This window comes from Streptomyces sp. NPDC091376 (assembly GCF_044757085.1).
GTDB lineage: Bacteria > Actinomycetota > Actinomycetes > Streptomycetales > Streptomycetaceae > Streptomyces > Streptomyces pratisoli.
In genome coordinates, this window is sequence record NZ_JBIVUF010000008.1 from 221535 (window position 1) to 422871 (window position 201337).

Below are 201337 nucleotides of genomic sequence, written 5' to 3' on the forward strand. Positions count from 1 at the left end.
AGTAGGCCGCGCAGGGTGGCGATCTCCTCCGGGGAGAGGTCTCCGAACAGTTCCCGCTCCACGTCGGCCACGGCTTCGTGGGCCTTCGTGAGGGTGCGACGTCCCTCCTCGGTGAGGGTCACGATGTGCCGGCGGCGGTCGGACGGGTCTCGCCGGCGTTCCAGGAGTCGGGCGGATTCCAGTTCGTTCAGGATCCCGACCATCACGCTGGGGTCGACTTCGAGTGCCGCCGCGAGGGCCTGCTGGCTCATGAAACCGGACTTGCCCAGCAGGATCAGGGTGCCGCCCTCCCGGGGGGCCAGTCCGCAGGTCTCGAACGCGTGGCGGACTCGGCTGTCCGTGATGGCGCCATGCCGGGCCAGGAGGAACCCCAGCCGGTCCAAGGGGTCGCGCTCCCCGTCGTTCGCCGCGTTCGCTTCTGCATTCACGCCCAGATGTTATCAAGACGATAATCATCACGCTATGAAAATAGTTGAGTTGGACTGATTGTCTCGCGTCGGCATGGGGTGGCGGGATCGCCGGACTCGCAAGGGGGCCGAGAGGGGCGAGAGTTGGACTGCCGCCTGTGAACTCCGGGACCACGGATCATCGGGTGCGGGACCCGAGGACGGCACGGGATCCTGACGACGTGTTCCACCACAACTTCGCCCTTCGGCCCTTGTCCTGACCGCAGGCTGCAGCAGTGGTGCGGCAGAGCCGCTCCGATGTCGACGACGGCCGGCGTGGAGGACACTGGGATGCGTGCGATGCCCCTGGGCGAGTGAGGGTTGATCACCATGCGCGCATGCCATGTCACCGGCCGGAGCGGTCCGCCCGGCGAGCCCGGGGCGGGGCACCCGGCCCATGTCGTGGTCGACCGGCAGGGCATGTTGATCGGCTGGAGCCCCGAGGCCGAGGCCCTCCTCGGTCACCAGGGCCAAGCGGTGCTGGGGCGTTCGGCAGCCGACCTGCTGGCCGTGACGGCCCCCGCCAAGGACTCGCCGGCCGCCGCGGGCAACGAGGCCGAGGTCGTGCTGCGGCGCCGCGACGGCACCCTGCTGAGGTGCCGGCTGACCGTCCGCCCCGAGCGGCCAGGTGAGGCGGACACGGGCTGGGACGTGGTGATCACGGCCGCCGAGTCCCCGCGACCGCACGGGCCGGACGAGCTCGAGCGTGCCGTTCTCGAGACGCTGTTCACGCTCTCTCCCACGGGCCTGTACGTCCTCGACCCGCAGCTGCGGCTCATCCGCTTCAACGCAGCGGCCGAAGGCATGCAGGGCACCTCGGTCGAGGAGGCCGCGGGCAGACGACCCACCGAGGTGTGGCCGGGCTTCGCCGCGGAGACGGTGGAGCGGGTGATGGAGGAGGTGCTCGCCACGGGGCAGCCGGCCATCGGTGTGGAGAAGCACATGCGACCGCCCGGCGATCCCCGGCACGAGCACGTCTACTCGACCGCCATCTTCCGTCTGGAGGACGGCGAGGGCCGGATCCTGGGCATAGCGGACGCCACCGTCGACGTCACCGCCCGCTATCTGGCCCAGGAGCGGCTGACCGTACTGGCCGAGGCCAGCGACCGGATCGGGTCGACGCTCGACGCGCTGGACACCGCCCGGGGGCTGGCGGAGGTCTCGGTGCCGGTACTGGCCGACAGCATCGCGGTCGACGTCCTGCAGGCGGTGCTCGCGGGCGAGGAAGTCGACCGCGGCTCCGTACGGCCCGGCGCCCAGCTGCGCCGGGCCGCCACCCGGATCCGGAGCGACGAGGCCCCGGGCACCGGCAGCGACGCCGCCGGCGGCGTCCCACCGGCGTCCACCGTCGAGGCGCTCGCCGACCTCGCACCGCGCCTGGTCGACCCGCTGGGCCCCGAAGGGCAGCGGGCGTTGCTGGGCCTGTGGACCCCCGAGGGAGAAGAGGTCCATTCGCTGATCGTCGCGCCACTGGTCGCCCAGGACCGTTGCCTCGGACTCGCCACGTTCTGCCGCTGGGGGGAGCGCAGGCGGTTCGGGCCCGACGATCTGACCCTGGCCACGGGGCTCGCCCGACGCACGGCCGCCTGCCTGGACAACGCCCGTCGCCATCTGCGCGAGCACAACTCCCTGGTGACGCTGCAGCATGTCCTGCGTCCGGGCGGACTTCCCTCGCACCGGGCGATGGACGTCGCGCACACGTACGTGCACGCGGGGTCCGGCGGCGACTGGGTCGACGCCCTGCCGCTGTCCGGCGCTCGCGTGGCCCTCGCGGCCGGCCGCGTGCCGGGCCGAGGCATCCAGCCGGCGGCCGCGGCGGGACGCCTCCGCGCCGCTGTGCACACGCTGTCGGACCTGGACCTGGAACCGGATGAACTGCTCGCCCGGCTCGACGACGTGGTGCGCAGGCCGGTCACGCCGAACAACCGAGGGAGCAACGGCGGGCCACGGACGGCACCGGACGGCGCAACGTCCGCCCAGGGCCCGGAGTGCGGTGCCACCTGTCTCTATCTGATCTACGACCCCGTGTCCCGGCGCTGCTCGGTCTCCAGCGCCGGTCATCCCTGGCCCGTGGTCGTGCACCCGGACGGCACGGTGAGGACCATGGACCGGCCGGTCGGCGGGGGACTGTGCTGCCCTGGCGCGCCGTTCGGCAGGGTGGACTTCGAACTGCCCGAGAACTCGACGCTCATGCTCTACACGCCAGGGCTCCTCCAACAGGACGAGCACCAGGACCAGGACCAGGACGAGCACCAGGACCAGGACGGGAAGCGGGGCCTGGATCAAGGGCCGGGCGGTCCGGTCCGGCAGCGACTGGCCGCCCTGCTTTCCCAGCCTTCCGGCTCCGTTCAGGAGATGTGCAGAGTGGTGACCGAGACACTCGTCCCCGCCCGGCCTCATGACGACGCCGCCGTGCTGGTCGCCCGCACCCACGCGCTCGGCCCGAACCACGTGGCGTCCTGGGACCTGCCGAGCGATCCGGCCGTCGTCTCCGAGGCCCGGTCGCTCGTCACCGGGCAGCTCGCTTCGTGGGACATGAGCGACACGGCGTTCGCCACGGAACTCATCGTCAGTGAACTCATCACCAATGCCATCCGGCACGGTAAGCCGCCCGTGACGCTCCGGCTCGTCCGCAACGACGTCCTGACCTGCGAGGTGTCCGACGGCAGCAGTACGTCCCCGCGGCTGCGGCACGCCCGTACCACCGACGAGGGTGGTCGCGGGCTGCTCCTCGTCGCGCGGTGCTCCGAACGGTGGGGGACCCGCTACACGGACGACGGCAAGATCGTCTGGGTGGAGCCGATCGCGTTGTGACAGCGACGAACTCACCGGCCGCGGCCGGTGAGTTCGGATTCCGTGCTCGGTCGGTCGGCTTGCCGCGCACTGTGTGCCGCGATGGCCCGCGCGGCGCGCCGGGCGTCGTCGACGGCCCGGCGCTCCGTCCGTTGTCCGCCGGTCAGCTGCCTGCGGCGCTCTCGTGCAGGTCGGACATCAGCATGCGCCGGTGCCTGCCGTGGCCGTGGCCGTGGAGGTGGAGGGAGGCCAGGAAGGGTTCGTCGGCACGCCGACCGCGGTGGCGGCCGGTTCCGGCGGACTTCGCCGGGGACTGCAGGTGGTTGATGGCCATGAAGAGCGTGGTGGTGAACATCGTGTACTCCGGGATGTGCATCGGGCGTGCGTCGGTGGCGCGTGGAGGCAGGGCCTCGACGCGACATCCGCGCGGTGGTCGGCCGTGTCGGACGAGCTCTGGTTCAGCCCTTGGGCGTGTGGTGCTTCTCGCTGTCGAGGACCTGGTCGACGTGCCAGTCGACGTCACCGTGACGGTGGCCGGTCGGCACGAAGTCGATCCACGTGCCGTCGATCCAGCGGAAGTAGCGGTGCCCGTCGTACCGGTAATGGTGGCGGTCGTTGCCGTGCTGGTACCAGAAGCCGGCAGGGTCGCGGTCCCAGCGCTCAGGGCCCCAGCGCCAACGACCGTCCTGGTCGTGACGCTCGCCGTGCCGGTCGGCGACAACGGTGCTGACGTCCCGCTGCTCCTGTGCGGTGGCGCGGGGGGCCGCGGACGCGGAGCCGGTGGTGCCCACGACGGTGGTGCCGGCCAGGGCCGCCGAGATCGTGGTCACGGCTATGCGTCGCATCAGCTTGTTCATGTCTCTGTCTCCTTCTGACGCCCGCCTTTGGGCTTTCCGGGCTTCGCAGTAAGGCAAAGCTAGCAGATGATTGAAGTACGTCAATGATTTGGTTCATGTGATGGTCGCCTCACCATTGGAATTGGCTCCCGTGAACAATGAGGAGTGGTGAGCTGTTGATGTCGATCTTCTTTCAAAGATTCAATGACTTCTCGTGCGTGAGGGTGGCCGCCGGTCCCGCGTCGCTGGAGGCTGCGGTGGGCCGGGCCCGTGCGTGACTGGCGAAAGGGCCGCGTGCGCGGTGAATCATCTGTCAGGCAGAGCGTATGGAAACTCGACGGTGAACTACCGTGTCCATCGTGACGACACAGCGTGCGAACGGTGCACCGGAGCCGGGCAGCGCCCGGCTGGAGGACGACTTCGGAATCGCCATCGGAATGGTCTTCCGTGCCTACGCTAAGGCGGTCGAAGCGGCCGTCGGAGACATCCCCGGCGGACCCCGCGGCTACTTCGTCCTCTCGGCCGCCGTGCAGGGCGGGGCCGGCAGTCAGCGGGCCCTCGCCGAACGCCTCGGCGTCGACCGGACGGTCATGACCTACCTGCTGGACGACCTGGAGAGGGAGGGCCTGGTGGAGCGCAGGCCCGATCCCGCGGATCGCAGGAACCGGCACGTCGTCGCCACCGAGCACGGAGTGGAGCGCCGGCGTCGGCTGCACGAGCGGGTGAGCCTTGCCGAGCGGCAACTGCTCGAAGTCCTGTCCGAGGACGCGCGCGAGACGTTCCGCGCGACGTTGTGCAAGCTCGCCGGCCACGTGAACGCCCTCGATCAGGCCGGCGGCGCCGGCGGCGCGGGGGCCGGCCCGGGCGTTCGCGGCGAATCCGGGCGGGTGCGGCGTCGCGGGCGAGGGCGCCCGGCGACCTGAATGCGCGTCCCACGGCGAGCTACGCCGGCTCGCCGGCTTCGGTGTCCCGGCTCGGTTCCACCACATCGCGGCGAGAGGTGGTCCCCGTCGCGGACGCGCAGCGCGGGCCGCCGGTCTGCCTGAACCTGGTCTTCATGATCCGGCAAGTCGGCGTTCTCGCCCGCACCACATCCAACTCCCAGCCTGGTATGCGGTTAACCTTCCCTCTTATCAGCACGCCGGAGGCCACCCGCCATCCCGGTCGACCCGAACTCACACACTGAGGGCGCGTTGCGTGAGAACGAGATGTCCATATTCGGCGTCTCCGCGGCGGAGGAAGAGCTCTACCGGCACTTCCTGCGCAATCCCGACACCGCGATCGATGAGCTCCGCAAGCGCGGCGACGACGCGGGGCGCGATGCCGAGCACTGCCTGGAGAGGCTGCGCCACCTCGGGCTGATCCACCCCACCGGAGCCGGGGGCCGTATCACCCCCGCCGACCCCGAGGTCGCCGTCGCCAGGCTCACCGACGCCCGGCTCCACGCGCTCCTGCAGGAGGTGCAGCGGGTCACCCAGTCCCGGCACATCGTCCAGAGCCTTCGCTCCGAGCAGGGGGCCTGGATGGCGCCGCAGGGCATCGAACAGCTCCACGGTCTGGAGGAGATACGCAACCGGATCGAGGACCTCGCCTTCTTCGCCCGCGACGAGATCCTCTCCGTCGAGCCCTACACCAGGCTGTCGGCCGAGAACATAGAACGATCACGGCCTCTGGACCTGAGATGCCTGCGACGGGGCATACGGATACGCAACGTGGTTCTCCGCGCGGCGCTCGACCACGCGCCCACGGCGGACTATCTGCGCGAACTCGCCGCCGAGGGAGCGGTCATCAAGGTGGCCGAGAACATCTCGGAGCGCATCCTCGTCTACGACGGCCGCACCGCTCTCGTGCCGCTCGACCCGCAGAACACGTCCCGCGGCGCGCTCCTCGCCCGCAGCACCGGCCTCGTCTCGAACATCATCGCCCTGTTCGAGAAGATCTGGAGCCAGGCCGACGAACTCCCCACCGTGACGGGCGCCGAGACCCGCCCCGACGCCGGGGAGCAGGGACTGACCGGCACCGAACGGCGGGTACTGCTGTCGATGTGCTCGGTCGGCAAGGACGAGACCGGCGCGCGGGACCTCGGAGTCTCCGTACGCACCTACCGGCGCCACGTCGCCGACATCATGCAGAAACTCGACGCGGCCAACAGGGCCCACGCGGCGCTGCTCGCCCGCGAACGAGGCTGGGTCTGAACCCCTGAACCCCTGAACTCCTTGAGCGGCCGGGCCCGTCGAGCCCCGGTGCTCGTCGAGACCCGTGGCCGGTCGAGCCGTTGAGCCTGTCGCGCCGGTCCGGTCAGGCCCGGTCAGGCCTGGTCGCGGGACCAGCCGCGCAGCGCCGAGTCGGCCAGGACCCGGCTGACGGCGCTGCTCACCGCCGTACGGTTGGTCGCCGAGTCCAACCCGATCCGCAGACGGATGCGGTCGGGAGCGACGTCGGGAATGCAGGACCAGTGGCCCGGAAGCAGTCCCAGCAGCCGGATCACCGTCGTCTCTCCCGCCGGGGCGGACCGGTCGTCGCGGACCGCGACGACGTCCACGTACTCCGCCGGGCCGGTCGTCATCATGTCGTTGGTTCCCTTCGCGTCACTCGGGGCGTGCGTGCAGTACGCGCAGTGCGGCAGCGGCCATGGCGGTGATGCCGGCCGGGAGGGCGTTTCTGACGTCGGGCGCGAACTCGGGCGAGTGGTTGGCCGGCAGGGGCGCGGTACCCTCTCTCGCCGCGCGCCACTGCCGGGCGCCGGCGGCCCCCAGCATCCAGTACGCGATCGGCACGCCGTCCACGGCGAAGTGCCCGAAGTCCTCCGTGGCGGTCGACCCTGGCCAGCCCGTCACACGGTGCGCGCCGAAGGCGTCCTCGTGGGCCCGGCGGACGAGCCGTGCGGTCGCCGCGTGCTGCACCAGCGGTGCCGACCGCGAAGTGACGGTGAACTCCGGCGCCCTGGGGCAGTCGGACGCGGCGCACTCGGCCCGTACGACACGTTCCGCCGCCGCCACGACCCGGCCGAGCGCGGCGTCCGTGAACGCCCGGACGGACAGCGACATGCGCGCCTCGTCGGGGATGACGTTGGCCCGGTCGCCCGCATGGAGGGAGCCGACGGTCAGGACGACCTGCTCGGCCGGCGCGGTCTCCCTCGACACCACGGTCTGCAGCCGCAGCACCGCGGCCGCGGCGGTCACCACCGGGTCGACGGCCGACTGCGGGGCACCGGCGTGGCCTCCGGTGCCGTGGATCACCACGTCCAGCGTGACGCTGCCGGCCATCAGCGGCCCGTGCCCGTGGGCCACCGTGCCCGCCGGGAGCGGAGCGCAGTGCTGGGCGAGCACCGCGTCCGGTGTGCCGAAGCGCTCGTACAGGCCGTCCGCGAGCATCGCGGCGGCGCCGGTGAGGTCCTCCTCCGCGGGCTGGCCGACCACCAGGACGGTGCCGCTCCAGCTGTCACGGACCCCGGCGAGCAGCGCGAGGGCGCCGGCGGCCGACGCCGTGTGGAGGTCGTGTCCGCAGGCGTGCATGGTCCCGGGCGTTCGGCTCGCGTAGGCGAGACCGGTGCGCTCGTGCACGGGAAGCGCGTCGAGTTCGGTGCGCACCATGACCGTCGGGCCGAATCCGTTGGACAGGACGCCCACCACACCGTGGCCGCCGACGTCCCCGGTCACGGTGCAGCCGTCACGCCGCAGCCGCTCGGCGAGCGCGGCCGCGGTGCGCACCTCGGCGCCGGACAGCTCGGGATGGGCGTGCAGGTCGAGATAGAGCTCCAGCGCGGAACGCAGCACGCCGGGTGGTACGTCGGTCGCCGTCATCGGAGTTCGAGCCTCTTCCTGTGACTGCGGTGGGGCACGGACGGTGTCTCCTGCCAGCGTGCGGGGCCGGTGCGGCAGACCTTCGGCGCTTCACTGACAGCGGGTGTCAGCGAGGTGACAGCGGAAGCCGCGGTGATGTGAGAGGGCGTACGGCTCCAATGGGGCCGAGGGAGCTTCGCCGGAAACGGCCGGCGGGTCCCGGAACCCGAAGGAGAAGCCCATGGCCCCGAAGCCCGAACTCGCCACCCTGGCCGACGAGATCCTGGAGCTGGAGTCGGAGACCTTCGAGATCTCGGACTACTCCGACGCCGCCGAGGTCGTCCTGGCCGGTTCGACGTCGTGCTCCTCGACGTCCACCTGCTCCAGCACCACCAGCACCACCTCCTGCAGCGCCTGATCCGTACCTGATCCGGGCTGGTCCCAGCCTGATCCGGGCCTGATGCCGGCCCGCCGCAGGTCCGATCCGGGCCTGCCGCAGGTCTGATCCGCCAGGAAGTCCGGGCCCGCCCGGACCGCATCCCCTTGTGCGTCCCCGTCGCACAGGGGGATGTTCCGCATGCGGCGCCGGCCGTGCCGGCGCCGCGCCGGTTCACGGGAACGGATGCGGTACCGCCTTGACCGCCGACCCCGGCAGGACATCGGCGCGCCGGCCGGCGTCGCGCAGCGCGGTGCGCAGCCGCGGCATGCGCAGGGCCCGCTGCCGCGCCCAGCCGAAGTCCAGCGGCAGGATGCCGGGCACGGTCATGCTGACCGTGTGCAGCCCCATGCCCCGCTGCTCCGGCGTCGTCTGGTCGACGGCGATGACGTCGTACCCGGCGGCCACCAGCCGGTCGCGCAGGAAACCCAGGTCGTCCAGCAGGTCGTCGGTCCTCGGCCGCAGCTGCGCCCAGTCGCCGAACACCTCGTCGAGCGGCAGGACATCGGTCGGATCGAGGAACTCGCTCGCGTGCTCGGCCATTTCGGGGAGTCCGAAGAGCTGGGCATGGTCCTTGAGATGCCGCACCTTCGTGTAGTCGCGCGCCATCGCCCGCAGCTCGGCATGACGCTCCGCGACCTGGTAGGGAAGATGCGGGAGGTACGTGAGGACCTCCGACAGCGCCGACTCGACGGTCTCGCGCGGACCGAAGCCGGCCGCGGCGCTGAAGGACAGCGTGCCCGGGCCGCCGTCACGGCGGGCCGCGAGCGCGGTGACCACCGGTACGGCCAGGTCCATGCGGGTGTCGTAGGCATGGACGTCGTAGCCGTGCAGCGCGGCCCGGTCGACCATGGCGCGCACCGCCGTGCCGCAGCTGTCCAGATCGATCTCGGTCAGCCGCGCCCGGCCGTACCAGGCCAGCAGGAACGCGTCCCGCTCGACCAGTTCGAGCAGGGCGAAGAGCACCGCCTCCGACGGACTGCCCCCGGTCGCACATCCGTTGGAGCACTCGAAGACGAAGTTGTCCGCCCGCACCCCGGCGCTGTAGTGCGCGATCCGCGCCGGGACCAGCAGCGGCCGGTCGTCGCGCAGCGAGTGGCCCCACACCCACGGGATCTCCCGGGCCGGGTCGAAGGGGCTGACCAGCGGGTCGCTCGCATAGGTCTCGGGGGAGTAGAAACCGCACCCGGCCGGGTCGAGCACGGGCACGCCGTCCGCCACGAGGGCGTCGTAGGAGGCGGTGACCGGACTCGTGCCGCGGCGGCGGTGCGTGCCGGCGTAGCGCTCCAGGCCCTCCAGATGGGCCAGGGTACGGCTGGTGGCGTAGCTGTTGGCCTGGCCGCTGAACGTGACGTCGTTGAGGCCGGCGTAACCGCGCACGAAGGCGGTGCCGGCGACCGGCGCGGTGGTGGTGGACGCCGGGTTGGTCCAGGTGCCGGAGCCCAGTGCCCCGCACACCGGGTTGGCCAGCGCCGCCTGCGGCAGGTCGTACGAGCCGATGGGCCGCAACCGGTAGCTGTCGGGGGCCGGCTTGGGCGAGGGGACGAGCCGCAGGCGCGCCGCGTCGGCGCTCTCATGGACCGGTCGTACGCACGAGGGGCACAGCGGCTCCGGCAGCAGCGGGAAGGTCGCGGTGGCCAGGGTGACGAGGTCGACGCGGGTGACCTGCGGCATCGCCCGGTCGGCCGCGGCGTCGGCCGGCGGGGTGGGCCGGCCGGTGAACACGGCCCGGTAGAGGGCCCAGACGGCGTCGACGGCGTACGGCGTGAGCAGCGGCCACCGGTCGGCGCCGTGCGGTTCTCCGCCGAGCTCCAGCGCCTCGCGCTCCGAGCGGCTGCGCAGCCGCTGCCATCGCATGGCCAGGCACTGGCCGCACGCCGCGCCGCCGTCCCGGGCCCCGTCGTCGCCTGCGGGACGGTCGCCGCCCCACGGGCCGATGAGCACCGCGCGGGAGGTCAGATGGACATCGGCCGCGGACCGCACGGCGGAGTACGGGTCCGGGTGACCGAAGCCGAGGACGTCGGCAGCGCCCAGCGGGACGACCCGCGGCACGGGCACGGGCACGGCTTCGTCGGCGAACGCCTCATGCCGTGCGGCGAGTTCGGCCTGGAGCCGGGTGCGGGCGCGTTCGAAGGGAGCGTCGGCGCGGCCGGCCGGCGGGGCCACGGCGGTCGTCATGACTTGTCGCTCCAGCGGAACGTCTTCATCGCGATCGCCCCGAGGACGAGGGCGAAGCCGGCGAGTACGGCGCAGGCGACGGCGATGTCGCGCGTCGGGCCGCCGGTGAGGGCGGCCGAGATGCCGTCGTTCAGGTAGCGCAGCGGCAGGGCCCGGGACAGGGCCTGCATCCAGCCCGGCATCATGTCCAGCGGAAAGAACGAGCCCGACAGGAACGCCATCGGGATCATCAGGCAGTTCGCTACGGCCGCTACGGCTTCCGGCGTCTTCGTGAAGGAGCCGACGATCACGCCCATCATGAGGAAGGCCGTGATGCCGAGCACGAGGACCGGCAGCGCCCACGGCCAGCTGCCGGCGACGCTGAGCCCGAAGAAGGGCAGCATCGCGACGGCGACGAACAGCGCGCTCTGCACGGCGCCGATGACGAGGGCGAGGACGTAGCGGGAGGCGACGACCGCCGACACGGGCGTCGGTGTCATCCGGATCAGGCGCAGGATGTCGTCGCGCCGCCACTGCATGAGGACGAAGGCGACGCCGAAGACCGCGGCGTTGCCGACGCCCCAGGACAGCACTCCGGGAGCGATGTAGGAGATGTAGGGCCTGCCGCTCTCCTCGACGTTCTGGCCGTGGAAGATCAGGCCGAAGACGACGAGGAAGAGCAGGGGGAAGGCGAAGGTGAAGAAGAGGGTGGTCCTGTCGCGCGTGTAGGCCCGGTATCCGGCCTGGGTCAGCGCGGCGTAGGCGCTCATGGTCGCAAGTCTCCGTGTGTCGAGGACGATGGCGGGGCGGGGACGGGGGCGAGGGCGAGTGTGAAGGCCGGGGCTCAGGGGCTACGGCTGTGCCTGCGGTCGGGCGGCACCCGTGAGGGCGAGGTAGACGTCCTCGAGGTTCGCGGTGCGGGTCTGCACGCCCTGCAGCCCCGCGACGGGTTCCAGGGCGGCGAGTACGTGGCCGGCGTCGAGGGTCTCCAGGACGATCGTGTCGCCGTCCCGCGTGGCCCGGTCGACGCCCTGGAGGGCGCGGGCCGCTTCCAGGGTCAGCCGCTCGGCCGGCACGACCAGGCGGGTGGTGGGACTGCCCTGGGCGATCAGCCGGCTGGGGCTGTCCAGGGCGGCGATCCGCCCGTCGACGAGGATGGCGACCCGGTCGCACAGCGCCTCGGCCTCGTCGAGGTGGTGCGTGGTGTAGATGATGGTGCGGCCTTTGCCCTTGAGGTCGCGCAGGACCTGCCACAAGGCCCTGCGCGCCTGCGGGTCCAGCGCGGCGGTCGGCTCGTCCAGGAAGATCAGCTCCGGTTCGTGGACGAGGGCGGACGCGATGGCGAGGCGCTGGCGCTGGCCTCCGGAGAGGTCGTCCACCCGGACCTCGCCCTGCTCGGTCAGGCCCACCATGGCCAGGGCGCGTTCGGCGGCGGCGCGGTCCGTGCGGTAGAGGGCGGCCATGGTGTGCAGGTGCTCTGCGGCGGTGAGCCGTACGAAGAAGGCGGACGACTGGGTCTGGACGCCTATCAGCGGCAGGAGCCCGGGGTTGCGGGGCCAGGGGTGGTGGCCGAGGACGGTGACCGTGCCGGCGTCGGGCCGCCGCTGGCCCTCCATGATCTCCACGAGGGTGGTCTTGCCCGCGCCGTTGGGGCCGAGGAGGCCGAAGAACTCCCCGCGCTCCACGGTCAGGGACACACCGTCGACGGCCCGGGTGCTGCCGTAGTGCTTGTGTACGTCGTCGAGGGCGACGGCCGGGCCGTCCGTGGGGCCGGAGGCGGGGGACATGGAACTCTCCTTCGGTGCGGGGCGTTTCAGGGTGCGGTGGTCAGCAGGCGGTGGACGAGGAGCGCGAGCGCCGCGGCAAGGGCGCCCAGCGTGACGACGGCGAGCAGTGCGTAGGTGGCGTAGGCCCGGCGGGCGTGCGACGGATAGCCGGCCGCTGCCGGATCGCGCCGCACGACGAGCCGGAGAAAGGTAGCGGTGGAGGCTGCCAGTCCGGTGGCGCCGAGCAGTTGTGAGGCCATCTTGTAGCCGTCGAGCGGTGGCAGCGGGAGCAGCATGGTGAACGCCTGGACGCTGCCGAGGAGCAGCAGCGCGGCGAGCGCCCCGTCCGTGGCGGCATCCAGCGGGGCGAGCGACCACACCGTGAAGAACGGCAGCAGGAACAGCAGGTTCATGACGGCCCCGGCAGCGGCGGTGGCGATCCGGGCCCGGCGGCCCGGTAGATGGAGGAAGTCGTCCACCGTGCAGTACATCATCACGACAGGCAGCCGCCACCGCAGCCCGATTTCAGCCACCTGTCCGCCGTGGTGGCGCGCGACCACACCGTGGGCCAGCTCGTGCAGCGCGGTACTCAGCCACAGCAGCGTGGCCACGGCCGTCAGCAGTGCGGGTTCGGTGAACAACTCGCTTGTCGCGGCCATCAGTTCGGGCAGGCGGAGCAGGAGGAGGACTTCCATGACGGCGGTCAGCGCGAGCAGCGGCGCGAGCGCCCACGGCGACAGCAGTGGGCGCACCACCCGGTGCAGCGCGGCCGTCGTCGCGTCCGCGTCGGCGACCAGACGGATGGTGCCGCGCAGCAGGCCCCGCGCCGGTGGGGGCGGTGGCTGTGACGGGACGGATGGCGCCGGCGCGCCCTTGAGCAGTCCGCGGGCGCCGAGCGAGGCCAGGATCGGCCGCCAGTTGGCATCGGCGAGCCGCCGTCCGAAGTGGGCCGCGTACTCGGCCCCGATCTCCTGGATGCTGCGGGTGCCGTCCATGCGGGAGATCAGGAAGTGTTCCTTCGTCCCGACCTTGTACGCCTGCCCGCTGTCGGTGTTCTTGATCAGGTGGACGACGTCGGGGCCGTGCAGCAGCGGCTCGCTGATCCGGACGCCGGCGCCGAGCTCGGGGCGATGGTGCGCCGGAACGGTCACGGCGCTCACGGCCGTGCTCCGGAACGCGGTTCGAGTGTCCCCGTCGGCGCGACCGGCTCACGCAGCGCGCGGCCCAGCACATGGGCCAGGTACGCCTCGTCCCTGATGGTCACATGCAGCCGGTTGTTGGTCATGTGCATGTACGGGGAGAGCAGCCGGGGCAGCGCCAGACCGGGGTCGGTGACGTGCTCGTCCCGGTCGCCGGTCCAGGAGCGGAAGACGAGGTCGCCGTCGGCGGCCAACTTCGCGGCACGGTCGCGCAGTTCGGCGCAGTGCTCGGCCCAGCCGGCCAGGAAGGCGGGCAGTCTGCCCGGCTCGCCGTCGCCGACGGCGGCGCGGATCCGGGCGAAGTGCGCGGCCAGGCGGGGGGCCATGGCGGCGTAGTCGCGGTCGTACTCCTCGCTGCCGATGAACCCGGTGCCGGGGAAGGCCCGGTGCCAGAACGTGTAGTACGAGTCCAGGTAGTCGGCGAGCTCCTCGACGGCGGGGAGGAAGGCACCGGACATCACCATCATCAGCTGTGCGGAGGTGCCGAGCAGAACCGTGCGCAGGTGGAGGTTCTTGGTGCGGAAGGCGTCGATCACGAGATCGCTGGAGTGGCGGAAGTGCCACTCGGCGAGTTCGATTCCGGCCGGGCCGCCGTACTTGCCGTACTCCGGTTCGTACGGTTCGGCGCTGCGGGAGTTGTTGGGACGCAGCCGCATCCGGCCCTGCTCGTCCGTGTAGTTGCCGCGCTCGGCGCCGGGGAACTCGATCTCGAAGAGGGTGTTGTAGAACTCGTTGAGGAATCCGGAGTCGACCTCGTAGAGAGCGGGGCGCCGGGCGAGGAAGGCGTCGACCGCCTCCTCCGTGCGACGTCGCACCTCGGCCTCGGCTGCGGGCGAGGACGGCTTCAGCCTCAGCCGGACGTGGGGGCCCTCCAGCCAGTAGTTGATGAAGAAGTAGCCCGCGATCAGTCCCTCGGAGTCGAGCTGCTCGACGAGCGGGCGCACGCACTGCAGCAGCATCGGGCGCGGGTTGGCGGCGTAGAAGACGTGGGTGGCCTGCCAGGCCCCGGCGCCGGTCGTGGTGGTGGCGGTGGTCGTCATCGGCTCTCCCGTCGGGTCGGGACGGCGGTCTCCACGGCCAGTTCGGCGACATGGCGGCCGCGTGCGGAAGTCACGTGCAGGGCGCCCTCGTCGGGCAGCATCTCGCGGAGGACCACACGGGCCTCGTCGGTTCTCAGGAGCCCCTCGAACGCCGTCAGCGACAGCGGGCTGTCGAAGTCCAGGTACTGCGGTTTCGCGCCGGTGGCGCCGCGGGCCCCGCTGTCGGAGACCGTCGCGAAGACGCGGTCCGGCAGCCGGTGCGCACGCCGGAACGCGTGCCAGCCGACGAACCAGTCCTCCTGCGACACACCGGGCCTGTGCAGCGGCAGTGCGCTCGCGGGCGCGCTCCAGCTGCGCCGGCTCAGCACGACACCGGCGTGGCGCACCCGCGGCCTGCGCGTGACACCGTGCGTGGGCTCGCCTTCCGGGACGCCGCCCCACACGTTCACCGGCGCCATCGACGTCGGCGACATCAGCAGGAGGGTGCGGGGGAGTTCGGGCAGCGCGAGCGGCACCAGATAGCCCAGATAGACCGGGATCACCTGGCGGCCCAGGCGCTCGGACCGCAGCACGATCCGGTCCGCCTCTTCGTCGTGGACGATGTACAGATCGTCCAACTGCAGACTGAACTCCGCATCCAGGGTGGCCGTTTCGCCCGGGCAGACGATCTCGTACTCGGTGAGCCGCCCGTGCAGGTTGAGATTGCTGGTGACCGGCCCGCCGGTGACCTCCGCGAGCACGGCACCGTCCGGGGTGAGGTCGGCGGCCCGGCGCAGCAGCCGCTCCTCCAGCCCGTCGAAGCAGTGCGCGAACCGGCTGAACGGGAACGACACCCCGCCGTACGAGCGGTTGAGCACGACCAGCGGGTCGCCGCCCGGTCCGGCGGCGAGCTGTACGTGGTGGCTCATCGGCGCGAACGGCTCCGACACCGCGGCCAGTTCGTGCGCCACCTCGGTGAGGAAGTCGTCGTCGAGGACGAGTTCCTCACCGTCGTGCCCCGCCATCCACCGCTCGCGCATCCCGGACACGAAGGTCTGGCGGGCGGCGTCGAGCGACTTGAGCTGGGGCAGGCCCAGCCAGTTCTCCTCCGGTACGTACTCCCCGGCGGTGTCGAACGTCGTGCGCCGGGCCGTGAAGGAGATGTACTGGTCGAAGAAGTCCTCGTGGAAGTCGTGCACCAGCCTCAGCAGGTCGTCACAGCGCCCGCCGGCGCCGTAGCGCGCGACGAAGAAGCCCTTGAACGTGATCCGCTGAGGCAGGGTCAGGTCGAACGCGGGCAGGATGCGCTCCACGGCGGCGAGCGGGCGGGCCGCCGATCGGGTCCACACGTCCAGGTCCAGCGTGCAGCCCCGGCCGGCGGCGGCGTCCTCGTACAGCACGGTCCGCGGGACCCTGCCGCGCTCGGCGCCCAGGTCCTCCTGTACGGCGTGCAGCTCGTCCCGCAGCCGGGTGAGCAGCACGCGCCTGTCGGCCGGGTCCGCGTCGGGGAAGCCGTCCACGCAGGCCAGCGGTCCGTCGAGCCGCTCGGCCAGCTCACCGCCCCACGCGCTGCCCGTCGTGCGCAGCGCGCTCTGGAAGGCGCGCAGCGGATCGACGTCATGGACACCGGTGCGCAGCGCGGGCACCTGGACCATGCCGAGGTCCAGCAGCGCCCGCAGGTACTGCTCGGCCTCACCGTCGGAGGCGCCGCGGTCGGCCGCCAGCCAGTCGCACAGCTCTCCGTAGCGCAGGGTGCCGCGCTCTTCGAAGAGCGCGATCAACCGCTCCAGGGTGCCACTGCGGCGCAGGAAGAACAGCCGGTCCTTGACCGCGTCGAAGGTGACGGCCGTGTCGTCGTCGCCCGCCGTGACCCAGCGGCGTACGTAGCGCACCCGGTCGTCGTCGCGGCCCCATCCGGGAGCGAGCGCCACCGGCAGGTCGGCCCGCCGGCCCGGATCGGCGACCACGGCCTCGGCGAGACGGTCGAGCGCGGTGACGTTCAGCCTGGTGTGGCTCGTCCACGACTCGTCGATCCGCACCTCCAGACCGCCGGCGTCCCTTCCGGTACCGCCGTCGGGCCGCGCGAACCCGCCGGGCACCACACCGGTGAACGTGCTGAACGGGCTCGTCTTGCAGGCCGTCCGGTACACGTACGAGAGCAGGGAACGCTCGATCTTCCGCTGCTTCTTGGAAGGCGCGTGCTCCGGCCGCCCGGTCACGTCCCGTACGTAGGCGTCGAGTTGTGCCTCCAGCGTCGGGGACGCCAGCAGCAGGCCCTTGCGCAGCCGCTCCTCCCCGGCCAGCCGGCCAAGGGCGGCCCGGCTGCGGGCGGTCTCGGCCGCGAGCAGCGCGGCGCCCCGTTCGCGGAGCACGACCAGTGCGCGCCGGTCGGTGAGCCACTGCTCCACTGCCTCGGCGGCGGCCGTGTCCAGCGCGGCGACCCGCGTGAGCGCGGTGTCCGCATCGCCGGGCAGCCGGTTGTTGAACACTTCGCGACGCAGCGACAGCAGCGTACGCCGGGACGCCTCGTCGTCGTTGCGTCCGATCAGGGCGTGCAGCAGATCGCCGATGTGCTCGCCGGCGGCGCGCAGCCGCTCGTCCTCGTCGAGCACCTCCTGCGCCCAGCGGCGGCTGTCCGGGCAGCGCAGTGCGCGCACGGCCTCGACGGGCAGCGCGGCGACGCGGAGCATGAACGGCATCGTGGTCCTCCCCCTTCGCGTGCTCATCGATCAGGCGATCTCGTAGCGGAAGTCGGCAGGGGCGGGCCGCTCGTTGCCCAGCATCATGATCAGCAGCGGGGACTGGCCGGTCTCCGACAGGCCGAGCTCCTCTATGTAGGAGATGTTGTCGAAGCCGAGGGCCACACCGCAGCCCAGGTCCAGCGCGGAGGCGGCGGTGTAAAGGCTCTGCGCGACGGCTCCGACGACGGCGTTGACCAGCCGATAGCCGCGGTCGCCGACGGCGTCGAGCACGGCGGTCGTGCGGACGGCGGGTACCAGGACGGCTGCCGCCTGCTCCAGGTTGTAGTTCGACAGGAAGTAGTTCTTCTGCAGGAACTCACCGGGCGGGCCGGGCTTGACCAGCCGGAGGGCGTGCCCCGCGGGATCATAGGCGTAGGCACCGGCAGGCACGCCCTCGACATGGCTGACGAAGGCGTAGAGCGTCGCGAGCGACGTGGCACCGGCATCCGTGCCCGTGCCAGCGCCTGTGCCGGTCCCTGTGCCGGTCCCCGTGCCGGTGTCGCCGCCGAGCGCGGCACCCGCCGCGGCCGCCGCGAGGCACGTGGCCAACTGCTCGGCATTCATGGGGCGTTGGGCGTCGAAGCGGCCGAAGCTGCTGCGGCGGCGACGCAGCGCGGTCCGTACGTCGGTGGCCGGCGGCCGAGCGGCGGGGAGCGCCACCGCGGCCCGGTCGGGATCGGGGGCCGGGGCGGCCGCGGAGTGGAGCGCGCCGGCCGCCGGTCGCTCGGCGGCCCGCTCGGCCGTCGCCGTTTGCATGTTCCGCACGGCCTCGAAGGCGAGGACCCTGCGGGAACGTTCCACGTCGTGGCGACGGACGGCCGCCGTGCCGGGCGCGGGCGCGGGTCGTGCCGCCGCGCCCTGCCAGCGCAGCGGCACGACGGCGAAGACGCCCTCCTCCTCGGTGCGCACACCCAGCAGCCGGGCCAGCCGCTCCTCGTCGAACCACATCAGCGGCTCCAGGGCGAGGCCCAGGGGCCGCGCCCACATCCGCCAGGTCTGCAGGACGGTCCCCACGTCCATGGTCACGGCGTGGAACGAGAAGGAGTTGTACTTGAACGCGTTCTGCCAGTACTTGACGCTCAGCACCAGGAACTGGTCGGTCTCCGCCCTTGGGGCACTGTCGCCGAGCGCCTCGCGCACCTCGCCGGAGACGTCCCCGGTGAGCAGCCGCTGCATTGCGTGGTGACGCGTGGCGTAGTGGTGCACGCCGGGCGGGACGGGCCCGCTCGGGCCGCCGACCCAGTAGACGCTCACCGGGTAGAGGCCGCCGCCGGACGCGGTACCGCGCGACCAGTTGGCCAGCGGATACCACGGAAGCGCGTCCAGATCGGTGTTGGCCTGCACCCCGAGCCGACGGCCCGTCAGACCGTACGAGTCCCTCAGCATGCCGGACAGCGTCACCAGGTCGAACGCGCGCCCCGCCGTCTCCTCCGTTGCCGTTGCCGTGGCCGTGGCCAGCGCGTGTGCCAGAGTCGCGTCGGCCGGGTAGGCGCAGGCGGGCAGCGGCAGCATGTCCGTGCCCGGGTAGAACTTGGTCTTGCGGGGGCCGTCGGACCAGTCGGGGACGAAGTCCGCCGGAGGCATCGGGACCCGGCCCCGCTGCATGATCGCGGCGGCGTATTCATGGGCGTAACCCATGGTGTGCTCCTTGTCCGTGCGGTGCCGGGCGGGCCCGGTCAGGGGAAGGGATGGGGCGCGGGGTTGAGGTCGGCGGCCATGAGGTCCCTCTCGCGCAGGCCGGCCTCCCGCAGCGCGGTGCGCATCCGGGGCATGTGCCGGGCGCGCTGGCGCGTCCACCCGAAGTCGATCGGCAGCAGCCCCGGCACCAGCACGCTGACGGTCCGCAGCCCCAACGCCCGCTGCACCGGCATGGTCTGGTCGACGACGATCACGTCGAAGCCGGCTCCGGTGACCGCCTGGAGGCACTGGTCGAGGTCCTCCCGCAGGTCGTCCGACGCGGGCGGCACCGAGCCGTCGCCGTAGAGGTCGGCCATCGACCGGAGGGGTGGGCGCGGCTCGCCCGGCTCGCCGAGCAGGAACCCGGCATGGCGGCCCATCTCGGGGATCCCGTAGGCGAGCGGATGGTCGTGGAGCGCCGCGACCCGGGAGAAGTCCCGCTCCATCGCGCGCAGCCGCTGTTCGTCGCGTTCCGTGCGGCCCTGGAGGTTGACCGCGTCGGTGGCGATCTCGCACAGCGCCCCGGCCAGCGCCGCCTCGGGATCGAGCCCGGCCCCGGCGCCGAAGCACATCCGGCCCAGGCCGCCGTCGTGGCGGACGGCGACGCCGGTGACGACGGGGACGGGGAAGGTGATGCGGGTGTCGAAGAAGCGGGCCTCGTAGCCGTACATCGCCAGCCGGTCGACCATCTGGCGGGTCGCGGGCCGGTTGCTGGTGTGCGGATCGATCTCGGGCAACCGGGCCTGCCCGTACCAGGTCAGCAGGAAGGCGTCGCGTTCGACGACCTCCATGAGGCCGAAGTAGACGGCTTCCTCCAGACAGCCGCCGGACGCACAGCCGTTGGAGCTCTCCTGGACGAACCGGTTCTCCAGACCGGGTGCGTGGTAGTACGTCAGCACCTCGGGTACGAGGACGGGCCCGGCGTCGCGCAGCGACCAGCCCCACACCCAGGGGACGGCGCGGTCGGGTGCGAACGGCTTCACGTGCGGATTGGCCTCGTGGAAGGCGTCGGAGTACAGCCCGCAGTCGCGGGGGTCCAGCGCGTGCTCGCCGCGTGTGCGCAGGCCGTCCAGCGAGTCGTGCACCTTGGTGAGCTTGGCGCGCGCACGCATCCCGGCGTACCGCTCCAGTCCTTCCAGCACACCGATGCGCAGGCTGTCACCGAACGTGTCGGCGTGACCGCCCCAGAACGTCTCACGCAGATAGCTGCCGGAGCGCATCGAGAAGCAGCCGATCGTGGCGGAGGTGGACGTCGAGGAGACGTCCAGGACCACGGACGGGCCGAGCGAACCGCACACCGGATTGGCGAAGGCCGGGAGCGGCAGGTCGTAGTCGTCGATGGACCGGACGCGGAAGCTGCCCGCTCCGGTCTTCGGCGCGGGGCGCAGCGTGAGCGCGGCTGCCTCGGCCGTGTCGTGCTCCGGCACGGCGCAGCGCGGGCACTCGGGATCGGGCACCAGCGGGTACCGGCGGACCGTCAGGGAACGCAGGTCCATCAGATGGACGGGCGGGAAGGTGCCGACGCCCTTGCCGGCGGTTACGGCGAAGGCGGCCGCATCGCCGGTGCTCGCGGTTTCTTCGGAGGCTGCGGCGTCCTCGGGGCTCGCGGTTTCTTCGGAGGCTGCGGCGTCCTCGGGGCTCGCGGTTTCTTCGGAGGCTGCGGCGTCCTCGGGGCTCGCGCCTTCCTCGGCGCCGGCGCCTTCCTCTGCGCGTGCGGTAAGGGTGGCGATCAGCGCGGCCAGCGCGTCCGCTGTGAACGGCGTGAGGTACGGGGACGGGCCGGACGACTCGGTGCCGGAACCCAGTTCGAGCGCCTCGCGCAGCGCGACGGACCGCACGGCCTGCCAGCGTCGCTCCAGGCAGTGCACGCACGGCCGGCGGGCACTTCCGGTGCGGGAGAGCGGGCCGACGACGGCGTGGTGCCCGTAGATCCGTACGGGCACGGCCGCGTCGGCGGCCGCGTCCTCGGTGGACACGTTCGCAGTCCGAGTGGCGTGCGGTGGTTCCTCGCCCCGCCGGGCATCGGCACACCCCGGACCGGCCTGCGGCGCGTCGGCCCGCTTCGCCCCGCCCTCTGGCGTCTCGGTGGCGAACGCGTTGTGGAGGCCCAGGGCCTTCACGTCGAGCGGCGCGTCGCACCCGTGGCCGGCCAGCGCGCGCCGCAGCATTGCCGCCTGCTCCGTGAGGCCGGGTTCCACGGGCTGAGGCTCAGTCGGCATCGGTGCCGTTCCCCGGGCCGCTGGTGAGCAGGATCCTCGCGGTCCGGATGCCGCCCGCGGGCAGATCGGCCGGGGTGGTGTCCACGTACAGCACGTCCCGCCCCGAGGCGGCAAGCCGCTGCAGCACCCGGTCGAAGGTCGTGGCGGGCGCACCGGCCTCGACCGGTGTACCGGTCACGGCGATCGTGCCCGGTGCCAGGTCCGTCACCAGAGGGTCGCCCATGTCGACGCCCCTGCTGGTCCCGGCGATCGCGGCACCGGCGCTCCCGGCGCTCTCGCCGTTCGTCGCGCCCTCGCCGTTCGTCGCGCCCTCGGCGGCGAGTTGCACCTGGCCCAGCAGGTCACGCAGGGCCTCGCACGCGGCCCGGCGGCGTGAGAGGCCCGCCGCGACCGCCCACCGGACGCCGCCCCCTTCACCGCTCTGCCGGGCCAGCACCACCTCGGTCGACGAGCGCCCTGCCTCACCGAGGTCCAGCAGCTCCACCTCGACGCCGAGATTGGCCGCGGACCGGAGCAGGAAGACCAGCTCGGGGTCCTCGTCCGGGACCACCGGTGACACGGAGGCGGTGCCGCGCACGGCCCGCAGCAGCGCGTCGTGCGCCAGCGCCGACAACAGCCCCCGGCCCGCCGCCTCCTGGGCGTCGCTGCCCGCGCCCGCACCGGCGGAGGTCGCCAGGACCATCCGCTCCCTGTTGTACTGGCCGAACGGGCGCACCGCCGCGACCGGCACCCTGAAGTTCTCCTTGGACAGCAGCGACGTGGCGCTGGTCCAGGCGGTCACGTCGGCCGCGGTGCCGAGCCCGCCGCCGGTCGTGAGCGTCTGCGGCGCCACCTCGGGCAGATCGTCCACGTCCGCGGGACCTCGCCGCACCGGCACGACGTGCTCGACGTAGGCCTCGGCCGCCGCGTACAGGGCCCGCGTCCGTGCCCCGGCGAGATGGTGCACGTCGAAGGCGGCGATCGTGCGGCGCACGCCGTGACCGAGCGCGACCTCGACGCGGCTGATCTTCAGCGGGGTCTGGGTGAGCGCCTCGTCGTCGAAGCGGCCGAAGACGCCGGCGAACGGGCGGACCAGCGCGTCGCTGACGCGGTTCAGCTGGTCGACGACCGCCTCAGCGTCCCGAGCGGTCTCCACGGTGGCCGTCCCCGGGACCGTGAGGGCGCCGGGCGTTTCTGCCGGAGGCTCGTCCGCCGACCGTGCGGCGCAGTGGACGCAGCGCGGGTGCGGGTGCACCGGCTCGGCCACGACGTCGAGCGACTGCGTGTTCTGCACCAGGATCTGACGGTCCGTCTCGGCCGGCAGGGCGCCGGTGGCGATGCGGAAGATCTCGTACCCGAGCAGATTGCCCACCATCGCGGCGACCGGGCCGGTCAGCGGGCCGTCGTCGGCGGCGGACAGCGAGGTGTCGCCGAGCGGGCCGGCGCCGGCCGTGGCGCCCGCCACCTCGCTCCACACCGCCGCCGCCGCGCCGGCGTCGTGATTGCCACCGAGCCGCAGCACGGCGCACGACCAGCAGCCGGCCGAACGGGCCGTGCTCCGCGGCCCGACCACAGCCAGTTCGCCGAACGTCCACACCGGTATGAGGGTCTTGCCCTCCGGCACGCCCGTGGAGAGCAGCCGGTGCACCCGTGCGGCGGCGCCGGCGCCGGTCACCACCACCGCGTCGTAGGCGCTCAGCGCGGTCCAGTCGGCATCGGCCGCCAGGGACTCGATGCGCACGGGGCAGCCGTCGGCGGCGGCTTCGGCCGCCTCGGCGGCGACCTCCGCGGTGTCACCGGCGAGCGCGATCCGGGCGCAGCCGTTACGCACGAGGCTCAGTGCGCACCAGCGGGCCACCGCGTCCTCGCCGAGGACCGCCACGGCCGTCTCGCGAAAGCGCACGAAGCGGTGCGGCGCCTGGTCGGTGTAGTGGTCGACATAGGCGATCTGGGCGGCGAACCTGCGCGCCACCGCCTCGTGCGGCCCGCCGTCCTGGCCGTCGTCGCTCTCGGGTACGTCCCGGGCGAAGCCCCGGTCGTAGAGCGTCCTGACCAGTTCGGCGGCCATCACCCGCTGCGGCTCGCCGAATCCGGCGCACAGCTCGGCGAGCCGGTGCCGGCCCGTCAGATGGGGCACGATCAGCGACGCGAAGCGGTAGGCCGTACGACCGGCCAGATGGAACCCTCCGTCGGCGTTGTGGAACAGCACACCACCCGGTGTCCTGGTGAAGAGCACATCGCGGCGGATGCGGGGCCGCGTCGCGGCGAGGGTGTCGAACACCCCTCTCGCGTCGCCTGCTTCGATGACTTCGGCAGCCATGACGTCACACCTTCTGTGTGGGAGAGTTTCGTCGCGGGTCGCTTGTGCGCGCGTAGACGCGCAGCAGTTCATGCATGCGGTACGGGCCGGGTGGGCCCTCTTCCAGCAGGCCGGCGTCCGCCAGCCGTTCCAGTGCGTCCTCGGCCTCGCCGGCGGACAGTCCGAGCGCCGCCGCGCAGTCGGCGGCGTGGAACTTCTCCCGGCCGAGCCGGCCGAGGCGCACGAACACCTCGGCCGGCCGCGGACCGATCCGGCCGAGCGCCGACGTCAGCACGTGCCCGAGGGACAGCTGGGGCGATCCTGGCAGGGACAGTGCGGCGAGCGGGTCGTCGGCGAGCCAGTCCGCGCAGTGGGTGAGCGACAGCTCCGGCCGGGTCAGCAGCCGTGCCGTCACGATGCGCAGCGCGAGCGGGAAGTGGCCGCAGGCATCGGCCAGTTGGCGAGCCGCCCGCGGTTCGGCGGCCACCCGTTCGGCACCGAGCGTGGCCTGAAGGAGCCGGTGGGACTCCTCCTCGTCCAGCGGCCCGAGCCGCTGTACCCGCCCGCCGTGGGTGGCGATCAGGCCGGCGAGGCCCATCCGGCTGGTGACGAGTGCGGAGAGGTCGGGCCGCAGGTGCAGCAGCGGCCGCGCCTGGTCCGCGTCGACGACGTCGTCGAGCACGAGCAGCACCGGGCCGTCCGCCTCGGATCCGCGCAGTACGGCCGCTATGCCTGCGGCCACTTCGGCCGCCGTGCGCGGCGTCCCGTCCCGACGGACCATCCGCACGAGCAGTCGCCCGCCGGGGAAGCGGTCGCGCAGGAGATGGGCGATGTGCTGGGCGAGTGCGGACTTCCCGATGCCCGGTGCTCCCGACACCAGCACCAGCGCCGGTTCGGCGCCGCTCCGTTCCACGAGTCGCGCGGCCGCCACCGCGGTCTCGGTGGCGCGGCCGGTGAACGACGGCGTCACCGGCACGGCGGTGACGAACGGTTCCTCGGGCGCGGCGAGTACGGGGACCGCACGCTCCGCCCGTACGTCACGCTCCGCCCGTACGTCACGGGCCGGTTCGCCGGCGCCGCTCGGGCCACCGGGCGGCACGGCCGTCCGGCGGCCGTCCGTCGTGGGACCGGCCGTCAGCTCTCCACGGTCCGTCGGTTCCCCACGGCTCGTCGGCGCTCCGCGGCCGAGGACCGCACCCGCGAGGACCGGCCTGAGAACCACGGCCCCCTGCTGCCGGCCGACGTCCCCGCGGCCGCCCATGTCGTGCCCGCGGCCCAGGTCGTCCCCGCGCAGGATCGCCAACTCCAGCTCCCGCAGCGCGGGGGACGGGTCGACGCCCAGCTCGGAGCGGAGGTACTCCTTCACCTTCCGGTACTCGGCCAGCGCCTCGCTCTGCCGCCCGCTCCGGTACAGCGCCTCGATCAGCTGCTCGCGGAAGCGCTCGTGGCCGGGATGGGCACGGGTGGCGCTCCACAGCTCCACCAGCGCCTCGCCGCACCGCCCCAGCGCGAGCTGGAGGCCGCAGACGCGCTCCACGGTCCGCAGCCGTTCCTCGGCGAGCCTCGGCACCTCGTCGCGCTGCAGCACGTCGGAGCGTACGTTGGCGAGCAGCGCTCCCTGCCACAGCGCGAGCGCGTCCCTGAGCATGCACAACTCCTTGTCCGGGTCGTGGGCCGCGCCGGCGGCCAGCCGCACCCGCTCCCGGAAGTCGACCAGATCGAGGGCGCCCGGCCCGGCGCCGATGCGGTAGCCGCCGGGCACGGCCTCGATCGGTGTGGCGGTGACGCCGTGCTTGACGAACAGCCTGCGCAGCCGCAGCACACAGGTCTGCAGCGCCGCCCTGGCGGTGGCGGGCTGCTCCTCTCCCCACATGGCCCGCTGGAGGTACTCGACGGACACCACGGCGGGGGAGTGGAGCAGGAGCGAGGCCAGCAGGATGGTCGGTTTCGAAGGAGGCAGGACGACAGTGTGCGGACCGTCGGAGATGCTCAGCGGCCCGAGAAGCTGAAACCGCATGGCCCTGGGCCTAGTCCCAGCCGTTTACCTGCTTGCACAGCGCGAGCACCGACTCTGGCACGTGCCCCTGCCGGGCCGCCTCCGCCAGGCCTCTGCAGAACGCCTCGGCCGCTTCCTGCGCGGGATCGTGGTCGCCGTGGCCGTGCCGGCCGTCGGAGTGGTGCAGGTGCTGGAACGTGGCCTGTGGAACCGGGGAGTGCGCGGGGCTCGCGGTGGCGGAACCGGCGGTCACGACGAGAGTGGTGGCCGCGAAACCCAGTGCGACAAGGACACGCACACGGCGGGCAGGCTTGTTCACAACTGACATCAGATACACGTCTGCTCCCTGTGGCTCACGTAGGGGGTGTTTTCGCCACGTGTGACCTTGCCAGTCGCCAAGGGGCGGCAGCAGACCTGAAGTTGTCAGCATGATGCACCGGTCGCTGCAGCTTCGTGTCACCACGGCCCTGAGTCGGCGCAGCAGGACGCGCGTAGCTGGTGAGGCCCTGGGCGAGGGCCGGACGGATCCCGCTCCGCGCCCTCGGTGAGCGCGCTCTCGGACCTCGATGCCGTGGGGCGCCGGCCTCGTCGTGCGAACGAGACACGCCACGACCTGAGTGATCCGTCGCCGAGCCGCTTCGGGCCGCGCAGCGGTCCGGGTCCGGGCCCGCGTCCCCGTGTTCCGCCGCGATCCCGAAGGCGGCGTTTCCGGGTGCCGCTGCTGGGCGTACGTGATGTGAACCAGTTGACACACAGATAATCTAGCGGCGGAAATCTTTTATGTGTATCAATTATCTTGTGCAACGATCGGTTGTGCGGGACCGGCCGTCGTCGTCACCGGCGTCCGCGTACGGGAACACGCTTCACCACGCATGAGGGATGGGATGGGCATGGAGCTGGGAATCGCGCTCGATCCGTCGGAGCCCGGGGCTCCGACGGAGAGGTGGGACGAGCTGGCGAGGCTGGCCGAGGAACGAGGGCTCGCCCTCGTCGTCGTGGAGGCGTCCGACGGACCGCAGGGCTCTGGGGAGAGCAGGAGGGGCGAAGCGCCGGAAGCCCCTGGGGAGGGCCGCCCGGGGAACGGGTCCGGCGCGCACATCGCGACGACGGCGGGACTGGACCCGTGGACCGCGGCTTCCTGGTTGTCGGGCAGGACCACCAGCATCAGCATCGGGGTGTCCGTTCCGGACACCCCGGCAGGGTCACCGAAAGACGCCGCGGCGGCCTTTCCGGCGGTCGTGGCGAAGGCCGGGCAGAGCCTCGATGCCCTGGCGCCGGGCAGGCTCCTCACCGACGCCTCCGCATGGATGAGTGCTCCGCGCGAGGCCTCGGCCGAGGAACTGTCCGTGTTGGCCGCCCACGGCCGGCCGGTCGTCGTCCCCGTCGACTCGGCGCGGGAGGTGGAGCGGCTCGCGGCCCTCGTGCCCGTCACGGCCGCCGACCTCCGCCCACGGCGGTCACCGGCCGTGCGTGCCCGTCGCCGCGCCGGTATCGACTACGAGTCGATACCGGCGTCCCTGGCCGGCCACGCGATCGAGCCGGGCGACACCGGCTACCGGGGCGTGGCCTCCACCTACCTGCGGGGAGGAGCCCCCGGCCTGGTGCTGCGTCCCGGTACGGCGTCCGAGGTCGCGGACGCACTCGGCTACGCGCGGCGCCATACGCACCTGCCGCTCGGCGTCCGCAGCGCAGGCCACGGCGTCAGCGGCCGCTCGACCAACACCGGCGGTCTCGTCGTCGACGTGGGGCGGATGAACGGCATCGAGGTGCTCGACCGCCGGCAGCGCCTGGTGCGGGTGGGCCCGGGAGCGACGTGGAAGCAGGTGTCGGCCGCCCTCCACCCGTACGGCTGGGCACTCGGCTCCGGGGACTACGGCGGCGTGGGCGTGGGAGGGCTCGCGACCGCGGGCGGGATCGGGCTGCTCGGCCGCGCGCACGGGCTCACCATCGACCACCTGCGCGCCGTGGAGCTCGTGCTCGCGGACGGCAGCCAGGTGCGGGCGAGCGTCGACGAGCACCCCGACCTGTTCTGGGCGGTACGCGGCGCGGGCGCGAACTTCGGCGTGGGCACGGCCTTCGAGTTCCAGGTGGATCCGGTCGGCCTCGTCGGCCACGCCCAGTTGACACTCGTCACCACGGACATCGCGCAGGCACTGGCCGACTACGGCAGGCTCGCCTCCGAGGCTCCTCGTGACACCACTGTCTTCTTCGTCACCGGGAAACGGCGGGAGGGCCGGTGGGGCGTCCAGCTGTTCGGCGTCGTGGACAGTCCGGATCCGGACGTCGTCGTGGAACGGCTGACCCCCTTCGCACAGCTCGGCCTGCTCGCACAGCAGCAGGTCGTCCTGAGCCCGTACAAGGACGTCATGGGTTCCGCCGCCGACGTCGGACCCGAGGGCCATCGGGGCTTCGGGGAACCGGTCTCCCGCTCGGCGTTCCTTCCCGAGCTCACCCCCGAGTTCGCCCGGGACGCCGCGAACCTCCTGCGCAGCGGGAAGGTGTACTTCTTCGAACTCCGCGCGATGGGCGGTGCCATCGCCGACGTCCCCGCAGGGGAGACGGCCTTCTCCCACCGGGCGTCCGCGTTCCAGGTGACCGCCATGGGCCCCGGCCACCACGCCCTCGACACGGTCTGGGACCCGCTGCGGCACCACTTCGACGGTCTCTACCTCAGCTTCGAGACCGACCCCAGGCCCGAGCGGCTCCACGACGCCTTCCCGCCCGCCGTCCTCGAACGCCTGCGGGAGGTCAAGCGCCGCTACGACCCGGGCAACCTCTTCCGGGACAACTTCAACATCGACCCCCACCCGGGTGCGCGGACCGCCTCGGCCGACGCACTCGAGCACTCCGACGCACTCGAGCACCAAGGACCCAGACCATGACCGACTACGGACACGACCTGCTCTTCGGCTCCTTCATCACGCCTGCCGCGGCCGGGGCACGGCAGGCTGTCGAACTGGCCGTCACCACCGACCGTTCGGGCCTCGACCTCGTCACGTTCCAGGACCACCCCTACCAGGCAACGCTCCTGGACACCTCCACGCTGCTCGCCTATGTGGCGGCGCGTACCGAGCACGTCCACATCAGCGCCAACGTCACCAGCTTCCCGCTCCGCCCGCCGGCCGTCCTGGCCCGCGCGGCCGCCTCCCTGGACATCCTCTCGGGCGGACGATTCGAACTGGGCATCGGCTCCGGCGCCTTCTGGGACGGCATCGCCGCCATGGGAAGTCGGCGCCTCACCGCGGGAGAGGCCGTCGAAGCCCTGCGCGAGGGGATCACCGTCATCCGCGAGCTGTGGGACACCGACACCCGCGGCGGAGTCCGTCACCACGGCCGGTTCTACGAGCTCGACGGGGCGAAGCGCGGCCCACGGCCCGCGCACGACATCGCGGTCTGGGTCGGCGCGTACAAGCCCAGGATGCTGGCCCTCACCGGTGCCCTGGGCGACGGCTGGCTCCCCTCGATCGAGTATCTGCCGCGGGGAGCGGACTCGCTGCCGGAGATGAACGCCCGTATCGACGAGGCCGCCGCGTCGGCCGGCCGCTCCCCGTCGGCCGTCCGCCGCCTGATGAACTTCCTGGGGGCCGAGATCGCGCCCACGTCACGCGGTCTGCTCAACGGCCCCCTCACAGCATGGCCGGAACAGATCGCCGGTCTCGCCCTCGACCACGGCATCAGCGCCTTCATCATCGGTGGCGACGACGCCACCACGATCGAACGCTTCGGCGCCGAGGTGGCCCCCGCCGCCCGTGAGCTCGTGGCGCGCGAGCGCGGACGCTGACACGCGGGGGCGCGAGACCACGACCCGGCGTTCGTCGCGGTCATCGCCGTCATGGCCGTCGTGGCCGTCATTGGAACTCCCGCCAGCGATGAGGGTCGCATTCGAGCATGTCGCGGTCCCACCGTCCGCGTTCGGCCGCCGCCTCGTAGGTCGTCTGCAGGAACGCCATGAGCACGGCATCCGGGTCACTCGCGGTGCGGACCTTCTCGTAGGGCAGGAGGAACTGGCCGTTCTCCCTGCTGTAGAAGGCATCGGCCGGAGTGACGGGATAGTCGGCGAAGCCGTCCGGCTCCGGGTAGGCATAGGCGTAGAAGGCGCCTTCCTCGCCGCCACCGGGCCAGAAGCCGCAGCTGCTCAGCTCGCGGGAGTAGCCCTCCACCATCACCCAGTCACCGCAGTTGGGCGCGCCGCCCGGGTGTCGTGGGGCGGGGCGGCCGGAGAACCTCGTGCATGCCAGGTCCATGGCTCCCCAGAAGAAGTGCACCGGGCTGGCCTTGCCGGTGAAGCGCGAACGGAAGTCGCTCATGACCCGGTGGGCCTGCAGCAGTTGCTGCCAGAAGAGGCGGGCGGCGCCGGGGTCGTAGGAGGCGTGATCGTGATCCTCGGCGAACGGGATCGCCGTTTCCACTTCGTTCGGGCGGGCCTGGATCCGCGCCTCGATCCCCAGCTCGTCGAGGGCCCGCATCGTCTCGGCGTAGAACCGGGCCACCGGTTTGGACTCCAGGGGCACGCCGCTGACGGCACCATCACCGGTGCGGATGCGGAGTTCGTGATCGACGAAGTCGAACTCGATATCGAAGACTCCTGAGCCGTAGGGGATGGTGGACGTGGTCAGCCCACGGGGGCTGACGTACAGCGTGACCTGCCACCAGTGGTTCACCAACGGCGCGTGCGCGAGGCGCACTTTGCCGACGATCTGGGTCCACATGTGAAGGGTGTCTCTTGTGTCGACCCAGTCGGCAACCTTGAGCCGGGGCCATTGTTCGCGCGCGTGCGTTGTCTGGTGAGTCACCGTTGTGCCTTCCGGATCGGCGTCATCGGTGGGCGGGACGAGGGCGGGCTCGGCCGCTTCGGCCGATGGGGGCCCGACCGGCGGCACAGGCTCCAGGGGGCCGCGGCTCGTGCGGTGCCGCCGGGGCCACAGGTTCCTTTCCAGCAGGCTCTCCGCCGCGGGGCACACGGGCAACTCGGACGGTAGCGGGACCGCCGGCGCTTCCTGACGCCGGTGGGACATCTCCGCACGTGGGCGAATGGCGACCGTGCGCGCGATGGCGGAGACTTGTTCTCGGACGACGCGGGAACCCGGGCCGAGCCGGTCCGGGCACGAGAAGGGCCCGGTGTGCGGCCTGGCTCTGCTCCCGTACGAGAGGGTCACAGACATGACTGCTCACGGCGACCTGCCCGCACCTGAGCAAGGGATCGTCATCACGCACTTCCTGACCGTGCGCGACGTCGCGAGATCGAGTCGCTTCTACGCCGACATCTTCGGCGGCGAGATCGTACTGAGCGAGAATCCGGCCATCGTGAAGGTGGCCAACACCTGGATCATCATGAACCCCGGCGGCGGACCCACCCCGGACAAGCCCGGGGTGACCCTCGTGGCCCCGGAGACAGGCGACACCGTTTCCAGCTTCATGAACGTCCGTGTCGCCGACATCCGCGCCTTCTACGCCGACGCCGTCGCGAAGGGCGCGGAGTTCCTCACGGAGCCTCTCGACCGGAAGGCCGAGCTGCGCTGCTACCTGCGCGACCCCGACGGCTATCTCATCGAGGTCGGCCAGGCCACCGGCATGCTGCACGGAGTGTTCGCCGACCGACCGGCCGCAACGGATCAGTAGTACTCCGCCCCGCCCCGTCTCCGTCTCGTGCTCCGCTCTCCGTCTCCCCCATCGCGTGCGCGAGGCGTCGTGCGGGGGATTCTTCGTCCTGATCCTGCCGAAGCGGGGTGTGGTGCGAGGGCTGCGGGCTGCCGGGGGGTGAGGCTGGGCGCATGAGTTCTGTATCCGTGCATTCCGGCGGCCGTCGCCGCCGTGGCCGTGTCATCGGTGCGCTGTGTGCTGTAGCCGCCTCGGCGGTGGTGGTGAGTGGATGCGGGGACGGCGGGCAGGGCAAGACGTCCGCCGCGGCCCCGACCGCTCCGGCACAGGCTGTGGGGCAGTCGTCTCCTGGTGGGCTCACCAGGGACCAGACGGAGCGGCAGGCGCTGGTCACCTCCGCGAAGATCGGATGGGACGAGGCGGCGGACACCGCGCTGGCGAAGGTGCCCGGCAGCAAGCTGATCGAGATCAAGCTGAAGCGCGCCCAGGCCGGAACCCCGGAGTGGGAGAGCGAGATCGCCGCCGCGGACGGTACGGCCCACGACGTGCACGTCGACGCCGTGTCCGGACAGGTGACGCAGTCCCGCGTCGAGTCCGACCAGGACAACGAGGACAGGCAGCAGCTCGCCGACCGGCTGAGCAAGGCCAAGATCACCCCACAGCAGGCTGTTACGACCGCCACCGACCGCAAGCAGGGCACGGTCAGCGCGGTCGGCCTCGAGGGCACGGACAGCCGTGGCCCGATCTGGTCCGTCGACGTCGTGACGAAGAACGACGGGTACAAGACCGCGTTCGACATCGACGCCGTCAGCGGCGAGGTCCTGCGCGAAGAGGTCGACCGCGACTGAGCACGGGCTTCGTACCGGGCAGGCCGCTGCGCGGGCCGGCACACGCCGGCCTGACGCGCGCCGGGTTCGACCGCGCGGTCGGACACCGATACTCCGTTACGTGCCGGGCGGGCGGCGTCCTACTGTGGCGCGGTGACGACTCGGATGATCATTCTCAACGGTGGTTCCAGCTCGGGGAAGTCCGGCATCGTGCGGTGCCTGCAGGCCGTCCTGCCGGAACCGTGGCTGGCCTTCGGGTGCGACTCGTTCGTCGACGCTCTGCCCGCGAAGATGCGGGCGTCGGACGAGGGGATCGTGTTCGCGGCCGATGGCGAGGTGAGCGTCGGGGCGGACTTCCGGGCGCTGGAGGCTGCCTGGACGGCGGGCGTCGTGGCGATGGCCCGTGCGGGCGCCAGGGTCGTCATCGACGATGTCTTCCTCGGTGGAGCCACGTCCCAGCAGCGGTGGCAGAAGGCTCTGGACGGTCTGCCGGTGTTGTGGGTCGGTGTCCGGTGCGAGAGCGCGGTCGCCGCGGGCCGTGAGGTCGCACGAGGAGATCGCATCCAGGGGATGGCCGCGGCGCAGGCGGATGTGGTGCACGAAGGGGTGCTCTACGACGTGGAGGTGGACACGACGCGGACCGAGTCCCTGGTGTGTGCCCGAACCATCGCCGCTCACCTCGGCTGACCGCCGGGCCGGCTTCGTGGTCGCCCCGGCGGCCGGGCCGCCCCGGCCGTAACCGCGATGGCGGGGGGCTCGGTGCGGGCCCGTAGCCGACTGTGGCCGGCGAGCGCCGCGCGCCCGTCAGGTGCCGAAGCTGCGGCGGGAGGCCTCGATGTGGCCGAGGTATCGGTGCGTCCAGTCGCACATGCCGTCGACCGTCGCCTGCAGGGCCCGGCCCGCCTCGGTCAGGGTGTACTCGACCCGTGGGGGCACGGTGGGGTGCACGGTGCGCCCGGCGAGGCCGTTGCGTTCCAGCATGCGCAGGTTCTGGGTGAGCATCTTGTGGCTGATGCCCTCGATCTCGTTCCGCAACTCACTGAAGCGCAGGGTGCGTTCGCCGAGGGTTTCGATGATCAGCAACGCCCACTTGTTGGCGACGTCCGAGAAGATCTCCCGTGCCAGAGAGTCCGCGCGCCTCAGGTCCGCGTCGTGGGGCGAGCCGCTGTACTGCTTGGTCACCATGAGGTTCCCCAGTCACCGAAAAGTGCGTTCTTCCAGGTCGGCGTTCACTCTCCTACGGTTCTTGAGTAACCGCAAGAGAGCACGTGCGTTGGCTCGACGGAAACGAGCCGTGTATCCACGGGCTCATGACAAGGAGGCGTGCAGTATGGCCATCACCCTGGTGAATCCCGGCGGACTGCCGGAAGTCGGTGCCTACCGGCAGGTGTCGGTCGCGACCGGGTCGAAGCTGGTGTTCATCGCGGGGCAGGTCGCCTGGGGTCCCGGTGGGGACACGGTCGGTGAAGGTGACCTCGCCGCTCAGGTCGAGCGGTGCTACCTCAACATCGGAATCGCGCTGGCCGAGGTGGGCGCTTCCTTCGACGACGTGGCGAAGCTGACCGTCTACGTCGTCGACTGGACCCCCGACAAGATGCCCTTGCTCATGGAGGGAATCACCCGGGCCGCCGCGAAGCTGGGAGTCACCCCGGTCCCGCCGGCCACGCTGCTGGGCGTCGCGGCGCTGGACGTACCCGACCACCTGGTGGAGATCGAAGCCACCGCGGTCATCGACTGAGCCAGGTGCAATGCGCGGCGCGTCGAGGCGAGCCTCCGGTCGCCGGACCCGCCGCGCCCTGCCGGACTGCCGGACTGCCGGACTGCCGGACCCTGCCCGGTCCGGCAGCCCGGCCGGGCGTGGGTATCGGACCGTCGGACAGATCCCCGACACCCCGCACCCTCCCGTGTTCTTCGACCGCCGCGCCGGGGTGGGGTCGACCTGATGGAGAGGCCATCATGTATGCGCATACTCGCTCGCGTCGGGTCGCCGTCCGCGCGCACTGCCGGGGTCGACCCCCTGAAGCGGCGGTCGGACGGCCGGCCGGAGAGCGCTCGGACGACGGTTCAGGACGACGGTCCAGGGCGGCGGTTCAGACGACGGTCAGTGTGCGGCAGGCGCGCGCTGTGGAACTCGTACCGGCGTAGATGTCGACACGGCCGGGCTCGACGGTGAAGGTCCCCGCCGGATCGTTCGTCCAGAAGCCGAGGTCCTCGGCACCCAGCCGGAACCGCACGGTGGTGCTCTCTCCCGGCGCGAGCGTGACCCGCTCGAAGCCGCGCAGCCGGCGCACCGGCTGGGCGATGCTCGCCGCCACGTCGTGGACGTAGAGCTGGACGACCTCGTCCCCGGCCAGCTCTCCCGTGTTCGTGACCGCCACCGAGACCTCGACCGTCTCGCCGCGCTCCAGCGCGTCCGCCGCGACGCTGCGGCGGCTCAGCTCCGGCTCGCCGGTGGTGAAGGTCGTGTAGCTCAGCCCGTACCCGAAGGGGAACTGCGGCCCGTCGGGCAGGTCCAGGTACTTCGAGACGTACTTCTCGTGGGGCTGCTCCGGGCGGTAGGGACGGCCGGTGTTCTCGTGGTTGTAGTAGACCGGGATCTGGCCCACGGTCCGTGGGAAGGTCACCGGCAGCTTGCCGCCGGGGTTGACCGCGCCGAAGAGCACATCGGCCACGGCGTGACCGGCCTCGATGCCGGGGTGCCAGGCCTCCAGCACGGCGGGTGCGGAGTCCAGCCAACTGCCCAGCGTCAGCGGCCTGCCGTTCAGCAGGACCACGGCGAAGGGCCTGCCCGTCGCGGCGACGGCGGCGATGAGTTCCTCCTGCCCGGCGGGCAGAGCGATGTCGCTGCGCACGGCCGCCTCGCCGCTGAGTGCGGGGGGCTCGCCGACGACGAGGACGGTGACCTCCGCGGCCTCGGCGGCGGCGACCGCCTCCGCGATGTCCTGGTCTGCGTGGATGACGTCCGCGCCGGGCGCCGCCGCGCGCACGGCGTCCAGCACGCTGACCGAGGGGAAGCGGTACACGCCGGGACCCGCCCAGGTGCCGTGCAGATCGGTGGAGTCGGCGAGGGGTCCGACGACGGCGATCGAGCGGGCGTCCGGGCTCAGCGGGAGGACGGAGCCCTCGTTCCTCAGGAGCACCATCGACCGGGCGCCGGTCTCACGGGCCGCCGCGCGCGCCGCGGGAGTCGGGCCGTCGACGGCCGCCGACTCGTCCGTGTAGGGGGCGTCGAACAATCCGAGCGCGAACTTCAGCCGCAGGATGCGCGCCACCGCGTCGTCCAGCCGTTCCGTCGAGATCCGGCCGGCGGCCAGCAGCTCCTTGCCGTGATCGACCAGGTTCGTGGAGACCATCTCCATGTCGACCCCGGCGTCGAGCGCCAGCCGCGCCGCGTCCGCGCCGTCCTCGGCGAAGCCGTGCGCGATGAGCTCCTCGACGCCCGTGTAGTCGCTGACCACGAAGCCCTCGAAGCCCCATTCCCCCTTGAGGATGGTGTTCATCGTGTGCGCGTTGCCGTGGGCCGGGACGCCGCCGACCGTGTTGAACGCGGCCATGACCGTGGCCGCTCCGGCGTCGAGGGCCGCCTTGAAGGGCGGCAGATAGATATTGCGCAGCCGCTGCTCGGAGACGTCGACGGTGTTGTAGTCGCGGCCGCCCTCGGCACCGCCGTAGGCGACGAAGTGCTTGGCGCAGGCCGCGACGCGGTCCTCGGAGGCCAGCTCGGCACCGTCGGCCGAGCCCTGGTAGCCGAGGACCTTGGCCACCGCGAAGGCGGCGTTCAGATACGGGTCCTCGCCGCAGCTTTCCGCGATCCGTCCCCAGCGCGGCTCGTGGGTGACGTCCATCATGGGGGAGAAGGTCCAGCGCACACCGTTGGACCGGGTCTCCTTCGCCGACACCTCGGCGTCGAGCCGGGCCACCGCCGGGTCGAAGCTCGCCGCCTGGGCGAGCGGGATCGGGAAGGTGGTCCAGAATCCGTGGATGACGTCGAGGCCGAAGAGCAGCGGGATGCCGAGGCGGGACTCCTCGACGGCGATGCGCTGCAGGGCGTTGGTGTGCCCGGCGCCGTGGATGTTGAGGACGGAGCCGAGCAGCCCGGCGCGGGCCGCCGCCTCCGTGTGCTCGGTCTGGCCCCCGCCGGGTCCGGTGTCGCCCGTCCAGGTCAGCTGCTGGAGCTGTCCCAGCTTCTCCTCGGTCGTCATCCGGTCCAGGAGTTCCTTGACCTTGCCCTCGTACGGTCCAAGCATTCGAGCCCTCACTGCCTCTTGCCGCATCGCTACCAGCGAAGTTAACGTTCTGACCGAATCAATGTATGCGCATTCAGCAAGCGCGTACAAGGAGCGGGGAGAGGTATCCGACGGCAACCGCCGCAGGGGACCCGTTCCGGGAGGTGAGCGGATGACGGACCAGGCGCACGGGCTGCGGGTCATGACCTTCAACCTGCAGCTCGACTGGGACAACCCGCCCCATACCTGGTCCGGGCGACGGGACGTCGCCGCGGAACTGCTGCGCCGCGAACGGCCGCATCTGATCGGCACCCAGGAGGGTCTGCACGGCCAGCTGCGCGATCTCGAATCAGCGCTGGGCGCGGACTACGCCTGGATCGGCCAGGGACGGGAGGGCGGCGGGCGCGGCGAGTTCATGGCCGTCCTCTACGACCGCCGGCGGCTCGAACCCCTCGCGCACGGCCACTACTGGCTGTCCGGCACGCCGGAGGTCATCGCCTCCAACACCTGGGGCGGCGGCTGCCCCCGCATGGTCACCTGGGTCCACTTCCGCGACCTGGCCACCGGTGGCGAACTGCACGCGGCCAACACGCACTTCGACCATCTGAGCGCGTACGCCCGTGCGCGCTCCGGCCGGCTGCTCGCCGAACGGCTGAACGCACTCGCCCCGGACCTCCCACGCATCGTCACCGGCGACTTCAACGCCGCCGCGCGGCACGACGCCGTGCACACCGCGCTGCTCGCCGAGGCGGATCTCGTGGACACCTGGGACGCCGCCGAGGAGCGGAGCCCGGCGTACGGCACCTTCCACGGCCACCGGCCGCCGGTCGCGGGCGGCGAACGGATCGACTGGATCCTCGCCTCACGGGGGACCCGAGTCCGCTCGGCGGCCGTCAACACCTTCGCCGCGGGCAGCCGTTTCCCCAGCGACCATCTGCCCGTACAGGCGCTCGTGCACGTACCCGCCCCACGCCGGCACGCACCCCGATGACAGGCCCCACGCCGGCGCACCCCCGATGAACCGCCCAGCGCCGACGCAGCCACGAAGACGTTCCCCTCGCCGACGCAGCCACGAAGGCGTGTTCGCACCGACCCGGAGGATCCCACCCCATGACGTCTCCCCGCACGACGCCCCCGGGCCCCGCCCTCGAATGGCTCGCCGACGCCGTCCTCTACCAGATCTATCCGCAGAGCTTCGCCGACTCGAACGGTGACGGCATCGGCGACTTCGCCGGCATCGAGGCGAAGCTGGACCATCTCGCCTGGCTCGGCGTGAACACCGTCTGGTTCAACCCCTGCTTCGCCTCGCCGTTCGACGACGCGGGCTACGACGTCAGCGACCATCTCTCCGTCGCCCCGCGCTACGGCACCAACGACGACCTCGCCCGGCTCGTCGACGCCGCCGGACGCCGTGGCATCCGCGTACTGCTCGACCTGGTGGCCGGACACACCTCCGACCGGCACCCCTGGTTCACCGCATCGGCGAACGACCCCTCCGACCACCGCTACATCTGGGCCGATACGGCCGAAGCCCCCCAGGGATTCGTCGCGTCTCCCGGCACCCGCCCCGGCTTCTACCAGCCGAACTTCTTCGAGTCCCAGCCCGCGCTGAACTTCGGCCACGCCCGGATGGACCCGGCCGAGCCCTGGCGGCTGCCCGTCGACGCCGAGGGCCCACGCGCCAACCGGCAGGCACTGCGCGAGATCATGGACCACTGGCTGGGCCTCGGCCTGTCCGGATTCCGGGTCGACATGGCCGCCTCACTCGTGAAGGACGACCCGGGCCACGCCGAAACCGTCGAACTCTGGCGTGAACTGCGCGGCTGGCTCGACGCCGAGCACCCGCAGGCGGCGCTCCTCTCCGAGTGGGGGGACCCGGCGACGTCCGTCCCGGCGGGCTTCCACGCCGACTTCTTCCTGCAGTTCGGCTCGGACAACGACGGGCTGATCCTGCGCTCCCTGTGGAACAACTTCACGGGCACGGTCAGCGAGCAGTGGGAGCCGCGGGCGCCCTACTTCGACGCCGAGGGCAAGGGTTGTCCACGAACCTTCCTCGACGGCTGGCGCGCGGCCTCCGACGCCATCGGCGACGCCGGATTCCTCTCCCTCCCCACCGCCAACCACGACTTCTCGCGGCTCGCGTGCGGCCCGCGCACCGCCGAACAGCTGCCCGCCGCCTTCGCCTTCCAGCTCACCTGGCCCACGCTGCCCGCGATCTACTACGGGGACGAGATCGGGATGCGGTACGTCCCCGGCCTGCCCGACCACGAGGGCAGCCGGCTTGGCCCCCGCTACAACCGCGCGGGCTCCCGTACGCCCATGCAGTGGGACGACTCGGCCAACGCCGGCTTCTCCACCGCCCCGGCCGACCGGCTCTACCTGCCCGTGGACCCGGCCCCCGACCGCCCGACGGTCGCCGCCCAGCGCGCCGACTCCGGTTCCCTGCTGCACCTGGTCCGCCGCCTCGTCGCGCTGCGCAAGGCCACGCCGGAGCTGGGCCCCACGGGCAGTACGGAGGTCCTGCACGCCGGCTACCCGCTGGTCCATGTCCGCGGCGGACGCTACCTGGTGGTGGTCAATCCCCGTCACGAGCCGGCGGAGACCGCCGCTCCGGCGGACACCGCGACACCGCTGGAGGCGTCCGGAGTAACGGTGCGGGACGGACGTATCGACGCGGCGGGCTTCGGGTACGGCATCTTCGCCCTCTGAGCCGCCGCGCTGACCTCACAGGGTCCGCGCAACAGCGAGGAAGGGTGGGCCACGCGCCACGGTGCGGGTGGCCCACCCTTCCTCGCGTCCGGTCAGCCCTTGCGGACCGTGAACTCCCCACGGCGCACCCGCAGCACCGTACGCCCGCCCTCGTACGAGGACCTGGCGCCCTCGCAGCGCGCCCGGCCCTCGACGGCCACGACGGCCTCGTCACCGAGGGCACGGAACATGACCCTGTCCTCCGCGATGCCGGTGATCTCGGCGGTCGCGTACGCGATCCGCAGCCCGCCCGCCGTGAGGCCCAGGGGCAGCATGGCCGCGCTCCGGCCCGCGAGCCGTACGCGCTCGCCACCGAACAGCGGCCTGCCCCGCTCGGCCACCGTGAAGGACTGGTCGTAGCCGGAGGAGACGTTGAAGGCGTGCAGCAGACGGCCGCCGCCGCCGTCCTTCGTCGTGAGGAGGAAGACACCCGGGTCCGTGGGGCTGTGGCTGATCGCCGGAGCCGCGCCGAGGGTCCGGAAGGCACCGAGCCAGAAGCCGAGGTCGCAGCGGTACGCCGCGGTGAGTACGACCGCCCGGCCCCTGCCGACCGGGATGTCGAACCCGCAGCCCTTGCCGGTGGACACCTCGCGCAGCACGGTCGTACCGCGGCTCGGGGTGCACAACTGGGCCTTCGGCACCCGGATCTCGGCGCGCGGCGCGGCCCAGCCGTGCGCGGTCACCGAGAGCCAGAAGCGATCGGCGTCAGTGAGCGAGTCGCCGGGCTTCAGTCCCAGGGCGTCACGCAGCACCGTGCACGGCCGGCCCGCCATGTCCTTGCCCGGTACCCGGCCGGACAGCAGCAGCCTGCCGCCCGCCTCCAGATAGCGCACCAGGCGCTTCTGCAGCTCGGCGCCCAGGTGCTCCCCGGTGGCCAGCGCGAGCACCGGGACCTTCGCCGGGTCGACGTCCGCCGCCTGGAGGTCGAGGCCGCGGTAGCGGAAGCCGCCGAGCAGCATCGCGCGGGCCAGGGCGTTGCGTGGACCGAAGCCGCGGGTGCCCTGCACATCGTCGAGCACGGCCTTGACGGCGTCGCTCTTCGGCGGGTGGTACTCGGTGAGGTAGTGGTCCGGCACGAACGCGAGCGCCACGTCGTCGTACTCGGCCCTCATCGGGGCCAGGGCCGCGGCGAGGCCGTTCACGGCGTGGGCGGTGCGCTTCGTCGGCTCGTAGCTGACGCCCGGCCTGCCCTCGGGGTCCACCGGGGCGGCGAAACCGTGGCGTTCCCCCGTGATGCCGATGCGGTCGTTCCCGTCGCCCTGCGGCTCGTCGAGTTTCGGGTTGAAGCCGCCCGCGAACAGGTAGTAGTTGATCAGCTTGGCGCCCTGGGCGAGACACAGCCGGGTCTTCAGACCGACGGCCTCGCCGTCTGTCTGGTTGCTGAGGTCGTCGCCGTAGTCGGCGTGCCCGGCGTCGAACTCCAGTGATGTCAGCGGCTGGTCGTCGTCGTGCACGGCGTCCATGAAGGCGTTGACCAGATAGAGATCGGTGACATTGCGCAGTGTGAGATCGCCGAGATAGAAGTCGGAGCCCGAGAGCATGCCGGACCGCCCGGAGTAGGTCTCCATCAACTGGCTGATGCCGATGGGGAAGTTCTCGGCGCTGCCGCCCCCGGTTCCGTGGATGTTGACGAGGAAGGGAACGCCGCGGACTCCGCCCGCCTCGGCGTACGTCCTGAGTTCGGTGACGTACCGGGCGAACCGGCCGCGCATGAACGTGCCCAGGTCGTGCATGAGCGCGGGCGCGTAACCGTCCTTGGGGGAGCGTATGGCTGCGTTCCGCTCGGCGGCGGGCCGGCCGGCGAAGGGGTAGCGGGCGGCGAGGCCGTCCCCGTACGTCCTGTGCAGCCAGCCGTTGAAGTCCTCGAGCAGATGCCCGGTGAGATCCGGGGAGTTGCTGACCCAGGCCAGCATCCCGATCTCGTTGTCCAGCTGGCAGGCGATCACACCGGGCCTGCCCTTCCGGTGCAGGCGCCGGGCGATGACCGGCATCACCGCCGCGTACCAGCGCCGGACCTCGTCGAGGAAGGCGGGCGCCAGATAGTCGACGGTCGGTGTCGAGGCCTTGGCGCCCTCCCAGCCGGTCGGCACGATCTCCGGATGGTCGGCGCGTACCCGCTCCGGCACACCTTCGCCCTTGAGCTCGGCCATCGTGAACGGGCCCGGCCTGGCGATGACATGGAAGCCGTTCTCCAGGCAGAGATCCAGGAAGGCGCCCAGGTCGCGCTCGGGCCGCGTGGTGCCGGTGACATCGATGGCGCCGTCCGGCGTCTCGTGCCACATCCACGGGATGTACGTGGCGATGGTGTTGAGACCGGCGTCCTTGGCCCTGTCCAGCCGGGACTGCCAGTCGGCGCGCTTCAGCCGGAAGTAGTGGATCTCGCCGGCCAGGACGACGGCCGGCTCGCCGTCGATCAGCAGTTGCTTGTCCCGGTACGTGACCGACGCCGCGTCGCTCGGGCGGGGCGCGGCCCGGCCGGGGCCCGGGGAGGCCGCCGCGGCCGGGCCGGCGGCACCGAGCCCGCCCGCCGCGACGGTGGCGCCGGCCGCTCCCAGTCCTCCGAGGACGGTCCTGCGGCGTGGTGCGGTGTTCCCTGTCTGCCTGGTCTGCCTGGTCTGCCGGGTCATGGCGCTCCAAGGGGTGAGGTGGTCCAGGGCCGGACGGACCCTGGGTGTGGCAGGGGCTCAACGCGCGCAGCGGAAGCCCGTGTTGCCGCTCGAACTGTCCGGCGTGTTGCCCATGCGTGCGGACGTCCGGTAGCGGAAGCAGTACGAGTCGTGGCACATGTGGGAGCCGCCGCGCAGCACCCGGGACCCTCCGGTGCGGAACCGGTCCGCGCACCACTCCCAGACGTTGCCGGTCATGTTGAACAGCCCGTGCCCGTTGGGCGGGAAGGCGTCTGCCGGGCAGGTGCCCGCGTAGCCGTCGGCGGCGGAATTCCGGTGGGGGAAGTCGCCGCGCCAGATGTTCATCCGGTACGCGCCGCCCGGATCCCGCTCGTCGCCCCACGGGTACGGCTTGCCCGTCAGCCCGCCCCGGGCGGCGTACTCCCACTCCGCCTCGGTGGGCAGCCGCGCACCTGCCCATGCGCAGTAGGCGAGCGCGTCGGCGTGCGAGACGTGCACCACCGGGTGGTCCCAGCGCCCGGCCGGTCCTGTCAGCGGGCCCTCCGGATGCCGCCAGTCCGCCCCGAACACCTGCCGCCACCAGGGGGTGGCCGCCGCGGCGCGCGTCGGCGGGAAGTCGTCCGGAAGGAAGCCCGCGAAGACGAACGACCAGCCGAAGCGCTCGGCGTCGGTGACGTGGCCGGTCGCGTCGGTGAACGCGGCGAACTCCGCGTTGGTGACCGCCGTGGCGGCCATCGCGAAGGGTGCGAGTGCGACCTCGCGCACCGGTCCCTCCCCGTCCTGCGGGTACGGGCCGCTGTCGCATCCCATGAGAAACGTGCCGCCCGCCAGCGCGCACCACCCGCCGGCCGGTGGGGGAGCGACGGACGAGCGGCCGGTGGTACGCGTCGCGGGTGACGCCGGTGCCCCGGGCTGCGGGCCGCGCGACGGAGCGCAGCACGCCCTTCCCTCGATGCTCATCGGACGTGCTCGGGCGTGTCCCGGTACCGGAGCTGAAGCGCCGTCAGCCGCTCGGTGAGGTCCGTGACGACCGGCCCGTACTCCGGGTCGTCGTAGCGGTTGTGCAGCTCGTCCGGGTCGCGCTCCAGGTCGAACAGCTCCCACTCCGGCTCACGGGTCTCCGCCGACGCGCCCACCTGCCCCGAACCGTGCCCGGGGTAGTGGATCAGCTTGTGGGTGCGGGTGCGGATCCCGTAGCTGGCCTGGACGTGGTGACACACGTCCAGGTGCTCGAAGTAGCGGTAGTAGACCGAGTCCCGCCAGTCTCGGGGCCGCTCGCCGCGCAGCAGCGGCAGCAGGCTGCTGCCCTGCATCCGCTCGTGCGCGGCCACTGAGGCCATGTCGAGGAGCGTCTGCGCGAAGTCGACGTTGACCACCAGTTCGTCGCACGAGGTCCCGGCAGGGACGACCCCGGGCCAGCGCACGACCAACGGGATGCGCAGCGAGGGCTCGTACATGAAGCGCTTGTCGAACCAGCCGTGTTCCCCCAGGTAGAAGCCGTGATCGGAGGTGTAGGCCACGGCCGTGCGATCGGTCAGTCCGCTGATGTCGAGATAGTGCAGGACCCGGCCGACGTTCTCGTCGAGCCCGGCGATGACCCGCAGGTACTCCTTGATGTACCGCTGGTAGCGCCACTCCCGTTCGGCACGCTCGGAAAGTCCCTCCGGCACGGGTGCCTTGAGGTCGTACGGCTGGAGGTCGGACATCCGCATCCGGGCCTCGACGGCCGCGAGGGCCCGATTGCCGTAGTCGTCGTGCAGGGTGGCCGGCGCCGGAATGTCGTCGTGCTCGTACAGATGCCGGTGGCGCTCGGCCGGCTCGAAGGCGCGGTGCGGGGCCTTGTGCTGGATCAGCAGCGCGAACGGCCGGTCCGGATCCCGCCTGTCCAGCCAGCGCAGCGCCAGATCGGTGATGATGTCGGTGACATGACCCGTGTACCGCCGCTCACCGTCGGCGGTCAGGAACACCGGATCGTGGTACACCCCGTGCTCCGGCAGGACCTCCCAGTGGTCGAAGCCGTGTGGGTCGCTGGAGGCGCCGTGGCCCAGATGCCACTTGCCGATGATCGCGGTCTGATAGCCGGCGGCCCGGAGCATCTCGGGAAAGGAAGGCTGAGCCGCGTCGAACTTCTGCCCGGGCTGCTCAAGGGTCGTCATCCCGTGCACATGGCTGTACGTACCGGTGAGCAGCGTCGCACGGGCCGGCGAGCAGATCGAGTTGGTGCAGAACGCGTTGTCGAACCGCATGCCCTCGTCGGCGAGACGGTCCACCGCCGGGGTCCGGTTGATGGCGCTGCCGTACGCGCCGATGGCCGGGACCGCGTGGTCGTCGGTCATCATCAGCACGATGTTCGGGCGGGTCATATGGCGAAGTTCTCCTTCGCCAGCAGCGGCCGGACGCGGCGCGCGAAACCTCCCGTGTGGAAGGGACGTTGCAGCAGCCCCGGCCTGAGCACCTGGGCCAGCGCCGCCGCGACCATGCCCTGGTCGAGCGCGAGCATGAAGTCGCTGACCTCGCCGGTGCGGACGTCGACCGAGTCGCGGAAACCGAGCCCGTCCTCGTACGCGCCGAAGTCCCGGGCGATCTTCAGCAGATTGGCGACGGCCTCGTCCCGTGCGAAGGGCATCGCGAGGAAGGAGGCGTGCGGGGTGACGACGCCCTTCGAGGTGTAGCCGTCGACCGCCATGCCGATCGCGTCCACGCCGTACTCGCTGTAGCCGCCCTGGGGAATGTTGGCCGGGGAGAAGCCCCAGTAGCCGTAGTCCTCCTCCACCAGCCCGTGCTCGATCTGGCTGCGGACGTGCCGCCGGTGGTTCAGGCCCCATGCGCCCGGCGACCACGACGGCTCGGGAACGAAGAGCGGCACCATCAGCGCCTCGAACATCGAACCGCCCCAGGAGGGGACCAGTTTGCGGCCCCGGTAGGTGTAGTGGCCCCGCCACAGCCGCACGCCGTCGACCGTGACCCACTCGCCCTCCGGCGCCTGCTCCTGCTCCCACTCGGGGAGCATGGTGCGGAAGGTGTGCCAGTAGTGCTCCGCCGGGAGGGAGCCGTCGGCGATCCCGAGGTAGCTCGCCATGCGCGGCTCGGTGTTGAGCGCGCCGTACCAGTGCGAGGTGAAGGTGTTGTCGTCCGTCCAGTGGCCGCCGCGCAGCTGACCCGGGTTGGCCGCCGGGTCGTCGGCGTCGTACGGCGTGTAAAAGAAGCCCCAGTCGGCGTCGGCGAGCAGCCGCGCGACGCGCGGGCGCAGTGCCGGGTCGGCGTCCGCGGCGATCAGCAGGCCGGTGACCAGCCAGGCGTTGTCCACGGAGGAGAGGAACGGCCGCACCGGGTCTCCGGTGCCCGGCCACGCCGTGAGGACCTCGCCGGTGTGGGCGTCGTACCAGTTGAACCAGAAGCCGTGCGCGCGCTCCAGCCTCTCGACGGCCGAGACGGTGCGCGCGAGCCTGCGGTGCATGGTCCCGGTGTCGATGACCCCGAGCCCGGCCGCCGCGACGGTCGTCCACAGCCCGCAGGCGATATTGGTCGGCGACGTGTTGACTGACGGCACCGGGTCGGCGGCGGTGACATCGATCTTGTCGGCGGCGAGGCCGAGGTCGGTGGTCATGGCCTCGATCGAGCGGTGGGTGTCCCGGAACCAGCGGCGCAGCAGCGCGTCGCCGTCCCGGCCCGCCGCCGTGGCGGGTCCGGCGAGGGCGAGCGTGGCGGTGGCGCCCGCTCCGGCGGCCAGGAAGGTACGGCGCTTCATACGGTCCAACTCCTTCGAAGGGCGGTCTTGCGGGGGAGGCTTGCCGTTTCGTTCGAGAGCGCGGCGTGGTGGCGTGCCGTGCGTGCCGGCGGTGCCGGCGTCAGGTCCGCGTCAGCCGCAGGGCCCGGATGCCCGGCATCGGGAGGTCGACCGTGAGGATCACCGCCCCGTCCGCGTCGGCGGTCATCCGGGGCAGGGCATGCTCCGACAGCCGGTCCGCCGCGCGGAGCTCCGCCCACTGCCGCTCGTCGGGCCAGTCGCCGCCGCCCAGGTCGTTCCAGACGGACCGGATGCTGGAGTGGGCCTCGTCGACCAGACTCAGCGAGACGTCGTACGACGCGCCCGCCGCCAGGCCGGTCACCCGCACCGTCGCCGTGCGGTCGAGCGCTGCCGAGCCGTCGGTCTTCGTCTGATCGAGGGTGCCGTTCCACACCAGTACGTCGAGGACCGAGGCGTCTTCCGCACGCGTCGCGAGCGCCTCGACCAGTGCCTCGGCACCGTCGCCCGTGACATGGGCGGGGACACGGCCGCCCGCGAGCCGGGAGAGCAGGTACAGCGCCCAGAAGCGGGGCTTGCGCAGATTGCCCACCGTCAGCAGGCCGAAGCCGCCGTGGAACAGCTTCGGTGGCCGGCCCTGCTCCTCGAAGTGGTCGCTCGCGACCCAGTGCGCGAGGGCGTCGGTGGACGCGAGCGCCGACTTCATGCCGCGCAGCACGAAGGGTGCCGCGAAGACGGAGTCGTTGACCCGGTGGAAGTGGGTCGGTGTGACGCCCCACTCCGTCCACAGGATCTCCGGCTCCGGCCGGCCCGTGACCCGCGCGAAGGAGCGGGTCCGCGGGCGGAGGTCCAGGGGCGCGTTGCCGTAGGTGTGGGTGGAGACGAAGTCGACCGGGACCTCGTGCTCCCGGCAGAACTCCAGCAGCGCTCCGACCCACTGGGCCGCGGCCGATCCGGGGCCGCCGACGCGGATCCGCGCGTCGACGCCCTTGACGGCGCGGACGGCGACCTCGTACAGCCGGTGGTAGTCGGCCTGCGTCCCGGTCCGGAAGACGTCGAGATCGGCCTCGTTCCAGACCTCGAACTCCCAGCCCGCGACCTCGTCCGCGCCGTAGCGCTCCCGCAGGTGCACGGTCAGCTCGCGGCACAGGTCGCCCCAGCGGCCCCAGTCGGCGGGCACGGAGATGACGCCCCGGTAGTGGAACACGGTGGCCTGTGGGTCGGCGGCCGGCTCCCCGGGCATGAAGGAGAGTTCGACGACCGGCTTGAGGCCGGTGGCGAGGAGGCGGTCGTAGACCTCGTCGAGACCCGCGAAGTCGAACGAGCCGTCGCCGCGGACGGAGACGTTCTCGGGCAGGAAGGTGCCGTGGGCACGGACGGTGCGGACGCCGATCTCGTCGCGCACGATGCCGAGCGCCTCGGCGTACTCCCCGGCGATGTCCGCGCCGCCCGGTCCTTCCTCGTCACCGACCAGGAGCGAGAAGTGCTCGGCGCCGATCATGCGGTTCCAGACACCGGGGAGTTCTGAGGGCGCGGCGGCGGCGTCGACGGAGACGGTCACCTCCCCGGGGCCGATGCCCCTCGCCCTCGCGCAGCCCCGGACGGCGGCGGATGCGAGCGGGCCGGGGCCGGCGTCGCTCCAGGAGGCGACCGTGTACCAGTAGCCGTGGCCGGCCTCCACCTGGGTGTCGGCGTACGGCGGGTGGGGGACGGCCAGAACGTCGCCGCCGCGGTGGTCCAGCGGTACGAAGGGACCGTCGGCGGAGTGCGAGCGGTGGACGAGATAGCCCAGCGCGCCCTCCACCGGCTCCCAGTCGAGCAGCACATGGCCGGTGCCGTCCTCGGAACGCAGCCCGCGGGGGGCGGGCAGCGCGGTGGTGCCGGGCGGCGGTCCGTCGCCGGCAGAGCCGAGGCGCAGGTCCCCGCCGGGACGGTCACCGTGCGTGTGGGTCATGGTCCGCCTTTCGCATGGATGCGCATACATGACAGGCGTGCGGACTCCCCGCCGTGCGCCCGGAGACCGGCCCGTGGGCGCGGTCCCCGAGCGGGGGGGAGCTGTGGGCTACTTCAGCCCGGCGGTGGCGATGCCCTGCGTGAAGTGCCGCTGCAGGACGACGAAGACCAGCAGCACCGGCAGCACCACGAGGAAGGCGCCCGCCATCAGCACACCGTTGGAGCCGTCGGCCTTCGTCGGGTCGGTGGCGAAGGTGGCCAGGGCGACCGGAAGGGTGTAGTGGTCCGGATCGTTGGTGGCGACGAGCGGCCACAGGAAGTTGTTCCAGGAGCCGAGGAACACGAAGATCGCGAGGGTCGCCAGCGCGGGCTTGACCAGCGGCAGCACGATCCGCCAGAAGATGAACCACTCGCGGGCGCCGTCGATGCGGGCCGCCTCCAGGAGCTCGTCCGGGATGGCCATCATGAACTGCCGCATCAGGAAGACCCCGAACGCCCCGGCCGCGAACGGCAGGATCAGCGCCGCATAGGTGTCGAGCAGCCCCAGCTTGCTCATCATCACGAACTGGGGGAGCAGCAGGAGGTTGCCCGGCACCATCAGCGCGCCCAGCACCACGGCGAACACGGGCCTGCGGCCGATGAAGTTCAGCTTGGCCAGGGCGTAGCCCAGCATCGAGCAGAACAGCAGATTGCACACCGTGACGAAGACGGCGACCAGCGAGGAGTTGAAGAACGACTGCGGCACGTCCATCAGCCCGAGCAGTTCACGGAAGTTCCGCAGTGTCCATTCGGTCGGTATCCACACCGGCGGGCTGGCGCCCAGTTCCCGCTGCGTCTTGAAGGCCGACAGCCCCATCCACAGGAACGGCGCGACCATGGCCGCCATGCCGGCGCTCAGCAGGACGTAGGTCAGGGCCCTGCGGCCACGGGCGCCGCGGGCGGGCGGCGCCGGACGGGCGACGGGTGCGGTCTTCGCTCGGGTCTCGGTGGCGCTCATCGGGTCTTGTCCTTCAGCAGGCGGAGCTGGAGCAGCGTGACGGCCAGGACGATCACGAACAGGACGTACGCCATGGCGCTGGCGTAACCCATGTGGAAGAAGTCGAAGCCCTCCCGGTACATGTGCAGGGAGACCGTGAGCGTGCTGTCCGACGGGCCGCCGTCGGTCATCACGAACGGCTCCTCGAAGACGTTGAGGAAGCCGATGGTGGTCATCACCGCGACATAGAGCATGGTGGGCCGCAGCAGCGGCACCGTGATCGTGCGGAACTCCTGGAAGATCCCGGCACCGTCGATCCTCGCCGCCTCCCGCACCTCGGAGGGAATGGCCTGCAGCCCGGCGAGGAAGAGCACCATCGCGGTGCCCATGTTGCGCCAGACCGCCATCGCGATGAGCGAGGGCATGGCAAGGGTCTCGGAGGCCAGGAAGTCCGGGCTGCTCAGTCCGATCTGGCCGGCGAGCCCCGCGATCAGGCCTTCCGACGGGTCGAGCACGAAGCGCCAGATGACGGCGACCGCGACGATGGCGGTGACCACGGGCGCGTAGAAGCCCACCCGGAAGAACGTACGCATCCGGTCGATCCCGGAGTTGAGCAGCACCGCCGCCACCAGCCCGCTGCCGATGGTCAGCGGCACGCCGAGCACCACGAAGTAGCCGGTGTTGAGCAGCGACCGGACGAACTTCTCGTCCTCGACGAGCTTCGCGTAGTTCTCCAGGCCGACGAACTCGGCCGAGAACGGGTCCGTGACGTTGCGCAGGCCGAAGTCGGTGAAGCTCATCACCAGCGTGGCGACGATGGGCAGCGCCATGAAGGTGAGGAAGAGCGACAGGAACGGCGCGGAGTAGAACCAGCCGGCGACATTCTGGGTCGAGAGCCGGTCCCGGCGGCGCCGTGGCGCCTCCGGGACCTCCCTGCCCGCCGTGGGCTGTGCTGCTGCCCCGGGCCGGTTCCCGCCCCGGTCCTCGGCGGCGGCCTTGGCGGCGGTGGTGCTCATGTGCTCAGCCCACCAGGCCCTCGGTGGACTGCTGGAGCTTCTTCGCCGTGGCGGCCGGGTCGGCGCCCCGCGCGACCTTCTCCAGGGCGTCCTCGATCTGCACGGAGAACTCGTTCCACGTCGCCATCGGCGGGATCTCCTTGGCCGTGTCCAGCGACTTCTTGAAGACGGCCAGGGACTCGCCGCCGGCCTTCAGCGCGGGCTCGTCCCACGCGGCCTTGTTGGCGGGGAGCGTCTTGGATATCTCGTACCACTTGGCCTGTGTCTTCGGCGTGGTGAGGAAGGTGGTGAACTCCTGCGCCGCGGCCTTGTGCTCGCTGTCCTTGAAGGTCACCAGCGAGGAGCCGCCGACCCAGGAGGTGGAGGACTTGTCCGCCGGCAGCGGCGCGACCTTCCACTTGCCCTCCAGCTGCGGCTGCTGGTCCGCGATGTTCTGGACCATCCACGGGCCGGACTGGAACATGGGCACACGGTCCGAGGCGAAGTCCTTCAGGACGTCGTGACCGGGAACGAAGTTCTTCTTGGCGAGACCCGCGTCGAAGTAGTGGCCGAACTCGGCCAGGGCCCTCACCGACTCCGGGGAGTCCAGGGCGGGCTTGCCGTCCTTGCCCAGCAGTTCGCCGCCCGTGGCGTAGAGGAACGGCACCCAGCCCTGCCAGGCGCCGGTGCTGCCGGGCTGGAGGTCCAGGCCCCACTCGGCGCCGCCCTTGTTCTTGTACGCGGCGGCGAGGTCGCGCAGGTCCTTCCAGGTGGCCGGGGCCTTGTCGAAGCCCGCCTTCTCGGCGAGGTCGGTGCGGTAGTAGAGCGCCCGCGCGTCCGCGTACCACGGCACGCCGTAGGCCTTGCCGTCCACGACGTTCCCGTCCCAGGTGGCGGGGAAGAAGTCGTCCTTCTTGAAGGCCTTTTCGTCCACCGGCTCGAGGGTGTCGAGCTCGATGAACTCGCCCATCATGGTGGAGCCCATCTGGGCCATGTCGGGGAGCGTCCCGGCAGCGGCGCCCGACACCAGCTTCTGGTGGACGACGTCCCAGCCGACCGGGGTCACCTTGACGGTGATGTTGGGGTGTTCCGCGGTGAACTCCTTGGCGAGGGTCTGGAGTCGGGTGGCCTCCTCGCCCATCGCCCACACGGTGAGCGTCTGCTTGGCGTCAGCCGCTGCCTGGTCGCCGCCGCTGCCCCCGCAGGAGGTCAGGCTGAGAGCCGTCACCACCGTGGCGGCGATGCTGACGGACTTGGCAGTGCGTGTCATGCGGCTCCTCCAAGAGTTCATGTATGCGCTGTCCGTAAGCGCATACATGACCTTGCAGCACGGGGCGGAGCGACTCAAGAGGCGCGGAGGTAACGCTTCCGTAAACCCGCCGGAACATGAGAACCGCCTTCGCTACAGGGACCGTTCCCCGGCGCAGCCGCAGCTCGCCCGCCGGGTCACCTTCACCGGGAGCACGCGCGCCACGGTCGCCTGCCCACGGTCCTGGAGCCGGGAGACGAGCAGTTCGACGGCCTCCTCGCCGAGGCGGCCCATCGGCTGCCGTACGGTCGTCAGCGTCGGACGCACCAGACGACTCAGCGCGATCCCGTCGAAGCCGGTCACGGCGATCTCCTCCGGGACGCCGACCCCGCGCGACTCCAGCGCGTGCAACGCGCCCACCGCCATCTGGTCGTTGGCGAGCACCAGACCCTGGGGCGGCGCCCCGTCCCGGTCGAGCAGCTCCTCGACCGCCTTCCGGCCGGCGGCCTGCGTCAGGTCTCCCCGCACGTCGGGTGCCTCCGGCAACGGCAGCCCGGCTTCCAGATGGGCCGCCTGGAAGCCGCGGAAGCGCGCCTCGCCGTCCGGGGAGTCCGGGGGGCCGCCGACGAAGGCGAGGCGGCGCAGGCCGTGGTCGACGATCAGATGACGGGTGAGCTCCAGCTGGCCGTCGAAGTTGGCCACTTCGATGTGGTCGTAGTCCTCGTCGCGCTGGCCCGCGATCAGTACGACGGGCAGCCGCCGCCCGACGACCTCGAGGTCCTCGGCGGGCACGGTCTGCGCCAGCACGGCCAGGCCGTCCACCCGCCCGGCGACCTCCGCCAGTTGCCCGCCCGCGCGGTCCGCGTGCGAGGCGGCGATCAGCAGCGCGTAGCCGTGACGCCGGGCGGCGCGCTCCATGCCCCGGATGACCTCGTCGGAGTAGAGGATCAGCTCCGCGTCCTCGGTGTCCGGAGCGTCCTCGGCCTCGGTGTCGTGGATGTCGGGGAAGCACAGGCCGAGCACGCCGGTGGTGCGGCTGGCGAGCCCGCGCGCGCTGCCGCTCGGCAGGTAGCCGAGCTCGCGCGCGACGGACAGGACCCGGTCGCGGGTCGCCGCCCGCACCGAATCGGGGCTGCGGTAGACGCGCGACACCGTCGCGATGGAGACCCCCGCCCGCTCCGCCACGTCGTACACCGTGGGAGTGCTCATCCTGCCGCCTCGCCTCTCGTTCTGCCGCGCCCCGCGCGCGTCCGGCCGGCCCGTGAACCCGCCGACCTGCTGAAAGCGCATTCAGCCTAGGGTCGGCCGGTGCAGGGGGCAAGAGTGGCCCGGAGGAGGTGCTCGCCGTGGGCCACGGGCGGGGCTTCGGGGTGCGCGGCGGCGCCGGGGAACGCCCGAGAGCGACGGGCGACGGGCGACGGTCGGCGCGGCCCGGCCGGGCGTGGCCCTGGACAGCCCTGGACGGCCCGGGGCGGCCGAGCGGCATCGGGATGAGCCACTCGACCGCCCCGGCCGGACCGGCGAACTGCGCGGCCGGCCCCTCGGCGTCGGGCTAACGAAGCGACCGGAGGCCCGTGCGGACCTCCCCGACGAGGAGCTCCGGCTGCTCCCACGCCGCGAAGTGCCCGCCCCTCGGGAGCCTGTTGTAGTGGACGAGGTTCGGGTACGCCCGCTCCGCCCAGCTCCTGGGGGCCTGGTACATCTCGTCGGGGAAGACGCTCACGGCGACCGGGAGCCGCACGCCCCTGGAGCCGAAGAACGGGGCCGTGTTCTCCCCGTAGAGACGAGCAGCGGAAACCGCCGTGTTCGTCAGCCAGAAGAACGTGATGTTGTCGAGGACGTCGTCACGGGTCAGTCCTTCCCGCTGTCCGGCGAAGGAGCGGGAGATCATGGCCAGGCTGTCCCTGTCGTGGTCGAGCAGGAAGGCCGCCAGACCGACGGGAGAGTCCGCGAGCGCCGTCAGCGACTGCGGACGCGACCCCATGATGTAGGCGTAGTAGACGTGCCGGTACACGAAGTCCAGCTGCTCGACCGCCGCCTTCTCCTCGTCGTTGGCCAGGACGACGTCGGACGGCAGCGGGTTGCCGGCCACGATCGCCTCCTCGATGGCGGGCGGAACCACCTTGGGCATGTTGGTGTGGATGCCGACCAGGCCCTCGGGCTCCTGAACGGCCATGATGTCGGAGACGACCGCACCCCAGTCACCGCCCTGTGCGGCGTACTTCGTGTAGCCCAGGCGCTTCATCAGCTCACCCCAGGCGCGCGCGATGCGCTCGGGACCCCAGCCCTTCTCGGTCGGCTTGCCCGAGAAGCCGTAACCGGGCATCGACGGGATCACCAGGTGAAAGGCGTCGGAGGCGTCCCCGCCGTGCTCCGTGGGGTCGGTGAGCGGTTCGACGATCTTCAGCTGCTCGACGACCGAGCCGGGCCAGCCGTGGGTGACGATCAGCGGCAGAGCGTTCTCGTGCTTCGAGCGGACGTGGATGAAGTGAATGTCCAGCCCGTCGATCTCGGTGATGAAATGCGGCAGCGCCTTCAGCTTCGCCTCGACCTTGCGCCAGTCGTACTCGGTGGCCCAGTAGCGCGCGAGCTCCTGGATCGTCGCGAGCTGCGTGCCCTGGGACTGGTCGGTGACGGTCTCCTTCTCGGGCCAGCGCGTCGCCTCGATGCGCGCACGCAGGTCCGCGAGCTCCTCCTCCGGGAACTCGAACGTGAACGGCCGGATCGCCGTCGCCTGGGAAATGACAGACATGTGGGGGTCTCCTTGCTGGGTGCCGACGACGTGTTCGTGCCGCCGGTCCGTCCACGGTGGACCGGGTCGGCGCCGGTGGCCCCAGGGGAAACCCCGGGGGTTCGTCCCGTGGTCGGACCCGGGCCCGGCGGCAGCCCGCGCAACTGCCAAAGGGGGCGAAAGGGAATAAGATCACGATGACGCACCAGCGGGGGACCAGGAAGTCGACCCATGAGCGTGCCCGCCATCGAGAATCCGATCGGACTGCGGGGCCGGAGCCAGGAGCTGGCCGCGCTGGAGCGGGTGCTGGCCACTGTGCGGGAGGGCGGCAGCGCGGTCCTCGTCCTGCGCGGTGAGGCGGGGATCGGCAAGACCGCGTTGCTGGAGTACGCGGCCGGCCGCGCCGCCGGGTTCCGCACCGTCGGCGTCGCGGGCGTCGAGTCGGAGATGGAGCTTCCGTACGCGGGCCTTCAGCAGCTCTGCGCGCCCCTGCTGGGTCGGCTCGACGCGCTGCCCGTTCCGCAGCGCGACGCGTTGTCCGTCGCGTTCGGCCTCCGGGAGGGCCGGGAGGGCGAGGCGCCCAATCGGTTCCTCGTCGGGCTGGCCGTGATCGGTCTGCTGGCCGGCGCCGCGGAGGACCGGCCGCTGGTCTGCCTCGTCGACGACGCGCAGTGGCTCGACGACGGGTCCGTGCAGGTGCTGGCGTTCGTCGCCAGACGGCTGGTGGCCGAGTCGGTGGCCTTGGTCTTCGCCCTGCGGGACCTCGACGACGGCCATGAGCTGGCCGGCCTGCCGGAACTGGTCGTCGGGGGCCTCGGCGAGCCCGACGCGCGTGCCCTGCTCGCTTCCGCCGTCCGCGGGCCGCTCGACCCGCTCGTACGGGACCGGATCGTCGCCGAGGCCCACGGCAACCCGCTGGCACTGCTGCAGGTGCGACGCGCCCTCGCCCCCGCCGAGCTGGCGGGCGGATTCGGGCTTCCCGGGGGGCGTTCCCTGGCGAGCTGCCTCGAGAACGCCCTTCACCAGCGGTTCCGGTCACTGCCACAGGACAGCCGACGGCTGCTGCTGATCGCCGCGGCCGAGCCGACCGGAGACGTGTGTCTGCTGTGGCGCGCCGCCGCTCTGCTGGGGATACCGGCGGGTGCCGCCGCACCGGCCGAGGCCGCGGGCCTGGTCGAGTTCGGTGGCGCGGTGCGCTTCCACCACTCCCTGGTGCGCTCGTCCGTCTACGCGACGGCGGCCGCGCCGGATCGCCGGGCGGCGCACCGGGCGCTGGCGGAAGCCACCGATCCGCACCTCGATCCCGATCGCAGGGCGTGGCACCGCGCCCACGCCGCCGCCACGCCCGACGAGAGCGTCGCCGCCGACCTGGAGCGCTCGGCAGGCCGTGCCCACGGCAGGGGAGGTGCCGCTGCGGCGGCCGCTTTCCTGCGGCGGGCGGCGGAACTGACACCCGACCCCGCCCGGCGCGTCACTCGTGCGCTGGCGGCCGCGCAGGCCGAGATCGACGCAGGCGGGGCCGACCAGGCCCACAACATGCTGGCGGCCGCGGAGACCGGCCCGCTCGACGACCTGCAGCGCGCCCGGCTGGAGCGGCTGCGAGCCCGGCTGGTGTTCTCGCGGCTGCGCGGCGGCGACGCGCCCCGTCTGCTCCTCGACGCCGCACAGCGGCTGGCGCCTCTCGACGCCTCCCTGGCCAGGGACACCCTGCTGGAAGCGGTCGGTGCCGCGATGTTCGCGGGCCGGCTGAGCGCGGGTCCCGGGTTGCGGGAGGTGGCCGAGGCGGCCCGGGCCGGGCCGCCGCCGCCGGATCCGCCGCGGATGGTCGACGTACTCCTGGACAGCATGGTGGCCCTGATCATCGACGGCCACTCCGCCGGCGTCGCAGCTCTCGGGCATGCCCTGGACGTCGTCCGGCAGGCGCAGGAGTCCGGCGCCGGGGACGCGGACAGGCGCTGGCTGTGGCTGGCTTTCCGGGTGACACCCGAACCTCTCGCGCCGGAGCTGTGGGACGACGACGCGTGGTACGAACTGGCGGCCGGAGCCGTCGGCACCGCCCGCGAGGCGGGGGCGCTCGCCGTCCTCCCGATGGTGCTGACCTACCAGGCGTGCTTCCACGTGCACACCGGTGAGTTCGACACCGCGGCGGCTCTGATCGACGAGGCGACGGCGATCTCCGAGGCGACGGGTGGGGCACCCATGATGTACACGTCACTCGTGCTCGGCGCCTGGCGGGCCGAGGAGTCCGAGGCGCTGGCCCTCATCGGGAGCACCGTCGAAGAGGTCCTCGCCCGGGGCGAGGGACGCTCGCTCAGCCTCGCCGAGTACGCCACGGCCGTGCTGTACAACGGCCTCGGCCGCTACGACGACGCGCTGACGGCCGCCACGCGCGCCTGCCGGTACGAGGATCCCGGATTCCACGGGTGGGCACTGGCCGAACTGATCGAGGCGGCCGTCCGCAGCGGGCGGCGGGAGGCCGCGGCGACGGCACTCGAGGAACTCACCGAACGCACGGGCGCCGGGGGAACGGACTGGGCCCGCGGCACGGAGGCCTGCTCGCGCGCGCTGCTCAGTGACGACGACGCCGCCGACGCGCTCTACCGGGAGGCGATCGAGCGTCTCGGACGGTGCCGGATCGCCGTCCACCTCGCCCGCGCGCGTCTGCTGTACGGCGAGTGGCTGCGTCGCCGGAACCGCCGCCAGGAAAGCCGTACTCAACTGCGCTCCGCCTACGAGGCGTTCAGCCGGTTCGGAGCCGGCGGCTTCGCCGAGCGCGCCCGCAGGGAGCTTGCGGCGACCGGTGAGGCCGTCCGCAGCCGGACGGCCGGAGCCGACGCCGAACTCACCGGCCAGGAGGCCCAGATCGCCCGGCTGGCCAGGGACGGGCTCACCAACTCCGAGATCGCCGCCCAGCTGTTCATCAGCCCACGCACCGTGGAGTGGCACCTCGGCAATGTGTTCTCCAAGCTCGGAGTCAGCTCCCGCAGACACCTTCGCTCGGTGCGGTCCCCTTCGGGACCGGTGACGCCGATGGGGTGACACCACGGGCCGGTGACCCGACCCACGGCGGACGGCCGACGCATTCGACCGCGCACACATGAGGAGGCAGACCATGGCAGTGGCACGAGTCGGACTCGTCGTCCACCAAGGGCGTCCCGAAGCCGTCGAAGCGGCCCGGGTGGTGCGTGCATGGAGCGAGGACCAGGGCGTCCGCTGCACGGACATCGACGTGTGGCAGGAAGGCGAGCAGCGCCGCAGCGCCCAGGAGGAACTCGACACCGCGGGCGATCCCGACCTCATCGTCACCCTGGGTGGGGACGGCACGTTCCTGCGCGGTGCGCGCCTGGCCGCCGGGAACGACGCCCTCGTTCTCGGCGTCGACCTCGGACGCGTGGGATTCCTGACCGAGGTGCCCGTGCAGGACGTACGACTGGCCCTGGACGCGGTGCACGAGGACCGCGTCGACATCGAGAGGCGCATGCTGCTCACCATGCGCGCCTCGTGCCCACTGGAGCTGCCCGAGGACATGGAAGCCCTGATGCGCTTCGGCCGCGGCCCCCTCCTGCCACCGCCCTGTGTGCGTGCGGAGTGCCGGCAGGGCGGCGGATGGGGCATCGCCCTGGACGCGACGGCGCTCAACGACGTCGTCCTGGAGAGGCTGGCGCGGGACCATCAGGTGTCGGTGGGCGTCTATGTCGCCGGGCGCCTGCTGGCCTCGTACTCCGCCGACGCGCTCATGGTCGCCACGCCGACCGGTTCGACCGCCTACAGCTTCGCGGCCGGCGGACCGGTCATCTCCCCGCGTGCCGAGGCCCTCGTCTTCACCCCCGTCGCGCCCCATATGGCGTTCAACCGCTCCGTCGTCGCCGCCCCCGACGAGCCCATCGCACTGCGCCTGCTCGAACGCTCGGGTCTCGCGGCGGTCAGCCTCGACGGTCAGCTGCGCGGCGTGCTCCGGCCCGGGGAGTGGATCGGTGTCTACGCCGCACCCCGCCCCCTGAGGGCCGTGCGGCTCGGGCCCACCGACTTCTACGGACGACTTCGCGAGCGCATGAGGCTGACCGATGCTCCGGCCGCGGCCGCCGACGGGGACGCCGCGCCGCTGTGGCCGCTGACGACCCCCGCTCCGCCCGACCTGGCCCACCTGAGCCTGCCGCCGGTCCGGGCCGGTGCCTATCCGCTCCGGTGAGCGCCGCCGTCGCCGAGGCCGTCCGCGGTCGTCGAGTGTCCTCGGCGGAGCCGGGCGCCGTTGGGCCCGCCCCACCGGCCGTTGGGCCCGTCCCACCGAGTGGAGCGTGGACAGCCCGCGTCGGCCAGGATAGGTTAGGCAAGCCTAACCTAAGGAGTTTCGATGGCCCTCGCAGACGTCCGCGCGACCGGACCCACCGACGCGGAGCGGATTCGTTCGGTCATGTCAGCCGCCACCTCGTTGAGCCTGACGACCGGCGGCAACTGCTACGACCTGATCGCCATGCACACCGTCGACGAGCAGGGCCGGTTGCGGCTGCACGCCCCGGCCGACAGTCCCCTCGCGGCCGAGGCCGTGTGTGCGCCGCGTGGGCTCCTGGCGGGGCTGCTGCAGTTCACCGACATCGCCCCCGTCGCGGTGCGGGACCGAATCCGGGCGCGCGTCACGCTCTCCGGCCGGCTCACCCCGGCCGACATCCAGTCGGCCCCGGACGTGCTCGTGCTCCGTCTCGAGGCCGTGCGGGCCACCATCGAGAGGGACGGGATCGCCGAGGACGTACGCCTCGACGAGGTGGGCCTCGCGCGGACCGATCCGCTGGCGGCCGAGGAAGCGGGGATGCTGAGCCACCTCGACCGCGACCACCACGACGTCGTCGCCGGGTTGAGCCGCCTCGCGGACGCGCGGGTGCTGCGGGACGCCCTCCACGTCCGGCCGCTCGCGCTGGACCGTTACGGAATCACCCTTCGCTGCGAGTACGCCCGAGGGCACCACGACATCCGCATCCCGTTCCCGGTCCCGGTGCGGGACGCGGCAGGGATCGGCGCACAGATCGACCGGCTGCTGAGCCAGGCCCACGGCTGCCCGCACCGGCGGCCCTGACCTCTCAGGACGGCACCTCTAGGCCGTGTCTGACAAATCCCGCCTGGCGCGCGACGCCCGGCACGCCCACTCGCTGCGTTGTCGGAGTCATCCAAGTACGTCCAGTACGAGGATGCCCCTCCGCCTTGCGATTGCACGCACCGGACGCCGCGCACCCCGCCCTGCGGGCGGACGGCGCCATTTGTCAGACACGGCCTAGCGCGCCACGCGGTAGCGGAGGTAGACGAACTTCGAGCTGAAGGTGCGGGTCTCGACGAGTTCGAGATCCACCCGGCGCTCGTGCTGAGGAAAGAACGGGATGCCACCGCCGACCAGCACCGGGTAGACCACGGCCCGGTACTCGTCGATCAGACCCGACGCGGCCGCCTCGGCGGCGAGAGTCGCGCCGCCGATGGCGATCTCGCCCTCCCCCGGCTCGGCTCGCAACCGTTCGATCTCCTCCGCCACGCCGCCGGAGGCCAGGCGGGCATGGCCCTGCACGGCCGACAGCGTGGTGGAGAACACCACCTTGGGCAGCGGCTTCCAGAGCGCGGTCCACTCGAGCGTGGCGTCGTCGAGCGAGGGATCCTGGTCGGCGGTCTCCCAGTACAGCATCGTCTCGTACAGCCGTCGTCCCAAGAGGTGGACGCCGACCTCCCGGATCTCGTCGATCCAGAAGCGAAAGACGTCCTCGTCGGGTGCCGTCCAGTCGAAGTTGCCGTCCGGCCCGACGATGTAGCCGTCAAGTGAGACGTTCATCGAATAGGTCACGCTGCGCATCAGAAGCCCTCCTCGGTGACGGGTTCGACAGTACGACCGCCGGACGCCGCAGGACTCATCGCCGCTCGCGGGATCCTTCTCCGATCCCGGCCCACTCGGAGATCGTCACGAAGGGCGGCGCTCTTTCGGCCCGTCGGCGCGCCGGGGGAGGCCGCGTCGGGCGCGGTCGCCGCACGCAGCCTGGCGGGCGGCACGGCCGACCGGGTCCCGAGTCGCTGCGGAGGAGTGGGTGGCGGCGCGGGGGCGCATCACGGCCGGCGGGATGCCGAGCAGGAAGCCGGGCACCAACGCGCCCATGGGGCAACCATGCTGAGGAATCGGCCCCTGCCCGGTCCGGCAACTCCGGTCCGGCATCCGGGCAGTGGTTGACGAGCGGCGCGATGTACTGCTCAATTGCTCCCATGAATGCCGAGCAGCGCCTGGTCACCCGTGACCACATCGACTTCGGTCGGGTGTGGTCCGCGGCGTGTTGCGCCTGATTCGGCAGCGGGCTGTCCGTACGGCCCTTTCCCTCCCTCGGTGACCCCGTCGCGGGCCGAGTCCTCCCTTCGCCGCACCATCGTCCGTAAGCAGACCTGATCAGGGTCGTACGGACGACCCGTACCGCGAGCCCGGACACGCGCTGCCGCCGCACACCTCGCCCGAGGCGCCCCGGCCCCGGCGTCATCACACCGCTTCATCCTCCCGTTTCCACCACTCCGAAGTGCCGTCGCACGGCCCGCATCGAGGGCGGCTCCGTCCTGCCCGCATGCGGCCCACGGCACCGGAGACCCGGTCCGTCAAAGACCGGAGAACAGCCCGTCGCGGGGTGTGTCGCCGCCGTACGCGGTCGCGCACCCCTCCCGTTCCCGGGAGCCCGCTCCCCGTCACCCGCAGCAGTGCCCACAGCCCGACCACGTTCCCGAAGGGTCCGCCATGGCCACCGTCCTGTCCGTCTCCGGAAGCCCCTCCGCCACCTCCCGTACCGCCCGGCTGCTGCGGCATCTGGACGCCCGGCTCACCGCCCAGGGCCACGAGGTGATCCCGCTGGACGTCCGCACCGTCCCCGCCGAGGCACTGCTCGGCGCCGACTTCCGCCACCCGGCGATCGTCGAGGCCACGGCGCTGTTCGACCGTGCCGACGGTGTCGTGATCGGCACACCCGTCTACAAGGCCGCCTACTCCGGCCTGTTGAAGGCCCTGCTGGACCTGCTGCCGCAGTACGGCCTGGCCGGCAAGACCGTCCTTCCGCTGGCGACCGGCGGAACCACGGCCCACGTCCTGGCGATCGACTACGCGCTGCGCCCGGTGCTCAGTTCCATGGGCGCCGCGCACATCGTCCAGGGCTGGTTCACCCTCGACCGGGACATCGCGGTGGCCGACGACGGCACACTGACCCTCGCGCCCGGCTCGGCCGAGGCCCTCGTACAGGTCGTCGACCAGTTCTCCGCCGCGCTCGGCAGCCGCACGGCCCTGCTGGCGGCGGCCGGATGAGAACCCCGTGGCGTCACCGCCAGGCGCCCCGCAGCAGGGCACCGTGCTCCGGCCGGCCGCTGCCGGCGGGGGAGGATCGTGCAAGGGCCCGCGAGCATCGTTCTACTGTTTTCGCAGGTCACGGTGGTGGGATGGAGGCATCGGATTCCTACGGAGCAGACAACGGCTCCACGTGATGAACAGGTGGTACAACCATGCGGGTCTCCATCGTGACGGGCGCCGGCTCCGGCATCGGGCAGAGCGCGGCCATCCAGATCGCCAAGCGCGGCGAGGGCGTGATCCTCACCTACAACACCAACCGGGACGGAGCGCTGGACACGGTCGCGGCGATCGAGAAGGACGGCGGTACCGCTGTCGCACTGCCGCTGGACGTCGGCCGTTCGGAGACGTTCCCGGCCTTCCGTGAGGCCGTCGTCGCGGCGCTGCGGGAGAACTGGCAGCGGGACTCGTTCGACCACCTGGTCAACAACGCGGGGTTCGGTGGGGCGGCGATGTTCCAGGACACGACCGAGGAACTGTTCGACAGGTTCATGCGGGTGCTGTTCAAGGGCCCGTACTTCCTGACTCAGACCCTGCTGCCGCTGCTGGCCGACGGAGGCGCGGTCGTCAACGTCACCAGCAACTCCGCCCTGACCTCGGGTCTCGAACCCGGCTACTCCGCCTACGCCTCGATGAAGGGCGGCCTCACCGTGCTCACCCGCTACCTGGCCAAGGAGCTCAGCACCCGGGGCATCCGCGTCAACTCCGTCGCCCCCGGCGCCACCCGTACCCGCATCTCCGACAACGCCTTCGAGCGCTTCCCCGAGGTGATACCGGCCGTCGCCGCGAAGACCGCGCTCGGCCGGGTGGGCGAACCCGACGACATCGGCATGTTCATCGCGACGCTGCTCTCCGATGAGGGCCGCTGGATCACCGCCCAGAACATCGAGGTCTCCGGTGGCTACAACCTCTAGTTCCGCTCCTGCGGGCCCTCGTCCGAGATGGTCAGAGCATGTCCTCGATCGTGATCGGGAGCTTGCGGACCCTGCGGCCGGTGGCGTTGTGGACCGCGTTGGCGATGGCGGCCGCGACGCCCACCTGGCCGATCTCGCCGACGCCCTTCACCCCGAGCGGGTTGACCACCGGGTCGTCGACCTCGATGAGTTCGACGTCCACGTCCGGGGCGTCGGCGTTGACCGCGACCAGGTACTCACCCAGGTTCGCGTTGGCCCAGCGTCCCGTGCCCGGATCCATGTAGTTGGCCTCCAGCAGCGCCTGCCCCAGCCCCCAGAGCATGCCGCCCATGAGCTGGCTGCCCGCCGTCCTGGGGTTGAGCACCCGGCCGGGGGCGAAGGCGCCCGTCATCCTCCGTACCCGGATCAGCCCGAGCTCACGGTCCACGGCCACCTCGGCGAACTGGGCGCCGAACGTGAGCATGCCGTACTCCGCGTCCGCCCGGGGCGGGCTCCAGGAACCGGTGGCCTCCGCGTCCGGCTGGAAGCTGCGCCGCAGCAGCGCGGCGTACGACTCGCTCGACGTGCCGGCGGTCATGACGCCGTCCTGCACCACGACATCGGCCGGAGCCGCGCCGTGCAGGGGTGATCCCTTGTCGGCGACGGCTCGGGTGATCATCTGGTTGCGCAGGGCGGTGGCCGCGCTGTGCACGGCGGCGCTGATCATCCCGCTGCCGGCGGAGCCGACGGCGGCGGCGACGCTGGGCAGGTCGGTGTCGCCGTTCTCGAATCGGCATTGGTCGAAGGTCATGCCGAGGCCGTCCGCCGCCACCTGGGCCATGACCGTGGCCACGCCGGTGCCGAAGTCCGGGGTCGCCGCCTGGACGACGGCCGTGCCGTCGGCGTAGAGGCGGGCACGGGCGCGCTGCGGGTTGGCGGGCGGGGTGACCGGGTATCCGGCCGTCGCCATGCCGGTGCCGATCAGCCAGTTGCCCTCGCGCCGGGATCCGGGTTCCGCGGTGCGCCGGTCCCAGCCGAAGCGTGCGGCACCGCGCTCGAAGCACTCCCTGAGGCCCGTGCTGGACCAGGGGTTGCCGGTGTTGGGGTCATGGTCGCTGATGTTGCGCAGGCGCAACTCGATCGGGTCCAGGCCGAGTTCCCACGCGAGTTCGTCCATGGTGCACTCGAGGGCGAACATCCCGGACGCTTCACCGGGCGCGCGCATGAAGGTGGGCGTCATGGTGTTGCCGCGGATCAGCCGGTAGACGCCCTCGTAGGCGGGAGCGGCGTAGATCTGCGAGGAGAGACCCATCGACGGCTCCGCCCAGTCGTCGAAGTGCGAGCCGACCGAGATCTTGTGGTGGCGGATCGCGGTCAGCCGGCCGTCACGCGTGGCGCCGACCGTGAGGTGCTGTTCCTGCTCCTCGCGGTGGCCGACGGAGGTGAACATCTGCTCACGGGTGAGGACGAGTTTGACGGGACGGCCGATCTCCCGGGCGGCCATCGCCGCCAGCGCCGGATGGTTGTGGATCATGGCCTTGCAGCCGAAGCTGCCACCGACGAAGTGGCTGATGACGCGGATCCTCGCCAGCGGGATGCCGAGCAGCTGCGCGACGGTGATCTGGGTGGCGTTGACGCCCTGGGTGGCGTCGTAGAGGAGCAACTCGTCACCCTGCCACTCGGCGGTGGTGGCCGACGGCTCGATCGGGTTGTGGTTGTTCGCGGCGTACGTGTACGTGGCGTCCACCCGTACGTCGGCTCCGGCGAGCCCCGCTTCGGCGTCCCCGCGCTCGACACGGCCCGGCAGGAACCCGCCGAAGATCCTCTCGGGTTCGTACGCCTGGTCGCGCCCCTGGTCGATCGTGGTGACCGACGGGGTTTCCTCGTAGCTGATCCGTACCAGGCTCGCCGCGTGCTGGGCGCGCTCGTAGGTGTCGGCGATCACGAGGGCGACGTGCTGGCCCGCGTAGTGGACGATGTCGTCCTGCATCGGGAAGAACGTCTGGCCCGGTGCGGCGGTCCCGGCCAGCGAGGGGACGAGCGGCGGCTGGGCGGCGATCCTCGGCAGGTTCTGGTGGGTCAGTACGGCGAGCACACCGTCCTCGGCCAGAGCGGCGCCCGTGTCGATGGCGGTGATGCGGCCGCTGGGTACGCGCGCTCCGACGATGTACGCGTAAGCCATGCCCGGGATCGGGATCTCGGCGGAGTAGCGGGCCGCGCCCGTCACCTTGGAACGGCCGTCGACCCGGTCGAGGGCCTGTCCGACGGCCGGGGTTGCCGTGGTCATGGTGGGCTCCCGTTCCCCGCGAGGGTTTCGAGGGCGCGTACGATCGCGCGCCTGGCGAGTTCGACCTTGAAGGCGTTCATCGCGGTGGGCCGTGCCTCGATGAGCTCGACCCGTGACGCCTGCTCGAAGTTCGCCCGCTCCGCGACGGCACCGATGAGGAAGTCCTCGGCGCGGCGGGCGCGCCAGGGCTTGGTGGCCACGCCGCCGAGGGCCACGCGTACGTCCGCCACGGTGTCGTCCACGAGGGACAGCGCCACGGCCACGGAGGCCAGGGCGAACTCGTAGGACTCCCGGTCGCGGACCTTCAGGTACAGGGACTTCCGGGCGACCGGCGCGGCCGGCACCTCGATGGCGGTGATCAGCTCACCGTGCGCCATGGGGTGCTCCCTGTGCGGGGTGTTGCCCGGCAGCAGGAAGAAGTCGTCGATGGCGTACGCACGCTCGCCCTCGCCTCCCTGGGTGTGCACCGTCGCGTCGAGCGCCGTGAGGGCCACGGCCACGTCGGAAGGATGGGTGGCGATGCAGTGCTCGCTGGTGCCCAGCACCGCGTGCCCTCGGCTGAAGCCCTCGATCGCCGAGCAGCCGGTGCCCGGTTCCCGCTTGTTGCAGGGCGACTCGGCGTCGCGGAAGTACGAGCAGCGCACGCGCTGGAGCAGATTGCCGCCCATGGAGGCCATGTTGCGCAGCTGCGCGGACGCGCCGAGTTCCAGCGCCTGGGCGATGACGGGGAAGCGTTCGCGTACGACGGGCGCCGCGGCCACCTCGCTCATCCGGGCCAGTGAACCGATGCGCAGGCCTCCTGCGGGGGTGGCCTCGATCCCGGTGAGGGGGAGATCGTTGATGTCGACCAGACGGCGCGGGGTGAGGACGTTCTGGCGGAGGAGGTCGACCTCTGTGGTGCCGCCGGCCAGGAAGTCGCTGGTGGGGTCGGAGCTGACGGCCGCGATCGCGGTGGCCGTGTCAGGGGCGCGGGAGTAGGTGATGGGCCGCACGGCGGGCTCCCTGGGGGTCGGGTCATCTGAGGGGCGGAGGACTACTCGGCTCGGTCCGCCTGTTCCGAGTCGGGGCGGACGGTGTGGTGGTCCGCCTGCTGGTCCGCGTTCTGGTCCGCGTCGTGGTCTGCATGGTGGTCGCGGACGGCGCGGATGGCGGCCCGGATGTGCGGGTACGCGGCGCAGCGACAGATGTTGCCGCTCATCCACTCCTTGATCTCGTCGTCGTCGCCCGCGTGTCCCTCCTTCAGCAGCGCCACGGCCGACATGATCTGACCCGGGGTGCAGTAGCCGCATTGGAACGCGTCCTCCGCGATGAACGCCTGCTGCATGTCGTGCAGTTCGCCCTTGTCCGCGAGCCCCTCGATCGTCGTGATCTCACGGCCTTCGCAGGTCATCGCCAGTGTGAGACAGGCCAGTACACGCTGCCCGTCCACCCACACCGTGCAGGCGCCGCACGTGCCCTGGTCGCAGCCCTTCTTCGCCCCCGTCATGTACAGACGCTCCCGCAGGGCGTCGAGCAGGCTGACACGGGGCTCGATCTCCATCGTCTGCTCGGAGCCGTTGACCTTCAGGGTGACTTCGACCGGGCCTGGGCCACGTTCCTCGACCGTCCGGCCACGTTCGGTGATTGCCGAGCCACGTGCAGGCATGAGTTCCTCCCGGGCATTCTCCCTGTCCATGCTCATACAGTGCCAATTGCGTCGCAACCGGATGTCCGGTACGGGGTGCGGCTGCCAGGGAGTGCAGGGGAGTGCGGAACGCGAGCGCGGAACGCGCAGGAAGGGCAGGGGAGTTGGCGCGCGAATGCCGCTCTCCGCCGGTCTCTGCCGCTCTCGCCCCGGGGCGTCACGGGCCGGGCCTCGACGGGTCGCGTCCCGGTGCCGTCGGGCCGTGAGGCCGGGCACCGGGACGCGAGGTCGCTCAGTTGCTCACTGTGTTCCGTTGTTCCGCCGTCGTGCGGTCACTGACCGGCGTCAGCCGCCCAGACCCTCGGCGGCCTGCTTGATGTCGGCCGCGAAGGCGCTCACCTCGGTGTACACGCCGGGCTTGCCCGGGCGGGCACACCCCTCGCCCCAGCTGACGATGCCGACCTGGATCCAGGCGCCCGCGTCGTCCTTGCGGAACATGGGGCCGCCGGAGTCGCCCTGGCAGGTGTCGACGCCGCCGGTGTCGAGGATTCCGGCGCAGAGTTCCTCGCCGGGGGTCAGCTGGTCGCCGTACGCCGTCCCGCAGGCGGTGTCGTCGATGAACGGGACCTTTGCCTTCAGCAGATGGCGCTGCTGGTCGCCGCCTTCCTTGTCGGCGCCCCAGCCGGCGATGTCGAAGTCGCCCGTGTTCAGCTTGTCGTCCCCGGCGATCGCGAGGGTCGGCAGATCGATCGGCTTCTCCAGCTTGATCAGCGCCCAGTCCTTGCCCTTGCCGTTGTAGCCGGGCGCCTGGAGGACCTCGGTGGACTTCACGCTTATCGCGTTGGGGTCCTCCAGGTCGACGACCCCCGCCGTGGCGGTGATGCCGGTGTTCGGGCCGCTGCCGTCGACGCAGTGGGCGGCGGTCAGCACGATGTCCTTGGCGTACAGCGAGCCGCCGCAGCCCATGGACAGCCGGACCATGAACGGGAATTCACCCTGGTCGGCCTTGGTGCCGCCGACGACCTTCGTGCCCACCTCACCGCGTGGGGTCGGTGCGGGGGCTGCGCCGGCCGTGGCCGTCTGGAGGCTGAGGCCGGCGAGGGCGACGGCGCCGACCGCCGTGGCCGTCCTCAGGTGCTTCAGGTAACTCTTCAACGGATTTCCTCTCGTGGGGGGTTACGCCCATGACGGGCTCATGCCAACCCCAGGAATCGGAAATCACCACCGAAAGAGGTGCGTTGAAAGACGGCAGCGCGCCATGAGGCGTCCGAACCCAGTGGGGGATGAGTCCGTGAAGCGCCCTGCGATTATGTGGAACGAGCGACCGGAGTGACAAGGACGCGAAATCTTTCAACTCCCCTTGAAAGCGCGCCTCGTTGGGCTCATAACGGCCCATTCCCACCGCTAGTGTCGGTGCCTGTTACATGAGTGAGACGCAATCTCCGGGGAGTTGTGTCGTCGGCGAACTCCGCGCGGACATCAATGGCGCCGGTGTCGCACGGGGGAGCCGTACGGGCCACAGCGGCGCACGCGGCGGCCCGGCAAGCGGACGCGTGCGTGGTGGCCCGTGCACGCGGACGCGTGCACGGGGAGCGCCGGAGCTACGAGCGGCGTCGGGGCTACGAGCGGCGTCGGGGCTTTCCGCGCCTTGCGCCGCCCTTGGCGGTGCCGGAACCGCTACGGGGACCTCTTCCGGCAGACTTGCCGGCCGCGGGCTTGCGCCGCGCGGAGCCGCTGTCGGCGCGCTTGTCCTTCGGCTGGGCAGGTGCGGCGTCGGGGCGGCGGCCCCGTGAGCTGTTGACGGTCCGGCCCCGGACGATCCCGATGAAGTCCTCCACCAGGTCGGTCGTTCCGTCCTCGGGCCAGGACAGGGCGACGCGCGACTGAGGGACGCCGGTGACCGGCCGGTAGGTGAGGTCCTTGCGGTGGTGCAGCCGGGCGAGTGACTGGGGCACGAGGAGCACGCCCACCCCTGCCGCCACCAGCTCGATGGCGCCCGCCGTCGTGGCGGGGCGCTCGATGGCCGGCCGTCCCGGCGGCTGCTCCCAGTCGAGGGTGTCGTCGAGGGGGTGGAACACGACGTCGTCGGCAAGATCCTCGGCGGTGACCTCGTCGACCGCAGCCACGAGGTGGTCCTTCGGGACCACGACCACCGTCGTCTCCGTGTAGAGCGGGATCGCGCTGAGATCCGTCCGGTCGATCGGCAGCCGCACGAAACCCGCGTCGGCCTCACCGCTGCGCAGGAGGCCTGGTGCCTCGGCGGCGGACACGGGAACGAGGGTCAGCGGGATGTCGGGCAGGCGCTCGTTCCAGATCCGCACCCATTTCGCGGGTGTCACGCCCGGGACGTACGCGAGCCGGAACGAACGGGGTACTTCCGAGCCTGTCACCCGGCCAGGTTACCGGGCGTGGTCGGAGGTCGCGCACATGCTCGATATCCTTGGTGGATGACGTCGCACCAGACCTCCCAGACCATGAAGCCCGCGACCGCGGCCAAGAAGCTGGGTGTGTACCTCGAAGCCACCCCCGAAGAGTTCCGGAAGGGCGCGGTCTCGCGGGACGCGTTGCGTGCGCTGCAGGCCGATCCGCCCGCGTGGCTGCTGGAACTGCGGCGCAACGGTCCGCACCCCCGGCCGGTGGTCGCGGCGAAGCTGGGCATCTCCATCTCGGGGCTCGCCCGCGGAGGAATCACCGAGGCGCTCACCACGGAGCAGATCGAGGCGCTGAAGCAGGAGTCCCCCGAGTGGCTGCAGAAGGAGCGCGCCACCCAGGCCGATGTGCGCAAGGAAGCCGCGCGCATCAAGCAGAAGAACGCGGAGCGCGCCGAGCCCCCGGCATCCTGACCTGGCACGATCCGCCTGACCGGCAGGATCCGGCCGAGGTCGACCGACCCTGGCAGGATCGACTGACGCTGGCTGGATGGAGTTGCCTGGCAGGGCCCGCCCCGGGACGGCATGGTCCGCCCGGGACGGCAGGGCCCAGAGGCGGACCCCTGGGGACCCGCCCTAGAACTGCTTCGCACCCGCGACGATGGCTTCGCGGATGCGGTTGTACGTGCCACAACGGCAGATGTTGCGGATCTCGTCGAGATCGGCCTCGGCGATCTCCCGGCCGGCCTCACGCGCCTGCCGGACCCTCGCGACGGCGGCCATGATCTGGCCGGGCTGGCAGTAGCCGCACTGCACGACGTCGTACGCCAGCCAGGCCTCCTGCATCGGGTGCAGCTCCTGGCCCACGGTCGCGGGCAGGCCCTCGATGGTGGTGACCTCGTCGGCGGGCCCCAGGTCCTCCACCGGAACGGTGCAGGGAGTGAACGCCCTGCCGTTGATGTGGCTCGTACAGGCCCGGCAGACGCCGACCCCGCAGCCGTACTTCGGACCGGTGACGCCCAGGACGTCCCGGAGCACCCACAGCAGCCGGACGTCGCCTTCGATGTCCACCGTCACCGGACTGCCGTTGAGGATGAAGGTGTGTTGCGGCACAGCTGGCTCCTAGCGGGCGAGGTCGAGGCCATCGGTGGGGGAGGCGGGGATCGGCGGGGTGGTGGGCAGCGGTTCGAAGCCCAGCGGTTCGCCGTGGTTGATCGGGAAGGTCGTCGGCATGGTGCCCGTGGCCCGGCCGTAGGCGCAGGCCACGGCGGCCATCGCGCCGGCGACCGCCAGTTCCCCCGCGCCGCCCGGCCTGCCGGTCGTCGGCGGCATCACGACGATCTCCAGCTCCGGCGGGGTGTTCCACTGCCGGGTGTAGAAGTAGTTGTCCCAGCTGCTTTCGAGGAAGTGCCCGTCCTCGAGGTGCAGACCCGAGGTGAGGGTGACGGCGATGGCGTCCATGATTCCGCCCATCATCTGCGCCTCCAGGCCGCGCGGGTTGACGGCGAGGCCGGTGTCGACAGCGCAGACGACCTTGGTGACGCGCGGTCCCGTGTACGCGTTCGGGACTTTCCGCCCGGTCGTCTGCGGCCTGCAGTCGATCTCGGCGAGGACGGCCACGAAGGCGTGGTACTCCGGGTGGACCGCGATGCCCTGCGCCGTGCCCGCCGGCATGGCGCGCCCCCACCTGCCCACGTCGGCGACCTTGTCGAGCACGGCCCGGGCCCGCTCGTCCTTGAGATGGCGACGGCGGAACGCGTAGGCGTCCTTGCCCATTCGCTCGGCCAGCTCGTCGACGACGAGTTCCTGCGCGCAGCGGACGTTGGGTGAGTAGATGTTGCGCATGGAGCCGGTGTTGAAGCCCTTGTCGGTCTCGCTGAGCAACTGGGTGGTGGCACCGAAGTGGTACGGGCTCTGCTGGGTCAGCTGGAAGACCGTCTCCGAGAAGGTCAGATCGCCGACGGGCAGCTGGGCCGCCTGCGAGGTGATGACCTCGCCCAGCCCGTGGCCGAAGTCGGTGGCGACGGAGGTGTGCCGCTGCTCGTACGTGAGCACCTCGCCGAGCGTGTACGTGGCCCGGACCCGCGAGGTGGACATCGGGTGCGTACGTCCCTGACGGAAGTCGTCCGTCCGGTGCCACATCAGCTTCACCGGCTTGCCCATGGCCCGGGAGATCTCCGCGGCCTCCGCGGCCGCGTCGTGGAAGAGTTTCCGGCCGAACGAACCACCGCCCTCGGTGACGTGGACCTTCACCGCGGCGGGCGGCAGGCCGAGGCGGAGGGCTATCTGCTCCTGGGCGACGATCGGCGACTTCAGACTCGCCCAGATCTCGGCCGAGCCGGCTCGTACGTCGGCGATCGCGCAGTTGGTCTCCAGGGCGCCGTTGCTGGCGAAGTGGAAGGTGAAGCGCGCGTCGACGGCCTTGGTGAGCAGCGGCAACGGCGGTACGACGAGCGGCAGTTCGGCGCGCCGCAGCTTCTGGCGGACGGTGGCGTCGGAGGCGCCCTCGGCCGTGCCCGGCCCCCAGAGGACCTTCAGGGCGCGGACGGCGTCGATGCACTGGCCGAAGGTGCGGCCCCGGACGGCGACACCGGTGGAGACCGGCACCGCGTCCGTGATGCCGGGCATCGCCCGTACCTCGGCCAGGTTCTCCACCGACCGGACCGTGCCGTTGATCGTCGGCGGCCGGCACACCATCGTGGGCAGCGCGTCAGGCACCCGCAGGTCCATCGCGAACGTCTTGCGGCCCGTCACGGCGTCCAGCGCGTCGATCCTGCCTCGGCCGGTCCCGATGACCGTGAACTCGGAGGGCTCCTTCAGCACGACGGAGACCTGGCTGGTGGCGACTCCGGCGGCCTTCACGGCCAGCTCGCCGTAGCCGATGCGACGCCCGGACACCGCCGAGGTGATGAGCCCGGCCTTGGCGGTGAGGGTGCCGATCGCCTCACCCAGTTCCAGGGCGGCGGCCTGCAACAGCCGTCCGCGGGCGACGGCGGCCGCCACCCGGATCGGGGTGAAGGTCGAGATGGTCGTGTTGGAGCCACCGGTGAGCTGGTTGAACAGCAGCTCCGGACGGGCGTCGGCCAGGGTGACCCGGACCCTGTCCAGCGGCAGGTCGAGCTCCTCGGCGATCAGCATGGCGCTGGAGGTGGTGATGCCCTGCCCGACCTCGGCCCGGGGGAGCGCCAGGGACGCCGTGCCGTCGGGGTCGATCCGGATGCTGATCAGGTTCGCGGTCGGCAGGGCGGCATGGGTCAGCATGTCGTTGAGGTCGTAGATCTCGGACGGCCCGGGCACCGACGGCACCACCGCCGCCGCCTCGGCCGGGTCGAGAACCGCCTCACCGAGTTGCGCGGCCACCGTCAGCGTCGATCCCGCCAGGACGTACCCCAGGAACCGCCGGCGGCCGATGCCGTCCTGGACGACGCCGGAGCCCGGGTCCGGTGGGCTGCCGTGAACCCCCATCTGCTGTCCTCTCGACGACGGCCGGCGCGCCCGCGCCCGGCCCGAAGCGGAGTGGACCACACCGCTACGGCGGAACACCAGATCCAGGACGACAACATCCGCAACATCCGCATCGGCGCCACGCCATTCGCATCGAGGCACCGTCGTCGGCGCATCGACGGCACGTCGACGCCGCGTCGACTCCGTATCGACTCACCTCGCGTCGGCGGTGGCCGAGGGCGGCAGCTCAGGCCCTGCCGTGGGCCTTCTGCGAGATCCGCGACAGCGAGTCGAGGGTCACGGCGGCGAGCAGCACCCCACCGGTGATCACGGACTGCATCGGCGTCGGGATGCCGAGGAGCACCATGCCCGACGCGATCGACTGGATCACGAGCATGCCGAGCAGGACGGCCCAGGTCGTACCCCGGCCGCCGAACAGGCTGACGCCACCGATGACGGCCGCGGCGATGGCGTTGATCAGCAGGATGCTGGAGCCCGAGGTCTGGCCCACCGCCGCGACGCGTGAGGCCAGGAAGAGTCCGCCCACGGCGGCGAGGGTCCCGGACACCATGAACGCCGAGATCCGCAGCCACACCACGTTCATCCCGGCGCGGCGGGCCGCCTCGGCGCCGCCGCCGACGGAGACGATCTTCCGTCCGTAGAACGTGCGGCGAAGGAGGAAGTTGAGGCCGACGACGAACACCAGGAAGATCAGCAGAGCGAGCGGCAGGCCCTCGAACCGGTTCAGTACGTACGCGGCGCCGAACGCGACCAGGGCGACCGCGCCCGTGCGGACGGCGATCACGGCGACCGGCAGGGACAGCACGCCGGCGGCCCTGCGGCGGCAGGCGTCCCGGTACGACGCGACGAAGAAGGCGCCCACGCTGAGGGCCGCCAGTCCGTACGCCACGGCAGGTTCGTGGAAGTAGTAGCTGGTCAGCGCGTGAACCAGGCCCTCTTCATGGAGGTTGATGGTGCCGCTCGCGCCCAGCACGTAGAGCATGAGGCCGTTCCAGGCCAGCAGCCCCGCCAGGGTGACGACGAACGCCGGTACACCGATCCTGGCCGCGAAGAAGCCCTGAAAGGCCCCGATCGCCGCTCCGACGAACAGGGCGGCGAGGATCGCCAGCCACTCGGGAAGCCCGTTGCTCACGTTCAGTACGGCGAAGACCGCTGCCGTGAGCCCGCTGACCGACCCGACCGACAGGTCCACCTCGCCGAGCAGCAGGACGAAGACGATGCCGAGCGCGATCATGCCCGTGCCGACGATGTCCACGCTGAGGTTGGACAGGTTGCGCGGTGAGAGGAACTGAGGGTGGAGGCCCTGGAAGACGGCCCAGATCACGATCAGGCCGATGATGCCGGGAAGCGATCCGAGTTCGCCGCTGCGCAGGGTGCGGGTGAAGTCCCTGAGATAGCCCCTCAGGCCCCCTTCGCTCGTCCTCCTGCGGTCGACGTCGGCAGAGGGTGTTCCGGAACGGGCCGAGTCGCCGCCCGTCCTGGTGGGTTCGATCTGTTCGGACGCTCGAGTCCTCTTCACACCGCTCCCTCCCAGGTCCTGACCGCACGATGGGTGACGGCGTTGTCGGTGGCACCGGTGATGGAGGAGACGATCTGCTCCTGGGACGTGGTCGGCACGCTGAAGAAGCCGTTGTTGCGGCCGAGGTGGAGCACCGCGACATGGTCCGCGACGGCCTTGACGTCCCCCAGGTTGTGGCTGACGAGGAGGACGCCGAGCCCGCGTTCGCGCAGCCCGTCGATCAGATCGAGGAAGTGGGTGGTCTGCCGGACACCCAGTGCGGCGGTGGGTTCGTCGAGGATGAGCATCCTGGGCTCGCTGAGGAGGGCGCGCGCGATCGCGACGGTCTGGCGCTGGCCCGCGGAGAGGGAGGCGACGGGGACGCGGACGCTCGGGATCCGCAGGGAGAGCGTGTCGAGCAGGTCCAGTTCCCGGGCCCGGCGCTCCATGGCCACCTCGTCGAGGATTCCGGACCTGCCGATCTCATTGCCGAGGAAGAGGTTGCCGACGACGTCGAGGGTCTCGCACAGCGCGAGGTCCTGGTAGACGCTGGTGATTCCCAGGCTCTGGGCGTCACGGGGGCGGGAGATCCGCACGGGGCGGCCGTCCCACTCGATCACGCCCTCGTCGGCGGGCCCGGCGCCGGTGATCACCTTGACCAGGGTGGACTTGCCCGCGCCGTTGTCGCCCACCAGCGCGACGACCTCCCCGGCGTGGATCTCCAGATCGACGTCCGCGAGGGCCCAGACGACGCCGAACCGTTTGCCGATTCCACGCAGCGTCAGCAGAGGTGCGCTCGCCACATGGACCACCTCCTTCGCGCGTCCCGCCCCTGGTGGGTCCGGTCCGTTCGGTGTGTCCCCCTGTTCGGTGAGGCCTGCCGTCCGGTGAGCGTTCGGCGGGGGCCTGGCCGTTGGGCGGGGCCGGCCGATCGGTGGGGCCCGCTACGGGCTGAGTCCGGCTTCCCGGCAGTCGATCGCGACCGCCGGGGTGCAGATCTGGTCGACCGTGTAGAGGCCGCTCCTGACGACCGTCTCCTCGATGTTGTCGCGGGTCACGGGGACGAGCGGGCCGAGAACGGCCGGGATCTCATCGCTCGTGTCATTGCTGACGCGATCCTTGGCGATGGAGTCGAGCTTCTCGCCGCGGCCCAGTGCGACGGCCATCTCCGCGGCGGCGTTGGCCTCTGCCTCGAAGGACTTGTAGACGGTGACGTACTGCTCGCCCTTGAGGATGCGTCGTATCGCCGAGAGGTCGGCGTCCTGACCCGTCACGGGCGGCAGCGGTTTCATGTCGGCGGCCTTGAGCGCGGTGACCACCCCTCCCGCCAGCCCGTCGTTGGCCGCCAGGACTCCGTCGATCCTGTCCGCGCCCAGCTCCGCGATGGCGGCGGACATGTTCCTGAACGCGTTCTCCGGTATCCAGCCGGCGGTGTAGTACGACCGCCCGATCTTGACCTTGCCGTCGAGGACGGAGCGCGCGCCCTTCACCAGCGCCCGGGTGTTGGGATCGGTGGGATCACCGTTCATCATCACGATCTGTCCGTCGCGCGCCTTGGGCCCCATCGCCTTGAGGAGTTCCTGGGCCTGGATCCGTCCGATCTCCTCGGAGTCGTAGCTGGAGTAGGCCGCGATGGGTCCCTCGGCGAGCCGGTCGTACGAGACCACTGGGACGTCGGCGTCCCGGGCCCGGGCGATCGAGGAGCGCAGCGCCTTGTCGTCGACGGGATCGAGGATCAGGACCTTGGCACCGTTCGCGATCATGGATTCGATCTGCTGCTGCTGGGTGGCCACGTCCGCCGAGGCGTAGGCGTGGGTCACCTTGCAGCCCGGGCACAGCTCCTTGATCCGCTTCATGATCAGGGGATTGTCGGCGGTCGCCCAGCGAGCGGTGTGCGTATCGGGAAGCAACAGCCCGATCGTGAAGCTGTCCTTTCCGGAGCCGCTCGGGTCCGGGTCGTCGCCCGCCTCGCCGACGGTCCCGCAGGCGGCGAGACCGGCGAGCGCCGCCACCGCTGTCACGGTGGCAACGGCACGTCTCGGCCGTGGGAACGACATATCTCCCAATGTATGAGAAAACGCCGCTCGGTGACGGCGTCGGCCGATGGCTGCCCGGCAGGGTGCGGGTGCGGGCGGGTTGACAGTGCAAAAGAGTGAGTGATTGAGTACTCACATGAGAACGGAACGGCAACGCCAACTGTCCACAGCCGAGGAGCGCCGGGAGACGGTGCTGCGCACCGCCATCGGCGCCTTCGCGGCTCGCGGGTACTTCGGCACCACGACCACGGAAGTGGCCAAGGCGGCCGGGATCTCCCAGGCGTATGTCTACCGGCTGTTCCCCAACAAGGAGTCCCTCTTCGTCGCGGTCGTCGAGCACTGCTTCGTCAGGGTGCGGGCGGCCCTGGAGGGCGGCGCCGCGGAGGCCAAGGGCAGCGCGCCCGAAGTGGTGCTCGCCTCGATGGGAGACGCGTACGCCCGTCTGATCAGCGACAACGACCTGATGCTGGTGCAGCTGCACGCTCAGGCGGCAGCCGTCTCCGAGCCCGCGATCCGTGACGCGGTGCGGGCGGGATACGCCCGTACGGTCGAGTACGTCCGTGGTGCTTCCGGCGGCGGTGAGCAGCAGATCCAGGAGTTCTTCGCCGTCGGCATGCTCTGTCACCTGCTGGTCTCGATCGACGTGGGGGCGGTCGACGCGCCGTGGACGCGCACGCTGTCCGCGGGTATCACGCACTACTGACCGCCGCCCGGCCCGAAGCGGTCGGCGGACCGGTGCGTCCGACGGCCGCCGTTTCTTGCCCCTGAAGAGTGAGTGGTTAACCACACATGGGAGTGTTTCTGATGTCCAGAAGCCGACTCGGGTCAGCTGCGAAGACCGGGAGCCCGCCGGGCACCCGGCCCGGCCTCGCGCTGGCGGCCCTGGCCGGCGCCCAGTTCGTGGTCACACTGAGCACGTCCGTCGTCAACGTCGCCCTTCCCGCGATCCGTGACGGCATCGGCCTGACCGGCAGCGGCCTGTCGTGGGTCGTGAACGCCTACGGGCTCGCCTTCGGGGCGCTGCTCCTGCTCGGCGGACGGGCCGCCGATCTCCTCGGAAGGCGCCGGGTCCTGCTCGCGGGACTCGCGCTCTTCGCGGCCGCCTCGTTCGGGGCGGGCCTGGCCACCGCGCCCTGGACGTTGCTCACCGCACGCACTCTGCAGGGCGTGGGGGCCGCCGCGGTGGCGCCCGCCGCGCTCTCCCTGGTCATGCGGCTCTTTCCGCCGGGACCCCGGCGCGGCGGAGCCCTGGGGGTGTGGGGAGCGGTCTCGGGCGCCGGGGGAGCGGCAGGTGTCCTGGCCGGCGGCGTACTCACCGAAAGTCTGGGATGGCCCTGGGTCTTCCACGCGGCCGGGCTCGGCGCGGCCGTCGTGCTCGCCGCGACCGTCGCACTGGTGCCCGCGGTCGCTCCTGCGTCCCGTGAGGCCCGGCGCACCCTCGACATCTTCGGCGCGCTCGCCGTCACCGCCGGACTCGTCGCCCTCGTCCACGGCCTCACGACGGCCCGCAGCGCGGGGTGGGGAGCTCCGCCGGTGCTGGGCTCCCTGGCGGTGGCCGCCGCCTTGCTCGTCCTGTTCGTACTGATCGAGCGCCGCCACCGAGAACCGCTGGTGCCGCCAAGGCTGTTCGCCCGGGGCCCGGTCGCACCGGCCAACCTGGTCATGGCGCTGCTCGGCGCCGTATGGGTCGGACTGTTCTTCTTCCTCCCCCTCCACCAGCAGCAGGTGCTGGGTGCGGGTCCCCTGGAAGCCGGAGTGTCCCAACTGCCGCTGGCCTTCGCGAACATGATCGGCTCCTGGGCCGCACCGCGCCTCGCCCGCAGGCTCGGCCCGCACCTCACACTCGCCGCGGGACTGCTGGCCCAGTCCGCCGGACTGCTCTGGCTGACCCGCATCTCCGCCAGGGGGAGCTTCCTCGGCGACCTGCTCGGCCCCAGTGTCCTCATCGGGCTCGGTCTGGGCATCGCCTTCGTCCAGCTGACCGCCGCCGCCGTGAGCGGCGTACGGCCCGAGGACACGGGCCTCGCCGGCGGCCTGGTCAACACCACACGACAGATCGGCGGAGCCGTCGGGCTCGCCGTCCTCACCACCCTTGCCGCGTCCGCCACTTCGGCCGCCGGACCGCATCAGCCCCATGCGGTGGCCCTGACCGAGGGCTACCGGATCGCCTTCCTCGTGTCGGCGGCGATCGCCGCCGCCGGAGCCGCCCTGACCCCACTCCTGGCACGTCGCAGGAGCGGGCACACCGAACCTCCCGCCTCGAACCTTCCGCCGCGGACCTTCCGCCACACCACCAGGAGCACCCGATGACCCTCGACCCGCAGGCCACGGCGAAGGCCGCACCGAAGACCGATGTCGACAGGAACGCACCGGTCGTGGTCAGCCTCTCGACGACGATCGACGCCCCGCTCGACACGGTGTGGGCACTGCACACCGACATCGGCTCATGGGCCCTGTGGAACACCGACGTCGAGCGCGTCGCCTTCGACGGGCCGCTCGCCCCGGGAGCCACCTTCCAGTGGCTCACCCACGGTCTCGAGATCACCTCCACCGTCCACCAGGTGGTCCCCGGCGAGCGGATCGTCTGGGGCGGCCCCGCCCATGGGATCGACGGCGTCCACGTGTGGACCTTCGAGGAGGAAGGCGGCGTGGTCACCGTCCGTACCGAGGAGTCGTGGAGCGGAGCTCCGGTGGAGGCCGAGCCCGTCGCGCTGGAGCAGGCCCTCCGCCAGTCCCTGGAGAGCTGGCTGCACCTGCTCAGGACCGAGGCCGAGCGCCGGTAGCGCACACCGCCGGACCCAAGCCCGTGGCCGAACGGCCACGCCAGGCACGGCGGTCCACCAGCCGACACCCCGGCGCGCACCGGGCCAACGCCGCGGTCCACCACGCCGACACCCCGGCGCACCACACCAGACCACACCACTACGCGAGAGAGGCAGCCGCCATGACCAGCAGGCCCTATCTGACCGGTCACTACACCCCCGTCGCCGACGAGATCACCGCCACGGGACTCACCGTCGAGGGCACCCTGCCCCCCGAGCTGACCGGCCGTCTGATCCGCAACAGCCACAACCCCAAGCCCGGTGTCACCCCGACCCACTGGTTCAAGGGCAGTGGCATGGTCCACGGCATCCGCCTCCGCGAGGGCCGCGCCGAGTGGTACCGCAACCGCTGGGTCCACACCCCCGCCCTCGAGGGTGCTCCGTACATGACCGAGCACGGCCCCGACCTGACCGTGAGCACCGCCGGCACCCATGTCATCGAGCACGCCGGCCGTCTCCTCGCCCTGTGCGAGTCGGCCCTCCCGTTCGAGCTGACCGCGGACCTGGAGACCGTGGGCGCGTACGACTTCGGCGGCAGGCTGACCTCCGCGATGACCGCCCACCCCAAGGAGGATCCGGAAACCGGTGAACTCCACTTCTTCGCCTCCTCGCCCTTCCCGCCCTTCCTGATCCACCACGTCGCGTCGCCGGACGGCCAGGTCCTGCGGAGCCAGGAAGTCCCGGGAGCCGGCGCCGCGCTGAAGCACGACTTCGTCATCACCGAGCACCACGTGGTGTTCCTGGAGGGCTCGGTCACCTTCGACCCGGGCGAGCACTCCGGCATCCCCTACGCCTGGAGCGACGTCCAGCAGGCGCGGATCGGCGTCATGCCCAGGGGGAACGGAGGGGCATCGCAGGTCCGCTGGTTCGACATCCTCCCCGGATTCGGGATGCACTTCGCCAACGCGTACGAGGACGCACACGGCCGAATCGTCATCGAGGGCCCCGCGGTGGGCCGTGACGGCTGGCAGCGCTCCTGGAACTGGTGGGTCGGCGCCCCCGACCGCGGCGCCGAGCCCAACTCCGGCTCCCGCACCCGGCGGTGGACGGTGGATCTGACGGCCGGCCGGGTCGCCGAGGAGCAGATCGACGACCTGACCGTGGAGTTCCCGACGATCAACGACGCGTACACCGGCCGCGAGCACCGCTACCAGTACGCGCTGTCCTTCCCCGACGACCGCGGCGTCGGCAACCACACCCTGGTCAAGTACGACCGGCGTACCGGGAACCGCCAGTTGCTCCCCGTCGGCAACGGTCAGCTCCCCAGCGAGGCGGTCTTCGTCCCGGCCGCGGGCGCGAGTGACGAGGACGCCGGGTATCTGCTGACCGTCGTCAGCGACCTGAACGCCGACGCGTCCAGGATGCTCGTCCTGGACGCCTCGGACCTGTCACTGCCGCCGGTGGCCACCGTCCATCTGCCGCGCCGGGTCCCCGCCATGATCCACGGCTCGTGGATCCCCGACACCGCGGCCGGGTGACCCCTCCCGCCCGGCCGCTGCTTCGGTCCGGTGCGTCAGGACGCCGGTGCCCCATGGGCGGCGGCACCTGGCGCACCGGGCCTTCGCTCGTCGGCCAGGACGTCCGCGAGGGTCGTCGTCAGGAAGCGCTTGGCTGCTCGGCCGACCGCCCGGCCGACTGTCCGGGCGGCGGTGCGGCCGGATCGCGAGAGGTGACGGTGAAGAGACCGCCGTCGGGGTCGCTCAGGGTGACCCAGGCATCGGCGTCGGACGGTTCCGTCGGCGAGACCGTGCTGCCGCCGAGTTTGACCGCCGTGCGGACGGCGAACTCGACATCGGGCACGTAGAAGTACACATGCCAACGGGGTCGGACCTGTGGGTCGGGAGCCTCCCCGATCGCACCGCCGGTGATGCGGGCGACGGTGTTGCCGTAATGACGGAGCACGACGTGGTCGTCCTCGTAGGCCACCTGGCAGCAACCGGGCTGGCCGCAGGCCCAGTCGAGCACCTCGGCGTAGAAGATCGCCGCGTCGAAGGCGTCCCGGGTGCGCAGTTCCAGCCAGGCCGGCGCCTCGTCGGTGCCCACGCTCCAGTCGGGAATGGCCTGGCCCTGCCAGATGCCGAAGACGGCACCGTCCCGGTCCGAGGCCAGCGCGGCCCGCCCGGTGCCGAAACTGAGCGGACCGACCGCGACGGTGGCGCTGCGCTCGCAGATCCGGGAGGCCGCGGCGTCGGCGTCGTCGACGGCGAAGTACGGCGTCCACGCCACCGGCGCCTTGAGACTGTGGGCGAGCGCCCCCATACCGGCGACCGGAGTCCCGTCGAGGAACGCGACGGAGAACTCCTCGCCCAGCCGGGTGGGCCGGAAGACCCAGCCGAGCACCGCCGCGTAGAAGTCCTCGGCGGCAGGCAGGTCACGAGCCATGAGGCTCACCCAGCAGGGAGCACCGAACACCGCATGACTTGACGTAGACACGACAGCCCCTCATCGCCACGCTTCGCGAACCTGGACGCGCAAGACTGGAGTTCCCACGCTACTCCGACGGCCCGGGCCACGCCGGGGGCCGTCGCGCAGGGTGACGGACCTTCGGCGCTCGGCGCTCGAAGGGTGGGTCTCCAGCCACTGGAGGGTCCGCAACCGCGCTCACGAACGACGACAGTGCCCGGCTGCTCACGACCGGTGAGCCGTCCCGACGTACCGGTGTCGCCGTGCGAACCGTCCGTCACCGGTCCGACAGCGGCTTCCCGCAACCGGCCGGCCGACCCGAGGCGGGACCCGGCCATGCACCCGGTCCGCAGATGTGGTCGGCGCCAGGAAGGTCGCGGGCGTGGCCGGCGAGGCGCACGAGAGCGGCGTCCCGCCGCGGGCGCCCGCGGTGGCGGCGGTACTCGGCCGGCTGCTCGGCACCGGTGCCCCGGAGCGGCCCGCGCGGGTACCGGACCGTCCGGAGACCACCGTGGTCGCTCGGGGCGACCGGTGCCCGCAGGTGCCGGCCGCGGTCGGCGGCGCACCCGCCCTGCCGTCCCCGGCGGACCACCACGCCCTGCCCGTCGCGGCCTTGCGCGCCACACCGCCGGCGGGCTCGCACCGGCGGCGGGGCACCGGCGCGGCCGTCAGCGTCCGACGGCCGCCCTCCCGTACGGAACCAGCCGCACCGGTCCCACCAGACCGTAGTTCTGCCGCTTCCCGCCGCCGAAGACCGGGGCGTTCGCCACCCGGAGACGGTTCAGCAGCGTCGTCGCCACCTCGACCTCGACGGTGTTGGTCCCGCGCCGCAGGTACGGGCCGACGTCGACCCGCGGGGTCAACTGGTCCGCCGGCGGCAGGCGGTGGCCGTTGACGGTGACACGGAAGGTGTCGAAGACCTCGCCCAGTTCGAGGTACGCGCCGTACCCGCCCGTCCACGGCGCGTCCAGTCGTACCGTCGTGCGGTAGCGGCCGATGCCGGAGACGTCCTCCAGACCCGGGACGAGGGGCCACGGCGCCGGCGGGTCCAGGGTGAGTTCGCGGCGGGGCTTCAGAGTGTGGGACGGGCGGGCGCCCGGCTGCCAGTCCTCGACCGTCAGGTCCCAGCGGGTGAGCGGCATCGACTCGGGCAGGCCGCCCAGGACCGTTTCGGCCGTTCGGCCGTCCTGGAGGGTGGTCCGGTAGGTGCCGGGCCGCGTGTCGCGGATCTCCAGGCGACCGCCCGCACCCCGGCGGACCTCCGCGGCGTCGCTGTGCGTCGCGTGCCGGGAGAACCCGCCGGCCCCTCGGCCCGGCCGCACCAGGGCGACGATCGTGGTCGCCCCCGGCTCCAGCGTGATCCGCAGCCGCACCCGCCCGTCCTCGGTACGGGAGTACAGCGGCACCGGCTCCACCGATCCCGTCCACGCGTCGAGGCGGTACGGCACCGCGTCGTCCCAGCGCGCCACGAGGGTGACGTCGTGGTCGACCCGTGTGGTGGACGCGCCCTTGGTCACCGCGTCCACGGCGAAGAAGAAGTAGTCGGCGTCCTCGTCGGCCCGATGGGCGTGCACCAGCCACGAGCGCTGTGCGTACTCGACGTCGCGCCGCAGCCCCAGTGCCGCGATGGCGTCCGGCACATAGGGCCGGTCCGCGACCACCCGCACCGCCGGCAGCGCGAACAGCTCGGCGAGCAGCGCGCGCAGCCGCTCGTTGTCGCCGGGCCCGGGCAGCCCCGGCACGCGAGCGTCCGACCAGTCGCCGATGACGACGATCCGCAGCCCGGCCTTCGCGTAGCCGATGAGCTTCTCGGCGACGTCCAGCTGCATCGTGCGGTCCTTGCCGCTCAGTACGTCGCCCTCGACGACGAGCGCCTTGAACGCCGGGCCCTCCGGGGCGAGCCGTCCGCCGCGTACCGTCGCGGACGGCAGATCGAGCAGTCGCGGGCTGAGGAACAGATGTGTCCAGCCGACGGGCACGCCCTCCGCGGTGAACCAGGGTGCGCCGAGGCCGGTGCCTGCGGGCCCCTTCTGCCGCAGGATGCCGATGTCCGCCCGGTTGACGCCGGTCTGTAGGATCAGCTGGGTACGGCTCAAGTACCGTGCGATGTCCGGGACATGGGCCCACGTGGGCTGTCGTGGCCCCCATGCCTCGCCGTACCCGCCGCCACCGTTGTACGGGGAGAAGGCGGCGAAGCCGGGCCAGGCCGCGCCGGGCGCCTCGGCGTACGCGAAGCCGTGGAAGTAGGCCTGGTTGACGCCCGCCGCGTACTGGGTGACGAGCTTCTTCAGCGTCGCGTCCCACGCCGTGGCGTAGGCGCCGCCGGCCGTCGCGCCCGCCTCGTTGGAGAGGACGAGCCTGCCGCCCATGTCACGCCCGCCCGCCAGGCAGCGGAAGTCGTCGGGGTTCTTGAAGCCGAGGGACTCGCCCTCGGAGACGTCGAGCACGGCGGCCGACCAGATGGAGTCGGTGCCCGGGCCGTACGGCTGGACGCGCAGCTGGAGACCGAGCCGGTGCGCCCAGTCCTGGAACGGCTTCAGGTGATGCTCGACGTACAGCTCGGTCAGCACCTCGACGACGTCGCGGCGGACGGCTTTGTCGATCTCCGGGCCGAAGGCGTGGACCGGGTCCTCGTCGCGTTCGACGACGGTCGCCAGGTACGGCAGCAGCGAGTACCCCATGCGCTTCTCGAACTCGGCCGGCAGCACGGGAGTCCACATCGTCTCGTCGGTCTCGAGCTCGATGGAGTCCTCGAACAGCGCCCCGCCCGTCTCGCGGAGCAGCTCGCGGGTGCTCGGCGGCAGGAGATGGCGCTCCCAGAACGCGATGGCGGCGCGGGTGCCGTCCGCGCTGAAGTGGTCGATGACGTAGGAGAGCGGGTCGGTGTGGTGCGGGCCTTCGGGGCGCTGGCCGGAGCCGCGCTCCCAGTAGGCGATGACGAGCCAGTCGCCGTCGTCGTCGGGTGCCGTCCAGTCGAGCTCGCCGCCGGTCACGGCGCCGGTGATGTCGGTGACGGTGGTGTGGTCCAGCAGCATGGGCTCGGCCGCGGCGTCGGTGATCCGGATCGCCTGGACGAGCTTCAGCTCCTGCTGGGTGACGCCTTCGGCGGGCGCTGTGCCGGGGGCCGGGGGCGCGCCGGTGTGGCGCAGGCCGGCGGCGAGGGTGAGGGTGCCGTGGGCGAGTTCCTTCACGGCGGCGGGGCTGTCGGGCGTGATGGAGGGAACGGAGTTCGGCCACGCGGGCCCGAGGGTCAGGTCGACGGTGACGTCCCGCTTCTTCGCCCGGCGCAGTGCCGCCTCGACCGCCCTGACCCAGGCGGGAGTCCCCCAGCCGTAGCGGACCGGGTCGATCGTCGCCCCGCCCCGCATGCTGTGCGTGACGGCGGCTATCTCGACACCGCCGAAGCCTGCGGCGGCGATCTGGTCGATCTCGCGCTCGATCTCGGCGGTGTCGACGAGGGCGTCGGGCCACCACCAGCGGAACCGGGGGCGGACCTCGGGGCACGGGTCGCCGAAGGCGCGGTGGGCGGCGAAGGCGCCCGGTTGGTGGCCTTCCGCGCCCGCGCCCGTGGCGTGCCCGGATGCCGGCGCCGCGCCCGCCTCCGGGGCCGCGCCCCAGGGCACGGTCATGGCCGCGCCCGCCGCGGCCCCCATCTTCAGCAGCGCTCTCCGCCGCAGGCTCATGGCCCTCCCCTTGCCGTGCACCTGGCGTGCACCTGTTGGGTTTGAACGATTCAAGAGAATCTGGCGGAAACATACGAGTGTCGCCGGTCCAGGGCAAGGGCTGGGTGCGGACTCACCCAATTTTACAGTTCCTCACGTGTCTTGACGGGATCGGACGGCCGGGCCCAGAGTTGCCGTCAGCTCTGCGAAACGTTTCAATCACGTTGCCCGAAGGAGCACCATTCCGATGCACGGAATTCCGCTGACGCGGCGTCATCTCATGATGGGCACAGGCGCGGTCACCGCCGCGGTGACCATCGGTTCCGGTGGTCCGGCCACCGCGGCGAACGCCATGCCGCCCGACGCACCGTTCGCCGCGAAAGCCGCCCGGCGCCCGGCGCTGAAGCCGTTCCCGCTCCACTCGGTCGCGCTCCTGGACAGCCCCTTCCGCGCCAACATGCGCCGCACCTGCGCCTATCTGCTGGCCGTCGACCCCGACCGGCTGCTGCACACCTTCCGCACCAACGTCGCTCTGCCCTCCACCGCCGAGCCCTGCGGCGGCTGGGAGGCCCCGACGGTGCTCCTGCGCGGCCACACCACCGGGCATCTGCTCTCCGGCCTGGCCCTCGCACATGCGGCCACCGGCGACGAGGCGTACGCCGCCAAGGCCCGTCGGATCATCGCGGCACTCGCCGAGTGCCAGGCGGCCTCACCGGCCGCCGGCCACTCGCCCGGCTATCTGTCGGCCTTCCCCGAGCAGGTCTTCGCCGACCTGGAGGCGGGCGGCAAGCCCTGGGCGCCGTACTACACGCTCCACAAGATCATGGCCGGGCTGCTCGACTGCCACCAACTCATCGGCAGCGCCCAGGCCCTGGATGTGCTGCGAGGGATGGCCGCCTGGGCCGAGCGGCGCACCGCGGCACTGCCGTACGCCACCATGCAGTCGGTCCTGAAAGTCGAGTTCGGCGGCATGAACGACGTCCTCACCCGACTGCATCTGGCCACCGGTGACCCCGTCGCACTGCGCACCGCACGCCGCTTCGACCACGAGGAGGTGTACGGGCCGCTCGCCGACGGCCGCGACGAACTCGCGGGCCGGCACGCCAACACCGAGATCCCCAAGATCGTCGGAGCCGTGCACGAGTACGAGGCCACCGGCGACGAGCGCTACCTCCGCCTCGCCGAGTACTTCTGGCACACCGTCGTGCGCGACCACTCGTACGCCATCGGCGGCAACTCCAACCAGGAGTTCTTCGGCCCGCCCGGCGAGATCGTCAGCCGGCTCTCCGAGGACACCTGCGAGAACTGCAACAGCTACAACATGCTCAAGCTCGGCCGGCAGCTGTTCCTCCACGACCCGGGCACGACCGCCTACATGGACCACTACGAGTGGACCGTGCTCAACCAGATGCTCGGCGAGCAGGACCCCGACTCCGCCCACGGCTACGTCACGTACTACACGGGTCTGTGGGCCGGCTCGCAACGGCAGTCCAAGGGCGGACTCGGGGCGGCGCCCGGGAGCTACAGCAGCGACTACGACAACTTCTCCTGCGACCACGGCACCGCGCTGGAGACCCAGACGAAGTTCGGCGACACGATCTACGCGCACGCGCGCGACGCCCTGTACGTCAACCTGTTCATCCCGTCCGAGGTGACCTGGGACGAGAAGAGGGTGACACTGCGCCAGGAGACCCGCTATCCGGAGTCGGAACGGGTGCGTCTGACGGTCACGTCGGGCGGCGGCCGCTTCGCGCTGAAGGTGCGCATCCCCGGCTGGCTCGACGGCCGGGCCGTCCTACGCGTGAACGGCCGCACGGCGGTCACCGACACCCGGCCCGGACGCCACGCGACCCTCGAACGGTACTGGCGCACCGGTGACACGGTCGAGCTCACGCTGCCGATGGAACTCGACCGCCGCCCCGCGCCCGACAATCCGCACGTGCAGTCGGTGACCTACGGGCCCGTGGTACTGGCCGGGGCGTACGGCGCCGTGGAGTCACCCACGATTCCCGCCCTCGACCCCGCTTCCATCCGCAGAGTGCCCGGAGACCAGGTGGAGTTCACGGCCGTGGCGGAAGGCGCCCAGGTGCCGCTGCTGCCGTTCCACCGGGTGCACCACCAGCGCTACAACGTGTACTTCGCCGTGCCGCCGCGCCCCCGTCCGGCCCGCGAGGTCGCCCGGTTCGCCCTCGACGAGGGCACCGGGACCACCACCGCCGACAGCACCGGCACCTTCGCGGCGGCGACGCTGGCCGGGGGCGCCCGCTGGGGCACCGGGCGCGCCGCGGTCGAACTCGACGGCGTCGACGGCCATGTGGCGCTGCCGCCCGGCCTGATCACCGGGCTGAACGAGCTGACCGTCAGCGCCTGGGTCCGGGTCGACACCCTCGTCAACTCGGCCCGCGTCTTCGACCTCGGCTTCCACAAGAGCACCTACCTCTTCCTCACCCCGCGCACCGGCGCGGGTCGGGCCCGAGCGGCCCTGAAGATCTCCGGCATGGACGGCGAGGACCTCATCGACGCCACGGGACCGCTGCCGCAGGGCCGCTGGACCCACGTCGCCCTCAGCCTCACCGGCGGCGCCGACGGCCGCACCGGCGGCGGCACCGGCGTGCTCTACGTCGACGGGGCCGAGGCCGGGCGGAACGACGCGCTCGTGTCCGGTCCGCTGCTGCTCGGCGCCACCACCCGTAACTACCTGGGACGTTCACAGAACGCCACGCACCCCTACCTGCACGGCGCGGTCGACGACTTCCGCGTGTTCAACCGCGCCCTGCCCGCCACCGAGGTCGCGACCCTCGCCCGCGTGAGTGCCTGATCCCCGCGTGAGTGCCGGACCCCCGCGTGAGTGCCGGACCCCCGCGTGAGTGCCGGACCCCCGCGTGGGTGCCTTACCCCCACGCGGGCGCCCCGATCCCGCGCGTGGGCACCCGACCCTTCACCCCCTCCCGCCTGCTAGGAGCGAGCCCCTCCATGCCCAGCCCTTCCCTGCCTGAGTTCGACCTGTCCAGACGCCACTTCGTCGTCGCCGCCGGAGTCACGGCAGCCGCGCTCGGCGGCGCTCTCCCCACCGGGACCGCACACGCCGCCCCCGCCTCCCGCTTCACCCCCGCCACCTTCGCCGACCCGCGCCGCGACAGCCGTCCCACCGTCTACTGGTACTGGAACGGCCCCGTCACCCACGAGCTGATCGACCGGCAGCTGGCGGACCTCCGGGACAAGGGGATGTACGAGGTCGTCGTCTTCCCCTACGACAACGAGGACATGAAGCCCGTCTTCTTCTCCGAGGAGTGGTTCGACGTCGTCGGCCATGTCATCGAAGAGGCCGAGCGCACCGGCATGCGGGTGTGGATCTTCAACGACAACCACTTCCCCAGCGGACGGGCCGCCTACCTCGTCGCCCAGGGCGGCACCGTCGGGTCCCGCACCTACGCCCCGCGCCCCGAACTGCGGCTGAAGGGCCTGTGGCGGTCCACCACCGTCGTCGAGGGCCCCGCACGACTCGACCTGCTGGAGACCACCGGTGTCGCCGTCGCCTCCGGCCGGCTCGTCGCCGACGCGGCCGTGCTCGCCGGCGCCGCCGTACTCCGCGGCGGTGAGGAGTGGACGGACTACGACGTCACCGGCAACGCCAGGACGGAGACCGGTTCGGTCGCTCTCGTGGTCCGGGCCTCGGCCTCCGGCGACACCGGCTACGCGGTGGAGTTCGACCAGACCGGGGTCGTCACCATCTCCCGCCTGACGGCCGGTGGTTCGCAGCAACTCGCCAGGAGCAGCCGCACCGACGGCTTCAACCGCACCAAGTTCCACACCTTCGTCGTGAAGGTCCGCGGCGCCACGCTCTCCGTCACCCTCGACGGCAAGGACAAGGGCACCGTCACCGACGACGCGCACCCGCGCGGCGGCGCAGGCGTCCGCGCCGTCGACGGGCAGCGCGCCCTGTGGGAGGACCTGACCCTCACCGCGGCCGACGGCAGTGCCCTGTACGCGTCCGCCTTCGACGACCCGGCATCGGCAGGTGACTTCCACACTCGGACCGTGCCCGCGGCGGCCGCCCGGCCCGTGGCCGCGGCCGCCCGTCCCGCCGGCCCGTCCGACGGCTCCGCCCTGGTCGAGCTGACCGGCGAACTGACGGCCGGGCGCGCCTGGCGAGTACCCGAAGGCCGCTGGCAGATCGACCTCTTCGGCGGCGCGATCCTGTCCGACGACAGCTCCGGCTACACCCGCGCGTATCTCGACCTGCTCGACGACGAGCCGGTCGAGCTGATGCTGGACATGGTGCCGGGGGAGTACCACCGCCGCTTCGGCCGCTACTTCGGCAATGTCGTGCCCGGCTTCTGGGACGACGAGCCGTTCATCGCCTCCGCGGGCCCCCACCCCTTCAAGCGACTGCCCTGGTCGCCCACGCTCGCCGCGGCCCTGCACGAGGTCGGCGCCGAGCCCGGCAAGGCGTACGCGGCCGTGTACGACGACCTCGGCGAGACGGGCCGGATCCTGCGCGGCCGCTACTGGCGTGCCGTGTCCAACCGCTTCGCCAAGTACTTCGAGAAGCAGGCCCACTGGTACGCCGACCGGCGCGTCCGCCTGATCACCAACCCCCTCTACGACGAGGCCGCCCCCTCCAAGCGCATCCTGTCCACCGGCGATCTGCACAAGGTCAACCAGTGGGCGCAGATCCCCGGCGGCGACGTCATCACCGGCGAGTACGTGGCGGGCGAGCCCACCATGGACCCGCGCAACCCGGCGTCCGTGGCCCACCAGACCGGCCGTGAGCGGGTGGTCATCGAGGCGTTCGGCAACATGGGCTGGCAGGTGGCGCCCCAATTCGTGCACGCGCTGCTCGGCGCGTTCGCTACGCGCGGCTGCAACCTCACCGTGCTGCACGCACTGTGGACCAACGAGGCCAGGGTGTTCTTCCCGCCGCCGTTCGGTCCCCGCGCCCCCTGGTGGTGGGCGATGCGGCCGATCGCCGACTGGATCGGCCGCGTCATGGAACTCGCCCGCGGCACCTCGGCCGCCCGCACCGCCCTCCTGCAGCCACAGCGCGCCGCCGAGCAGTTCACCGGCACCGAGCGGCAGGGCGAGGTCGACGACCCGTTCGCCGCCGCCGCCTACGCGCTGGAGAGCGCCCAGACCGACTTCGACCTCGTCCACGAGGGCGCGCTCGCGGGCGACCCCGACCTGCTGTGCCACGCCAGGCTCGGCGACGGGCAGCTGGCCGTCGGGCGGGCGCGCTACGACCTGGTCGTGCTGCCCGAGACGCCGGTGCTGGAGGCCGATGCGGTCCGCGCCCTCGCCGCCTTCGCGCGCGGGGGAGGAACGGTCGTCGCCGTCGGCGCACTGCCCGAGCACGAGGCCAACGGGCGTGACGACGCCCTGCGGCACGCCCTGAACGACCTGTTCGGCAGCACGGCCGGCTCCCGGCGGATCGGCAGAGGCCGCGCCGTGCGCGTCACCGCCGTGGACGCGCTGGGCGAGGAGGTCCGGGAGGCCGGCGCCGCCGCGGCCGTCCTCGAACCCGCCGCGCCCGCCGTACGCGTCCTGCGCACCACCCGGGGCCGCGACATCGCGTTCCTGTTCAACAACGAGAGCGCCGCTCCCGTCGACACCTGGGCCACGCTCCCGGCGCGTGGCGTACCGGAGGTGTGGAACCCGGCGGACGGAACGGCCGTACCCGCGCCCGTGTACCGGGCGCCCGCACGGCCCGGCGACGGTGTCCGCGTACCGCTGAGGCTCGGCCCGTACGAGACGCTGGCCGTCGTCCTCCGCGACGGCCACGGCAGGGACGCGGCACACCTCACCGACGCCGGATCGCTGCCCGTCACCTGCGTCACGTCCGTCACCTCCGTCACCGAGCGCCGTGGAACACACCGCGACGTGCTCCGCGTCCAGGCCGTCGCCGAGGCGCCCGGCAGCCACGCGCTCACCGGCACCGACGGCCGCCGTACCTACCGCGGCACCGCCCGCGTCACCGACACCCTGGAACCGATCCCGCTCGACGGCGACTGGACCCTGACGCTCCACAAGGACGGCGCACAGCCCGTCGTACGGCCGCTCGGCAGCTGGAGCGACATCGCCCCGCTGTTCTCCGGCAGCGCCACCTACACCAAGGACATCGACCTCGGCCCGGCCGCCCTCGCCGGCCGCCGTCTCCACCTGGACCTCGGCACCGTGCGCGAGGTCGCCCAGGTCACGGTCAACGGGACGGCCCTGCCGCCGGCCCTGTGGACCCCGTACGTCGTCGACGTCACCGAAGCACTGCGGCCCGGGGCCAACCACATCGCCGTACGCGTGTCCAACACCCTCTCCAACGAACGCAACAAGCCGCTGCCCTCCGGGCTGCTGGGACCCGTGGTCCTGCGCCCGCGCCGCCCCCTCACCATCGACCTGCACTGACCCGTATGGAGACCGGCATGAGTTCACTCGCCAGACCCGCGCTCGTCCTCGCCACCGGGCTGACCGCGCTCGTCACCGTCGTCCCCTCCGCGCTCCCCGCCGCCGCCTCGGGCGGCGACGGCGCCCGGGCCACCGCACTGCAGACCCAGCACCTGCGCAGCGCCCTCGGCATCGACGACACCACACCCGATCTGACCTGGCAGCCGACCGGGCGCGGCCGGAACGTCCTCCAGAGCGCCTACCGCGTCCAGGCCGCCACCAGCCGCGACAGGCTGGAGCACGGGCGGCCCGACCTGTGGGACTCGGGGAAGGTCCGTTCCGCCGCGCCGCGCACCGTCTACGCCGGCAAGGCACTGGGCTCACGCGACCGCGTCCACTGGCGCGTTCAGCTCTGGTCCGGAGCGCGTGCCTCCGAGTGGAGCGACATCGCCGTCTTCGAGACGGGCCTGACCCGCGCCGAGGACTGGACCGCCCAGTGGATCACGAACGACGCGTGGCGGCTGAGCCGGCACGAGATCGAGCCCGTCGTCGTGACACTGCCGAGGACGACGGCCAGGCACGTCCGGCTCGACGTCACCATGCTCGGGCTGCCGCTGGAGGAGGCGTGGCGCCTCCAGCTCGGCGAGTTCGAGGTGCGCGACTCGGCCGCTCCGGACGTGAACCACGCGAAGGGCGCCGCCGTCACCGCCTCCGAGACCGACACCGTACGCAAGATCTGGGAGCCGGCGCTCGCCGTCGACGGGGTGCGCAACAGCGCGCTGGACCGGTCCGCGGGATACGCGAGCCAGAAACACACCGGCCCCGACTCCCCGGTCACCCTCACTCTCGACCTGAAGCAGGCGCGGTCCTTCGACCAGGTGGTCCTCTATCCGCGCGCCGACGTCCTCACCGACGACGGCCGCGTGCCCCACTTCCCCGTCGACTACACCGTGTCGACCGCCGAGACCACCGAGGGCCCGTGGACGAAGGCGGCCGAGGTGACCGGCCAGCAGGCGCCCAAGCCCTATCTGCCCGCCGGGCTCCCGCTCTTCACCAAGGACTTCACCCTCCCCAAGGGCGCCCGCAGTGCCCGCCTCTACCTGGCAGGGCTCGGCATCCACGAAGCCGGCATCAACGGCAGACCCGTCGGGGACGCCGTGCTGGAGCCCGCCAACACCGACTTCGACGACCGGGTCCAGTACGCCACCTACGACGTCACCGAGCGGCTGCGGCGCGGCACCAACACCCTCGCCGTCGCCCTCGGCAACGGCGCCTCCAACGTCGTCAGCACCGCCGACCGCTACCGCAAGTGGTACGGCAACTTCAGCGACCCCAAGCTCATCGCCCAACTGGAGATCACCCTGGACGACGGCACCGTACGCCGCATCACCAGCGGCACCGACTGGCGTACCACCCTCGGCCCGACGACGTCGTCCAACTGGTATGGCGGCGAGGACTACGACGCCCGCCGCGAGATATCCGGCTGGGACGAGCCGGGCCGCGACCGCTCCTCATGGCAGGAGGCCGTGACACTCGGCCGGCCGGGCGGCGCGGAGGAACCGGCCGCACTCAGCGCCCGCGAGACCGAACCGGTCCGGGTCATCGAGACGCTGAAGGGCACGGAGGTGGCCGGCGCCGAGGGCAGCCGCGTCTTCGACCTCGGCCGCAACATCGCCGGCTGGCCCGAGATCACCGTCACCGCACCCGCCGGCACGGCCGTACGCATCCATCCCGCCGAGAGCCTGAAGGACGGCCACGCCTTCCAGTCCATCAGCAACGTCGGCGCACCCCTGTGGGACACGTACACGACCAAGGGCGGCGGCCGCGCGGAGACCTGGCACCCGAAGTTCAGCTACCACGGCTTCCGCTACCTGGAGCTGAAGGGCCTGCCGGCCGGCGCCACCGTCTCCGTGCGCGGAAAGGTCCTGCACACCGACAACTCATCGGCGGGGAGCTTCACCAGCTCCAACGAGCTCGTCAACGGCATCCACGGACTCGTCCGCCGCGCCGTCGAGGGCAACATGATGAGCGTCCTCACCGACTGCCCCAGCCGCGAGAAGCTCGGCTGGCTCGAGCAGAACCAGCTCGTCTTCCCCTCCCTGGCCGCCAACTACGACATGCAGTCCTACCTCCGCAAGATCGTGCGGGACATGTCGGACGCCCAGACCCCCGAGGGCCTGATCCCCAGCACCGTCCCCGACTACGTCGAACTCTCCGGCGGCTACCGCAACGACGCCAACTGGGGCGGCGCGTTCGTCCTCGTGCCGTGGCAGCTCTACACGACCTACGGCGACGAGGAGACGCTGCGCACGTACTACCCGCAGATGAAGCAGTACGTGACCTTCCTGGAGCAGAAGGTCTCCGGCGGCATCCTCGACTACGGCCTCGGCGACTGGATCACCCCCGATCGCACCTTCCCGCGCGCCGTCGCGGGCACCTACGGCTACTGGCGCGTCGTCGACGGCCTCAGCCGCATCGCGAAGGTCCTCGGCCAGGACGCCGACGCCGCCCTGTACCAGGAGAAGGCGGACACCAGCGCGCACGCTCTTGGCGCGAAGTACTACGACCCGGCCACCGGCACCTTCGGCGGCGGAGGCCAGGGCGCGGAGGCGCTCGCTCTCGACATGGGAGCCGTCCCCGCCGGTGAACGCGAGCGTCTGCTCGCCCACTTCACGGCTTCCGTGGTGGCCGCCGACCACCACCTCGTGCTGGGCGAGATCTCCCTGCCCGCCGCTCTGCGGGTGCTGTCGGAGTCGGGCCGTGACGACATCGTCTACAAGATCGCCACGCAGACCACCAGCCCGAGCTACGGCTACCAGGTCCTCGCCGGCAACACGACCCTCGGCGAGACCTGGGACGGCGGCCCCGGCCAGTCGCAGAACCACTTCATGCTCGGCGCGATCGACGCCTGGTTCACCGGCCGCCTCGCCGGCATCCAGCAGCGGCCGGGCTCCGTCGGCTACCGCGAACTCCTCATCGCCCCGGCGCTGGTGGGCGACCTGACCTCGGCGGCGGGCTCGTACACCACGCCGTACGGCACGGTCCGCACCAAGTGGCAGCGCGCCGGCTCCGCCTACCGCCTCGACACCACCGTCCCGGCAGGAACGACCGCCGAGATCCGCGTCCCGGCCACCTCCGGCACCGTCCACGCCGACTCCGGCGCGCGTCTCACACGGACGGAGAAGGGGACGGCGGTCTACGAAGTCGGCTCCGGGACATGGACGTTCCGCTCCACGGCGACACCGCCGGCCGGAAGCTGACACGCCGAAGGCCCTCGCCGGACCGGTCGGTCCGGCCGGGGCCCACGCACGAGTGGGGCCTCAGCCCTCGACCAGGATCACCTCCAGCGTCCGGGGTCCGTGCACCCCTTCCACCCGGTCCAGTTCGATGTCGCTCGTCGCCGAAGGGCCGCTGATCCAGGTCAGGGGGCGCGTCGGGTCCAGGCGGGACAGGCCCTGGGGGACCGAGGCGACGACCTGTTCGGGGGCGCGCACGACGCAGATGTGGTGGTCAGGGACGAGGGTGATCCGGCGCCGGCCCTGGGCGGAGCCGCCGTTCAGGACGATCGTCCCCGTTTCGGCGATGGCCACGGCGCAGCCGGTGACCACGCTGTCCTTCGCGTCGAGTTCGGCGGGCGTCGACTCCGAGGTGTCCGGGACGAGTTCGACGCCCGCCGTCTCCGCGAGCCACTCCGCGGGCAGGCCCTCCGGTACCACGACCGTACGGGCACTGCGGTCGGCCAGGAGCCGGGCGATCAGGCCCGGTACGTCGCCGGGGGAGCAGCGGTGCACGAGGGCACGGTAGTCGGCCAGGTTCTCGGCGAGCAGGTCCGCCGTCCGGGCGGGCGTGCGCTCACCGTGGACCTGGAGATAGTCGCGGACGACCGGCACGTCGTCCGGGCGCTCCTCGCGCGGTACGTCCGCCAGGGCGTGCCGCACCCTGCCGAGGACCGTGTCCCTGCCGCTCACTTGCCGCTCCCTTCACCGCGCGTGCGCTGCCACCAGTCGCGGAACGACTCGGCCGGCACCCCCGGCACCGTCCGCGTGTCCGTCCAGGCCCGGCCGGGACCCGGCAGACGCCGGGGATGCAGCCGGCGCGTGCGGGAGGCGAGGCGCTGCACCCTGCGCAGCGCGCCCGGGTGGTCCAGCGTCCAGCGGGCCGCGCGCATCGCGGCCCGTTCGGCCGCGTGCCCCTTGGCCGGGCGGATGGTGACCTTCCCGCCGTCGCGCGTCACCTCGCCGCCCTCGACGACCCGTTCTCGTAGGTGCACCAGCACTTCGGGGATGTCGATGGCGACCGGGCACACCTCGTAGCAGGCACCGCACAGCGTCGAGGCGTAGGGGAGCGAGGCGTCCAGCTCGCTGTCCGTGCCGCGCAGCTGGGGTGTGAGGATCGCGCCGATCGGGCCGGGATAGGCGGACCCGTACGCGTGCCCGCCAGCCCGCTCGTACACCGGGCACACATTGAGGCAGGCCGAGCAGCGGATGCAGCGCAGTGCCTGGCGGCCCACGGTGTCGGCGAGGGTGTCCGTGCGGCCGTTGTCGAGGAGGACCAGATGGAAGGTCCGCGGGCCGTCGCCGTCCGTCGTACCCGTCCACATGCTCGTGTACGGGTTCATCCGCTCCGCCGTCGACGAACGGGGCAGGAGCTGGAGGAAGACCTCCAGGTCCTGCCAGGTCGGCACCACCTTCTCGATGCCGACGACGGAGATCAGCGTCTCGGGCAGGGTCAGGCACATGCGGCCGTTGCCCTCGGACTCGACCACGACCAGCGTCCCGGTCTCGGCGACCATGAAGTTGGCGCCCGAGATCGCGACCTTCGCGCGCAGGAACTTCTCCCGCAGGTGCAGCCGTGCCGCCTCGGCCAGTTCGCGCGGTGTGTCCGTCAGACCGTCGGGGGCGGGGCGGCCCCAGTCCGCCATCTTCTCGCGGAAGATGTCGCGGATCTCGGAGCGGTTGCGGTGGATCGCCGGGACCAGGATGTGCGACGGCAGATCGTCGCCCAACTGCACGATCAGCTCCGCGAGATCGGTCTCACAGGCCGTGATGCCGGCTGCGGCGAGGGCGTCGTTGAGGCCGATCTCCTGGGTGGCCATGGACTTGACCTTGACGACCTCGGTCTCTCCGGTGGCCCGGACGAGTCCGGTGACGATGCGGTTGGCCTCGGCGGCGTCGGCCGCCCAGTGGACCTGGCCCCCGGCCGCCGTCACCGCCGCCTCCACCTGCTCCAGATAGTGGTCCAGGTGGCGCAGCGTGCGGTTCTTGATCGCCGCCCCGGCGGCGCGCAGCCGCCCCCAGTCGTCGAGTTCGGCGACGGCCTTGGCGCGCTTGTCGCGGATGGTGTGCGTGGCGTGGCGCAGATTGCCGCGGAGGGTGAGGTTCTGCGTGGACTCGGACGCGGCCTTCGGGAAGGCGGGCATGCCGAGGTACGTACCGCCGCTCATCGGGTGTCCTCTTCCGTGCCGGCCAGGATCTCGGCGATGTGAACCGGGCGCACCGGCGAGCCGAGCCGGGCGAGCGTGCCGCCGATGTGCATCTGGCAGGAGTTGTCGACCGTGCACACGGCCTCGGCGCCGGTGGAGTCGATGCTCCGGGCCTTGTCGGCGCCCATCGCCGCCGAGACGGCGGCGTTCTTGACGGCGAACGTGCCGCCGAAGCCGCAGCACTCCTCGGCGCCCGGCAGCTCACGCAGCTCAAGGCCCTTGACGTGCTCCAGCAGCCGCCGCGGCCGGTCGCCGAGACCGAGCATCCGCAGGCCGTGGCACGTGGGGTGGTAGGTGACGGTGTGCGGGTAGTACGCGCCGACGTCCGTCACCTTCAGCACATCGACCAGGAACTCGGTCAGCTCGTACGTCTTGGGGACCGCGCTCGCCGCGGCTTCGGTGAGCTCCTGGCCCCGGCCCTCGGAGGCCGCCTTGGCGCCGATGCGCGGGTAGTTGTCGCGGACCATCGCCGCGCAGGAGCCGGACGGGGTGACGACGTACTCGTAGTCGTCGAACGCGGCGGCGTAGCGGCGCACCAGGGGCTCGGTCTCGTGCCGGTAGCCGGTGTTGAACTGCGGCTGCCCGCAACAGGTCTGCGCCGGCGGGAAGTCCACCTCGACGCCGAGTCGCTCCAGCAGGGTGACGACCGCCCGGCCGGTCCGCGGGAAGAGCGTGTCGTTGACGCAGGTGACGAAGAGCGCTACCCGCATGGCTGTTCCTCCTTGGCGAGACGGGCCTCGGCCTGCTCCCATGCTCGGATGTCTCCCGAGGGTACGTGGTGCCGTAGGCCTTGAGTCTCGCACAGGAGCTGCCGCGATTCACGCAGACCTCCGATGACTGCGCCTGCCGCTCGGGCCTGTACGAGGATGTTGCCCAGTGCGGCGGCCTCGGCGGGGCCGGCCACCACGGGCAGCCCGCAGGCGTCGGCCGTCAGTCGGCACAGCAGCTCGTTGTGCGCGCCGCCGCCGACGATGTGCACGGTGTCGACCGCCCGGCCGGAGAGCCGCTGGGCGTCCATCAGCGCGCGTCGGTGGGCCAGGGCGAGCGAGTCCAGCACACAGCGGGTGGTCTCGGCCGCGTCACGCGGCACGGGCTGGCCGGAGCCACGGCATGCCTCGGCGATCCGCTCCGGCATCCGGCCCGGGGGGATGAAGGCGGGATCGCCCGCGTCGACGACCGAGCGCAGGGGCGCACACGAGGCGGCGCGGCGCAGCAGCTCCCCGAGCTCCACCGCCTGCCCCCGCGCCTCCCAGTCGCGCAGGCACTCCTGGAGCAGCCAGAGTCCCATGATGTTGCGCAGGTAGCGGACGGTGCCGTCCACCCCCAGCTCGTTGGTGAAGTTGGCGCGCCGGCTGTCCTCGGTGAGGACGGGCGCGTCGAGCTCGAGCCCGGCAAGGGACCAGGTGCCGGTGGCGATGTACGCGAAGCGCTCCCCGCGCGCGGGCACGCCCGCCACGGCGGACGCGGTGTCGTGCGACCCGACGGCGGTCACGGGCACCGGCCCGCTCAGGCCCGTGTCGGTGAGGACCTCGGGCAGGAGCGTCCCGGCCGGGTCGCCCGGGCGGCGCAACGGCGGGAAGAGCGACAGGTCGATGCCGAGCGCCTCGGCGACGGGCCGGGCCCAGTCACGGGTGCGCGGGTCGACGAGCTGTGTGGTGGAGGCGTTGGTGAGCTCGGTCCCGGCCTCACCGGTCAGCCAGTACGAGAGGAGATCGGGGATCAGCAGCAGGCTGCGGGCGGCGGCGAGGGCGGCGGTGCCCTGGGCGGCGACCAACTGGTAGACGGTGTTGAAGGGGAGGTACTGGAGCCCTGTCGCCGCGTACAGGTCGGCGGGCGGGAGGGCGTCGGCGACCTTCGCGGTGACGGCCTTGGTGCGGGTGTCTCGGTAGTGCACGGGATTGCCGATGAGCGCTCCGTCGGCGTCCAGGAGGCCGTAGTCCACGGCCCAGGAGTCGACCCCCACGCTCGCGAGCCGCCCGCCGGTGGCCCGGGCCGCGGCGCGCAGGCCGTCGAGCACGCCGCGGTACAGGGCGAGGATGTCCCAGTGCAGCGTCCCGCCCGTGCGTACGGGCGTGTTGGGGAACCGGTGCACTTCGGTGAGACCGAGCGTGCCCGGCCCGACGCGGCCGACGATGACGCGGCCGCTGGAGGCGCCGAGGTCGACGGCGGCGAAGGGGAGAGGGTCGTGAGGTGGCATTCTCGTCATCCTTGCGAGGTCGGTGTTCGGCAGCGGCCGATCGGGCGCCGGCCCGGTGGTGGGCAGTCGTTCAGCCCGGGGGATATCCGCGGGCGGGCTCCGGTGGAGGAACGCGTGCCGCACCACGGCGGACCGACCGCCCACAACGCGAGCGGGGCCCAGCGCGGTCGGGCCGCGACGCGAGGGCCGCGATGCGCGACTCGCAGCGCGCGGCCCCCAGCGCGAGGCCCGGGGCGCTGCGCGCCCCGGAGGCATGCCGCCGCCCGTCCGGGCTCGGATGCCGCCGCCCGCCCTGGGCGCCCCGGAGGCATGCCGACCGCCCGTCCGTGCCGCATGCCACCCGCCCGTGCCAGGTTGCCGCCCACCCGGGCCGGATGCCGCCGCCCGCCCCGGACCGCACGCCGCTGCGCGGCGTCAGCGCAGGAACGCCGCCGCGACGCCCGCGTCCACCGGGATGTGGAGGCCCGTCGTATGGCTCAGGTCGCCGCCGGTCAGGACGAACACCGCGCCCGCGACGTGCTCCGGAAGCACCTCGCGCTTCAGCAGCGTCCGCTGCGCGTAGAACTCGCCCAGCTTCTCCTCCTCGACCCCGTAGACCGCGGCACGCTGCGCGCCCCAGCCGCCCGCGAAGATCCCCGATCCGCGCACGACCCCGTCCGGGTTCACTCCGTTGACCCGGATCCCGTGCCCGCCGAGCTCCGCGGCCAGCAGCCGGACCTGGTGCGCCTGGTCGGCCTTGGTCGCGCCGTACGCGATGTTGTGGGGACCGGCGAACACGCCGTTCTTGGAGGCGATGTAGACGATGTCTCCGCCGATGCCCTGCGCTGTCATCACCCGGGCCGCTTCCCGCGAGACCAGGAAGGAGCCGCGGGCCATGATGTCGTGCTGGAGGTCCCAGTCCTTCGCCGTGGTCTCCAGGAGCGGCTTGGAGATGGAGATGCCGGCGTTGTTGACGACCAGGTCGACGCCACCGAAGGCGAGCGACGCGGCGGCGAACGCGGCGGCGATCTGCTCCTCGGAGGTGACGTCCACGCTCACCGCGACCGCCTTGTCCGGGCCGCCAAGCTCCTCGGCCACCGCCGCCGCACGGTCCGCGTCGAGGTCGGCGACGACGACGCACGCGCCCTCCGCGACCAGCCGGTGCGCGATGGCCCTGCCGATGCCGGAGCCGGCCCCCGTCACGAGCGCGACCCGGGTCGCGAGCGGCTTCGGCGCGGGCATGCGGCGGAGCTTGGCCTCCTCCAGTTCCCAGTACTCGATCCGGAACTTCTCCGCCTCCTCGATCGGCGCGTACGAGGAGACCGCCTCGGCCCCGCGCATCACGTTGATCGCGTTGACGTAGAACTCGCCCGCGACGCGCGCGGTCTGCTTGTCCTTGCCGAAGCTGAACATGCCGACGCCCGGTACGAGCACGATGGCCGGGTCGGCGCCGCGCATCGCGGGGGAGTCGGCGTCGGCGTGCCGCTCGTAGTAGGCGCGGTAGTCCTCGCGGTAGGCGGCGTGCAGCACCTTCAGGCGCGCGACGGCCTCCTCCAGGGGGGCGCCGGGTGCCATATCGAGGACCAGCGGGCGGACCTTCGTCCGCAGGAAGTGATCCGGGCAGGAGGTGCCGAGCGCGGTGAGCCGTGGATGCCCGGCGCGGGACAGGAAGTCCAGGACAACGTCGGAGTCGGTGAAATGGCCCACCTGCGGGCGGTCGGCCGAGGCGAGGCCACGGACGACGGGGGCGAGCGCGGCGGCACGGGCGCGACGCTCGGCCTCCGGCAGCGGCTCGTAGCCTTCGAGCACCGGGCCGAAGGGTTCGGCCTTGCCGCGCTCGGCGAGGAACTCCTCGGCGGTGCGGATGATGCGCAGCGAGTTTCGCTCGCACTCCTCGGAGGTGTCTCCCCAGGCGGTGATGCCGTGTCCGCCGAGGATGCAGCCGATCGCCTCGGGGTGGGCCGCCTCGACGGCCGCGATGTCCAGGCCGAGCTGGAAGCCGGGACGGCGCCAGGGCACCCATACGACCTGGTTGCCGAAGCACTCCTTGGTCAGCGCCTCGCCATCGGCCGCGCAGGCGAGCGCGATGCCCGAGTCGGGGTGCAGGTGGTCCACGTGGGCGGCGTCGACCAGACCGTGCATCGCGGTGTCGATGGACGGTGCCGCGCCGCCCTTGCCGTGCAGGCAGTAGTCGAACGCCGCGACCATCTCGTCCTCGCGCTCCACGCCCAGGTACACCCCGGTGAGCGCGCGCAGTCGGTCGAGCCGCAGCGCGGCGAGTCCCCCGGCGGTCAGCGTCCCGAGGTCACCGCCGGACCCCTTCACCCACATCAGCTCGACGTCCTGGCCGGTGACGGGGTCGGTGCCGGTGCCCTTCGCGGAGGTGTTCCCGCCGGCGTAGTTGGTGTTCCGGGGGTCGGCCCCCAGCCGATGCGAACGCCCGAGCAGCTCGGCCACGCGCGCATGAGTCCTGTCGTCCGTCATTGCCTGCTTCCTTCGAGTCCGAGCTGGTTCGTCCGGGCTGGTTCATCCGAGCTGCTTCATACGAGGTGGTTCATCCGCGCTGGTTCGTCCGAGGTGGTTCATCCGAGCCGCTTCATCCGCACGGTTCATCCGGGCTGGATCATCCAGCTGGTTCATCCGCGCGGTTCGTCCCCACGGTCCATCCGATCGGTACGTCCCGACCGGTTTGCTCCCGAGGCGATTCCCGCGGCGTCGTGGCCGCGCCGAGTCCCCCGCAGGGGCTTACGCCCCCCACCCCGCCTGCTCCCCGCCCACACGCTCGTCGATGATCTTCTGGGCCCAGCCGGAGCGGGCGTACGCCGCGATCGGGTCCGGGGCGATGCCTTGCTCCTCGCGGACCTCGGCGAGCAGCGGGCGGACGTCCGTGCTGTACGCGTCCATCAGGACCGCGTTGGCGGCCAGCACATCACCGGAGCGCTGCGCGGCGGCGAGGGCGTCGGCGTCGACCAGCAGGGCCTTGGCCGTGGCCTCCTGGACGTTCATCACCGAGCGGATGATCGCCGGGATCTTCGCCTCGATGTTGTGGCACTGGTCGAGCATGAAGGCCACGTCCGGCCCGAAGCCGCCGCCCCGGATCACCTCGTACATGATCCGGAACAGCTGGAACGGGTCGGCCGCGCCGACCATCAGGTCGTCGTCCGCGTAGAAGCGGGAGTTGAAGTCGAACCCGCCGAGCTTCCCCTCGCGCAGCAGCAGCGCGACGATGAACTCGATGTTGGTGCCGGGCGCGTGGTGGCCGGTGTCGACGACGACCTGGGCCTTGGGCCCGAGCTTCAGACAGTGCGCGTACGCCGTGCCCCAGTCCGGGACGTCGGTCGCGTAGAAGGCCGGCTCGAAGAGCTTGTACTCCAGCAGCATCCGCTGATCGTCGCCGAGGCGCTCGTACACCGCGGCCAGCGCCTCCGCGAGACGCTCCTGGCGGGCCCGGATGTCGTCCTGGCCCGGGTAGTTGGTGCCGTCGGAGAACCACAGCTTCAGATCGCGCGAGCCGGTCGCGTCCATGATGTCGACGCACTCCAGCAGATGCCCGAGGGCCTTGCGACGCACTGCCGGGTCGGGATGGGTGACCGAGCCGAGCTTGTAGTCGTCGTCCTGGAAGACGTTGGAGTTGATCGCGCCGAGCCTGAGACCCTGCTCGTCGGCGTACGTGGCGAGCTCTGCGTAGCCATCGGAGCCGTCGACCCTGTCCCAGGGGATGTGCAGGGCGACGGCCGGGGCGACGCCGGTGTGCTCATGGACGCGTGCCGCGTCGTCCAGCTTCTCCCGCGGGGTGCGCGGCACTCCGGGCTGCGCGAACACCTTGAAGCGTGTACCCGAGTTGCCGTACGCCCATGACGGCGTCTCGATGGCCTGGGTCCTGAGGGCCGCCTTCACGGCGGATACGGCAGACATGAATTCAGCACTCCCGAGGGCCGAACAGAACTGTGAATCGTTTCATCAGGGTGAAGCTATGACCGCCCAACAGGCATGTCAAGGGAGCGAGTCGGCTCAGAAAGTTTCATGAACTGACCCATTGACTGGGCGGGTGTTGCCCGTCTAGCTTCCGTGAAACTTGGTTGAAACCTTTCACGGCGCCCTTCGCGGCGCACCTTCCACGGAGCATCCATGAACCAGCCCGACACGGGCCCGGCCCCCGTTCTGGCCCTGACGGACGTGTCCAAGTCCTTCGGCGCCGTACGGGCTCTGCAGGACGTCTCCCTGCAGCTGCTCCCGGGCGAGGTCCACGCGCTCGCCGGTGAGAACGGCGCGGGCAAGTCCACCCTCATCAAGACGCTCGCCGGCGTCCACCGGCCCGACTCCGGCCAGGTGTTGCTCGACGGGAAGCCGGTCGTCTTCGACGGCCCGGCCGACGCCCGTGACGCCGGCATCGCGGTCATCTACCAGGAGCCCACGCTCTTCCCCGACCTGTCGATCGCCGAGAACATCTTCATGGGCCGCCAGCCGCGTGCCTCCTTCGGCCGGATCGACCGCAAGGCCGTCCATGACGCCACCGCCGCGCTGATCACCCGGCTCGGTGTCGATCTCGACCCCGACCGGCTCGCCCGCGGCCTTTCCATCGCCGACCAGCAGATCGTCGAGATCGCCAAGGCGCTGTCCTTCGACGCGCGCGTCCTGATCATGGACGAGCCGACCGCCGCCCTCACGGGCAGCGAGACCGCCCGGCTCTTCTCGGTCGTCCGTACCCTGAGCGAGGCCGGTGCGGCCGTGCTGTTCATCTCCCACCGGCTGGAGGAGATCTTCGCGCTCTGCCGACGCGTCACGACCTTGCGCGACGGCCGCCGGATCGCCTCCGAGCCCCTCGACGGCCTCACCGAGGACGATCTCGTACGCCGCATGGTCGGCCGCGACCTCGACGAGCTCTACCCCAAGCAGGAGACCACCGTCGGCGACACCGCGCTGTCGGTGCGGCGGCTCACCCGCGAAGGCGTCTTCCGGGACGTGTCGTTCGAGGTGCGCCGCGGCGAGATCGTGGCGCTCGCCGGACTCGTCGGCGCCGGGCGGACCGAGGTCGTCCAGGCCGTGTTCGGCGTGGACAAGGCCGACGCGGGCGAGGTACACGTCGGCGGTACGCGGCTGCGCGCCGGTTCGCCGACGGCCGCGATGGACGCGGGCGTCGCCCTCGTACCGGAGGACAGGCGCCGGCGCGGGCTCGTCATGGAGGCCTCCATCGAGCGCAACATCGGCCTCACCGGACTCGGCACCCTGGGCAGGGGGGGCCTGGTCCGCCGTGGACCGGAGCGGGCCCGCGCCGCCGACTGGGCGGTGAAGCTGCAGGTGAAGTACAACCGGCTCGCGGACGCCGTCGGCGTGCTCTCCGGCGGCAACCAGCAGAAGGTCGTCCTCGCCAAGTGGCTGGCCACCGACCCGGCCGTGCTCATCGTCGACGAGCCCACCCGCGGCATCGACGTCGGCACCAAGGCCGAGGTGCACCGGCTGCTCTCCTCGCTCGCCGCCGAGGGAGTCGCCGTCCTGATGGTCTCCTCCGACCTGCCCGAAGTGCTCGGCATGGCCGACCGGGTGCTGGTCATGCACGAGGGCCGGCTCGTCGCGGAGATCCCCCGCGCGGAGGCCACCGAGGAGACGGTGATGGTCGCGGCGACGGGCCGTGACGGCACCGGGAGGGCGGCATGAACGTCCCGAACTCCCGTCCAGGACCCGGCGCACACGAAAGGACAGCGGCATGACCGCCACCCTCGACAGCCCTCCGGCCGCGCCGGAGGCGAACGGCCGCTCGGCCCGCTCCTTGATGGACCTGGTCTTCCGGGCCCGCGAGTTGAGCATCGGCGGTGCGCTCCTCGTCCTGATCCTCGCCACCTGGGCCGCCAACCCGTCCTTCCTGGACGACCAGGGCATCAAGGACCTGCTGCTCAACTCCTCGATCCTGGTGCTGCTCGTGGCCGGCCAGGCCGTCGTCGTCATCACCCGCAACATCGACCTGTCCGTCGGCTCCGTCGTCGGACTCACCGCCTTCGCCTGCGGCAGCTTCGTCTCCGGCAGCGACCACGGCCCGCTCACCGTCGTCCTGCTGGGCATCGGCCTCGGTGTGCTGTGCGGACTGGTCAGCGGACTCCTGGTCAGCTTCGGCCGGGTGCCCGCGCTGGTCGTGACCCTCGGCATGCTCTACGTCATCCAGGGCATCGACCACGCCTGGGCGCACGGCGAGCAGATCAACGCCGCCGACGTCCCCGACGGCGTGCTCGCCCTCGGCAGCGGCAGCGTCCTCGGCATCCCGTACCTGCCGCTGATCTCCGCCGTCGTCCTCGCGGGCACCGCGTACTACCTGCGCACCTACCGCGGCGGCCGCGAGCTGTACGCCATCGGGTCCAACCCCGAGGCCGCCCGGCTCGCCGGCATCCCCATCCGTCGCCGCGTGCTCGCCGCCTACGCCTTCTCCGGCGCCGTCGCCGGTTTCGCCGGGGCGCTGTGGCTCGCGCGCTTCGGCACCGTCGTCGCCGACGCGGCCAACGGCTGGGAACTGAACGTCGTCAGCGCCGTCGTCGTCGGCGGCGTCGCCATCACCGGCGGCGTCGGCACGGTCTGGGGGGCGGCGCTCGGCGCACTGCTGCTCACGACGATCGGCAGCGCCCTCGTCGTCCTGAAGGTGGACTCCTTCTGGCAGCAGGCCATCACGGGTGTGCTGCTGCTCGCGGCCATCACCACCGACCGCATCGTGAACCTGCGCACCACCAGCGCGCTGAGGAAGAGGAGCCGGCGATGAACACGCTCGCCAAGTACCTGCGTTGGGACACCGTCGTCGGTGTGCTCGTGGTCGCCGTCTTCCTCGCCGGAGCCGGTACCACGGAGGGTTTCGCGGACACCGTGAACCTCTCGGCCGCCCTCAACGACACCGCCGAGATCGCCCTCATCGCCCTGCCGATGACGCTGCTCGTCGTCGCCGGACAGGTCGACCTGTCCGTGGCTTCCATGCTCGGACTCTCCAGCGCCCTCGCCGGCTCGCTGTGGGAGGCCGGCTGGGCCTTCGAGATGATCGTGCCGCTGTGCCTGCTCGTGGGCGCGCTCGGCGGCCTCCTCAACGGCTGGCTGGTCACCCGCGTCGGACTCCCCTCGCTCGCCGTCACCATCGGCACGCTCACGCTCTACCGGGGCCTGGCCTCCGTCGTCCTCGGTGACAAGGCGGTCGCGGACTTCCCCGAGTCGTACGCCCAGTGGGCGACGTACACCGAGACGGTGCCGGGGACGTTCGTCCCGTACCCCGTCGCCCTGTTCGGCATCCTCGCCGTGATCACCGCCGTGGTCCTGCACTGCACCGCCTTCGGCCGTTCGCTGTACGCCATCGGCGCCCAGGAGGAAGCGGCCTGGTTCGCGGGCATCCGGGTCAGGCGCATCAAGCTGGTGCTCTTCGTCCTCGCCGGGTTCACCGCCTCCTTCGCCGGGATCGTCTACACCCTGCGGTACGGCAGCGCCCGCGCCGACAACGGGATCGGTCTCGAACTCGTCGTCATCGCCTCCGTGCTGCTCGGTGGCGTCGACTTCGACGGCGGCAGGGGCACGCTCGGCGGCGCCCTCGCCGGAGTGCTGCTCATCGGCCTGCTCGGCAACCTGCTCACCCTCAACGACGTGTCCAGCGAGATCCAGGTGATCGTCACCGGGCTGCTTCTCGTCGCCTCGGTCCTCACCCCACGGGTCGTCGCCACCCTCTCCGAGCGCCGCCACCGGCGCGCGGCGACCGCCTCCTCCGCCGTCTGACACCCCGCCTCGTCCTGCTCCCTCGTCCCGTCTTCTCCTCTGTCGTTCTCTTCCTCTCTCTTCCGCTTCGCCCATTCCCGCCCTCCGAAAGGGACATCACCATGTCTGCGCACTCCCGCACGCGCCGCCGCGCCGGCCTCACCGCCACCGCCGCGGCCTGTGTCCTCGCCGTCACGCTGGCCGGCTGCTCGGGCACGACGAAGAACGACGCCAAGAGCGAGGCGAAGGAGCCCGCGAGCGGCGCCAAGGCCGACCCGAACGCGCCGCTGAAGAAGGGCCTCAAGATCGCCTTTCTGCCGAAGCAGATCAACAACCCCTACTTCACGATCCTCGACGGCTCCGGCGTCGAGACCGTCAAGGAGCTCGGGTCCACCGCCAAGGAGGTCGGCTCCTCCGACGCCAAGGCCTCGTCCCAGGTCTCCTACATCAACACCCTCGTCCAGCAGCGCCAGGACGCGATCCTGATCGCGGCCAACGACCCGAACTCGGTCTGCGGCTCCCTGAAGCAGGCCCTCGCCCAGGACATCAAGGTCGTCACCTACGACTCGGACACGGCCCCCGAATGCCGTGACGCCTTCATCAACCAGTCCAGCTCCGAGGAGATCGGCCGCAGCCAGATCCGCAACATCGCCAAGCAGCTCGGTTTCAAGGGCGAGATCGCGGTCCTCTCGGCCACCCAGAACGCGACGAACCAGAACACCTGGATCGCCTTCATGAAGGACGAGCTGAAGAAGCCCGAGTACAAGGACCTGAAGCTGGTCAAGGTCGCCTACGGCGACGACGACGACCAGAAGTCCTTCCAGGAGACCCAGGGTCTGCTCAAGGCCTACCCGAACCTGAAGGGCATCATCTCGCCCACCACGGTCGGCATCGCCGCCGCCTCCCGCTACATCAGCAGCTCCAGCTACAAGGGCAAGGTCGTCATCAACGGTCTCGGCACCCCGAACCAGATGCGCGCGTACGTCAAGGACGGCACCGTCGAACAGTTCGCCCTGTGGGACCCGAAGAAGCTCGGCCGCCTCGGCGCGTACGTGGCGGCCGCGCTGGCCTCCGGCCAGATCACCGGCGCGCAGGGCGAGAAGTTCACGGCCGGCGACCTCGGCGAGTACACCATCGGCAAGGACGGCGAGATCATCCTCGGCCCGCCGACCGTCTTCGACAAGAACAACATCGACGACTTCGACTTCTGAGGTCCCGAGGTTCACCGATGCAGCGCGTCTGCTTTCTGCTGAAGGTGCGGCAGGAGCGGCTGGAGGAGTACCGCGAGCGTCACGCGGCCGTATGGCCCGGGATGCTCGCGGCGCTCTCCGCCGCCGGCTGGCACAACTACTCCCTCTTCCTCCGGGACGACGGCCTGCTCGTCGGCTATCTGGAGACCGAGGACTTCGCGGCCGCGCAGGCCGCCGTGGGCGCCACCGACGTCAACGCCCGCTGGCAGGCGGAGATGGCCGGCTTCTTCGAGGCACTGGACGGCGCCACGCCGGACGAGGCGATGAGGCCGCTGACCGAAGTGTTCCACCTGGACTGACCGACGAGCTCCACCGCGACTGGGAGGGAACGCCCATGAACGCACACAGCCCCGCCACCACCGGGGCCATCACCGAGGGACCGTCGACGGCCCACCCGGTGGGCATCAAGGACGTGGCCCGGGCGGCCGGGGTCTCGGTCGGCACGGTCTCGAACGTGATCAACCGCCCCGACTCGGTCTCGGCGGGGACCCGGGACCGCGTCCGCTCCACCATCGAGCGGCTCGGCTATGTACGCAGCGAGTCCGCGCGGCAGTTGCGGGCCGGCCGCAGCCGGATCATCGCGCTGCTGGTCCTCGACATGGCCAACCCCTTCTTCGTGGACGTGGCGTCGGGCGCGGAACGGGCGGCGCGGGAGGCCGGGCTCGGGGTGATGCTGTGCAACAGCGCGCAGAGCCCGGCCGAGGAGGCGGAGTACCTGGGGCTGTTCACCGAACAGCGGGTGCGCGGTGTGCTGGTGACGCCCGCGGACACCACCGGCCGCAATCTGGAGAGCTTCCGCCGCCACGGCATCCCGTTCGTCCTCGTCGACCGGGTCCTGCCCAGCGCCGAGGGCTGTTCCGTGTCGGTGGACGACATCACGGGCGGCACGCTGGCGGTACGCCATCTCGTCGAACAGGGCCACCAGGACGTCACGTACATCAGCGGTCCCATGCATCTCGCCCAGTGCCAGGACCGCCGTACGGGAGCACTGATCGCGCTGACCGAGGCCGGCGTCCCCGAGGAGCGGCTGCGGCACATCGAGGCGCAGCGGCTGGACGTGTCGGCCGGGCGGGACGCGGGGGCGCGGCTGCTGGGCATGTCCCCGCGGCCGACGGCGGTGTTCTGCGCCAACGACCTGCTCGCCCTCGGGGTCCTCCAGGCGCTGTACGGGGCCGGGGTGAGCGTGCCCGAGGAGATCGCGCTCGTCGGCTACGACGACATCGAGTTCGCCTCGGCGGCCGCCGTGCCCCTCACGTCGGTGCGCCAGCCCGCCTTCCGGATGGGCCGTACGGCCGCGGACCTGCTGATCGAGGAGGCGGACGAGAACGTCACGGACCACGAGCACCGGCGGATCGTCCTGCAGCCTGAACTCGTCGTGAGGGGAAGCAGCCTCGGCCGGGCGGGCGGCCGCACGGCCACGTAGCAGGTGCTCCGCAGCCCGCGGCCCGCAGCCCGCGGCCCATGGTGCGCGGCTCGTGGTGCGCGGCTCATGGTGTGCGGCCCGTGGTGCGTGGCCCGCAACTCCCGCGAGCCGCATTCCTGCGTAGCATGAGGCCGGCGGCCCCGGCGGGCCGCGGAAAGGCGGACGGTCGGAGCTCGTGGCACGCATGGTGGGCATCAAGGACGTGGCGCGACAGGCCAAGGTGTCGGTCGGCACGGTGTCGAACGTGATCAACCGGCCGGACATGGTCGCCGAGGAGACCCGCGAGCGGGTGCTCGCCGTGATCGAGCGGCTCGGCTACGTACGCAGCGAGACGGCGCGCCAATTGCGCGCAGGCCGGAGCCGGATCATCGCGATGCTGGTCCTCGACATGGCCAACCCCTTCTTCGTGGAGGTCGCGACCGGCGCCGAGCGGGCGGCGCGCGCCGCGGGACTCGGGGTGATGCTGTGCAACAGCGCCCAGAGCCCGGGCGAGGAAGCCGACTATCTTTCGCTCTTCGCCGAGCAGCGGGTGCGCGGTGTCCTCGTCACGCCCGCCGACGCCACGGGCGTCAATCTGGCGAACTTCCGGCGGCACGGCATCCCGCACGTCTTCGTCGATCACGATGTGCCACGGACCGACGCCTGCTCGGTGTCGGTCGACGACGTGACCGGAGGCACGCTCGCCGTACGCCACCTCGTCGAATGCGGCCACAGCAGCGTGGCCTACATCAGCGGGCCCATGCACCTGGCGCAGTGCCGGGACCGTCGCACCGGAGCCCTCCAGGCCCTGGCGGAGGCCGGACTGCCGGCCGAGGAGCGGCTGCGGCACATCGAGGCGGAGCGGCTGGACGTGTCGGCCGGGCGGGACGCGGGGGCGCGGCTGCTGGGCATGTCCCCGCGGCCGACGGCGGTGTTCTGCGCCAACGACCTGCTCGCCCTCGGCGTCCTTCAGACCCTCTACGGCGCGGGCGTGCGCATCCCGGAGGACATCGCGCTCGTCGGCTACGACGACATCGAGTTCGCCTCCGCGGCCGCCGTGCCGCTCACCTCGGTCCGTCAGCCCTCCTTCCGGATGGGCCGTACGGCCGCGGAACTCCTCATCGAGGAGACCGACGAGGAGGCGGCGGCCGGGCACCGCCACCGGCGGATCGTGCTCCAGCCGGAGCTGGTCGTCCGCGAGTCCACACTGGCCCGGGTGCGGCGAAGAGCGGCGGAGTAGGGCTCCGGCCCCGGTGGATCCCCTGCGGTCGCAGGCCGCGACGACCCGGCGAACAATGGGCGTGTACGTGTACGGGCAAATCGACTACGGCAGGCTGCCGCGGCCGTTGTGCCGCCCGCCGGACGGGATGATCCCTGTGACGACCTCGCCCTTCGGGTCCGGCGACCCGTTCTCCGACTTCTTCGACCGCTTCTTCGGCATGAGCCCGGCGGCCTCCCCGCCTGCCGTCCAGCGCGTGCCCATAGGCCGCCTCCTCAGCGATTCCTCGCACGAGCTGCTGGCCGCGGCCGGCGGCCGGGCGGCCGAGGACGGCGCCGACCTCGACACCGTGCACCTGCTGTGGGCCGCCACACAGGTGCCGGCCTCCCGGCAACTGCTGGAGCAGGCCGGGGTGGATCCCGGCCATCTGGCCGGGAGTCTGGAGGCGGCCCTTCCCACGGGCACGGGTGGCGGTGATCCCGCACTCACCCCCGGTGCGAAACGCGCCCTGCTCGCCGCCCACGCGCGCTCCCAGGCGGCCGGTGCCTCCTACATCGGCCCGGAGCACATCCTCGCCGCGCTGACGGACGACCCCCGTGCCGGTCTCACGGGCGCACTGCGGTCCGAGGGGGCGTCGCCCGGCGCGCTGACCGGCGCGGGAGGCCCCCGGGGCGGTGGACGGGAGGCGGCGGCCGGCGACCGGAGCGGCACCCCGACCCTGGACGAGTACGGGCGTGACCTCACCGCGGAGGCCCGGGGCGGGCGGCTCGATCCCGTCGTCGGCCGGGCGGAGGAGATCGAGCAGACCGTGGAGGTCCTCTCCCGGCGCACCAAGAACAACCCCGTGCTGATCGGCGATCCCGGCGTCGGCAAGACCGCCATCGTCGAGGGTCTCGCACAACGCATCGTGGCCGGGGAGGTGCCCAAGGCGCTGCGGGACCGCCGTGTGGTGGGTCTCGATCTGGCCGGCCTGGTCGCCGGGTCGAAGTACCGGGGCGAGTTCGAGGAACGCCTGAAGAAGGTCATCGACGAGGTCACCGAGGCCGACAAGAGCATCATCCTGTTCATCGACGAACTGCACACGGTCGTCGGCGCGGGCGGTGGCGGCGAAGGCGCCATGGACGCCGGGAACATCCTCAAACCGGCGCTCGCCCGCGGGGACCTCAGCGTCGTCGGTGCCACCACCATCGACGAGTACCGCAGGTACATCGAGAAGGACGCCGCCCTCGAACGCCGCTTCCAGCCGGTCATGGTGCCCGAACCCACGGTGGACGAGACCGTCGAGATCCTGCACGGGCTCCGCGACTCCTACGAGGCCCACCACCAGGTCCGGTTCACGGACGAGGCCCTGGACGCCGCGGCCGCCCTCTCCGACCGCTACATCACCGACCGCTTCCTGCCCGACAAGGCCATCGACCTCATGGACCAGGCCGGAGCCCGGGTGGGGCTGCGCGGTCTCGGCGGCCCGTCCGGGACGGCGGAGCTCGAGGACCGCGTCACCAAGCTGCGCCGGGAGAAGGACGAAGCCGTCAGCACCGAGGACTACGAACGCGCGGGCCGGCTCAAGGAGCAGGTCCAGCAGGCGGAGCAGGAGCTCGCCGCCGCCGGGCAGGAACGTGAGCAGGCCGGCAGCGTCACGGCCGAGGACATCGCCGACGTGCTCTCCGCCCGCACCGGCATCCCCGTCACCCAGCTCACCCAGACCGAGCGGGAACGGCTCACCAGGCTCGAAGAGGCCCTCCACGCCCGTGTGATCGGCCAGGACGAGGCGGTCACGGCGGTGGCCCAGGCCGTACGCCGCGGAAGGGCGGGCATGGGGGACCCCGACCGTCCCACCGGCAGCTTCCTCTTCCTCGGTCCCACCGGCGTGGGCAAGACCGAACTGGCCAAGGCGCTCGCGGAACTGCTCTTCGGGGACGCCGACCGGATGATCCGCTTCGACATGAGCGAGTTCCAGGAGAAGCACACCGTCTCCCGGCTCGTCGGGTCCCCGCCCGGCTACGTCGGCTACGAGGAGGCCGGGCAGCTCACGGAGGCCGTGCGCCGCAAGCCGTACAGCGTCGTCCTGTTCGACGAGGTCGAGAAGGCCCACCCGGACGTCTTCAACCTGCTGCTCCAGGTGCTGGACGACGGGCGGCTCACCGACGCCCAGGGCCGCACCGTCGACTTCCGCCACTCCGTGGTCATCATGACGAGCAACATCGCCTCCAAGCGCATCCTGGACCACCACGGCGCGGTCGACGACATCAGGGACGAACTGATGGCCGAACTCCAGGCGCACTTCCGGCCCGAGTTCCTCAACCGCATCGACGAGATCATCGTCTTCCACGCCCTCACCCGAGCGGACCTCGTGCAGATCGTCGACCTCCTGCTGGAACGCAGCAGGCGCAGGCTCCACGCCCAGAAGATCGGCCTCGAGGTCACCGAGACCGCCAAGGAATGGCTGGCCGATCGCGGCTACCACCCCGAGTTCGGAGCCCGTCCGCTGCGCCGCACCATCCAGACGGAACTCGACAACCGCCTCTCGAACATGCTGCTCGACGGCACACTCAACCCGGGCGACACGGTCCTGGCGGACGTCAGGGACGGCGAACTGGCACTGACCCTCCGCGAGAAGGACGGGCAGGCGGAGAGGGAGACGGACGGGGAGACCGGGGCGGGAGAAGCCGGCGGGTAGGCCGTGTCGGACACGGCCTAGGGTGGCCCGGCATGGAGCCACACTTCCGCAGCAACGACGTCATCGTCAGACGAGAGATCCTCGACGGGCGCGAGTGGATGGTGTACCCGCTGCGCGTGGTCGCCGACGACGGGGTGCTCCTCGCCGGCTACCTCGCACCGGGCACTCCGCTCACCTTCGGCGGCGGCGACTTCACCTGGGGGCCGCACCCATGGATCCACTTCGACCACACCTGGCAGTCCGAAGGGGTGCTGCAGCTCCAGCGTGCCGGTGAGGGGTATTCCGTGTGGGCCCGGCTGAAGGACGGCGGACTGCACGACTGGTACATCAACTTCCAGCAGCCCATGCGCCGTACGGAGAGGGGTTTCGACACCCTGGACCAGGAACTCGACCTGGTGATCGCGGCCGACGGCTCCCACTACGACTGGAAGGACGTCGACCACTTCGAGGAGCGCGCCCGCACGGGCGGGTTCGGGCCCGGCGAGGCGGAGTCGGTGCGCACCGCCGCGACCGAGGTGGCCGGCCTGATCGAGCGGGGCGAGCGCTGGTGGGAGGAGTGGGGCGGCTGGCGTCCGCCGGCCGCGATCGAGGTGCCCGGGCCGGTGGCGCTGTCCGACGAGGCGATGCCCCGAGGCGGCCGTCCGGGCAATGCCTGACGGGCCGTCATGTCGTCATGAGATCGTACGGGGATGACGTCATCATCCGCGTTCGACGGCCGGGCGGCCCTCGTCACCGGAGCCTCCCGGGGGATCGGTCTAGCCACCGCACGGGCCCTGGGCGAGGCGGGAGCGATGGTCTGCGTCACCGCACGCGACCCCGCGGGAGTGGCCGCGGCCGTGGACCGGCTCACGGCCGGGGGGATCCGGGCGGTCGGCCTCGCCGGCTCCGTCGCGGACCCCGCGCACCTGGTGGCGTGCACGCAGTTCGCCGTACGCGCGTTCGGCCGGCTGGACATGCTCGTCAACAACGCCGCGACCAACGCCCCGTTCGGCCCGCTGATGGACGCCGATCCCGCCGTCTGGCGCGACGCCTTCGCGGTGAACGTGGAGGCGCCGCTGCGCCTGACCCAGCTCGCCTGGCGGGCCTGGATGCGTGAGCACGGCGGCGCGGTGGTCAACATCTGCACGGAGGGGACGCACGGCGTCGGCCCGAACGTCGGCGCGTACGGAACGAGCAAGGCGGCCCTGCTGCATCTGACCCGACAGCTCGCCGGTGAGCTGGCGCCGGGCGTACGGGTGAACACGGTCTCACCCGGGCTGGTGCGCACCGAGATGGCGCGGTTCGTGTGGGAGCGGGCCGAGGAGCGGATCGCGCGGAGCCTGCCGCTGGCCCGGATGGGCGAGCCGGAGGACGTGGCGCGCGCGGTGCTGTGGCTGCTGTCCGACGACGCGGACTGGGTCACCGGTACGGACTTGCTCGTCGACGGCGGCACCAGGGTGCGCGGGGCCGCGGGCGTGGGGACCGGCTCGTACGCCGTGCACGACGCTCTGGCGAACACGGACGCGAGGGGCGGGCCCCCGGCGCAGGCCGGCCCGGGCGCGGACTGACAGCCCGCGAGCCCGGGGCGGCTCACGCAGCGCGGCGCACCGCGCGGAGGGGTCAGCTCTCGACGACGCCCGACTTGGCGATCGTGATCTTCGCCTTGGTGGAGCCGCTGCGCGAGCCCAGGGCCTCGATGCGCTGCACGACGTCCATGCCCTCCACGACCTCGCCGAAGACGACGTGCTTGTTGTCCAGCCAGTCGGTGACGATGGTCGTGATGAAGAACTGCGAGCCGTTGGTGTTCGGGCCCGCGTTGGCCATGGACAGCTGGCCCGGCTTGGTGTGCTTGAGCTGGAAGTTCTCGTCGGCGAACTTCTCACCGTAGATGCTCTTGCCCCCGGTGCCGTTACCGGCGGTGAAGTCACCGCCCTGCAGCATGAAGTCGGGGATGACCCGGTGGAAGCCGGAGCCCTCGTAGCCGTAGCCGTGCTCGCCCGTGGCGAGCTCGCGGAAGTTCCTCGCGGTCTTGGGGACCACGTCGTCGAACAGGGTGAAGACGATCCGCCCGGCGGGCGCGTCGTCGATGCTGATGTCGAAGAAAACGTCATTGCTCATGACTCCATGCTGACACCCGTGGTCACGGAACTCACACCTGACCCACCCTGGGGCGACCTGCGACGTTCATTCCTGCCCGAGCCAGAGGTCCGGACCGAAGACCTCGTAGTGGATGTCGGCGGCCGGGACGCCGTGGTGCAGCAGGTCACCGCGGACCGCCCGGAGGTACGGCAGGGGGCCGCACAGGTACGCGGTCAGTCCCTCGGGGAGTTCCAGTGCGCCCACATCCGTACGCCCTGCCCTCGCACCCTGGGTACAGCCGTCCGGATCCTCGTACCAGAGATGGCACTCGCCGTGCGGCAACGCCGCCACGAGCCGGGCGAGTTCGTCGCGATGGGCATGATCGTCGGGGGAGCGGTCGGCGTGCGCCACGATCACGCGCCTGGTCGACCCGGTGGTCGCCAGTTCGTCCAGCATGGACAGCATCGGCGTGACGCCGACGCCGGCGGAGGCGAGCAGCAGCGGGCCGTCGCCCTCCGGCAGCGTCAGGCCCCCGAACGGGGCGGACACCATGAGCGTCTGGCCGGCGCTGAGGTTCGCGTGCAGCCAGGAGGACACCTCGCCGTCCGGTCCCGGCCCGCTCCGGAGTCTCTTGACGCTGATCCGCCACTCCGCGCGACCGGGTCCCCGCGAGAGGCTGTACTGGCGGATCTGCCGCGCCCCGTCGGGCAGTTCCGCCTGCACGCCGACGTACTGTCCGGGCAGGAAGTGGCCGTTCGGTCCGCCGTCGGCCGTACGGAGCGTGAAGGAGACGACGTCGGGGGTCTCACGGTGGCGGCCGGTCACCAGCATGGGCCGCCATACGTCGCCCTCGGCGACGCCCGCGGTCTCGTAGAGCTGTGCCTCCCGGGCGATCAGCGCATTGGCCATCAGCCAGTAGACCTCGTCCCAGGCGGCGGCCACGGCCGGCGTCACCGCATCGCCCAGGACCTCGGCGATCGCGTCGAAGAGGTGCCGCTGAACGGTCTTGTACGCTCGGAGGTGACGCCGAGGGAGGCGTGCTTGTGCGCGATCCGGGAGAGCACGGCGTCCGGCCGGGTGCCGGGGCGGTCGACCAGCATGCCCGCGAAGCCGGCTATCGCGCCGGCGAGGGCCTGCTTCTGTGTTCCGTCGGCCTGGTTGCCACGGTTGAAGAGATCGCGCAGCAGCTCGGGGTGGGCCGCGAACAGCCGTGCGTAGAAGCGGTCGGTGATCTCGCCGAGTGCCGCTCCGACGGCGGGCAGAGTGGCGCGGACGACAGGTACGGACTGCTCTGAGAGCACGGTGGCCTCCAAAATGGTAAGTGATCTTCATATTTAACGGGAACATGTGTCCCAGGCGCTCCGGCAGCGGGATCGCCGGGTCGGGGTGTGGCTGTCGGGTGGCGCCGGGTCGGGGTGCGGGAGTCAGGTGGCGCCGCGGCCGGTGAGCGTCAGCAGCACCGGTCCCGTGGGCGAGTCCACGACGTCGGCCACGGTCAGCGGGTCCAGGGAGCCGTAGAACGCCTCCTGGGCCGTGCGCAGGGCGCCGCGGAGCCGGCAGGCGCCGCGCAGTGGGCAGGGGGCGTCGCCTTCGCAGGTCACGACCTCCTCCTCGCCCTCCAGCTCGCGCAGCAGCCAGCCGACCGAGGCGCCGCGGCCCAGGCCGGTCAGCTCCAGACCGCCGCCACGTCCGCGCCGGGCGTCGAGGACGCCGAGGTGCTGCAGTCGCGCCACGGCCTTGGCCATGTGTGTGTACGGCACGTTCATCGCCTCGGCCACCTCGCGGGTCGTCAGGGACTCGCCGTCTCCCGTGACCGCCAGGCGCATGACCGCGCGCAGTGCCAGATCGCTGAACTTCGTCAATCGCACAGCCGCACGCTATCAAACTTGCATCCGTCATGTGTATTTAGTCTGCGGCTGTGGCCGGTGCGGCGGTACGGCCGGCGACGGCGGGACCGCGCGCACAGCAGGTCCGATCGGTTGCGCAGGGTCAGCCCCGGGCGGATTCTGGACCTGACCAAGGGGCCGGTGAGGCGCCATGAGCAAGGTGAGGAAGGCTTCCGAGGACGCCGATTTCCGTGGCCCGCTCGATGTCATGAGCGCGGCCACGTTCGTACTCGACGGCCGGGACGTCGTCATCGGCTGGAGTCCTGCGGCGCAGGACCTCCTCGGCTACCCGCCGGACGAGGTGATCGGCCGGCCCGTCGGCACGTTCCTGTCGTCCGTCGCGGCACCCGCGGCCGAGGTCTGGCCGGCCGACCTGATCGCTGCGGGAGCCGGCGGGGAACCGCCGATCGTGCCTCTCCCCGAACACGATCTGCACCTCGCCGTCCACCGCGACGGTCACCGTCTGTACCTGGTCACGGCCGTCTGCCGGCTCTCCGGAGAGGGACCGGCCGCCCAGGTTCTCGTGGCGGCCGACCGCGAGCGGCTCAGGGACTGGGAGTCCCGGCTGGCGATGCTGCAGGGGCTGGCGACCCAGTCGCCCCTGGGCTTCGCCATATACGACACGGCGTTCCGTCTCGTCTGGTGCAACGCCGCCTCCGAGGTGGAACTCGGGCTGCCCCTGGAGGACGTCCGGGGCAGACTCGCCGAGGACCTCTACCCCCGGGGCAGATTCGTCACGCCGGGCTGTCCGGAGACCCTCCACGCGGTCATGCGCCAGGTCATCGAGACCGGGGAGCCGTTCCTCGATCTGCACTTCCGCGGGCAGCAGCCCAGCGACCCCGGGAAGGACCACCTGTGGTCGTGTTCGTACTACCGGCTGGAGGACACCGACGGACATGTCTTCGGGGTGTGCGAGGACGCCTTCGACATCTCCGACCGCTACGAGGCGCAGCGTCAGGTGAATCTCCTGGTCGAGGCCGGCCGCCGGGTCGGGTCGACACTGGATGTGATCGTCACCGCCGAGGAGCTGGCGGACGTGGCGGTGCCGGAGTTCGCCGACCTCGTCCAGGTCGATCTCGCTCCGGCCGTGCTGGAGGGTGAGCTGCCGGACGTCACGGGCCCGGAGGCCCCGGAACTGATCCGCGCGTCCTCCCGGTCCTCCGCCCTCCTCGAGACCTCGCACACCCCGGGGGCGCCGGGCGGGGCGACCGGACCGGCGACCTACCCGTACGGCTCGCCGCAGCACCGCAGCCTCGCCTCGGGCGGCCTCGTGCTGGAGGACGACACCCTGGTCGTGCCGCTGCGCGCCGGGGGAGGCGCGCTGGGCATCGTCACCTTCGTGCGGGGCACCGGTGGCGGCGGGACCGGCATCTTCGGCCGCGACGCGGTCGCGGTGGCGGACGAGCTCGTCGCACGGGCCGCGGTGTCCATCGACAACGCGCGCCGCTACACCCGCGAACGCTCCGCGTCGCTGGCTCTCCAGCGGCAGCTCCTGCCGCAGCATCTGCCCTCGAACTCGGCCGTCGAGGTGGCCCATCGGTATCTGCCCACGGACGATCTGAGCGGTGTCGGCGGCGACTGGTTCGACGTCATCCCGCTGTCCGGAACGCGCGTCGGGCTCGTCGTCGGCGACGTGGTGGGCCATGGACTGCACGCGGCGGCCACCATGGGGCGGCTGCGGACGACCGTACGGGCGCTCGCACCCATGGACATTCCGCCCGACGAGCTCCTCAAGCTGCTCGACGACCTCGTGGGCCAGTCGGCGCAGGACAACGCGGACGCCCTGGGCACACTCGCCGGTGACGGCGACGTCGCCGCCGGGGCCACCTGCCTCTACGCGGTCTACGATCCCGTGTCACGGCTCTGCACCATGGCCCGCGCGGGCCATCTGCCGCCGGCGGTCGTGGAACCGGGCGGTCGCGTCAGCTTCCCCGACCTGCCGGCCGGCCCACCCCTGGGACTCGGCGGGCTGCCCTTCGAGTGCCTGGACGTCGAACTGCCGGCGGGCAGTCTGCTCGCCCTGTTCACCGACGGTCTGGTCGAGGCCCGGGACCGGGACATCGACAAAGGGCTGGAAACGCTCGGCAGGCTGCTCGGCGAGGGAACGGATTGCCTGGAGGACCTGTGCGACCGGGTCGTCGCCGAACTGCTTCCGGGCGGCACCACCACCGATGACACGGCTCTCCTGCTGGTCCGCACCCGGGAGCTGGACGACCGCAGGGTCGCGGCCTGGCAGCTGCCGGCGGAACCGGTCTCCGCCGGCAGGGCGCGGGAGCTGGTCGCGGGCCGGCTGACGGAATGGGGGCTGGACGAGCTGGTGTTCACCACCGAGCTGATCGCCAGTGAACTGGTCACCAATGCCGTTCGGTACGCGGAGGGGCCGCTGCACCTGCGGCTCATCCACGACCGCACGCTTGTGTGCGAGGTCGCGGACGCGGGCCATACCGCCCCCCATCTGCGCCACAGCGCCGACGACGACGAGGGAGGCCGCGGCCTGTTCATCGTCGCCCAGCTCGTTCTGCGCTGGGGCACGCGCTACTGCAAGGAGGGCAAGGCCATCTGGACGGAGCAGTCGCTGCCCCCCGGCTGACCGGCCCCCGCCCGGGGAGGCCATGGCCCAGCGGCGGGCGGGGCGACCGTGCGCTGCTCCGGCCCGCGTGGCCGATTCTCGTGCCGCAGCGGTCCGCGCCGCGCTCCTCGTCGCGCTCGCGCCGGCCGGTCGGCGGGCGGTCGGCGGGCGGGGGGTTGCCCCGTGCGCGCCGCGCGTTCGGGTCGGTCAGGTGTCCGGGCCGCCGTCGGGAGCCGGGGCGGTCGTGAGGCCGTGACGGCGGACGCCGAGGACGCGCTCGCAGACGGCGGCCTCCGCGGACGGTCCGAACGGCGCGGGGGCCCGGCCGGCCGCGCGACGGGCCACCGCCGCCGCGGTGTCCGCGGCCACGAGATCGCCGTTGACCGCCACCGCGGCCTGCATCCCGGACGCCGCGGCCACCGCGACACCCGCCATGAGGTCGGAGACGTTGCCCGCCACCCACACCCCCTCGACACCGGTGAACCCGCTCGCGTCCGACTCCATGTAACGGCCCACACCCATGGGGTGTTCGACGATCGTCGGACCGAGACCCGAGAGGACCCCGCCGCGTGCCTCGAACCGCGGCGCCACGGCCAGCGCCCGCACCGGTACACGCCTCCCCGACGCCAGCCGCACCCCCCGGAGGCGGTCGCCCTCGACATCGAGTCCGATCACCTCGCCGTCGACCACCTCGATGCCGCGGGCCGCGAGCTGCTCCCACTGCTCCTGCGTCGGGTCGCCCGCGGTGTGCAGGAACACGGTCACATCCGGCGACCACTGCCGGAACAGCAGCGCCTGGTGCACCGCCGCCGGGCCGGTCGCCAGGACGCCGATGGGCATGTCCCGCACCTCCCAGCCGTGGCAGTACGGGCAGTGCAGCACATCGCGCCCCCATCGCTCGCGCAGTCCGGGAACGTCCGGCAGTTCGTCGACCAGTCCCGTGGTCACCAGCAGCCGGCGTGCACGGTGACTCCCGCCGTCCGCGGTGTCCACGATGAGGTACGGGCCGCTCCGCCGGGCGCCGGTAACCAGTCCGGACACGATCCGCCCGCCGTAACGAGTGACCTCCTCCCGGCCGGCCCGCAGCAGTTCACCCGGCGCCGATCCGTCCCGGGACAGGTAGCCGTGCACCCCTGCCGCGGGGGCGTTGCGCGGTTCACCGGAGTCGATCACCAGCACCGATCGCCGGGCCCTGGCCAGCGTGAGCGCGGCCGACAGCCCGGCCGCGCCGCCGCCGGCGACCACCACGTCCAGCGGCTCGGCGCCGTCCCTCTCGTCGCCCCGCTCGCCGTCCTGTGCGTTGTCCCGCTCGTTCGTCTTCGTCATGCTTGCCAGACTGCGCAGCGGCCTGCCCGATAGGCAATTCCTCTTGCCGTTTCGGCAACTGTGACGCTGGCGAGGTCACTGCGTCAGGAGGACCGCCACCCCGGTGACGCGACCCGCCGCCAGGTCGGCCAGCGCCTGGTCCGCCCGCCGCATCGGGTAGCGCACCACCCGCACGGTGGGACGCAGCCGCGCCGCCTCGGCGAGGAAGGCGCGGCCGTCCTCACGGGTGTTGGCGGTGACGCTGCGCACCGAGCGTTCCTGGAACAGATGACGGTCGTAGTCGAGTGCGGGGATGCCGCTCAGGTGGATACCGGCGATCGCCAGGGTGCCGCCCCGGTCCAGGGCCTCCAGGGCCGTCGGTACCAGGCTCCCGGCCGGCGCGAACAGGATGGCGGAGTCCAGGGGCCGCGGCGGCGCGCCGGAACCGGCGGACGCGGCACCGAGCTCCAGGGCCAGCTGCCGCGCCTGCGGTGACCGGGTCACGACGTGGACCTCGGCGCCCCTGGAGACGGCGAGTTGGGCGGTCAGATGCGCGGAGGCGCCGAAACCGTAGATGCCCAGCCGGCCGCCCGCCGGCAGCTCGGCCCGCTCAAGAGCCCGGTATCCGATGATGCCGGCGCACAGCAGCGGAGCGGTGTCCTCGTCGTCCCAGCCGTCCGGGAGGCGGTAGACGTACCGGGCGTCCACGAGCGTGTGGGTGGCGAAGCCCCCGTGGATGTCCCAGCCGGTGTAACGGGAGGCGGGGCACAGGTTCTCCCGTCCTGTACGGCAGTAGCGGCACTGCCCGCAGGTGCCCGCCAGCCATGCGGCTCCCACCCGGTCGCCGACGCCGACACCCTCGACGGACCGTCCGGCGGCGATCACCTCGCCGACCACCTCATGGCCCGGAGTGCGGCGTGGCTCACGGGGCGTCAGATCGCCCTCGGCCAGGTGCAGGTCGGTGCGGCACACCCCGCATGCCCGGACGCTCAGCAGTACGTCGTACGGGCCGGGGCCGGGAGTCGCCCGCTCCACGTACCGCAACGGTCCCGAGGCGATCGGGGCGGGCCGCTCGACCACCCAGGCGGACGTGGTTCCGGTGCTCGGGAGTGCCGTCATCGCTCTCCTGCCGTGTGCTGCGTAAAAGCGTACCGACGGCGCCTCGGGGCCGCTGTCCGGCCGGGAAGCCGCGACAATGGTGGTGAGGTGTGCCCGCCGACGGGCGTCCCGTCCGGCGACCGCTCGGAAGAGTGGGAGAGCCAGGACCGGGTAGCCAGGGCGGAGACCCTCGGACGTCGTCGTGAAGGAGGTCGCCATGAAGCGAGCCAGGCAGCACGGGAAGCCCGTACTCAAGGCCGAGGAAGAGCTGGACCAGGAGATCATGGACGCCGAGCCGGACATGACCGGACGTCGACGGGCCCGTGGTGGCGCGGGAGATGTGCTCAGGACGAGGCGGCAGACCCCGCAGGGCGAGCGCACGAGCGACCGGCAGCTCTAGCAGCCGGCAGCCGGAACAACGGGGGACCGGCCGCACTCCGTCGTGGCGTCGCCGAAAGCCACGGCGGAGTGCGCCGCACACAGCACGTTCCGTGCCGACCGTCCGCGATTCCCGCGGCGCCGCCGCATCGGCGGAACCCGGGTGGGTCGCCTTCCGCAGCCCTCGGAACTCAGCGTGCCCGATTCGTTGCCCGCAGCTAATATGAGTGGATAGCGCGCGCTTTCTGAGCGCCGGCTCTGAATGCTCATTCAGATCTCGCGCACCGAATCGGCAGGCAGGTGAGTGTGTTGATCGGGTCGAAAAGAACTTCCGTCTACAAGGGCACCTCGTCCGAGGCGATCCGCCATCAGTACGATTTCCTCGGCGAATTCTACCGACTGACACTCGGCCCGGAACTCGTCTACTCCTACGCGATGTGGGAGGACGGGGACACGCTCGAATCGGCCCAGTTGCGCAAACTCGACCATCATGCCGCCGCCGCCCGGGCCACAGGTGCCGAGCGGGTGCTCGACGTCGGATGCGGCTGGGGCAGCCTCATGCAGCGACTGGTGGAGAACCACCAGGTGGGCCATGTCGTGGGCCTCACGATGAGTCCGGGGCAGGCGGCCTGGATCCGCGACAAGGGATGGCCGAACTGCGAAATCCGCGTCGAGAACTGGTTCGACCACGAGCCGGACGCCTCCTACGACGCCATTATCGCCATCGAGGCGATCGAGCATTTCGCGGGAACCACCATGTGGCGGAGCAAGCGCATTGCCCGCTATCGCACATTCTTCGAGCGCTGCCATTCCTGGCTGCGACCGGGCGGCCGGGTTTCGTTGCAGGCCAACGCCTGGAACGGCAGTGGCTGGCTCTCGTCCCTCGTACTGCCGCCGCGCGTGCTGGCCGCGCAGGCCGAGCCGGGCGCCGGCAGAAACCGGCTCGGTCTCAAGGACATTCACGACGGCTTCAACAACCTTCGCGAGGGCATGCACGCCTCGCGCAAGGTGTTCCCGCAGTGCTTCCTTCCGACGCGGGCCGAGCTGACCGAGGCCGGCCGGGGACTGTTCAGCGTCATGGAGGTGCGCAGCGACCCGGAGGACGGCCTGGCGACCGTCGGTGCCTGGCTGGAGCGGGCGCAGGCCAACCGCGTCCGGGGTGCCGAACTCATCGGCGCGAACGCGGTTTCCGACATCATCAGGGAGCAGCGCACGGCTCTGAAGTTCCTGCGCGAGCGGCGCTACACGGCGCTGCGCATGGTCTTCGAGAAGGTGTGACCGGCGAGCCGGCTCGGGCCTCTTCCGGGCGGGCGGCCGTGGGGCACGTGGGCGTGCCCCACGGCCGCCGCCGCGACGCTCGGGCCTGGCCTGTGCCCCTCGCCGGTGCCCCCTGAGCTCTTGTTGACCGTGACAGAGCCTTGGATAAGGTGATTTCTTAGTAAATGCACCCGATCGCTGCACCGGTGATGCGTTAGGCCGTTGCGTGGACACTCAGGAGCCGACGAGCGAACTGCCGGACCAGCCGCTGACGGCGGTCGGGTACGCGGGTGTGCTCCGTGAACTGCTCCCCGTCGCGCTCTGGCGGACCGACGGCCAGGGGCGTCTCGTGGAGTGGTCGCTCGCGGCCCAGGACCTGCTCGGCCACACGCCGGAGGAATTGCTGGGCCGACACGTCGTCCCGGCCCTGGTGCCGGAGGCCAACTGGGACCTGGCCGTGCAGCTGGAGCAGCGGGTCCTGGCCGGAGAGGCCGTGGTCGGCACGCTCCCGGTGCGGCACCGCGACGGACACTTCGTGCCGATGGAGATGTGGATCTGCCCCTCCGCCGATCCCCAGGGGGAGATGGGGGTCATGGTCATCGCCATGGAGACCTCCGCGGTCCGGAGCATGCGGTCCTCACTGGCCGCCCTGGAGGGCCTCTTCACCCAGTCACCCATCGGGCTCGCCATCCTCGGGCCCGATCTGCGCTATCTGCGGGTCAACGACGCGCTCGCGCGGATGAACGGCTTCCCCGCCGCCCACCACCTCGGCAAGCGGCCCACCGAGGTCGTCCCGGGGGTCAACGTCGAGGCACTCGAAGCGCTCATGCGCGACGTCCTGGACCACGGTGAGGCGGTGGTGGACGTACGGGGCACCGGTCGCACGCCGGCCGATCCCGGACGCGACCGTATGTGGTCCTGCTCCTTCGCCCCGCTCCTCGACGGCGCCGGCCGGAGCCTGGGACTCATCGCCTCCCTGATCGACATCAGCGACCAGGAGGAGGCCCGCTCCCGGGCCGACCGGGCCCAGGAGCGCTTCGCCGTGCTGGCCGAGGCCGGAGCGCGCATCGGGACGACGCTGGACCTGCGGCAGACCGCCGAGGAGGTGGTGGAGATGCTGGTGCCGAGGGTGGCCGACTCGGCCGACGTGCAACTGCTGGAGGAAGTGCTCGGCCCCGACGAGGCCGCAGCGTCCAGCCAGGGCGTGGTGCGCCGGATGGCCGCCGTGTTCCCCGACCCGGACGCTCCCACCGCGAAACTGGGCGTGGGCATGACCTTCCAGGTGCCGATCGGCTCGGTGTACCAGCGGGTCATCGCCGAGGGACGCCCCTTGAACCTCTGTCTGAGCGATCTGCCCACGCTGTTCCCCGGTCCGCAGGGCGAACCGCTGCGTACGTACTTCGCCGACCGCATCGCCTGCGCCCGGCTCATCCCGCTCCTCGCCCGCGGCAAGGTCCTCGGCGGAGTCGTACTGACACGCACCCACGGCCGTGAACCGTTCGACGAACAGGACCGGGTACTCATCGACGAGCTGGTCGCCAGAGCGGCGCTGAACATCGACAACGCCCTCATGTACACCAGCCAGCGGGAGGCGGCCCTGACCCTTCAGCGCAGCCTGACGAGCAGCACGCTGCCCGCGGTGACCGGCCTGGAGCTCAACGGGTGCTACCTCCCCGCCAGTGACCACGAGGTCGGCGGCGACTGGTTCGACGTCATCGCGCTGCCCGACGGCAGAACCGGGCTCGTGATCGGCGATGTCATGGGCCACGGAATCCACGCGGCAGCCGTCATGGGGCAGCTGCGCACAGCGGTGCGCACGCTCGCACGGCACCACATCCCCCCGGCCGAGATGCTGTGCTCCCTCGACGCGGCGGTGGCCGACCTCGGCGAGAACGAGATGGCGACCTGCGTCTACGCCGTCCACGATCCGGCGTCCGGCGACTGTCTGATCGCCCGGGCCGGGCATCCGCCGCCGGCCGTGGTCGGCGCCGGGGGAGAGGTCGTGTTCCTCCACGGCCCTCCCGGCACGCCCCTGGGCGCGGGCGGTGCGGAATTCCGGACCGAGCGGGTGACGCTGGCCCCCGGGGCACTGCTGGTGCTCTACACGGACGGTCTGATCGAGGCCCGCGACAGGGACGTCGACGAGGGCATGCGCCAGCTCGCCCGGGCCCTGACGCAACTCGACCGTCCGCTCGACGAGATCTGTGACCGGGTCATCGGCCGGCTGCTGCCCGCAGCGGCGCAGGACGACGTGGCGGTGCTGCTCGCCAGACGTCTCCCGCGCCGGTCGGCGTAGCGCCCCTGGCCCCGGTGAGGGACGTGGACCATCATGAGAGCGGCTGGAACGGTGGACGGACGAGCCCGCATGCGCGCCATGGAAACCGATCAGGACTACCCCTTCGCCGTCGCCAACACGGCCGCGGCCCTGCTGGACGACGCCGGGACGATCCTGGCCTGGACGCCGGCGGCGGAAGCGCTGCTGGAGCGGCGCTCCACCGACGTGTGCGGCCGCCCGGTCCGGGACCTGCTGGCGGACGCGAGCAGCTGGGGAGCCGTACTGGCCCGCAGGACGCGGGAGGGCTGGGAGGGGCAGGCCACTCTCCGGCACGGCTCGGGACGTGACCTGGCGATCGGGTTCCGCGTCCTTCCGTTGCACGACGGCCGGCGCGAGAGCGCGGCACGCTGCCTCGTGATCGGAGCTCCCGCGGACCTGGTCGCCAAGTGGCGGCAGGACCACGCCTTCACCCAGGAGCTGTTCCTGCAGGGCAGGGTGGGTCTGGCCGTGTTCGACGGGAGCCTGCGGCTGCAGCGGACCAACTCGCACCTGCTGCCGTTCACCGGTGTGCCCGTCGATCTGGCGGGCCGGCGCCTGGACGACTTCCTGCGTGCCGAGGACGCCCGGGCCATCGACGAGCGGCTCCGGGAAGTCCTGCGCAGCGGGACTCCGCTCATCGCCTTCAACGTCTTCGCCCGTACCCTGGACGACCCCCTGGGCGGCCGTGACCTGTCCCTCTCGGCCTTCCGGCTCCAGGGGTCCGAGGGCCGTCCGATGGGTGTGGCGACCGTCTTCACCGATGTCACCGACCACGTGCGGGCGAGTGGCCGCCTCGAGCTCCTCTACCGCGCCACCGAAGCGATGAGCGGGTCCCTGTCCGTGATGCGCACCGTGGAGGACCTGGCCGGCGTCCTCACGCCGGCGTTCGGGGACTGTGCCGCCGTGGACCTCGCGGAGACCGTGCTGACCGGTGGCGAACCGCCGGCGGACGGGCGGCACGCGCTCGTGCTGCTGAGGATGGCCGTCGCCGGAGGGGAATCCGGCGTACTGCGCTCGGGCACCGCGCATGTCGCGGACGTCCCGTCCCTCCCCGTCGCGGACGTGCCCCTTGCCCCGGACGCCCCCGCGTTGGACGCCCCATCTCCGGATGCCCCTGCGTTGGACGCCCCATCTCCGGACGCCCCCGCTCCGGACGCCCCCGCGCGGGACGGCCAGGGCGTGCTGATCAGGCTCGACCAGGACGCCCCGACGCCGGCCGGCGGCGCGCCCCCGGACTGGGCAGGCGCCGTACCCGGCGCGCACTCGGCGATGGCCGCGCCGCTGTACGCACGCGGCACCATGTTCGGCCGGCTCCTGCTGTGGCGTACCGGGAGCCGTCCGGCCCTGGACGAGGACGACCTGGAACTCCTGGAGGAGATCGCCACCCGCTCCGCGCTCGCCGTGGACAACGCCCGCCGGTTCACCAAGGAGCGCCGCACGGCCCTGGGTCTCCAGCGCAGCCTCCTTCCGCCGGCGACCTCGGAGAGGCCCGCCCTGGAGACCGCCGGCGCGTATCTGCCCGCCGACTCCGACAGCGGTGTGGGCGGCGACTGGTTCGACGTCATCCCGCTGTCGTCGGCCCGTGTCGCCCTGGTCGTCGGGGACGTGGCAGGTCACGGTCTGCACGCCACCGCGATGATGGGGCGCCTGCGCAGTGCCGTACGCGCCCTGGCCGACCTCGACCTGGAACCCGAGGAACTCCTGGTGCACCTGGACGACCTGGTCCTCCAAGTGTCCGCCGAGGCGGACACCTGGGAGGCGGAGAGCGGCGACGGGGACATCCCCGTGCCGTCCGGCCCGGCCGGCGCCACCTGTCTGTACGTCGTCTACGACCCGGTCGCCCGGCAGTGCGTCATGGCGAGCGCCGGGCATCCCCCGCCCGCGGTCGTCGGCCCCGACGGCACGGTGGAGTACGTCCAGCTGAGCCCCGGACCGCCGCTCGGGGTCGGCGGCTGGCCGTTCGAGACGACGGAACGCGATCTGGCCCCGGGCAGCGTCCTCGCCCTCTACACCGACGGCCTGATCGAGCGCGGAGAGGGCGACATCGACGAGGGGATGCAGGACCTGGCCGACCGCCTGGTGCGCGCGGAGGTACTGGAGCGGCCACTGCGGCAGGCCCGCCACGACATCGTCAGCGATCTGCCGCCGGGCCGGCTCAGCGACGACGTCACGCTCCTGCTGGCCCGTACCCGGGTCGTGCCCCCCGACGCCACCGCGACCTGGCAGCTCGAAGCCGACCCGGCGCTCGTCGGCCGGGCGCGCCATCTGGTGCTGGAGCAGCTGTCCCGGTGGGACCTCGACGAGCTGGCCTTCACCACCGAACTCGTCGCCAGTGAGCTCGTCACCAACGCCATCCGCTACGCCGGTGGTCCCGTACGGCTCCGGCTCATTCGTACGGATGTCCTGACATGCGAGGTGTCCGACCCCAGCAACACCCAGCCGAGGATGCGCCGGGCACGGACGTCGGAGGAGGGCGGCCGCGGGCTGTATCTCGTCGCCCAGCTCTCGCACCGCTGGGGCAGCCGCTACACCCGTGAAGGCAAGACCGTCTGGTCCGAGCAGTGCCTGCCGCTCACCGATCGCCTGCGCTGAGCCGGTCACGGCCCGAGGGGCAGGGCCCTGTCGAGAGGGGAGCCGTACCGAGATATCTTGATGTCGAGCAATGTTGCAGACGTGGAGAGCGGAGCACCGGTGACTGACTCGACCATCATCTACACCCACACTGACGAGGCCCCGGCCCTGGCGACGTATTCGTTCCTGCCGGTGGTCCAGGCGTACGCCTCGACGGCCGGAGTCGCCGTGGAGACCCGTGACATCTCCCTGGCGGGACGGATCATCTCCGGCTTCCCCGAGTACCTGGACGAGGACCGGCGCATCGGCGACGCGCTCGCCGAGCTCGGTGAGCTGGCCAAGACGCCGGGCGCGAACATCATCAAGCTGCCGAACATCTCAGCCTCGATCCCGCAGCTGAAGGCCGCGATCGCCGAGCTGCAGGAGCAGGGCTACGCGCTGCCGGACTACCCGGACGACCCCAGGACCGACGAGGAGCGCGACATCCGCGCCCGCTACGACAAGGTCAAGGGCAGCGCCGTCAACCCGGTCCTGCGTGAGGGCAACTCCGACCGCCGCGCCCCCGCGTCGGTCAAGAACTACGCCAAGACGCACCCGCACCGCATGGGCGCCTGGTCGGCCGACTCGAAGACCAACGTCGCGCACATGACGGCCGACGACTTCCGTTCCACCGAGAAGTCCGCGGTCATCGCCGAGGACGGCGCCCTGCGCATCGAGCTGGTCGGCGACGACGGCACCACCACCGTGCTGCGCGAGTCCGTGCCCGTGCTCGCCGGCGAGGTCGTGGACGCCTCCGTCATGCGTGTCGCCGTGCTGCGCGAGTTCCTCAGCGAGCAGGTCGCGCGGGCCAAGGCCGAGGACGTGCTCTTCTCGGTCCACCTGAAGGCCACGATGATGAAGGTCTCCGACCCGATCGTCTTCGGCCACGTGGTCCGCGCCTTCTTCCCGAAGACCTTCGCCCGGTTCGGCGAGACCTTCGCGACGGCCGGCCTCACCCCGAACGACGGCCTCGGCGGCATCCTCAAGGGCGCCGAGTCCCTGCCCGAGGGCGCCGCGATCAAGGCGTCCTTCGAGGCCGAGCTGGCCGAGGGCCCGGCGCTGGCCATGGTCGACTCCGATCGCGGCATCACCAACCTGCACGTCCCGAGCGACGTCATCGTCGACGCCTCCATGCCGGCCATGATCCGCACCTCCGGCCACATGTGGGGCCCCGACGGCCAGGAGGCCGACACCCTCGCCGTGCTGCCCGACAGCAGCTACGCCGGCGTCTACCAGGTCGTCCTCGACGACTGCCGCGCCAACGGCGCCTTCGACCCCGCCACGATGGGCTCGGTGCCGAACGTCGGACTCATGGCGCAGAAGGCCGAGGAGTACGGCAGCCACGACAAGACCTTCGAGATCCAGCACACCGGTACCGTCCGCCTGGTCGACCGGGCCGGGAACACCGTGCTGGAGCAGGCCGTCTCCGCGGGCGACATCTTCCGCGCCTGCCAGACGAAGGACGCGCCGATCCGCGACTGGGTCAAGCTCGCCGTCACCCGCGCCCGCGCCACCGGCGACCCGGCCGTCTTCTGGCTGGACCAGGAGCGCGCCCACGACGCGAACCTCATCGCCAAGGTCGAGGAGTACCTGCGGGAGCACGACACCGAGGGCCTGCAGATCGAGATCAAGTCGCCGGTCGAGGCGACCCGCTTCTCCCTGGAGCGCATCCGCCGCGGCGAGAACACGATCTCCGTCACCGGCAACGTGCTCCGTGACTACCTGACGGACCTGTTCCCCATCCTGGAGCTGGGCACCAGCGCCAAGATGCTCTCCGTCGTCCCGCTCATGAACGGCGGCGGACTGTTCGAGACCGGCGCCGGCGGCTCCGCGCCCAAGCACGTCCAGCAGCTCGTCAAGGAGAACTACCTGCGCTGGGACAGCCTCGGCGAGTTCTTCGCGCTGGCGGCCAGCTTCGAGCACCTTGCGACGACCACGGGCAACGCGCGCGCCCAGGTCCTCGCCGACACGCTCGACCGCGCGACGGCCACCTTCCTCAACGAGGACAAGTCGCCGACGCGCCGTGTGGGCGGCATCGACAACCGCGGCAGCCACTTCTACCTGGCGCTGTACTGGGCCCAGGAGCTGGCGAAGCAGACCGACGACGCCCAGCTCGCGGAGGCGTTCGGGCCGCTGGCCAAGACGCTGACCGAGCAGGAGAAGACGATCGTCGACGAGCTGATCGCCGTCCAGGGCTCGCCGGCCGACATCGGCGGCTACTACCAGCCCGACGTGACCAAGGCGGCGGCGGTCATGCGTCCGTCGAAGACCCTCAACCAGGCGCTCGCGACCCTCGGCTGAGGCTCGCTCGCGACCCTCGGCCGAGGCCGGGGTCCCGCGACAGGACGTCCCGCCCACGCGGGCGGGACGTCCCGCGTCCGTACGCGTTCCGCCCCGGCCGGTTCACCACCGACCGGGGCGGACCCGTTCACGCGCCCGCGGCGCCCGTCACGGCTCAGACGTTGGGCACCTTCAGCCGGTCCCAGCTCGCCTTCCCGGGAATGCCGTCGGCGGCGCTCCCCGAGTAGCCGAGCTTGCGCTGCCAGGCCGCGTACGACGCCCGGTCGGCCTCGGTCCACTCCGGCCCCGGACCCACCTCGTACCGACCGCAGCCCTCCGCCACCAGCCGCTTGCCCATCGCCGTGATGACGGCGCTGCGCCGGCCCGGCGCGAAGAACGCGGCCCCGGGGAACGGTTCGTGGGGCGTCGACGGCTTCGGGGGCGGCGGCTTCGGCGGGCCGTCCGGCCGGCCGCCGAGGCGCTCGCGGATCCTGCCCCGCATCGAGTCCATCGTGAAACCACGCGGATCGATCTTCCCCGGCTGCCATTCCTTGTGCCCGATCACCGAGCGGTGCGACCAGCCGTGCGCCCGGCAGATCGCCGCAGCCGCCTTCTCGATCGCCTCCAGCTGGGCCGCCGGCCAAGGATCGCTGCCGTTGCCGAGGTTGACGCACTCGAAGCCGTAGAAGTAGCGATTGCCGTCGGTGTTCGCCTCGTTGTCGGCGGGCAGCGCGGACTCGTTGATCACGGCGCGCAGTACGTCGTCGTCGCCGAGCCCGGCATGGTTGGCCCGGCCGTTGCCGACCAGGTGGACCGAGCCGTCCTTGGCGATCACTCCGTGGCACAGCGGCCCCGGCAGGCTCGAATGGCCGTTGTAACAGATGTCCACGGAGTTCTGCGTCCCGGACGTCACGGTGTGATGGATCATCACCCCGTGCACAGGACCCCACGGGCCCTTGTGATTGCGGTTGTGCGTGCGCCAGCTCCGGTGCTCGACGACACGCAGGCCCTCGTCACGGAGGACCTTGAGCAGTGTGGAGGCGGTCAGCGGCGTTGCCATCGTGGTGCTCCCTTCCGGCGGGTGCCTCAGTTCTCGGGCTGTGTCCGGTCGTTCCCCGCCGGCGGCAGGGCGGGCGGCGGTCCGGCCGTCGCGGCCCGTTCCGCGGCGACCGCCTCCTCCTCGGCCGCGGCCTCGGCCGCCAGCTCCTCCTCGTTCGCCGCGGGGATCGGGCCCGCCAGCGGGCCGAACGCGAGGCGCAGGTCGGCGACCGAGCCCTCGCCCCACACCCAGGCGAGCGGGGCGTGGTGCACCCGGACCCCGGCCGGGGACCGCAGCAGCGGCCGGCGCGCCGCGTCCGTCGGCCACTCCACATCGCCCGTCGCCGTCCGCGCTGCGACCAGCCAGAAGTCGCCGGGGCGGTACGTCCTGCCCGGCTCGAAGTACACCTGGACACCGTCCTCCAGCGACAGCCAGCCGCCCTCCTCGACGCGCAGCGCACCGCCCCGCGCCTTCGCGCCCTGCTTGCCCCGGCCCGCTCCCGCCGTCTGCCGGGAGCCCGCGCGATGGTCCCAGCGCCGCAGGAAGGGATGGAGCTCGGGCCGCCGGCCGACCGACGGGTCGGGCTCGGCGGACAGCCGCACCCGCCGGCCCGGCAGATCGACCTCCTCCACCCGCAGCAGCGGCAGCGGCTCACCGCGGCTGATGTACGCGGTGTCGGCGAACTCGACCTGGTCGCCCACGTTCAGATCGAGCTTGTCGTCGCTGCCGAGCGAGGCCAGCTCCACCCACGTGCCGTCGAGCGCGTCGACCGCGAAGGTCACGGAGCCGTTCTCCCGCGACCACTTGAACGTCGCGCCGTCGGCCGGGCCGCCCTCGTGGATCTCCACGCGGTACAGCTGGTTCTCCGGGCCCCGGTAGCGGGCGTCGGGCCGCAGCACGCACGGGTCTTCGTCCGCGTGGTCGGGGCGTTCGCTCCGTGCCGCCATCCGCGCGGTGGAGGCCTGCGCCGCCGCCCACTTGGCGAACGCCGCCCGGATCCTGCCCTTGTCCTGGTCCGCCCCGTCCTCCGGGTCCAGCTCCAGCTGCGAGCCGGCCAGCGGCAGCACCTGCCAGACCGTCTTCAGCCGGGCCGCGGTGTCGGGCATGGCGGCGCCCAGCGCCACCTCACGCAGCAGCGGATCCTCGGCCGCGGTGACCGAACGCTCCCACACCTTCAGATAGGCCAGATACGGGAACTGGGTGGGCAGCCGGTCCCCGGGCCGCTCCGGATCCCGGTAGCCGTCCGGCTGGTCCCAGTACGTCCAGGTGGCCGGGGGCGCGGGAGCGGTCGGCGCGTCCTTGTCGCCGCCGTCGGCCGGCGGCGCGTCGTCGACCGGGGTACCGGGCTCGGGGCGGGACGCGTCCAGCGCGATGCCGTCCACGTAGTAGCGGCCGCCCCCGATGGTCAGATCGTCGAGCTCGATACCGCGGCCCTCGAAACTCAGCGCGAAGCCGGTCGCTCCGGCCGGGCCGCCGTGCTGCCCGATCAGATCGGCCGCGACGGCGCGGGCCCGCGCCAGCTGGATCGCCGTCTGCTCGTTGGCGTCCGCGTCCAGCTGGACACGGCCCTGCTGGGCGATGACCGCCGCATAGTGCCGGTCGGGACGGAAGGTGCTGCGGGAGATGTCTGCGTGCATGGGAAGGGTTCCCCCTCGAAGATCGGGCAGGTCGGGCAGTCGGTGGGAGTGGTGTCAGGTGACGGGGAAGATCCCGGCATCGGCGCCCGCCGGGGAGTACTCCGCGAGCCGCGCCCGCAGACTGTCCAGGCGCTGCGGCTGGTACAGATCGTGGAAGGCGCCCATCTCGGAGGCGTCCTCGGCGCCCCGCCGGATCGCGTCGTGGCAGCCGTGCGCGAGCTGGCCGTACGCGGGAGTGCCGTACCGCTCGCCGGTGAACAGCGGGCGCACCAGCGGGTCGGTCTCACGGCCCGCCAGGTCCGGCTGGCAGCGGTGCCGGCGCGGAGTGCGCGAACCGGGCGGCACGTACGAGAACCGCAGACAGCCGATGCCACGCCGGGCCACCCGCAACTGCCCGGTGAAGACGGTGTTCTCGGCGATCTGCACCGCATGGGTGTGGACCTCGCCGATGACGGTGGTGCGGTGCGCGTGCAGCACGGCGTGCGCGTGGCGGCAGTCCGGGGCCGACAGCGCCGCCCGGTCGTGGCCGGTGGCGTCCAGGACGCTGTCGCGGATGTGGATGTCCAGCGGGTCGTCGCCCACCTCGTCGCCGATCACCTCGATCGTGCCGAGGATGCTCCGTTCGATCTGGACGCACGCGGTGGTCCGCTCCAGCACCAGACTCGGTTCCTCGGGGGAGTGGGGATCGCACTCCGGCTCCAGTGACCAGCCCGGTACGAGCGTGCAGTGCCGCAGCACGACCGCGCCCACGGGGCCCGTCACGTTGAGGCCGCGCCCGGCGACCAGCAGTCCGTCCAGCACGATCCGCGGCGCGTCGTCCGAACACTCCTGCGGGGCGCGGATGTTGAGCGCGTCGGGCCGGTTGCTGTACCAGTCGAGCAGCCTGACCACGGGCCTGGTGCCCTCGGCCGCACGCACCTGGAGCCGGTCGCCGGGATCCAGGTCGAAGTCCAGCTGCTCCTGGTAGGCGCCGCTGTGCGTGATCTCGATGATGCCGTCCGGGCCGCAGCGCCCGGCCCTTCGGTCGCCCCGCCAGTCCCCGTACGCGTCCATGATCCGCTGGTAGGTCTGGCCGGGGCCGACCCGGTAGACCTTCGCGGACGCCGGCGTCTCACGGTCGCGCGGGTACTCGCCGCCGCCCATGTCGTCCGCGAACGCGTAGTGGTACGTGACCCATACGCCCTGCCGCGGTGCCGAACGCGACCCGAAGGCGATCCGGCCGAGCACCGGATCGACCGCGACCTGCCCCCGCTTGGGGCGGTAGCGCCAGTCCGTCAGGTCCGCCACCACGATGTCCGACATCGGCACCGGTTCGTCCTGGCCGTCGCGCCAGATGGTGAACGACCTGCCGGGGCCGTAGTGGTCCGCGAGCCGGTCGGCGAGCTGCCGGCGGCGGATGTACGCGGGCACGTTGTCGATCGTGGCGACATGCGTGGCGGACGGTTCGGGCACCGGCCTGGTCACCAGCGGGCCGTCGTTGCCGAGGATGGAGAAGGTGTAGAGGCTGCGGGCCCGGTCGATGCAGTACGCGGGCGCCCGGGTCACCCGGTACGGCTTCAGCCGCCAGACGAACAGCCCGACACCGGCGGGGGTGTGGCCGCCCTGCGTACGGGCGGAGCCGGCCCGCCGCACATCCACCGACCGGGCGATCGCCCCGAACGGCCCGCCCGCCAGATCCAGCGCCGCCCCTTCGCGTACGTCGGCGAGGCGGCCGCGCTCCAGCCGCCGCGCGTTGACGGCCGCCGTGCCCGAACCGTACAGCCCGACCGGCTGGTTCGCGGCCATGAGCCGGGAGAACTCCACGGCCCGCGACGGCCAGCCGGCGACCGACTCCGCCAGTTCCTCCAGCAGCGCGAGGGTTCCCTTGCGCCTGCGGCCGGCGACGGTCGCGGCGACGTCGCGACGCGGCGCGAGCGCCTCGGCGAGCCGGCCGCGGGAGTCGCCGCCGGCCCCGGCCACGAGACCTCCGGCCGGGACCCGCTCGTAGCCGGGCAACGGCGTGTAGCCGACCAGATCGCCGAGATAGGGCAGCACCCACGGCGCCGCGGTCTCCACGAACAGGTCCTCGTAGCTCTGCTCGACACCGTCCCGTACCCGGTCGGCCTGTTCGGCGATCACGGCGAGCAGCGCCCGCAGTGGCTCCCCTCCCTCGGCGTCGCGCAGCCGGTGCCACTGCGGAAGGAGCTCCGCGAGCCCGTCCGGTTCCCTGCTCATGAGACGACCTCCGTCAGCATCAGTGTGTCCGCGACCTGCGGCGACAGCAGGGCGAGCTGCGCGGGCCGGATCCCGCGGAACACGCACACCGCCCGGCCCCCGGCCAGCCGCCTGGTGTCCGTGATGTCGGCGTTCAGCCGCAGCAGTTCGGCCAGGGAGACGCCGTACCGGGTGGCGACCTCCGTGAGCGTCTCCCCGCCGTCGGCGGTGACGCGGTGCACCACCTCGTCGTACTCCGCGAGCCTCGCCGGGACCGTGTCGGTTCGTGCCGCCTCCGGCGCGCCGAAGCGGCTCAGCTCCTCCGGCGTGACCGACGCCGGAACGCCGGTGAACACGTCCACGTCCACGTAGTCCACGCCCGGTACCGAATGCGCCGTCGCCAGCACCTCCGACAGCCGGGCCGGAGCCCCCAGCTCCCTGCGTCCTGCGCCGAACCGCCGCAGCAGTGCCTGCCGCAGCCGGGGTTCGACGACCGTCCAGGTGTGGTCGGGGGCCACCTTCACCCGCGCCGAGAGCAGCAACAGAACCAACTCCCGTACGTCCACCCGCACCGGAAGCCGCGCGTCGCCGTACTCGGCGAGCGAGGAGCGCAGCGCACGCAGCACCTCCGAACCGGCCCCGATCGCGATGTCGTCCACACCGGCGACCGTCACGTGCAGCACCCGCCGGCGCCCGTCGAACACCTCGCGGGCCGAGGCCCGCCCGATGCCCGCCCGGGAGCGGGCGAAGTCCTCGTAGTCCTTGACCGACACCAGCCTGTCGAGCGCGGAGACCGCGAGCGGAATGGTGCGCCTGGTCAGCCCGGGGCCGTCGGCGTCCGCACCGCCCGTGGCCGGCTGCGGATTGGTGACCGCGGTGACGCCCAGCGGCCGGGTGACCGCCTGGGTGATGCGGTCCGCCGCGACATTGGCGGCCCGCCCGGTGCCGAAGCGGTACCGTGCCCGGACGTTCTCGTGCCCGGTGGGCAGCCGGGCACCGTGCACCCCGTCCCCGAACGTCACCGTCGTACGCCCGTCCCCGGCGGTCCCCGACACGTACACGCGCTCGCCGGGACCACGCCCGGCCAGGCTGTCCACCTCGTGCCACAGCAGCCCGTCGACACGGATCTCCAGTGTCGGCGTCGCCCCCAGCGGATTGGCCGCGGGCAGCCAGGTCAGCGGGGACTGCCACAGCGTGAACACCTGGTTGGTCCGCGCCGAGTCGCCACTGCCGATCGCCTCGTCGCGGCTCTCACCGTGCGTGGCCGGGACGACATTGCCCTGGACGCGGACGGAGTCACGGCGGTAGCGGTAGGCGAGGTCCGCGGTCAGCGTCAGCTTCGTATGGACGTGGTCGCCCGGCAGCAGCGGGTCGATCCGCTGTTCCACCGCGGCGATCACGGCCAGTTCGGTGCCGCGGACGCCCGCCGTGTTCGGCACGTCGGTGCGCTCGCCCGACACGATCAGATGGCGTCCGGGCCGCAACCCGTCGTACAACTCGGCCAGTTCGAGCTCATTGCCGTGCACGTCCTCGCCGAGCGGCTCGCCTGCCGGACGCAGCGGCTCGCCGCCCGCGTGCACGGTGGCGTCCCGGATCGTGGAGAGCAGCACATCGTGCTCGTCGAGCCACGGGTCGGCGAGCGTGAGCTCGCTACCGCGGCCCGTGATGCCGAAGTCGGTGTAGGCGGCGGTGCGTACGGCGGTCACCCGGGTGGTGACGAAGGCGAGCTTCGGGTCGCCGGGGACGCCGCCCTCCGCGCCCTTGCGCGGGCGTTCGATCGCGACCCAGCTGCCGACGGCGATCCCCTCGTGCACGGAATCGAGCGGCAGGACGTGCAGGTCGGCCTGCTCCGGGACGGTCGCGATGCCGACCTCGACGTTCGGCGGCTCACCGGCGGGCGCGTACCGCACAGTCACCTCGAAGCCGCCGTGCGTGACCTGACGGTGCTCACCCGGAGCCAGCAGCCAGTTGAGCGGTTCGCCGTTGTGCACGGCCACATGGACCCGTCCGTCCTCGGCGGGCCGGGACACGAAGACGGTCCGCTCGGGCAGCCCGGACGTGAACCGGGCCGTCACTCCCGGCTCCTGGGAGTCGGAAGGGCGCCTCGTCAGCCAGCTCAGATCGTGGTCCTGGCCCACCCGGGTCTGCAGCACCACCTGACCGGGACCCAGCCGGAGGGTCTTCTCCGCGGGCAGGTTCTCCGACAGCTGTACCGACGCACCGGTCTCCACATGCTGGAACTCGGCACGCACCGGCAGCCGGCCCGCCGTGTCGTACACCACCCGCATCGTGGTCAGCGCCGAACCGCCGAGCGGCCAGTCCGTCTGCCGGATCACCCGTCCGCGCTCGTCCTGGACCGCCTTGAGCGGGGCCGTCGCCCCGAACGGCGCGGCCGTCACCCGAAGCGCCTGCAGCTCACGCAGCAACGGCGGTACGGCAGGAGCCGCATGGCGCCACGCCGCGTACATCCCGTCCGCGACCCTCGGGTCGAGCGCCGACAGCAGCTGTGCGCCCAGGTCGGAGCCGGGTGCGAACAGGCCTTCCGCGAGGCGCGCCGGATTCCGCGACGGCGGCTTCACCACCCGGCTGCGCAGCGCGGGCAGTACGGCACCGAGGGCCCGCAGCGCCGCGGAGCCACCGGTACCGGCACCGGGGGCGTGCGGTGCCGGCCGGGAGGGTTCCAGGTCGGCGGCCCGCTCGCGCAGTTCACCGACCACCGCCTCCAACTGCTCGAACCAGGCGGCGACCTCCTCGTACGCGGCGGCGACCGCCTGCGCCTCGGCGAGCCGCTCGTGGGGATCGGCGAGCAGGCGCGCGAACTCCCCGGCGCTCCCGATGCCGTCCAGATCCGCCCGCAGCGGCGCCAGCACCTGGACGTCGAAATCCTCGATGATCATGCTGACGGGGCGGGGATTGGGGTTGGCGGGAGTGGCCGGTCCGTCCTCGGTCTCCGGAGCGTCCTCGGTGATCCACCGGCGCAGCTCGGCGATCAGCTCGGTCAATGACGGCGGCGCGGACTGCGGCAGTCCGATCACCGTCACCTCATCGTCCCGGTCGATCCGGACCCGCGCCACCGGCAGCAACAGCCGCTGCCCCGGTGCCTCCTGGCCACCGGACGTCTCCCGGCCGCCCGGTGCCTCGCCGCCGAAGACGAACAGCAGCTTGTCCCCGGTCCGCAGCGACGTGTCGGTACCGGACACGAATATCTCCGGGCGTCCGCGCAGATCGTCCGCGGTGAGCAGACCCGGGCGGCGCCTGCGTACGGCCAGTTCGTTCCAGGCCCAGCGGGCCGTGAGGTCCTCGCTGGTCTCGAACGTCTGTGACTCCTCGCCGGCGGAGGCGGGCACGCTGTTGCCGCGCGCGCCACGCGGAATCAGCACCGGTGTGTCCTCCGCCCGCGGATCACGGTCCAGCGTGTACGCGAGATGGGTGTCCGCCGCGATGCCTGGCCGCGGCCGGTGTCCCACGAGCCGCCCCAGGAGCGCCAGTGAACGGTACTCGTCCGCGGTGCGCAGATACGCCTCGTCCGCGATCCGCTCGGAGTGGAACGTCAGCAGGTCCCCCACGACGGCCCAGGCGTCCAGCAGCCCGATCGACGGATCGTCGGGCGTGCGGACGGTGAGACCGCGCAGCGCCGGGTAGGCGGGCGAGGCGAGCCGGTCGAGCATGGCCGCCAGGAACGAGCCGTACTCACCGACCCGGTACTCCAGGGCGGTACGGCCCGGCGGATTGAAAGGGGCACGCGGCGCTCGGCGCTCGTCGTGACCGCCGCAGCCGCAACCGCAGTCGCGGGAGCCGCTCATCGGACACCTCCACCGAGCTCGATCGACAGCCGGCCCAGTTCGGGCCGGTCGGGGTCGTTGTCGCAACGCGCGATCTCCAGCGGACCGAGCCGCAGCACGCCTGCCTCCAGTGCACCGTCGTCCATGTCGTTCGTGTCTTCGGCGGGGGAGCCGTGGAACAGCCGGGCCAGCCGGATCACCCGCACGCTCTCCACGCCCTGCACGGCCGCGGCCACGGCCACCAGCCGGCTCAGCCGCACCGGCTCGCCGAACGTCAGCGCGTCCGGGTGGAAGAAGCCGAGCCGCCCGCCGGGCAGCCGGCGGCTGCCGAGTACCCGGTACAGCTCGGCGAGGATCTGCCCGTGCTGGTGGCCGGGCGCCGCGCACACCGCGAGCGCGATGTCCAGCGGCACGTTCCGGGCCGGGCCGACCACCAGTTCGTGGCCGATCCTGCGGTAGCTCTCCAGGCCGTACGCCACCGAGTCGAGCAACTCGGGCGACGGATCGGCGGTCCCCAGCGCATCGACGGCGACGTGCGCCTCCTGCACGCTGCCCGTCCAGCGGATCTCCGCGGCTGCCCGCTGCACCCCCGGCAGTCGCGCCGCCAGCGCCGCGTAGTCCTCCGCGGTGACGGCCCGCAGCCGGGAACGCCTCAGATCCAGTGGGGCCAACTGGCGCACCTGCTCCAGGGGTTCGGGTTCGGTGCCGCCGACGGCCGGAAGTGGATTGCGTACCCCCGCCACCGGCATCGGGTCGCCCGCGTCGGACTCCGAGGGATCACGGAGCAGCACCAGATGGTTGATGGCCTCCGCGCCGACATTGCCCGCGACGCCACCGCCGAGCCGGTGGTGCAGCTCCAGCCGGGCCCCGGGCCGCGGCCGCGCGCCGTGCCGTCCGTCCCCGAAGCGCAGCGCGATCCGCCCGTCGTCCTCCAGCTCACCGACGAAGTGCCGATCGCGCGGACCGCTCTGAAGCAGATCCCGCCTCGGCAGCCACGATCCTCCGCCGTCGTCCGTGATCGTCACCGCGGGCAGCGCGGCACGCGGATCCTGGACGAGCGCCGTGGCGGGACCCCGCAGCACCGGCTCGTCCGGATGCAGCCCGGCCGCGTACGCCGGCCCCCAGCTGTGCGCGATCTCCCAGGCGACGGAACCGTCGAGCACCGCGCCCGCGCGCGCCCTGGCCGTCAGCACGTGCAGACGCCGCACCTTCGCCGCGAGCAGCCGCTCACCTCGGTGCAGCAGCTCCCGCAGCGCCCGCACCGGATGCCGGCGCAGCTCCAGACGCTCCAGCACCCGCAGCCCGAACAGCACGGTCAGCTCCGCGATCTCCGGCTCGTCGAGCCCGTCGCGGTCACGGGCACTGCGCCACAGCGCGACCAGACGCCCCCTGACCCGGCCCGGAATCGCGGCCAGCCGGCCGGCCTGACCCGCCGAGACATGACGCGGTTCGGGGAACGGCACGGACTGGGTCACGGGGGAGCGCTCCAGCACCGGCCGCAAACGTGGCGCGAGGCCCGGATACACGACCTGTGCGAGGAGGGTGCGAAGCGCCTCCGCCTGGCCGTACGCGGTGCCGGGTACCACTTTCTCGCGCCGCCGGCCCGCCAGTTCCAGACCCAGACCGGCGCGGGTGGTGGCGCCCTCGCCGACGACGGTGAACAGCTCCCGTATCTGATCCGCGGTCAGCAGACGGCCGCAACGCGTCTGGTCCAGCCGGGCGTCGATGAGCGCGGCCGTGGCATAGCCCGCGTCACTGTCCCAGCACCCGAAGCCGGACGGATCGCACGATCCCGCGACGGCGGGCGCACCAGGCACGGTCACCGTCTCCGGCGCCGCGCCGCCGAAGGCCAGGGAGCGGCCGTGGTCGACGAGGACGACGTTCCCCCGCGCCACGCTCACATCCTCGACGGGCTCGCAGCCCGGGCCACCGCGTGTCGAGAGACAGACGGGGAACGTGAGCGCGTCCTCCTGCGCCCAGGTGACCTCCAGCACCGGCCGGCCGGCCAGCCGGTCCACGACCGGGGTGACGGAGGTGAGGCGCACCGCCTGCCGGTGCGCCGGATCGGCGTCGCCGGGAGTGCCGGACCGCGGCCCCCGTACCTCCTCGATGAGCAGCAGGTCGCCCGGCGCCACGTCCAGCGCCCGCACCGAGCACTCCTCGTCCGCCCACTCGTCCCGCAGGGTGGCGGAGGTCGCGCCCCTGGGCAGCGAGCACAGCTCGTCGCCCCAGGTCCAGAAGCGGACGGTGTTGTGCGCGGGCCGCAGCACCAGCGGCTCGGCCGCCACCACCGGCTCGAACACCTCCACCGAGCCGCGCTCGTCCAGCACGGCGAGATCCCGGTCGTCGACGACGGTGCCGATCTCCGGCCGGTCACGCGGCCTCAGGGAGCGCACGTCGACGGCGGCGAAGCGGAACGTGCCGGGCGGCAGCGTCAGTTCGCGTACGGCCTCGACCGCGACGAAGGCGCGGGCGTTGACCCCGTCGTGCATCGCGTAGTCGATGAGCCGTACATGGCGCCGCACGGACACCCGCCTGCGGGCCGTGTCGAGGTACGCCTCCGTGGCCACCGCGTCCTGCTGGTAGCTGATCCGGTCGGCGGTGTGGGCGAGGATCTCGACCAGGGTCGTGCCGAGGTCGGCGGCGTTGCGCTCGACCCAGCCCGGCGTCGTCAGCGCCAGCCGGTCCAGGATCAGGGCCCGGATCGAGTCGTAGTCGCGCGCCGTGTAGTCGACGACCGGCGCCGGCGGTCCGGCGGCGGGGACGTCCGGCTGGTCGTCCACGCAGTCGAACGGGCTCGGACAGTCGGGCAGGAAGGCGAACTCGGCCGAGTGGTACCGCTGGTCGAAACCGGGGAAGGGCTCCGTGCCGGGCCGTCCGTACGGATCCGTGTCCACGATCGAGAGCCGGTAGCCGGAGGTGTCCCCAGTCCGGTCGAGCGTGACGAACAACCGGTCGTCGAGCTCGGGGTCCTCCTCGCGCTCCACGGACACCTCGACGGCTTCGACGCCGGTGATCCGGCGGCCCCCGTCGATGCGGACGTTCTCCGGGCAGAGACCCTCCGGGGCCTTCCCGAGAAAGGTGACCGTCAGGGTCAGCCCGTCGTCACCGGCCTCGACGGCGTCCACGCCGCCGAGCCGAGCGGCGCGTACCTTCGCGCGCCTGCCGTCGGTTCGGCAGATCATCCGTTCCCTCACGCCGGCCCGCTCCCCTCGAAGACCTCGTCGCGCCGGCTCCCGGTGGAGCGCACCACGTACCGCAGATACACCCGGACCACGTTCTCCTCGCTCACCACGTCCAGCGCTTCCACCTCGATCAGCTCGCCCAGCCAGCGCTGCAGCGCGGCCTGCACCGACAGCTCCAGCGCGGACGCCAGCTCCGGGCTGTTGGGTGTGAAGACCAGATCCAGCAGCCCACAGCCGAAGTCCGGCCGCATCACCCGCTCACCCGGGCTGGTGAACAGCAACTGCTCGATCAGATCGCGCACATGCTCGTCGTCCGCCGCGTGCGCGGTGCGGCCGCGGCCGTCGACGCGGAACGGGAAGGCGACGTCCGTACGTACGGTCCTCATCGCGACGCGGCCTCCCCCGCGGCCGAAGTGACGACCGGCGGGCCCTGCGGCACCAGGCCGGCGCTGAAGCACAGCGCGGACGTACGGTCGAGCAGCACCGGAGCGCCGTCGACGAGCACACCGCCGCGGTCCGGCGTCCAGCGCACCGTCGCGCAGGGGTGCGGCACCCCGTCGACCAGGTGCCGGCAGCCGACGACCGTGTAGAGCGCGGTGGCGGTGGCCACCGGGTGGCCGTCGATCCGGACCCCGGACGACGGGGCGGAGGCGGCGGGCGCGACCCGGCCACCGTGCGGACAGCTGATCGGCGTGACGCCGTTCACGAGATTCCCCGACAACACGTAACTCCCCGTTCTCCGCTAGCGCTTCCCGGGCACGATCAGCCGGCCCTCGTTGATGCTGACCTCGTCGCCGATCAGCACGATCGACGCCCCCTTGCCGTTGCCGATGGTCACGCCCTTCTCGTCGATCCGGATGTACGCGCCGCCCCGGGCCTCCAGGAGAATCCCCGTACCGCCCGGCACATCCGACATCACCAGCTTGTGGTCGCCGGGCGTCTGAATGACGACCGGCTGCGACGCGGGGACTTCGGCACTCACCCGCGGCGGCAGTTCGGACGCGTCGCCGTACCAACTCCCCGTCCAGACGGGGAAGCTGGGATCCCCCTGCTCGAACTCGATCCACACGCCGGCCCCGGCCTCCGGGACGGCGTAGTGGCCCGCCCGGCGCCCGGTGAAGGGCAGACACGGCAGCGCCCACGTGGACGCCTCGTCACCCAGCACGTCCGGCACCTGGGCCGTGATGCGGCCCAGCCGGAGCGGATCCCTGTTGTCGATCACCCGGCCCCGGAACTTGCCGAGGAAGCGGTTGTTCGGTGCCGCCATACGAAGTTCTCCTGGTCTACGGGCTTTACGGCCGTACGGCTCTCTGCCGCCCTACGGACGCACCGTCCCGCTGCGGGCGATGAGGCCCTCGCGGGACAGCGTGAAGTTCTGCTGGTACGAGCCGGGGCGGAGGTTGTGCGTGACCGACTTGACGTAGTAGTCGCCGTCGTACGTGACGCCGGAGCCGCGCACCCCCACCAGCTCGCGCGGCCGCAGCACATAGCCGTACCGGGTGACATCGAGCGAACCGGACCCGGAGATCGCGTCCGCGGAGGTCGCCGCCCGGGCCAGCGCCTCGGCCTCGGCCTGTCCGAGCTCCTTCTTCGCCGTACCGGACAGCGTCCTGCGCTTGAGCGCCGGCGACGCCCTGCGTCCGAGCGGCGGCCGCAGCGGACTGATGTCGGGCTGGGCCAGCAGCCGCACGTCGCGGGTCCGCGGGTCCTGCACGCGCGCCTGCGGCTCCTCCCTGGCCGTGCCGTCGTAGGCGAAGGTCAGCTGATCGACGGTGGAGTTGCTGTCCATGTTGACGTTGAGCGCGTGCTGACGGCGGCCCAGCCGCTGCTCGGGGCCCCAGAAGGCGGTGGAACGGCCGGGCACCGGGCCGGGGTCGAGATAGAAGGTGTATCCGTTCGCCCTGGCCAGATCGTTGAGGTACTGCAGATCGGTGCCGGTCTGGTAGTCGACGCGCAGCTGCTCGCGGGGCGGTTGCTGCACCTGCTCACGGATGATGCGGGTGTCGATGCCGTAGTCGGCGTACTTGGCGAGGATCCGCTCCACCCGCTGCGAGGGCGCGAGATTGGGGTAGCGGTCGGTCCGCTCCTCCAGGTCCATGAGCAGGGTGAGGTCCTCACCGGTGACGGTGAGCGTGGTCTGCCCCGGCTGGTTGCTGGCCCCCACCTCCTGACGGACGATCAGCCCGTCCAGGACCACCGTCGGAATGCCCCTCACCGAGGTCGTGACGATCACCCTGGTCTTGGGATCGAAGAAGCCCTCCGGCAGCAGCCGCCGCGCGATCAGCCCCTTCTTGGTGAGATCGAACGCGAGCTGGAACCCGCTGCGCTCCCCGGCGGTGCTGGTGATCTGCGCCGACAGCAGCGCCTCCGTCACCTCGGCCGGAACCGGCCGGGTCAGCTTCGGCCCCATGTGCAGGGTGAGATGGACCGGCCCGTTGCCGATCGGCTCGTCAGCCATGGAAGCCGCCCGGCAGCGGAATCCGGATCTCCCGCCCCGGCTCCGCGGTCAGCTCACCGGGGTCGAGCACGGGATTGGCGTCCGCGATCTGCCACCACTGAGCGGGGTCGCCGACGTACCGCTGCCCGAGGTGATCGGGCCGCTCGCCGCTGCTGACGGTGTGCGGGACGGTGTCGTCGGTGTCCGGCAGCGGCGGCAGCAGCCTCCGCCTGGTGTACCGGACCTCGGTGCCGTCCGGCCGTGTGTGCACCCCGATCTCGGCGTCGTGGTACCGGCTTGTCCGCGGATACGGATGCGAGCCCGGTATCGCGTCCAACGCGTTCTCGTACGGTTCGATCATCTTCCTCACACCCCCCGTGCCAGCCCGAGCTCGGCAAGCCGCCCGCCACGCGCGGCCGCGGCCAGCCGCTCCTTCTGCGCCAGATGCGCCAGATACAGGTCCGCGCCCCGGTGCCCGGCCGGCAGATCGCTCACGGTGAGCACCTTCATCCCGATGCCCAGCGAAGCCCGGATCGGGTTCAGCTGCACGTCGAACGCCGACTCGTTGACCGACAGCTCCGTGAGCCGCACCGGCATGACGCGCTTGCTCCCCCAGGTGAACAGGGTGAGCGGCGTCTCGATGGGACTGATCTCGATCGTGCCCTTCTTACTGAGGCGGGTGGCCTCCCTGAGCTGTGCGGTGGTCGGCTGCACGAGCATCTCCAGCACGGCGAGCTGCGGATGGATCCCGTCGGGTGCGGCGACCTCGAACTGATCGGTCGCGTCGATCTCGGCGGTGAACTTCCACGTCTCCTCCGCGGGCCCCTTCAGCCGCAACGCCTCGTTCCGGTCCCCGCTCCCACTGCCCCCTCCGCCGGCATCACCGCTCCCTCCGGCGGACTGTGGCGCGACGGAGCGCTCCAGGGTGTCGGGATTGAACTGGAGGACGATGATGCGCTGGGGGGTGCCGCGCTCGGGGTCGACGATGACGATGCCGGAGCGGATGGGCTTGGGTATGTCTGCGTAGCGGGTCACAGGCGGGCCTCCAGTCGCCGGGCGAGCGGTGAGTAGTCCCACGCGGGGAAGAGGTCGGGGAAGACGTCCAGCATGGTCGTCAGCTGTTCGCGCACATCGTCGAAGTCGGGCCCGTCGAGGGACACCTCATCGGTGAACAGGTACTGCCAGCCGAAGGTGCCCTTCGTCAGGGCCAGCTGCCGCACGTACTCGACGTAGGTGAGATCGAGGCGCACATACTGCCTGTCCCAGCCCTCCGCCCTGTTCAGGTCCATGTCGTAGTACCAGATCTCCAGGGGCTGGACATGAGGCTGCATACGAATGGCCGCGAGTTGCCCCGTGGCGGCGACAGGAGTGTCGTCGATGACGCGCCACTGGGCGAAGAGCTCCCGCTCCTCATCACTCGATCCCGACCAGGCCAGTTCCGGGGGGCTCTTGAGCACCGCCGTGAACAGATCCGTGATGCGGAACTCACCGTGGAGTTCCGGCGTGTCCGAAGGCGAATCGGTGCGCCAGCGGTTGGCGATCTCCGAGATCCGGGGACTGCTCCGGCAGAGGTCGCCGTCGAAGACGACACCCTGCAGGTCCGGGAGATAGGTGAAGAGGGCCGGCGGCTGCTCGAACGTCTCACCCAGATCACCCGTCGCCGACCGGTCCACCGCGATGCGTGGACAGTCCAAGATCTCCTGCTGTGTTCGCAGGAGTTGCTCCTCGACGTCTGTAGGGTTGCGCATTTCGCTGTAGGTCTCCGCTCGGCTCGTGAGGGTCAGTACTCAAGGTGATTCTCTTGTTCCGCGACTCCCAGGGAGATCATTCCGGCGGCGAAGCCGGAGATCCTGCTCCTGCGCTTCTCCGGCAGGTCGTGCAGCCGCTGAGCGAGCTCCACGGTGTTCTGGGGCGGGGCGGCGGCAGGCTGTCCATCGCCTTCCTGCGTGCGGGCGGCGATGATGGCGTCGGCGAATGAAGGGGTGATGTTGAGCATTCTCACGAGACGGCGTTGCGAGTCGCGATTCACGAAGACCTTGCTGCTTTGCCCCCGTGGCTGCGGCGGCTTCTCCAGCGGACCCACGGGGAAGGTGAGAGGACCGCGACCGACCGGCACCTTTTCGCTCCACTTCTTCGTTGCGCGGTCGTAGTCGTACGTGCCCCACTTGGCGGAAATGGATTGCGGGAATCCCTTCACCGGGCCGGTGTGGTAGGTGAGGTTGATCTGATACCAGACCATCCGCATACCGTCGTCCCTGGTCGGGTCGTGCCTCACCATCTCCCGCTCCGGGAAGACTTCGATTCCATGCTTGAACGTGGGGTTGTTGATGGTGTTCCGGGCCGGCACGAGGTTCGACCCGCGAGCTGGTCCGCCGAGCTTCTCGGTGAGCAGATGCATACGCACCCAGCGGGTGCTGGCGTTCGTGTTCAGGTCGTACTTGTTGATGTGGCGGAACCCGATGGGCTCTTGAAGCTGTGCCTTGTTCGACTTCTCGCCCTTGGCCTTCGCGTACTCCTTGTTGAGATTCTCGGCCTTGAAGTTCCGCGCGAGTTGATTGTCCGCGAAGGCGGGCACCCGGGGAGCAGGGAGATCCGGGTCCGGTTGGTTGTCGAGATAGTCGGTCTGCTTGACGTAGTTGGTCTCGTCGTCGGCCTCCGTGTAGCCGGGGGTCACCGGACTGCTCGGATTGAGCTGGGCCACCACTTCGAAGTGAGGGTGACCGGTCTTCTCCAGCCTGGTGAGCCGGTACCAACGTTGCATCGCCCGCAGCATCCTCAGGTGCACAGCGGGTGAGAGGCCCTTCGCCAGGCGCCTGCGCAGAAGAGGGCGGATGCGCGAGACGGCCTTGTCCAGACGGTCCTCCTTGGACTTCCTGGACTTCTCTTCCCTCTTGCTGGTGTCCTGCTTGCGCTTGCTGTGATCCGCACGCCGCTTCTTGTCGTCGCGCATCCGGTCGCGCTTCTTCCTGAAGAAGTCACGCATCTTCCTGCCACTGTTCTTGAGCGCCTGGCCCACCTTGCTCTTGCGGAGCTTCCTGCCCAGCGCCTTGCCGGCGTTGCGGACCTTCTTCAGAGCCGCTTTGACCTTGCCCTTGATCTTCTGGAGTGCCCTGCCCAGCGCGGACTTCGGCTTGCGCGGCTTCTGACGCTTGGGGGCCTCGGTCTCCTTCTTCTTCTTGGGAGCCGCCGTGTCGGGCGACTTGTCCTTGCGGGCGTCGGGCTTCTGGTCCGCGGCCCTGTCGGGCCTGGTGCCGGGCTGCCGGTCCGGCCGTGACTCCGGCCGTGACTCCGGCCGCTGCTGCTCCCGCTGGGCCTCGCTCTCCTCGCGCCTGCGGTCCCGTTCCCTGTCCGGCGTACGGCTCGTCGGCCGGTCGCGCACCGTGTCCTTCGGAACCCGGTTCGCGCCCGGGCCACGGTCCGTCGACGCCGAGCGGTTCTTGGGGACGCGCGGTCCCTTCGGGCGGGCCGGGGCCGTGGGGCGGGCCAGGGCCTCCTGGGCGCTGCGCACCGCGCCCCGGGCCCTGTTGACCGCGTCGCCCGCGGCCTGCTTCGCGCCCTTGCCCGTCTTCTTCAGGCCCCGCATGATCTTCTCGGCCATGGCCTTGAGGCGTTTGCCCACGCCCTTCGTCGCGCCCGCGAGGCGGATCATCAGGAAGTTGGCGATGAAGTCCAGCAGCGCCACGATCCCCGCCGCCACCGCCTCCGCGAACAGGCACGCCGCCGGGCCCGCCTTGACCGCCTTCAGATACGCCCAGAACTTGCCGAACGCCGTCAGGATCGAGCTGAGGCTCTGCCAGGCCGCCATCAGGCCCTGCACGATCGTGAGGATCGCGCCCGCCGCCGGCACCAGCATCGAGACGACCTTCTCGATCACGATCGAGGCGATCATCATCGGCAGCGACGCGACGATCGCGTCCCAGGTCATCTTCCCGATCTGCTTGACCGAGACGCAGCCCTTCACCAGCACGTCGATCACGGCCTTGCCCAGTCCGAGGATGCCCTCGACCTTCGTGTCGAACCACCGCTTGACGCCGGTCTTGATCGCGCCCCACAAGTGGTCCTGGACACCGGACTTCGCCGAGCTGCCCGCCTTGCCCAGCCAGCCGCCCGGGTCCGGCGCGATGTCCGCGACGAGGGCCGCGAACTTGCCCAGCGCCTCGATCGCCGCCTGGGCGAACTTGATCGCGCCGAGAATCACCGCCTGGTAGACCTTGATGACGGCCTTGATGCCCGCTTCGAGCACGTCCAGCAGCGCGTTCAGCCCGGCCGCCAAGGCGTCCAGCAGGGCGTTGACCGCCTTCTTCAGGCCGTCCGCCAGGGCGTTGACCGCCGAGATCGCCTTGTCCCGCAGGCCCTCGATGGCCTTGCGGAACCTGTCCCGCAGCTCAGGGAACGCCGCGAGCAGCACGTCGCCGATCGCGATCAGCGCGTCCGCCAGCACGTTGATCGCCTTGACGGCGAGGTCACGTACGAAGTCGATGGCCTTGTCGGCCCAGTCCTTGAACGTGTCGATGATGCCGTTGACCGCCGCACGCGCGGCGTCGAAGACCTTGGTGACCGCGTCGAGGATGGCGTTGAAGGCGCTCTTCACCTTGTCGGCGACCCAGCCGAAGAAGCCTCCCGAGGGCTTCTCCTCCTCCTTCTTCCGCTCGGCTTCCTTCTCCGCCTTCTCGCGCTCCGAGTCGATCTGCCGGTTGTCCTTGTCCTTCCGGTCGTTGACCTCCTTGTCCTTGTCGTCGCGCGCCTTGACGATCTCCTTGTTCTTGTCGGTGTGCTCCTTCTCGGACTTCTTGTCCGCGTCCTCGATCTTCTTGTCCTGCTCACCGCGCCAGTTCTCGCGCTCGCGCCGGGCGTCGTCGGCCGCACGGCCACGCTCGGCCGTCTGCTTCTGCGCGTTCTGGGTGACCTCGCGGTCGATCTCGGTCTGCTTCTCCTGCTTGGCCTGTTGCTCGCCCTGCCGTTGCTCCTTCTCCTCGGTCACCAGGTCGCCCTGTGCCCGGCCCGCGGCTCCCTTGATCTCGCTGCCGCGCTCCTGCTTGGCGACCGCTCCGACGCCGGGCCGGGGCGCGGCCCCGGCCCTCGGTTCGCCTCCGCCGCCCCGCCGACGACCGCCCGTGGCCCTGCCGACCAGCTGTTCCTGAGGAGCGTCGGGGAAGATCTGGTCCTCGCCCATCGGCTTGGCCGCGTCCTCACGGCCCCTGCCCTGGATGTCGGACTGCTTGTCCTTGAGCGCCTTGGCCTGGTCGTCCGTACGCTTCGGGTCGCTCTCACCCTCGAGCCTGATCTTGGGGGCGGGGCCGACCGTCTTGTTCCGCAGCTCCGGGTCGACGGTGGGGACGGCGTCGGCCGCGGCGTCGACGTTCTTCGCCTCCGCCTCGCTCAGCTTGTCCGCCACCGGCGCCGGCGGCGGTGGCGTGTTGTCGGTGGGCTTGGCGCCCTGCGCCTTCTCGCTGCCCTTGGCCTTCTGCTTCGCGACCTGTTCCTCGGGCCCGAGCTTCTCGACCCGGCCCGTCACCTGGGCGGCGGGGGCGGCCGCCTCTGGCGGACCCGACCGGGTGCGGGGCGCGCCCGAAGGCCGCTCCCGCTTCGGCGGGTTGGCGTCGAGCCGCTGCTGCTCCTCGCCGACCTTCTTGTCCGCGGCGGCGTCCACACCGGGCATCGCGGCCAGTGCCTGGTCCGGAGCCAGCTTGGCGACCGTGCCGACGGCGGCCTTCGGGTCCTGGGCCGAGACGTCCGGCGGCTCCTGCTGCTTCTCCTCGGGAGCGGCGCCGCCACCCCCGCCTCCGCAGCTGCCGCCCGGCTCCTCCTTCTCCGCCGCGGGCTCCGGCGGGGCGCAACCGGCGCCGTCCTTCTCCAGCGACGCCTCCGGAGCGGCCTGTGCACCCTCCGGCGCGGGAGCGCCCAGCTTGCCGGGACTGGCGGCCTGTTCCGCCGCCGGGCTCACCGCGGCCTGCGCCGCCGGTGGTGCCCCGCCGGGGCCGGTCGCCGCGCTCGGCCCTGCCGTCCCGCTGCCACCGACCGTCCCGCTGGGTGCGGCTCCCGGTCCGCTCTCCTTCGGGATCCGGCTCTTGGGCGCGGACGCCTCGTGATCGCCCTTCGCGGAGTCCGCGACGCGGCGCGCGGCGGGGGAGGGCCTGCGGTCCTCGACGGAGGACCGCGAGGTGTGCGCGCCCGCCGGTGGTACGAGGGACGCGCCGGGACCGGACCTCGCGGGTCCGGACGGCGCGAGCGACGGCTTGTCCGGGGCGGCGCCCCGCGGCTGCCCCGACGACTCCTCCTTCGCCGCCTGCCCGTCGCGCTCCTCGCGTTCCTGCTGCTGTTCCGCGGCCCCCTTCGCGTCCGGCTCCTCCTGGCCGTCGCCGCCGTCGGTGCCCCTGTCGTCCGAGTCGCCCTCGGCGGACGCCCGCTCCTGCCGCTGCTCGGGATCCTGCTTCTCCGCCTCGGGTTCAGGATCCTGCCTGTCCTCGGTCTCCGGATCGGGGCCGACCTCCTGCTGCACCGGCTTCTCCGGCTGGAGATCCCTCTCGCCGCGGTCCCCGGCCTCGGCCGCCGGGCCACCCTCCGGCTGCGGAGCCTCGCCCTCCACCGGGCCCATCTCCGCGCCCGGCGGCTTGGCCTCGGCCTCGGGTGCGTCCTCGTCCTCTTCCTCCTCGGCGTCGTTCTCCCGCTGCTCCAGGATCTGTTCGGCCTTCGTCGGCGGGGGAGCGGGGAACGTGGGCAGCGACGCCTGGGGGTTGTCCGCGGTCGGCACCGCCGAGACGTCGAGGTCGGTGGCCGGCAGATGGTCCTCCGGCTTCAGCTCGGGCTCGCGACCGTGGGCGCCACCCGCCGCGCCGCGGTCCTCCGTACCGCTGATCTCCCTGTCCGCGCCCGCTTCGAGACCGAGCGGCTTCTCCGCCTCGTCCGGCTCGGCCTCGTCCTCGTCCTTCTCGTGCAGGCCGTGCTCGGACAGGGCGCTGTCCGCCTGTTCGGCCCGCTCGTCGACCTTCTCCGGGCGCACGGGGCCCGGTTGCCCCTTCGCCTTCGGATCGAGGTTCTCCTGCCTGGACCCGTCGGCCGGCTTCTTCGCCTCGTCCTTGCGTGTGCGCTTGTCCGCGCCGGGGGCGTTCGCCTGCTCGGGGTCGCGCTCCTCCCGGTCGCGCTGTTCCTTGCGCTCCTCCTTGGCCTGCTCCGAGCCGTCGGCCTGGCTCCGGGCGCGCTCGTCCGCAGCCTCGTCGACCCGTTGGCGGTCCTGGTCCTGCTTCTCCTCTTCCTGCCGCTGCTCCTGCGCGGCCTGTTGCCGGGAGCGGGCGCGATCGTCCTCCTGTTCCGTGCGACGGGCGGCCTCCTCCTGCTCCGCCGCGGCGTCCGACCGCGCCCTGCTCCGGTCGCCGCCGCGCTTCTCGTCACGCGCCCTGGCGTCCTGCCGCTCCTCGCGGGCGTCCTCGTCCCGCTTGTCCCGCGAGCCCCGGTCGGCCTCCTCCGCGCGCTGCCAACGGGCGCGCTCCACGCCCAGCTCGGCGAAGAGGTCGGTCTCCGGCCCCGGCACCTCGGCCGGCTGGATCTCCGGCGGACCGGTTTCCGCCCGCTCGACCAGGTCGAGCAGCCGGTCGTACTCGGGCGTGAGCAGCCGCGGCTCCAGCCGGTCCAGGACCGAGTCCTGCAACTGCGGGGAGAGCCTGGACAGTTCCAGTCGCACCCGGCCCGACAGGTCCGCCGGGTCGCCGCGCAGCGACCGCAGCACGCCGTTCGCGAGACGGTCCACCAGCGTGGCCGGGTCCAGCTGCTCCATCCGGGTCCGGTCGGCGTCGACCGTGGCGTACCGCAGCCAGCCGGGCGTCGCCTGGTCCGGCTCCACCTCCGGGGCCTGTTCCCCGTCCCGTACGAGAGCCCGCGCGGCCGACTCCGCCGCGCGCTCCATCGCCTGCTGCGGCAGACTCACCGCCCCCAGGTCACGGCCCGCGCGCAGCGCGCCCAGACCGTCCGGGTTCTGCACCGTGTGCAGCAGTTCGTGCGCGAGCAGCCGCTGCCCGTCCGCCGTTCCCGGCCGGTACGCGCCCTCGCGGAAGAAGATGTCCTGGCCGACCGCGACCGCGTCCGCGCCCAGCATCTCGGTGAGCGCGCCCGCGTCCCGGTCGGTGTGCAGCCGCACCCGGCTGAAGTCGTGCCCGAGCTGCTCCTCCAGCTCGCGCCGTACGCTGAGATCGAGCGGCTGACCGGCGCCGCTGACGATGTTCTTCGGCTCCGGGGTGCGGGACCCGGCCGGCTCCTTGCGCTTGCGGCGCCGCTCGGCCTGCGCCGCCCGGGCGTCCTGGGCCGAAGCGTGGGACGTACTCATCGCGGCTCACCCCGTCCCGAGAGTCCCGCGTGGACCGCGCGCGCCAGCGCCTCGCCCAGCCGGCGCGGTGAGGCCGTCGCGGGCAGCGGCGGCAGCCCCGCCAGCCCGTCCAGTGCCCGGCCGCCGTCCGTGGCCAGCGGCACGCCCCGCTCCCGGACGAGCCGGGCCAGTTCGGCCTGGAAGGCGGCCGACACCCGGTCCGGGTCCAGCCGCTCGAAGCCGTCCAGCACCAGCTCGCCGATGTCGACGCGTACCGTGCGAGGAACCTCGTTCAGACCCATCCGTGGACCTCCGAGGGCGTCAAGGAGCGGTCCAGCTTGAGGTATTCGGTGCGCGCCGCCTCCAGCATGTGCCGCATCTGGAGCCGGTCGCCCTCCTCAGCGGCGAGGAAGGCGCCGGACAGCGCGATGTTGCGGATCGAGCCGCCCGCCACGGTCAGCCGCGCGAGCAGTTCCGGGTCTATGCCCTTCATCGGCGCACGCGTGGGCAGCACACGCCGCCAGATCTCGGCGCGCTCGCTCTCCCCGGGGAAGGGGAAGTCCACGACGAAGCGGATACGGCGCATGAACGCCGTGTCCAGTGCCTGCTTCATGTTGGACGTGAGGATCGCGAGGCCCCGGTACGCCTCCATGCGCATCAGCAGATAGCTGACCTCGAGGTTCGCGTACCGGTCATGGCTGTCCTTGACCTCGCTGCGCTTGCCGAACAGCGCGTCCGCCTCGTCGAACAGCAGCAGCGCGCCGCCGCGTTCGGCGGCGTCGAAGACCTTGCGGAGGTTCTTCTCCGTCTCGCCGATGTACTTGCTGACCACCTGGGACAGGTCGATGACGAACAGATCGAGCCCCAGCTCCCGCGCCATCACCTCGGCGGCGAGCGTCTTCCCGGTGCCGGAGCCGCCGGCGAAGAGCGCGGTGACGCCGAGGCCGCGGCGCAGTGTCGCCGCGAATCCCCACTCCTGGTAGACGGTGGACCGCTGCCGGACATGCGCGACGATCTCCCGCAGGATCTTCAACTGCCGCTCCGCGAGCACCAGATCGCCCCAGGACGCCTGCGGCTCGATCCGCCGGCCCAGCTCGTCCATGCCCATGCGGGCCTCGGTGAGCCCCGCCTTCCAGGCCAGTCCGGTGGCGTCCAGCTCGTTCTCGTCCGGCAGGTCCCGTACGACGGTCGCGCCGGCGGAGCGGATGAGATGCGGCGGGAGCGAGAACTGCGCGACGAGGTCGCGGAGGTCCGCGTCGGACACCTCGGGCACGTCCTCGAAGGCGTCCGCCCACACCCCCAGCTGCTCGTCGGTGTCGAGGGCCGGTACGGTGACCCGCTCGCCTCGCTGCCGCGCGGTCTGCCGCGGATCGGGACTCGACACGACGAGAGGGACGGCGGCGCTCTCCAGGAACGCGTCGGTGGCGGCGGCCTGGTCGCGCTCCAGATCCCCGACCTCCACCAGGAGCGCCGCGGGCAGCAGGATCGCCTCGCGTTGCCAGAGCCGGGCCAGACGGTCCCGTTCGGCGGGGTCGGTGGGGACGTCGTCGGCGGCCATCGAGTACAGACCGAGACCGGAACGGCGGGCGGCCGCGGCGGCGATGTCGGCGCGGGACCGCAGATCGCCGCCGACCAGCTCGACCCGGAGGGGGGCGCGCCGCCCGGCCCCCGCCCACCCGGCGGCGACCCGGCTCGCGGCAAGGTCGTACGAGGAGGGGAGGGTGTCCGGCAGGCTCGTGCGGCGGAGCAGCCCGTGCAGCCGGGCGTCCAGGTACGGCGAGCCGACCAGGAAGTGCAGGATCCGCTCGTCGAGGCGGAGCCGCGAGGCGGTCAGCCGGGTCTCGTCGTCCAGCTCGACAAGTCGCCAGCGACGCAGTGGGGCGACTGGCGTCAGGGCACTCCAGTGCGCCTCGCCGAGTGCGGCGAGGGCGAGCGAGAAGGTCGGATACGTCCGCTCCGGGTCGCCGCTCGCGGCGGCGCACCGGCTGCCGGTGGTGGGGTCGAGCTCCGCGGCGGCGGCAAGGAGAACGACGTCACGCTCGAAGGGCGTGAGCCCGAAGCACGTGACGAGCGCGTCGAGAGTGGCCGGCCGGTCGGGGACGGCGAGCCCGCCGGCGTGCGCGTCTGTCTCCGTCGCCGACCGGCCCGGTCCGGACGTGGTTCCGGCGTCACCGGACGGGACGAGGGGCCGGCCCGCACCGGCGGTGTCGTCGTGCCGTGCCGTCGCGCGTGCGGCGGAATCCTGTTGCTCGCCGGCGTGCGGGCGGGTGAGGTGTCCCGGGTCCTGGGTGCCGGGCGCGGCGGTACCGGAGCGTGTGTCGCCCGCCGCCGTGCTGCCCGGCCGTCGCCGTGCCCGGGCCGCGTGCGCGTCGACGCGGGCGAGGACCGAGCGGATCGCCGTCGTCAGCGCGCGGCCGTCCGCGCCGGCGCTCGTTCCCGTGCCCCGGCCCGTCTCCTCGTACGCGCTCATGTCCTCACCCACCCCCGTGTCACGCACCCTGTCTCAGCGCTCCTTGCCGTCCGCGTCCGCGCCGCTGTCCGCGTCGGACTTCCCGCCCGGCGCCCGGCCGGACGGCCTGCCCGTGGCCCTGCGGGTGCGGGCGGGCGCCGCACGTTTGGCCGCGGCACGCTTCCTCGCGGGCGCGGGCTCCGAGGGCGCGGGATCCGGCTCGGGTCCGTCGGCCGGAGCCTCCGCGCCCGCCTCGTCCGGCCCGGGACTGTCCGTACCCGGCTCGTCCGCACCGGGGTTGTCCGTCCCGGGCGGCACCGGCGCCCCCGGCGCCCCGAACGGCAGCACCCGCACCGTCCTGGTCTCCACCGGCTTCGCCGGGACCGGCTTCTCGCGGCCCTCGATCAGGACCAGCGACGCCTGGTACGCCACCGACAGCGAGTACGGGGTCTGGTGGAGCATCCCCCACAGCTTCGACGTCTCGTCGACGTCCATCACCGTCGGGGTGAACCGCACGCTCTGCGGCGACCGCGCCAGATCGCTGCCCGCCAGATAAGGACGTTCCGTCGCGAGCTCGATCAACTCCCGCGACAGCACCGGCATCTCGTGCAGCGTCCGCACCACACACCCGATGAGCCGCTGCCCGACCAGCTCCGCCTCCTCGCCGTACGCGCTGATCAGATAGTGCAGATCCAGCGGCGTGGCAGGGCGCTTGACCAGCGTGCCGTCGGTGGCACGCGTCGGCAGGTCCGTGTGGCGCATCGAGGGGTTCGGAGTGACCTGGTACAGAAAGACGTTGATGGTCGGCTCGGTGGGTGGCTCGGCCGGCGGCCTACGGGTCTCGACCTTCACGGCGATGTCCATCTCCGGGCCCAGATTGCTCTCGATCAGCAGGGCCAGCGCCTGGGTGACCGTCGCGAAGGCAAGTGCGTTGCTCATGGGTTCAGTCCTCGGTCCCTCGTCTCGCCACGCGCCAGATAGTCGTCCAGGGTCAGCGCGGGCCCGCGCCGTCCGGTGTGGTCGGGCCGGTCCCGGGCCGGACGGCTCGCGCCCGGCGGCGGCGCCGCGCTCACTTCGAGCCGGCCGATCTGCACGTGTACGACGCGTTCCGCCGGCCGGGGCGCCCGCCTGCCGATGCCGCTCTGCGTCGCGCCACGGGCGGTCGTGGTGTCGGCCCCGCGCGGCCGTGCCGGTGCGAGGGGCGCGGACGGAGGCGCCGGGTCGGCGGCACGCGCCACGGCGGCGGGCGACTGCGGCCGTGTGCCGGGCGCGGTCGCCGACGACGGCGCTCCACGGGACGCGGGCGGACTCGCCGCGGCCACCTCACGCGGTCCCGGAGCGGCCGCCGCCCGTGGCAGCAACAGCGGGGTGGACGGGACGAAGCCGGTGGGGGCCGGCTCGGGCTCGCCAGGCCGCGCCCCCTCCGTCCGTACGACGGTGTACCGCTCGGTCCGTACCTCACGCACGGGGCGCGGCCGTTCCCCGGCCGGCCCGGAGGCCGGCGGCGCGGCCGGGACCAGCGGGGCCGGGTCGCCGGGCTCGGGGGGAGCGGTCCGCAGCGCCTCGACACGCTCGAACGGGCCCGGCAGCCGGGGCCGCACCCGCGCCGCGCCGGGAGCCGTGTACCGGGCGAGCAGCCGGTCGAAGTGGTCGGGCACGGGCACGTCAGGCATCTGCGCACAGCTCCAGGTAGTAGCGACGCCGCAACGGGGTGAGCGCAAGGATCTCCGGCTCGCTCCACCCGTAGGCGGTGGCGAGCAGATGGACGTCGAGCAGCACGTCCCGCGCCCAGTTGTCCAGTTCGGTCCAGAGGTAGGAGGAGATGTCCAGCTCGGCCGGGGTGGCCTCACCGCACTCGGGGCACGCCACGTTCAGCGTCACGTCGGCCGCCGGGTCGGCCTGTCCCGCCGCCTCGGCGAGCCGCCGCTGCACCGGCTCCGGCAGCGAGTCGGCGAGCCGGTCCGCTGGTACGGTCCGTCCGTCCCGTACCGCCGAGACCGTGCAGCGCGCCAGCAGCAGACGCCGCGCCTCGTCCGGACCCGACGCCGTGCCGGCCGCGGCGAGGTCGGCGACGGTGGGCAGCCGGAAGTCGACCACCCACTCGCCCTCCGTCACCCGCAGGGGCCCGTCCGGCTTCCGTGTCCGGTCGCCGAGCAGTGTCGCGTCGAGGTCGAACTCCATCGCCTCCCCGCACGACTCGCATTCGACACGCACCTGCATCCGCTCTCCGAACAGCGCCCGGCGCAGCGCCAGCAGGTCCGCCTCGCGCTCTCCCACCGGCACCGACAGCAGTTCGTCGGTGCCGGTGTCCGGGCGGGCCGCACGGTGCAGCAGCAGCGACCGTCCCGCGTCGTGCTGCACCAGCCCGGCCTCCCAGGTGGCGAGCAGTTCGGCGGGGCCGGCGGGCGCGACGGTGCCGCGCTCGGCGCGTTCGGCACGCTCGCCGGGAAGCGTCATCCCTCAACCCTTCGGTGCTCTGGCGGTGTTCAGGCGGGATGGGTGAAGGAGGGCTCGACCGGCTCCTCCACCTCGTAGTCCCGCTCCCAGCCCTCGCATTCGAGCTTGACGCTCTGAATGGCGACGGCGTTGGCGTTGGCGTCGAGCTCGCCGAGCACCTGGTACTCGCTCACCCAGGCCCGGTAGAGCTTGTGCGAGACGGCCACCTGACCGGCCTCGTTCAGGACCTGGATGATGATGTCCTTGCGGAAGTCCCGCAGCGACACCTCGGAGCCGAGCCCGGCGCCCACCTGCCAGACCTTGTTGGCCCAGCGGTCGAATTCGGGGTCGTGCGTCACGCCGCGCTCCAGCGTGACCCCTTCGAACTCCGAGCGGCCGGGCGACTTGCGTGGCGAACTCGGGTCACCGCCGTGCCGGTGCTTGACCACCTCGGTGGTGCGCTTCAGAGGACTGATCTTGCTGATGCCCGCGACCGTACGACCGTCCCAGAGGACCAGGAACTTGAAATTCTTGTACGGGTCGAAGCGATGGGCGTTTATCTGGAACTCAGCCATCGGTTTCCTTCGTGTTCCTTTTTCGTGGGTCCTTTGTTTACGAGAGGTCGAACTGCCCGGCCATCTGCTGGATCTTCACGATGACGAACTCCGCGGGCCTGACCGGCGCGATGCCGATCACGACGTTGACCACTCCGCGTTCGATGTCCGCGTCGGTCGTGGTGTCCTTGTCGCATTTGACGAAGTACGCCTCGCGGGGCGTGCCGCCCTTGAAGGCGCCCTGCCGGAACAGGTCGTTGAGATACGCCGAAGCCTTCAGCCGGATCTGCTGCCACAGCTGCTCGTCGTTGGGTTCGAAGACGACCCACTGCAGACCGCGGTGGAGGCTCTCCTCGACATGCAGCGCGAGACGGCGCACCGGCACGTACTTCCACTCGCTGTCGAGCGGGTCCGCCCCTTCGAGCGTGCGCGCGCCCCACACGAGCGGGCCGACCACCGGGAAGGTGCGCAGACAGTTCACGCCGAGCGGGTTGAGCAGTCCGTTCTCCCGGTCGGTGAGTTTGACCGTCAGCGAGCGCACCCCGGCCAGCCGCGCCTCGGTCCCGGCGGGGGCCTTCCACACACCGCGTTCGCCGTCCGTACGGGCGATGACACCCGCGAGGGCACCCGAGGGCGGGAAGGCGCGCAGCCGGCCCGTGAGCGGGTCGGTGAGCTGCAGATGCGGGAAGTAGAGCGCGGCGTGGTTGCTGCGTACGGCGTCGAACGCGCCGATTCCGGCCCGGGCGGCGTCCACACTGCCCCACGTCGACGGGGCGTCGACGAGCAGGAAGATCCGCCGCTCGCGGCAGAGCTGCTCGGCCGCGGAGAGCACCGTGACCATGTCCTCGGTGGACTCGTACGCCGAAAGCTCCGGCAGGGACAGCAGATTGACGTCGTCGACGTCCCGCAGCGCCTGTACGCCCGTCTTGCGGGCCTCGCTGCCGATGAGGTCGCGCGGTCCCGGCGGGTCGCCGTCCTTGCCGCCCTGGAGCGGGAAGACGGGCGGATTGACGGAGGCCTCCAGCCCGAGGTCGTTGGCGCACTCGCCGACGAAGCGCACCACGTCGTCGGGGTCGAGGGACCCGGCGACGACCTGGAGCCGACGGCCGAAGGCGGTGACCTCGGCGCCGGCGTAGGCGTGCTTGCCCGGGGCGTCGGGCAGGGCGCGCAGCTTGCGCTCCAGCAGCAGGGCGAGCTCGGTGACGTCGGCCGGCGGTTCGCCGTCCTGGTCGGGCTCGTGGAGCGTGAACTCCCGCTCCACATCACCGATCTTGACCTTCAGCTCGACGTTCAGGTCCGGCAGAGCGGCGGCGAACGGTTTGGAGACCGTGCCGCAGGGGTCGGGCCGGTCCTCGTCCAGCGCCTTCACGCGGACCAAGGAGGAGCCGGAGTTGACGACGGTCTCGACGAAGCGGCCGTGACCGGAGTTCATCGACAGTCCCGTGAAGGACTCGCGGGCTCCGCCGCGCGCGTCGAGGACGTGCAGGTTGAAGGTCTTGTCCGGGTTGGGCGTGTCGTGATCGACGGCCACCCGCAGCCCCGAACCCCAGACCCCGGGCTCCTTGGCGTGCACCTCGAGCACCGGGCAGTCGCTGTGCCCCTCGGTGGAGTTGAGCGTGACGCAGGCTTCCTCACCGGTGCCGGCCTTCGCGACACGGACGATCACCGCGACCGTCCCGCCGTTGCCGAAGAACTGGTGCACCGCGTAGCCGACGGCGCTGCGGGAGGTGAGCCCGCCGAAGCGCCGCTCGAAGTCCGCGAAACTCGTGACCCGCACCGGCTGATTGAGCGGACCCCGGCGGGTGTGGCCCACGAACGCGGTTACCGAGGTGGTGACCGAGGCGATGGTGCGGACGCTGCTGGGGAGTTCTTCGATGTATACGCCGGGATAGCCCATGTGCGTCGGCATTCCCCCTCCATTCCCTTCGCGCACCAAGAGATGAGGAGGGGAGGCCAAAGCAAAGCGGACGCGCGCCGAATGCGCACGCCGCACCCTTCGATGATCCCCCGTCACACACCCCGTGCGATATCGGTCTCGCAGGGCCGTCAGCATGCGCGTGTGCTTGTGGCTCCTGATGCATGAGTGCCACTGGCGAGTCTCGTTCGCGTTCGAATCAATGGTCAAGGGACCCTTTCGGTCAACCGGCGATCTCCGTTTGTGAGGGTTGATGGAGATCATCCGGCGTGGTCAGCGGAATATCGCCGAACGAATATGAAGCCGAATTCACGAGTGCTTCACAGGAAAGGTGGATCGAGGGTGGGGATCAGGCCGAATGTCATCGGCCCCGGCGCGCCGCCTTGTGTCCGATTAGCGCCGGAACATCAGGGTTTCTGCGGTGATCTGGTGCGGGACGCAGGGCGAGGACGGAAAGCCCGCGACGCAGATCGCCCAGGCCACTGGGATGCCCTGATACAGTTATTGGCTCGGATGGCATGGCCAATCACAAGGGAATGGTATGGCGGACGCGAATCGGCCCCCGTCGGTGGAGGGAGCGGGTCGAACGGGCCGGACCCTGGGGAGCGGGCAGCTCGCCGCGATGCTGCCCGACCCGGCGGAGGCGAGGCCCGCCTACCGTCATCTCGCCCAGGCGATCAGCACCCTGATCCTGGACGGACGCGTCGCCTTGCACGTCAGGCTCCCCGCCGAGAGGGAGCTGGCCGCCGCCCTCGGCACCAGCAGGACCACCATCACCGCCGTGTACGACCTGCTGCGCGAGAGCGGCTACGCACACAGCCGCCAGGGCTCGGGCACCTGGACGACGCTGCCCGAAGGCCGGGCCCCCAGCGGCATCACACGGCTCCTCGCTCCCGAGGACACGGCGATCGACCTGGCCAGGGCCGCGCCCGGGCTGCCGGAGCAGACGCTCCTCGACGCCCTCGTCCACGTCACCCCGCAGCTGGCCGGGCATGCGCACACGCCCGGATACCACCCCTACGGCCTGCCCGAACTACGCGCCGCCATCGCCGAGCGCTTCACCCGGCGGGGCCTGGCCACCGTGCCCGAGCAGATCCTGGTGACCTCGGGTGCCCAGCACGCGCTCACGCTCGTCATCGGCTTGCTGTCCGGCCCGGGCGACCGGGTCATGACCGAGAACCCCTCCTACCCGAACGCACTCGAGGCCATGCGCCGTGCCCGCGTGCGCAACGTGTCGGTCCCGGTGACGGACACCGGCTGGGACATCGAGATCGTCGAATCGACCCTGCGCCAGGCGGTGCCCCAACTGGCCTATCTGATTCCCGACTTCCACAATCCGACGGGCTGTCTCATGCCCGAGCGCGAGCGCGCACGCGTGCTGCGGGCCGCGGCGCGTTCAGGGTCCTGGCTGGTCATCGACGAGACCCTGGCCGGCCTCGCGCTCGACGTCCCCGCGCCGCCGCCGTTCGCCTCCCATGCCGCGCCCGGTGGATCCGGTCAGGTCATCACGATCGGATCGATGAGCAAGACCCACTGGGCGGGCCTGCGCATCGGATGGCTACGGGCCCCCGCGCGGCTCGTCACCGAACTCGCCGGGCAGCGGGTCGCCACCGACATCGGCGGGCCCGTACTGGACCAGCTCCTGGCCCTCGAACTGCTGGCCATGGGCGGAGAACCGGTCCCGTCCCGCCTGGAACAGCTGCGCAGGCAGCGCGCCGTCCTGGCCGAGGCCCTGGCCGAGCACTTCCCGCAGTGGACCTGGCGGCTACCGCCCGGCGGGCTCTCGCTGTGGGTCGACCTCGGCGAGCCCGTCGCCTCGACGCTCGCCGAGCGGGCGCTGGACCACGGCGTGCGCATCGAGAGCGGCGCCTTCTTCGCCGCGGACCCCGGCATCTTCGAGCACCGGCTCCGCATCCCCTACACCACGCCCCCGGAGACGCTGCGCGAGGCGGTCCACCGCATGGCCGCCGCCTTCGCCGACGGCCGCTCCCCTTCCAAGGCCACCCGCCGGCCCCCGCACTGGGTCGCCTGAACGGTCGGCGCTCGCCGCGGGCCGCCCCGGTGCGGCCCGTCCGGCCTCGGGCCGGCTCCGGGACCGGTCGCCGCCGTGGCGGCGACCCGCGGGCGGGCGCCTACGCCGGCTGCGTCGCGATCTGGATCAGGTTGCCGCAGGTGTCGTCGAAGACGGCGGTGGTGACGGGGCCCATCTCCAGGGGCTCCTGGATGAAGCGGACGCCGAGGCTGCTCAGGCGCTCGTACTCCGCCTTCACATCGTCGACGGCGAACTGGGCCAGCGGGATGCCGTCCTGGACGAGCGAGTCGCGGTAGGTCTTGACGGCGGGGTGGCCGGCGGGCTCCAGGAGGAGTTCGGTGCCGCCGGGCTCGTCGGGCGAGACGACGGTGAGCCACCGGTCCTTCTCGCCCACCGGGACGTCGTACTTCTTCACGAAGCCGAGGATCTCGGTGTAGAAGTGCAGGGCCTTGGCCTGGTCGTCGACGAAGACGCTGGTCAGATGGATCCTCATGGGGTGTTCTCCTCCGGTGTGGATGTCTCGGGCACGAGCCATCGCTCGGCGATCTGCCTCAGCGGGTCCGTGTTCAGGTCGTGGAACTTGTAGCGCCCCTCCCGCCTGGTCTCGACGAGCCCGGCGGCCTCCAGCACGGCGAGGTGCTGGGAGACCGCCTGGCGGGAGATGCCGAGCTGATGCCTCATGCTCAGTCGCGAGCAGATCTCGAACAGCGTCTGTCCGGACTTCTCCGTGAGCTCGTCGAGGATGGTGCGGCGGGTGGGGTCGGCCAAGGCTTTGAAGAGGTCGTCGGCCACGACCACACAATAGGCAACTTCTCACTTGCCTATCAAGTCGGGGTGTCCTCGCGCGGCGGGTGGGCGCAGCCTGTCGCCGCGCGGCCGGACCGGGTCCAGTGCGAATGATGATCTTGTCACGAACCATGGGGCCGGCCGGTCTTCCCTTGAAGAACCCGCAGCTGCGATCGGAGATCGGAGCCCTCGTGCGATCGCCGCACTCGTGGCCACGGTGACGCGACCAGGACCGCGCGTCGTCCGACGTCGGCCGGCGGAAGCAGACGCCCAGCAGCAAGCGAAAGGGTGAAGCCGATGACCACCTGCCGTCACGATTCGTCCGCCCAGCCGTCCGACGACGATCACGGCACCGGTTCTCCATCGAACCGGCCATCGGCCGCTGGGCGGTTCGGTATCCACGTCACGCGCATGCGCGGCGGTCACGTGGTCATCGCCGTGACGGGCACCCTGGACCTGTCGACCGTCGACGCACTGCGAGCCACCGCTCATCAGGAAATCGAGACGGGGGCACGTCAGTTGGTGCTGGACCTCTCCGCCATGCCCTTCTGGGACTCGAGCGGCATGGGCGCCATCGCGTCTGCCTACCGCAGAGCGGCCCGCGTCGGCGCCTCGGTCGCCCTCGCAGGTCCTCGTCGACGCTGGAGAAGAAGTACCGGCTCACCGGGATGGACAGGGTGGTCCCGCTGCACGGTGACGTGTGCACGGCCCTCGCCCGGCCGGAACCGGAATCGTGATGTCCGCCCGGCGGGCCCGGGACGGTTGACTGGCCGGTCGCCAGCGGTTGACTTTCGGATGGGCGCGTGCCTACGTTTGTCTTACTTGCAGGGAAATGTCCGCCTTCTTGTGTTGTGGGGGAGGCGGTCAAGAACTTCAACGCCCCGGTCGACGCCGGCAGGGTTCGCCAGGCCGAGCGGGTGGGAAGTGCTGCCTGTTCAAAGCCGATGTGCTGGCCCCTCGCCGCGGCCCGCAGCCGCTCACCGTGCCGAAGTCCCCGGGAAGGGACTCGATCATGCGCGTAACGACCTCGAGGGTATTCCGCGTGTTCGCCGGCCTGTCCGCAGCTCTCGTTCTGTCCCTGGGCGGTGCGGGGGTGGCTCAGGCCTCGCCGGACAATCACCGCGGGTGCTACGACTACGGGTACTACTACGGCTACTACGGCTACTACTACGACGGCTACTGCGACGACTTCGGCCGCGGCGGCTACTACGGCTACTACTACGACGACCGCGGCCGGGGCTGGGACGACCGCGGCTACGGCGGCTACTACCGGGACTACGACCGCGGCGGCTTCGGCGGTGACCGCGGTGGCGGTGGCGGTGACGGCGGCGGTGACCGCGGCGGCTTCGGCGGTGGCGGTGGCGGTGGCGGCGGGCGCAACTGAGAGCCGCGCCCTGACGACGCCGTGAGGATGTCGTGACGTCGTCCCGATGACGCGTCACCCCGCCCTGATCAGCTCCGCGCACTTCTCGCCGATCATCATCGTCGTGATGCACGGATTGACCGCCGTGAGGAACGGCATCACCGACGCGTCCGCCACTCTCAGCCCCCGGACCCCCTTGACCCGCAGCCGCGCGTCGAGCGGTGCGTCCGGGGCGCTGTCCGCGCCCATCCGCACCGTGCCGGCCGGGTGGTACACGGTGTTGTGCGTCTCGCGGATGTACGCGAACAACTCGTCGTCGCTCGTGGCCCCGGGACCCGGAGCCAGCTCCGCACCGGCCCAGTCGGCCATCGGGGCCTGGGCGACGATCTCCCTCGCCAGCCGCAGCCCGTACGTCATCACGCGGACGTCGTGGTCGTGCGTGAAATAGCGGGGGTCCACCTTCGGCTTGTCCCGGAAGTCGCGGGTGCGCAGGCGCACCGTACCGGTCGAGCGGGCCCGGGTGACGTTCGGCGTGAGGCAGAAGGCGTTGTCGGACGTCGGATAGCCACGCCGGTAGGTGTTCATGTCGAAGGGCACCGAGCCGTAGTGGAACATCAGGTCCGGCCGGTCCAGACCCGGCTCGGTGTCCGCGAAGACGCCGATCTCCCACCACTGAGTGGACGACGTGACCATGGGCTGCTTCGCCTCCCACATGATCACGCCCTCGGGATGGTCCTGCAGATGCGAACCGACCCCCGGTGCGTCCACCCGTACGTCGATCCCGACGTCCCGCAGATGCCCGGCCGGGCCGATGCCCGACAGCATCAGCAGCTTCGGTGAGTCGATGGCCCCGCAGGACACGATCACCTCGCGGCGGGCGCCGACCACACCGGTGTGGATCGTGTCCGGCTCCAGGTACTCCACCCCCGTGCAGCGCCCGTCGTCGGCGAAGAGCAGTCGCCGCGCCTGGATCCCGGTCCGTACCTCCAGATTGGGCCGCTCGCCGAGGACGGGATGCAGATACGACACCGACGCGGACGAACGGGTCCCGTCCGGGCGGGCGTTGATCTGAAACCAGTGCGCGCCTCGCACCACCGTCGTACCCGTGTTGAACGGAGTCGTCGGAATGCCGGCCGCCGCGCAGGCCTCCAGCAGCGCCCGCCCGCACGGGTCCTTCGGGGGCACCGTGCGCAGCGTCACCGGACCGGAGCGACCGTGGTGGTCGCCGGGCGCGTCGTTGTTCTCCAGCCGCCGGTAGAGCGGGAAGCAGTCCGCGGCGCTCCAGCCGGCGCAGCCCGTCGCGGCCCACTCGTCCAGATCCTCGGCGGGCGCCCAGAACGCGATGCAGGAGTTGTGCGAGGAGCAGCCGCCGAGGACCTTGGCACGGGCGTGGCGCAGGAAGCTGTTGCCGTTCGCCTGCGGTTCGACGGGGTAGTCCCAGTCGTAGCCCGACTCCAGCAGGGCCATCCAGCGGTCCAGCCGGAGGATGTTGTCGTCGCCGGCGTCCGAGGGACCCGCCTCCACCACACAGACGCTGACGTCCGGGTCCTCGGAGAGCCGCGCGGCGACAACGGCTCCCGCCGTGCCGCCACCGACCACGACGTAGTCGAACTCCGGCCTGGGCGTGTCTGAGGTCATCGGAACTCCACAGTCGTCAGGGAGGCGTCACGGAGAGGCGTCACGGAGAGGCGTCACGGAGTGGTCGGATCACCGGTCCGTACGGCCTCGGACGCGTGCTCGGAGAGCACGCCCGTACGGTGCCGCTGCACGAACCAGTAGTAGGTGAACCCGCCGAGCGCGACGACGCCGATGAACAGGAAGGCGCCCCAGCGCAGATACCAGTGCTGCGGCCCGGTCGCGTTGTAGACCTCGGCACGCGGCCAGGCCAGGTTCAGGGACATGGCCGCGCCCCACAGCACGGCCAGGATGTTGATGGGCAGCCCGAACCTGCCGAGCGAGAAGGCGCCCTCGGTGGGCTTCCAGTCGCCGCGCAGCCGCTGGATCAGCATGGGTGTGGTGACCAGCAGGTAGGCGATGTAGATCATGATGATCGCGATGCTGGTGATCACGGAGAAGATCTGTGGCTGGTTGATGTTGATGACGAGGATGACGACGCCCACCAGCCCGATCACCACCGCGGGAACGACGGGTGTCCGGAAGCGCGGGCTGACGCGGGCGAGCACCGAGCCCGCGGGGAGGTTGTTGTCCCGGGCCATGGCGAACATCAGGCGGATACCGGCGGCGTGCACGGCCAGTACGCACACGGTGATCGCCACGACGACGCACCACAGGAAGATCTCGCCGACGGTCGGGCCGAGCGTGGTGAGCACCACGTACTGCAGGCCGACCGTGGACAGTTCCTTCGCGTTCAGGTCCGGAACGGACATCAGGGCGAAGAGCAGGATCAGTCCGCCGATGAGGAAGGACGCGATCAGCGCGCGCAGGATGGCGCGGGGGCAGTTGCGCCCCGGGTTGTGGGACTCCTCGCCGAGGGAGGAGGCCGTGTCGAATCCGTACATCACGTACGCGGACGCCAGCGACGCGGTCAGGAACGCGCCGAAGTAGCCCCAGGGCTGTCCCGCGCCGAGCCCGTTGGTGTCGGTGAGGACCGTGCTGGGGCCGCGGGTGATGTGCGCCCCGAGACAGATGATCAGCGCGACGGCGGCGACCAGTTCGATGAAGACGCCGGCGGAGTTGATGCGCGCCATGAGCTGGACGCCGAACGCGTTGACGAGGGTCGAGAAGACGATGAGGACCGTGCCGAGGAGTACGGCGTTGGCCGCCGCGTCGGACGGGCCGCTGCCGTCGCCCACGAACTGGAACCAGCTGTCGATCTGGGGCAGCGTGACCTGGTACGCCAGCGCCACGGCCGACAGCGTCACCATGGTCGCCGTCATCATCATCCAGCCGCCGAGCCAGCCGACGTGCGGGCCGCCCATCTTCTTCGCCCAGTTGTAGACCGAACCGGCGACCGGGTAGCGGGCGGCCAGCTCGCAGAAGCACAGCGCCACCATCAGCTGGCCGGTGAAGACCATCGGCCAGGACCACCAGTAGGCCGGGCCGCCGAACGCGACACCGAAGTAGAAGAGCTGGAAGGTGCCGGTGAGGATCGAGATGTAGCTGATCCCGGCGGCGAAGGTGTGGAAGTTGCCGAGGGTGCGCTTGAGTTCCGGCTTGTACCCGAGTTCGGCGAGCGACGAGTCGTCGTCGTGGCCGCCGCCGTGCGACGGGTCCTTGGCGTAGGGCGCCCGCCCGGCACTCGTGGTCATGCGAACCACCTCTGTGGACTCGGCGCGAGATTGCGCCAGACGTGTTTGGCCTCCTGGTACTCGGCGAGTCCGGCGGGGCCCAGCTCACGGCCGAAACCGGACTGCTTCATCCCGCCCCATTCCGCCTGCGGTACGTACGGATGGAAGTCGTTGATCCACACCGTCCCGGCCCGCAGCCGCGAGGCCACCCGGTGCGCCCGGCCGGGGTCCGCCGTCCAGACGGCTCCGGCCAGCCCGTACACCGTGTCGTTGGCGAGCGCGACCGCCTCGTCCTCGTCGCGGAACGTCTCCACGGTGAGCACCGGCCCGAACGACTCGTCGCGTACGACCGACATGTCCGGCGTGCAGTCGTCCAGCACCGTCGGCAGGTAGTAGAAGCCGTCCGCGAGCGCCGGATCGTCGGGACGCGAGCCGCCGCAGCGCAGCACCGCGCCCTCGGCGAGCCCGGCCGCGACATACGCCTCGATCTTGTCGCGGTGCGCGGCGGAGATCAGCGGGCCCGCGCGGGCGTTCTCGTCGAAGGGGCCGCCGAGCGCGATGGCCTCCGCCTGCTTGACCAGTTCCGCGACGAACGCGTCGTGCAGTTCGTCCTGCACCAGCAGCCGTGCCCCGGCCGAGCAGACCTGGCCGGAGTGCAGGAACACGGCCGTCAGGGCGTAGTCCACGGCCGCGTCGAACGAGGCGTCGGCGAAGACGATGTTCGGGTTCTTGCCGCCGAGTTCCAGGGCCACCTTCTTCACGGTGGGAGCGGCTGCCGCCATGATGCGCCGTCCGGTGACGAGCCCGCCGGTGAACGACACGAGGTCGACCCGGGGGTCCTCGGTGAGCGGGGCGCCGACGGTGGCTCCCGCGCCGAGCACCAGATTGGCGGCGCCGTCGGGCAGCCCCGCCTCGGCGAGCAGACGCATCAGCAGCACGGCGGTGTGCGGGGTCAGCTCACTGGGCTTGAGGACGAAGGTGTTGCCCGCGCCGAGGGCCGGAGCGACCTTCCACGCGGTCTGCAGCAGCGGATAGTTCCACGGGGTGATCAGGGAGCACACGCCGACCGGTTCGTGCACCACCCGGCTGTCCACGTCCGGGAGACCGGTGTCGACGACCCGGCCACCGCCGCCCGCCGCCACGAGACTTCCGAAGTAGCGGAAGCACCGGGCGATGTCGGCCATGTCGTACTCGCTCTCGACCAGCCGTTTCCCCGTGTCGAGGGATTCGGCCCGGGCGAGCGCGTCCCTGTCGCGTTCCAGGAGGGCGCCGACGCGCAGCAGCAGCGCGCCGCGCTCGGCGGCCGGGGTGCCGGGCCAGGGGCCGCGGTCGAAGGCGTCGCGGGCGGCGGCGATCGCCGCGGCGACGTCCTCCGGTCCCGCCTCGTCGACGGACGCCACCAGCGTGCCGTCGGCCGGACAGCGGATCTCCCGCACCTGTCCGTCGACCGCGGCGGTCCAGTTGCCGCCGATGAACAGCTCAGGCATGGGGACCTCCGGGTTCGGGTGGGCGGGCGTCCCAGAGCCCTCTGTCCTCTTCCGCTACGACCCTAGAGAGCCGGGACCCGCTCCGCAGCGCGAGCCGGGTGCCGGCTGATGCGTCCGGGTGCCGGACGATGGGGTAGGTTAGGTATGCCTTACCTTACTTTCGGAGGGGTTCCGGGATGACTGCAGACGACGCCTGCGCGCGCGAGCGGGGCAGCGGTGCCGAGCGGGTCCGCACCGTGCTGGCCGCCGCTGAATCGCTCACCGTGGTCACGGACGCGTTCAGCTGCGAGCTGATCGGCAGCGGGCTCCACGGTGTCGACGACGACGGCCGGGTCCTGCTGCACCTGCCCGCCGACTCCCGGCTGGCCGTCGAGGCCGCGGTGGCCCCGCGTGGTGCGCTGGCCGCGGTGCTGAAGTTCACCGATGTCGCTCCCGTGGCCGTGCGCGATCGAGTGCGTGCCCGCGTCACTCTCGCCGGATGGCTGACATCGGCCGGGACGGCACCTGGGCCGTGCGGAACCGCCGAGCTGCGCATGGACACCGCGCACATCGCCCTGGAAACGGACGCGGGCACCACCACCGTCGGCCTCGACGAACTCGCCCTGGCCAGGCCGGACGTGCTCGCCCGCTGCGAGGCCGTCATGCTCACCCACCTCGTCGACGACCACGGCGATGTCGTCGCCCTGCTCACCCGCCTGATCGAGGGGCGGCTGCTCCAGGGCGTGACCCGGGTCTGGCCGCTGGCCATGAACCGGAACGGTCTGATCCTCCGTCTCGAGCACGCGCACACCCACCAGGACGTCCACCTGCCCTTCCCTTCGCCCCTGCGCGAACCCGCCGAGGCCGGGGACCGGGTGCAGGAACTCCTCGCCGCCGCCCGTGCCTGCCGCCGGGGCAGCCGGCTGCCGAGCCGGCCGTGACCGCCGAACCGGCCGTCGCGCACCGGGTGCCCCGCACCCCGCCGGGCGGTTACGACCAGGTCGCGGCGATCATCCGCGCGGCGCCGAGGGCGGCGGCCATCTGCACGCCTCCGGACCCGCCCGCACCTGAACCACCCACGCCGGATCCGCCCGTACGGAGTTCACCCGCTCCGGATGCGACCGTGCGGAGTTGACCCGCGCCGGATCCGGCCGTGCGGAGTTCACCCGCGCAGGGCCCCCGCCGCACGCTCACCGGCCGAGGAAGTGGAAACCGGGCCGGGGGTGCATGAGGAAGTCGTGGTGGGAGATGTTCCACGCGTAGGCCCCCGCGAGCCCGAACAGCACACGGTCCCCGGCCCGCAGACCGCTCGCCCTGACGCCGCGGGCAAGCACGTCCTTCGGGGTGCACAACTGGCCGGCCAGCGTGACCAGTTCGCCCCGGGCCGTCGGCCGTGGCCAGGGATGGGGCCAGGCCGCCACCGGCAGCAGCGCACAGGGCTGGTCATGGCCCTTCGTCGCGGGCGTGCGCAGGTGGTGCGTACCGCCGCGGACCACGGCGAACTCCTCGCCGTGGCTGAGCTTCACATCCAGGACCTCGGTGGCGTACCAGCCGCAGTACGCGGTGAGCGCGCGCCCCGGCTCGATGCGCAGCCGCGGGCCGGGGTGGGCGGCGGCGAGACGGGCGAGCCCGGCTCCGTAGCCTGCCCAGTCGAACCGGGTGGCGGGTTCGGCGTAGTCGACCGTCATGCCGCCACCGACGTTCACCTCGTGGAGCCGGACGCGATGGCGTTCGAAGAGCCGTACGGACCAGGTCAGCACGGACTCGGCGACCGCCAGCTGGGCCTCGGCTCCGAGGCCGCTCGCCAGATGGGCATGGACACCGCGCGGCACCAGCCGCGGACACGAACCGTCGGTGAGCCACCGCATGACGTCATCGGCCTCGGAGGGATCCATGCCGAACGGCGTGGGCCTGCCGCCCATGGACAGCGCGCTCGTCCTCAACGACCCGTCCGCGAGAGGGAGATTGAAGCGCAGCAGGACCTCGACCCGTGAGTCCGGCACGACCCGTGCGGCGAGGTCCGCCAGCACACGCAGCTCGTGGACGCTCTCGACATGGAACCGCGCCACGCCCGCGGCCAGTGCCGCCACCGTCTCCGCGGGCGTCTTGCCGGGACCTCCGAACGCGAGCGGACGGTCCGGCACGACCCGTCCGGTGTGGGCCAGTTCACCGCCCGAAGAGACCTCGAACCCGTCCACGTACGGCGAGAGTGCCGTGAGGATCTCCGGTTCCGGATTGGCCTTGACGGCGTAGTACAGCTCGACGCTCCCGGGCAGCGCCGACCGCACGGCCGCGGCGTGCTCGCGCAGCGCGGCCAGGTCGTACAGATAGGCGGGCAGTTCCTCGGCGGGGAGGGACAGGGCGTGCTCGCGTACCCGCGGCGTCACGTCGGCCACCGGGGCGGGGGCCGACACGGAGTTGGTCACGTAAGCCGGCTGCGTCATCGGGCGCTCCAGATGTCATCAGTGCGTACCGCCCCGGACAGCACGTCCTCGGCGAGCGGGGAGGGCAGCCGGACGTAGCCCGCCTCGCGGTCGGCCGAACGTGCCCAGCGCGTGAGCAGATTGGCCTTGGCCGGCAGTGGAACGCCCGCGAGCAGGCCGTTCAGGCGCGGTGGGTGGCCGTGCGCGTCGGCGCAGCGCCGGAGCGTACGGCGCACCTCGGCCCACAGCGCGGTCTCGGTGTGCGGGTGCAGATCGGCGAGCGCGGCGAGCATCTCGGCCACGTGGTTGACCAGCAGGCAGTAGACCACCCGGTCCCAGCCTCGGCCGTCCTCGTACGTCAGGGGGCCCGCGACCTCCGGGGGCAGTGCGGCGAGCGCGGCGGCGTGATGCCCCGGGAGCAGCTTGGTGCCCTCCAGATCGCGGAAGAGGACCTGCTCGGGTCCGCCGTCGGCACCGACGCAGACGACGACGTTCTGCAGATGCGGTTCGAGGACCAGACCGTGCTCGAAGTAGGCGGCCAGGACCGGCGGGATCAGCAGCTGCAGATAGGTCCGCCACCACGACAGCGCGGTGCGCGGGTCCGTGTCGGCGAGAAGCCGTGAGACATGCGCGGGCCCGGTGGGGTACTCGTCGGCGACGGCGGCCGCCAGCAGCGGCGTGACGCCGGGGCGCAGCCGGCCGGCGAGCCCTTCGCGGACGATCACACCGAAGCCCTCGAGCAGGGCGCGCACGGGCCGTCCGTCCGGGCCGGGCAGGGCGAGACTGCGGTACGCGGGCTCGCGCAGCATGCCGCTGCCGGGGAATCGGGCGCTCAGATCGGCGAGGGCCGGGGCGAGCAGACGGGTGAGGGCGACCGCGCCGGACAGTTCGTAACCGGCGTTCTTCCGCAGGCAGTTGGTGATGCGGACGTTGAGGCTGAACTTCAGGAAGCTGTCGCCGTCGTAGAGCGTGCGCACGGAGGCGGTGGCGGCGAAGGGGGTGCGGCCGGGGCCGAGGTCGAGCACATCGCCTCGGCCGAGAGCCGCGCGCAGTTCCGGGTGGTCCCGCAGCAGTTCGTACTGCCACGGGTGGCAGGGCAGCAGCCGGTAGCCATCCGGCACCGGACCCAGCCGGTCCAGTGGGCCGGCGGCGCCTGGCTCCGCCGACTCCTCGGAGATCAGCCGGTCGCGTACGGCCAGCAGCCGCAGCGGGAACGAGGCGGCGTTCTCGGGCGCGTACGCGGACCAGGCCGCGAGGCCGCCGTCCCGGGCCTTGGGCGCGGGGTGGAAGCGGTGCCCCAGAACGAGGGACTGCTCGGACGCGAGGTAGGCGGCGAGCGGGTCCCTGTCGCGAACGTGCGCCCCGGCGTCCGCGGGCATGCCGGCCAGGGCGGCCAGGCCCGCGCCGACGCCCTGGTGGCTGGAGGCGATCTGGCCCAGGAACTCGTCGTTGCGCACTCCCGTACGCAGCGAGAGCTCCGCGTGGGTGTGCTCGGCGAGCCGCCGCCAGCCGATCGCGGACCAGCCGCCGGGTGTCTCCTCCGCGACCGGCCCGCTGAAGCGGTGGGCGCCCAGGAGGGAGGTGCGGCGCAGCGCCACCCGCAGCAGTGCCCCGCGGCGTGGCAGCCGCAGCAGCAGGTGCCCGTCGATGACGGCCGTCTGGTGCTCGGGACCCGCCATCTCACGGAGCAGACAGTTGAGGAGGGTGTGTGCCACCGCCTCGTCGGCGGTGGGCAGTGGGGCCAGGGCGGAGTGGTGCGCGGAGGGATGGGTGGAGGTCATCGCCGGTCACACTCCCCGCAGCAGATAGTTGGGGCCGGTGGTGTAGTGCTTGTTGATGTCGGACGCTCCCGAACGTTCCTTGGCCAGCAGGGTTCCCGCGGTCACCATCGCCTTCACCGGCAGCCGGTCCGCGTCCAGCACCCGTGCGCGCAGCACGGCGCCGGGCTCACCCGGCCCGGTCGCGAGCCGCTCCACGGCCTCGGCCAGCCGGTCGCGTACGAGCCTCAGCAGCCGGTCCAGCGGGGCGCGGCCGTGCCGGGCGAGCGCGAAGGCGTACGCGCCCGCGCACAGATGGACGGTGATGGTGGTGAACAGGTCGGCGACCGGTCCGTCGCCGTCGGTGAGTATGCGCGGGTCGTCGAATTCCGCGGGGTCCGGTGCGTCCGCGCCGAGTGCCGCCCGCAGCCGGTCGCCGTTGACGCGTGGGCCGTCGTTGTCCTTGAGGAGCAGCCGCAGCCGTGTGCCGTCCGACGTCGCGTCCAGCACCAGCGACACGTTCTGCTGGTGGGACTCCAGGGCGATCCCGTAGCCGAAGAGGGTGGTCTGCCAGTCGAAGAGCAGCGTCAGCACGGCATCGAGGAGGGCGAGCGGATCCCCGCCGTAGAAGCGGTCGGCGAGATGGTCGAGGACCAGCCGGCCGCCGGGTGCCCGGCTCAGCAGGGCCGCCATCGGTACGACGACGCACGCGTCGAGCCCCGTGGGGTGGCGGCGCAGCAGTACGGCGAGGAGGTCGTGGCCGGCATGGGCGAAGCGGGACTCGTCGGCGTGCAGCACCGTGCTCCGGAAGCGGGGTTCGCGGGCGGTCACGGACGCCAGCAGACGCTGGACGGCAGCGCCGTCGACGAGGGTCCCCGGCTTGATGGTGCGCCGGTTGAGCCTGCCCAGGGTGGAGGTGGCCAGCGGCAGTTTGAGGTGCACACCCGGCCGGCCGGCGAGGGCCACGGTCCGCATGGACAGGGTCGGCACGACGTCCAGGTACGGCCGGCCCGCCAGCACCGCCCGGCCGCCGAGGCCGGCGGCGCGCACGGCGTCCGCCAGCGGCCCGGCAACGGTCAGCGGATGCACGGGGAGCGCGACATGGCTGCCGTCGAGTCCGGACAGCCCGAGCCGCGAGGGAGGCGGGCCGGTGAGCGCGCCCTCGACGGTGACCGCCTCCCTCGGCAGGGCGAGCCAGCGCAGGGCGAAACGGGGGTGGAACTCCGGGGCGTAGGCACGCAGTTCAGCGGCGCCGAGCCCGGACCGGCCGCGTGCGGTGGGATAGACGGGGTGGTCGTGCCGGGCGGCGAGGGTGTCCAGGGCGAGGCCGCCGTCCAGTCCGGTCCAGTGCGCGGGATCGGGGCCGAGCCGTGCCGCGAGCGTCCGCAGCACCTCGTCCCGCGTCCCGGCGTGCAGCCGTACCGTGTCCCGTGTCCGGCGGCACTCCTCGGCGAACGCGTCGAAGCCGCCGCGGTCCTCGGGCGCGGCGAGCGCCTTCAGCTCGGCCAGTACCTCTTCGTGGCCGGTCAGCTCGGCTCCGGTGGACTCCCGGCGCAGCAGCGGCTTCCGGGCCGCCCACGCGCACTGGAACCCGTCCTCGCGCACGGGCAGCAGCAGCGCGTCAGGGCCCGGGATCTCCCGCCGCAGCCAGGTTCCGTCGGCGCGTTCGACCGGGGTGCTCAGGCTGCGCAGGCCCACGACGTCCTCACGCAGCAGGGCGCTCAGCACCCGCAGGAGCAGTTCCGTCTCGGCCGCCCCGGCCAGCGTCACGGCGTGATCTCCCAGCGGTGGGCCGCCAGGAATCCGGTCACGGCCCGGTCCACGGCCGCCCGGTCGCCGCCGGTTGCCCGGACGACGCCCAGGAAGTCGCGGTTGGTGCGGTGGAGCGGGTGCCGTTCGCCGATGCCGCGCAGCGGCCGGTACGTCAGCCGCACACCGTCCGCCTCCACCTCGGCCGCCTCCGGCGCGGCGGTCAGCGTCCCGGCGCGGTCCGCGCACGGGTAGTCGAGCCGTGCCGCACCGCCGGTACGCGCTCCCAGGTCCGCGGGAAGCGGCTCACCCAGATGGGTGCGGAGGATGTGCTCGAACAGCGGTATGTCCAGCAGCCCGGCCAGGAGCAGATCGCACTGGTCGCCGATGGCGCGGTAGTTGACCTCGATGATCCGCGCGCGTCCCTCGTGCACGACGAACTCGGTGTGGCAGGCGCCGAACCCGACGCCGAGGACGTCCAGCTGCGCCAGCACCTGCTCGGTCACATCGCCGGGAAGCTCCCCGGCACCGGCATACGTCAATCGCTCCTCGATGAAGTGCGGGGGAGGGGACAGCTCGGTGCGGAACCCGCCCAGGACATGACGTACGCGCCCGTCCCCGAGCGTCTCCAGGGTGTGCAGCTCGCCCGGCAGGTACTCCTCGACCACCAGCGCCGCGTCCGGCCGGCGGGCCCGGATCTCCGTACACAGCCGCACCAGTTCCCGCGCACTCGCCGCCAGGACGACGTCCTCGCTGGCCACACCCTCGCGGGGCTTGACGACGCACGGGTACGGGAAGCCGGGTACGGCCGCGGTGGCCGGATCCTGGCCGGCGGCGAGTTCCGCGCAGCGGACGGTGTCCACGCCCGCGGCGGCCAGCCGACGGCGCATCTCCGCCTTGTCCTTCGTGCACAGTGCGGACCGCCAGCTCTTGGCGGGCAGCCCGAAGTAGTCGGCGGCCAGCGCCGCCTGGGTCTGCAGATGGTCGCTGTTGGTGAAGACCGCGTCCGGTGGGCGGTGGGCCGAGATCCGGGAGACCACGGCGCGGAAGTCGCGTACGTCGCATTCCAGTACCTCGACGTCAGGATGCGCGGCGCGGTGCGCTTCGGGCCGGTCGGTGAGCAGTGTGACGTCCAGGCCGAGCCGGTGGGCGGCAGGGAGGAATCCCTCGGTGACCGAGTCGGTCGGGTTCAGAGCAAGCACGTACATCCGCATGAGGGGTCACTTCCGCGCACAGAGCCGGGTGACCCGTGACGTTCTGGATCACGAGCAGAAAGCCTAGGTTAGGTACACCTAAGTCTGTCAATTCGTCGCGACACGGCCCCGGTTGGCGTTGGCGATCACTTCTGTGGTTAAGGTGAGCCTCGCCTTACCCGACCCCCTGACACCGCTGTCGTGCTGAGGAGCGCCCGTGACCCTGGCCCCGGCATATCCACTGGCCGGACCGACCCCGAGCCGCTCCGCCCTGCCCGTGAGCTGCTCCGCCCTGCTCGCCTCCACCCACCGGCGGCTCACCGCGCTCTGTCCGGCCCTGCGGGCGGACATCGCGGAACCCGGTTCACGGGCCGGCCAGGGCTGGGCGGACGGTGCCGAACTGGCCGCCCGGCCGGAGTTCCTCGACGCGCTCCTCGACGCCGAGACCTTCCGGATCCGGCGCGACCACGCGCACGCCGCGCGCCGCGACGTCGCCGCCTCCCGTGCCCTGCACGACTACCTCTGGTCCGTCGCGCTGCTGATGAGCGGCCCCTGGTACCTGGAGCGCCGGGTGCCGAGGATCCGGCCGCACGACATCCGCATAAGCCTGACCACGGGGGCGTTCGAGGTCGTACCCGGCGGGTTCGCGTGCCTGCCCGGCGATCCGGCGGCCGAGTTGCCGGGGGTGCGCGTGGTGGCGCACGAGGAGGCGCTGCGTGCCGAACTGCGTGCGGCGGTCGCCGACCACATGCGTCCGCTGCTGGCCGCCGTCGGCCCGGCGGTACGCAGGGGGCCGCGTGCGCTGTGGGGCATGGTGGGTGACGACCTGGTCTCCGGCGTCTGGTACCTCGGCCGCATGCTGGGGGAGGAGGAGCGGGGTGTACGGGAGGCCGGTGAACTGCTGCCGCAGCCCGAGCGGCCGTTCCCCGGTGGTGCGGACTTCCGCCGGCTCGTGGGCCGTGACGGGCAGTCGTACCCGACCCGCACCCGCGTCGGCTGCTGCCTCTACTACACGATCCGTCCGTCCGAGGCGTGCGGAACCTGCCCCCGGACGGGTGACGCCGAACGGCTGCGCAGGCTGGAGGGTGACGCCCCCTGCTGAACCGGGCGTTCCACGACACGCTTCTGATGGGTCAGATATGTGGCGATTTGCCCTAATCGCCACATAATTTGACCTCATGACGAAACGACAGTTCACATACCTCGGATGCGTCGCGCTCATGGTCACCTCGGGGCTTGCGGCGGCAGCGCCGGCCGGTGCCCGGACCAGCCACGACGTACTTCCGGGCGAGTCGATCCAGGCCGCGGTCGACGCGGCGAAGCCGGGCGACGTCATCGACGTCGCACCCGGCGTCTACCGGGAGAGCGTCCTCATCCGGAAGTCTGACCTGACGCTGCGCGGGGCCGGGGAACGGACCGTCATCCTGCCGCCCACGGGGAAGGCGCGGCACGTCTGCGCCCAGGGAGGCAACGGGATCTGTGTCCTCGGTACGGACGCCAAGCCCGCCACGAACGTGGCCATCCGTTCCCTGACGGTGGCCGAGTTCAAGAAGAACGGCATCTGGGCCTCACGCACCAACAAGCTGAGCATCCGTGCCGTGACGTCGGTGGGCAACGGCAACTGGGGCATCGCCCAGGAGCGGTCCCTGCGTTCCGAGATCCTCGGGAACTCGGCCCGTAACAACGCCGAGTCGGGCATCTTCGTGTCGAACACCGTCGACACCGAGGCCGGGGCCATGAACACCCGCCGCACCGTGATCCGGGACAACCTCCTGGCCGGAAACCGCATCGGGCTCACTGTCCGGCGGCTCAGGAACCTCACTGTCAACAACAACGTCGTCACCGCCAACTGCGCGGGCATGTTCGTCGTCGGTGACGAGGGCGTTCCGCGGACCGGCGACCTGACCGTCCGCGGCAACCGCGTCCACCACAACAACAAGTCCTGCCCGAAGACCGCGCGGCTGCCCAGGATCCAGGGCGCCGGCATCGTCCTCACCGGTGTCGAGCGCGCCACCGTCGAGGCGAACGCCGTCTGGGGCAACGCGGGCACCTCCCCGTTCTCCGGCGGGATCGTCCTCTTCAAGAGCATCGTGGGCGCACCGAACAGCCAGAACGTCATCAGGAACAACGCGCTGGCGAGCAACAAGCCCTCGGACCTCGCCAACCGTGACACCGGCAAGGGCAACACCTTCGCCGGCAACCTCTGCCAGGTCTCCGAGAAGGCAGGGAAGTGCGCATGACCACCGCCCGCACGACCGTGGAAACCACGACCCCGCCGTCCATGCGGTTCAGGGAACTCGTCTTCGGCGCGGCATGCGCGGGCGCCGTCCGGGCCGCGGCCCGGCTCGGTGTCGCCGACGCGCTGGGCGACACCCCCGCCACCGCGGAGGAACTGGCGGCGGCCGTACGGGCCGACCCCCGGGCACTGCGGCGGATGCTGCGCGCGCTCACCTGCTACGGGATCTTCACCGAGACCGAGGACGGCACCTTCGCGCACAGCGAGATGTCCCGGCTGCTGCGCGAGGACGACCCGAACAGCCTGAAGTACATCTCCCTCTGGTGCACCGAGCCCTGGACCTGGGACGCCTGGCCGCTTCTCGACGAGGCCGTGCGCTCCGGCAGGAGCGTCTTCGACAGGCTCTACGGCAAGGGGTTCTTCGACTACCTCCACGAGGACGCGCACGACTCGGCGCACGTCTTCAACCGGGCCATGACCACGTCCAGCATGCAGTCGGCCCGCGATGTGGCGCAGCTGCTCGACCTCACGGGAGCGGCCACCGTCGCCGACATCGGCGGCGGCCAGGGCCACGTCCTGGCGAGCCTGCTGGAGAAGTACCCCGGAATCCGGGGAACGCTGCTCGACCTGCCCCGGGTCGTGGCCAAGGCGGACCCCCGGCTGCGCGACGGCGGCGCGCTCGCCGACCGCGTCAGGATCGTCCCCGGGGACTGCCGGGAGGCCATCCCCGTCGAGGCCGATGTCTACATCATCAAGAACATCCTCGAATGGGACGACGACAGCACCCGCAGAACCCTGGGGAACGTCGTCAAGGCCGCCCGCCCGGGAGCGAGGGTGGTGGTCATCGAGAACCTCGTCGACGACACCCCGTCGATGAAGTTCACCACGTCGATGGACCTGATGCTGCTCCTCAACGTCGGTGGCGCGAAGCACACCCAGGAGAGCATGATCAGCCGGATGGGGGACGCCGGCCTGATCGTCGGCGACGTCCGTCCCGTCAACGCGTATCTGCACGCGTTCGAGAGCATCACCCCCGGCGGCTGACCCCGTCGGCCGCATCCGGAGGAGCACACATGTCGCCGGCTCCGCGTTCTTACGCGGAGCCGGCGACATCTCGTGGGCGGGATCAGGCTTTCGCCGCACGCTCCCAGCGGTAGAACTCGTGGGCCATGGCGTCCTTGGGGCTCCGCCAGGTCTTCGGGTCGTACGCGCTGACGAAGGCGGACAGCTGTTCGCTGATGCCCCGGAACTCCGGGTGGTCCGCCACCTTGGCGACCGCCGGCCCCGGAGGCCGGTCGGCCTCGATCAGATGGAGATAGACGTCGCCGAACTGGAACAGGCTGCGCCGGGTGACCCCGACGAGGTCCGGCAGCTCGCCCCGGTCGGAGGCCTCGAACACCTTGGCGATGTCCGCCGCCGAATCCGGCGCCATGCGGGCGACGATGAGCGCGTGGTGCATCAGGGGGATTCCCTTCGGTCGGTGGTCAGTCGGAGGTGACCGAGACGGCCTGACGTTCGCGGGCGCGCTGCTCGATCTTGTCCCTGATGAGCTCCATCTGGACCTTGGAGTTCTTGTTGATGTTGTCGGTCATCCAGTCGTCGTCGACGGGAGCGTCCGGCTTCATCGCGAAGTCCTGGGTCCAGTGCATCAGGACACCGTGCGGCGTCTTCGTGTACTTCCACTCGATGTCCATGTGCTGGAAGGGGCCCGTCTCGACCCGGCGGGCACGGACGGTGAGCGCCTTGCGGTCGGTGACGCGCTCCGACACCCAGCTCCAGACCTTGTCGTTCTCGTCCGGATGCATGGTCAGACGGAACTTCGTCCTGTTCTGCTCGCGCTCCAGGATCTCGACGGACGCGTACTCGCTGAACAGCTGGGGCCAGTTCTCGATGTCGTTCGTGACGTCCCAGACAAGGTCGAGGGGAGCGTCAATGGTGATCTTGTTCTCTGTGTGCCCGGACACTTCATGCTCCTGCCATGAGAGAGGTGTTGACGAGGTCGAGGAATTCGCGCGGGGTCTTGCAGCGGTCCGCGTCGGCGGGGAGTGCGCGGCCGTACCGGTTCTCGAGCTCGCCCACGATGCCGAGGAGACCGAGCGAGTCGAGGCCGTACTCGTCGAACCGCGCTTCGGGCCGGCCACCCATCTCCTTCGGGTCGACGGAGATACCGGCGCCCTTCTTCATCAGAGCGGCCAGCTCTTCGATGGTCAGTTTGGAGATCTGCATGGTCATGAGGAGTGCTCCTTCTCGCGCGTTCTTCACAGGGTGTTGGCGCCGTGCCGCAGCACGAGCGCCGCGTTCGAGCCCATGAGCCCTCGGCTCAGCACCAGGGCCGTGCGCAGTTCGGCGGGACGGGGCCCGCCGGTCACGACCTGCAGCTCGTGGCACACGTCGACGACGTTGGGCGTGGGCGGGACGACACCGTCCTGCAGGGCGAGGACCGCGGCGGCCGTGTCCAGCACGGGTGCTCCGCAGTACGCCCGTCCCGTGCCGGTCTTGGGCGCCGTCACCGGCACCCGGCCGCCGTGCGCGCCCAGGGCGTCGGCGATCGCCAGGGCCTCGGCCCGGTCCGCCTCCGGGATGCCGAGCGCGTCCGCGAAGACGACGTCGACCTCCTCGGGGGCACACCCGGCGTCGGCCAGGGCTCCACGGATCGCCTGCGCCAGCCCCTCACGGGACCGGTCCCACCGGGAGGCCCCGGTGAAGGTCGCCGCGTGGCCGGCCACCACGGCACGGATCTCCGCACCGCGGCGGCGTGCCACCGCCTCCTCCTCGACGACGAGCATCGCGCCGCCCTCCGCCGGCACGAAACCGTTCGCGCTCTTGGTGAAGGGCCGGTAGGCCCGGTCCGGGTCGTCGCTCATGCTGAGTTCCCGGTAACCGAGCTGGCAGACGAGCGAGTACGGCGCCAGTGGTGCCTCGGCGGCGCCGATGACCACCGCGTCCGTGCCCCGGCGGATGACCCGGGAGGCATGCGCGAAGGCGTCCAGACCGCCCGCCTCGTCGCTCGCCACCACACCGCAGGGGCCCTTGAACCCACCGCGGATCGAGATCTGGCCGGTGCTCGCCGCGTAGAACCAGGCGATGGACTGGTACGGGCCCACATAGCGCGAACCCTGTCCCCACAGCCGCTGAAGCTCACGCTGGCCGAACTCACCGCCGCCGGAACCGGCGGCCGTGACCACGCCCACGGCGAAAGGGGACTCGCTGTAGTCGCCGGACGCTATCCGCGCGTCGGCCAGTGCCATGTCGGCGGCGGCCATCGCGAAGTGCGTGAACCGGTCGGTCTGGACGAGGAACCGCTCCTCGACCAGGGATTCGGGATCGAAGCCGCGGACCTCCCCGGCGACACGGACCGGCAGATGGTCGCAGCCTTCACGTGTGATGTGGTCGAGGACGCTGATGCCCTCCCGAGTGGATTTCCAGAAGGCATCGGTACCGACCCCGTTGGGGGCGACGACACCGATTCCGGTGACAACCGCACGCCGGTCCTGCCGAGGACTCATCGTGTCCTCCCTCCTGGCCGGGTCAGGACCACGGCGGACTGGAATCCGCCGAATCCGCTGCCGACCGAGAGCACGTTGCGCAGCTTCAGAGCGCGCGCCGTGCGTGGCACATAGTCGAGATCGCACTCGGGGTCAGGGGTCTCGTAGTTCGCCGTCGGCGGCACCACCTGGTGGGCCAGCGCCAGCACACAGGCCACGACCTCTATCGCCCCGATCGCGCCGAGCGAGTGACCCACCATGGATTTGATGGAACTCATCGGCACCTTGTACGCGTGGTTCCCGAGCGACTGCTTCACGGCGGCGGTCTCGTGCCGGTCGTTCTGCTGCGTTCCGGAACCATGCGCGTTCACGTAGTCGATGTCCGACCCGTCGATGCGGGCGTGGCCGAGAGCGCTGTCGATGGCACGGGCCATCTCCAGACCCTCCCGGGTGAGACCGGTCATGTGGTACGCGTTGCCGAACGTCGCGTAACCACCGATCTCGCAGTACACCGTGGCACCGCGGGCACGGGCGTGTTCGAGCTCCTCCAGGACGAGCACGGCTCCGCCCTCACCCATGACGAATCCGTCGCGGTGAGCGTCGAAGGGGCGGGAGGCATGGGCCGGATCGTCGTTGTTCGGGGACGTCGCCTTGATCGCGTCGAAGCAGGCCACCGTGATCGGGGAGATGGGCGAGTCCGACGCGCCCGTGATGCAGACGTCGACCCTGCCCTCCTCTATCGCGTGGAAGGCGTATCCGATCGCGTCCAGCCCGGAGGTGCATCCCGTGGACACGGTCTGCACCGGGCCGTGGGCGCCGGTCTGTTCGGCGACCTCGGAGGCGAGGGCACTGGGCGAGAACGCCCGGTGCAGATGCGGCTCCGCCTCGCTGGGCTCCACGTCCCAGCGCCGGCCGGAACTGCTGACCTTGACATAGTCGTGCTCAAGCCGGGTGGTGCCGCCAACGGCGGTGCCCAGCGACACTCCGATCCGCCAGGGATCCTCCTTCTCCGGGTCGAGACCGGCGTCCCGCAGGGCTTCCCGCGCGGCGACCATGGCGAACTGCACATACCGGTCGGCGCGCTGGACCTCCTCGGGGCCGAGGCCGTGGGCCTGCGGATCGAAGTCGCACTCGGCGGCGATCCGCGAGCGGAACCCGGTCGGGTCGAAGAGCGTGATGCCGCGCGTCGCCGTGCGGCCGTTGGCCAGGAGGTTCCAGAACGCCGGTATTCCGACACCTCCCGGCGCGACTATGCCGACACCGGTGACCGCTACGCGCCGGGTCATGAAGCCGTCCCGGTCCGTTCGGGCGGCCGGTGCGCCGAGGCGGCCTCCGCGCCGGGAGTCTCCTCCGTGTCGACATGGCCCAGTTCCGGACGCGGGGCGAGCGGGCCGAGATGGAAGACCATCCTGGCCTCCTCGCTGCCCACGTTGCGGAACCGGTGCCGCACATAGGGCGGGATGAGCAGACCCTGGTCCGGCCGGATCGAGAACGTCTCGTCGTCCAGGTCCACCTCGAGCTCGCCGCGGACGACGTACACGAACTCCTCGGAGTACGGGTGGTAGTGCTCACCGATGCGGTCGCCGGGCTCCACGATCGCCAGGCCCATGAAGCCGCTCGTGGCACCCACGGCGGTGGGCGTGAGCATGGCGCGCAAGTCGCCTCCGCGCCTGCGATTGGGCTGGGTCTCGCTCAGGTCGACGATGCGATGGGGTGTGGTCATGACTGGTTCCTCCACGTGGCCGTACGGCGTGGTGCCGGCGGTTCGGTGTGTGCGTGGCCTTCCGTCTGCGGCCTCACGCACGTTTCAGGGGGCGTGGCGATCGGTGATCAGACGCATGTCGGCGCGGGCCAGGAAGCGGGACATGTCCTCTTCCTCCGCCGGTGCGTCGGCGCCGAGCGCCTCGTTGTCGAGCAGGCGCGCCAGCATGGACGCCTTGCGCGGGCCGTGCGCGCCGATCACCTGCAGGGGCGCCGCGTCGATGGAACCGCGCACATCGACGAGCCGTACGACGATGTCGTCGCGCTGGAAGATCGTGCTGCTGTCGATCGGTGCCGAGGGATCGTCGGCCGCCGCCTCGTCCTGCCCGGCGAGCAACCGGGCCAGCGCCATGCCGCAGCCCGGCTTGGCCGGGTAGTACAGCGCGTGCCGCTTGACGTCGTCGTCCTCCTTGCCGGTGGACGCGAGGCGGTGCACCGCCGGGAGCGCCGCCCGGGTGAAGAACACCCGCGCCGAGTCCGGGTCGTTGAGGTCCCGGTCCTGCTCCAGGTAGGGGTTGATGGCCTCCTCGACGGCCCGCACCTCGGGCTGCCGGGACACATGGCGCAGCGCGGCCATCAGGTCGCCCTCCACCTCGACGGCCCGCACGACGCGGTTGCCGTGCATGAACAGCGAGGTGCGCCGCAGCCGCGTGTGCTCGTCGACCTTCGCCGCCGGCGAGTCGTAACCCGCGAGGATCTCCGCCACGACCGGTTCGCTGCCCGGCTTGACGGTGAAGGTGAGGGCGTGGCGCACCACGTTGTCACCCACTCGGGGGAACGGCTGCAGCCCGCCCAGCTCCTGGGTGCCCGCGGCGGTGTGCAGCTTGCCCGTCTCGCGCAGAACGCTGAAGCGCAGCGACCGGGTGTCCCGCACGCAGTTGTGGAGCGGCCGTACCGTCTCGACGTGCTCCTCGCTGTTCACCCAGGCGAGGAAGGGCGGTGCGCTCTCCCACTCACTGGTGATCAGCCACTGCGAGGGGTTCTCGATCGACTGGCAGAGCTGGTCGCTGATGTGGCCGGGGACCGAGGCCACCTGGTTGCGCATGTGCTCGTACGCCTTCAGGAAGTTCTGCTGAGCGCCGTCGTGAAGGTCCAGCAGCAGTACGACACGCAGCCGGGAGCCGTCAAAGGCCGACTGGGATATACGTTCGGAAAGCGTTGTCATGATGCACGCATCTCCTTCGAGACGGTGGGGCCGCCGCGTGCGGTGCACGCCGGCTCGGGGGTTTCAGGCTTCGATCCTGTGCCGGTACCACGGGTGGCGCGAGATGTGTGAACCAGGTGGGTGAACGGGCGATCGAGGCCCTCCCGCCAGGGCATGGAAACTCCATTCCCCCCTACCGGCGGCTGGAGCTGGAGCTACTGATGGAAGAACACATCGACGAGCGCGTACCTGTCCTCATCGCGGGCGGCTCCCTGGTGGGACTGTCCGCGTCGCTGTTCCTGGGCCGGCTCGGCGTAGAGCACATGCTGGTCGAGAGACACGCGGGCACGTCGAGGCATCCTCGGGGCCGCGGCAACAACGTGCGCACCATGGAGCTGTTCCGGGTGGCCGGCACCGAAGCGCTCATCCACGAAGCCGCCTCCCTCCTCGCGGACAACCACGGCATCTTCCAGACTCCGTCGCTCACCGGTGACGCCGGTGAGTGGCTGCTCAAGGACATCGACCCCGGCAACGGCGTGGCCCGTTTCAGCCCGTCCGGCTGGTGCGTGTGCAGCCAGAACGACCTGGAGCCGGTCCTGCTGGACTGCGCCCTCAAGCTCGGTGGCGACCTGCGCTACTCCACCGAGCTGCTCTCCTTCGAGCAGGACGCGGACGGTGTCACCGGGATCATCCAGGACCGTGAGACGGGCAAGCGCAGGACCGTACGCGCGGACTATCTGATCGCGGCCGATGGTCCCCGCAGTCCCATCCGCGGCCACCTCGGAATCGGCCAGACGGGCCACGGCGACCTGTTCCACAACGTGAGCATCACCTTCCGCTCGCGTGCCCTCGCCGACGTCGTCGGCGACCGCCGCTTCATCGTCTGCTACCTCACAGGCGAAGACGCGGACGGCGCCCTGCTGCCGGTGGACAACACCGAGAACTGGGTCTTCCACGCCCCTTGGCAGCCCGACACCGGCGAAACGCTGGAGGACTTCACCGACGAACGCTGCATCGCGCACATCCGCCGGGCCGTCGGCGCCGGGGACATCGACGTCGAGATCACCGGCAAGGCGCCCTGGCACGCCGCGGAACGCGTCGCGGAACGGTACGGCGAGGGACGTGTCTTCCTCGCCGGCGACTCCGCCCACGAGATGTCCCCCACCGGCGCGTTCGGCTCCAACACCGGCATCCAGGACGCGCACAACCTCGCCTGGAAGCTCGCCCTCGTCCTGAACGGCTCCGCCGGCCCCGGTCTGCTGGAGTCCTACGGGGCCGAGCGCAGGCCGGTGGCGCAGGCGACGAGCGAGCGTGCCTCGGTGCGCTCGGCCGAGCACAGCCACCCGGGCTATGCACCGGCCCCCGAGATGGCCGGCGGACGGCAGAGCGGGATGCTCACCGTCGCCATGGGCTACTGCTATCCGCACGGCGCCGTGCTCGGCGCCGACCCGGCACTGCCCGTCGTACCGGAACGGATGCGGATCACCGGCGACCCCGGTACCCGCGCCCCGCACATGTGGCTGCACCCGCCCGGCACGATGCGGACGCTGTCCACGCTGGACCTGTACGAACGCAACTTCGTCCTGCTCACCGGTTCCGGCGGCGCCTCGTGGCACACGGCGGCGGAGCACGTCGCCGCCCGGCTGTCCGTCACTCTGGACGCCTACCGGATCGGCGAAGGCCCGGGAAGCGACCTCGTGCCCGAGTCGGGCTCCGACTGGGCCGCGCTCCACGGGGCGACGAACGAAGGCGCCGTGGTGGTTCGCCCGGACGGATTCGTGGCCTGGCGCTCGACCGGTGGCGTGCCGGACCCCGAGGCGGTGCTTCTGGACACCATGACCGCCCTGCTGCACCGTTCCTGAACCCAGGGGAAAGCCCTATGGCCGTGGCGGCAGCCGGTGCAGCGCGACCTCCGTCAGCTGTCCGTGCGCCGCCACGGCCGTCATGTAGGTGCGGTACGGCTGCCGCCGCCGGTCCGTCGGCGAACCCGGGTTCAGCAGCCGCAGCCCGCCCTCGGCCGTGGTGTCCCACGGGATGTGACTGTGACCGAAGACCAGCACGTCCAGATCGGGGAAGCGCTCGGCGCACCGCCGCCAACGGCCCTGCGCGGCACCCGTCTCGTGCACGACACCGAAGCGCAGCCCGCCGAGTTCGGCCCGCGCCACCTCCGGCAGCCGGGCCCGCAGCCCGGGACCGTCGTTGTTGCCGTACACGGCGATGAGACGCCGTGCGCGGGCCTCGAGCAGATCCAGGGTCGCCGTGTCCACCCAGTCGCCCGCGTGGAGCACCGCGTCGGCCCGTTCGACGGCCGCGAGCAGCTCATCGGGCAGCTCCCGGGCCCGCTTCGGCACATGGGTGTCGGACGTGATCAGCAGCCGCATGCGTCCATTGTCCGCCGGAGGGGTGGGCGGTGCTCGGTGCCGGAAAGCGGAGGAGTACTGTGCGCTGGCACCAGACCCGATGTACGCATGTACATGGAGGATTGATGAAGGTATCCACCCGCGCGCGGAGGCGCTCGGGCGCTCTCATAGCGAGCGCGGCGGCCGGTCTCGTCGGAGTTGGCCTGTGCGCCACTCCGGCATCGGCCCACACCCCCCGCTGGACGGTGACCTGCTCCGAGGTGACCGTCGATCTCAAGGCCTACAACGACGATGTCACCAACACGGTGACCATCACCGTCGACGGCAAGGACCTGCTGCCCACCAAGGAGTTCGGCAGCGGATTCAGCGAAACGATCAAGCTGCCCGAGCACACGGCCGAGGCCGCGGTGCGGCTCGTCGTGAAGGCCGGCGACGGTGACCGGTTCTCGCACGACGAGACCAAGTCCTCGCCCGTCTGCGAGACGACGCCGCCTTCGCCGACGCCGACGCCGACGCCTTCCGAGACGCCGAAGCCCGAGGAGCCGGAGCCCTCCGAGACCCCGAGCACGGAGCCGCCGCAGTCCGCGACTCCGACGCCCGCGCCCAGCACGCCGGGCGACCTCGCGGAGACGGGTGGCTCCAGCGCCACCCCCGTCATCGCCGGAGCCGCGGCCGTAGCGGTCCTGGCCGGCGGCGGCATCCTGGTCGTGACGCGCAAGCGCCGCGCCGCCCGCGGCTGATCCGTCACCGCGTCACTTGTGCCCTGCGGCCCGTGCGGCCGCAGGGCACAGCTCTGAGCGGCCACGAGTCCGCTCGTCCGGCGGCCGGTTCCGCCCCACCGGTCGTACGGAACCGGGGCGCGACCCGGCCCACGCGCCGGTGGCCGGCGCGCGGCGTCCTCAGCCTCCGGAGCGCACCGGGCCGATGCTCTCCCGCTCGATCAGCTCCGGCACCGGCACCTGGACCGTGCGGGCAGGGCCGCCGTCGAGGAGGGCCGTGAGTTCACGGGCCGCACTGCGGCCGAAGGAGACCGTGTCCCGGGAGAGCGCCGCGAGCCACGGCTCCACGAGGCGGCACAGGGCCGAGTCCTCCCAGGCCACGATCGAGACGTCGTCGGGAACCGCGTAGCCGAGACCGGTCGCCGCGGCGATTCCCGCCACGGCCATCACATCGTTGTCGTACACGAGCGCGGTCGGTGGCGCCTCGTCGGTCAGAACGCCGCGGGTGACCGCCGCGCCCTCCGCGTCCGAGTAGTCGGTGGTGACGGAACGGGCCTCGGTCAGCCCGAGGCGCTCGGCCTCCGCGCGCAGGGAACGGATGCGCCGCTCGGTGTGGGCGAGGCCCGGCAGGCCCGCGATGTGCACGATGCGGCGGTGCCCGAGCGCGTGAAGGCGGCCGACGACGGACGCCATGGCACCGGCGTCGTCCGCCCAGACGGTGGACAGTCCCGGATGGCCGCCCTCCGGAACGCCGCCGATCACCACGCCCGGCAGGCCCAGTTCGTCGAGCAGCGCGGCCCGCGGATCGTCGGTGCGCGGGTCGACGACCAGCACTCCGTCCACCCGGTGCTCGGCCCACCAGCGGCGGTAGACGGCGCATTCGGCGTCCACGTCCTCCACCACCTGGAAGAGCAGGCCGAGATGGCGCTCGGAGAGCACTTCCTGGATGCCCGAGATCAGCTGGAGGAAGAACGAGTCGACGCCGAGCGTCCCGGCGGGCCGCGCGACCACCAGGCCCACGGTCGCCGCGCCTTCGCCGGACAGCGCGCGGGCCGCCGTGCTGGGCCGCCAGCCCAGCTGCTCGGCGACCCGGCGCACCCGGTTCCGGGTGATCTCCGAGACCCCGGGCCGGTCGTTGAGCGCGAACGACACGGCGCTCTCCGAGACCCCCGCACGGCGGGCGATGTCCTTCATCGTCGGCCGGCGCGCCGGGGACCGCCGGGCCGGCGAAGTGTCGTCGGCGGACGGAGGGTTCGCCACCATCCGTGCCCCTTTCCCCGGACGTCGGTGCACTAATGCGCTTGAGTTCAGCCACTCTAAAGCGCATTAGTCGATCACGCAAGAGGTCGCGTGTGCGCCTCTGACCTGCAGTGACTCCATAGAGAATGAACTTTCTCGAACGAATCCATTGACTTTCTCCGCGGCCGCAATGCAGGGTCTGCTGGCAGCATCCGCCGACGCCATGCGTCCCGGTGCAGCCTCACGCCGGGCCGAGCAAAGGAGCCGTATCACCGTGCGTATCTCCCGCAGGGCAGTCGCCGCTGCCACCGTCCTCGCCGCCGTACTGCCGCTCAGCGCCTGTGGCGCCGGGTCGGGCGGCGCCGGGGCGCCGGACGCGTCCGGCAAGGTGGAAGGCAAGATCACGTTCCAGACCTGGAACCTGCAGGCCAACTTCAAGCCGTTCTTCACCGGGCTCATCGCCGACTTCGAGAAGAAGTACCCCGGCACCGAGGTGAAGTGGGTCGACCAGCCCGGTGAGGGCTACGCCGACAAGATCAGCGCCGACGCCGCGGCCGGCACGCTCCCCGACGTCGTCAACGTCTCCCCGGACCTGGTCGCCCCGCTGGCCAAGGCCGGCCTCGCCCTCGACCTCGACAAGGCGGCGGCGAAGTACAAGAAGGAGTACCTGCCGGGTGCCTGGGCGGGCCATCAGGTCCCGGGCGTGGACGGCACGTACGCCTTCCCCTGGTACCTCAACACCGGCCCGCTGTTCTACAACAAGAAGCTGTTCGCGGACGCCGGCCTGGACGCCGAGCAGCCGCCGACGACGTACGACGAGCTCTTCGCCCAGTCGCTCCGGCTGGCCGAGAAGAGCAAGGGCGAGATCGCCACCCTGGCCAACGTCCCCACCATCGAGGACTTCGGCCGTTACGGCGTCCGGCTGATGAACGACGAGGGCTCCGCCTTCACCTTCAACGAGCCCAAGGGCGTCGAACTCCTCACCAAGTACAAGGAGTTGTACGACGCGAAGGCGCTCGACCCGCAGGCCCTGACCGCCACGCCCGAGTCGTCGGGCAAGAAGTTCCTCACCCAGGCCGTGGCCATGAACCCGGGCTCCGCCCTCGACCTGGAGAAGTTCAAGAAGGAAGCGCCGACGCTCTACAAGAACATCGGGATCACCGAGCAGATCAGCAGCACCGGCAAGGACAACATGTACGTGATGGGGGTGATGGTGAACTCCCAGACCAAGCAGACACCGGCCGCCGTCGCCTTCGCGCACTTCGTCACCGACGCCCGGCACCAGATGGCGTTCGCCAAGCAGGTCGCCATCTTCCCGAGCACCGCGGGCTCCCTCGACGACCCGTACTTCACCAAGGAGGACGGCACCGACGAGACGCGGGTACGGATCGCGGCCGCCAAGTCGCTGAAGACCGCGGTCAATTACACCCCGGTGCTGATGAGCGAGCAGATGAAGACCGAGCTGCGCAACTCCGTCGCCAAGGCGCTCCAGGGCAAGGAGAGCCCCGAGGAAGCGCTTGACAACGCTGTCAAGGCGTGTGACAAGCTGCTGAAGCAGAGCTGAGACACGGACTCGCCATGAAGACCCCCACCGCCTCCACGGCGATCCGCTCCGGCAGCACGACGACGGAGCCGGTCTCGCCCGAGCCCCCGAACCCCGCGGGCCGCACGCGCGCCGGGCAGCGGATCCGACGGCATCTGCCTTCCAGCCCCTGGCTGTTCGCCGCCCCCGGGCTGCTGGTCGCCGGCGCTTTCAGTCTGTACCCGTTCCTCTCCACGGTGGCCAACTCCTTCACCGACCGGAGGACCCTGATCCCCGGCCGGTTCGTGGGACTGGCCAACTTCCAGGAGATGCTCGGCGATGAGATGTTCTGGATCGGGCTGCGCAACAGCACGCTGTACGTGCTCGGCGTCGTACCCGCCCTGGTGATCCTGCCGCTGCTGCTGGCGCTGCTCGTGCAGAAGCAGATCCCCGGCATCACCTTCTTCCGCTCGGCCTTCTACACCCCGGTCGTCGCCTCCATCGTCGTGGTCGGCCTGATCTGGGTGTGGATGCTGGACGAGCGCGGGCTGGTCAACGCGGTGCTGGAGGCGGTGGGGATCGGCACGGTCGGCTTCCTGAGCGACCAGTGGCTGCTCCTGCTGAGCGCCATGACGGTCACGGTCTGGAAGGGCCTCGGCTACTACATGATCATTTATCTGGCCGCGCTGGCCAACGTCCCGCGCGAGCTGCACGAGGCCGCCTCCGTGGACGGCGCGGGCGCCGTTCGCCGGTTCGTCACCGTCACCCTGCCCGCGGTCCGCTCCACGATGGTGCTGGTCGGCGCGCTCGCCTCGGTGGCCGCGTTCAAGGTCTTCTCCGAGGTGTATCTGATGGCGGGCCCCGCCGGCGGCCCCGCGGGCGAGGACACCACCCTCGTCATGCTCGTCCAGCGCACCGGCACCGGCCTGTCCGGCCGGGTCGGCTACGCCTCCGCGATCTCGGTGGTCGTCTTCGTCGTCACCGTCGCCCTGATGCTGCTGGTGCTGCGCGCCGACCGTAAGGAGGACCGATGACCGCGGCCGACACCGCCACCGGGCACAGGCCCGTGAAACCGGTCCGCAGGAGCCGGACCGCCCAGGAGGGCGGGCGCCGGATGCCCGTCTGGGAGATCGTGCTGCGGTACGTACTGCTCCTCGCCGTCCTCGCGCTGACCGTCGGACCGTTCCTGTGGCAGCTGTCCACCTCGCTCAAGAGCCTGAACGAGGACATCTTCAGCTCTCCGCCGCGGTTCCTGCCGGACGAACCGACCCTGGACAACTACACGCGGGTCGCCCGCACCATCCCCGTCTGGGACTTCGCCCTTAACTCGCTGAAGGTCGCGGTCGCCAACGTCCTGACCAACTGCGTCGGCGCCGCACTCGCCGGATACGCCCTCGCGCGGCTGCGCTACCGCGGGCGCCGGGCCGCCACCCTCGCGTTCATCCTGGCGATGCTCGTCCCCGTGGAGGGCATCATCATCGCCCAGTTCACGACGATGCGTGACCTCGGCCTGAACAACACGCTCGTCGGTGTGCTGCTGCCCGGCTGCATCGCCGCCATGAACGTCCTGCTGATGCGCAACGCCTTCCTCAACCTGCCGTACGAGATCGAGGAGGCCGCGTTCGTCGACGGGGCGAACGCCTGGCAGCGGTTCGTCCGTATCGCACTGCCCTCGGTCAAGGGGACGCTCGCGGTCGTCGCCATCTTCGCCTTCATGGGCGCCTGGGACGACTTCCTCTGGCCGCTGATCGTCCTCAGCGATCCGCAGAACTTCACCCTGACCATCGGGCTGAACTATCTGCACGGCACCTTCGCCAACGACGAACGCCTCGTCGCGGCGGGCACGATCATCGCCGTGCTGCCGCTGATCGTCCTCTTCGCCTGTCTCCAGCGCTACTTCTTCCGCGGCGTCGGCGAAGGCGCCGTCAAAGGCTGACCAGGGCCGTCCCGGGACCGACCACTCCACTCCGAGGAACCTCTCCGCACATGACCTCACCCGTGCGCTTCGGCGCCAACTACACCCCCAGCCAGGGATGGTTCCACCACTGGCTCGACTTCGACCTCGACGCCGTACGCGCCGATCTGGACTCCATCGCCGGCCTCGGCCTCGACCACATCCGGGTCTTCCCGCTCTGGCCGGTCTTCCAGCCCAACCGCACCCTGATCCGCCCGCGTGCCGTGGAGCAGCTCGTACAGCTGGCCGACGCCGCCGCCGAGCGGGGCCTCGACGTCAACGTCGACGGACTGCAGGGGCACCTGTCGAGCTTCGACTTCCTGCCGTCCTGGACACAGACCTGGCACCGGCGCAATCTCTTCACCGACCCGGACGTGGTGTCCGGGCAGGCCGAGTACCTGCGCACGCTCGCCGCGGCCCTCGCGGACCGGCCGAACTTCATCGGGATGACCATCGGCAACGAGGTCAACCAGTTCTCGTCCGGGCCGCACCCCGACCCGGACCGCATCACCCCCGCGCAGGCCGAGCGCTGGCTGGACGTGCTCCTCGGCGCATGCGAGGAGGGCGCGCCAGGAAAGCTGCATCTGCACGCCGAGTACGACGCCGCCTGGTACCAGGACGACCAGCCGTTCACCCCCGCGCACTCCGCACGGCTCGGCGCCGTCACCGCCGTGCACTCCTGGGTGTTCAACGGCACCGCCCAGCGCCACGGGCGTACGGGGACGGCGACCGAGCACCACGCCGCGTACCTCATCGAGCTGTCCAAGGCCTGGGCGCTGCAGCCGCACCGCCCGGTCTGGCTCCAGGAGGTCGGCGCGCCCGCCCCGCTGATCCCCGCCGAACACGCGGACACCTTCACGGAGGCCACCGTGGCGGGCGCCCTCGACTGCGAGGACGTCTGGGGCATCACCTGGTGGTGCTCGCACGACGTGTCCCGCTCGCTCGCCGACTTCCCCGAAGTCGAGTACAGCCTGGGCCTGATGACCAGCGACCGGCAGATCAAGCCGGCCGGGAAGAGCATCGCCCGCATCGTCGAGGAGCAGCGCGCCCGGCCGTACCGGCCGGCACCCCGCACCACCGCGCTCGTCGTGGACGCGGGGGACGACGACAGCGCCCCCGAGCGCTCGGTGTGCGCGCCCGGCGGCGCCGTGTTCGAGGCCTTCGCCCGGCTCACCGCCGACGGCGCGCGCCCGGCCGTCGTGCTCGCGAGCCGCGCGGACGACGCCGAGCACCTCGCCGCGCGCGGGATCACCGGGACCGTCACCCCGGACCAGGTTCCGTAGGCCGTGGACCGGGTTCCGTGGACCGTCTCCGACACGACACGACACGACACGACCTGACCTGACCACGCTTCACCCCACCGGAGGTAGTTCGTGAGCCAGCAGCCGACCAGACGCGCCGTCCTGCTCGCCGGCGGAGCCGTCGCCGCGAGCGCCCTCGTCCCGGCACCGCCCGCCGCCGCGGCGACCGAGGCCGCCCCCGGACTCCAGCCGTACGCCTCCTACTGGTACCCCGACTCGCTGCCCTCGGGCACCCCGGGCCCGGGCATCACCTGGCGCAGCCTGAAGTCGTGGCGGGCCGAGGACGACACGGACCTGGCGTTCAACGCCGCGTCCGTGCCGCTCGCCGCACGGTTCACCCCGACCCCGGCGAACACGACCGCCCGCGTGGGCGGAGCCCGTGTCCAGTCGCTCGTCTCCTTCGCCCCGACCGCCGGCAACCCCTCCCAGGGCGCGCCCACCGCCGACCACTACGCCCTCACCCACTGGTCGTACCTCGACGAGCTGGTCTTCTGGGGCGGCTCGTCGGGAGAGGGCCTGATCCTGGCGCCCAACGCGCCGATCGTGGACGCGGCCCACCGCCACGGAGTGCCCGTCCTCGGCAATGTCTTCCTGCCCCCGGTCGCGTACGGCGGCCAATTGCAGTGGACCCGCGACCTCGTGCAGAAGGACACGGCCGGGCACTACCCGCTGGCGGCCCAGCTCGTCGCGGTCGCGGAGGCGTACGGCTTCGACGGCTGGTTCATCAACGCCGAGACCGGCGGCGGGAACGCGGCGCTCGCCACCGACATGCTCGGCTTCCTCACCGAGCTCAAGGCGCTGGCCTCGGCGAAGGGGCAGCGCGTCACCTGGTACGACTCCATGACGGTAAACGGTTCGGTCAGCTGGCAGGGGGCGCTCAACAACCAGAACAAGGTGTTCTTCCAGGCCGCCGACTCCATGTTCGTCGACTTCCGCTGGACGCCGGGCGGCCTCGTCTCCTCCGGGCAGACCGCCGAGCAACTCGGACGCGGCCGCTACGAACTGTGGGCGGGCGTCGATGTCGAGGCCAACGGCTGGAACTCCTCGGTGAACTGGGACGCCATCGTGCCCGCCGGCTCGTCGCACGTCGTCTCCGTCGGCCTCTACCGGCCCGAATGGACCCGCAACCATCTGCCCGCCGGGCGCACCCCGGGCGACTTCCACGCCGCGGACGACCGCTTCTGGACCGGACGCTCGCTCGACCCGTCACATCCCGACCCCGACGACGACTGGCGCGCCCCGGCCGTGACCGTCGCCGACCGCTCGACCGTCACCTCGGTCCCGTTCGCGAGCGTCTTCAACACCGGGCACGGGCTGCGCTGGTACGAGGGCGGCCGCGTCACCTCGGACCGCGCCTGGAACCACCTCGGTCTCCAGGACACCCTGCCGTCCCGGCGCTGGGCCGTGCGGACCGAGGGACAACGGCCCTCGGTGACCTTCGACTTCGCCGACGCCTGGCACGGCGGCGGCAGCGTCCTGGTCGACGGCGCGCTCGACGCCCCCGCGACACTGGACCTGTATGCGACCCGGCTCACGGTCACCGAGGACACGGTCGTCGAGCTGACGCACCGCGCCGACGCGGGGAACGTCACCGTCGAACTGGCCGTCGCCACCACCGGGCCCGCGGGGCCGGGCGAGCCCGTGCCGTACACCTACGTCCCGCTCGGTGCCGCCGGGCAGGGCTGGCGGACGTCGACGGTGCGGCTGACGGGGATGTCCGGCACCGTGCACGCGCTGGGCGTCCGGCTCACCGGAAGTGGCGCGCCCGCGCGCTGGCGACTGGGCGCGCTGGCGGTCCACGACGGGAACGACCAGCGGCCCGCGGCTCCGTCCGGGCTCGTGATCACCGGTGCCACGGGTGGCGACCTGCGCTTCGCGTGGAACGCCGCCCCTGCCGACGTACGCCACTCCACACTGCACCGGGTCCTGCCCGACGGGACGCGGCGCTTCCTCGGCGGCACCTGTCAGCGGGCCTTCTTCGTCCCGGGCCTCCAGCCCGAACAGGGCGAGCGGACCACAACGTTCGAACTGCGGAGCGTCGGGGAGCTGTACACCTCGTCGGACCCCGTGACCGTCACCCACACCTGGTAAGAAGCACCGTCCCCCCAAGGGAGCGAACCCTCATGCATGACGACCGCAGCCTGGTCGAGTCCCGCCTCAAGCGCGTCCTCGACGAGCGCATCCGCCCCGCGGTGTACTCCGCCTCCGTGCCGCTGGAGGTGGCCGTCTGGAACGCCCCGGGCGAGCCGGTCCCGGTCGCCGAAGGGCTGGCGGCCGAGCCGTCGCCGACAGCGGTCGGGGCGATGTGGGGCGCCCCGTGGGGGACGAGCTGGTTCCGGGTCACCGGCACCGTACCGGCCGAGTGGGCCGGGCGGACCGTCGAAGCGATCCTCGACCTGGGCTTCGACGAGAACATGCCCGGCTTCCAGTGCGAGGGCCTCGTGTACCGCCCCGACGGCACCCCGGTGAAGGGCCTCAACCCGCGCAACCAGTGGGTGCGCATCGGGGCGCCCGTCGAGGGCGGTGAGGAGGTGCGGCTGCACATCGAAGCCGCGTCGAACCCGGTCATCCTCGACTACCACCCCTTCCTGCCGACACAGCTGGGCGACAAGGAGACCGCGGGCAGCGACCCGCAGTACCGGCTGACCCGCATGGACCTCGCCGTCTTCGAGGAGACGGTGTGGCAGCTGGTCATGGACCTCGAAGTGCTCGGCGAGCTGATGCCGGAGCTCCCGGCCGACTCCGCGCGGCGCTGGGAGATCCTGCGCGCTGTCGACCGGGCTCTGGACGCGGTCGATCTGCAGGACGTCAAGGGCACGGCGGCCGCCGCGCGGGCGTGCCTCGAAGGGGTGCTGGCCACTCCCGCCCAGCCGTCCGCGCACCGCATCAGCGCCGTCGGGCACGCCCACATCGACTCCGCGTGGCTGTGGCCGCTGCGCGAGACCGTGCGCAAGGTCGCGCGTACGACGTCCAACATGACGGCGCTGCTGGAGGACGAGCCCGACTTCGTCTTCGCCATGTCGCAGGCCCAGCAGTGGGCGTGGATCAAGGACCACCGGCCCGAGGTGTGGGCGAAGGTGAAGAAGGCCGTTGCCGACGGCCGGTTCGTGCCGGCCGGCGGCATGTGGGTCGAGTCGGACACCAACATGCCGGGCTCGGAGGCGATGGCCCGTCAGTTCGTCCACGGGAAGCGGTTCTTCCTGGAGGAGTTCGGGGTCGAGAACGACGAGGCGTGGCTGCCCGACACCTTCGGCTTCGCCGCCGGACTGCCGCAGATCATCAAGGCGGCGGGCTCCAAGTGGCTGCTCACACAGAAGATCTCGTGGAGCCGGACCAACACGTTCCCGCACCACACGTTCCAGTGGGAGGGCATCGACGGGACGCGGATCTTCACCCACTTCCCTCCCGTCGACACCTACAACTGCTCCATGAAGGGCAGCGAGATCGCCCACGCGGCGAGGAACTTCAAGGACAAGGGCGTGGCCCGGCACTCGCTCGCCCCGACCGGCTGGGGCGACGGAGGCGGCGGCACCACCCGCGAGATGGTGGCCAAGGCAGCCCGGATGCGGGACCTGGAGGGCGCGGCGACCGTCGTGTGGGAGACCCCGGCGGAGTTCTTCACCAAGGCCGAGGCCGAGTACCCCGACGCGCCCGTGTGGGTCGGCGAGCTCTACCTGGAGCTGCACCGCGCCACGCTCACCAGCCAGGCGAAGACCAAGCAGGGCAACCGGCGCTCCGAGCATCTGCTGCGCGAAGCCGAGCTGTGGGCGGCGACGGCCGCCGTACGGACCGGGTTCCCGTACCCGTACGAGCAACTGGACAGGATCTGGAAGACGGTGCTGCTGCACCAGTTCCACGACATCCTGCCCGGCTCCTCCATCGCCTGGGTGCACCGCGAGGCCGAGAAGACGTACGCGGCGGTCGCCGAGGAGCTGAACGGCGTCGTCGAGGCGGCCCAGCGCGCGCTCGCCGGAGAGGGCACGGCCGAGCTGGTCTTCAACTCCGCGCCGCACGCCCGGCACGGGGTCGCGGCGGGTGGCGCCGCGCTGCCCGCCGAGGGCGGCGCCTCGTATCTGCTCCCGCGCGAGGGCGGCGGCCACATCCTCGACAACGGCCTGCTGCGCGTGGAGATCGACGCGCGCGGACTCGTCGTGTCCGTGTACGACATCGGCGCCGAGCGGGAGGCGGTCGCGCCCGGCGGCGCCGTCAACCTACTGCAGATCCACCCCGACTTCCCGAACATGTGGGACGCGTGGGACGTCGACGAGTTCTACCGGAACACGGTGACGGACCTCGTGGACGCGGACGCGGTCGAGGCGGTCGAGGGTTCGCGGACGGCGGCGGTACGGATCGTGCGGTCCTTCGGCGAGTCGAAGGTCAGCCAGGTGCTGTCGCTCGCGCCCGGTGCCAAGCGGCTCGACATCGACACCGAGGTGGACTGGCACGAGACCGAGAAGTTCCTGAAGCTGGCGTTCCCACTGGACGTGCACGCCGAGCGGTACGCGTCGGAGACGCAGTTCGGCCACTTCCACCGGGCGACGCACACCAACACCAGCTGGGAGGCGGCCAAGTTCGAGGCCTGCAACCACCGCTTCGTGCACATCGGGGAGCCCGGCTGGGGCGTGGCGCTGGTCAACGATTCCACCTACGGCCATGACGTGACCCGTGGCGTCCGTACCGCCGACGCCGGTACGACGACCACGGTCCGGGTGTCGCTGCTGCGCGCCCCGCGCTTTCCCGACCCCGAGACCGATCAGGGCGTGCATCGTTTCCGGCACGCGCTGGTGCCGGGCGCGAGCATCGGGGACGCGGTCCGCGAGGGCTACCGGGTGAACCTGCCCGAGCGGCGGGCCACGGGTGCGGACGACGGGATCGAGCCGCTGGTCACGGTGGACAACGACGCGGTGGTGGTCACCGCCGTCAAGCTCGCGGACGACGGCAGCGGGGACGTCGTGGTCAGGTTCCACGAGTCGCTGGGCGGCCGGGCCCGCGCGACGCTGACGGCGGGCGTCCCGGTGGCCCGCGCGGAGGCGACGGACCTGCTGGAGCGTCCGTTGCCACAGGCGCAGGAGCCGCAGCGCGCGGGTGACACGGTCTCTCTCTCGCTGCGTCCGTTCGAGCTGGTGACGCTGAGGCTGAAGAGGGCCTGAGGCTGCAGTGGGCATGAGGCGGCCCGACGCGCACTGACGCGTCGGGGCCGACAGGGAAGCAGGGGTGGCCGCGGCACATGCGGCCACCCCTCGCCGCATCCGTCCGCACACCGTCTCCGACGGCTCGGTCACGAACACCACGGGCAGCGGCCGACTGCCGTTCCACGGTGTTCGTCGACCGCATCCGCGTCCGGCAGTGACCCCGAAGGCCCGTCCGGGACCGGTCGCCCACCGTATCGGCGCGGTGTTAGATAGGACCATGGCCGGTCCCCTCGGCCGCCTGCGCTCGGTGATGAGCGCGCGGACCGTCGCAAGCCAGGTGTTCATCCTGCAGGCGGCGGTGGCTCTGCTGCTCGTCGTCGCCGCTGTCGTGGCACTGGTCCTCCAGTCCCGGGCCGACAGCGAGCGGGAGGCCCGCAACCGATCGATCGCCGTGGCCCAGGCCTTCGCGAGCGCGCCGGGTGTCAAGGAAGCCCTTGCCGGCGCCGATCCGACGGCGGCTCTGCAGAGCCGGACCGAGGCCACCAGGGTGGCCTCCGGGCTCGACTTCATCGTGGTCATGACCCCGGAGGGCGTCCGCCACACCCATCCGGACCCGGCCCGGATCGGGAAGAAGTACGTGGGCACCATCGCACCGGCGGCGGCGGGCGGCGTCGTGACGGAGACCGTCACGGGCTCCCTGGGCCCCTCCGTACGGACCGTCGCACCCGTCACCGGCAGGGACGGCAACGTGCTCGGCCTCGTGTCGGCCGGGATCACGGTGGAGCGCGCGAGCGGCCTGACCCGGGACCAGCTGCCCGTGCTGATCGGCGCCGCCGTGTTCGCCCTGGCCGTCGCTACCTCGGGCGCGGCACTGATCAGCCGGCGCCTGAGGCACCAGACGCACGGCCTCGGACCCACCGAGATGACCCGGATGTACGAGCACCACGACGCCGTCCTGCACGCCGTACGGGAGGGCGTGCTGATCGTCGACACCGACCACCGGCTGGTGCTCGTCAACGACGAGGCACGCCGACTGCTCGCCATTCCCCCCGACGCCCAGGGCCGCCCCGTCGGCGAACTCGGCATCGACGCGAACATCGCCCGGCTGCTGCGGTCCGGACGCCCGGCCAGCGACGAGGTGCATGTGATCGGGGACCGGCTCGTCGCCGTGAACCAGCGCTCCATGGGCCCGGAGGCGACGTCCTGCGACGTACCGGTCGGCACCGTCGCCACCCTGCGCGACACCACCGAACTGTGGGCGCTGACCGGCAGGGCGGACTCCGCCCAGGGGCGCCTGAGGCTCGTGTACGACGCCGGGATGAGGATCGGTACCACCCTCGACGTGGTGCGGACCTCCCAGGAACTCAGCGACTTCGCGGTCCCGCGGTTCGCCGACTACGTCACGGTCGATCTGCCGGACGCCGTGATGAGCGGCGAGGAACCCGCGGAGACCGGCACCGGCATGCGCCGCATCGCCTTCGCGGGCATCAGGGACGACACCCCGCTCTACGCGCAGGGACGGCTGATCCACTTCGTGGACGCCACACCGCAGGCCGAGGCGTACGCCAGGGGCAAGACCGTTCTGGAGGCGGATCTGGGCGCGTTCTCCGGCTGGCAGGAACAGGAGCCCGCCCGTGCGCGCAGACTCGTCGGATACGGAATCCACTCGATGATCGCCGTCCCGCTGCGTGCCCGCGATGTGACCCTCGGCATCGCCACCTTCTGGCGCGCGCGGAAGCCCGAGCCCTTCGACGACGAGGACGTGTCGCTCGCCGAGGAACTCGTCGCCCGCGCCGCCGTGAACATCGACAACGCCCGCCGCTACACACGTGAGCACATGATGGCGGTCGCCCTTCAGCGCAGTCTGCTGCCGCACGCCCTGCCCGAGCAGACCGCCCTCGACGTCGCGTACCACTACCTGCCCGCACAACCCGGCCTCGGCGGGGTCGGCGGCGACTGGTTCGACGTGATCCCTCTGCCCGGCGCCCGGGTGGCCCTCGTCGTCGGCGACGTCGTCGGCCACGGCTTCCACGCGGCCGCCACCATGGGACGGCTGCGTACGGCCGTCCACAACTTCTCGACCCTGGACCTGCCGCCCGACGAACTGCTGTGGCACATGGACGAACTCGTCTCCCGCATCGACCAGGACGAGAACGAGGACGGCGCCGTCACCGGGGTCACCGGAGCCACCTGTCTGTACGCCATCTACGACCCGGCCTCACGCCTGTGCACCATGGCCCGCGCCGGACATCTGGAGCCGGCGATCGTGCACCCCGGCGGAGACGTCGAGTTCATCGGGCTTCCGGCCGGCCCGCCGCTCGGCCTCGGCGGGCTGCCCTTCGAGACGTCGGAACTGCATCTGTCCGAGGGGAGCAGCCTGGTCCTCTACACGGACGGCCTCGTCGAGGACCGCGACCGGGACATCGACGAGGGACTGGAGTTGCTGCGCTGCGTCCTCGCCCGCGACGGCCGCACTCCCGAGGAGACCTGCCGTGCCGTGCTCGACGCCATGCTGCCCGAGCGGCCCGGCGACGACGTCGCCCTCGTCGTCGCCCGTACCCGGGTGCTGGGCGGGAACCACGCCGCCACCTGGGACGTGCCGAGCGACCCTTCCGCCGTCGGACGGGTGCGGGCGGAGGTCACCCGCACCCTGAACGGCTGGGGGCTGGCCGAGGAGGTGTTCACCACCGAGCTGATCCTCAGCGAGCTGGTCACCAACGCCATCCGGCACGCCCGTGGGCCGATCACGGTGAGGCTGATCCGCGACCGGAACCTGATCTGCGAGGTGTCCGACGGCAGCAGCACCGCCCCCCACCTGAGGCGGGCCGCCACCACGGACGAAGGGGGACGGGGCTTGTTCCTGGTGTCCCGGTACGCCGAGCGATGGGGCACCCGCTACACCGGCAGCGGCAAGGTCATCTGGACCGAACAGCCACTTCCGGTGTAGCGGGTGCCCCGATCGCCGGACACCACGGACTCTCCTAGAGCACCTTGGAGAGGAAGGCTTTGGTGCGGTCGTGCTGGGGGTTGGTGAGGACGTCGCGGGGGTTGCCGGATTCGACGACGACGCCGCCGTCCAT

146 protein-coding genes and 3 pseudogenes (1 of these 149 running past the window's edge) are annotated in these 201337 nt (G+C 71.7%); 57 read left to right on the forward strand and 92 right to left on the reverse strand.

The annotated features are described in order from the left end of the window. Positions 1–428: the 5' portion of a MarR family winged helix-turn-helix transcriptional regulator gene (locus tag ACIQMR_RS19615; RefSeq protein WP_401388475.1), read on the reverse strand. Its footprint begins 46 nt before the window's first position; only the first 428 of its 474 coding nucleotides appear in the window; the start codon lies at positions 426–428; the stop codon falls past the left edge of the window. 348 nt (positions 429–776) lie between these two features. Here ACIQMR_RS19615 and ACIQMR_RS19620 point away from each other — a divergent pair, with 348 nt between their 5' ends. Further along, on the forward strand, positions 777–3260 hold the full coding sequence (locus tag ACIQMR_RS19620; protein WP_401388478.1) for a SpoIIE family protein phosphatase: 2484 nt from the start codon (positions 777–779) through the stop codon (positions 3258–3260). Between the two features lie 142 nt (positions 3261–3402). On the opposite strand, the gene ACIQMR_RS19625 is transcribed toward ACIQMR_RS19620, so the two are convergent. Next, the gene (locus tag ACIQMR_RS19625; protein WP_401388481.1) at positions 3403–3615 is read right to left on the reverse strand and encodes a hypothetical protein; all 213 of its coding nucleotides are present in this window, start codon (positions 3613–3615) and stop codon (positions 3403–3405) included. 82 nt (positions 3616–3697) lie between these two features. Continuing rightward, complete coding sequence (locus tag ACIQMR_RS19630; RefSeq protein WP_401388484.1) at positions 3698–4096, reverse strand: hypothetical protein; 399 nt, start codon at positions 4094–4096, stop codon at positions 3698–3700. Positions 4097–4434: 338 nt separating this feature from the next. Here ACIQMR_RS19630 and ACIQMR_RS19635 point away from each other — a divergent pair, with 338 nt between their 5' ends. Together ACIQMR_RS19635 and ACIQMR_RS19640 are read left to right on the forward strand one after the other, a co-directional pair. Next, positions 4435–4998: a MarR family winged helix-turn-helix transcriptional regulator gene (locus tag ACIQMR_RS19635; RefSeq protein WP_401388487.1), complete on the forward strand. Its 564-nt coding sequence runs from the start codon at positions 4435–4437 to the stop codon at positions 4996–4998. A gap of 285 nt (positions 4999–5283) precedes the next feature. Further along, complete coding sequence (locus ACIQMR_RS19640; RefSeq protein ID WP_401388490.1) at positions 5284–6270, forward strand: LuxR C-terminal-related transcriptional regulator; 987 nt, start codon at positions 5284–5286, stop codon at positions 6268–6270. 113 nt (positions 6271–6383) lie between these two features. Here ACIQMR_RS19640 and ACIQMR_RS19645 read toward each other — a convergent pair whose 3' ends face one another. Together ACIQMR_RS19645 and ACIQMR_RS19650 are read right to left on the reverse strand one after the other, a co-directional pair. Continuing rightward, positions 6384–6641: a hypothetical protein gene (locus ACIQMR_RS19645; RefSeq protein ID WP_401388889.1), complete on the reverse strand. Its 258-nt coding sequence runs from the start codon at positions 6639–6641 to the stop codon at positions 6384–6386. 22 nt (positions 6642–6663) lie between these two features. Continuing rightward, positions 6664–7878: an amidohydrolase gene (locus ACIQMR_RS19650; RefSeq protein WP_401388492.1), complete on the reverse strand. Its 1215-nt coding sequence runs from the start codon at positions 7876–7878 to the stop codon at positions 6664–6666. Positions 7879–8098: 220 nt separating this feature from the next. Here ACIQMR_RS19650 and ACIQMR_RS19655 point away from each other — a divergent pair, with 220 nt between their 5' ends. Then, a complete protein-coding gene (locus ACIQMR_RS19655; protein ID WP_266376638.1) occupies positions 8099–8275 on the forward strand; it encodes a thiazolylpeptide-type bacteriocin in 177 nt (58 codons plus the stop codon). Positions 8276–8467: 192 nt separating this feature from the next. Here the strand turns inward: ACIQMR_RS19655 and ACIQMR_RS19660 are convergent, their stop codons facing one another. The 11 genes from ACIQMR_RS19660 to ACIQMR_RS19710 form a co-directional block, all read right to left on the reverse strand. Continuing rightward, positions 8468–10471 carry a TOMM precursor leader peptide-binding protein gene (locus ACIQMR_RS19660; RefSeq protein ID WP_401388495.1) on the reverse strand — a complete coding sequence of 668 codons (2004 nt, stop codon included), beginning with the start codon at positions 10469–10471 and terminating at the stop codon, positions 8468–8470. Next, positions 10468–11220 (reverse strand): ABC transporter permease, encoded by a 753-nt coding sequence (locus ACIQMR_RS19665; protein WP_401388498.1) that lies wholly within the window; start codon positions 11218–11220, stop codon positions 10468–10470. Before ACIQMR_RS19665 ends, ACIQMR_RS19660 begins: the two co-directional genes overlap by 4 nt. Before the next feature lie 81 nt (positions 11221–11301). Then, the gene (locus ACIQMR_RS19670; RefSeq protein ID WP_401388501.1) at positions 11302–12237 is read right to left on the reverse strand and encodes an ABC transporter ATP-binding protein; all 936 of its coding nucleotides are present in this window, start codon (positions 12235–12237) and stop codon (positions 11302–11304) included. Positions 12238–12263: 26 nt separating this feature from the next. After that, positions 12264–13376, reverse strand: a complete 1113-nt coding sequence (locus tag ACIQMR_RS19675; protein ID WP_401388504.1) for a peptidase M50 — start codon at positions 13374–13376, stop codon at positions 12264–12266. Continuing rightward, the gene (locus tag ACIQMR_RS19680; RefSeq protein WP_401388506.1) at positions 13373–14455 is read right to left on the reverse strand and encodes a lantibiotic dehydratase C-terminal domain-containing protein; all 1083 of its coding nucleotides are present in this window, start codon (positions 14453–14455) and stop codon (positions 13373–13375) included. The genes ACIQMR_RS19675 and ACIQMR_RS19680 overlap by 4 nt, the downstream gene beginning before the upstream one ends. After that, positions 14452–17133 (reverse strand): lantibiotic dehydratase, encoded by a 2682-nt coding sequence (locus ACIQMR_RS19685; RefSeq protein WP_401388509.1) that lies wholly within the window; start codon positions 17131–17133, stop codon positions 14452–14454. The genes ACIQMR_RS19680 and ACIQMR_RS19685 overlap by 4 nt, the downstream gene beginning before the upstream one ends. 30 nt (positions 17134–17163) lie before the next feature. Continuing rightward, complete coding sequence (locus ACIQMR_RS19690; protein WP_401388512.1) at positions 17164–18813, reverse strand: SagB family peptide dehydrogenase; 1650 nt, start codon at positions 18811–18813, stop codon at positions 17164–17166. Positions 18814–18851: 38 nt separating this feature from the next. Beyond that, the gene (locus tag ACIQMR_RS19695; RefSeq protein ID WP_401388515.1) at positions 18852–21071 is read right to left on the reverse strand and encodes a TOMM precursor leader peptide-binding protein; all 2220 of its coding nucleotides are present in this window, start codon (positions 21069–21071) and stop codon (positions 18852–18854) included. Then, complete coding sequence (locus ACIQMR_RS19700; protein ID WP_401388518.1) at positions 21061–23370, reverse strand: TOMM precursor leader peptide-binding protein; 2310 nt, start codon at positions 23368–23370, stop codon at positions 21061–21063. The genes ACIQMR_RS19695 and ACIQMR_RS19700 overlap by 11 nt, the downstream gene beginning before the upstream one ends. Before the next feature lie 4 nt (positions 23371–23374). Further along, positions 23375–25366 (reverse strand): BTAD domain-containing putative transcriptional regulator, encoded by a 1992-nt coding sequence (locus ACIQMR_RS19705; protein WP_401388521.1) that lies wholly within the window; start codon positions 25364–25366, stop codon positions 23375–23377. Positions 25367–25376: 10 nt separating this feature from the next. Beyond that, positions 25377–25664 (reverse strand): hypothetical protein, encoded by a 288-nt coding sequence (locus ACIQMR_RS19710; RefSeq protein WP_401388524.1) that lies wholly within the window; start codon positions 25662–25664, stop codon positions 25377–25379. Between the two features lie 571 nt (positions 25665–26235). Here ACIQMR_RS19710 and ACIQMR_RS19715 point away from each other — a divergent pair. Then, positions 26236–28227, forward strand: coding sequence for an FAD-binding oxidoreductase (locus ACIQMR_RS19715; protein ID WP_401388526.1), 1992 nt, complete (start codon positions 26236–26238; stop codon positions 28225–28227). After that, on the forward strand, positions 28224–29126 hold the full coding sequence (locus tag ACIQMR_RS19720) for an LLM class flavin-dependent oxidoreductase (RefSeq protein ID WP_401388529.1): 903 nt from the start codon (positions 28224–28226) through the stop codon (positions 29124–29126). The genes ACIQMR_RS19715 and ACIQMR_RS19720 overlap by 4 nt, the downstream gene beginning before the upstream one ends. A 67-nt stretch (positions 29127–29193) precedes the next feature. Here ACIQMR_RS19720 and ACIQMR_RS19725 read toward each other — a convergent pair whose 3' ends face one another. Next, positions 29194–30138 (reverse strand): DUF5996 family protein, encoded by a 945-nt coding sequence (locus ACIQMR_RS19725; protein WP_401388532.1) that lies wholly within the window; start codon positions 30136–30138, stop codon positions 29194–29196. Between the two features lie 367 nt (positions 30139–30505). On the opposite strand from ACIQMR_RS19725, the gene ACIQMR_RS19730 reads away from it, so the two are divergent. The 3 genes from ACIQMR_RS19730 to cpt all read left to right on the forward strand — a co-directional run bounded on the left by ACIQMR_RS19730 (position 30506) and on the right by cpt (position 32457). Beyond that, positions 30506–30964, forward strand: a complete 459-nt coding sequence (locus ACIQMR_RS19730) for a VOC family protein (protein ID WP_401388535.1) — start codon at positions 30506–30508, stop codon at positions 30962–30964. A gap of 152 nt (positions 30965–31116) precedes the next feature. Beyond that, a complete protein-coding gene (locus ACIQMR_RS19735; RefSeq protein WP_401388538.1) occupies positions 31117–31791 on the forward strand; it encodes a PepSY domain-containing protein in 675 nt (224 codons plus the stop codon). Between the two features lie 132 nt (positions 31792–31923). Continuing rightward, complete coding sequence (gene cpt, locus ACIQMR_RS19740) at positions 31924–32457, forward strand: chloramphenicol phosphotransferase CPT (RefSeq protein WP_401388541.1); 534 nt, start codon at positions 31924–31926, stop codon at positions 32455–32457. Positions 32458–32574: 117 nt separating this feature from the next. Here cpt and ACIQMR_RS19745 read toward each other — a convergent pair whose 3' ends face one another. Beyond that, positions 32575–32955 (reverse strand): winged helix-turn-helix transcriptional regulator, encoded by a 381-nt coding sequence (locus ACIQMR_RS19745; RefSeq protein WP_401388544.1) that lies wholly within the window; start codon positions 32953–32955, stop codon positions 32575–32577. Between the two features lie 145 nt (positions 32956–33100). On the opposite strand from ACIQMR_RS19745, the gene ACIQMR_RS19750 reads away from it, so the two are divergent. After that, the gene (locus tag ACIQMR_RS19750; protein ID WP_401388547.1) at positions 33101–33508 is read left to right on the forward strand and encodes a RidA family protein; all 408 of its coding nucleotides are present in this window, start codon (positions 33101–33103) and stop codon (positions 33506–33508) included. 352 nt (positions 33509–33860) lie between these two features. On the opposite strand, the gene ACIQMR_RS19755 is transcribed toward ACIQMR_RS19750, so the two are convergent. Further along, on the reverse strand, positions 33861–36017 hold the full coding sequence (locus ACIQMR_RS19755) for a glycoside hydrolase family 3 N-terminal domain-containing protein (RefSeq protein ID WP_401388550.1): 2157 nt from the start codon (positions 36015–36017) through the stop codon (positions 33861–33863). Between the two features lie 151 nt (positions 36018–36168). On the opposite strand from ACIQMR_RS19755, the gene ACIQMR_RS19760 reads away from it, so the two are divergent. Beyond that, positions 36169–36987, forward strand: coding sequence for an endonuclease/exonuclease/phosphatase family protein (locus tag ACIQMR_RS19760; RefSeq protein ID WP_401388553.1), 819 nt, complete (start codon positions 36169–36171; stop codon positions 36985–36987). A gap of 119 nt (positions 36988–37106) precedes the next feature. Then, positions 37107–38705 (forward strand): alpha-amylase family glycosyl hydrolase, encoded by a 1599-nt coding sequence (locus ACIQMR_RS19765; RefSeq protein WP_401388556.1) that lies wholly within the window; start codon positions 37107–37109, stop codon positions 38703–38705. A 92-nt stretch (positions 38706–38797) separates the two neighbouring features. On the opposite strand, the gene ACIQMR_RS19770 is transcribed toward ACIQMR_RS19765, so the two are convergent. From ACIQMR_RS19770 to ACIQMR_RS19815, 10 genes are all read right to left on the reverse strand, one after another. After that, a complete protein-coding gene (locus tag ACIQMR_RS19770; protein WP_401388559.1) occupies positions 38798–41371 on the reverse strand; it encodes a beta-galactosidase in 2574 nt (857 codons plus the stop codon). Between the two features lie 57 nt (positions 41372–41428). Next, positions 41429–42331 carry a formylglycine-generating enzyme family protein gene (locus tag ACIQMR_RS19775; protein WP_401388562.1) on the reverse strand — a complete coding sequence of 301 codons (903 nt, stop codon included), beginning with the start codon at positions 42329–42331 and terminating at the stop codon, positions 41429–41431. Next, positions 42328–43734 (reverse strand): sulfatase, encoded by a 1407-nt coding sequence (locus ACIQMR_RS19780; RefSeq protein ID WP_401388565.1) that lies wholly within the window; start codon positions 43732–43734, stop codon positions 42328–42330. The genes ACIQMR_RS19775 and ACIQMR_RS19780 overlap by 4 nt, the downstream gene beginning before the upstream one ends. After that, positions 43731–45119 (reverse strand): glucoamylase family protein, encoded by a 1389-nt coding sequence (locus ACIQMR_RS19785; RefSeq protein WP_401388567.1) that lies wholly within the window; start codon positions 45117–45119, stop codon positions 43731–43733. Before ACIQMR_RS19785 ends, ACIQMR_RS19780 begins: the two co-directional genes overlap by 4 nt. A gap of 100 nt (positions 45120–45219) precedes the next feature. Then, positions 45220–47070 (reverse strand): glycoside hydrolase, encoded by a 1851-nt coding sequence (locus ACIQMR_RS19790; protein ID WP_401388570.1) that lies wholly within the window; start codon positions 47068–47070, stop codon positions 45220–45222. A gap of 108 nt (positions 47071–47178) precedes the next feature. Further along, positions 47179–48066 carry a carbohydrate ABC transporter permease gene (locus ACIQMR_RS19795; RefSeq protein WP_401388573.1) on the reverse strand — a complete coding sequence of 296 codons (888 nt, stop codon included), beginning with the start codon at positions 48064–48066 and terminating at the stop codon, positions 47179–47181. Further along, entirely contained in the window at positions 48063–49061 is a 999-nt protein-coding gene (locus tag ACIQMR_RS19800; protein WP_401388576.1) for a carbohydrate ABC transporter permease, read from the reverse strand. Before ACIQMR_RS19800 ends, ACIQMR_RS19795 begins: the two co-directional genes overlap by 4 nt. 4 nt (positions 49062–49065) lie before the next feature. Further along, on the reverse strand, positions 49066–50310 hold the full coding sequence (locus ACIQMR_RS19805) for an extracellular solute-binding protein (protein ID WP_401388579.1): 1245 nt from the start codon (positions 50308–50310) through the stop codon (positions 49066–49068). Positions 50311–50442: 132 nt separating this feature from the next. After that, positions 50443–51498 carry a LacI family DNA-binding transcriptional regulator gene (locus ACIQMR_RS19810; RefSeq protein ID WP_401388581.1) on the reverse strand — a complete coding sequence of 352 codons (1056 nt, stop codon included), beginning with the start codon at positions 51496–51498 and terminating at the stop codon, positions 50443–50445. Between the two features lie 343 nt (positions 51499–51841). After that, a complete protein-coding gene (locus ACIQMR_RS19815; RefSeq protein ID WP_401388588.1) occupies positions 51842–53041 on the reverse strand; it encodes an epoxide hydrolase family protein in 1200 nt (399 codons plus the stop codon). A 210-nt stretch (positions 53042–53251) separates the two neighbouring features. Between ACIQMR_RS19815 and ACIQMR_RS19820 the strand changes: the two genes are divergently transcribed. The 3 genes from ACIQMR_RS19820 (at position 53252) to ACIQMR_RS19830 (ending at position 58088) form a co-directional block, all read left to right on the forward strand. After that, positions 53252–56059, forward strand: coding sequence for an ATP-binding protein (locus ACIQMR_RS19820; RefSeq protein ID WP_401388591.1), 2808 nt, complete (start codon positions 53252–53254; stop codon positions 56057–56059). A 73-nt stretch (positions 56060–56132) separates the two neighbouring features. After that, positions 56133–57209 (forward strand): NAD(+)/NADH kinase, encoded by a 1077-nt coding sequence (locus tag ACIQMR_RS19825; protein WP_401388594.1) that lies wholly within the window; start codon positions 56133–56135, stop codon positions 57207–57209. A gap of 162 nt (positions 57210–57371) precedes the next feature. Further along, the gene (locus ACIQMR_RS19830) at positions 57372–58088 is read left to right on the forward strand and encodes a DUF2470 domain-containing protein (protein ID WP_401388597.1); all 717 of its coding nucleotides are present in this window, start codon (positions 57372–57374) and stop codon (positions 58086–58088) included. A 195-nt stretch (positions 58089–58283) separates the two neighbouring features. Here the strand turns inward: ACIQMR_RS19830 and ACIQMR_RS19835 are convergent, their stop codons facing one another. Beyond that, positions 58284–58847, reverse strand: a complete 564-nt coding sequence (locus tag ACIQMR_RS19835) for a dihydrofolate reductase family protein (RefSeq protein ID WP_401388600.1) — start codon at positions 58845–58847, stop codon at positions 58284–58286. Between the two features lie 915 nt (positions 58848–59762). On the opposite strand from ACIQMR_RS19835, the gene ssuE reads away from it, so the two are divergent. Together ssuE and ACIQMR_RS19845 are read left to right on the forward strand one after the other, a co-directional pair. After that, positions 59763–60320, forward strand: a complete 558-nt coding sequence (ssuE, locus tag ACIQMR_RS19840; RefSeq protein ID WP_401388603.1) for an NADPH-dependent FMN reductase — start codon at positions 59763–59765, stop codon at positions 60318–60320. 194 nt (positions 60321–60514) lie between these two features. Continuing rightward, positions 60515–61273: an SDR family NAD(P)-dependent oxidoreductase gene (locus tag ACIQMR_RS19845; RefSeq protein ID WP_401388606.1), complete on the forward strand. Its 759-nt coding sequence runs from the start codon at positions 60515–60517 to the stop codon at positions 61271–61273. A gap of 31 nt (positions 61274–61304) precedes the next feature. Here the strand turns inward: ACIQMR_RS19845 and ACIQMR_RS19850 are convergent, their stop codons facing one another. The 5 genes from ACIQMR_RS19850 to ACIQMR_RS19870 form a co-directional block, all read right to left on the reverse strand. After that, on the reverse strand, positions 61305–63539 hold the full coding sequence (locus ACIQMR_RS19850) for a xanthine dehydrogenase family protein molybdopterin-binding subunit (RefSeq protein ID WP_401388609.1): 2235 nt from the start codon (positions 63537–63539) through the stop codon (positions 61305–61307). Further along, positions 63536–64531 (reverse strand): FAD binding domain-containing protein, encoded by a 996-nt coding sequence (locus tag ACIQMR_RS19855; RefSeq protein ID WP_401388612.1) that lies wholly within the window; start codon positions 64529–64531, stop codon positions 63536–63538. The genes ACIQMR_RS19850 and ACIQMR_RS19855 overlap by 4 nt, the downstream gene beginning before the upstream one ends. Before the next feature lie 41 nt (positions 64532–64572). Further along, positions 64573–65184 carry a (2Fe-2S)-binding protein gene (locus ACIQMR_RS19860; protein WP_401388615.1) on the reverse strand — a complete coding sequence of 204 codons (612 nt, stop codon included), beginning with the start codon at positions 65182–65184 and terminating at the stop codon, positions 64573–64575. 324 nt (positions 65185–65508) lie between these two features. Further along, positions 65509–66318, reverse strand: a complete 810-nt coding sequence (locus ACIQMR_RS19865) for a S1 family peptidase (RefSeq protein ID WP_401388618.1) — start codon at positions 66316–66318, stop codon at positions 65509–65511. 464 nt (positions 66319–66782) lie between these two features. Continuing rightward, positions 66783–67553 carry a LysR family substrate-binding domain-containing protein gene (locus ACIQMR_RS19870; protein ID WP_401388621.1) on the reverse strand — a complete coding sequence of 257 codons (771 nt, stop codon included), beginning with the start codon at positions 67551–67553 and terminating at the stop codon, positions 66783–66785. 57 nt (positions 67554–67610) lie between these two features. On the opposite strand from ACIQMR_RS19870, the gene ACIQMR_RS19875 reads away from it, so the two are divergent. Then, positions 67611–68006 carry a DUF5997 family protein gene (locus ACIQMR_RS19875; RefSeq protein ID WP_401388623.1) on the forward strand — a complete coding sequence of 132 codons (396 nt, stop codon included), beginning with the start codon at positions 67611–67613 and terminating at the stop codon, positions 68004–68006. Between the two features lie 162 nt (positions 68007–68168). Here ACIQMR_RS19875 and ACIQMR_RS19880 read toward each other — a convergent pair whose 3' ends face one another. The 5 genes from ACIQMR_RS19880 to ACIQMR_RS19900 all read right to left on the reverse strand — a co-directional run bounded on the left by ACIQMR_RS19880 (position 68169) and on the right by ACIQMR_RS19900 (position 74552). Further along, entirely contained in the window at positions 68169–68645 is a 477-nt protein-coding gene (locus tag ACIQMR_RS19880) for a (2Fe-2S)-binding protein (RefSeq protein ID WP_401388626.1), read from the reverse strand. Positions 68646–68654: 9 nt separating this feature from the next. Next, positions 68655–70997 (reverse strand): molybdopterin cofactor-binding domain-containing protein, encoded by a 2343-nt coding sequence (locus ACIQMR_RS19885; RefSeq protein WP_401388629.1) that lies wholly within the window; start codon positions 70995–70997, stop codon positions 68655–68657. A 226-nt stretch (positions 70998–71223) separates the two neighbouring features. Continuing rightward, positions 71224–72516 carry a sugar ABC transporter permease gene (locus ACIQMR_RS19890; protein ID WP_401388632.1) on the reverse strand — a complete coding sequence of 431 codons (1293 nt, stop codon included), beginning with the start codon at positions 72514–72516 and terminating at the stop codon, positions 71224–71226. Beyond that, entirely contained in the window at positions 72513–73307 is a 795-nt protein-coding gene (locus tag ACIQMR_RS19895) for an ATP-binding cassette domain-containing protein (RefSeq protein ID WP_401388635.1), read from the reverse strand. The genes ACIQMR_RS19890 and ACIQMR_RS19895 overlap by 4 nt, the downstream gene beginning before the upstream one ends. A 132-nt stretch (positions 73308–73439) precedes the next feature. Next, on the reverse strand, positions 73440–74552 hold the full coding sequence (locus ACIQMR_RS19900; protein WP_401388638.1) for a sugar ABC transporter substrate-binding protein: 1113 nt from the start codon (positions 74550–74552) through the stop codon (positions 73440–73442). 115 nt (positions 74553–74667) lie between these two features. On the opposite strand from ACIQMR_RS19900, the gene ACIQMR_RS19905 reads away from it, so the two are divergent. The 4 genes from ACIQMR_RS19905 to ACIQMR_RS19920 all read left to right on the forward strand — a co-directional run bounded on the left by ACIQMR_RS19905 (position 74668) and on the right by ACIQMR_RS19920 (position 78831). Further along, positions 74668–75234 carry a TetR/AcrR family transcriptional regulator gene (locus ACIQMR_RS19905; RefSeq protein WP_401388641.1) on the forward strand — a complete coding sequence of 189 codons (567 nt, stop codon included), beginning with the start codon at positions 74668–74670 and terminating at the stop codon, positions 75232–75234. Positions 75235–75335: 101 nt separating this feature from the next. Next, positions 75336–76841, forward strand: coding sequence for an MFS transporter (locus tag ACIQMR_RS19910; protein ID WP_401388644.1), 1506 nt, complete (start codon positions 75336–75338; stop codon positions 76839–76841). Then, positions 76838–77314 (forward strand): SRPBCC family protein, encoded by a 477-nt coding sequence (locus ACIQMR_RS19915; RefSeq protein WP_401388647.1) that lies wholly within the window; start codon positions 76838–76840, stop codon positions 77312–77314. Before ACIQMR_RS19910 ends, ACIQMR_RS19915 begins: the two co-directional genes overlap by 4 nt. A gap of 161 nt (positions 77315–77475) precedes the next feature. Continuing rightward, the gene (locus ACIQMR_RS19920) at positions 77476–78831 is read left to right on the forward strand and encodes a carotenoid oxygenase family protein (RefSeq protein ID WP_401388650.1); all 1356 of its coding nucleotides are present in this window, start codon (positions 77476–77478) and stop codon (positions 78829–78831) included. 118 nt (positions 78832–78949) lie between these two features. On the opposite strand, the gene ACIQMR_RS19925 is transcribed toward ACIQMR_RS19920, so the two are convergent. Then, positions 78950–79735: a VOC family protein gene (locus ACIQMR_RS19925; RefSeq protein ID WP_401388653.1), complete on the reverse strand. Its 786-nt coding sequence runs from the start codon at positions 79733–79735 to the stop codon at positions 78950–78952. Between the two features lie 689 nt (positions 79736–80424). Beyond that, the gene (locus tag ACIQMR_RS19930) at positions 80425–83439 is read right to left on the reverse strand and encodes a glycosyl hydrolase (protein ID WP_401388656.1); all 3015 of its coding nucleotides are present in this window, start codon (positions 83437–83439) and stop codon (positions 80425–80427) included. 226 nt (positions 83440–83665) lie between these two features. On the opposite strand from ACIQMR_RS19930, the gene ACIQMR_RS19935 reads away from it, so the two are divergent. From ACIQMR_RS19935 to ACIQMR_RS19945, 3 genes are all read left to right on the forward strand, one after another. After that, on the forward strand, positions 83666–86236 hold the full coding sequence (locus tag ACIQMR_RS19935; protein ID WP_401388659.1) for a beta-L-arabinofuranosidase domain-containing protein: 2571 nt from the start codon (positions 83666–83668) through the stop codon (positions 86234–86236). 155 nt (positions 86237–86391) lie between these two features. After that, positions 86392–89814 carry a glycosyl hydrolase gene (locus tag ACIQMR_RS19940; protein WP_401388662.1) on the forward strand — a complete coding sequence of 1141 codons (3423 nt, stop codon included), beginning with the start codon at positions 86392–86394 and terminating at the stop codon, positions 89812–89814. Positions 89815–89831: 17 nt separating this feature from the next. Then, a complete protein-coding gene (locus tag ACIQMR_RS19945) occupies positions 89832–93053 on the forward strand; it encodes a family 78 glycoside hydrolase catalytic domain (protein ID WP_401388665.1) in 3222 nt (1073 codons plus the stop codon). Between the two features lie 60 nt (positions 93054–93113). On the opposite strand, the gene ACIQMR_RS19950 is transcribed toward ACIQMR_RS19945, so the two are convergent. From ACIQMR_RS19950 to rhaI, 6 genes are all read right to left on the reverse strand, one after another. Beyond that, positions 93114–93761, reverse strand: a complete 648-nt coding sequence (locus ACIQMR_RS19950) for a lactate utilization protein C (protein ID WP_401388668.1) — start codon at positions 93759–93761, stop codon at positions 93114–93116. Then, positions 93758–95236: a lactate utilization protein B gene (locus tag ACIQMR_RS19955; RefSeq protein WP_401388671.1), complete on the reverse strand. Its 1479-nt coding sequence runs from the start codon at positions 95234–95236 to the stop codon at positions 93758–93760. The genes ACIQMR_RS19950 and ACIQMR_RS19955 overlap by 4 nt, the downstream gene beginning before the upstream one ends. Then, entirely contained in the window at positions 95233–95985 is a 753-nt protein-coding gene (locus tag ACIQMR_RS19960) for a (Fe-S)-binding protein (protein ID WP_401388674.1), read from the reverse strand. The genes ACIQMR_RS19955 and ACIQMR_RS19960 overlap by 4 nt, the downstream gene beginning before the upstream one ends. After that, positions 95976–97472 (reverse strand): rhamnulokinase family protein, encoded by a 1497-nt coding sequence (locus ACIQMR_RS19965; protein ID WP_401388677.1) that lies wholly within the window; start codon positions 97470–97472, stop codon positions 95976–95978. Before ACIQMR_RS19965 ends, ACIQMR_RS19960 begins: the two co-directional genes overlap by 10 nt. Positions 97473–97886: 414 nt before the next feature. Next, positions 97887–99935 (reverse strand): bifunctional aldolase/short-chain dehydrogenase, encoded by a 2049-nt coding sequence (locus ACIQMR_RS19970; protein WP_401388680.1) that lies wholly within the window; start codon positions 99933–99935, stop codon positions 97887–97889. A 261-nt stretch (positions 99936–100196) separates the two neighbouring features. Then, positions 100197–101366, reverse strand: coding sequence for an L-rhamnose isomerase (gene rhaI, locus ACIQMR_RS19975; protein WP_401388683.1), 1170 nt, complete (start codon positions 101364–101366; stop codon positions 100197–100199). Positions 101367–101579: 213 nt separating this feature from the next. Between rhaI and ACIQMR_RS19980 the strand changes: the two genes are divergently transcribed. From ACIQMR_RS19980 to ACIQMR_RS20025, 10 genes are all read left to right on the forward strand, one after another. Continuing rightward, entirely contained in the window at positions 101580–103106 is a 1527-nt protein-coding gene (locus ACIQMR_RS19980) for a sugar ABC transporter ATP-binding protein (protein WP_401388686.1), read from the forward strand. A gap of 49 nt (positions 103107–103155) precedes the next feature. Continuing rightward, positions 103156–104193, forward strand: a complete 1038-nt coding sequence (locus ACIQMR_RS19985) for an ABC transporter permease (protein WP_401388689.1) — start codon at positions 103156–103158, stop codon at positions 104191–104193. Next, the gene (locus ACIQMR_RS19990) at positions 104190–105182 is read left to right on the forward strand and encodes an ABC transporter permease (protein ID WP_401388692.1); all 993 of its coding nucleotides are present in this window, start codon (positions 104190–104192) and stop codon (positions 105180–105182) included. The genes ACIQMR_RS19985 and ACIQMR_RS19990 overlap by 4 nt, the downstream gene beginning before the upstream one ends. 101 nt (positions 105183–105283) lie before the next feature. Continuing rightward, entirely contained in the window at positions 105284–106372 is a 1089-nt protein-coding gene (gene rhaS / locus ACIQMR_RS19995) for a rhamnose ABC transporter substrate-binding protein (protein WP_401388695.1), read from the forward strand. 17 nt (positions 106373–106389) lie between these two features. Continuing rightward, entirely contained in the window at positions 106390–106710 is a 321-nt protein-coding gene (locus tag ACIQMR_RS20000) for an L-rhamnose mutarotase (protein WP_401388698.1), read from the forward strand. A gap of 35 nt (positions 106711–106745) precedes the next feature. After that, positions 106746–107834, forward strand: coding sequence for a LacI family DNA-binding transcriptional regulator (locus tag ACIQMR_RS20005; RefSeq protein ID WP_401388701.1), 1089 nt, complete (start codon positions 106746–106748; stop codon positions 107832–107834). Between the two features lie 184 nt (positions 107835–108018). Beyond that, complete coding sequence (locus tag ACIQMR_RS20010) at positions 108019–109053, forward strand: LacI family DNA-binding transcriptional regulator (protein ID WP_401388892.1); 1035 nt, start codon at positions 108019–108021, stop codon at positions 109051–109053. Between the two features lie 127 nt (positions 109054–109180). Next, positions 109181–111709: an ATP-dependent Clp protease ATP-binding subunit gene (locus tag ACIQMR_RS20015; protein WP_401388895.1), complete on the forward strand. Its 2529-nt coding sequence runs from the start codon at positions 109181–109183 to the stop codon at positions 111707–111709. 32 nt (positions 111710–111741) lie between these two features. Continuing rightward, complete coding sequence (locus ACIQMR_RS20020) at positions 111742–112365, forward strand: DUF402 domain-containing protein (RefSeq protein WP_401388704.1); 624 nt, start codon at positions 111742–111744, stop codon at positions 112363–112365. 33 nt (positions 112366–112398) lie between these two features. Continuing rightward, positions 112399–113256 (forward strand): SDR family oxidoreductase, encoded by an 858-nt coding sequence (locus ACIQMR_RS20025; protein WP_401388707.1) that lies wholly within the window; start codon positions 112399–112401, stop codon positions 113254–113256. Between the two features lie 52 nt (positions 113257–113308). Here ACIQMR_RS20025 and ACIQMR_RS20030 read toward each other — a convergent pair whose 3' ends face one another. The 3 genes and pseudogenes from ACIQMR_RS20030 to ACIQMR_RS20040 all read right to left on the reverse strand — a co-directional run bounded on the left by ACIQMR_RS20030 (position 113309) and on the right by ACIQMR_RS20040 (position 115635). Then, positions 113309–113806 carry a peptidylprolyl isomerase gene (locus ACIQMR_RS20030; protein WP_401388710.1) on the reverse strand — a complete coding sequence of 166 codons (498 nt, stop codon included), beginning with the start codon at positions 113804–113806 and terminating at the stop codon, positions 113309–113311. 66 nt (positions 113807–113872) lie between these two features. Next, positions 113873–115068 (reverse strand): annotated as a pseudogene (locus ACIQMR_RS20035) (globin domain-containing protein). Between the two features lie 123 nt (positions 115069–115191). Further along, positions 115192–115635, reverse strand: coding sequence for an RrF2 family transcriptional regulator (locus tag ACIQMR_RS20040; protein ID WP_401388713.1), 444 nt, complete (start codon positions 115633–115635; stop codon positions 115192–115194). Positions 115636–115804: 169 nt separating this feature from the next. On the opposite strand from ACIQMR_RS20040, the gene ACIQMR_RS20045 reads away from it, so the two are divergent. Further along, positions 115805–118243 (forward strand): SpoIIE family protein phosphatase, encoded by a 2439-nt coding sequence (locus tag ACIQMR_RS20045; RefSeq protein ID WP_401388715.1) that lies wholly within the window; start codon positions 115805–115807, stop codon positions 118241–118243. A 186-nt stretch (positions 118244–118429) separates the two neighbouring features. Here the strand turns inward: ACIQMR_RS20045 and ACIQMR_RS20050 are convergent, their stop codons facing one another. Continuing rightward, positions 118430–119548: an NAD(P)/FAD-dependent oxidoreductase gene (locus ACIQMR_RS20050; RefSeq protein ID WP_401388717.1), complete on the reverse strand. Its 1119-nt coding sequence runs from the start codon at positions 119546–119548 to the stop codon at positions 118430–118432. A 75-nt stretch (positions 119549–119623) separates the two neighbouring features. Then, complete coding sequence (locus ACIQMR_RS20055) at positions 119624–120646, reverse strand: zinc-dependent alcohol dehydrogenase family protein (RefSeq protein ID WP_401388719.1); 1023 nt, start codon at positions 120644–120646, stop codon at positions 119624–119626. Between the two features lie 196 nt (positions 120647–120842). Between ACIQMR_RS20055 and ACIQMR_RS20060 the strand changes: the two genes are divergently transcribed. The 5 genes from ACIQMR_RS20060 (at position 120843) to ACIQMR_RS20080 (ending at position 129485) form a co-directional block, all read left to right on the forward strand. Beyond that, positions 120843–121025, forward strand: coding sequence for a hypothetical protein (locus ACIQMR_RS20060; RefSeq protein ID WP_401388721.1), 183 nt, complete (start codon positions 120843–120845; stop codon positions 121023–121025). 284 nt (positions 121026–121309) lie between these two features. Then, a complete protein-coding gene (locus tag ACIQMR_RS20065) occupies positions 121310–122281 on the forward strand; it encodes an SAM-dependent methyltransferase (protein WP_401388898.1) in 972 nt (323 codons plus the stop codon). Between the two features lie 205 nt (positions 122282–122486). Continuing rightward, positions 122487–124556 (forward strand): SpoIIE family protein phosphatase, encoded by a 2070-nt coding sequence (locus ACIQMR_RS20070; protein WP_401388723.1) that lies wholly within the window; start codon positions 122487–122489, stop codon positions 124554–124556. A gap of 78 nt (positions 124557–124634) precedes the next feature. Then, positions 124635–127166 (forward strand): SpoIIE family protein phosphatase, encoded by a 2532-nt coding sequence (locus tag ACIQMR_RS20075; protein ID WP_401388725.1) that lies wholly within the window; start codon positions 124635–124637, stop codon positions 127164–127166. A 99-nt stretch (positions 127167–127265) separates the two neighbouring features. Then, positions 127266–129485 carry an NADP-dependent isocitrate dehydrogenase gene (locus tag ACIQMR_RS20080; protein WP_401388727.1) on the forward strand — a complete coding sequence of 740 codons (2220 nt, stop codon included), beginning with the start codon at positions 127266–127268 and terminating at the stop codon, positions 129483–129485. A gap of 154 nt (positions 129486–129639) precedes the next feature. On the opposite strand, the gene ACIQMR_RS20085 is transcribed toward ACIQMR_RS20080, so the two are convergent. Genes ACIQMR_RS20085 through ACIQMR_RS20180 form a run of 20 tightly spaced genes read right to left on the reverse strand, consistent with a single transcriptional unit; the run spans position 129640 to position 159381 of the window. Continuing rightward, positions 129640–130524: a peptidoglycan-binding protein gene (locus ACIQMR_RS20085; RefSeq protein WP_266376902.1), complete on the reverse strand. Its 885-nt coding sequence runs from the start codon at positions 130522–130524 to the stop codon at positions 129640–129642. Positions 130525–130550: 26 nt separating this feature from the next. Beyond that, a complete protein-coding gene (locus ACIQMR_RS20090) occupies positions 130551–132140 on the reverse strand; it encodes a DUF6519 domain-containing protein (RefSeq protein ID WP_401388730.1) in 1590 nt (529 codons plus the stop codon). 54 nt (positions 132141–132194) lie between these two features. Further along, positions 132195–134354 (reverse strand): hypothetical protein, encoded by a 2160-nt coding sequence (locus ACIQMR_RS20095; RefSeq protein WP_401388733.1) that lies wholly within the window; start codon positions 134352–134354, stop codon positions 132195–132197. Further along, the gene (locus ACIQMR_RS20100; protein WP_401388736.1) at positions 134351–138136 is read right to left on the reverse strand and encodes a putative baseplate assembly protein; all 3786 of its coding nucleotides are present in this window, start codon (positions 138134–138136) and stop codon (positions 134351–134353) included. The genes ACIQMR_RS20095 and ACIQMR_RS20100 overlap by 4 nt, the downstream gene beginning before the upstream one ends. Then, positions 138133–141300 carry a putative baseplate assembly protein gene (locus ACIQMR_RS20105; RefSeq protein ID WP_401388739.1) on the reverse strand — a complete coding sequence of 1056 codons (3168 nt, stop codon included), beginning with the start codon at positions 141298–141300 and terminating at the stop codon, positions 138133–138135. The genes ACIQMR_RS20100 and ACIQMR_RS20105 overlap by 4 nt, the downstream gene beginning before the upstream one ends. A gap of 8 nt (positions 141301–141308) precedes the next feature. Beyond that, complete coding sequence (locus ACIQMR_RS20110; RefSeq protein WP_401388742.1) at positions 141309–141686, reverse strand: GPW/gp25 family protein; 378 nt, start codon at positions 141684–141686, stop codon at positions 141309–141311. Then, entirely contained in the window at positions 141683–142024 is a 342-nt protein-coding gene (locus tag ACIQMR_RS20115; protein ID WP_401388745.1) for a hypothetical protein, read from the reverse strand. The genes ACIQMR_RS20110 and ACIQMR_RS20115 overlap by 4 nt, the downstream gene beginning before the upstream one ends. A gap of 18 nt (positions 142025–142042) precedes the next feature. Next, on the reverse strand, positions 142043–142567 hold the full coding sequence (locus tag ACIQMR_RS20120) for a phage baseplate assembly protein V (protein WP_401388748.1): 525 nt from the start codon (positions 142565–142567) through the stop codon (positions 142043–142045). Between the two features lie 51 nt (positions 142568–142618). After that, positions 142619–143758 carry a hypothetical protein gene (locus ACIQMR_RS20125; protein ID WP_266376921.1) on the reverse strand — a complete coding sequence of 380 codons (1140 nt, stop codon included), beginning with the start codon at positions 143756–143758 and terminating at the stop codon, positions 142619–142621. Further along, positions 143751–144098: a hypothetical protein gene (locus ACIQMR_RS20130; RefSeq protein ID WP_401388751.1), complete on the reverse strand. Its 348-nt coding sequence runs from the start codon at positions 144096–144098 to the stop codon at positions 143751–143753. Before ACIQMR_RS20130 ends, ACIQMR_RS20125 begins: the two co-directional genes overlap by 8 nt. A 5-nt stretch (positions 144099–144103) precedes the next feature. Next, the gene (locus ACIQMR_RS20135; RefSeq protein ID WP_266376925.1) at positions 144104–144772 is read right to left on the reverse strand and encodes a hypothetical protein; all 669 of its coding nucleotides are present in this window, start codon (positions 144770–144772) and stop codon (positions 144104–144106) included. Beyond that, positions 144769–145485 (reverse strand): hypothetical protein, encoded by a 717-nt coding sequence (locus ACIQMR_RS20140; protein ID WP_401388754.1) that lies wholly within the window; start codon positions 145483–145485, stop codon positions 144769–144771. The genes ACIQMR_RS20135 and ACIQMR_RS20140 overlap by 4 nt, the downstream gene beginning before the upstream one ends. A 32-nt stretch (positions 145486–145517) precedes the next feature. Then, positions 145518–152054, reverse strand: coding sequence for a DUF4157 domain-containing protein (locus ACIQMR_RS20145; protein WP_401388757.1), 6537 nt, complete (start codon positions 152052–152054; stop codon positions 145518–145520). Next, complete coding sequence (locus ACIQMR_RS20150) at positions 152051–152335, reverse strand: hypothetical protein (RefSeq protein ID WP_401388760.1); 285 nt, start codon at positions 152333–152335, stop codon at positions 152051–152053. The genes ACIQMR_RS20145 and ACIQMR_RS20150 overlap by 4 nt, the downstream gene beginning before the upstream one ends. Then, positions 152326–154503: an ATP-binding protein gene (locus ACIQMR_RS20155; protein WP_401388901.1), complete on the reverse strand. Its 2178-nt coding sequence runs from the start codon at positions 154501–154503 to the stop codon at positions 152326–152328. Before ACIQMR_RS20155 ends, ACIQMR_RS20150 begins: the two co-directional genes overlap by 10 nt. A gap of 33 nt (positions 154504–154536) precedes the next feature. Next, positions 154537–155421: a Pvc16 family protein gene (locus ACIQMR_RS20160; RefSeq protein ID WP_401388763.1), complete on the reverse strand. Its 885-nt coding sequence runs from the start codon at positions 155419–155421 to the stop codon at positions 154537–154539. Further along, the gene (locus ACIQMR_RS20165) at positions 155418–156155 is read right to left on the reverse strand and encodes a hypothetical protein (RefSeq protein WP_401388766.1); all 738 of its coding nucleotides are present in this window, start codon (positions 156153–156155) and stop codon (positions 155418–155420) included. Before ACIQMR_RS20165 ends, ACIQMR_RS20160 begins: the two co-directional genes overlap by 4 nt. Continuing rightward, positions 156148–156939 (reverse strand): hypothetical protein, encoded by a 792-nt coding sequence (locus ACIQMR_RS20170; protein WP_401388769.1) that lies wholly within the window; start codon positions 156937–156939, stop codon positions 156148–156150. The genes ACIQMR_RS20165 and ACIQMR_RS20170 overlap by 8 nt, the downstream gene beginning before the upstream one ends. Before the next feature lie 29 nt (positions 156940–156968). Continuing rightward, on the reverse strand, positions 156969–157493 hold the full coding sequence (locus ACIQMR_RS20175) for a phage tail protein (RefSeq protein WP_030352235.1): 525 nt from the start codon (positions 157491–157493) through the stop codon (positions 156969–156971). A gap of 37 nt (positions 157494–157530) precedes the next feature. Further along, positions 157531–159381: a phage tail sheath family protein gene (locus tag ACIQMR_RS20180; RefSeq protein ID WP_401388773.1), complete on the reverse strand. Its 1851-nt coding sequence runs from the start codon at positions 159379–159381 to the stop codon at positions 157531–157533. A 547-nt stretch (positions 159382–159928) separates the two neighbouring features. On the opposite strand from ACIQMR_RS20180, the gene ACIQMR_RS20185 reads away from it, so the two are divergent. Next, positions 159929–161419, forward strand: coding sequence for a PLP-dependent aminotransferase family protein (locus tag ACIQMR_RS20185; protein WP_401388776.1), 1491 nt, complete (start codon positions 159929–159931; stop codon positions 161417–161419). A gap of 100 nt (positions 161420–161519) precedes the next feature. On the opposite strand, the gene ACIQMR_RS20190 is transcribed toward ACIQMR_RS20185, so the two are convergent. Both ACIQMR_RS20190 and ACIQMR_RS20195 read right to left on the reverse strand, forming a co-directional pair. Continuing rightward, a complete protein-coding gene (locus tag ACIQMR_RS20190; protein WP_401388779.1) occupies positions 161520–161912 on the reverse strand; it encodes a VOC family protein in 393 nt (130 codons plus the stop codon). After that, on the reverse strand, positions 161909–162211 hold the full coding sequence (locus ACIQMR_RS20195) for an ArsR/SmtB family transcription factor (RefSeq protein WP_401388782.1): 303 nt from the start codon (positions 162209–162211) through the stop codon (positions 161909–161911). The genes ACIQMR_RS20190 and ACIQMR_RS20195 overlap by 4 nt, the downstream gene beginning before the upstream one ends. A 405-nt stretch (positions 162212–162616) precedes the next feature. On the opposite strand from ACIQMR_RS20195, the pseudogene ACIQMR_RS20200 reads away from it, so the two are divergent. Together ACIQMR_RS20200 and ACIQMR_RS20205 are read left to right on the forward strand one after the other, a co-directional pair. Then, positions 162617–162844 (forward strand): annotated as a pseudogene (locus ACIQMR_RS20200) (STAS domain-containing protein); the annotation flags it as partial. A 403-nt stretch (positions 162845–163247) separates the two neighbouring features. Next, on the forward strand, positions 163248–163589 hold the full coding sequence (locus ACIQMR_RS20205; protein WP_401388785.1) for a hypothetical protein: 342 nt from the start codon (positions 163248–163250) through the stop codon (positions 163587–163589). Positions 163590–163643: 54 nt separating this feature from the next. Here ACIQMR_RS20205 and ACIQMR_RS20210 read toward each other — a convergent pair whose 3' ends face one another. Genes ACIQMR_RS20210 through ACIQMR_RS20220 form a run of 3 tightly spaced genes read right to left on the reverse strand, consistent with a single transcriptional unit; the run spans position 163644 to position 168303 of the window. Next, positions 163644–165206, reverse strand: a complete 1563-nt coding sequence (locus tag ACIQMR_RS20210; protein ID WP_401388788.1) for a GMC family oxidoreductase — start codon at positions 165204–165206, stop codon at positions 163644–163646. Between the two features lie 53 nt (positions 165207–165259). Next, positions 165260–166837 carry an APC family permease gene (locus ACIQMR_RS20215; RefSeq protein WP_401388791.1) on the reverse strand — a complete coding sequence of 526 codons (1578 nt, stop codon included), beginning with the start codon at positions 166835–166837 and terminating at the stop codon, positions 165260–165262. After that, positions 166834–168303, reverse strand: coding sequence for an aldehyde dehydrogenase family protein (locus ACIQMR_RS20220; protein ID WP_401388794.1), 1470 nt, complete (start codon positions 168301–168303; stop codon positions 166834–166836). Before ACIQMR_RS20220 ends, ACIQMR_RS20215 begins: the two co-directional genes overlap by 4 nt. Before the next feature lie 176 nt (positions 168304–168479). Between ACIQMR_RS20220 and ACIQMR_RS20225 the strand changes: the two genes are divergently transcribed. Continuing rightward, positions 168480–169223 (forward strand): DUF2470 domain-containing protein, encoded by a 744-nt coding sequence (locus ACIQMR_RS20225; RefSeq protein ID WP_401388797.1) that lies wholly within the window; start codon positions 168480–168482, stop codon positions 169221–169223. 249 nt (positions 169224–169472) lie between these two features. Here ACIQMR_RS20225 and ACIQMR_RS20230 read toward each other — a convergent pair whose 3' ends face one another. Genes ACIQMR_RS20230 through ACIQMR_RS20245 form a run of 4 tightly spaced genes read right to left on the reverse strand, consistent with a single transcriptional unit; the run spans position 169473 to position 175425 of the window. Next, entirely contained in the window at positions 169473–170726 is a 1254-nt protein-coding gene (locus ACIQMR_RS20230; RefSeq protein WP_401388800.1) for a type III PLP-dependent enzyme, read from the reverse strand. Next, entirely contained in the window at positions 170723–172486 is a 1764-nt protein-coding gene (locus ACIQMR_RS20235; protein ID WP_401388803.1) for an IucA/IucC family protein, read from the reverse strand. The genes ACIQMR_RS20230 and ACIQMR_RS20235 overlap by 4 nt, the downstream gene beginning before the upstream one ends. Before the next feature lie 6 nt (positions 172487–172492). Beyond that, a complete protein-coding gene (locus ACIQMR_RS20240; RefSeq protein ID WP_401388806.1) occupies positions 172493–174232 on the reverse strand; it encodes an IucA/IucC family protein in 1740 nt (579 codons plus the stop codon). Next, positions 174229–175425 carry an acetyl-CoA carboxylase biotin carboxylase subunit family protein gene (locus ACIQMR_RS20245; RefSeq protein ID WP_401388809.1) on the reverse strand — a complete coding sequence of 399 codons (1197 nt, stop codon included), beginning with the start codon at positions 175423–175425 and terminating at the stop codon, positions 174229–174231. Before ACIQMR_RS20245 ends, ACIQMR_RS20240 begins: the two co-directional genes overlap by 4 nt. 196 nt (positions 175426–175621) lie before the next feature. Here ACIQMR_RS20245 and ACIQMR_RS20250 point away from each other — a divergent pair, with 196 nt between their 5' ends. From ACIQMR_RS20250 to ACIQMR_RS20260, 3 genes are all read left to right on the forward strand, one after another. Continuing rightward, positions 175622–176506 carry a (2Fe-2S)-binding protein gene (locus ACIQMR_RS20250; RefSeq protein ID WP_401388812.1) on the forward strand — a complete coding sequence of 295 codons (885 nt, stop codon included), beginning with the start codon at positions 175622–175624 and terminating at the stop codon, positions 176504–176506. Positions 176507–176582: 76 nt separating this feature from the next. Then, positions 176583–177644: a nitrous oxide reductase family maturation protein NosD gene (locus ACIQMR_RS20255; protein ID WP_401388815.1), complete on the forward strand. Its 1062-nt coding sequence runs from the start codon at positions 176583–176585 to the stop codon at positions 177642–177644. Continuing rightward, positions 177641–178684 (forward strand): methyltransferase, encoded by a 1044-nt coding sequence (locus tag ACIQMR_RS20260; protein WP_401388818.1) that lies wholly within the window; start codon positions 177641–177643, stop codon positions 178682–178684. The genes ACIQMR_RS20255 and ACIQMR_RS20260 overlap by 4 nt, the downstream gene beginning before the upstream one ends. An 82-nt stretch (positions 178685–178766) precedes the next feature. Here ACIQMR_RS20260 and ACIQMR_RS20265 read toward each other — a convergent pair whose 3' ends face one another. The 7 genes from ACIQMR_RS20265 to ACIQMR_RS20295 all read right to left on the reverse strand — a co-directional run bounded on the left by ACIQMR_RS20265 (position 178767) and on the right by ACIQMR_RS20295 (position 184051). After that, the gene (locus tag ACIQMR_RS20265; protein ID WP_266376994.1) at positions 178767–179099 is read right to left on the reverse strand and encodes a TcmI family type II polyketide cyclase; all 333 of its coding nucleotides are present in this window, start codon (positions 179097–179099) and stop codon (positions 178767–178769) included. Between the two features lie 25 nt (positions 179100–179124). Next, positions 179125–179604, reverse strand: a complete 480-nt coding sequence (locus tag ACIQMR_RS20270) for an SRPBCC family protein (RefSeq protein ID WP_266376996.1) — start codon at positions 179602–179604, stop codon at positions 179125–179127. 1 nt (position 179605) lies between these two features. After that, a complete protein-coding gene (locus tag ACIQMR_RS20275; protein ID WP_266376998.1) occupies positions 179606–179872 on the reverse strand; it encodes an acyl carrier protein in 267 nt (88 codons plus the stop codon). A 26-nt stretch (positions 179873–179898) separates the two neighbouring features. After that, positions 179899–181146: a ketosynthase chain-length factor gene (locus ACIQMR_RS20280; RefSeq protein ID WP_401388823.1), complete on the reverse strand. Its 1248-nt coding sequence runs from the start codon at positions 181144–181146 to the stop codon at positions 179899–179901. Beyond that, positions 181143–182411 (reverse strand): beta-ketoacyl-[acyl-carrier-protein] synthase family protein, encoded by a 1269-nt coding sequence (locus tag ACIQMR_RS20285; protein ID WP_401388826.1) that lies wholly within the window; start codon positions 182409–182411, stop codon positions 181143–181145. Before ACIQMR_RS20285 ends, ACIQMR_RS20280 begins: the two co-directional genes overlap by 4 nt. Next, positions 182408–182848: a cupin domain-containing protein gene (locus tag ACIQMR_RS20290; RefSeq protein WP_266377009.1), complete on the reverse strand. Its 441-nt coding sequence runs from the start codon at positions 182846–182848 to the stop codon at positions 182408–182410. Before ACIQMR_RS20290 ends, ACIQMR_RS20285 begins: the two co-directional genes overlap by 4 nt. A gap of 84 nt (positions 182849–182932) precedes the next feature. Further along, on the reverse strand, positions 182933–184051 hold the full coding sequence (locus ACIQMR_RS20295; RefSeq protein ID WP_401388830.1) for a SchA/CurD-like domain-containing protein: 1119 nt from the start codon (positions 184049–184051) through the stop codon (positions 182933–182935). Between the two features lie 200 nt (positions 184052–184251). On the opposite strand from ACIQMR_RS20295, the gene ACIQMR_RS20300 reads away from it, so the two are divergent. Then, entirely contained in the window at positions 184252–185892 is a 1641-nt protein-coding gene (locus tag ACIQMR_RS20300) for an FAD-dependent oxidoreductase (RefSeq protein ID WP_401388833.1), read from the forward strand. Between the two features lie 15 nt (positions 185893–185907). On the opposite strand, the gene ACIQMR_RS20305 is transcribed toward ACIQMR_RS20300, so the two are convergent. Further along, complete coding sequence (locus ACIQMR_RS20305; RefSeq protein WP_401388836.1) at positions 185908–186411, reverse strand: metallophosphoesterase family protein; 504 nt, start codon at positions 186409–186411, stop codon at positions 185908–185910. A 104-nt stretch (positions 186412–186515) separates the two neighbouring features. Here ACIQMR_RS20305 and ACIQMR_RS20310 point away from each other — a divergent pair, with 104 nt between their 5' ends. Next, positions 186516–187130 carry an LAETG motif-containing sortase-dependent surface protein gene (locus ACIQMR_RS20310; RefSeq protein ID WP_401388839.1) on the forward strand — a complete coding sequence of 205 codons (615 nt, stop codon included), beginning with the start codon at positions 186516–186518 and terminating at the stop codon, positions 187128–187130. A 159-nt stretch (positions 187131–187289) separates the two neighbouring features. On the opposite strand, the gene ACIQMR_RS20315 is transcribed toward ACIQMR_RS20310, so the two are convergent. After that, positions 187290–188372 carry a LacI family DNA-binding transcriptional regulator gene (locus ACIQMR_RS20315; protein WP_401388842.1) on the reverse strand — a complete coding sequence of 361 codons (1083 nt, stop codon included), beginning with the start codon at positions 188370–188372 and terminating at the stop codon, positions 187290–187292. A gap of 250 nt (positions 188373–188622) precedes the next feature. On the opposite strand from ACIQMR_RS20315, the gene ACIQMR_RS20320 reads away from it, so the two are divergent. The 7 genes from ACIQMR_RS20320 (at position 188623) to ACIQMR_RS20350 (ending at position 201204) form a co-directional block, all read left to right on the forward strand. Beyond that, positions 188623–189912 (forward strand): ABC transporter substrate-binding protein, encoded by a 1290-nt coding sequence (locus ACIQMR_RS20320; RefSeq protein ID WP_401388845.1) that lies wholly within the window; start codon positions 188623–188625, stop codon positions 189910–189912. A 14-nt stretch (positions 189913–189926) separates the two neighbouring features. Continuing rightward, entirely contained in the window at positions 189927–190904 is a 978-nt protein-coding gene (locus ACIQMR_RS20325; RefSeq protein WP_401388848.1) for a carbohydrate ABC transporter permease, read from the forward strand. Between the two features lie 80 nt (positions 190905–190984). Further along, the gene (locus tag ACIQMR_RS20330) at positions 190985–191806 is read left to right on the forward strand and encodes a carbohydrate ABC transporter permease (RefSeq protein ID WP_401388904.1); all 822 of its coding nucleotides are present in this window, start codon (positions 190985–190987) and stop codon (positions 191804–191806) included. 50 nt (positions 191807–191856) lie between these two features. Beyond that, entirely contained in the window at positions 191857–193107 is a 1251-nt protein-coding gene (locus ACIQMR_RS20335; RefSeq protein ID WP_401388851.1) for a glycosyl hydrolase, read from the forward strand. Positions 193108–193197: 90 nt separating this feature from the next. Continuing rightward, positions 193198–195216 (forward strand): endo-beta-N-acetylglucosaminidase, encoded by a 2019-nt coding sequence (locus ACIQMR_RS20340; protein ID WP_401388854.1) that lies wholly within the window; start codon positions 193198–193200, stop codon positions 195214–195216. Between the two features lie 32 nt (positions 195217–195248). Continuing rightward, complete coding sequence (locus ACIQMR_RS20345) at positions 195249–198275, forward strand: alpha-mannosidase (protein ID WP_401388857.1); 3027 nt, start codon at positions 195249–195251, stop codon at positions 198273–198275. Positions 198276–198534: 259 nt separating this feature from the next. Next, positions 198535–201204, forward strand: a complete 2670-nt coding sequence (locus ACIQMR_RS20350) for a SpoIIE family protein phosphatase (protein ID WP_401388860.1) — start codon at positions 198535–198537, stop codon at positions 201202–201204. Between the two features lie 34 nt (positions 201205–201238). On the opposite strand, the pseudogene ACIQMR_RS20355 reads toward ACIQMR_RS20350, so the two are convergent. Continuing rightward, positions 201239–201337, reverse strand: a pseudogene (locus tag ACIQMR_RS20355) (ectoine/hydroxyectoine ABC transporter ATP-binding protein EhuA); the annotation flags it as partial.

Bases quoted from the DNA above. Each gene is read 5' to 3' on its own strand.
- ACIQMR_RS19620 (WP_401388478.1), top strand. From the start codon at position 777: ATGCGCGCATGCCATGTCACCGGCCGGAGCGGTCCGCCCGGCGAGCCC.
- ACIQMR_RS19625 (WP_401388481.1), bottom strand. From the start codon at position 3,615: ATGCACATCCCGGAGTACACGATGTTCACCACCACGCTCTTCATGGCC.
- ACIQMR_RS19630 (WP_401388484.1), bottom strand. From the start codon at position 4,096: ATGAACAAGCTGATGCGACGCATAGCCGTGACCACGATCTCGGCGGCC.
- ACIQMR_RS19640 (WP_401388490.1), top strand. From the start codon at position 5,284: ATGTCCATATTCGGCGTCTCCGCGGCGGAGGAAGAGCTCTACCGGCAC.
- ACIQMR_RS19645 (WP_401388889.1), bottom strand. From the start codon at position 6,641: ATGACGACCGGCCCGGCGGAGTACGTGGACGTCGTCGCGGTCCGCGAC.
- ACIQMR_RS19650 (WP_401388492.1), bottom strand. From the start codon at position 7,878: ATGACGGCGACCGACGTACCACCCGGCGTGCTGCGTTCCGCGCTGGAG.
- ACIQMR_RS19655 (WP_266376638.1), top strand. From the start codon at position 8,099: ATGGCCCCGAAGCCCGAACTCGCCACCCTGGCCGACGAGATCCTGGAG.
- ACIQMR_RS19660 (WP_401388495.1), bottom strand. From the start codon at position 10,471: ATGACGACCGCCGTGGCCCCGCCGGCCGGCCGCGCCGACGCTCCCTTC.
- ACIQMR_RS19665 (WP_401388498.1), bottom strand. From the start codon at position 11,220: ATGAGCGCCTACGCCGCGCTGACCCAGGCCGGATACCGGGCCTACACG.
- ACIQMR_RS19670 (WP_401388501.1), bottom strand. From the start codon at position 12,237: ATGTCCCCCGCCTCCGGCCCCACGGACGGCCCGGCCGTCGCCCTCGAC.
- ACIQMR_RS19680 (WP_401388506.1), bottom strand. From the start codon at position 14,455: ATGACGACCACCGCCACCACCACGACCGGCGCCGGGGCCTGGCAGGCC.
- ACIQMR_RS19685 (WP_401388509.1), bottom strand. From the start codon at position 17,133: ATGCCGTTCATGCTCCGCGTCGCCGCGCTGCCCGTCGAGGCCGTGCGC.
- ACIQMR_RS19690 (WP_401388512.1), bottom strand. From the start codon at position 18,813: ATGGGTTACGCCCATGAATACGCCGCCGCGATCATGCAGCGGGGCCGG.
- ACIQMR_RS19695 (WP_401388515.1), bottom strand. From the start codon at position 21,071: ATGCCGACTGAGCCTCAGCCCGTGGAACCCGGCCTCACGGAGCAGGCG.
- ACIQMR_RS19700 (WP_401388518.1), bottom strand. From the start codon at position 23,370: ATGGCTGCCGAAGTCATCGAAGCAGGCGACGCGAGAGGGGTGTTCGAC.
- ACIQMR_RS19705 (WP_401388521.1), bottom strand. From the start codon at position 25,366: ATGCGGTTTCAGCTTCTCGGGCCGCTGAGCATCTCCGACGGTCCGCAC.
- ACIQMR_RS19715 (WP_401388526.1), top strand. From the start codon at position 26,236: ATGGAGCTGGGAATCGCGCTCGATCCGTCGGAGCCCGGGGCTCCGACG.
- ACIQMR_RS19720 (WP_401388529.1), top strand. From the start codon at position 28,224: ATGACCGACTACGGACACGACCTGCTCTTCGGCTCCTTCATCACGCCT.
- ACIQMR_RS19730 (WP_401388535.1), top strand. From the start codon at position 30,506: ATGACTGCTCACGGCGACCTGCCCGCACCTGAGCAAGGGATCGTCATC.
- ACIQMR_RS19735 (WP_401388538.1), top strand. From the start codon at position 31,117: ATGAGTTCTGTATCCGTGCATTCCGGCGGCCGTCGCCGCCGTGGCCGT.
- ACIQMR_RS19745 (WP_401388544.1), bottom strand. From the start codon at position 32,955: ATGGTGACCAAGCAGTACAGCGGCTCGCCCCACGACGCGGACCTGAGG.
- ACIQMR_RS19750 (WP_401388547.1), top strand. From the start codon at position 33,101: ATGGCCATCACCCTGGTGAATCCCGGCGGACTGCCGGAAGTCGGTGCC.
- ACIQMR_RS19755 (WP_401388550.1), bottom strand. From the start codon at position 36,017: ATGCTTGGACCGTACGAGGGCAAGGTCAAGGAACTCCTGGACCGGATG.
- ACIQMR_RS19760 (WP_401388553.1), top strand. From the start codon at position 36,169: ATGACGGACCAGGCGCACGGGCTGCGGGTCATGACCTTCAACCTGCAG.
- ACIQMR_RS19765 (WP_401388556.1), top strand. From the start codon at position 37,107: ATGACGTCTCCCCGCACGACGCCCCCGGGCCCCGCCCTCGAATGGCTC.
- ACIQMR_RS19770 (WP_401388559.1), bottom strand. From the start codon at position 41,371: ATGACCCGGCAGACCAGGCAGACCAGGCAGACAGGGAACACCGCACCA.
- ACIQMR_RS19775 (WP_401388562.1), bottom strand. From the start codon at position 42,331: ATGAGCATCGAGGGAAGGGCGTGCTGCGCTCCGTCGCGCGGCCCGCAG.
- ACIQMR_RS19780 (WP_401388565.1), bottom strand. From the start codon at position 43,734: ATGACCCGCCCGAACATCGTGCTGATGATGACCGACGACCACGCGGTC.
- ACIQMR_RS19785 (WP_401388567.1), bottom strand. From the start codon at position 45,119: ATGAAGCGCCGTACCTTCCTGGCCGCCGGAGCGGGCGCCACCGCCACG.
- ACIQMR_RS19790 (WP_401388570.1), bottom strand. From the start codon at position 47,070: ATGACCCACACGCACGGTGACCGTCCCGGCGGGGACCTGCGCCTCGGC.
- ACIQMR_RS19795 (WP_401388573.1), bottom strand. From the start codon at position 48,066: ATGAGCGCCACCGAGACCCGAGCGAAGACCGCACCCGTCGCCCGTCCG.
- ACIQMR_RS19800 (WP_401388576.1), bottom strand. From the start codon at position 49,061: ATGAGCACCACCGCCGCCAAGGCCGCCGCCGAGGACCGGGGCGGGAAC.
- ACIQMR_RS19805 (WP_401388579.1), bottom strand. From the start codon at position 50,310: ATGACACGCACTGCCAAGTCCGTCAGCATCGCCGCCACGGTGGTGACG.
- ACIQMR_RS19810 (WP_401388581.1), bottom strand. From the start codon at position 51,498: ATGAGCACTCCCACGGTGTACGACGTGGCGGAGCGGGCGGGGGTCTCC.
- ACIQMR_RS19815 (WP_401388588.1), bottom strand. From the start codon at position 53,041: ATGTCTGTCATTTCCCAGGCGACGGCGATCCGGCCGTTCACGTTCGAG.
- ACIQMR_RS19820 (WP_401388591.1), top strand. From the start codon at position 53,252: ATGAGCGTGCCCGCCATCGAGAATCCGATCGGACTGCGGGGCCGGAGC.
- ACIQMR_RS19825 (WP_401388594.1), top strand. From the start codon at position 56,133: ATGGCAGTGGCACGAGTCGGACTCGTCGTCCACCAAGGGCGTCCCGAA.
- ACIQMR_RS19830 (WP_401388597.1), top strand. From the start codon at position 57,372: ATGGCCCTCGCAGACGTCCGCGCGACCGGACCCACCGACGCGGAGCGG.
- ACIQMR_RS19835 (WP_401388600.1), bottom strand. From the start codon at position 58,847: ATGCGCAGCGTGACCTATTCGATGAACGTCTCACTTGACGGCTACATC.
- ssuE (WP_401388603.1), top strand. From the start codon at position 59,763: ATGGCCACCGTCCTGTCCGTCTCCGGAAGCCCCTCCGCCACCTCCCGT.
- ACIQMR_RS19845 (WP_401388606.1), top strand. From the start codon at position 60,515: ATGCGGGTCTCCATCGTGACGGGCGCCGGCTCCGGCATCGGGCAGAGC.
- ACIQMR_RS19850 (WP_401388609.1), bottom strand. From the start codon at position 63,539: ATGACCACGGCAACCCCGGCCGTCGGACAGGCCCTCGACCGGGTCGAC.
- ACIQMR_RS19860 (WP_401388615.1), bottom strand. From the start codon at position 65,184: ATGCCTGCACGTGGCTCGGCAATCACCGAACGTGGCCGGACGGTCGAG.
- ACIQMR_RS19875 (WP_401388623.1), top strand. From the start codon at position 67,611: ATGACGTCGCACCAGACCTCCCAGACCATGAAGCCCGCGACCGCGGCC.
- ACIQMR_RS19885 (WP_401388629.1), bottom strand. From the start codon at position 70,997: ATGGGGGTTCACGGCAGCCCACCGGACCCGGGCTCCGGCGTCGTCCAG.
- ACIQMR_RS19900 (WP_401388638.1), bottom strand. From the start codon at position 74,552: ATGTCGTTCCCACGGCCGAGACGTGCCGTTGCCACCGTGACAGCGGTG.
- ACIQMR_RS19905 (WP_401388641.1), top strand. From the start codon at position 74,668: ATGAGAACGGAACGGCAACGCCAACTGTCCACAGCCGAGGAGCGCCGG.
- ACIQMR_RS19910 (WP_401388644.1), top strand. From the start codon at position 75,336: ATGTCCAGAAGCCGACTCGGGTCAGCTGCGAAGACCGGGAGCCCGCCG.
- ACIQMR_RS19915 (WP_401388647.1), top strand. From the start codon at position 76,838: ATGACCCTCGACCCGCAGGCCACGGCGAAGGCCGCACCGAAGACCGAT.
- ACIQMR_RS19920 (WP_401388650.1), top strand. From the start codon at position 77,476: ATGACCAGCAGGCCCTATCTGACCGGTCACTACACCCCCGTCGCCGAC.
- ACIQMR_RS19925 (WP_401388653.1), bottom strand. From the start codon at position 79,735: ATGGCTCGTGACCTGCCTGCCGCCGAGGACTTCTACGCGGCGGTGCTC.
- ACIQMR_RS19930 (WP_401388656.1), bottom strand. From the start codon at position 83,439: ATGAGCCTGCGGCGGAGAGCGCTGCTGAAGATGGGGGCCGCGGCGGGC.
- ACIQMR_RS19935 (WP_401388659.1), top strand. From the start codon at position 83,666: ATGCACGGAATTCCGCTGACGCGGCGTCATCTCATGATGGGCACAGGC.
- ACIQMR_RS19940 (WP_401388662.1), top strand. From the start codon at position 86,392: ATGCCCAGCCCTTCCCTGCCTGAGTTCGACCTGTCCAGACGCCACTTC.
- ACIQMR_RS19945 (WP_401388665.1), top strand. From the start codon at position 89,832: ATGAGTTCACTCGCCAGACCCGCGCTCGTCCTCGCCACCGGGCTGACC.
- ACIQMR_RS19955 (WP_401388671.1), bottom strand. From the start codon at position 95,236: ATGAGCGGCGGTACGTACCTCGGCATGCCCGCCTTCCCGAAGGCCGCG.
- ACIQMR_RS19960 (WP_401388674.1), bottom strand. From the start codon at position 95,985: ATGCGGGTAGCGCTCTTCGTCACCTGCGTCAACGACACGCTCTTCCCG.
- ACIQMR_RS19965 (WP_401388677.1), bottom strand. From the start codon at position 97,472: ATGCCACCTCACGACCCTCTCCCCTTCGCCGCCGTCGACCTCGGCGCC.
- ACIQMR_RS19970 (WP_401388680.1), bottom strand. From the start codon at position 99,935: ATGACGGACGACAGGACTCATGCGCGCGTGGCCGAGCTGCTCGGGCGT.
- rhaI (WP_401388683.1), bottom strand. From the start codon at position 101,366: ATGTCTGCCGTATCCGCCGTGAAGGCGGCCCTCAGGACCCAGGCCATC.
- ACIQMR_RS19980 (WP_401388686.1), top strand. From the start codon at position 101,580: ATGAACCAGCCCGACACGGGCCCGGCCCCCGTTCTGGCCCTGACGGAC.
- ACIQMR_RS19985 (WP_401388689.1), top strand. From the start codon at position 103,156: ATGACCGCCACCCTCGACAGCCCTCCGGCCGCGCCGGAGGCGAACGGC.
- ACIQMR_RS19990 (WP_401388692.1), top strand. From the start codon at position 104,190: ATGAACACGCTCGCCAAGTACCTGCGTTGGGACACCGTCGTCGGTGTG.
- rhaS (WP_401388695.1), top strand. From the start codon at position 105,284: ATGTCTGCGCACTCCCGCACGCGCCGCCGCGCCGGCCTCACCGCCACC.
- ACIQMR_RS20000 (WP_401388698.1), top strand. From the start codon at position 106,390: ATGCAGCGCGTCTGCTTTCTGCTGAAGGTGCGGCAGGAGCGGCTGGAG.
- ACIQMR_RS20005 (WP_401388701.1), top strand. From the start codon at position 106,746: ATGAACGCACACAGCCCCGCCACCACCGGGGCCATCACCGAGGGACCG.
- ACIQMR_RS20010 (WP_401388892.1), top strand. From the start codon at position 108,019: ATGGTGGGCATCAAGGACGTGGCGCGACAGGCCAAGGTGTCGGTCGGC.
- ACIQMR_RS20015 (WP_401388895.1), top strand. From the start codon at position 109,181: ATGATCCCTGTGACGACCTCGCCCTTCGGGTCCGGCGACCCGTTCTCC.
- ACIQMR_RS20020 (WP_401388704.1), top strand. From the start codon at position 111,742: ATGGAGCCACACTTCCGCAGCAACGACGTCATCGTCAGACGAGAGATC.
- ACIQMR_RS20025 (WP_401388707.1), top strand. From the start codon at position 112,399: ATGACGTCATCATCCGCGTTCGACGGCCGGGCGGCCCTCGTCACCGGA.
- ACIQMR_RS20030 (WP_401388710.1), bottom strand. From the start codon at position 113,806: ATGAGCAATGACGTTTTCTTCGACATCAGCATCGACGACGCGCCCGCC.
- ACIQMR_RS20045 (WP_401388715.1), top strand. From the start codon at position 115,805: ATGAGCAAGGTGAGGAAGGCTTCCGAGGACGCCGATTTCCGTGGCCCG.
- ACIQMR_RS20050 (WP_401388717.1), bottom strand. From the start codon at position 119,548: ATGACGAAGACGAACGAGCGGGACAACGCACAGGACGGCGAGCGGGGC.
- ACIQMR_RS20055 (WP_401388719.1), bottom strand. From the start codon at position 120,646: ATGACGGCACTCCCGAGCACCGGAACCACGTCCGCCTGGGTGGTCGAG.
- ACIQMR_RS20060 (WP_401388721.1), top strand. From the start codon at position 120,843: ATGAAGCGAGCCAGGCAGCACGGGAAGCCCGTACTCAAGGCCGAGGAA.
- ACIQMR_RS20075 (WP_401388725.1), top strand. From the start codon at position 124,635: ATGGAAACCGATCAGGACTACCCCTTCGCCGTCGCCAACACGGCCGCG.
- ACIQMR_RS20085 (WP_266376902.1), bottom strand. From the start codon at position 130,524: ATGGCAACGCCGCTGACCGCCTCCACACTGCTCAAGGTCCTCCGTGAC.
- ACIQMR_RS20090 (WP_401388730.1), bottom strand. From the start codon at position 132,140: ATGCACGCAGACATCTCCCGCAGCACCTTCCGTCCCGACCGGCACTAT.
- ACIQMR_RS20095 (WP_401388733.1), bottom strand. From the start codon at position 134,354: ATGAGCAGGGAACCGGACGGGCTCGCGGAGCTCCTTCCGCAGTGGCAC.
- ACIQMR_RS20100 (WP_401388736.1), bottom strand. From the start codon at position 138,136: ATGAGCGGCTCCCGCGACTGCGGTTGCGGCTGCGGCGGTCACGACGAG.
- ACIQMR_RS20105 (WP_401388739.1), bottom strand. From the start codon at position 141,300: ATGATCTGCCGAACCGACGGCAGGCGCGCGAAGGTACGCGCCGCTCGG.
- ACIQMR_RS20110 (WP_401388742.1), bottom strand. From the start codon at position 141,686: ATGAGGACCGTACGTACGGACGTCGCCTTCCCGTTCCGCGTCGACGGC.
- ACIQMR_RS20120 (WP_401388748.1), bottom strand. From the start codon at position 142,567: ATGGCGGCACCGAACAACCGCTTCCTCGGCAAGTTCCGGGGCCGGGTG.
- ACIQMR_RS20125 (WP_266376921.1), bottom strand. From the start codon at position 143,758: ATGGCTGACGAGCCGATCGGCAACGGGCCGGTCCATCTCACCCTGCAC.
- ACIQMR_RS20130 (WP_401388751.1), bottom strand. From the start codon at position 144,098: ATGATCGAACCGTACGAGAACGCGTTGGACGCGATACCGGGCTCGCAT.
- ACIQMR_RS20140 (WP_401388754.1), bottom strand. From the start codon at position 145,485: ATGCGCAACCCTACAGACGTCGAGGAGCAACTCCTGCGAACACAGCAG.
- ACIQMR_RS20145 (WP_401388757.1), bottom strand. From the start codon at position 152,054: ATGAGTACGTCCCACGCTTCGGCCCAGGACGCCCGGGCGGCGCAGGCC.
- ACIQMR_RS20150 (WP_401388760.1), bottom strand. From the start codon at position 152,335: ATGGGTCTGAACGAGGTTCCTCGCACGGTACGCGTCGACATCGGCGAG.
- ACIQMR_RS20155 (WP_401388901.1), bottom strand. From the start codon at position 154,503: ATGAGCGCGTACGAGGAGACGGGCCGGGGCACGGGAACGAGCGCCGGC.
- ACIQMR_RS20160 (WP_401388763.1), bottom strand. From the start codon at position 155,421: ATGAGCAACGCACTTGCCTTCGCGACGGTCACCCAGGCGCTGGCCCTG.
- ACIQMR_RS20165 (WP_401388766.1), bottom strand. From the start codon at position 156,155: ATGCCTGACGTGCCCGTGCCCGACCACTTCGACCGGCTGCTCGCCCGG.
- ACIQMR_RS20170 (WP_401388769.1), bottom strand. From the start codon at position 156,939: ATGACGCTTCCCGGCGAGCGTGCCGAACGCGCCGAGCGCGGCACCGTC.
- ACIQMR_RS20175 (WP_030352235.1), bottom strand. From the start codon at position 157,493: ATGGCTGAGTTCCAGATAAACGCCCATCGCTTCGACCCGTACAAGAAT.
- ACIQMR_RS20180 (WP_401388773.1), bottom strand. From the start codon at position 159,381: ATGCCGACGCACATGGGCTATCCCGGCGTATACATCGAAGAACTCCCC.
- ACIQMR_RS20185 (WP_401388776.1), top strand. From the start codon at position 159,929: ATGGCGGACGCGAATCGGCCCCCGTCGGTGGAGGGAGCGGGTCGAACG.
- ACIQMR_RS20190 (WP_401388779.1), bottom strand. From the start codon at position 161,912: ATGAGGATCCATCTGACCAGCGTCTTCGTCGACGACCAGGCCAAGGCC.
- ACIQMR_RS20210 (WP_401388788.1), bottom strand. From the start codon at position 165,206: ATGACCTCAGACACGCCCAGGCCGGAGTTCGACTACGTCGTGGTCGGT.
- ACIQMR_RS20215 (WP_401388791.1), bottom strand. From the start codon at position 166,837: ATGACCACGAGTGCCGGGCGGGCGCCCTACGCCAAGGACCCGTCGCAC.
- ACIQMR_RS20220 (WP_401388794.1), bottom strand. From the start codon at position 168,303: ATGCCTGAGCTGTTCATCGGCGGCAACTGGACCGCCGCGGTCGACGGA.
- ACIQMR_RS20225 (WP_401388797.1), top strand. From the start codon at position 168,480: ATGACTGCAGACGACGCCTGCGCGCGCGAGCGGGGCAGCGGTGCCGAG.
- ACIQMR_RS20230 (WP_401388800.1), bottom strand. From the start codon at position 170,726: ATGACGCAGCCGGCTTACGTGACCAACTCCGTGTCGGCCCCCGCCCCG.
- ACIQMR_RS20235 (WP_401388803.1), bottom strand. From the start codon at position 172,486: ATGACCTCCACCCATCCCTCCGCGCACCACTCCGCCCTGGCCCCACTG.
- ACIQMR_RS20245 (WP_401388809.1), bottom strand. From the start codon at position 175,425: ATGCGGATGTACGTGCTTGCTCTGAACCCGACCGACTCGGTCACCGAG.
- ACIQMR_RS20255 (WP_401388815.1), top strand. From the start codon at position 176,583: ATGACGAAACGACAGTTCACATACCTCGGATGCGTCGCGCTCATGGTC.
- ACIQMR_RS20260 (WP_401388818.1), top strand. From the start codon at position 177,641: ATGACCACCGCCCGCACGACCGTGGAAACCACGACCCCGCCGTCCATG.
- ACIQMR_RS20265 (WP_266376994.1), bottom strand. From the start codon at position 179,099: ATGCACCACGCGCTCATCGTCGCCCGCATGGCGCCGGATTCGGCGGCG.
- ACIQMR_RS20275 (WP_266376998.1), bottom strand. From the start codon at position 179,872: ATGACCATGCAGATCTCCAAACTGACCATCGAAGAGCTGGCCGCTCTG.
- ACIQMR_RS20280 (WP_401388823.1), bottom strand. From the start codon at position 181,146: ATGAGTCCTCGGCAGGACCGGCGTGCGGTTGTCACCGGAATCGGTGTC.
- ACIQMR_RS20285 (WP_401388826.1), bottom strand. From the start codon at position 182,411: ATGACCCGGCGCGTAGCGGTCACCGGTGTCGGCATAGTCGCGCCGGGA.
- ACIQMR_RS20290 (WP_266377009.1), bottom strand. From the start codon at position 182,848: ATGACCACACCCCATCGCATCGTCGACCTGAGCGAGACCCAGCCCAAT.
- ACIQMR_RS20295 (WP_401388830.1), bottom strand. From the start codon at position 184,051: ATGACAACGCTTTCCGAACGTATATCCCAGTCGGCCTTTGACGGCTCC.
- ACIQMR_RS20300 (WP_401388833.1), top strand. From the start codon at position 184,252: ATGGAAGAACACATCGACGAGCGCGTACCTGTCCTCATCGCGGGCGGC.
- ACIQMR_RS20305 (WP_401388836.1), bottom strand. From the start codon at position 186,411: ATGCGGCTGCTGATCACGTCCGACACCCATGTGCCGAAGCGGGCCCGG.
- ACIQMR_RS20310 (WP_401388839.1), top strand. From the start codon at position 186,516: ATGAAGGTATCCACCCGCGCGCGGAGGCGCTCGGGCGCTCTCATAGCG.
- ACIQMR_RS20315 (WP_401388842.1), bottom strand. From the start codon at position 188,372: ATGGTGGCGAACCCTCCGTCCGCCGACGACACTTCGCCGGCCCGGCGG.
- ACIQMR_RS20325 (WP_401388848.1), top strand. From the start codon at position 189,927: ATGAAGACCCCCACCGCCTCCACGGCGATCCGCTCCGGCAGCACGACG.
- ACIQMR_RS20330 (WP_401388904.1), top strand. From the start codon at position 190,985: ATGCCCGTCTGGGAGATCGTGCTGCGGTACGTACTGCTCCTCGCCGTC.
- ACIQMR_RS20335 (WP_401388851.1), top strand. From the start codon at position 191,857: ATGACCTCACCCGTGCGCTTCGGCGCCAACTACACCCCCAGCCAGGGA.
- ACIQMR_RS20345 (WP_401388857.1), top strand. From the start codon at position 195,249: ATGCATGACGACCGCAGCCTGGTCGAGTCCCGCCTCAAGCGCGTCCTC.
- ACIQMR_RS20350 (WP_401388860.1), top strand. From the start codon at position 198,535: ATGGCCGGTCCCCTCGGCCGCCTGCGCTCGGTGATGAGCGCGCGGACC.